This window comes from Mycolicibacterium boenickei (assembly GCF_010731295.1).
Lineage (GTDB): Bacteria > Actinomycetota > Actinomycetes > Mycobacteriales > Mycobacteriaceae > Mycobacterium > Mycobacterium boenickei.
Genome location: NZ_AP022579.1, coordinates 5,851,539 through 6,077,889, shown reverse-complemented (window position 1 = coordinate 6,077,889; position 226,351 = coordinate 5,851,539). Strand labels below are relative to the sequence as shown.

Sequence of the window (226,351 nt, the reverse complement as noted above, 5' to 3'; positions counted from 1 at the left end):
GCCGTCGCCATCGGCGTGACCTGGAGGCTATGGCGTTCCAAGAAGCTGGTGACGATCAGGACGATGATGGTGGTCTCGGCGGTGTGGCCCCGGTATCAGCTGAGTTCTAACGGGAGTCCGGTTCGATCAACCAGCAGGCCGACCACGATCTGCGGATGGACGTGGCACTCCTTGGAACAACCGACTGTGCGTAGGTCGTCCTCGGGTTCGTCCGCGAAATACAGCGTTGTCGCGTCGTAGGGCAGCAGCCTGAGTCCGCCGCAAGCGGTGGCGTAAGTGAAGCACTTCCCGGCGATCGCACCTCGGTAGTTCTCGGGGCCCATCTGATCGATATGCCGCCCAATTATGCAGTAGAGCACCGGGTTTGCGTACAGGTCTCGGCGTTTCCGGGCTGAAAAACCCCACACGATGTCCGAAGTCAGGAGCCGAGATACGCGGATCATCAGCCGAGATTCAGGCCGCCGCGGTCCCAGCTGCGGAGCGCAGGCCGTTGTGCTGTGTCAGCCCGTGGGGTGGGCACTCAGATCGTCGAGCCGACCGGCCCGAGGTCAGTGCACTGAGCATTCTCGAAGACTGCCCAGCAGCCCTGGCCGCGGGCGGTGTAGATGCCTCCCGGCGCTGACATGTTGATGAATGCCCTCGCCGTCGACCATGCGGGACTCGACGAGCACGTGTCGGTGCCCCTGGGGCCGGTAATGCAGACTGTGGCGCTTGTGGCCTGGGCTAGACCCGAGCACTTCGTCGCCACCAGAGTTGCAGATACCGCAGTCCTACTTCCGCCGGGTAGTTGTTCCGCCTGGGGTGCCGACAGCTGGAACGTGCAGCCCTCGTCATCGGCGGCTGCCGAGGGCGCGCCGCTCGTGAGGGCGCCGACTGATCCCGCAGCTATGGCGACAGCCAATGCGAACAGGATGGACCTGGAAAAGCGATGGCGGGTGAGCGTGTGTTGAAGGGTCATTTCCGTTGTGCCCGGCCAGTTTCGCCCCGCTCGATGGGGCAGTAGCCCGGCGTCCTCCTCTATGCTCGGTACACGGTCTGCGCGATTCGTCGGGGTCTTCAGTACTCAGATTGATCCAGGGGTCCATTGCGTTGACATCTGTATTCGCGGGCAACGTGTTGTTCGGTCGCTCAGCGTTCGCATGCGATGTGTCGCGGTACTCGGCACCGAGATATTGCTTCCACTCACGTAGGCAGAGACGCCGGCAGATCTTCCGCCTGTGGTAACCGAACCGCATTGTCTGCGTGACGGACTCACGTCGCGAGGTACCAAGTTCGCCGTTATGCCATCGATCGTGGCAAGCGTCGCCGTCGCGGAAAGGTCGCTGAGTTCACCGTACGTCCATGGTGGAGTCCATTTTGGCCAGAGTGACGGCGACGAGCACCGTCCTGTCGTCCAAAAAGCCATGCCGTCGCAATCCTTCCGGGAGACGGACCACCCAGCGAGCTATCCTAGTCCACACATAGCAATAGATTCAGATAGTTGTATAATTAGATATCTGTGCGGGCTGCGGTGAGTGATGCTCCGGTCGAGGAGCCGAGCGAATTGGTCTGGACGGAGGCCCGAGGAATCCAGACGGCACTGCCGCCGCGACAGTTGGTAACACTCGAAACAGCGGCCCTGGCGGTTTGCGCAACCACTACCGCAGCAATGCAAGTCATCGTCGTCAGTGGCCGCGCGCACCATGAGCTCGTGGCGTGCGGTCCGGGAATGCGCCACAGTTGATATCGCATTCCCGGCGCGTCCGTTGGATGTCCGTAGGACGTCGGCTTCAGCCGCCTAAGCGCAGCCCGGTGTTGCGGGTGCCGAACACGTCGGTGGCCATGATCGCGCCCAACTTGTCTGCATCCCAGCGCTTCTGGCCGTTGGATACCGAGGCCGCCGGATGCCAGCCCTTGAGCAGTTGGATACTCTCGCCCATCGCGCGGATTACCTGACCGCTGACGTGACCGGCCTCAGGGCTGGCCAGCCAGGCCACCACTGGCGAGCCCAGCGACGGATCTTTCGGGTCGAACTCGTCGTCAGGGCGCTCATCGGGCTCGATCGGTGCCTGCGCTCCGGGCATCGACGCGGACATCCTGGTGCGCCCGCCTGGGCTGATCGCGTTCACTGTTGCGCCGATCGACGCCAGCTCCAGGCTCAGGGTCTGGGTGAGCCCTACGATGGCAGCTTTTGCGGCGCTGTAGTTGGTCTGCCCGAAGTGTCCGTGCAGCCCCGCACCCGAGGTGGTGTTGATGATGCGCCCATACACCTTCCCGCCGTTGGCTTTCGACTCGTCCCGCCACTTACGGGCGACCGCGCGGCTGGTCAGCCAACTACCGCGCACGTGTACCCGCATCACCAGGTCGAAATCGTCGGCGGTCATGTTCCAGATTGCCTTGTCACGCACGATGCCGGCGTTGTTGACAACGATGTCCAACCGGCCCAGTTGCGAGTAGGCGCGCTCCACCGCCAGATCGACCTGTTCCTCGTCGCCGACATCGCTGAAGTCCGAAACTGCTTTGCCGCCGCGGCTTTCGATGATCTGCACCACCTCGTCGGCTACCTTTCCGGTGCCCTCACCCGACAGGCTGGTGCCCAGGTCGTTGATGACGACAGTGGCACCGTGTTTGGCCAGTTCGAGCGCGTGGCCGCGGCCGATGCCGTGACCGGCGCCGGTCACCAGCGCCACCTTGCCGTCGAGTAGTCGGGTCATGCGTTCTCCTTGCTGGGGGTGAAAATGGTCAGATACGGACTGGCCGGGTCGCTGTCGTCGACAGGCCGGAACACCGCGGTGACCGGCATGCCGACCCGAAGCTTTTGGGAGTCAACGCCTTCTATGGTGGTCATCAATCGTGGACCCTCGTCTAGCTCGACGAGGGCAGCCACATAAGGCAGCTGTTCCTTGAAGGGCGCCAGGTCGTTCACGAACACTGTCGAGTACGTATAGAGCGTGCCCGTGCCTGCGGCCTGCACCGGATGCACGTCCTCACTCCAGCACCATGGACAGAACGGCCGCGGATAGTGGTGCACGGCGCCGCACGCCGCGCACTCGGCGATCAACAATCGGCCCTGTCGTGCGGCTTCCCAGTACGGGGCGCTGGCCGGATCGATGACGGGGATGTCCGCACGTGCCATCGTCACCACCCGGTGAATTCGGTCGGGCGCTTCTCGACGAAGGCCTGCACGCCCTCTTTCGAGTCGTGCGAATACGACTGGATCTCTTGCGCCATCGCCTCGGCGACGAAGGCTCCGGTGCGATCCGTGTCGGGGGAGTCGTTGAGCAGTCGTTTGGTGAACGCGATCGCAGTCGTGGGTGCGGTAGCCAGTCGGCCGGCGAAATCGGCAATCGCGGCATCAAGCTCATCGGCCGCCACCACCCGGTTCACCAGGCCGAGGCTCAAAGCCTCGGCTGCGGTGAGCTTCTCACCAAAGAACGCCAACTCCTTGGCCTTCTGCATGCCGATCCGCCGCGGCAGCAGGTAGCAGCCGCCGCCATCGACCACTAAGCCGCGCTTGGCGAAAGACTCTGCAAAATAGGCATTTTCGGTGGCGATGACCAGATCGGAGGCGTATACAAGGTGAGCTCCTACGCCGGTCGCGGCACCCTGCACTGCGGCGATCACCGGCTTGTTGCAGTCCAGCACGCTGGCCACCAGCTTCTGGGCGCCGTTCATGATGCGCCGCATCGGGTCCATCACCCGCTTTTCCACAGTTGCACGCCGGTCGGCGAGCGATCCGACATCGGCACCTGCGCAGAAGTGTTTGCCGTTGGCCCGCAATACGACCACGCGCACCTTGTCGTCGGCATCCGCAGCAGTCAACAACGCGATCAACGCATCGCGGTCATCAGGACGCACCGCGTTGGCGGCCTCGGGGCGGTTGAGGGTGATGGTCAGGACGCCGTCGGTGGTGTCGGACAGCACCGCAGGTTGAGTGTTCATGGGGTGTAGGTCGCCTTGAGGTGTTTGATGCCGTTGACGAAGTTCGATCTCAGCATGACCGGCTCGCCGGCCGAGGTGATATCAGGATATCGGTCGAAAAGCATTTTGAACGCGACGTTGAGTTCGAGCCTGGCGAGGTGTGCACCCAGGCAGAAATGTGGACCCGGACCGCCGAAGGCTATGTGGTTATTCGGTTTTCGTGCGATATCGAAGAGCTCCGGCTCCGCGAAGACAGCTGGATCGCGGTTGGCGGCGGGGTACCAGAGGACGACCTTGTCGCCGGCGTTGAAGGTGTGAGTGATCGCGCCCTGCTCGTCGGTCAGCGTCACGCCGTCGCGGGTGACGGTGCGGCGCATGTGGATCACGGGACTGGCATATCGCAAGATCTCCTCGACCGCAGGCGATGCCAGTTCGTCGTAGTTCGCCAGCAGCCGATCCCGCTGCTCGGGGTGGGCGCTGAGGATCAGCAAGCCGTGCGTGAGTGCATTGCGGGTCGTCTCATTACCAGCGCCAATCAGCAGGATGAAAAACTTGGCCAGTTCCTGCGGGGTCAGGTTCTCCTCGTCAGAGGTCACCAATTTGCTGATCACATCGTCGCGGGGGCTCGCGATACGGTCCTCGGCAATGCTTTTCAGCAAGTCGATGAGTTGTTCGCTGGTTTCTGTGACGGCCGTCTCGATGCCCTTGATGCTGTGGTCGGGTACGTATTCGGGATCGGAGGCTCCGAGCACCACATTGGTGGCGTGCAGGATGAACTGTTCGTGCTCGCGTGGCACGCCCAGCATGTTGTCGATGATGCGGAGTGGCAGCAGCGTGGCGAAAGAGGCGACGAAATCACACTCACCGGAGCGCGGCATTTCTTCGAGGATCTCCGCCGTCGTCTCCTGCACCAGTCCACGAAGCTCGGAGAGCATGCGCGGGGTGAATCCACGGGAGACGATCTTGCGCAGCCGCATGTGCTCGGGGTCGTCCATATCGATGATCGACCCGCGGTACTCCCGCATCTCCGCCGTCTGGTCGAAGATCTGGGTGCCTTGCCCCGAACAGAAGTCTTCCGGCCGCCGACTGATCTGGGAGACGTCACGGTGCGAGCCGACTGCCCAGAATCCGCGTACCCGCGGCGAGTCGGGGCGGCTGGTGCGGACGAACACCGGACTACCCGCGTCGCGCAGGCTCCGGTAAAGCTCCGTTCGGTCGGCGGGGCGTTCCTGCCACCACTGCAGGTCGATCAGCGGTGCGAACTGCTGCTCATCGGTGTCGATCGCGTTCACAACACTCGATTCTGGCACTAGTGTCACCTTTTGGCAATGTCGAGCACGTGCAATTGAAGGGATCGTGCGGATTCATCCCGATGGGTGGGCGTCACGTATCTAACATATGTGTCACATAGGGAATCGACCGAGGAGAGACATGACAGAACAGGGGCCCAAGCGAGTCGGCGTCATCGGGGTCGGGTGGGGTGCGCATGTGCAGGTGCCTGCATTGCGGGCGGCGAAGGGCTTTGAGCCTGTGGCACTCTGTGCACGCACACCCGATCGACTGGAGCGCGTGGCCGCCAAGCTGGGGATCGAAGAGACTTCCACCGATTGGCAGTCGTTCGTGACCCGCGACGATCTCGATGTCATCTCGGTCGCGACGCCCAACGTCCTGCATCGTGATATGACGCTGGCCGCCTTGGCCGCGGGCAAGCCTGTGCTGTGTGAGAAGCCGCTTGCCGGTGACCTCGATGCGGCGCGTGAGATGGTGCGAGCCGCCGCCGAGTCAAGCCTGCCCACTGCCTGTTGCTTCGAGAATCGGTGGAATCCGGACTGGTTGGCCGTCGCAGACCGGGTGCGTTCGGGCTTTCTGGGCACCCAGTACCTGGCCCGGGTCAGCCGCAGCGCGTCGTACTGGCATCCGAGTCACCCGCTGCAGGCCGGCTGGATGTACGACCGTGATCAGGGCGGAGGCTACCTCGCCGGGATGCTGGTGCACGACCTGGACTTCCTGTGCAGCCTGCTCGGCCAACCGGTGTCTGTGTGCGCCGAGGTGCGGACCACCGAGCCGGAGCGGGAGCGGCCCGATGGCACGATCCTGAACGTCACCGCCGACGACACCGCGGCGCTGTTGATGCGGATGGAATCCGGGGTGACCGCGGTGCTGAGCGTTTCGGTGATGGGCGCCCACGCCGATCACTACCGGCTGGAGTTGTTCGGCTCTGACGGCACGATCATCGGCGACGGTGACCTGCGCTCGGCGGCATACTCGGCGGGCTTGGCCACCGACGACGGGCTGAACCGGCTGACGGTCGCCGACCGCGAGCCGGCCTATCCGGAGAAGCTGCCTTCTGGTCTGGCCGGACACGCGAGCCGGGCGATGGCGCTGATGCTTGAGGATTGGCTGCCGGCGTTCGATGGTGCGCCCAGTTCGGCAGCAACCTTCGAGGACGGGCTGCTCTCGCTCGCGGTGATTGACGCTGCGCACCGCTCTACCGAAGGCGGTGGGTGGGAACCCGTGCAAGTTTAGCGGTTCGAACATGAGCTCGTGTGCGAAAAATCAACCGAAAAGTAGTGCACGAGCTCATGTTCGGCGACTGCTAACCCTCGGCCGGCGGATAGACCAGCACGCCACGGATGTTGGCGCCCGCGTGCATATCGGCGTATCCGTCGTTGACCTTCTCCAAGGGATAGGTGCGGGTCACCATAGAGTCCAGGTCCACCTGCCCGGCGCTGCTCAGCTCGAGGATTTTCGGGATATCAGCGCGCGGGTTACCCGAGCCGTAGAGAGTGCCCACGATCTGCTTCTCGGTCAGGGTGAGATCCATGAGGTTGGCCCGGATCTCCCGCTCCAGCATGGGGTGGATGTTGGTGACGACGAGCTTGCCGCGCTTGGCCGTCATGGCCAGGGCCTGGCCGACGAGCTGGCCGTCACCGACTCCCATGGCGCAGATGAACTTGTCCACACCTCGATCCCAGGTGGCTGCGGCGACAACGCCTTTGGCTTCGTCCCAGTTCGCTGCGGTATGGGTGGCGCCCATTTTCACCGCTTCGGCCCGCTTGTACTCCGACGGGTCGATGACGGTGATCGTGCGCGCGCCGGCGAGTCGGGCGCCCTGCACCGCCGCCGCGCCGATGCCGCCGACGCCCGCGACGGCCACCGTGTCACCCGGCCGCACGTCGGCGGCGTACACCGACGATCCCCATCCGGTGATGAAGCCGCAGCCGAGCAGGCAGGCCCGGTCCAGCCGGTAGTGCTTCGGGATCTTCACGCAGCTGGCCTCGTGAACCACGGTGTGGTGTGCGAACGATCCGACGCCGCAGGCCAGTGCAAGGTCCTGGTCGCCGAAGTGGTGGCGGGCGGTACCGTCGTGAATCTGCATGCCGGAGTAGATTTTTGCGCCGAGGTCGCACAGGCTCTGATGGCCGGTCGAACATGACGGGCAGCGCCCGCACGACGGGATGAAGCTGAACACGACATGGTCGCCTGGTGCCAACCATGACACGTGCTCACCGACGGCCTTGACCACACCCGCGCCCTCGTGCCCACCGATGCACGGCAGCGCGATCGGCATGTCGCCGGTGACCAGATGGTCATCGGAATGGCACATACCGGAGGCGTGCAATTCGACGAGGACCTCGGTCGCTTTCGGTGGGTCGAGTTCGATCGTCTCGACCGACCACGGTGAATTGCGTTCGAACAGGACTGCGGCCTGCGTCAGCATTGATGAAATCCCTTTCGGATCAACGGATGATGGCTTGGTACTCGACGAATCCGGTGATGCCTTCCGGGCCGCCTTCGCGGCCGATGCCGGACTCTTTGAAGCCGCCGAACGGGCTGCCGAAGTCGAGAACGGCGGTGGAGTTGACGGCGATCGACCCGGCTTGCAGTTGCGTCGCCACCGTGGCTGCTCGTTCCTCATCGGCCGACCACACCGCACCCACCAGTCCGTAGCGCGAGTCGTTGGCGATGGCCACCGCCTCGGCAATGTCGTCATAGGCGATGACGACGACGACCGGACCGAAAACCTCCTCGCGGGCGATCTCCATGTCGTTGGTGGCCTCGACGACGGCGGGGGTGACGAACCACCCCGGCCGGTCCGGACGCTCACCGCCGGTGAGTACCGTGGCACCCTCGTCGCGCGCTCGGCGCAGGAGACCTTCCACCTTGTCACGCGCCGCTTCGTTGATCAGGGGACCGATATCGGTGGACCGCTCGGCCGGATCGCCGACCGTCAGCGTGGAGACCGCGGCGGTCAGGGCCGTTGCGTACTCGTCGTACCGACTGCGCGGCAACAGGATTCGGGTCAGCGCGGCGCACAGCTGGCCGTTGTTGCCCATCACCCCGCCGACCAGTCCGGCGACCGTCTTCTCGATCGGCGCATCGGGCAGCACGATGGCCGCGGACTTGCCCCCCAATTCCGTGCTGCAGCGGCGGATCCGGGATCCGCACGACGCGGCGATTCGAGCGCCGACCGCCGTCGATCCGGTGAAGCTGACTTTGTCGACATCGGGGTGCTCAGTGAGCAACTCGCCGGTCACGGCCCCGCCGTTGACCACATTGACCACACCGTCCGGGATGCCGGCTTCCTCGACCGCATCCATGAGCACACCGAAGCTCAGCGGTGCATCGGGTGCAGGCTTGAGCACCACCGTGCATCCTGCGGCCAGCGCAGGGCCCAGTTTCAGCACCGCGATGAACAATGGGGTGTTCCACGGCACGATCGCAGCGACCACGCCCACCGGCACCTGCCGCACGTCGACCACGCCACCGGTCATCGAGGGTCGGCTGGAGCTGAACGGATGGTCGGGTGTGATGGCGGCGTAGGCGCGCAACACCCCGGTCGCGGTGATGACCTGACCGAAGGTGCTCCATGAGCGTGGCGAACCGATCTCCGCGGTGGCCAGGTCGGCCAGCCCGCCCTTGCGGGCGGTGAGGGCATCGGCGAGCCGTCCCAGCGCGGCGCCGCGATCGGCGGGGAGGTTTGCGCCCACGTCGGCAGTGCGGTACGGGCCGCCGCCACGGCGGCAGAGACTTCGTCGTCGCCCGCGATACCTACTGTGCCGAGCACCTCACCGGTGGTCGGCGAGGCCACCTCCATCGTGACGGCGGCCGCGCTCGTCACCCATTTGCCTGCGACGTAGCTCGCCGCCAACTCGATCATGGACGCCAATTCTGGCATCTATGTCATCTTTAGACAAGCTGTTCATGGGCGATTAAATGTGGTTCGTGTTTCGTATCCGACAGTTTTCTGACACTATTGGTCACTATGACTGCAGAGCCTGACAGCGACGCCGACCTCGGTGTGGGACAACCGTGGGAGGTGGTCGTGGAGCGCGGCAAGATCGCGGAGTTCGCGGAAGCCATGCTCAGCGAGGATCCCGCCTATCGCGGTCCGGACGCGATCGTTCCGCCGACCTTCCTGACGAGTGCGGCCCGCTGGGCGCCGCCGGGTGTCCGGGTCAACGTGGGCTTCGACCGCAAGCGACTCCTGCACGGCGAGCAGGAGTACACGTTCCATGGCGAACTGCCCGCTGCCGGCGATGTCCTGACCGCGCGGGAGCGGATCGTCGAGCGGTTCTCCAAGCCGGGCAAGCGTGGCGGCATCATGCGCTTCGCCACGGTGGTGACCGAATACCGCGACACTGCAGGGGCGGTGGTGGCCGAGGCAAAGGCCACCTTCATCGAAACGGCGGCAAGGCAATGAAGCCCGGCGATCAGGCATCGTCCCGGGAGTTCGGTCCACTCACCCGGCAGATGTTCGTCCGCTACTCCGGCGCGTCCGGTGACTTCAACCCCATGCACTATGACGACGAACTGGCACGGTCCGCGGGCCATCCCTCGGTGTTCGCGCAAGGCATGTTCTCGGCAGCGCTGCTGGCCGGGTTCGCCATCGACTGGCTGGGGGCACCCGGTGTGCGGCGGTTCGGCGTTCGCTTCCGCGAACAGGTCTGGCCGGGCGACGTTCTGACCTGCGCGGGAACGATCGTCGCAGTGTCTGAGGAGGACGAGGTCGACCGGGTGAGTGTCGAACTCACCGCCACCAGACAGACCGGCGGTGTGGCGATCACCAGCACTGCGGAATTCGCTGTACCTAGAAGCGGACCACGAAACGCGGCACACGGTGCCGCGGGCCCGGCGAATCAGCAATAGGCTGGTGGCACCATGTCCGAAGCCTCGATAGTCCGCCGCTCCAGTTATGGCCCCTCCAGCCCCGCTGTTGGTGCCCGGGGTGCCAGCACCCGCAGCCGGATCACCGAGGTCTCGCTGGAGCTGTTCGGCCGGCTCGGCTACTTCGACACCTCCGTCGATGCGATTGCCAAGGCCGCCGGAATATCGCGCGCCGCGCTATATCAGTACTTCCAGGGCAAGGACGAGATCTTCCTGGAGCTGCTGAACGAATGCGGCAGCGCACTGTTCCGGGTCGCACGCCGGATCGGCCCGATGGGCCCGGATGAAACCGGCTTCGACAATCTGAACTGGTGGCTCGGCGAGTGGAGTTGGGTCTTCGAGAAGTACTCCACGATGTTCGTGCAGTGGACGGCGATCGCGTCGTCGGACACGAAGGTGCGACCCGCGATCACGGGGTTCGTGCGCAGCTACAACCATCGGCTCGCCGAACGTCTCACCGCGTCGGGTCTGCAAGGTCTGGATCCCGAGGTCGCGGCCATGACGATGACCGCGCTGGTGCACCGCATCAACCTGTTCGTGCACACCGACCGTGCCTACGGTCGCAGCGCCAAGGACGCCATCGATACCCTGTCCGTATTCCTGCAGTTGGTGCTGTTCCCCGATACGCCACCGGCCGTGCTGAAATCGCTACGACTGCACGCCAGCGAGGACCCGGCCGCCGATGTGGACGCCGTGCAGGTGCCCGACGCTCCCGATCTCACGGGGCTGTCCATCACCGAGCGCACCGCGAACCTGAGTAAGCGCGCCGTCGCCACCGTGACGACGCTGGCCGACGCCGGTGCCGCGCAGTTCCGGGCCAGGGGATACCGCAGTACCAGTGTCGACGACATCGTCGCGGCCGCTGACGTCGCCCGTGGCACCTTCTACAAGTACTTCAGCGACAAGCAGGATCTGCTCGCCGCGGTGGGTGCCGAGGTCTATGTGGCTGCAAAGGCATTCGCAGAACGGATCGCGCAGGTGGATCCGGTGGCCGACGAATCGACACTGCGGCACTGGCTGGCCACGTACGTCGAGTTTTACGACCGGTACTCCGGCTGCATCGACGCCTGGGCCGAGGGCACCACTGACGACCCCACGATTGTTGGGATAGGCGAGAACGGCCAGGTGCTGATGGACATCGGCGCAGCCAGGATGTTGATCCGCCGACCCGGTGCGTACCCGTATGACCCGGTGATTTCGGCACTGATCCTGCGGTCCCTGGTCACCCGGGTGCCCGAAGCCGCCCTGGATCTGCCCGAACAGCTGAGCCAGGATGATGTCATCGAATTGTTGATGACCTGCATCAAGCGCGGCTTCCTCGCTACGACGAAGTGACGCCCGCCGCGATCAACTGGTCAACAGTGGAGTGGGAGTAACCCAGCTCGGACAACACCTTTCGGCTGTGCGCGCCCAGCGCCGGCACGTCGCCGAGCGTCGGCTCCACACCTGCCAGTTCTGCCGGAGGCGGCAGCGCCTGGGCGGGCCCGCCCGGAGTCTGAATTCCGCGCCACCGGTCGCGGCCGGTGAGTACCGGGTGGTCCGACAGGTGCTTGACATCGTTCATGCGGGCATGCGCCACCACCGCTTCGTCGAGACGCGCCTCGAGTTCGTCGGTGCCCAAGCGGGCCACCGCAGCGCTGATGATCGCCTCCAACTCGTCGCGGTGCGCAACGCGATCGGGGTTGGTGGCGAATCGCGGATCTGCGACGAGATCGGCTCTGTTCAAGACGATTTCGCAGAGCCGCTGCCATTCCGGCGGATTCTGCACCGCCAGTAGAACCGTGCCGCCGTCGCCGGCCGTGAACGGGCCGTACGGGGCGATGGTCGGATGGCGCGCACCCGTGCGGGCGGGTGCAGTTCCGCCGTAGCGGCCGTAGTAGTGCGGTTGAGACATCCATTCGACCAGCGCATCGAACAAGGACACCGAAACCGGCCGCGCCACACCGGTGGTGGCACGGGTGTACAGCGCGGTGAGAATACCGGAGAAGGTGAACATTCCGGCCGCGATGTCGGCGATGGACACCCCGGTGCGTGCCACCTCGGCCGGGGAACCGGTCACCGACAGCAGCCCGGCTTCGGCTTGCACCAGCAGGTCATAGGCCTTGCGGTTCTTCCACGGGCCGTCCTGGCCGTAGCCGCTGATGGTCGCGGTGATGATTTGTGGGTGCGAGCGGGCGACCGACTCGGCATCGAGACCCATCCGGGCCGACGCCCCCGGCCCCAGGTTCTGCACCAGCACATCGGCGTCCTCGAGCAACCGGTGCACGATCCGCAGACCTTCGGGAGCTTTGAGGTCCAGAGTCAAGGACTCCTTGCCGCGGTTGAGCCAGACGAAGTAGCTCGACTCGCCATGCACCGAACGGTCGTAGCCGCGCGCGAAGTCACCACCTTGCGGGCGTTCGACTTTCACTACGCGGGCGCCGAGGTCGGCGAGTTGGCGGGTCGCGTACGGTGCCGCGACGGCCTGTTCCATGCTCACGACGGTGACTCCCGCCAGCGGTGCGTCCGTCATTTCGCCAGCGGATCGCGCGGTAGGCCCAGCAGGCGCTCGGCGATGGTGTTGCGGATGATCTCCGAGGTGCCGCCGGCGATGGTCAGACACCGGGCGTACAGATAGGCGCGGGTCAGCTCCGGCGTTCCGCCGGCGACCGCGGACGTTCCGGCCAGCTCGATCGCGAGTTCGCTGACGTGTTGCGAGGATTCGGCCTGAAGCAGCTTGCTGACATTGGCCTCGGCCGCGGTGTCGCCGCCCGCGATGGCGCGGCTGGCATTGCGCAGATTCAGTAGGCGTAGGGCATGAAGTTCGGCGATCACCTCGCCGACCCGGTGCTCCCGGCGCGCCGCTGCTGCGTGGGAAGTGTTGTCGAGCAGCTTGATCAGGTCGTCGGCACCCACGCCGATGGCACCGGAGCCGCCGCCGATCGACACCCGCTCATTGCCCAGCGTCGCGCGCGCCACGAGCCAGCCACGGTTGACGTCCCCGACCACATCGTTGTCGGGCACGAACACATCGTCCAAGAACACCTCGTTGAACAATGCCTCGCCGGTGAGCTCACGCAGCGGAAGCACCCGGACGCCAGGGGCGGACATGTCGATCGCCATCATCGTGACACCTGCGTGTTTCGGGGCGTCCGGATCGGTGCGTACCGTCGCGAGGCCCCATTGACATTCGTGCGCCAAGCTGGTCCAGACCTTTTGCCCCGTGACCCGCCACCCACCGTCGACCCGGGTGGCCGTGGTGCGCACAGCCGCGGCATCGGAGCCTGCGCCAGGTTCGGAAAACAGTTGGCACCAGTTGGTCTGACCGCGCAGCACCGGCTCTACCCAGCGCGCCCTCTGGTCATCGGTACCGGCCTGCGCGATGGTGAGCATCACCCACCCGGTGATACCCAGATCAGGCAGATCGACACCGCTGTCTGCCGCGAATTCCTCGTCGATGACGAGTTGTTCGACCACACCGGCTTGGCGTCCCCACGGTTTTGGCCAGTGCGGCACCAGATAACCGGAATCGACCAGGTAGTCGCGTTGCTCGGCAGATGGCAACGAGCGCAACCGCGCGGCCGCCTCGGCCGCCTCACGCCGGAATCTGTCGGCCTCGGCGGGCAGCGTGAACGAAACGCCGTGGGCTGCCCCGGTGCGTTGCGCCTCGGTGATGTCGGCGAGTGCGTCGCCGGTATCCCCGATCAGTGCGGTCAGGCTCTGGGCCCGCCGCAGGTACAGGTGGGCATCGTGCTCCCAGGTGTAGCCGATTCCGCCGTGAAGCTGAATGTTCTTCTGCGTGATGAACGTCTGCATGCGTGTGGCGTGGGCCGCGGCGACCGCGGCGGCGAATGACGCATCGTCCAGATCGTTCGAGCGCGCCGCGTCCCACACCGCCGCGGTGCTCTGTTGGGCGGCTATGAACATGTTGGCCAGGTGATGCTTGACCGCCTGGAAGGTGCCGATGGTGCGTCCGAACTGCTCGCGGACCTTGACGTACTCGGTGGCCATCCGCAGCGCCGCCCAGCCGACACCGACCGCTTCGGCAGCAGCAAGAATGCGGAAAGCTGAGCGCGCCTTTGTGTCTGCGCCCGAAAGAATTCGTTCGACGGGTAGCTCGACATCGTGCAGAGTGACATCTCCGATGCTGCGGCTGGTATCCAACCCGGCCAGTGCGGTGATGGTCACGCCGTCGGCCTCGGTGTCCACCACGATCAGGTCTGCGCCGGCGGCCAGCACCAGCACACCGGCATCGGGCGCCCCGGCGACGGCGCGGGCGGTGCCATTGGCGATCGAGTCGCGGCTGAGCACGATGTCTGTGGAGAGGCCCACGGCGCCAACCAGTTTCCCGCTCGCCAACGAGGGGAGAAGGGCTGCGCGCAGCATATCGGTGCCGCAGCGGTCGATCACCAGTGCGGCGGTCGCAGTGGGCAGGAAGGGTCCAGGGCACAGTTCGTGACCCATGGCTTCCAGCACGATGGCCAGCTCGGCGATGCCGAATCCCGAGCCGCCGTGCTCCTCGCTGATGGCCAACCCATGCCAACCGAGTGCCGCAGCTGCTTCCCACAGGTCGATTGGGTGTGGCGAACCGCCGTCGAGGGTGGCGCGGGCGGTGGCGCGACTCTTGTGCCTGGACAGTTGACCCACGGCGGCCTCGGCCAGCTCGTGGTGCTCCTCGACGATGGCGAGCGCGGAGATGCTCACGATGTTACTCCCGGCATAGTGACGGATATGTCAGATGCAATCTAACATGACGAGTTAACAACCCAAGTAGGCAAGGTTAGAGATATGAACGTTGCGTCAGATATCGGCAGGGCCGGCGAAGAAAGAAGTGGCCCTCTGGTAGATGTCACAGTCGTCGAGCTGGCGGGCATGGGTCCCGGTCCGCACGCCGCCATGGTGCTCGCTGATCTCGGCGCCGAGGTACTACGAGTACACCGACCGGGGCATGTGGGCAGCGGCGCTGGGCTGCGCGGTCGCCAACTGGTCGCTGCGGACCTGAAGAACACCGATGATCTCGACCGGGTTCGCCAGCTGATCGACCGCGCCGACGTCCTCATCGAAGGATTCCGCCCCGGCGTCACCGAGCGGCTCGGACTCGGCCCCGACGAATGCTGTCGGCGCAATCCGGGTCTGATCTATACCCGGGTTACGGGCTGGGGGCAGACCGGGCCGCGCGCTCAGCAGGCCGGTCACGACATCAACTACATCGGGCTGACCGGGTTGCTGTATGCCATGGGCAACCCAGGCCTTCCCCCCGTCCCGCCGCTGAACCTGGTTGGCGACTACGGCGGTGGCTCGATGTTCGCCGTCCTTGGTGTGCTTGCCGCCCTAATCGAGCGGCAAGGCTCGGGGCGCGGCCAGGTGATCGACGCCGCCATCGTCAACGGTGCTCCGGTGCTTGGTCACGTGTTGTGGTCGATGCTGGGCGACGGCCGTTGGTCGGATCAGCGCGGTACCAACATCTTCGACGGCTCAGCGCCGTTCTACTGCACCTACGAATGCGCGGACGGTGGCTACGTCGCCGTGGGCGCGCTCGAACCGGAGTTCTTCGGAGAGATGTTGCGGCTGCTGGAGATCGATCCGGGAACCCTTGGTGCGCAACGGGACAAGGCCGGCTGGCCGGAGATGCGGCGGGTACTGGCTGAGACGTTCCGGCAGCGTTCCCGCGACGAGTGGTCTCGGGTGTTCGCGGACAGCGACGCCTGCGTCACGCCCGTGCTGACGGTCGTCGAGGCGGCCGACGATGCCCAGCTGCAGGCCCGCAATGTGTTTGTCGAGGTGGATGGCGTCCGTCAGCCGGCGCCCGCGCCGTTGTTCTCCCGCACGCCGGCGTTGCGGCCGGTGCCCGCGCGAGACGGGTCCCTCACTCCGACATCGCGACCGCCATCCCGGTGATCCACTCCGGTACGGGTTCGTAGACCAGCGGGGTGATGGGCCGACCGCCGCCGGCGGCACCGGCCGCCAGCCAGGTACGCACCTCATTGGCGCCGGCGCCCGCACGGGAGTGCGCGCTGTCGACGAGCCGGATCAGAGCCGCCAGATCCCAGGTCGACATCGCGTCAAGCACTTCGGCATCCCAGTCGGGGCGAATCTTGTTGCGCGCGTCTGCCATACCGTCAGCGATGATCCGTGCCCGCTCCTCGTCACTGAGGTCGTAGGTGTCGATCTCGAGGCTCGGGGGTGAATGCGACAACCCGCCCGTGCCGATCAGTAGGACGCGTTGGTCGACGCCGTCGAGGAACCGCCCAACCTCAGCTGCGAAATCGGCGACGCGGCGGGCAGTGGGGAGCGGAGCGGTGGCGCAGTTCACCGCAATGGGGATGACGGGTTTGGCGGTGAGATCGCCAAGCAGATCCCGAATTGGTTGGGCGAAGGCATGATCGAGTCCGATATCGCGACACGTGGCGATATCGAATCCGGCTGCGAGCAGATATTCGCACAGGCTGCGAGCCAACGCGGACGGCACATCGAGAGCCCCGGCCGGATGGCCGCCCTCGGCCAGGATCGACGCGGACAGCGCAACGCCGAAGGCTGGCACCACGTGCCGGAAGGCGCGTCGGTGATCACCGCCGAACAACACCACGACGTCCGGGTCGAACTCCCGCACCTTTTCGGCGGCGGCGTCGAGCGCTGAGCGGAACTGGCGACCAAAGGCGTGCTCGACGTCGCGTTCTTTGCCCGGGCTGTGGCTTGCGCACACCACGAGTCGGTCAGGCTTCATATCTGTCACCTCCATGGAAAGTGACACTAATGTTAGATGACGTTCAGCGCACAGCCGGCACCACTATGGCGGACCGCTTCAAACCGTACCTCGTCAGTTCAGCACGGTCGGCAACGCGGCGACCTCTTTGACGTATCAGGTCATCGAGGGCGCGCACCGGCTCCGGCAACCATTCGGTCGAACGCACGCTCGACGAGGAGCGTCCGATGGGTGCCAGGAGGTGGCGATCATGGGCTGCGGATCACCGCTGTCATCGACGCCGATCCCGCTCACCTGCGAATCGGGCAAGGGGTCAAGCTGCGCATCGTTGATCTCGGCGAAAGCAGCTACCGCATAACTGAATTCGTCATCAAACAGACCTGTTGGGGCGGGAGTCAAGCCGTGCCGACGGGACGGAACAGCGGTAGCCAGACCCGGCTGTCCTCGGCGCCCGAGAGCGCAGTCCAGTCTTCGAAGAACACCTCGACGGCCATGCCGATTCGGATGTCGTTCTCAGACACTCCAACCACATTGGTGATGAGCCGGACGTCGGGCTCATCCTCGAGTTCGACCATCGCCACGATGTAGGGCGGCTCGAACCCGGGGATCCAGGGCTGGCGGTTGACGGTGTAGGTCGTCACCTTCCCCCGCCCGGACACCGGCTCCGGTGCGACATCGGTGCTCCGGCAGCGCCAGCAGGCCGGTCCCGGCGGGTGGAAGAAATGTCCGCAACCATGACAGCGGTTGATCAGCAGTTGACCGTGTTCGCCCCCGGTCCAGAAAGCCCGCGACTCTGCGGTCGGGCTGGGTGCCAGCCGCAGCTGCGGTCGCTGGTATTCGGTGTCAGACGTCATTTCGTTCCTCCCGAGGCGGTGAGCGACCGGCCGATGACCAGCCGCTGAATCTGATTGGTGCCTTCGAAGATCTGGGTAATCTTCGCCTCGCGCATATACCGTTCTACACGGTAGTCGCGGGTGTAGCCGTACCCGCCGAGGACCTGCACGGCGTCGGTAGTCACCTTCATCGCCGCGTCGGTTGCAACGAGTTTTGCGACCGACGCATTGCGTGAATACGGCAGTCCGGCATCGCGTCGGCGCGCGGCATCCAGGTAGGTGGCACGGGCCGAGTCGACGGCGGCGGCCATATCGGCCAACAGGAATGCCAATCCCTGGTGGTCGATGATCCTGCGGCCGAATGTCGTCCGTTGCTGGGCATAGGTGGATGCTTCATCGAGTGCAGCCTGTGCCAGTCCAACGGCGACGGCAGAGATGCCCAGTCGTCCGGAATCCAGTGCACTGAAGGCGATTTGCAATCCTTGACCCTCGGTGCCTATCCGGCGCTGGGTGTCTACGAACGCGTCGTCATAGTGCGCCGTGGTGGTCGGTATCGCGTGCAGGCCCATCTTGTCCTCTGGTTTGCCGAAGGACAGCCCGTCGGTGCTCCGGTCGACTAGGAAGCATGAGATCGGTTGTGCGCCATCACCGGTACGTGCAAAAAGGCTATAGAAGTCGGCGATGCCTCCGTGGGTGATCCAGGCCTTGGCGCCGTTGATGCGGTAGCCGCCATCTACCGCGGAAGCTTTGCATGACAGTGCGGCCGCGTCTGAGCCGGCCTGCGGCTCGGACAGGCTGTAGGCGCCGATCCTCTGACCGCCCAACATGTCCGGCAGCCACATTTCCTGTTGCTCGGCGGTACCGAACGCGATCAACGGATGACACGACAGCACATGCACACTCACTGCGACCGCCACAGCAGCCCAGCGCGCCGCCAGCTCCTCAAGGACCTGCAGGTAGACCTCGTAGGGTTGCCCACCGCCCCCCCATTCCTCGGGGTGGGGCAGTGTGAGCAGACCGGTTTCGCCGAGTGTGCGGAACACGCCTTCAGGGTAGGTCTGCGCTCTTTCGTGCTCGTCGACGACCGGGTCTAGTACCTTGTCGGCGACAGTGGCGGCAAGGCGTACCAACTCGTACGCCTCGGGGGTGGGCAGCAGACGTTCGACGGTCACGTCCCGTCGCCCTGCCACTCGCATCCCGTCAGTTCGGCGGACAACTCCCACAACCGTTTTGCGCTGTTCGCGTCGCGGGCCTTGTCTTTCAGTTTGGTGGGCTTCGGCGCGCCCCACTGATGAAATGGGCCGCGCGGGGCGATGTAGCTGCCATTGGGCAGTGCCGTGGTGATCGCTTGAATGGTGGAACGTGCGCCGTCAGCCGGACTCTGGGCGATGTGGGGTGAGATCACGCGGCCGGCCCACTGCAGCGCACCCGAACCGTCACGGGTGATCGACGTGTTCGTCATCCCCGGATCCGAGGCGTACGCGGTTACTCCGCGAGCCGTCAACTCACGCACGAACAGCAAGTTGGCCAGCTTGGATTCCCCGTACGCCGCCCACGGGTTGTATTTGCGGTGCTCCCAGTTCAGGTCGTGAAGGTGGATCTGGGCCGTTTGGTAGTTCGTGCTGGCCACCGCCACCACGCGATCGCGGATCCGGTCGCTGAGCAGACAGGTCAATGCGAAGTGGCCGAGGTGGTTGGTGCCCATGTGGGCTTCGAATCCGTCGGCCGTACGGGTGAGTGGCAGGCCGAGTATTCCGGCGTTGTTCACCAGTACATCGACGTAGTCGACGGTATCGGCGAACTTGCGCACACTCGTGAGATCTGCCAGGTCGAGTTCGCGTACATCGACATCGCCGGGCATCGCCTCGGCGGCCTCGAAGCCTTTGCTCAGAGTCCGGCAGGCGATCACCACTTCATGGCCTGCCGCGACCATCGCGCCAGCGGTCGCCCTGCCTACGCCGCTGTTTCCTCCCGTAACGATGATCCGCACGTTGCCGCGTCCTCCTTCGCACGATGTTCCACAAACAGTAAACTATTTATCGTTTTAGTGACACGGGGATCGAGGGTTGGATGCTGGTAACGCTGGCGGATGTGTTGAACTTGTTTGAACTCGCACCGTTGGGGGGCGACACCTTCGAGGGCACCCAACCCGATCCGCCCAACCATCACATCGTCGGTGGTCAGATCGCTGCGCAGGCGTTGATGGCTGCAAGCCGGACCGCACAGGGGCGCCGGCCGCACAGCCTGCACGTCTACTTCTTGCGCCGTGGTGATGCACGTTGGCCGGTCCGGTTCGAGGTCACCCGACTGCATGACGGCGGCACCTTTTCGGCCCGCCGCATCGCCGCCACCCAGGCCGGCGAGGTGCTGATGGAGGGCCTCGCCTCGTTCACCGCAGGCGTCCACTCCGCCGGGTACCAGCGCACGATGCCCGCGGCGCCACCGCCGGAATCGTTGATGCCCATCGAACAACAACTCGCGCCCTACGCCGAAGAGTTCGGCGGGTTTTGGATCGAGGAACGACCGTTCGACGTCCGCTATCTCGACCCGCCGCCGCGCATCGCCATGGACTCAGAAGAGCCCTCTGGCCCGGTGAGTCGCATCTGGCTGCGCGCCAGGGGTGCGGTTCCGGCGGACCCGGTGGTGAACAGTTGTGTGCTCACCCTGCAGAGCGCTCTCACGCCGGTGGAGGCCACGCTGGGGCCGATGCGGAAATCGCAATACGATATCTCGGCTCTTCTCGATCACACAGTGTGGTTCCACCGCCCTGCTGATTTCTCGGATTGGCTTTTCTACGAACAGACCTCAACCACCGGAGTCGCCGGACGCGCTCTGGCGACGGGCGCGATCTATAACCGGGCCGGCGATTTGGTCTGCACGGCGGCCCAGGAGATTTACTTCCCACCGCCCAGGGAAAGTTAGTCAGTATAATGATTTGGACTTCGTCCGTGGACATCGGACGAAGACGGCGAAGGGGCAACCATGGCTAGAACAGAAGGCGACAGCTGGGACATCAACGAGAGCGTGGGTGCCACCGCCTTGGGTGTCGCCGCGGGTCGGGCGGCGGAGACCAACAGTGAGAACCCGTTGATCCGTGATCCGTATGCGCAGATGTTTCTGGAGGCCGCCGGCGATGGTCTCTGGAACATGTACCTTCGACCGGAAGAATTGCCCGCCGAACTGGCGGCACTGGACCCCCATTTCAAAGAGCGGATGCAGGCGATGATGGGCTACACCGCGTCGCGCACGTTGTTCTTCGACGAATTCTTCACCGATGCGGCGGCGAGCGGCATCCGGCAGTCAGTGATCCTGGCGGCAGGTCTGGATGCGCGAGCTTGGCGGTTGGACTGGCCCGCCGGCAGCGTGGTGTACGAGATCGATCAACCCAAAGTACTGGACTTCAAGTTCGCCACTCTGGAAGCGCGGGGGGTATCACCGCTGGCGACCTATGTAGGTGTTCCTATCGACCTGCGCAACGACTGGCCGGCCGCTCTGCGCGCAGCGGGTTTCGATCCCGCAGCGCCGACGGCCTGGTCGGCCGAGGGCCTGCTGCCGTACCTGACAGCCGAGGCGCAGGACGTGCTGTTCGAGCGGATCACAGAGTTGAGCGCGCCGGGCAGCCGGGTGGCGGTGGAGGCATTCAGCAACGAGTTCTTCAGCGCCGAGAGTTTCGCGCGTCGCGAGGAGCAGATGCAGCGGTATCGCGAGGCTGCTGCCAAACTCGGCCGGGAGGACATCGCCGCATCCGGCAACCTCCTTTATGAAGAGGAGCGTACTGAGGTCGTTGACTGGCTCGAAGCCCACGGCTGGCAAGCCACCGGTGTGAGCGCAGTCGACCTGCTGGCTCGCAACGGCCGTTCGATGCCGGAGGGTCTGGACGACGGCATTCCAGAAAGCGTCTTCGTCGACGGTCGATTGAGCTAAGGCTCATCGACGACGGTTTCGGCGATGAAGCGGTCCACGTCTGTTTGCGGCGGATACGCTGGGCCGTCCCGCTGTTCCGGGCTGACCAGCACGTCGAGGAGACCGTCGGCCATGTCGTCGAGCTGATCGATCGATCCCGCCATGGCAAGACTGTGCTGGATCGACACCAATCCGTGCAGGCCGGTCCAGAGGGTGTGCGTCGCCTGGTACAGCGGCAGGGTGAGCGGATAGCCCGCGTCGGCGCATGCGGCCAATGCGCGTCGCAGCCGGCCCGACACCTGCCGTGCCGGGTGCAGGCCCATCCGTTCGGGGTCCACTGCCGGTTGTCGTATTTCGTACATCAGCCGGTAGTGGCCCGGATTGTCCATCGCGAATCTGCAGTAGGAGTGGACCTGGGCCCGGAGCCGCTCGCGCGGCCCCTCCCTATCGGCGGTGCGTTCGGCCACGTCCATCTGGTCAGCCAGCTGAGCGTATTTCTCGGACAGGGCCGCCCAGACCAGCTCGGCCTTGTCGGAGAAGTGCAGGTAGATACTGGGCGCGGCGACTCCGACTTCCTGAGCGACGGCGCGCATGGTGAGCTTCTCGTCGCTACCCCATCTGTCGAGCAGCCGATTCACGGCGTCGAGTACCTCGCCGCGAAGATCTCCCTGCCCGCGCCGGCGTCGTCGCCGCGCTGGCACGTTTGCGACCTGCTCCACCACACCTCCGCAATCGACACCGCCGGTCCAGCCTAAGCGGTGCCGATCGCGGAGTGTGGGATCACCAGGTGGCGAGAAGTTTGCGCACTCCGTAGTTCGTCCCATAGGTATCCATCTCGACCTGATCGAGCGGCGTCGCAAGGCGCAACTCCGGGAACCGCGTGAACAACTGAGGCAGAATGGTTTTCAACTCGGCGCGGGCGACATTTTGCCCCAAGCACTGGTGCACGCCGTAGCCGAAGGCCAGGTGCCGGGTGATCTTCCGGTCAAAGTCGGGTTCATCGGGATTGTCGAATACTCGCGGGTCCCGGTTGGCCGCAGGCATCGCCACCACCACCAGGTCTCCCTTGGCGATCTGCTGACCACCGATTTCGAGATCCTCCTTCGCGGTCCGGCCGAGGCCGAATTGGACGATGGTCAGGTAGCGCAGCAGTTCCTCGACGGCGGGGCCCACTTTGTCGGGATGTTCCACCAGGTTCTGACGCGCCTCCGGGTGCGTGAGCAATGTCAGGGTGGACAGGCCGATCATCGCCATGGTGGTGTCGTGACCGGCGAACAGCAGTAGGACACCGATGGACACCAGATCGTTGTCGGTCAGGATCGAGCCTTCCTCCTGGCTGCTGCGAATGAGATCGGCCAGCAGCCCTTCTGAGGCAGGATCGGCTCGCTTCTCGGCGACCAACGTGGTGATGTAATCACGCAGCCAGAGGCCGCCTTCGGCACGTTCAGCGCGAGTGCGGCTGGTGTCCATCATGGCCTCGGTGGCATGGTGGAATTTATCCCGGTCGGCGTAGGGGACACCCAGTAGCTCGCAGATGACGAGGCACGGGATGGGCAGAGCCAGATGTTCAATGAGGTCGACCGGTTCGCCGTCGGACCCGAGCGCCTCAATGGTGTCGAGATGCTCGGTCACGATCTGGTCGATGTAGGGCTGCAACCGAGTTTGGACCGCTTTCGGGGTGAACCGCCCTGAGAGCAGCCGGCGGTAGGCGCTGTGGTCGGGCTCGTCCATGAACACGAAAGTCGGATCGACCGCTTCGGATGTGTCGTTGGAGTTGGGATCGACGCCTTCCTCAGGCGGAACGTCGTGGCGGGGTCGCGCGGAGCTCATTCGAGGATCGGAGAAGACCTGGCTGCCTTCCTCGAATCGCGTGACCAGCCAACCGATTCGGCCGCTGGGGAACCGGATGCGGGTGATGGGTTGCTCTTCGCGCAGGTGGTAGTAGGCCATTGGCGGGTCGAGCAGTCGTTGCCGTTCGACGGGCATGGCGGGAACGTCGAGTTCGATGGTCATTTGTGGTTCTCCGGCTTCTCGTGATTGCTTTCGGCGTGGGCCCGCAGCGCGGCCTCGACACCGTTGTTCAGCTGGGTTCCGTTGCCCCAGCCGACGTAGTACTGCAGTTGCAGAACGGCTTCGCGCAGTTCGCCCGCGGACAGCTCGTCGTTGGCCAGCGCACCGCGCACCTGGATCTCGACCAGGTCGGCCCGGCCCAGCGCCGCGGTGGCGCCCAGAACGAGCAGTCGACGGTCCCGAATGGACAGGCCTGGCCGGCTCCACACCTCGCCGAACAGATGGTCTACGGTCATTTCCAACGTCGGAGTCCGCTCGTCGGGAAGCGACTCGGCGAAGCCGGGTCCGTAGACGGCGTCCATCGTTTTCAAGCCGAGTTCTGTGGTCTCACTCATCGGTGCTCCTCATGGGGATGTCCAGGGTTTCAGCGCCGTTACCGCGGGTTGCGTCGACCAGCGGTACGGCGACACCGCAATCGGCGGCCAGTTCCTGTGCGGCGGCGAGGTCCTTGTCCATCAACCGGCGCACTTGCGGGACAAGCGCGCGGGTATCCGGCTGTGCGGCAATCTGATTGCGCAGCCAGGAGAACAACGTGGCGCCGTCGGGGTCGGCTGCCTGAACCACTTCGATCAGTCTTTCCGGTGCAACACCCGCGGCGTGGACAAGTCCCGCGGCTTCGTGGACTGCGCGCCAGGTGCCGTAGGTGATGACGTTGCGGGCGATCTTGGTGGCCATGCCGGCACCGAGGGGCCCGCAGTGCACCACCTCCTTGGCGAAGTCGACCAGAACGGGCATCGCCGCGCGGACGGCGTCGTCGTTGCCGCCGAGGATGGCAACCAGGCCGTTGTTGGCTGCCTGATCGCCCGGAGTGACTCCGCAGTCCAGCAATTCGACACCTTTGGCCGAGCACGCCCGGGCGAGCTCGTGCACGACCGGGACGGCAACGGTGCTCAGCAGCACCACGACGAGGCCGGGGTGAGCGCCGGCGAGCACACCGTCATCGGCACACAGCACGGTCCTGGCCTGGGCGGCATCGACCACTGCAACCAGCACGACATCGCTGTCGCGAGCCACGTCGGCGGGCGAGGCCGCCACGGGTGGTACTCCCAGCAGGCCGTCGGCAGCGTCGGGGCGGATGTCGTAGACGACCGGGATGCGTCCGCTGCGGGCCAGGCTGACAGCGACACCGCCACCGATCATGCCAAGGCCGATGACGCCGGCCCGCGGTGCGATGCGCACGGAGCCTGTAGTAGCGCTGTGGGTTTGAACACTCATACTGATGCTCCTTGTTCGATGGTGGACCAGGGTGCGCGGGCGGCGACGAGGGCGCGCGCCGCCCGTAGTGGGCGGATCATCCCGGCGCCGACGGCCCCACGGACATGTCCGTCCTTGCCGTAGACCGCGACAAATTTGCGGTCGGCCAGATCGCCGTCGATGACGGCGAACGCGTCTGCCCCACGGGTCTGTCCGTAGATCTGCAGTTTCAGGTCGTATTGGTCTGACCAGATGTAGGGGACGGGTGTGAAGGGAGTAGGGCTGTCGGCGGCAAGGATGTTGCGTGCCACCGCGATACCCTGCTCGGCGGCGTTGGTGCGATGCTCCAGCCTGAGGCGCTCGTCGAGCTCAACGTGGTGCCAGGAGGCGACATCGCCGGCGGCCCACACTCCGGGTTGCGCACGGCAGAATTCGTCACAGATCACCCCGTTGCCAATCGGGATACCGCTGCCGGCAAGCCATTCGGTGTTGGGGACTGATCCGATCGCAACCAGGACCGCGTCGGCAGGCAGCGTCGAGCCGTCGGCCAGTTCGACTCCCGTGACCCGGTTGTCGTGGTGCGTGACGGCAGCTACTTTCACGCCGGTCTTGAGGTGCACGCCGTGGTCGGTATGCGCGCGCAGCAACAGCCCGCCGAGTTCGGTGCCAATCACGTCGGACAGAGGTGACTCGATATCGGAAATCAGTGTCACGTCGGCCCCGGCGGTGCGTGCCACTGAAGCCACCTCTGCGCCCAAGAATCCTGCGCCGACGATCACCAAGCGGGGACGCCCATCGAGGGCTGAGCGCAGCCGTTGGGCATCGTCGAGGGTGCGCAGCATATGCACTCCCTGGAGACCCTCGGTGCCGGGCAGTGGCCGGGGGCGGACCCCGGTAGCGATCACCAGGTCGTCGTAGGTGATCTGGGTACCGTCGGAACAGGTGACGATGCGAGCGGCGCTGTCGACGCGTTCAGCGACCGTCCCAAGGCGCAGGTCGATGTCGAGTTCGGAGAACGTGCTCCGATCCCGGAGTTGAGTCTTGCTGTCCGGCCAAAGCCCCGACAGCACTTCTTTGGACAGAGGGGGACGGTCGTAGGGCAGGTGGTGCTCCTCGCCGATCATCGTCAGTCGACCGGCAAAGTTGCCTCTCCGCAAATTATCAGCAACCGATAACCCGGCCGCCGAGGCGCCGACGATCAGCACGGATGGTGCTGGTGTCATTCGTGTACCTCGATCAGCGCCGCAGGACACACCGCCGCTGCCTCCCGCGCCGGACCGTACTGGTCCTCGGGGGGATCAGCGTTCAGCAGAATGACCACGCCGTCATCTTCACGCTGGTCAAAGATGTCTGGGGCGGCGAGCACGCACTGGCCCGCGCCGCAGCATTTCGTTTCGTCGATTGTGATGTGCATCCGACTCTCACCTTTCCGCCTTAACCTAACTAAGTTCAGTACAACGTGAGGCTATACCCGGAAAAGCGGTTTCGGCACGTCGGCGTGCGGTGATTCAGCACACAGTCGATAAATGTGCTAACTAATCCAGGATCGTTGGTGTTTAGGTCGACCGGCGGCAGCGCGACCCTCACCGAGCGATGTATGGCTGCTGATGCGGGACGAGTGTCGATACGTCCGTCTGGGATGGCCGTGATGGGCCTCGCGGGACTCCTCATCGGTGTACGCGAAGCTGCCCACCGTCCAAGAAGGCACTTCTGGGACGGTGGGCAGCGGTTCAAATTCGCAGGGATCGCGGCATGGAACTGGATAATCTCCAGGGGCGATCGTGCTACGGGGCGGTGTATCCGGGCGGGTTGGGGGTGTCCACCCACAGGTCCACGCCGAGGTCGGACCCGGGCACGCAGTCGTACACCGACAGATCGGTCACGCCGTTGTCGAGTAGCACGTCCTCGCACAGGAGGCTCTGCCCGGTGTACTCCCGCGCGGGCTTGTTGAAGATCGTGTACGCCGCATCGGCATACACCGAAGGCTTGCGGGCCCGGCCGATCGCCTCGTCGCCGCCGAGCAGGTTCTGCACCGCTGCGGTGGCCACCAGGGTGCGCGGCCACAGTGTGTTCGAAGCGATGCCTGCCTCCCGCATCTCTTCGGCGATACCCAACGCGCACAACGTCATTCCGAACTTTGCCATCATGTAGGCGGTCGGCTTGAGCCACTCGGACTCCAGCCGGATCGGCGGGGACAGGGTGAGGATGTGCGGGTTCTCGCGGCCCTTCATGTGCGGGATGCAGGCCTGAGACACGGCATAGGTGCCGCGGATCTGGATCCCGTTCATCAGGTCGAAGCGCTTGAGCGGAACTTCCTCGATCGAGCCGAGGTTGATGGCCGAGGCGTTGTTGACGCACAGGTCGATGCCGCCGAACTGCTCGACGGCCTTGGCCACCGCGGCGGAAACCGAGTCACCGTCGCGGACGTCACCGACGATCGGCAGGGCCTGCCCGCCGGCCTCCTCGATCTCCTTGGCGGCCGTGTAGATCGTGCCCTCGAGCTTGGGATGCGGTTCGGCGGTCTTGGCGACCAACGCGATGTTGGCGCCGTCGGCGGCGGCCTTCTTGGCGATGGCCAGGCCGATACCCCGGCTGGCGCCGGAGATGAACATGGTCTTCCCAGACAGCGACATGGTCCTCCTGGCGGTTGGTTGTGCGCCTAGCTTGGCTCGTGGTTCAGGTGGGCGGGCAGGTAGTTCGGGCCGATCCGTCCCGCTTCTGAAGGCAGGCCCAGATCGTCCGAATAAACAGTTAAAGAGTTAGTGGTTTATCGATTTGCAACGATACAATGTCTCGAAACATTGCCCGGCGAAGGGGTGGAATATGGATCCGGTTCCGGACTACGACGCGAGCGATGAGCTCGAGTTCTTCTTCAACTGGTTGCCGTGGGCATTGCGTGGCACGTATCCGCCACCGGCTTATCCTCCGAACTAGTCGATTCGAGACCCTGGCTTCACGGTGGCCCGTCGTCGTTGGGGTCACCAAGTGCGTAACCGCCTCCTGTGATAACGAATCGCACACGCGCTCAATAGGCCTGAAGTCTGGTGCTCAGACCGTCGCGATCGTGGCGCACGCTCCAGAATCTGCTCGCTCACCGAAAAGCATTGCTACGCCCGCGTAGTCGACGATCCGGCGCAACGTGGCGAAATGGGCGGTGGATGCCTTGCTGTCTACGCCAGTGAACCTGCACGGATACCTTCGCAGAGGTCTGTCGGGTTAAGCGCGCACGCGGTGATCTGCTCATCGGTGCTGAGGAATGCCGCGGCCTGGAAACAGAGGACCAGCCGATGGCAGGACTTCTCCATACGCCACGAGGGCAATGGCTGGCGTCTGGTGCCCGACCGCTTTCGTTTGACTGGTCTGGTGAGGGAGGCTGACCGCCATTGTTCGAGACGGTACTGTCACACTGATATGCGCGGATTTGGTGTCATAGGACGATGATTCGCATGTGATCGAAAATGCGGTCTGCAAATCGATCGATCTGCGATTCTGGCTGAAACACGTTGTGGCTCATATCTTGGTACGCACAGCGCACACCATCTGGAACGCGGTCGGCTGGCAAGCCTTGGATCATGATTGGCCCGCATGACACGGCGCTGACAGGGTCGACCCGCGTTAGCCTCAGGATGCAGGTCGGGTCCGTCAATTGGGTAGCCAGGCTTGACACATCGCAGTCATGACGTGCGCCCCGGCGGATCAAATCCACCGGGGCGTCGGACACTGGCGCCGCGTCGTTTACTTGGCCGCAGCCTGCTCGAGTAGAAACTGGCCGACGTAGGTGCGAGTCTGGTCAGCATTGAGCGGCTGGAACATCGATGCCGCCGAATCGCGGTAGAGCCGCTCGAAGATGGTGCCTTTTCGGAAGGACGAGCCGCCGACGAGGCTCATGGCATGCCGCGACATATGCATGACGTTGTCGGCGACGAACGTCTTGGCCAGGCCGAGGTAGGGGAATCGCAGCTCCGGCGCCCAGAGTTTGTCCTTGCCTTCGATCTGCTCCTGGCAGGTCTGGTAGAGAACGCGACGCGACATCTCGACCCGGGAGGCCATGTCGCCGATACCGTCGATGATGTGTCCGACGCTCTTGACCTCAGTGTCGGCGGCGACGATGGCCCCGAAAGTGGCGCCGAGGTGCTTCTTCGACAGGACAGCCACCGACTCTTCCAGAATCCGTTGCTGCATACCGAGATAGATGCTGGCGAACATCAGAGACGCCCACTCGAGTACACCGAAAGCGCCGGCACGCCAAGGCGAGACGAAACCGTCCTCGGGCACGAAGTATCCGTCGAACACGATGGTCTGGGTTCCGGTGGCGTGCATACCGAGTGCGTTCCAGGTCTTCTCAATCCGGATTCCGTCGCCGACACCGTTCTTGTCGACCTTGAAGTCGCCGATGAACAGTTTCTCGGCGGCGATCCGGCCTTCGAAAGTCTCTGGGAGGTTGCCGTCGGCATCGGTTTCGGTGGCATTGGTGGTGATGATGTCTGCGGCCTCACATAACGTGCCCCAGGTCTTCTTGCCGTAGATCTTCCAGCCGCCACCGGCCTGCGGTACGGCCTTCATGTCGGCCAGACCGGAGAAGCCGGCGCGCTGCTCGGAGAACGGCCCGAACATCAGCTCGCCGTCGGCGACGCGGCCCAACCAGTACTTGTTCTGCTCATCAGTCATCAGGTTTCCGGCAATGCCGACCATTATGTAGTGCATGTTGTAAGCGAGCGTGATCGCCGAGTCACCCCGTGACAGCTCCGAGACGATCTTCGATACCTGAAGGATGTTGGCACCGGGCCCGCCAAATGCCTTCGGCACGGGTAGCTTGCCCAACCCGGATTTTTTGAAGACATCGATCGACGGGTAGGCGAACGTGTTTTCCACGTCGTACTTCGGGCCGATCTCGCGGAAGAATTCAGAGACCTCCTGCGCCTTGGCGAAGTAGGGCTCGAAGTCTTCGTCGGTCAGATCTTGTTCCAACATGGTCACTCCCTATAGCTATTGGTGTCCGGTCGTCCACATGCTGCTCCGGCCACTAGGGCTGCACACCTCTCCCAAGGGGGAACTCGCTCCGGCATCGGAGGAGACCGTCTCGCTGACAGAGTTATGGGGCAGCAGGATCATGTCCCCCCTACGGGCAGGAGGTTTCCTCCCCCCGGTAGTCGCCGCAGCAGGTCCGTCGTCCATAGCCTCGGAGTTGTCTAACTTGCATTTCAACGCGAGGAGTTGAACTTTCCGATGAGTCATACATTCGCGGTCAAATGGTTGAAAGCGTTCCGCACCAGCGCAGAAGCCGTGGTCGCCCTATACGCCGACGACTTCCTGTTCGAAGACCCGATTCTCGGCCAGAGAATCACCTCCAAAGAGGAACTGTTGCGGGTGTTCGCCCCCTACGCCAACAAAGACACCGAAAACGGCATCGGTATCAACAACTTCCGCATCGACGAGGTGGTCGGAGACAAGAACGCCGCGATCTACCGCTGGACCTGGCACGCCCCCACGGCAGCGGCGTTCGTCGGGGTCCCGACCGGCGGAAAGATCCCGGGTGCCCGCGGCATCACCTTCCACATCTACGACACAGACGGCCGTATCACGCGGGAAGCAAGCTTCTGGGACGTCTCGACCGCCGTTCGCGATCTCGGTCTGCCCGTCGACCCCACCGCCGTGGCCAAAGCCCCGGCTCTGGTCTGAAAGGAATTGCGATGAGCCTGGATACTTCCCAAGCAAGACAGCACGCCCAACGCTGGGTCGATGCGCTGACTAGCGACACCGCTTCAGCGGTCGCGCTCTACGCCGACGACCTGGTCTACGACGACCACGGCGACTCCGATCACATGATCGACACCGCCATCACCAAAGCCGAGCTCGAACCGCGGCTTGCGCCTTTCGCCAACACAGACCTCGACAACGGGATCGGTGTGCACGCCTTCACTGCCACCGAGGCGTTCCAGCTCGCCGGCGTGGATGGACAACCCGCAGTGGTCATCTTGTGGAATTGGGCCGGTGAGGGCCTGAGCGCGTTCCGCGGCGTTCCCACCGAGGGCAAAACCCTCAGCACTCGGGGCATCACCTGGCATCAGCTGGATGCCCAGGGCAAGATCGCCCGCGAAACCACCTACTGGAATGACACCCCGGTACTGCAGGAACTCGGCCTGCCGATCGTCACACCGGAGTACTGGGTCGAGGGCTTCGACCCCGCTTCGCTGACGGGATAGCCGCAGGTGTCCAACGATGGTGTGTGGGGCGTGCTGCCCGACGTCCTGGATCGCGCGTGCGCTTACTACGGTGAGCGCACCGCGATTCTGGATGCCGCGTCCGGCGCGAGTGTTACCTATCGCGAGCTGGGCCAGTGGCGCAACAGGATCGCCAATGCCCTGATCGGTGCCGGGGTTCAGAAGGGCGATCGAATCGGGCTGCTGATGCCCAACTGCCTGGAGTTCATCCCGATTCAGCAGGCCGTGTGGGCGGCTGGGGCGGTGCTGGTGCAGATGCCGACCCGGGCTGCGGCCGACGGATTCAAGTCCAATCTGGAACAGACCGACGCGACGACGTTGCTGTATCACGCGAAGTTCGAAGACGCCGTCGCCGCGATCCGGGGCCAGTTGCCGAAGCTACAGACCCTGATCCGGGTGGGCACCGTCGAAGGTGCCGCCAAGGTTGACGCACTGGACTTTGCGACTCTGGTGGCTGCACAGAGCTCACAGCGACCACAGGTCGATATCGCTGAGCACGACGAAGCCTACGTGCTGTTCACCTCGGGCAGCACCGGCGAACCCAAGGGCGTGGTCAATTCTCACTTCACCTGGAGTCACTACAGCATTTCGGCCGGGCTGGAGATCGCCGATATCCGGTTCGGCGAAGTGTTCGCCCACGGCGCACCGCTGACGCATTTCACGCAGATCTTTGTGATGCCGACCTTCATCCGAGGTGGCACCAACGTAATGCTTCCCGGGCTGGAGCCAGAGTCGCTGCTGGCCCATATCGAGCGGTACCGCGTCACCGCAGCCGCACTAGTGCCCACCATCATCTACCTGCTGCTCGATCACCCTCGCCGAAGCGAATTCGACCTCACTTCGCTGCAGACCGTGGTCTATGCGGGGTCTCCCATCACCCCGGAGCGGTTGCGCCAGGCGCTGGAGGTCTTCGGACCGATCTTCATCCAGACCTACGCAGGCACCGAACCCGGCTACATCGCGTGCCTGCGCAAACACGAACACGTCAAGCGTGACGGCGAATCGGTCGGTCAATGGACGGCTCGCCTCGGTGGTGCGGGCCGGCCGATGTTTCAGGTCAGTGTCACGATTCAGGACGACAACGATGCGATATTGCCGGTCGGCGAGGTGGGCGAGATCTGTTCACGCCAGCTGGGACAAATGTTGGGCTACCTCGATCCGGCACGCAACGCCGAAACACTGCGGGGCGGGTGGGTGCACACCGGAGACGTGGGCTACCTCGACACCGACGGCTACCTCTACCTCGTCGACCGCAAGAAGGACATGGTGGTCAGCGGCGGGTTCAATGTGTTCCCACGTCAGGTCGAGGACGTTCTGGCCACCCATGCCGCGGTAGCTCAGGCGGCGGTGATCGGTGTGCCCGACGAGAAGTGGGGTGAGGCGGTGATGGCCGTGGTGGTCGCCCGCACCGGTGAGATCACGGGGCCGGCATTGGAATCCGAACTCATCAAGCATGTCAAGGCCGCGCTGGGAAGCATCCCCGCTCCCAAGACCATCCTTTTTGCCGACAGTCTCCCGCTGAATCCGGCGGGCAAGGTCGACAAGAAGGCCATTCGTAAACCCTACTGGCGCAACAAGTCTCGCCAGGTCGGCTAAGGAAAGGATGCTCGCGATGTCCGAGCACTACCCGATGTACATCGACGGCAAGTGGGTCGACACCGACGAGGTGTATGAGATCTGCAGCCCGGCAACAGAAGAACTGGTCGCCACTGTCGCCAAAGGCACCCCTGAGCTGGTCGACACCGCGGTGAACGCTGCCAAGGGAGCCTTCGCCGACGGGACGTGGCGCCGGACCCCCCCGGCGCAGCGGGCGGCGATCATCAACACCGTCGCCGAAAGGCTGGGCGCTCGCGCCGAGGAACTCGCAGCCCTGCAGAGCCGCGAGAACGGGGCCACAATCCGCATCACCAGTGCACTACACGTCGGGTTGTCGGTTGCCCAGATGCAGTATCTGGCGGGGATCGCGCAGAACTACGAGTGGGAGACGCCCGGGCCGGCGATTGCACCGATTGCCGCCGACGGTGTTGTGGTGCGCGAGCCGCTCGGTGTGGTCGCTGCCATCGTGCCGTGGAACATACCGATGCTGACCACGGTGTGGAAGATCGCGCCGGCCTTGGTCGCCGGTAACTCGGTGGTGCTCAAGCCCGATGAGCACGCACCGTTGCTGGCACTGGAGCTGGCCCGCGAGTTCGACGCTGTGGGTTTGCCGCCCGGTGTATTCAACGTCGTCACCGGGGACGGCGAGCCGGTGGGCGCCCACCTTTCTGGACACCCCGATGTGCGCAAGGTGGCGTTCACCGGCTCGACGGCGGTGGGCAAGAGCATCTTGCGCCAGTCGGCGGACTCAGTGCGAAGGGTTACCCTCGAACTGGGCGGTAAGGGCGCCAACATCATCCTGGATGACGCCGACATCGACATGGCCGTCGACGGGGCCCTGTTCGCATGCATGGCCAACAACGGCGAGGCGTGTGAGGCGGGCACCCGCTTGCTCATCCCGGCGTCACGACGCGATGAGATCGTGGACAAGCTGCTGACGCGGGCAGCGACATTGCGCGTCGGTGACCCATTGGACCCGACGACCCACGTCGGGCCGATCATCTCCCCGACCCAACGCGACCGAATCCTGGACTACTTCCGGATCGCGTCCGAAGAGGGCGCCACCGCCGCCATCGGCGGCAAGGCACCCTCGGGAGCGGGCTTCGACAAGGGCTACTGGATCGAACCCACCATCTTCCTCGACGTGACCAACGACATGAGAATCGCCCGGGAAGAGGTGTTCGGTCCGGTACTGGTCGTGATGACCTACGACACCGACGAGCAAGCCCTCGCGATAGCCAACGACACCAATTATGGCCTGTCGGCCGGTGTTTGGGGCAGCGACGAACGAGCCGCCAGCCTGGCTCGCCGGCTCGAGGCAGGCATGGTGTGGGTGAACAACTGGCACATCATCCACCCCGCCTATCCCTTCGGTGGATACAAGGAGAGCGGTTTGGGCCGTGAAGGAGGCCCGAACGCGATCGACGAATACGTCGAGGAGAAGTTCATCGCACTCGATCGTTCCGGCGGAATCGAGAACAAAGCGTTCGCCATCGTGATCGATCCCGCAGAGAACTGAGCCCAAGCGGCAACGAGGAGAAGCTGATGACGATGGCGACTGCAGAACGTGACATAGCCGGATCTCCGGGCGCACCGAGGCGGCCCCTGAGATTCGGTGTGGTATCGGACAAGGGGTTGTGGACCAACGGATCTGATGAGTTGGTCCGTATCCACGCCGTGGATCTGCGGGACCTAACGCACAAGGCGGCGGCGGCCCGCGAGGATTGCCCCCACGCTGTGGTCGTCGTCGACATCAACGTGCTGATCGCCGGCGATGCCCGCACCGCGCGCGCTGCGATCAGCGATTCGGGGTGTGAATGCGGTGACACGATGACTTATGTAGGCACTCCGGGCGGGTTGTCCGGACTGATCGCCGATATCTACGCGTTGGGCATCGCCGACGGAGCAATCCTGCTGCCGGTCGACAGCGAGGGCGTTGTGGAGCTGATCCGCGACGTCGTCGTCCCCGAGCTGCACACAATGTCGGCGGCATGATGGTCAGCGCTGAGCAGTACCGTACCGCGCTTCGACGCCATCCCGCCGGCGTCGCCATCGTCACCATGACGTCGGCAGGCGGCCCAGTGGGTTTCACCGCGACATCGTTTGCCTCCCTGTCGCTGAATCCACCGTTGGTGTCGTTCAACATCACCCATACCTCGTCGAGTATCGAGGCCATGCGGGCAGCCCGCTCGGTGGTCATTCACTTGCCCGGTGCTGGGCAGCTCGAACTGGCACAACGGTTTTCGCGATCGGCCGAGCAGCGATTCTCCGACCGATCCTTGTGGCATCTGCTGCCGACCGGCGAACCCGTGCTCGATGGGGTGCCGACGTGGTTGCGGGTACGCGTGGACCGCCTCATCGCCGCTGGCGATTCCACGCTGGTCGTCGGCGCGGTCGCCCAGATTCATTGCGAGGATTCCCTGGCGCGCCCGGAGCCGTTGCTGTATCACGACGGCGCCTACCTGTGCACTCAACCGCTGACCTGACGGCTGGCGCAGGCCAGCTCAGGTGCTCTGCAGGGCCCAGGCGATGGCTTGGGCGCGGTTGACTGCCCCGTACTTGCGCAGAATGTGTTTGACGTGAGATTTCACGGTGCCCTCGGTGATTACCAGTTGGTCGGCGATTTCGTGGTTGCTGGCGCCGGTCACCATGAGCCGCAGTACCTCGGATTCGCGTTCGGTCAGTTCCACCCGGTGCGGCGCATGGCTCCCAGGCGCTGCGCCGAGGTCATGGCCATTTGCTCTGTCATCGCTTGACCAGGCGGCGGCGTCGGTACCCAGGTCGCACAAATCGTCGATCTGGTCGACGGTGGTGATCAGCATGTCCCTGATGGTGTCGCGCTGCTGGCGCAGGTTCTCCAGCAGTGCGGCACGTTGGTAGATATGGCTGAAACCGTCGGCAAAGGCCCACAACACATCCCGATCGGCTTCGTCGACCCGAGTGGTCTCCGGGTAATGGTCGATATGCAGGAATCCCATCACGTCGCTGCCCTGCACCAGCGGTGCGACGACATAGGAACGCGACTGGCCGGCTTGGACGATCAACGGTCGATAGACCGGCGCATCGGCGGTGTCCTGGATAAGGGTGGGCTGGCGCCGCGACAGCGATACCGCCTCTGGGGTGGCCGGCATCAACGGCACCGGCTGGTTTTGCCACGCACTGAACCAGGCTCGGTTGGCGACCTCGGTCCGATCCAGCAGGATCAGCGGCTTCCACCCTGCGGCGTCCACGGTGGAAAGCACCGCGCGGCGAAACCCCAGGCGGAAAACCAATTCGTGGCACGCGTTATCGACCAGAGCGGCCGTGGTCGGCATGGCGCGCAGCCTGTTGAGGCTCACTGCGCAGTCGGCCAGGCGCTGGCTGCGCACGCCGGTCTCGAACAGATACCAGTCCATGGCCAACTGCTGCAGCCTCAATAACAAGGTGTACAACTGTCGTTCGGTCTCGGTGTCCGAACTAGGCACCGCGCGCAAACGCAACGCGCACAACCTCGAGAAGTCCGAGATCACCTCGCCGGCCTGTGCCGGAGAGTCGGCTTCCAGTCCCGGCGGTCCCTCGATGCCCAAGACACCGACGACCTGTGCGCGCAGCGCTGAGAAGCGGTCGCTGAACTCGGCTTGTTTCGACGACCAGTCGGCGCGCACCCGTCCGGTGCCGGCTGCGCGTGAAGACTCGCCGCCGATGAGGACGCTCATCGGCGTGACCTGTTCACGTCGCGGGTTTCGCGCAGATAGTACGAGATCGCCGCGGCCCGGTTGGTGGCACCGAGTTTGTGCAGGATGTGCTTGACGTGCGATTTCACGGTGCTCTCCGCGACGGTCAGTTGGTCGGCCAACTGGGCGTTGGTTGCGCCGCTGGCCAACAATCCCAAGACCTCGCGCTCCCGGCTGGTCAATGTGGTCAACCGAGACGAGTCCCGCACCTCGGTGGCATGGGCGGGCTTGGTGTGGCGAACCCTGGGCGGCGGTGCGGATTCGGGTGCGTCGATCGATGCGGTGGCCGCGGCATTGGCGCGCAAGGGGATCGGGCTGGTCATGTCGGTGGTGGTCACCGATCCCACTGCCGCATCGCAAACTCCGAGGACGTACTGGCGCTGACGCTCGATGCGTTCGACAAGTAGAGCGCGTTCGTAGGACAACCCCACACCGTCGGCGAACATCCGCAGCAGGTCGCGATGTGCTGCGGTCAACGGTCGGCCGTCGGTGGGACGGTCTGCGTGCAGCAATCCGATAACCACCGAACCCGCCACGACGGGGGCCACCACGTATTCGCTGGTCCGCATGCGTTCGACCAGGGGACGGTACACCCGAGCCTCCTGGTCGGCGTCCAGGATCAGGGCGGGTAACCGGCGGCGCACCACTTCGGCCTCTACCAGCGGTGATGCCAGCGGAATCTGCAGGTCTTCGACCCGATCGGTGGGGTAGCACTCGATCTGCATGCTCACATGCCGTTGCCCGTCCACCCCGTATATGGCGTCGGGCGACCATGTGGACCCGCGTACCTGGGAATACATCACCCGCTGGAATACCGCCGATTCGGCCAGTGCGTGGGGGGCGCATTCCAAAGTCGCGGCCGGGGAGGGCGCGTCTCTCACCGTTGCCAGGGATGCAAGCAGTGCGGTGAGGGCTGCCGATATCTGCTCGCCCGGTGAGGCGAGGTCACGGTGTGGCGTGCAATCGGACGCAATGGCCTGCTCGCTCAGCAACTTTGGGTCGTCGGTCGACGATGACCGCGACAGAAGCTCGGTGCCGATGGGGTGCTCCTTGGTCGTCATCACCACGAATGCGGTTCAGGATTTACTAACGCGCCCTCATCATTGGTGATCTGAATCACTTTGTCAAACCATTCGTGGCCTGCGTTATTGCCGCTGAACCGCAGTTGGGCGTCGATTCGGCGGTGCCGCGGTTGACAAGGACGATCCCGTGCTAGTAAATCTCAATTCACTAATTAGGAGGTGAGGATGAGATGGACCCGTTGATGCGATCTGCCGGCTGGCCTGGGGCTCTGGCGCTGCCGGTGATCGCCGCGCCGATGACCAACGTGTCGGGACCGGAATTGGTGATTGCGGCCTGCCGTGCGGGGGTGATCGGTTCGTTCCCGACCCACAACGCTCCCTCGCCTGGTGACCTCGACTCCTGGATGGGCCAGATCGCGTCGGAGGCCTCCGGGGATGGGTGCGCACCGGTGGCGCCGAACCTGGTGGTGCACCGCAGCAATGCCCGACTACAGGCCGACCTGGACTGCCTTATCGGCCACCAGGTGAAACTGGTCATCACCAGCGTGGGCTCTCCGGCGCCGGTCGTAGAGCGACTGCACGCGGCCGGTGCCGAGGTATACGCGGATGTGGCCAGCGTTCAGCATGCCTGGGCCGCGCTGGAGGCAGGCGCGGACGGACTGGTGCTGCTAACCGCGGGCGCGGGCGGACAGACCGGCTGGGCGAACCCCTTCGCTTTTGTGCGCGCTGTTCGCGAACGATTCGACGGGCCGCTGGTCCTTGCCGGCGGCATCGCAGACGGCCGCTCGATCCTCGCCGCCCAAACCGCTGGTGCCGACCTGGCCTACATCGGGACCCGGTTCATCGCCACCGCAGAAAGCCGGGCCAGCGACGAATACCGCCGAGCGCTGGTCGCCTCGACACTCGACGATGTCCGGCTGTCCGACCGGGTGGGCGGAATACCGGCCAGCCTGCTGGCTGCATGGCTGGATCGCCAAGGCGGCGAGCGCGGCGGCAGCGGTGACGGGTTTACCCAAGACCAGTTGCTGTCCAACGCCGACGCCTGGAGCGCAGGCCACAGCGTCTTCGGCGTACACGAGCTGACCACGGTCGACGAACTGGTCGCGGAGTTGGCCGGCCAGTACCGCCAAGCCCGGCGGGAACTGGCGGCCCTGTGCGCGGAGGGCCGGCCGGTGGGGTGAATGCCCCGTTCGAACGGCCTTTGTCACCTATTGGGGGTGTTTCGCCGGCATCCCCATTGTGATCAGCGCCAACGCACTTAGTGTATTGGCATTCACTAACAACGTTAAGGACATCGATGCCAGCCCTGTCATCGGAGATTGACACCGACTCCGACACCTTTGTCAGCAATTACGAAGTGCAGTCGGCAGCGGTCGCAGCGCTCAACGAGCAACTCCAAGCTGTGGCCGCCGGCGGCGGTGAGCGCTACGTCAAACGCCACCACGATCGCGGCCGACTGCTGGCCCGTGAACGCATCGAATTGCTTCTCGACCGTGACGCGCCGTTCCTGGAACTGTCATCGCTGGCGGCGTGGGGCACCCAGTTCAACGTGGGCGCTGCAATCGTCACCGGCGTGGGGGTCGTCAGCGGTGCCGAATGCATGATCATCGCCCACGACCCCACCGTCCGTGGCGGCACCATGAACCCGTACACACTGCGCAAAAACCTGCGCGCGTTGGAGATCGCGAAAGTCAACCGGCTTCCCGTGCTGTACCTGGTGGAGTCCGGCGGTGCTGATCTGCCCACCCAGTCCGAGTTGTTTGTGCACGCGGGCCGAATTTTCCGGGACCTCACCGAACTGTCGTCGATGGGCATTCCTAGCGTCGCCATGGTGTTCGGAAACTCCACCGCCGGTGGCGCCTACGTGCCGGGCATGTGCGACTACGCGGTGCTGGTGGACAAGCAGGCCAAGGTATTCCTCGGCGGCCCGCCGCTGGTCAAGATGGCAACCGGTGAGGACGCCGACGACGAATCCTTGGGCGGGGCAGACATGCACACCCGGGTCTCGGGACTCGGTGACTACTTCGCCGTCGACGAGGTCGACGCTATCCGCATCGGCCGCGATATCGTCGCGCACCTGAACTGGCGCAAGCTGGGACCGGGACCGAGCACTGCGGCCGATGATCCGCTCTATGACAGCGACGAACTTCTCGGGATCGCCTCGGGCGACTCCCGCGTCCCGTTCGACCCCCGAGAGGTGATCGCCCGCATCGTCGACGGCAGCCGCTTCTCCGAGTACAAGCCCCGGTGGGGGACCAGCCTGGCCACCGGATGGGCATCGATCCACGGTTTCCCCGTCGGCATCCTGGCCAACACCCGAGGTGTCCTGTTCAGCGAAGAATCAAAGAAGGCAACAGAATTCATTCTGCTGGCCAACCAGACCGACACACCCTTGATCTTCCTGCAGAACGTGACCGGCTTTATGGTCGGCACCGAGTACGAGCAGGGCGGCATCATCAAAGACGGCGCCAAGATGATCAACGCCGTCACCAACAGCACCGTCCCGCACATCACCATCAACATGGGCGGATCCTTCGGCGCCGGGAACTACGGGATGTCCGGCCGGGCCTACGACCCCAGGTTCATGTTCACCTGGGTCAACGCCAAACTCGCCGTCATGGGCGCCCAGCAACTCGCAGGTGTGCTGTCCATCGTGGGCAAGGCCGCCGCCCAGGCCGCCGGCCGCGAATTCGACCTGGAGACCGACGCGAAGCGCACCGCAGAGATCGAAGAGCAGATCGAGCGCGAATCGCACGCCTTCTTCATCTCCGCCCGCATCTACGACGACGGGGTGATCGACCCACGCGACACCCGCTCAGTGCTCGGAATGGCCCTGTCCGCAGCACATTCCAACGTGATTTCCGGACGCCGCGGCTTCGGCGTATTCAGGATGTGAGGAACGTGACCACCACTCATCAGCCCATCGGCAAGCTGCTCATCGCCAACCGCGGCGAGATCGCCTCAAGGATCATTCGCACCGCCCGCGAAATGGACATCGCCACCGTCGCGATCTACTCCGATGCCGACCGGTTCGCCCCCTACGTCGCCCAGGCCGACCAGTCGGTGCACCTACCCGGCACCGCGCCGGCCGATACCTACCTGCGCGGCGACCTGGTTTTGGCTGCCGCCGCCGCCACTGGCGCCGACGCGATCCACCCAGGCTACGGATTTCTTTCTGAGAACGCCGAATTCGCCAAAGCCTGCGCCGATGCGAACGTGATCTTCGTCGGTCCCAGCCCCGAAGCGATCGCCTCGATGGGATCCAAGATCGCCGCCAAAGACATGATGGCCGCAGCCGGCGTACCGGTGCTGCCCGGGGTCACCGTGGATGCCGAACAGGACGCCGACCCCGACAACCTGCGCAACGCCGCAACCCAAATCGGCTTCCCGATACTGGTCAAAGCCGCCTTCGGCGGCGGTGGCCGCGGAATGCGGATCGTCACCGACGAGAACGAACTGCTGGAAGCGGTCACCGGCGCACGGCGAGAAGCGGCGTCGGCGTTCGGCAACGGAACCGTGTTCCTGGAGAAGTTCGTCGAATCACCCCGACACATCGAGGTCCAGATCTTCGGCGACAGCCACGGCACGGTCGTGCACCTGGGTGAACGCGAATGTTCCATTCAGCGTCGCTATCAGAAGATCATCGAAGAGGCACCTTCGACGGCAGTCGACCCGTCGCTGCGCGAAGAACTGGGGCGCGCCGCGGTGGCCGCGGGTAAAGCATTGGCCTACGAGGGGGCCGGCACCGTCGAGTTCGTGATGGCACCCGACGGCTCCTTCTATTTCCTCGAAGTCAACACCCGGCTTCAGGTCGAACACCCGGTGACCGAGCTGGTCACCGGAATCGACCTGGTACGCGCGCAGTTGCTGGTCGCCGCCGGGCAACCGTTGCCGGCTCAGATGCTGCACACCCGCCCCGACGGCCACGCGGTCGAGGTCCGGCTCTACGCCGAAGACGTTGCCGCCGGCTTCATTCCGGCATCGGGAACATTGCACACCCTGGAGTTCCCCGATCTGCCCGGCGTGCGGGTCGATGCCGGATTCAGCTCCGGGTCGACAGTCAGCACGTTCTACGACCCGATGCTGGCCAAAGTCATCGGCTACGGCCAGACGCGAGACGAAGCCTGCCGACGGGTGGCGCGGGCGCTGCGCGAGACCCGCATCCACGGTGTCACCACCAACCGTGATCTGCTGGTGGGAATCCTGCGCGAGGCCGAATTCCGCGCCGGCGCGATCGACACCGGCTACCTGCAGCGCCACGATCCCGCCGCCCTGATCGTGGCGGAGCGGGCCGCAACCGGCACCCACGCGGTAGCCGCGGCGCTGGCCTCGCTGGCGCAGCGACGTCAGCAGACAACCGTCGTGCCCGGTCTTCCCGCTGGCTGGCGCAATCTGCCCAGCCAGGATCAGATCGTGCAGTACCGCCTCGGCGAAGACATTGTCGAGGTGCACTACCGCGTAGAGCGTGACGGCGTCAAAGTCACCGTCGGCGACTGGCAGCCCCAGGTGCGGATACTCAGTGCGGCCCCAGACTTGATTGACGCCGAAATCGACGGAGTGCGACGGCGCTACCAGGTGGCACGGTCCGGGGACGTTCACTACGTCGACAGTGCGCTGGGATCGACGGCACTGCACGAGACTCCACGATTCCCAGACCCCAGCTCGATGCAGGAGACCGGGTCACTGCTGGCCCCGATGCCAGGGGCGGTGGTGCGCGTCGAGGTCAGCGAAGGCGACGAAGTACGCCTAGGCGCCGCCATCGTGGTGCTGGAGGCAATGAAGATGGAACACACCGTGCGCGCCCCAGCCGATGGCCTCGTGGCAACGATCGCCGTCAAGTCCGGGGACCAGGTGGAATCGGGGCAGGTGCTGGCCGTGGTCTCCGGGCCCGATGACGGTGCCGCGTCGTGAGCGTTGAGTACGAGGTCCGCAACGGGATCGCTTGGCTGACTATCAACCGTCCAGAGGCGCGCAACAGCCTCAACAAGGCAGTCCGCGATGGGTTATTCGACGGGGTACGCAGATTCAACGACGACCGGCAAGCCAAGGTTCTGGTCCTGACCGGCGCCGGGGACAAAGCATTCTGTGCCGGCGGCGACCTCAAAGAGATGTCGGAGGAACAACTCACCGTTCCGCCGGTGGATTTCGTGCCACAGTTCGGGCGCAACATCGCCGTGGACAAGCCGACCATCGCCGCGGTCAACGGCGTCGCCTTCGCCGGCGGTTTCCTGCTGGCACAGACGTGTGACCTGTGTGTGGCCTCGACGACGGCGAAGTTTGCCATCACCGAGGTCAAGGTAGGCCGCGGTTCGCCATGGGCAGCGCCGCTGCCACTGATGATTCCGCGCCGCATCGCCATGGAACTGGTGCTCACCGGCGCGCCGATATCGGCCGCGCGCGCCCACGAGATCGGACTGGTCAACCGGCTGGCAGAGCCCACCGACCTGCATGCGGCGGCGCAAGAACTCGCCGAGCAGATCGCGGCGAACGCGCCGCTGTCGGTGGCTGCGGGCAAGCAGACCGCGACACTGACTGCGCAGCATCCACTGCGCGAGGCGTTCGAACTAGCCGAATCAATCTGGGAGCCCGTCTATTTGAGCCAGGACGCGCAAGAGGGAATGGCCGCCTTCAAGGAGAAGCGCTCCCCACAGTGGAAAGGACGCTGATGAGCCTGGACTACCCCGGACTGCTAGCAGCGCTGCACGTGGAATCTGAGCTGCTCACACATCGTTTGCAGGACTTGCCGTTCGAGTATTGGGGTCGCGCGACACCAGCGCAGGGCTGGAGCATCCAAGATCAGGTATCTCACCTGGCCTTCTTCGACGATGCCACCAAACTGGCCTTGACCGCGCCGGATCACTTCGCGCAGATGGCCGCCAAATTGATCGACGGCGGGATGGACTTTCCCGACCGGATTGCCGAACAACACCGCATCCTGGCCCCCGAGGCACTGATGAGCTGGTTTTCGGCGGCACGTCAGGAGCTGCTGACCCTGTTCGCCAACAGCGACCCCAAACGCCGTGTGCCGTGGTTCGGTCCCGACATGAGCGTGGCGTCCTCGGCGACCGCCCGGCTGATGGAGACATGGGCGCACGGACACGACATCTACGAAGCACTCGGTGTCGAACACCCGGCCACCCCCGGGCTGCGCAGCATCGCGCATCTCGGCGTGTCCACGTTCGCGTTCTCACACCGCCTCAACGGTCTTGATGTGCCTGGCGAGCCGGTCGGCGTGCAGCTGCATTCGGCCGAGGGCCAGACGTGGACTTGGGGACCACAAGACACCGCCAACACGGTCGTGGGCGCCGCGCAAGATTTCGTCCTCACTGTCACCCAACGCAAACACTGGACCGAGACCGGGCTGACCGTCAACGGTGCGGTGGCCACCGGCTGGATGGAGATCGCTCAAGCGTTCGCCGGAGCAGCCAGCCAGCGCAAACCGAAGGTGCAGCAGCGATGAAACGTGCGGTTCGGATCGGCAACGCCTCGGGGTTCTACGGGGACCGGCACTCGGCGATGCAGGAGTTGGTCGCCGCCGCCGACGTCGACGTGATCACCGGCGACTACCTGGCCGAGCTCACCATGCTGATCCTGTGGAAGGCGCGCAAGAAGAATCCCGACACCGGTTACGCGCATACTTTTCTCACCCAATTCCGGGACGTGGCCGCCGAATGCGCGCGCCGCGGGACCAAAGTTGTGGTGAATGCGGGCGGGCTCAATCCCGCCGGAATGGCCCAACGAGTTCGCCACCTGCTCACTGAGCTCGACGTCGATCTCACGGTCGCCCACGTCGAGGGCGACGACCTGATGCCGCGGCTACCGCAGCTGATGGAGCAAGGCATCGACTTCGCCAACCTCGACACCGGTATCCGGTTGCGCGACAAGAACGTCGAACCGGTCTCGGCCAACGCCTACCTGGGCGGCTGGGGAATCGCCTCGGCCCTGACTCGCGGCGCCGGCATTGTGATCACGGGCAGAGTGACCGACGCGGCGCTGGTGGTCGGGGTGGGTGCCTGGTGGCACGGTTGGGCACGCAACGACTACAACGCGCTGGCCGGTGCCGTCGCAGCCGGTCACATCATCGAGTGCGGCCCACAGGCTACGGGCGGAAACTACTCCCAGATTCGGGAGGTCACCGACCGGCGCTACCCCGGTTCACCGATTGCCGAACTGGGCCACGACGGCAGCTTCGTCATCACCAAGGCGCCCGGCAGCGGGGGCGTGGTCACACCGGGCACCGTCACCGCCCAGCTGCTCTACGAGGTCGGCGCCCCTGCCTACGCCAACCCCGATGTGGTGGCCCACTTCGACACCTGCTCGATCACCCAGGTCGGTGAGAACCGAGTGCGGGTCAGCGGCACGACCGGCACGCCGCCACCGCCGGCGCTCAAAGTCGCCATGAACTACATCGGTGGCTTCCGCAACACCATGACCATGGCGCTGACCGGCCTGGACATCGACGAGAAGGCCCAATGGGCCGTCGAGGAACTCATGACGATCCTTGGCGGGCGAGACCGATTCGACGGTGTCGATATCCAATTGCTGCGCTATGACACTGCCGATCCGGCCAACATGGCCCAGGCAACCGCCCATCTGCGGGTCACCGTCAAAGACCGCGACCGCACCAAGGTCGACCGAGCATTCTCCAATGCGGTCATCGAGCTGTACGTGGCCGGATACGCCGGCTTCTACACCACCACCCCACCCACCACGGCCAGCGAATTCGGCGTCTACTGGCCGACACTGGTCCCGGCAACGGCAGTGCTGCACACCGTGGTTCACGCCGACGGGACACGAGAGCCGATAGACCCGCCGACCGAGGTGACCGAGATCGATGTGCCTGATCCCGCACCCTCACCGGTCCGCTCAGATTTCGGGCCGACCACCCGCCGGCCGCTGGGCAGCATCGTGGCGGCCCGCTCAGGTGACAAGGGCGGAAACGCCAACGTCGGCATCTGGACCGACACCGACCAGCGTTGGGAATGGCTGGATGAACACCTGAGCGCACAGAAGTTCGCCGAACTCGTGCCCGAGGTCCACGGGCTGACCATCCGGCGCTACGCGTTCCCCAACCTCAAGGCGCTGAACTTCGTGGTCGTCGGATTCCTCGGCGACGGTGTCGCGTCGTGCACCCGCCCCGATGCCCAGGCCAAAAGCCTGGGGGAGTACCTGCGGGCGCTCAACACCGACGTTCCGGACAAGCTGATCTAGGAGAACGCAGGGCGAATGGACTTCACCGAATCCAGCGAACACCGCGACCTGCGCACCGCTGTCGCCGCGATCACCGACAAATACGGCCCCACCTACTTCGCCGAACGAGCCACCGCTCACGAACCCACCGACGAACTCTGGCTGGAGCTGGCCCAACACGGATTCATCGGCATCAACTTCCCCGAGGAATTCGGCGGTGGCGGCGCGGGACTGACCGAACTGGCCATCGTCTGCGAGGAAACCGCCGCTCACGGCTGCCCCCTGTTGCTCATGCTGGTGTCCAGCGCCATATCGGGTGAGCTTCTCACCCGATACGGCACCAGCAGCCAGCAACGGGAATGGTTGCCGCGCATGGCCTCCGGCGACACCAAGATGGCGTTCGCCATCACCGAGCCCGACGCCGGATCCAACACCCGACAGATCGCCACCACCGCGGTACGCGACGGCGGCGACTATGTGCTCAACGGCACCAAGTACTACATCTCCGGAGTCGACGAAGCCGGCGCGATCGTCGTCGTGGCGCGTAGTGCGCCACAGCGGCTGTCGTTGTTTGTGGTGCCTACCGATACAGCGGGTCTGGTCAAACACCGACTTCCGGTGGGGATCAACCTCCCAGAGAAGCAGTACACGCTGCACTTCGATGACGTCCGGGTGCCCGCATCGCAGCTTCTGGGTGTCGAACACGAAGGGTTCAACCAGGTTTTCGACGGACTCAATCCAGAGCGCATCACCGGAGCCGCGGTGTGCGTGGGCATCGGCAGACATGCGGTCGAAAAAGGAGCCGACTACGCGCGCCAACGGTCGGTGTGGGGCCCACCTATCGGCACCTATCAGGCGATCTCACATCCGTTGGCCAAAGCCAAGATCGACGTCGACCTGGCCGCCATCGCCACCGGCCGCGCCGCCTGGCTCTTCGATCGCCGGTTGCCCGCCGGAGAGGCATCCAACATCGCTAAATACGTGGCCGCCGAGGCAGCGGTCAGCGCCGTCGATCACGCGATCCAACTACACGGTGGAAATGGAATATCAGCCGAGTACGGCTTGCTCCCGCAATGGGGTCTGGCCAGATTGTTGCAGATCGCTCCGGTCAGCAGAGAGATGATCTTGAACTATGTCGCGCAGCACAGCCTCAACCTGCCCCGATCGTACTGACCCCGGACAGCAAGCAGAACAATCGTGAAGTTCGGTCTGCAGCTTGGCTATTGGGATGCCCAACCGCCCACCAACCACGCACAGCTGGTTGCCGCAGCCGAAGACGCCGGATTCGACACCGTGTTCACCGCCGAGGCGTGGGGCTCGGATGCCTTCACCCCGTTGGCCTGGTGGGGCCGGCAGACCAATCGGATGCGCCTGGGGGTGTCGGTGGCGCAACTGTCGGCCCGCACACCGACAGCGTGCGCGATGGCATCGCTGACGTTGGACCACCTCAGCGGTGGACGACACATCCTCGGCCTGGGCGTATCCGGGCCGCAGGTGGTCGAGGGCTGGTACGGACAGCGTTTCCCGAAACCGTTGGCGCGGACCCGCGAATACATCGACATCGTCCGGCAGGTGTGGGCCCGCCAAGAGCCGGTAACCCACAGTGGGCCGCACTATCCACTGCCCCTGACAGGGCAGGGCAGCACCCGTGCGGGAACACCGCTGAAGTCGATCACCCATCCGTTGCGGAACGACATCCCCATCATGCTCGGCGCTGAGGGACCCAAAAACGTCGCGCTGGCCGCCGAGATCTGCGACGGATGGCTTCCGATCTTCTACACCCCGCGAATGGCCCAGACCTACAACGCCTGGCTCGACGAGGGCTTCGCCCGTCCCGGTGCCCGGCGTCGCCGCGAGGATTTCGAGATCTGCGCGACCGCCAACGTCGTGATCACCGACGATCGCGCCGCCGCATGTGCGGCCATGAAACCGCGGCTGGCCTTGTACCTGGGCGGAATGGGTGCCCGCGACACCAACTTTCACGCCGACGTCTACCGACGGATGGGCTACGGCGAGGTGGTCGACGAGGTCACCGCGTTGCTGCGCAACAAGGACAAACATCGCGCCGCCCAGGTCATTCCGGACGAACTGGTCGAGGATTCGGCGATCGTGGGGGACTACGACCAGGTCCGCGAGCAGATCGAGGTCTGGCAGGCCGCAGGCGTGACGACCATGGTCATCAACACCCGCAGCCCCGAATACATCCACCAACTGAGCAACTTGTGAGGACAGCCATGCTGGAAATCTCCGACCACAATCGGGTTCGCACCATCGCCTTGGCGCGCCGGGAGGCACTCAACGCCTTCGACGAGGCGCTCTATGACGCCACCGCGATCGCACTGCAGGAGGCCGCCGAAGACGACGCCGTCGCGGTGGTCATCCTCACCGGATCGGGCCGGGCGTTCAGCGCTGGGACCGATCTGAAGGAACTTGCGGCCCGAGCCTCCCAAAATGGTTTCATTCCAGGGGAATACGGCTTCACAGGACTGATGGATGTTCTCGCCGAATTCCCCAAACCGTTGATCTGCGCGGTGAACGGAGTGGGGTTGGGGATCGGCGCCACCATCCTGGGGTTCGCCGATCTGGCATTCATGTCCACCACCGCCCGCCTCAAGTGCCCGTTCACCAGTCTGGGTCTCGCACCCGAAGCAGGGTCGTCGTACCTGCTGCCGGCGCTGCTGGGCAGGCAGAACGCGGCCTGGGTACTGATGTCCTCGGAATGGATTGATGCCGAGCAGGCCCATGCGATGGGGCTGGTGTGGCGGCTGTGCGAACCGGACGATCTCGACACCGAGGTCCGTCGGCACGCCGAAATCCTTGCCAGCCATCCTCTGTCTAGCTTGATCGCGGTCAAGCGAACCATCACCGCACCCCATATCGGGGCGGTTCGCGCGGCGCTGGCCAGGGAGGATGCCTATCTCGAGGATCTTCTCGGGGCTCCAGACAATGCGCAGGCGCTGGCCAGATTCGTCGAGGGCCGCACGTAGCGACTCACGACCTCATGCTGGCGACGATCGCCGCGGCTGCCTCCTCGGCCAACGGATAGGGCGTCAGTAGTGTGAAACGGTCGACCAATCCGCTGAACCGACTGAGCACCTGCGGCCCGATCTCGGCCGGTTCACCCACCACGGCAAAGGTATCCAATACCTCGTCGCCGATCAGGGCGCTCATCGTCGTCCAGTCCCCCGCCTTGGAAAGCCGATGCAGCTCGGTGTGCAAGTCGTGCCATCCGTGCAGTTCCAGGACGTGGCGGTAGGCCGGAGTGGACCCGTAGAAGGCGATCTGGCGTCGGACCGCTTCGATGGCGTGGGCGATCTCGCACTCGGTTCGACCCGAGGCGATCAGTCCCGGATAGGACACGGTGAGATCGGCGCGGGCGCGGCCGGTTTCGTGCAAGACCGTGGTGACGGCCGGCAGGGTTACCTCGCTGAGGTAGCGGCGCGTGGTGAAACCATGCACGAGCAGGCCGTCGGCGACTTGCGCGGCAGCCTGGGTCATCTTGGGCCCCACGGCTGAGACCACGATCTTGGGATCTCCGTAAGGATGAGGGGTCGGGGTGAACATCGGGGTCATCAGCGTGTGCTGGTAGTGCACTCCCCGGAAGTCCAGGCGCTCCCCGGTGCGCCAGGCGTGCCAGATCGCACGCAGCGCGTGCACGTATTCGCACATCCGGTCCGCGGGAGCCGACCACGGCATCGAGAATCGTCGTTCGATGTGCGCCTGGATCTGGGTGCCCAGTCCCAGCACAAAGCGCCCGCCGCTCATTTCCTGGAGATCGTTTGCGGCTATGGCAGTGGTCATGGGATTGCGCGCGAACGCCACTGCGACACCGGTGCCCAACTGCACACCGGTGGTGGTCATGGCTGCGATTGCCAAGGGCAGAAACGGATCTCGGTCGACATCGGTCGACCAGATGCCGTCGAACCCGATGCGTTCGGCACGAGCTGCCTGGGCGACGAGACCGGCGATGCCGGCCTCGTCGCCGCCCGAGACTGTGCCCCCGATGTTGCAGTCGATGTACATGAATAGCTCTACCTAGGCTTATCCGGCGAGCTGCGCTTCGGCTGGTCGGCCAGGTCGGTTCGGTGGCGCCCCGGCCACAGCCGGTGCCGCTGGAAGAAAGACGGTAAGCCCGTAGATGACGATGGTGCACAAGATGATCGACACCAATGTCGCTGCGAAGACCAGCGCGGGGGATGCCAGCCCGTTGTCGAGATGCATCGCGATGATGAGTGGATAGCCCAGACCGAAGTTGGCGCCGAAGAAAGTCATTGGGAACACCACGAACAGGCTCATCAGTTCCCACCAACGAGAAGTCTTGCGCCAGATGAGCACCGCCACAACGGTGAACAGCACGACCTGGGTGCCCTCCAGGATTCCGATCACGATCGGGTAGTTCCATATCCGCAGGACATGGGGACCGTAGTAGGTGTACACATCGGTACCGGTGCCGATCACTTCGAACACGCAGGAGGTGAGAACTTCCAGCCCCCACAACGCGAACAGGCCCTTGCGGTTGAACCGGCCCTCGTAGATACGTTTTCCGGCGTACAGGCAGGCACCGGCGTAGAGGATGATGTAGCCGCTGTGAGTCCAGTTCGGCTGCGGGATACCGAAAGCCGAAAAGTGCATCAGCCCGGCACCGGGCTGGCCGTTGTGCGCGTCGTAGAACCACAGGTCGAACGCCACGTCGTAGAGCGGCTCGGCGTAGGCGGCCACACCGGCTGCCACGCACGCGATGAGGTAGAACGGCGTGCGGTGCCGACGGCCCATCTGAATGGCGACAACGATCATCGCCAACGCGATCGCCCAACTCAGCCAGGTGAAAATGTTCTGCCACAGCAGGCTGACATCATGTGTCATCACCTCGGTGGTCATTCGGCCCATGTGCGCTCCTCCGTTGACGTGGCGACGGTGAGCGTTGAGGTGCCCGGGTGCCGCCCTGCAGGAAGGACGCTATCCACGGTGATGTGTGTCTCATATCCCCTGCGGGGGGACATGCACTCTCATTAGGGGGTGCACGAGCGAAGCGCCGTCAAAGGCGTGCTGCGCCGGCGCGGCTGGTGCTCAAGATGGCGCGAGCTGAGTCGGTCAGCAGAACCCGCAACTGGTCATCGGCCAGACCTGTGTTGTGAAACAGCGGTGATTGAATGGCGCCGATGGCGGCGTGCACGACGACCCGTGCTTCGGTGTCGTCCAAGTCCTCGCGCAGCTCGTCGACCAGATGTACCCACTCCTCCAGGTACAGCCGCTGCTTTCGGCGCAACCGCCTGCGGTCCTCGTCGGGCAGGTTGTTGATCTCGTTGTAATAGACCTGCGCCAACTGACGATCTCCGACCACGAACTCGACCTGGCCGTCGATCAGCGCTTCCAGCGCGGTGGGCAGCTCGGCGGTGCCGTCGAGGATGCTCTGCTCCTCGGCGATCAGATCGTCGATCACCCGGTCGAACAAGGCGACCAGGATTGCCGATTTGCTGTCGAAGTGGCGATAGACCCCGGATCCGGTGATTCCGGCCGCGTTGCCGATGTCAGCAATCGAAACCGCGTGAAAGCCTTTGCGCCCGATCAGATCTGAGGCCGCCAGCAGAATACGGTTCTTGCGGTCGGGATCGCGCGTTCTGACCCCCGCTGCGCCGGGGCGCGAATCAACGACGATGAGTACACCTCCTAGTGCATGTCCACTCATTATGCATCGTGTCTGGGCTGGGCATATCACTTCACTTAAGTGAACCACAAATAACTAACTCGGGCGTCAATGCAACGTCGGTTGGCACGTGCCGAGGTGGGGTTGTGCCCCGATGGGGGGAGCCATCTCCTCCTGCGAGGAGGGGAAACCACAGTGATCTGTGCCATACATTTTCGGCGTGCTTCCCAACGAAGGGTCCCCGTTTATGCGCACCGCGCACGCATTTTGGCAAAGTGACCGCTCGCTACCGGTGTGTCGGGACGCTCGGTGATCGCGTTGGGGCCCGTGGCCAAGCCGGTGGGCGCGCTCGGCGGGTTCTTCGCGATGACCCTCGATGTGTTCGTGCTGATTTTCCGTCCCCCCTTCGCGTGGCGCGAGTATCTGAACCAAACGTGGTTTGTGGCCCGGGTATCGCTGGTCCCGGCATTGATGTTGACGATTCCTTACACCGTGCTGCTGGTGTTCACCTTCAACATCTTGCTGATCGAGTTCGGGGCCGCCGACTTCTCGGGAACCGGGGCCGCGATCGGCACGGTGAGCCAGATCGGGCCGATCGTGACGGTGTTGGTCGTGGCCGGCGCTGGCTCCACAGCGATGTGTGCTGACCTGGGCGCCAGAACGATTCGCGAGGAGCTCGACGCCATGCGGGTCATGGGTATCGATCCCATCCAGGCGTTGGTGGTCCCGCGTGTGCTGGCCGCAACCACTGTGGCACTGGCGCTGTCGGCAACGGTCATCATGGTCGGGTTGGCGGGCGGATTCACCTTCGCCGTCTTCATTCAGCATGTTCCGCCGGGCTCGTTTGTGGCCGGACTGACGGTGCTGACTCACGGGGCCGATGTCGCTGTGGCACTGGCCAAGGCTGCACTGTTCGGGCTGTCTGCCGGGTTGATCGCCTGCTATAAGGGGATTTCTGTCGGGGGTGGACCCGCCGGTGTCGGCAATGCGGTCAACGAAACAGTCGTATTCACCTTCATGGCCCTGTTTGCGATCAACGTGATCGCCACAGCGGTCGGTGTGAAGATCACGGTGGTATGAGGTGGGGGAGTTGAGTTCTGTAGTGCGTCAAAGGTTCCCGAGGGTGAGCAGGCGGGCCGGACGAATCGGCACGGCGTGGAACGACATCGGTGTGCAAACCCAGTTCTACGCCCGTGCGATCGCGTCGATCGGCGACGCGGCGATGAACTATCGCACCGAGCTCATCCGGCTGATCGCCACGATGGGGCTGGGTGCGGGGGCGTTGGCCGTCGTCGGCGGCACGGTGGCCATCGTTGGGTTTTTGACCACGACCACCGGTGCATTGGTCGCGGTCCAGGGCTATAACCAATTCGCGTCGGTGGGTGTGGAAGCGCTGACCGGGTTCGCGTCGGCATTCTTCAACGTCAGGCTCATCGCTCCGGGCACCACGGCGGTGGCACTGTCGGCCACGATCGGTGCCGGCGCGACTGCCCAGCTGGGCGCGATGCGCATCAACGAGGAAATCGACGCATTGGAAGTCATCGGTATTCGCAGCGTCAGCTATCTGGCATCGACGCGGGTGGCCGCGGGGGTCATCGTCGTGATTCCGCTGTACTGCGTCGCGGTCATCATGTCGTTCGTTTCGTCGCGGTTGGGTACCACCGTGATCTACGGGCAGGGTTCCGGTGTCTACGACCACTATTTCAATACGTTCCTCAACACGACCGATCTGCTGTGGTCGTTCGGCCAGTCCGTGGCGATCACGGTGGTGATCATGTTGGTGCATACCTACTACGGGTTCACTGCCTCCGGCGGACCGGCCGGTGTGGGCGAAGCCGTCGGCCGCGCGGTGCGGACTTCGTTGATCGTGGCCGCCATCGTCGTGGTGATGATCTCGCTGGCGTTGTACGGCCAGTCCGGCAACTTCCATCTGGCGGGGTGAATCCATGCACAACGATGCCCGGATCAAGCCAGCCTGGTGGACACTGATCCTCGTCGCCGCCCTCGGCGTTTTCTTCTTCACGACCGGTTCGCTGTTCGCCGGAACCTTCCGCACCTTCGTCCCGGTGACACTGATGTCAGACCGCGCCGGTTTGGTGATGGAAACCGGGGCGAAGGTGAAACTGCACGGCGTCGAGGTGGGCCGCGTCAGTGCCATCCACGGCGGTGCCTCGGCGGTGAGCCTTCAGTTGGAGATCGCTCCCGATCAGATCAAGTTCATCCCGGCCAATGTCGACGCGAGAATCACTGCGACAACGGCTTTCGGCGCGAAGTACGTTGATCTGAGCTATCCGGACGACCCTGTCAGTCAGCGACTGGCCGCTGGTGCGGTGTTGCACTCGCGCAACGTCAGCACTGAGGTCAACACTGTGTTCGAGAATCTGACCGACGTTCTGAAAATGGTCGATCCGGCCAAGCTGAACGCCGTTCTGTCGGCGCTGGCCCAGGGATTTCGCGGCCAGGGAGAGCACATTGGGCAGGCGATCACCGATTCCAATGAGGTTCTGTCGGCGATCAACCCGCGCCAGGATGTGATCCGCCAGGACTGGAAGGCGATGGGCGAGCTCAGCGCTACCTATGACCGTGCCGCCGACGATATCGTCGCGATCCTCGACGCCGGTAGCGCCACCGCCGAGACGATCACCGCCCAGCGTGCAGAGCTTGACACGTTGTTGCTCAACGTCGCCGGCTTCGGCCAAGCCGGTGTCGACTTGTTGGCCCCCAACGCCAAGAACCTTGTCGATGCGGTCAATGGCTTCGCTCCGACGTCGGATCTACTGATGAAATACCAGCCCGAGTACACCTGTCTGCTGAATGGGTCGGTCTCGTTGCTGCAGAACGGCCATGTCGATGCTTTCGGCGCCAACGGGCGCTCGGCGATCTTCGACATCGGTCTGCTGTTGGGCAACGATCCCTACCTCTATCCGGACAACCTGCCGATCGTCGGGGCCAAGGGCGGTCCCGGCGGAACGCCGGGCTGCGGTTCGCTGCCCGATGTTGCGAAGAACTTCCCAGTGCGACAGTTGGTGACCGACACCGGGTGGGGCACCGGCATGGACATTCGGCCCAACCCCGGCATCGGGTTTCCCGGTTGGGCCAATTACTTCCCTGTCACCCGTGCAACCCCGCAGCCGCCGATCCTGCGCAATCTCGGTGGCGGGCCGGCGCCCGGACCCATTCCGTATCCGGGCGCACCGGCTTACGGCGCGGACTTGTACGCCGACGACGGGACCCCGTTGTGGCCGGGTCTGCCGCCGGCGCCACCGGCCTCGGATCAGCCACCACCGGATCCGAACAACCCACCACCAGGTGCGGAGCCGTTCGTTCCCCCCGCACCCGCCGCCATGACGCCCACTCAGTGATGGCCCGCCGACCCCGACAGGAGCCGATCCGTGAACAAAGAAGTGCTCGCCACCCTGATACGCGTTGTCGCCTTCCTGACCGTCTGCGCTGTCGGAGTGTTCGCCCTGTTCTCGATCTTCGCCGACCTGCGCTTCGGTGAGCGCAGTCAATACACCGCGCAGTTCACCGACATCAGCGGGTTGAAGAAGGGGGATTTCGTACGGATCGCCGGCGTGGAAGTCGGTCAGGTGCAGGGTGTTTCGATCGACAGCGACGCCAAGGTGCTCGTCGACTTCTCCACCGAGGACTCGGTGGCTCTGACCACCGCGAGCACCGCGGTGATCCGGTACGACAACTTGATCGGTGGTCGTTACCTGGAGCTGCAGCAGGGCGACGGACCGGGCCAGGCCCTGGCAGCGGGCGCCACGATTCCGGTGGAACGCACCCAACCCGCCCTCGACCTCGACGAACTGATCGGTGGGTTCCGGCCGTTGTTCAAGGCGCTGGATCCAGATCAGGTCAACGCGCTGAGCAGCCAGCTCATCGAGGTGTTCCAGGGGCAAGGTGCCACCATCGGGTCATTCTTGAACCAAACCGCGGCGATGACCTCCACGCTGGCCGACCGTGACCAGCTCATCGGCGAGGTGATCACCAACCTCAACGCCCTCTTGGGTTCACTCGGTGGCCAAAGCGACCAGTTCGACAAAGCGGTCACCTCACTGTCGGATCTGGTGGCCGGGCTATCGGCGCGCAGGACCGACATCGCCGCTGCCATCGCACACAGTGACAACGCGGCCACTGAGATCGCCGACCTGATGTCCCAAGCCCGCCCGCCACTACAGAACGTGATCGCCCAAACCGACCGGGTCGCCTCGATCGCCGTCGCCGATCACGAGTATCTCGACAACATTCTCAACACCCTTCCCGACAAGTACCGGGTGCTCGGCAGACAGGCGATGTACGGCGACTATTTCAGCTTCTACATCTGTGACCTGATCTTGAAGCTCAACGGCAAAGGAGGACAACCCGTTTACGTCAAGCTCGCCGAACAGGTGACAGGACGGTGCGCGGCGAAATGAAGTCCTTCTCAGAACGCAACCCGCGCACGATCGGTCTGATCGGTATTGCCATCACGATCGTCATCGCGGCCGCGGCGCTGAACTTCGACAAGCTGCCGATGCTCAGCAGCACCAAAGAGTATTCGGCATATTTCGCCGACGCAGGCGGCCTCAATACCGGTGCCACCGTACGAGTCTCGGGTTTCGCCGTCGGCAAGGTGCACCGCATCAGGCTCGACGGCAGGAGGGTTCTGGTCGATTTCACCGTCGACAGCGCCATTCGGCTCGGCGAGCAGAGCGAAGCCGCAATCAAGGTGAAGAGCCTGTTGGGGACGAAGGTGATCGACGTCATCCCGCGAGGCAGCGGTCAACTGCGCGAAACTATTCCGCTGGAACGCACAACCTCGCCATATCAGCTGCCCGATGCGCTGGGCGACTTGGCCACCACTGTCGAAGGACTCAACACCGACAGCCTCTCGGCCGCACTCGACACCATGGCGCAGACCTTCGCGGGCACGCCACCCGACGTCAAGATCGCTGTAGCCGGCGTGGCACGGCTTTCCGAGACGATCAACAAGCGCGACAGCGCACTGCGCAACCTGCTCACCAATGCACGCAAGGCGACAGCCGTCCTGGCCAATCGCAGTGACCAGGTCGTCGGCCTTGTGCGTGACAGCAACGCACTACTGGCCGAGTTGCGCACCCAAGGCGATGCGCTTGACCGGGTGTCTCAGGACATCAGCAGAGCTGCAACGCAATTGAGAGGGTTCATCGCCGACAATCGTCAGCAGTTGCACCCGATGCTCGACAAGCTCAATGGCGTCCTGACGATCGTCGACAATCGCAAGGAACGGCTGCAAGAGGCCATCAAACTCCTCAACAAGTATGCGCTGTCGCTCGGGGAGTCGGTGGGTTCGGGCCCGTTCTTCAAGGCCTATATCCCCAACCTGATCCCCGGCCAGATCGCGCAGCCGTTCATCGATGCGGCATTCTCCGACCTCGGTCTGGACCCCGCGACGCTGCTTCCCTCTGAGCGCGTCGACCCGCCGGTGGGGCAGCCGGGCACCCCGGCGTTGCCGGTGCCGTTCCCGCGCACCGGGCAAGGCGGAGAGCCACGCCTGAATCTGCCCGATGCGATCACCGGAAAGCCCGGCGATCCGCGATACCCGTACCGGGAGCCTGAGCCCGCCCCCGCCCCTGGCGGCCCGCCGCCGGGACCGCCCGCACCACCGATCCCCGGGCTGGAATCGACACCGGAGCCGACACCGAGCCCGGTCTTCGTACCCGCTCCCGGCGAGCCCATGAACCCGACTCCGGCAGGTGAAGGACAATGAGGATCAGCAAAACACAACTGGCGCTGACGATGGGCCTGGTAGTCGTCTTGACGGCCGGAGTGCTCTTGGCGTTCCGGTTGAACGGCCCAACTGCCCGCACCACTGTCACCGCCTATTTCGAGAACAGTAACGGGTTGTTCGTCGGGGACGACGTGCTGATCCTGGGCGTGCCGGTCGGCAAGGTCAGCAAGATCGAACCGCAACCCGAACGTGCGAAGGTGACGTTCTGGGTGGACACCCAATACAAGGTCCCCGCAGAGGTCACCGCCGCGATCCTCTCACCGCAGTTGGTGACGGGCCGCGCGATTCAGCTGACCCCGCCCTATGAATCCGGTCCCGAATTGCTCGACAACGCTGTCGTACCGATCGAGCGGACCGCAGTACCGGTGAGCTGGGACGACTTTCGAGTGCAGTTGGAGAAGCTGACCCGCACGCTGCAGCCCCAGGGGCCTGGCGGGACCAGTGCCCTGGGCAACTTCATCAATACCGCGGCCGACAACCTGCGCGGTGAAGGCGCCAACATCCACGATGCGCTGCTGAAGCTATCCAAAACGGTGACCACGCTCAGCGATCACAAAGACGACGTCTTCTCCACCCTGACCAACCTCGCCACCTTGGTCTCGGCGCTGCATGACAGCACCGATGTGCTGTCAACGCTCAACCACAACCTGGCCGCGGTGAGCGCACTACTCTCCGACAGCCCCGACGAGGTAGGTCAGGCGATGGCTGACCTGAGCGCGTTGGCAGTTGATGTGAAAAGCTTCGTGGCCGACAACCGCGAGGCGGTGGGAACGACGTCGGACACGGCAGCGTCGATCAGCACGGCGCTGGTGCAAAGTCTTGACGACATCAAACAGTCCCTGCACATATTTCCCACCACTCTGGCCAACTTCGGCAACATCTACGAGCCGGCGAGCGGCTCACTGACCGGTGCGCTGGCGGTCAACAACTTCTCTGATCCGATCTCGTTCATCTGCGGCGCGGTCGAGGCGGCATCGCGGCTCGGCGCCGAGCAATCGGCGAAGCTGTGTGTGCAGTACCTGGCGCCCATCGTCAAAAACCGCCAGTTCAACTTTCCACCGTTTGGGGAGAACGCCTTCGTCGGTGCTCAAGCGCGGCCCAATGAGGTCACCTACAGCCAGGATTGGCTGCGCCCCGATTACATTCCGCCCGCGGGGTCTGCGGTGTCTGTTCCAGAACCTGCAGCGTTGCCGGCCGAAGCAGCGCCGCCCGATCACAGCACCGACCCCGCCGCCGGGCTGCCCGGCCTGATGATTCCCACGGGAGCGGGATCATGACCATCAGCATCGCGTGGCCGACGACATCGATGACGATGATGAAGCGACTGGTCGCGGGCACGGTTGGCGCGGCAACCATCGCCCTCAGCGTCACCGGCTGCGGCAATTGGCGCGGCTTGAACTCGGTGTCGCTGCCCGGCACCGAAGGCGGCGGGCCGGGCGCCTTCGACATCCAGGTGCAGCTGCCTGACATCACCAATCTGCAGCCGAATTCGCGGGTTCGGGTCGCCGATGTCACCGTAGGCACCGTCACCAAGGTCGAACGTCAAGACTGGCACGCACTATTGACGCTGCGCCTCAACGGCGAAGTGAATCTTCCCGCCAACGCCACCGCCACTATCGGCCAAACCAGCCTGCTGGGCTCGTTGCACGTCGAACTGGCGCCGCCGGCGGGCGTCGCACCGCAGGGAAGGCTGCACCAGGGTTCGTTGATCCCGTTGGCCAACTCGGCTGCCTACCCGACCACCGAGCAGACACTGGCCGCGGTGTCGATGCTTCTCAATGGCGGCGGCCTGGGCCAGATGCAAGACATCACCACGGCGCTGAGCACTGCGCTGCGCGGACGTGAGGCCGATCTGAGAAACCTCATCAACCAGCTCGAGACGTTCGTCGCGAAAACCAACGAGCAGACCGGCGACATCATCGAGGCCACCGACAAACTCAACAGCCTGACAGGCAAATTCGCCGCCCAACAGCCCATCGTCGACAGGGCTGTACGCACCATTCCCGACGCTTTGCAGGTGCTCAAAGACCAGCGCGACCACCTGATCGCAGCACTGGATCAGCTCGGCAAGTTCAGTGCCCTGGCCGCTGACTCGACACGACAAACCAAGGAATCGCTGGTCCGAGAATTCAACAACCTCGGCCCGGTGCTGGAATCGCTGGCCAACGCGGGCCCCAACATGACGCGCTCGCTGTCGATCCTGACCACCTACCCATTCCCGAACGAAACCCTGGAGAAGTGGCTGCGCGGTGACTACGCCAACATGACTGCGATCGTGGACCTCACATTGAGTCGAATCGACGCCGGATTCTTCACCGGCACCCGCTGGGAAGGCAACCTGACCGAGCTCGAAATGCAATGGGGCCGCACCATCGGTCAGCTCCCAAGCCCCTATACCGCGGTCAATCCGCTTGTGGCGCCCTACCGCTGGGATCAGGGGCGTTGACATGATCCACCGCAGAACAAAAATTCAGTTAGCCATCTTCGCTGTGATCGCCGTGGTGTTCGGCACCGTCATGATCTTCGGATACATGAGGCTGCCGGCGCACCTGTTCGGCATCGGCCAGTACACGGTCACCCTTGAGCTGGACACCACCGGCGGGCTGTACCCCACGGGCAACGTCACCTACCGCGGCACCGAGGTCGGTCGTGTGAAATCGGTGGGCCTCAACGACAACGGCAGCGTACAAGCAGTTTTGACGCTGAGATCGGGCATCGACATCCCCTCGGACCTGCGCGCCGAAGTGCACAGCCAATCAGCGATCGGCGAACAGTACGTCGAGTTGTTGCCGCGCAACGCCGCAGCGCCACCACTGAAGGACGGCGATGTGATCGCCGCCAAAGACGCCTTTATCCCGCCTGACATCAACAGCCTGCTCAGTGCCGCCAACACCGGGTTGCAGGCGATCCCGCATGACAACCTCAAGACGGCGATCGACGAATCGTATGCCGCCGTAGGAGGTCTCGGACCAGAGATCTCCCGGCTGGTCCGGGGCTCGACCGCGCTAGCGTCCGATGCCAGGAAGAACCTGGACTCACTGACCACCTTGATCGACCACTGGCAGCCGGTCGCCGACTCGCAAACCCACACCGCCGATTCGATCGAGGCGTGGGCGGCGAACCTGGCCTCGGTCACCGATCAACTCAGGCAGCACAATGGCGATGTCGTCGGTCTCATCGAGCATGGAGCGCCGGCGGCCGCAGAGGCCCGCGATCTGCTGCAGCGGGTTCAGCCGACGCTGCCGATCCTGTTGGCCAACCTGGTCAGCCTCAACCAGGTGGCCCTGACCTATCAGCCAGATATCGAGCAACTGCTCGTTCTCTTACCCCAGGGCATCGCCCAACTACAGGGGCCCAACCTGGCCAACCGCGACAATAAAGACAAGGCCCACAAGGGCATCTATCTGGCCTTCAACACCAACATCAACCTGCCACCACCGTGCACCACCGGATTCCTACCGGCACAGCAACGCCGCCCCCCGTCCTTCCAGGACTACCCCGAGCGCCCAGCCGGCGATCTGTACTGCCGCACCCCCCAGGATTCAGTGTTCAACGTGCGCGGCGCCCGCAACCTGCCGTGTGAAACGGTGCCAGGCAAACGTGCGCCGACGGTGAAGCTCTGTGAGAGCGACGAGGATTTCGTGCCCCTCAATGACGGCTTCAACTGGAAGGGCGACCCCAACGCAACCTTGTCGGGACAGCCCATCCCCGATCGGGGACCCGGGCAGGGCCTGCCGGCTGCACCTGCTGAGGGCGAGCCGGTACCGATGGCGGTAGCCCGCTACGACCCGGCGACAGGCACCTATCTAGGACCAGACGGTCAGGTGTACACCCAGGCCGATTTGGCTGACAACGGATCAAAGGAGCAAACATGGCAGTCGATGCTGACCCCGCCAGCGATGAAGTAGCCGAGCCCACCGCCGACTACACCGGCAACGATCTCAAGGTCGACAACGGCTTTCGGTCCCGAGCCACACGTCGGGGCAGGGGAGTGCGTGGCACTCTGCTGGTGGGACTGCTCACCCTCGCCGTCATCGGTGGACTGACGGGCTGGCTCGGTTGGCACACCCACCGATCCGAGCAGACACAGCGGCTCAACGACATGTTCCTGCAGGCAGGTCGTCAGGGCGCGTTGAACCTGACCACCATGGACTTCGCACATGTCGAAGCTGACATTCAGCGTGTACTGGACGGGTCGGTCGGAACGTTCTACGACGACTTCGAGCAACGGGCACCGGCATTTGAGGAAGTGGTGAGGAAGACCCAGTCCAAGACGCAGGGAACGGTGACGGAAGCCGGAATTGAATCTGTGTCCGGCGATTCGGCCAGAGTGCTGGTCGCGGTGTCGGTGAAAACCTCGAATATCGCCGCAGCCGAACAGCGTCCGAGGTTGTGGCGGATGCGCATCGATGTCCAGAAAGTCGGCGACGTCGCGAAGGTGACGAATGTGGGGTTCGTGGCATGAGCACCCGCCTCAAGACCAAGGAAACATCCGAAGCCGACATCGATGCCGGCGGTGATCTCCTAGAACACGCGCGGATGGAACTCCCCGACGAAACCCGTGGCGACGCCGACGAGCCTGCAGTCGAAGCGGCCTCGGAACCAGCTGCGGCCGAGGAACATCCCACGAGCACATCTCGACGATCGGTCATGTGGTTGACCTACGGAATCATTCCGGTCCTCATCGTCGGCCTGGCCGCATGCGCGGGTTATCTGCTGTGGAAAGACAGTTCGCTGCGCGCCGCCCAGGCTGCCAGCGTCAGTGCTGTGCCCGCCGCTACCGACAGCACGATCAAGATGTTGTCTTACAAACCCGACACCGTTCAGAAGGATCTGGAGGCAGCACGCGAAGGACTCACCGGGGCGTTCAAGGATTCCTACAACGCGCTGACCCACGACGTCGTGATACCGGGCGCCCAGCAGAAGCAGATATCCGCAGTGGCGACAGTGCCTGCAGCCTCGGTGGTTTCGGCGACCGCCAAGCGCGCGGTGGTCATGGTCTTCGTGAACCAAACGACGATCGTGGGCGCAGATCCGCCGACCGCGACAGCCTCGACTGTCAGGGTGACGATGGACAAAGTGGGTGACCGATGGCTCGTTTCCGATTTCACCCCGATCTGAACCGGTCAACGGCGCTCGTATTGATCGCCGCTGCGATGGGCACGGCGACAGCGACAACGGCAGTGCCACGTGCCGCCGCAGATGATTTCGTGTACTTGGTCAACGTCACCGTGCGCCCCGGCTACAACTTCGCCGGCCCTGACGCCGCCCTGGCCTATGGGCACGACATCTGTTCGGAAGTGGCAGCTGGAATTGCCTACCGCCAACTCATCGGCGACATCGATCGTGACTTCAACACCAACGACGAATTCCACGCGTCCTATCTGGTAACGCAAGCCGTCAACGAGCTGTGCCCCGAATTGATCTGGCAGCTGCGGAATTCGGCAGCCGGCTATCGACCCGGCGAGGTGAAATGACAATCAATGCCCGGCGGCTAGCCATCCTGGCCCAGTGCGGCGTGCTCACCGTGACCGCATTGCTGCATGCACCCGGTGCCGCAGCAGACAACCGACGCCTCAACAGCAGTGTTGTCGCCAACGTCTACACCGTCCAACGCCAAGCTGGCTGCGCCAACAACATCACCGTAGATCCGCGCCTGCTGGAAGCCGCCCACTGGCACACCCTCGACGTCCTCAACAACAGATCCCTCGACGGTGACACCGGGTCGGACGGGTCGACACCACAAGTTCGGGCATCTAACGCGGGATTTCGTGGACGAGTGGCCCAAACCATCGCCATCAACCCGGCGTTGGCGATCAACAACCTCGACGTGATCAATCAGTGGTATCACCGGCCCGACTATCTGGCGATCATGCAGGATTGCGGCTTCACGAGAATCGGAGTCTGGTCGGAGAACAGCCTCGATCGCTCGGTGCTCGTCGCGGTCTATGGCAGCCCCGATCCCTGACGACATCAACACCTCCCGTTCGGGGAATCAATCCCCGGGTCGGAGGAGTGAATTCCCCCCAGCGGTGGGTGTTTCCGGCGGCGCAAGCCAGCACCATGTCACGCGTGCCGGTTGATACGCCGCCGGGCTCGATGACGCATGACGCCGGCCGCCACGATGAAGTAGAGGTGACACGCAATGGATTCACCCTCGATCCGCTCGGGCAACGTGTCTGAGGAGCAGTCGAGTTTTGCACCGCCTGCCGATTTCGCGGCCAACGCCAACGCGACGGGCGAGTTGTACGCCGAGGCCGAGGCCGACCGGCTGGCGTTCTGGGCCGCCCAGGCCAACCGGCTGAGCTGGCAGACCCCGTTCAACGAGGTGCTCGACTGGTCGGAGGCTCCGTTCGCGAAGTGGTTCGTGGGCGGCAAGCTCAACGTGGCCTACAACTGCGTGGACCGTCACGTCGAGGCAGGCAACGGCGACCGGGTCGCGATCCACTGGGAGGGTGAGCCCGTCGGCGACGCCCGCGACATCACTTACGCCCAGCTCAAGGACGAGGTCAGCAAGGCCGCCAACGCGCTGACCGCACTCGGACTGACCGCCGGCGACCGCGTCGCCATCTACATGCCGATGGTGCCCGAGGCGATCGTGGCGATGCTGGCGTGCGCCCGGCTCGGCGCCATGCACAGTGTTGTCTTCGCGGGGTTCTCGGCCAGTGCGCTCAAGGCGCGCGTCGAGGACGCCGAGGCCAAGCTCGTCATCACCACCGACGGCCAGTACCGCCGCGGCAAGGCCGCCTCCCTCAAGGACGCGGTCGACGAAGCTGTCGCGGATCAGCCGTCGGTCGAGCACGTCCTGGTGGTGCGGCGCACCGGGATCGACGTGAACTGGACCGACGGCCGCGACCTGTGGTGGCACGAGACCGTCGACGAGGCGTCGACCGACCACACCCCGGAAGCGTTCGACTCCGAGCAGCCGCTGTTCCTGCTGTACACCTCGGGCACCACCGGCAAGCCCAAGGGCATCGTGCACACCTCGGGTGGCTACCTCACCCAGGCGGCGTACACGCACTACAACGTCTTCGACCTCAAACCCGAGACCGACGTGTACTGGTGCACCGCCGACATCGGCTGGGTGACCGGGCACACCTACATCACCTACGGGCCGCTGGCCAACGGCGCCACCCAGGTGGTGTACGAGGGCACTCCCACCTCGCCGACCGAGCACCGCCACTTCGAGATCATCGAAAAGTACGGCGTCACAATCTATTACACCGCGCCCACGCTGATCCGCACGTTCATGAAGCTGGGACGGCAGATCCCGGCCGAGCACAATCTGTCGAGCCTGCGGCTGCTGGGTTCGGTGGGCGAGCCGATCAACCCCGAGGCCTGGCGCTGGTACCGGGAAGTCATCGGCGCCAACAAGACCCCGATCGTGGACACCTGGTGGCAGACCGAGACCGGGGCGATCATGATCTCCCCGCTGCCTGGTGTCACCGCGGCCAAGCCCGGCTCGGCGATGACCCCGCTGCCCGGCATCTCGGCCAAGATCGTCGACGACGCCGGCAACGAGCTGGTTCCCGGCGCCGACGAAGCCGAACATGTCACCGGCTACCTGGTGCTGGACCAGCCGTGGCCGGCGATGCTGCGCGGCATCTGGGGCGACCCGCAGCGGTTCACCGACACCTACTGGTCGCGCTTCGCCGAGCAGGGCTGGTACTTCGCCGGCGACGGCGCCCGCTACGACTCGGACGGCAACATCTGGGTGCTGGGCCGCATCGACGATGTCATGAACATCTCGGGCCACCGCATCTCGACCGCCGAGGTGGAGTCGGCCCTCGTCGGGCACTCCGGGGTGGCCGAGGCCGCCGTGGTCGGCGCCAGCGACGACACCACCGGCCAGGCCATCTGCGCGTTCGTGATCCTCACGGCGTCCGCGCACGGCGGGGCCGACACCATGATCGAGGAACTGCGGGCCCAGGTGGCCACCGAGATCTCCCCGATCGCCAAGCCGCGCGAGATCCACGTGGTGCCCGAGCTGCCCAAGACCCGCAGCGGCAAGATCATGCGCCGGTTGCTGCGCGACGTGGCCGAGGGCCGCGAGCTCGGTGACACCTCGACCCTGGTCGACCCCAGCGTGTTCGAGGCGATCCGCGCCAGCAAGTAAGAGGCCGCTAACCGGAATGTCTTTCACGATCTGCAAGTACCAACGCCACATGGCAGGGAGCTGATATGTCTGAAGAAGCGTTCATCTACGAGGCGATTCGCACTCCGCGCGGGAAACAGCGTGGTGGGTCTCTTACCGAGATTCGCCCGGTTGCGTTGGTGGTCGGGCTCATCGAGGAGCTGCGCGCCCGGTTCCCGGGCCTGGACGAGACGCTGATCAGCGATGTCCTGCTCGGTGTGGTGACACCGATCCGCGAGCAAGGCGGCGACATCGCCCGCACTGTCGCTATTGCGGCAGGCATGCCGGACACGACCGGCGGGGTCCAGCTGAACCGGTTTTGTGGGTCGGGTCTTGAGGCGGTCAACATGGCTGCGCAGAAGGTGCGTTCGGGCTGGGACGACCTGGTGCTGGCCGGTGGTGTTGAGTCGATGAGCCGCATCACGATGCTTTCCGACGGTGGCGCCATGTTCAACGACGTCGCTTTTACCTACGACCACCGCATTGCCCCGCAGGGCATCGGCGCCGACCTGATCGCCACCATCGAGGGCTTCTCCCGCGACGACGTCGACGCCTACGCTGCACGCTCGCAGGAGCGCGCGGCGGCGGCCTGGTCCGGCGGCTACTTCGCCAAGTCGGTCGTCCCGGTCAAGGACCAGAACGGCCTCGTCGTCCTGGACCACGACGAGCACATGCGCCCCGGCACCACCGCGGCTGACCTCGGCAAGCTCAAGTCCGCGTTCGAGGGCCTCGGCGCGATGGGCGGCTTCGACGACGTGGCGCTGCAGCGCTACCACTACGTCGAGAAGATCAACCACGTTCACACCGGTGGAAACAGCTCGGGCATAGTTGACGGCGCCGCGCTGGTGTTAATCGGCTCGGAGAAGGCGGGCGTCTCTCAAGGCTTGACGCCGCGGGCGCGCGTGGTGGCGACGGCTACCAGCGGCGCCGACGCGACGATCATGCTGACTGGACCGCAGCCAGCGACCCGAAAAGTGCTGGATCGTGCCGGCCTGACGGTCGATGACATCGACCTGTTCGAGCTCAACGAGGCCTTTGCCTCCGTCGTCCTGAAGTTCCAGAAGGACCTCAACATCCCGGACGAGAAGCTCAACGTCAACGGTGGCGCCATCGCGATGGGTCACCCGCTGGGCGCCACCGGCGCCATGATCACCGGAACCATGGTCGACGAGCTCGAGCGTCGTGGCGCTCGACGTGCCCTGATCACGCTGTGTATCGGCGGCGGCATGGGCGTGGCCACCATCATCGAGCGCGTCTAGGGAGAGCGAAAAACATTGGCTGAGAACACCATTCAGTGGGACAAAGATGCCGACGGCATCGTCACCCTGACGCTGGACGACCCGACCGGTTCGGCCAACGTGATGAACGCCGATTTCCAGGAATCGATTCACCGCGCGGTACAACGCCTTGTTGCTGAGCAGGATTCGATCACCGGTGTGGTCATCACTAGCGCGAAGAAGACCTTCTTCGCCGGTGGCGACTTGAAATGGATGTTGAATCTGGGGCCAGGCGAAGCGGCGGAGGCGTTTGACACTGTGGAACGTGTCAAGGCTGATCTGCGCAAGCTGGAGACCCTGCCCAAGCCCGTCGTGGCCGCCATCAACGGTGCCGCGCTCGGCGGCGGCCTGGAGATCGCGCTGGCCACCAACCACCGCATCGCCGCCGACGTCAAGGGCAGCCAGATCGGTCTGCCCGAGGTCACCCTGGGCCTGCTGCCCGGTGGTGGCGGCGTGGCCCGCACCGTGCGCATGTTCGGTATCCAGAAGGCCTTCATGGAGGTCCTGAGCCAGGGCACGCGCTTCAACCCGGCCAAGGCGAAGGAGACCGGTCTGGTCGACGAGTTGGTCGGTTCGGTCGACGAGCTGGTTCCGGCCGCAAAGGCGTGGATCAAGGCCAACCCCGAGGCCCACACCCAGCCGTGGGACGTCAAGGGCTACAAGGTTCCTGGCAGTGAGGGGTTAGCAGCGATCTTGCCGTCGCTGGGGTCGAACCTGCGTAGCCAGCTCAAGGGTGCTCCGGTGCCCGCCCTTCGGGCGATCCTTGCTGCTGCTGTCGAGGGTGCGCAGGTCGACTTCGACACCGCCAGCCGTATCGAGAGCCGCTACTTCTCGGAGGTGGCTGCCGGCCAGACCGCCAAGAACATGATTCAGGCGTTCTTCCTGGACCTGCAGGCCATCAACGGTGGCGCGTCGCGCCCCGAGGGCATCGCCAAGCAGGAGATCAAGAAGATCGGTGTGCTGGGCGCGGGCATGATGGGCGCCGGTATCGCCTACGTGTCGGCCAAGGCCGGCTACGACGTCGTGCTCAAGGACGTCACGATGGAGGCTGCAGAAGGCGGCAAGGACTATTCGAGGAAGCTGGAAGCGAAGGCGATCGGCCGGGGCGCCAGCTCAGAAGAGCGTGCTGCTGAGTTGCTTTCCAGGATCACCCCGACCGCCGATCCGCAGGATCTCAAGGGCGTCGACTTCGTGATCGAGGCCGTGTTCGAGAACCAGGAACTCAAGCACAAGGTGTTCCAGGAGATCGAGGACATCGTCGAGCCCAACGCGCTGCTCGGCTCGAACACCTCCACGCTGCCGATCACCGGTCTGGCGACCGGCGTGAAGCGCCAGGAGGACTTCATCGGCATCCACTTCTTCTCACCCGTCGACAAGATGCCGCTGGTGGAGATCATCAAGGGCGAGAAGACCTCCGACGAGGCCCTGGCCCGGGTGTTCGACTACACCCTGGCCATCCGCAAGACCCCGATCGTGGTCAACGACAGCCGCGGCTTCTTCACCTCGCGTGTCATCATGACTTTCGTACGGGAAGCCATGGCAATTCTCGCCGAGGGCGTGGCGCCCGCGTCGATCGAGCAGGCGGGTTCGCAGGCCGGATATCCCGCACCTCCGCTGCAACTGCTCGACGAGCTCAACCTGGAACTGCTGCAGAAGGTTTCGGTTGAGACCCGCAAAGCCACCGAAGACAACGGCGATACGTACGTCGCGCACCCCGGTGAAGCCGTGGTGGAGAAGATGATCGAGATCGGTCGCCCGTCGCGTCTGAAGGGTGCCGGCTTCTACGAGTACGTCGACGGCAAGCGGACGCAGCTGTGGCCCGGACTGAAGGAGACGTTCAACTCCGGAAGCACCTCGATCCCGCTGCAGGACATGATCGACCGCATGCTGTTCGCCGAAGCGCTGGAGACCCAGAAGTGCATCGACGAGGGCGTGCTCACCTCGACCGCTGATGCGAACATCGGCTCGATCATGGGCATCGGCTTCCCGCCGTACACCGGTGGCTCGGCCCAGTTCATCGTCGGCTACCAGGGCGAGCTCGGCGTCGGCAAGGCGGCCTTCGTGGCCCGTGCCAAGGAACTGGCCGCCCGCTACGGTGACCGCTTCCTGCCCCCAGCCTCACTAAGCGAATAGCTCATTCGACGGTCCGCGGACCGTGCTGACCACAGTGGTTGGCACGGAGTCGCCGACCACTGTTGGCGCGGCGCTTTCGGCAAACCGGTATGAGCTGAGAGCCCCGTGCCGTCCGAGTGCGTCTGGGGGTGCCCGCCCAGTCGTTTTCGAGTTGACGGGTGGATGAACCTGAGTGGTGCTGCGGAGCGCATTTACCGGTGCATTCGGTATGCGCGCCGGCCACCGCAACCCCGTTGGGGGAAGCAATTCCCCCTGGTGATAGGCGCACCGATGCCGCCTTTCGCGCACCCTAAATCTGAGCACGTCAACCCTCGCCGAGGGGGTGCGTCACCTTCGGATTCAAGGAGGCTCAGATGTGGGCAGTGGAGCGAAGCGACAGCAGTCATCGTTCAGAGTGGGCCACCGGCCGCGACGCCAAGCACTACATCAGATGTCTGGGAGTGGTCAGTCCGGTCGCGCCGTACACCTTTGATGTTCGCCTTTCGTCAGGTGAGCACATTGTCGCTTCGATGATCAGGAATTGAAAATGACTGAGTCCCTCGATGGCAGCGACGACCAGCCTCGTTGCCGCGCGAACGCGACGACCTGGGAGAGCACGCATGGAATGCGGGACGCCACGGATCAAACGAACTGCCGCGGGAGGCGAGGTGTTGGCGGGGTCAGTGGACCGGCGCCCGTCGGCCGGTCACCGTCGACAGGTGGTGCGTCAGCCGGCGGGCACCCCGCGGTGACTAACTTGAAGCGGACACTGATGTGAACCGGGCGCAGGAGGTTTCGCTTGCATGGGATTTGCTGGAGTTAGCGACGCAATACGTTAGCCCCGACACACGCGCGTGGTTGTGCGCACATATCGGTGCAGGGGAGCTGGACACTGCCATTCGAAGAGTACTGTCATGCCTTGCAAGCCATAAGGCTCACGTGCCGCAGAATGTCGTTGCCGATCTGCAGAATTGGCTCGCAGGCTACAAGGGCGGCGCACGCGAAAACATGCTGCGCGTGCTTATCGCCCAGCTCAGGGTGTCGGCGCCCACCACCCAGTGCCAGTGCGTGAATAGCCACTCCCGTTCACGGTTGATTGTGGTGCGAGCGCTGACTCGCCCAACCCGCATGATGTAGTCGGTGACCCGTGTCGTCGCAATGGCTTTCGCGCTGTGGAGGACCGCTGCCCACGGGCGTTGACGGGCCCGGCCGGTTCGTTGGAAACAGTACTTTTCTCTGTAGTGGTCTCGCGACGTCGTGTGGGGTTTTGGTAGGCAACCGGATCGGTGGGTTGGCTGTCCAACTGGACTTGGCTGCCGTGGATACGTGGCGACGAACCAGTGCCGACGGCGCACTCATCCAACGTGGGCCTGGTGTTAGGAGTCGTCTGCTCGCCAAGGACGCCGAAAAAGGTCTTGGCTGAAGCCAGGATCGCTCGATGGCGGCCGGGTGAAATGCGGCAGTGCCTCAGCTGTGACGTTGCGTAGGGTCGTCGCGGTGAAGGCATCGGTGCCTTCGAGGTCCTCGAGTAGCCGTTGTCGGTGTCGTTCCAGCGGCTCAAGCACTTCGGCCATCTGTGTTGCTGCGTTGAACGAGGCCTGCTGGGTGGCTGCGACGATGAGTCGGCTCAGTTGATCACAGTCCATGTATTGGGTGTCGTCGGCCAGGTCGATGTCGACGAGCTCGCCGGAGGCGGTGACCCACGCGCGCACAAGCCCGTTGTCGGATACGCCGTCGACGCGGCCGATGGCGTCGATGGCTTGTCGAGCTCGCCGGAACGCTTCGGCTTGACCTTCGCGGGGTGTCGAGGTCGAGGTCCGGGCCGAAAAGGTGGTCGTCACTCATTCGGGGAGCCGCTCCATAGCGCGTCGTGTCCATAGTGCAAGCACCCCGGCAGTGCCTCCCTAGTTGGCTGCACGAAGATGTAGCCGCTGCCATGTCGGGTTCTCATGGTCGGTCCCTTTTGGTAAATCCGTCGACTGTGCGGACGCATCGTTATCTCGATAATGGGTGACGCTCAGAGCTCCGGGGCCGCGTGGCGCTAGATCCATGCTCGGGGCTGGCCCCGCCCAATGCCCACACCGGTGCCATCGAGCATCGAAGACCAGTACGAGACCGAGCGTGACCTGGACTCGCTCGTCCAGGTCGCTCTTCAGCACGACCACGTACTACAGAAACTCTGACTCCAACGCGACTGGTGATCCGAACGTGCATCCCACCGATGCCGGAGACGCCCTTTGCTCCCCGGGGGCGACCTCGATTGTCCGGAGCGAAAGAACTTCAGTCACGGCACAGCTGAACTACCGCGCCATGCGCAGGCGCTCATAGCCCACCTGGCTATCAGAGGGATCGGCAGATAAGCGGGTGGTCCCACCTGATCGATCAGCCGGCCCTGTGCGCAAGGTGCCGCAGTATTCGCAACGCCCATCGAGGCCTGCCGAGGACGACGTTGTGGCTGCGGTCGCCACGCAAATGGTTGTCGAGATTGCGTACCGGTCAGTGCATCTCAGAGGCTAAAGTTCTCAACGGTCACGCGCGGGCCATCTCTAACAGGTGTTCGCTCAGAGGAGCTGTTGCCAAATGATTCTGTCAGACGCAGAACTGGTATTGGGTCTGTCAAGGCACCTTTCGGCCTACGCCAAGACCTCTGAACGCGCAGACCTAGACACCATCGAGTTCGCCGGTTGGATATACGATCTCGCGTTCAGGCTTCAGGGCAGCACCACAAACACGCCCGGTCGGGTGAGGGCGATGGGCCGTGACATCGGTCTGGGGCAGCGAGACCTGACAAGCGTCGTGGCGACAATGGAGCAGCTCGGCTGGCTGATCGTCGATCGCGACGCCCAAGGGCGCCCGCTCGTGGTGACTGAGACAATGCCGGCCCCGGGCATTTTGATCGCCGAGTCAGACAACGTGTTGACCGCTTGTGATGCACAGCCGCATGACTACGCGGCCTTGTCCTTGCTGCGCGCGACCACTCTGCAACCGCTCGTCATCGAAGATGCACTGGCTGCAGCAAAAACCGCCCCAGGTGCCAGCGACGAAACCGCTGAGGATGCGGTTCGCACCCTGATCGCGGTGGGGCTGGTGCGCCGCGTCCGCACTGAGGACGGGCGAGACGTTGTCTATAACCCAAATGTCTGGGCCCAGGGTGACCAGATCGCGCAGGCCGCATTGGCCGCCGCGGATGCTCGTTCGACCGTCGAACTGCGGGGGTTACTCGAAGAGCTTGCGGAGAACCCAGGTTTGCCCGAGGCGCATGTGACATCCACCGAGCCAAAGTGGATCAATTTCGCGATCGCACAGGGGTTGGTCCAGCGGTCCTTCATTCAGACATCAGAGGGCATCGAACAGGGATTCCTCTTTACTCCCCATCTGGGACGCGACCCGTTCGGTGGAACTGCCGGCGACGCGTCCGGGCAAGTCAGGCAACTAGTCGGTTCGATGATCTATGCAGCGACTTTCGCGGAGTACCGGTTGCAGAACCCGGCCCTGTTCTTGCGACGCCTGATCGAGAACGGTGTAGCAGGCGACGTCACCTCGATCGGCACCGACTATCCCATGCTGGAAAAGGCTGGCATCGTCAAGGTTATCCAGGGTTCGAGCGCACAGCGATATCGATTGGAGCTTTTGCGTTCCGACGTCGCTGAGTCGGCACTATCGATGCTCAGCATCCGTGACGCGGCCACAAGTGGCGGCCATGATGCCGCAGCCCTTCGGGCTCAGCGCTCGTACGTGCATGTTGAACGTGAACGCGCGCGTCTGGGACTGACGACTGACGTCGACGAGGTCGAACAACAACGGCTGCTTTCGGCACTCCGGGAAGTACCTGTGGCGCGGACACTGAGGAGCCAAAAGTGACATCGTCGGACGAAACCGGCCAACCCCATCGCTCAGGGCGTCGACAGGGCACGACCAGCAGGACATACCGGCGCTCGGAGAAGACGCCACCGGGCACCCGGCCGAGCGACACCGCCGGCGGGGACCTCGAACGACGGATAGCTCGATTGGAGTTCGCTGAGGGCGCGTTCGTGCGACTGCGTGTTCCGTTGCCCGCCGACACTGACGACTCTGCGCGCAGTGTGCTCACCGATATCGATGTCCTGTCGATCGATGTCGACAATAGGCTGCGTGTCGAGACATCAAGTTATGAGTCGAAAGGAGGCGCGGGCCAAAAAGGCGAGCCCTATACGTTGGTCTGGCTCGCGGGATTTCGGCAACTCCTGCGTCTCGATCGCGTCGCGATCATGCGCCAAACAATAAGCGTTCGCGGCCGAAACCTCGCGCGTCAATTGGGAATCACTGCGATCGACGTAGAAGCGCTGACCCACCGTGAACAAGGCCACGCGTGGATACCCGAGCGCTTCGCTCACGTCGACGGAGAGCACTGCACTATCGCTGAGACGCGCACAGATGTTCAGCTCAAAGGACTTCCGGACGTCCCACTGGATTTAACGCGATTCTTGCGGGGCCATGGAGTCCTGTCCGACGCTCCGGCATTGCTGTCAGCAGTGGCACAACTCGGACGGGCATCCGAACTGCAAGGCGTTCTACCCGAACCCGCTTCTCAGGTGCTGGCCGGTCACGCGCTGCTCGCGCTGATCCTGGCAGCTACCAGAGATGCCGGCCAAATCGATTCGCTTGGGCAAACCGAATTGCGGGCGCGTCGAATACGGGCGCTGACGACCGGTGATGAAAACGACGTTTTCCTGTTGCCACTGCTGGAGCGGGCTGACTCGCTTGTCCGTTACTATCAAGAAAAAACACACCGCGCCTACACGGCTGCTGGTGCTGACGCGATACGCATCGATGTCCCGTCTCTACGCGACGCGATAGCCCAGCCGCCACCGTACATCGATGATTACATGGATTTCGTGGCCCGCCTTCGCGCGAACCCAGTGGTGGCCCGTGAACTTCTCCAGACCGCCGAATTGGCCTGTTTTGAAGCAATCCTGGGCGGATCGGCATGGAAGGCGCCAGCGTTCGCGCATCTGTTCACCGCCGAACACCGAGGCCTACTGCTGGTAAGCCTGCGCTGCCTACGTCAGGTTGGAGGTGAGCAAGTCGCGCTACCGCTTGAACGCCTTGTGGACTTACCCTTTCATGCCGGGCTGGGTCAGTTGGCCGATCGACATTCGGCGATGCAGCCTTCAGACGAATCCACAGGCGAGGGCGCTGCGGGCTAAGGCAACGAACCTGAAATGTTTCCCGGCGAGCATGGTCGCTCGGCGATAGTGACGGGATCGTCGACGAGTGACCGAAGCGCCTTTGGAGAAGTCAACCGCCCACTTTGGGGAGGTTGGCTACCGTTGCCCGCCACTGCCCCGAACTTGCTGGTGGCGTGGGGGAGTTCAGCAGTGTCTTGTCCACATCCCGCGGCCGTAGCAGGGTTGTCAGGCCAGTGATGTCGGCGGTGTTGCTGAGTCGGTGCCGAAACCGGCGGGAGTCCTCCAGAAAAGTTGCGAGGATGTCGATTTCGTCGGTCGACATCCCGGTGTGGTCGATGAATTCTTGCCGGAATTTCAGGTATTCGATGAACTCGCTCATGTCGCGCAGCGTGTGAGCCAGCAACATCAGGTCGGTTGCGCGCAGGATCGCGAATCCGGGCCGGCCCTTGCGTGCCTGGTGCAGCACGGCTGAGTTCCATATGCCGCCGCCGTAGTCGTGGAGCACGACAGCGAACCCGAGGTATGTGCTGATTCCGGTGGTGTCGACGGTGTGGCCGTTGGACACCAGGGTCCCCTCGTGGTTGGCGAGGTTGTCGATGACTGTATCGAGTTGTTCGATCGTCTCGGTGATTTGGTCGTTGAACCGCTTGCCATTCATGAGGACCTGCCCGGGTGCCGCTTTCGACTTCACTTCCCCGAGCAGCAGGACCGGGCCATGGGCGATCGCGAAATCGGTTTCCCCAACTTGTTTTCCGGCGCGGTTGTAGACGTGCATCCGGTCGGGAAAGAGCCTGGTCGATGTCGTGAAAAGCCGGGCTAGCGTGTCTCGGCAGACGAGCTCGAACAGCTCGGAGGTGTCGACATTGTTCCCGTGTGTTCGGCGCAGGGCATCAAAGATCGCCACGTGGTAGGACTCGAAGATGTGCTGTAGCGCGGCCGGGATGATCACCCCGTCGACGTCGATGAACGGGTGCACCTCGATATCGCGTTTGACCATGATGTCGTCGAACGGCTTTTCGGCTTGCGATCCACACGGATACGAGCACAGTTGGGCAACGGCACGCGCGGCCGGTGAGAGGGGCACGGCGCCGCAATTGCCGTCCCACCAGTGGGCTTGTTGGGCGGTGGTGTCGACGTAGTCGGCCAACTCGTTGACCGCTTGTTGTGGCAGAACGCCATTGGGTGTGTGTCGGGCGATCAGTTGTGCCAGTTCGCGCGATGCCCACCAGAAACTGGCGCGCGATGGGAGGAGGCGAGCGGAGAGCGCCTCAATCATGACGGTAAGGGAGCCGGATTCGTCGGGCACTTCCATCAGGTCGGACAGCAATGATGTTGCCCGCCATTGGGCGTAGCAACGCAAGTATCGCGCCAAGTACCCGCCGGGTGCTGCGGTCCCAGCCCCGGCTGCGCCTGCCGCCCAAATCGGCTGGCCCAGTCCGCCCGCCCGCAAATCCTCGCCCCAGCTAGCGGCGCTCACGAGGTCGTCGAAGATGCCAAATGCTCCCACGGTGCGAGGGTTGACCTTGCCAAGCGCGTCGCCGGCTTGCTTGCTGGTGTAGTTGAGCTCGGTGTCGAGGGCGATCAGCAGTGAGGGATCAAAGTTTCGGCGCTCAATGCGCTCGCCCGTGAGCGCAGCGGCCCAGATGTGGTCGCGGTAATCGACCCATTCGAGGGTCTGTTGTCCCGCCGCGGTGGCGAGGAATTCCGGTCGTAGATTCCGGGCGAAGAACGCCCGGTCATAGTCCATCATTGCGTGTCCCTATTCCGGTGCTGACTAGCGGCGTGGTTCAGCGGAGTTTGCCTTCCGAGGTGAGCCCTGGGACGACACAGGCGAGCAGTTCACCTGCCCTCATGTGGTCGACAATCGCTTGTGCGGACACGTCTTGGTTGAAGAAGTTGCCGATGAACAGGCCCATTGCCCCGGTCTGGCCGTGGGCGAGTTGGTCATACCAGGGGCGGGGGCATAAGAGCTCGGTGAACAACAGTTTGCGTGCGGCGTGTGTTCGCGGATGCTTGCCAGCGAGAATAGCGACCTGCCACGGCCACAGGAAATAGCTCCAGCCTGGCGGGGCGAGGGCGAGGGCCGTTCCATCGATGAGGTCCCGGCGTCGCGGGATACCCAAGTTCTCGAACGCGCCGAGGGTCGCCAGTGCGCGGTGCTGGTCGGGGTCGTTGAGGTCGACGACTAGCACCGCCAACGAGTCCAATTCGGGTGGTAGCAGATGTGTTTGCAGCAGCGGTGTCGTCGGAAAGTCCACGACATCAGTCATGGCCTCGACGTGCCGCAATGCGGCCGGATCCCCTGCAAGTAGTGCCTGCAACCTCTTCGCCAGCTCACTGTAGGTCATTTCTCGCCCCCGATACGGTCGATGCAGCTCTCATCAAATATTTTCCTAGACAGGGCTTTTCGCTCCGGGTGACGAGATGCGGCGGCTTCTTGTCGCCAACACCATCCCTTCCTTCACTGACATTGCCCTGTCACAGGCCATCTGGGTCGGAAAAGCCTCATGTGAGAGTCGGTCCAAATTCATAGGTTTCGTCTTCCTTGGTTCCACATGGCGCCGCTGCCAACTTGCTCCGGAGCGGTCCTCAATCGGTCTCGTCCTCGCCATCGTCGGACATATCATCGAACAGGTCCTCCAGTCGCGGCGACTCCATTCCCCGTGACGCGTATGCCTGTTCCATCAGTTGTGGCACGGTTTTCCAGAATGCGCCGAGTCGTGCGGTGATCTCGTCGATGACGAGGCCAAAGTGTTGGATTCTGATGCCGAGGAGTTTGTGGTCCAACTCTGACGGTGGCACACGCAGGCGATACACCCTGAGTGTGGCGGCGCATACGCTGCGTAAGCCCACAGCGATGTCGCCGACAGCTTCGGCGTAGCGCACAGCGTTCATCTGTGCCGATTCCCGCCAAGTGAGTTCATACAGTTCGGTGATGTCTCGCGGCGACGCGTGGGCGAACCCGCATAACCGCCGATACGACCCTTCCGACACTTTCCTTTCGGCGAAACTGCTGAGCAACACCGCAACAGCGTCGGTGATACTGCCGAACGGGGGAGTCGCCGAAGGCAGCGACGTAGTGCTTTGCCAGTCGTTCAACAATCTGTTCGCCGCGCTGTAGAGGCCGTGCACCTGTGGTGCCTTGAGCGTGCGCTTGACCAACGACGGCTTATAGATGCTCAGCATCTTGGCGAGCCGCATCTCAGGAGTGTCGTCCGGATCGGAAAGATAGTGAGCGCTCGCGCTGTATTCAATTACCTGACGACTAAGAACAGCTGTTGGAACATGGACGGTGATGTCCTGCGTGAACACTCGCGACAACGCGATGAGCCCGTCGCGCACCCCTTCAAGGTAATACCTGATTAGTTGGTGCGAATATGACAGCGGCGCCGGGAAAATCAACGATGCGTAGGTTGAATCGATAGCAGCGGGATCGCCGTGAGGTTCATATGCACCCCATTGGACAAGATCGTTGATCAAGCCCGCGACACCCAGACAGGATTCGCGAATGTAGGCGTCGCTGATCGTCGTTAGCGCTGCTGGACTTTCAGCTTCAAGGTCGCTGGGTGCGCTCATTGCGCTCCTGACTTCGGTCTGAGTTATCTTCGGGCAAAGGTGATTCCATCAGATTTTGCCCATGAGCGGTCAAGTCAATATTCTTGGGGTTTCGTCGGTGAAGTCGAGGTGAATTCTCAGCTAGCCATCCCGATCGTTGTGGCGGTTCGTGCCGTCGTCCGTACACAACACAGCCGCCTGAAGTTGTGAGCTGACAGAGTGAGTCCCTGATCGCACGGACCGGTCGAGCCAAACTCGCAGACTTAGCCAGCGCCCCAACAGTATCCGAAGTTGTAGAGACCCGGCTCGCCTAATGATAGACACCGCGGCCAGCATGTCTGCGGAGCGTGAATTATGAAGCTCTTTCAGGCAAGTCCCAGTTCGCAAGCAACAAACAACTCGTGGTGGCAATGAAACATGTCGACGGTGCTGCACTCCCGGTTGCCCGCCGGGCGTGCCGCCTGGGAGGCTGGCCTCATAGACATTGCGTTGGCGGCGTGAGATTGGTGAGTTCGCTGGGGTCCCCTTCGTTGTCTTCGGAGTAGATGGTGCGCAGCAGGAACGCGGCAAACGGTGCTCTGATGGCTCGCAGAGGTCGGCTGGCGTGATCGGCACGAATCCGCGTGAGCAGCTCACGCCACAGATTCTGTCCGGTCTGTGTCCGCCGGGTTGTGGTGCGTGACAGGTAGTCGCCCCAGACCTGTTTCTATGCGAACTGCCGCCACAGGGCGCGTCAGTTGTTGAACAGGGAACGAAAGCCGCGTGGCATGCGAATGCGATTGGGGACCCACACAGCCCAGTTCAGCGGTGGCGGCGGCATCCGGGCTGTGCTGTTCCATCTGACCAGCTTGTGCTGGTGCGTCCAGATCTGGGCACCATTGGATCCTGCCCATTGCGGTGACCGAACGTGGACCACTTGTGGCCTCTGGGCACGCGTCGCCGGCGGGATTCGCACATTTGGGCTATCCGCCTACGCTCGGCCACACATATCCGCGGCCACCGTCAGGCAGCGAAAGCCACTGACCGGTGTGTTTGGGTCTGAATGCGTTGTGGTGCCCGGTCACCAACCTGACCATGTCCTTGATGATTTCAGACTCGACTGCGGTCGGCAGCCCTCGCACAATGGCGAACCGCCAACTACCGTCTCGTGGCTTTTGGGCGCAGGCTTGCGGTTCAAATCCTTTGGGATGCTTCAACGGAATGCGCTTCGCCTCGACGTAGTAGCCTGCGATGGTGTCGGGCACAGTGCTGGCAGACAAGTCCTGAACCTGCCACTCCCACAGCAGTTTCCCTAGGTCCTCAGGCGGATGAGGTCGATCAACGATACTCAAAATCATGGCCGCGTAGACGGGCTGGGAACTCTTTTTCTGCTTGGTGAACTGGCGGCGTTCGCGCCAGCCCGATAATCCGACATCTTGGCGCATGACGCCTGTCAAGTCCACCATGAGCAGGGTCATTGCTCCTATGGCGAGTCGCCGCTGGCTTAGCGCGGCGATCGTGGCCGCCCCCGGAAGCGGTACCCCTTGGTAGGCAAGACAGGGCAGCGCTTGTACGACAGTTGTCGCCAAGTCGACCGTTCTCTGCTCACTGACCGGCATCATTTCGAGGTGTCTCTGAGTCAGATTGGTTGCGCGTATCGCTATCGCATCGGGCGCGCCGCTCGGCGGCGCGTTGGGGTCGATGAGCGGTTCGTCTGCACTTCCGGTCACGACGTAGGTGACGATATCCTGCGCGGCGGCGTAGAAGTCGCGGTTGGCATTGATCTGCAGCTCGCGTAGCCACGCGCCTCGTTCGCGGCGATTAGTGGCGACAGCTGTGATTACCGCGGCTGCGATTGCGCCGACGCCCAGTGCGGCCACCGCGCCGACAACTACGGTCGCGATTTCAAATGCCGTCACGTTGGCAACCTTCGCGCCGTACTGACGCCTCATTCATCGGCGAGGCAGAACGCACTGCGTTCTGCTTACCTGAGTTCGGCCTGCTGATAGTCAGCAGCATGCCGTCGACAACTTGGTGGAGCTGGAGGGGCATGCGCCCACCTTAGAGCCGGTCGAAAGCGCTGCGACTCAGAACTGTGCGGGAACACTGGCGGTGTGAGCCGATCCTCGACGGTGAGTGGTGCGAGGGTTGATGCGGCGGAAGGGCAACGGGATCTCGTGCGCCCGCCCGCTCCGGTGGACTTCGCAAAAGGCAATTCTGCCTGTTCACTTATCCGGACGTCAGTTCGCGCAGTCGATGAGACCAACTGGCAGCCGAGAGAGGTCTTTGATGCGGTGCAAGGTCGCGGATTTGCGTACGGCTCGATGGCGCCACCGTGTCCGTTAGGAGAGGGTCCGAGCCTCGTTGAGGTGTCCTACCTCGACGACGATGAGCTCCGGAAATTTGCGCTGGCCGCCGACTTGCTCCTCAAAGTGGCCGACCTTGATCAATCGCTGTTCGCCGAGCTGCAAAAGGCAGTACGTACGTCCACACCGCAATTATTAAGGATGACCGCTACCACGGAGTGGATGCCGTCGCGAGGAACTTAGCCATCGCCGTGGCCGTTCTCCTGCGTTGTGTACAAGCACAGCACAAGACACCGAGAGTGCAGAGGACACCAGGCAGGGAATTCCAGAACGTCAATGACATCCTCGCAGCGAAGAACAAGCGGGAAGCTGAAGACGCCGCCGACGACAAGATCCTCACCGAAGGTGACGATCTTGAGGCGGCGGGCGCCGTCCTGCGCAAGCGCTACGTCCAGATGAACAGCGAGTTCGAGCAGCGGCAGCACGGCTACGACCGTGCGATTGACGAAGACGAGTTCCGCAAGCTCCAGGCGCGCGCCGCCGAAAAGGGTAAGGGTTAGGGGCGCGGCGGTGCCCTCAAATCCGCACCGCCGCACACTTGCCGCAATTAGGTACGGACGTCAAGCTGTCTCACACGGTCCGATTGTCGCCAGAGGCCCTGCCGGCGTCGCAGTCTTTCACTTCGGCGATCTGCCCTGCGCCCACCAAGCGGCAGGATCGCGAGGGTCGGCGGCATTTTGCAGCCAGTGACTATAGAGGGTGGACTCGCCCATCTGGTCGCAGATGATCGCCTGCATCGGCATGTAAGTGGTTTTAAGTGCCGGATTGTGCTGCGTACTCGTACCACTCACGCGCCCCCCGCCCGTCGCAGAGCAGTCTTGCGCTGTTGCTAGATCAGAGTGCGGAACTGCTGCCACGTACGACGCGGCGGGTGTCTGCAAAGGCATCTGCGATCTCCCCGGAACGTTCGGTGACCGTCGTTTGGGAGTCGAACCAGCTGTGGTTGTCTAAGAAGCGATCCCGCACCCTGCGCAAGAAGTTGCGGCCCAGCGCGGTGGATGCCTTGCCTGTGACGAGGTACTCCAGCAGCACACTGTCCGGCAACGGAACGTCGGTGTCGATCGAGAACGGCGCGGGAACACCGATACTGCGCAACAGCTTTGGCGCCTTGATGTGCGCAGGGGCCGTCCAGATGCCATCCTGGCGCAGATAGATCCGGAGTTTCGGAGTGACATTCATCCGGAATATGGCGACGCGCTGGGCTGGCCCGAGATTCTCCAGCCCGGTCATCTGCTCGATGGTTGTGAGGTCGCTGGAGGTGATGTCGGTGAACTCAGCGCCGAATTCCGGAACCAGCAGGGTTTTGTCGACACCGAAGAATGTGCCCCTTCTGCGATCGCATCCGCCACTGTCCGGGCGCCGTTGTTCACGGCAGCGAGCGTGGCCGTGTCCGTGGTGACCACGATGCGCGCGTTCTCGACGGTCCGGGATCGCACCTGCATCCCTTCCGGGCCGTCGAAAACGCATGGCGCAGGCGAGGCTGGAGGCCCGGTAGTAGCTCACTGGCGAGTGCGGATACGAGTAGCGAGGTGAGCGGTAGGGAAGCGTCCCTGAGGAGTTCGATTCAGCGACACCACCAACAGCGCGTATCCCTTAACGTTCGGTCGCGTCAATCCCTCGGATCACGATGCGGTGGACCCATTTTCGGCTGTGAGTCCATCGGCGGAGATTGGTAGCTCGCTTCGGCGGTGGCGTGTCGGCTTCGGATTGTTCAACGGCCCGTTCTGCCAGCTGAGCTTCTTCTTTCCGGTCAGCGAATAACTTGACCTGCTCTCTGACCACGTTCGCTACCCGTCGACACTGCAATCCAAACACAACTACAGCCATAATGGCTATGCCGGTGATTGACAGTCCCATAGTCACTAATAACTCGGGCTCTGCTGACGTGGCCAATCTAATTATCAATGGTACCGTCACTACTGAAAATATCTGGCCGGGCAGCAGCATCATCAGTGTGAAGCGGTCTTCAAATTTTTCCATACGCTCTCGCGCCAAGGCCTCGAAGTCCGCTGCGGACTGAGAGTCAAGTTCAGAGAGCTTCGCGGTGCCTAGCCAGCGCGTCAATGGAACGCGCACCTTTCGCAGGTCGCTTCGTTCGGATTCTGTCAGCAACAGGAAAGCGTCCGGTTTGAACTCCGCGCAACCTTGATCCCATCCTGACGACTTGGTGATTGCATCAGTAACGGCCGCTCGGTACAGCCCGTTGAGACGAAGTTCAGCGCCCGCATAACGGTGGTAAGCGGCCAATATCCAAACGGTGAAGACGCACATCAGCAGCCAGATCCCGACCGCGCCGGCGACCTGTCCGACCGTCACGATACGTCCTCGTCTTTAGATGCGATTCCGCCGGACGTCTCCGGACGTATGCTGACCGCCAGAATGGACACAAAAGATATCAGAGCTGCTAGGCCTGACGTGCCCAATGCAAGTAGATGTGGCCAATGAATCGCGAGATTAAAGTGCGTCTCTACCCACAATGCGACGATGCAAACAAGGAATGACACACTTGCGACGGACATTCCTATCGCGGCGACCTGAAAGCCTTGCCGCTTTCGTTTGAAAATCGGATTGGGATATCCGTTCACCAGTATCTTTTGGCGGGGGACTATCTCAACCTGCGGAAGTGAACTCTTGAACGGCGCAATGATGCGCTGAAACGTCATGTATTCAAGATATCTGGGACGGTCAGCTGAACTGTGTATCTGACAAGGCCCGGGTTAGTTGCCGAGTGGAGTGATCCAAACCATCGAAGGTGATTGCGACGTGTCTCCTACGCTGGCTCGTGGGCAGCCATTCATGCAGGTCGCCCATGGTCTCAGCGCGGCCGTATCTGCCTGGAAGAACCCCTCGGAGCGAAACGTTGCGACTTGCGCGACGGATCCAGCCCCGTCACGTGACCTGCCGGCACGGTTGGCCCAGTGGCGCCTCGCGGAAAACCGATCGGACTGACCGGAGTCCTGCCATCGGGTCCGCCCGAAAAAATGACACGAACTTGAGACAAAACCTGGATGACACGACGTGAGATAACTCGCGTTACCGCCGGTCAGGGGGTCCTGAGATGACACGCGGATTGAGAACCTACAGTCAACAAGGGCGGTCGACTCAACTATCGTCGGCACGCATGCCACTCAACCCGGACGCCATTGGCGAGAAGACCGATCCGATTCCGTTCGAATGGACCGACCGCGACACCCTGCTGTACGCCATCGGTGTCGGCGCGGGCACCGATGACCTTGCCTTCACCACCGAGAACAGCCACGAGATCGAGCAGCAGGTGTTGCCGACGTATGCGGTGATCGCGTGCTCGGCGTTCCCCGCCGCACTCAAGATCGGCACCTTCAACTTCAGCATGCTGCTGCACGGCTCCCAGGAGATCCGGCTGCACCGTCCGCTGCCGCCGGCCGGAAAGCTGACCGTGGTGTCCGAGGTTGCCGACATCCAGGACAAGGGCGAGGGCAAGAACGCGGTGGTCATGCTCAAGGGCATCGGCACCGATCCGGCCAGCGGTGAGGTCGTCGCGGAAACCCTTACCACCGTGGTGATTCGGGGCGAAGGCGGATTCGGCGGGCAGCCCGGTCAGCGCCCGGAGGCGCCGCAGATTCCCGACCGCGAACCCGATGCCCAGGTGGTGCTGCCCACCCGGGAGGACCAGGCGTTGATCTACCGGCTCTCCGGGGACCGCAACCCGCTGCACAGCGATCCGTGGTTCGCCCAGAACCTCGCCGGCTTCCCGAAACCGATCCTGCACGGGCTGTGCACCTACGGGGTGGCCGGTCGGGCACTGGTCGCCGCGCTCGGCGGGGGTGACGCCACAAAGGTTCACGCGGTGGCGGCGCGGTTCAGCTCGCCGGTGTTCCCGGGAGAAACACTGACGACGTCGATCTGGCGCACCGAGCCGGGCCGGGCCGTGTTCCGGACCGAGGCCGCCGGGCCGGACGGGGCTGACAGTCGGGTGGTGCTCGAGGACGGCGCCGCCGAGTATTCCGCCTGATCCAGGCAATTTCGTAGAAGCCCTGCACACCGTGTAGTGGGTTGACAGGATCGACCCACAACGGTCGCACGGCGCGGTGCGGGATGGGTGGTGGCAGATGGCGCAGGCGAATCTGGTTGTCGGATATCTGGCCACTCCTGGTGGCGCCGATGCGTTGGCCTTGGCGGTTCGGTTCGCCCGAACCCTGGATGCCGAGGTCAACATCTGCATCGTGTTGCCGCCCGACACCGCGCCGCCGGGCACCGTGCCCAAAGGCGGTGGCTACGAGGAAGTTCTGGCCGAACAGGCCCAGGGTTGGCTGGATGACGCCTTGGCCATGGTGCCCGACGACGTTGTGGCGCACCCACATCTGAGCTTCGACGAGTCGTTCACCGACGGGTTGATCCGGCAGGCGCTGCGGTTCCACGCGGTTGCCCTCGTGGTCGGTGGCGCCGGCGGGGGACTGGTCGGCAGCTACTCACTGGGATCGGTGGTCAACGAGCTGCTGCACTCGTCGCCGGTGCCGGTCGCGGTGGCGCCGCGCGGCACCCGGGATTCGAAGATCGAGCGGGTGCATGAGATCACCTGTGCCATCGGGCAGCGCCAGGGTTCGGATCTGCTGCTCGCCACCGCGGTACGGGCCAGTCGGACCGCGGACATCCCGCTGCGGTTGGTGTCGCTCGTCGCGCTGGACCCGACCTTCGGGTCGCTGCGCGGCGATGCGGAGGCGGTCCGGGCGCATGCGCTCGCCCATGCCGAACGAACGCTGGAAGCGGCCAGAAACGAACTGCCGGCTGACTTTCCGGTGACCTCGACCATCGTGACCGGTCCCAGCGTCGAGGCCGCCGTCGAACAGTTGGGTTGGGATGACGGCGACATCATCATGGTCGGATCCAGTCGGCTCAGTGCGCCGCGGCGGATCTTCCTCGGTTCCACCGCGGCCAAGATGCTTCGGGTGTTGGACGTCCCGATGGTGGTGGTGCCCCGGGACGAACTGAAAGACGGCGAGGACCGCTCATGACTGAGTCCGCATCGGAACACGAGGCGCATCAGAAACTCGACGAAGCCGAACATTCCGCGGGGCTGGTGTCCAAGGGGCTGGCCGCAGGCAAGGTCGGCACGTTCTCGGGCGCGATCCTCGGGATCTCGTGTGTGGCGCCCGGCTACACGCTGACCGCCAGCATCGGGCTCATCGTCGCCGCGGTCGGGCTCAAGATGCCCGCCATCTTCATCGCCGGGTTCATCCCGATGTTCCTGACCGCCTATGCCTACCGCGAGCTCAACTCGCGTGCGCCCGACTGCGGTGCGTCGTTCACGTGGTCCACCAAGGCATTCGGCCCGTATGTCGGATGGATGTGCGGATGGGGCATGGTCGTCGCGTCCATCATCGTGTTGTCCAACCTCGCCGCGATCGCCGTCGAGTTCTTCTATCTGTTCATCGCCCGGATCACCAACCACCCGCCGATTGCCGAGCTCGCCGACAACAAGGCCATCAACATCGTCACCACGCTGGTGTTCCTGGTCATCGCCACGGCCATCGCCAGTCGTGGTATCACCACCAGCGAACGGGTGCAGTATGTGCTGGTCGGTTTCCAGATGGTGGTGCTGCTCGCGTTCGCGGTGATGGCGTTCGTCCACGTGGGTCGCGGCGATGCACCGGCCGGATTGTCGTTCGACCTGGACTGGTTCAACCCGTTCAGCGGACTTGCGTTGAGCGCCTTCGTGGTTGGTGTGACGGGGTCGATTTTCGCCTTCTGGGGCTGGGACACGTGCCTGACGCTGGGGGAGGAATCCAAGGATCCGACGAAGGTGCCGGGCCGCGCCGGGCTGCTGTGCGTGCTGTCCATCCTCGCGACGTATCTCCTGATCGCGGTCGCGGTCATGATGTATGCCGGGGTCGGTGAAACCGACCTCGGGCTGGGCAACCCGGACAACGCCGAGAACGTGTTCGCCGCGTTGGCGGATCCCGTGCTGGGCACGTGGGCCGGTCCATTGCTGTTCCTGGCGATCCTGGCCTCGTCGGTGGCCAGCCTGCAGACCACGTTCCTGCCCGCCGCGCGGGCGATGCTCGCGATGGGCGCCTACAAGGCGTTCCCGGCGCGCTTCGCCGAGGTCAGTCCGCGCTACCTGGTGCCCAGCTTCGCGACGGTCACCGCGGGCGTCGTCACCGGTGTTTTCTACACCGTGGTGAGCCTGCTGTCAGAGAGCGCGTTGCTGGATACCATTGCCGCCCTTGGCATCATGATCTGCTGGTACTACGGCATCACGGCGTTCGCGTGTGTCTGGTACTTCCGCCGCGAGTTGTTCACCAGCGCCCACAACGTGGTGTTCAAGTTCCTGTTCCCGCTCCTCGGCGGCATCGTGCTGGCGGCGGTGTTCGTGATCTCGATCGGCGAGAGCATGAACCCGGACAATGCCAGCGGTGCGGCCATCGGCGGCATCGGCCTGGTGTTCTTCATCGGCTTCGGCGTGCTGCTGCTCGGTGCCGTACTCATGTTCGTCTGGCGGTCGGTCAACCCGGCGTTCTTCCAGGGCGAGACACTCCGCTACGACACCCCGTCGCTCGTGGAGTAGGCGCAGCACAGGCGCCGCGAAAGCGACGAAATGGTCGTTATCGCAAGGTATTTGTGACCATTACGCCGGTTTCGGGGTCACGGCGATCAGCTGCCTGCCACGTTGCCGATACCGGACTCGCCCTTGTTGTGTGCCAGCTCGAACGGATCCAGCAGGTCCCACACGGTGGTCACCGCGGTGTCCTTGAGCTCGGCGCCCGGCGTCTCCAGGTTGATCACGTCGGCGACGAGGTCATAGCCGTAGTAGACGAACGATCCCGGCGGGGTGGTCTTGATCAGCTCGTTGATGATGGTCTGCCGGGCGGCGCGGGCCTCCGGTCCGTCTCCGAGCGCAGGTCCCGCGTTCGCGAGGATCTTGGTGACCGGGATGACGGCATTGACCCACGGGATCATCTGGCTGCCGCGGTAGATCTGCTCGGTGGCTTCACGGACGAACGGATCGAGTTCGTTGGGCGACGCGTCCATCAAGGCATTCCGCAGGTTGATGACAGCGGCAGGGATGTCCGTCGGCTCCGGATCGCTCGCCCGGAACGGGTTGGGATCCCACGCCGGGGCATCAGCTGTCGTATCGGCCTGGCTCTGCACCGCACCGAGCTTCGGGGTGGCCAGAGTCTTGCTCTCCGGCTGCGTGACGGACTCGGACTCGGACTCGGACTTGGGCTTGGGGGCGGCCGCCTGCTTGGGGGCGAACAGGTCCTTGAGCTTGGCGACCTCGCCGGCCTCGAACTCCTCGGCGCTCGGCTTCGGCTTGGGCTTGGCGGCCACCGGCTTGGCCGCCCGAACGGTCTTGTTGACGTGGGCGGCCGCTTTCTCGATCTTGTCGGCCTGCTTGTCGGCGGCTTCCTTCACGCTGTCCTTGAGCTTGGACAGCGGCTTGGCGCGTTTGGTGTCGCCGGCCTTCGTCTCACCGCGCTTGGGTCCGGCGTTGACGTGCTGCGATGCGCTGCTGGTCGCGTCCTTGGACGCGCCGTCAGTCGAATCCGCATGGGCGGTGCCCTGGCCGGCCACGGCGATCGCCGCCCCGACTCCCGCCGCTACCGCGACCCCACCGACGTAGCCGATGTACTTCGTTGACGCCATTGCCGTCCTCTCACAGCCGATCCCCAGCCCACGGGCATCGTAGGGGGCGGCGGCGTGATCGGCATCACGAGGTGGCCATGTGGTCGCTGGCAGCGGATGAGGCGAGGGCGTCGCTGTCTTGGCACTGCCGGTTTGCTAGCGTGAAGGCACTCCGAGCGGATTCTGGCGGACCGGGTCTGTCTGTTTGTCGCCGCGCTCGGACGTTCTTCATTTCATCTGCTCCGGTGTTCCTGCATCGATGTGTACGACAGGTACTTGGCTGATCAACGAAACCCCCAGCCCTGGAGTCGATTTCACAATGCTTTGTACGACAGTACGTTTGAGGAGGATGAGTGTCGGAGTACCGAGTCAACGATCCGGATGCCATCGCTGAGGTGCTTGCCGAGTACCCGCGGATGCGGCACGCCATAACGACCCGGGACTACGCGGCATTGGTGGATTTGCACGACCGCGAGTTTCTCGGGACCGAACTGCCCGGCCATCTGATCACCGCTGATGAGCACATCGCTACCACGATGAACTCGAGGAACCTGCAGATGGAGTTTTTCGATCTGCGGGTCAAGACGTTCGGCGACATCGCATTGTGTTGGGGAAAGCAGTCGCTGAAAGGTCATCTGGAGCCCGATGATCCCGGCACGTCGCCGGCCGTGGCGCAACTGGTCGAGGACGAGGGAGTGTTCTGGTCGATGCTGGTGGTATGGCGACGCACCGGCGGGCGTTGGCGCATGTTGTCCTACCAGGTAACTCCCTTGCCTGACATTTCTCGCCATGGCCTTCGTGGTCGTTCAGGACGCCAGGCGTAGTCGGTAGACGATGAAGCTCGGGTCGGTCGCCGCGGCGGAGAGTTCAGAAGGCCAGCGTTGGAGTGCTTGCGCGCTCGGTCGTGCCTCGACGATGCGGTCCGTGACGAAGCCGGCATCGGCGAAGGCGTTGATGCATTCGGCAAGCGGTCTCCGCCAAAACTGTTGAGTGACCTGCACTTCGGCCTTTCGCCAGGTATCGGTTGCGAGTTCGGTGTCGAAGTAGCCGCCTTGTTGCCCAGCCAAGGGGGCGCCGAAAGGGTGATCCACGGAGATGACGGCCCACCCTCCCGGGCGCAGCGCCGCCGCGAAGGACTGAAGGGGGATGGTCCAATCGCGCAGATAGTGCAGCGCAAGAGAGCAAAGTATCCCATCGCACGAACTCGGTTCGATGGGCAACGGCTCGGCCAGATCGGCGACCATGAACGTCCCCTGCCCGCCGCAGCGTGTTTGTGCTTCTTTGATCATGGCCGGACTGAGGTCGACACCGATCGGCCGTGCACCGTGTTCGAGGAGCCAGGCGCACTGCGCACCTGAACCGCAACCGGCATCAAGGATGACTTGATTCGACAGCGGTAGTGGAACCAGGCTGCGGAGGGCGGGGCGTTCCAACCCGCCGTTGTAGGGCCCGTCATCTGTGGTGGCTGACCACACCGCCGCAAGCTGGTCGTAGGCATGCCGCGTCGCATCACGATGAGATTTTGCGTCGTAATCTGCCGGGTTCATCAGGGTGATCATTCCATCGCTCGCCGACCCTGCCGAAGTGCTTGCGTGGGATGTGGCGAGAGGCATCGTGACGTCCGGACCTGAGCTGTGACCACCCCGCTGTCCTCGCGGCAAAGTCACCTACGTCGGCAACGGTAATCGAACAATTGTTCGATACACTGGTGGGGTGGGCTGGCATAACGGGCCGCCGAGCTGGTCAGAGATGGAGCGGGTGCTTACCGGTAAGCCCCGCCGCTCCGGCCTGCCGTTGGAACCCGCGGGCGACGGCGGCGACAGTCCGGCCTGGTCGCGCAAGCGCGGGAGCTACCAGCCGCCCGAGGTTTCTCGTAAACCCGGCTCGGTGCGATACGCCGAACTGCACGCGCACAGCGCCTACAGCTTCCTCGACGGCGCGAGCACGCCGGAGGAGCTGGTCGAGGAGGCGGCCCGGCTGAACCTGCGGGCCATCGCGCTGACCGATCACGACGGGCTCTACGGCGTGGTCCGGTTCGCCGAGGCGGCCAGGGAACTGGACGTCGCCACGGTCTTCGGCGCCGAGCTGTCGCTGGGGAACGTTCCCCGCACCGAGGACCCCGATCCGCCCGGCCCGCATCTGCTGGTGCTGGCCCGCGGGCCGGAAGGGTACCGGCGGTTGTCCCGCGAGATCGCCAAGGCGCACCTGGCCGGAGGGGAGAAGGGCAAGCCCCGCTATGACTTCGACGGGCTCACCGAGGCCGCCGGCGGCCACTGGCACATCCTCACGGGATGCCGCAAAGGTCATGTCCGTCAAGCGCTCTCGGAAGGCGGCCCCGAATCTGCCGCCACCGCACTGGCCGACCTGGTGGACCGGTTCGGCGCCGACCGGATCAGTGTCGAACTCACCCATCACGGCCATCCGTGTGACGACGAACGCAATGCCGTCCTGGCCGGGCTGGCCCCGCGGTTCGGACTACCGGTGGTGGCCACCACCGGTGCGCACTTCGCGGCGCCGGAACGGGGCAGGCTGGCCATGGCGATGGCCGCGATCCGGGCCCGCAATTCGATGGACACCGCGGCGGGGTGGCTGGCCCCGCTCGGCGGATCCCACCTGCGCTCGGGGGAGGAGATGGCCCGGCTGTTCGGTACCGAGATCGTGATGGCCGCAGCGGATCTGGGTGAGCAGTGTGCCTTCGGGCTGGCGCTCATCGCCCCGCAGCTGCCACCATTCGACGTCCCGGCCGGGCATACCGAAGACAGCTGGTTGCGCGAGTTGGTGATGGCCGGGGCGGCTGAACGGTACGGGCCCGTCGGCAGCGCAGCCAAGGCCTATGCGCAGATCGAACACGAACTGCGCATCATCGAACAGCTGAAGTTTCCCGGCTACTTCCTTGTGGTGCACGACATCACCCGGTTCTGCCGGGACAACGACATCCTGTGTCAAGGCAGGGGATCGGCGGCCAATTCGGCGGTCTGCTACGCGCTGAAGGTCACCAATGTCGACCCGATCGCCAACGAGCTGCTGTTCGAACGGTTCCTGTCCCCGGCCCGCGACGGGCCGCCCGATATCGACATCGACATCGAATCGGACCTGCGCGAGAACGTCATTCAGTATGTCTATGAGCGCTACGGTCGTGACTACGCCGCGCAGGTTGCCAACGTCATCACCTATCGCGGCCGCAGTGCGGTCCGCGACATGGCTCGGGCACTGGGCTTCTCCCAGGGGCAGCAGGACGCCTGGAGCAAGCAGCTCAGCCGGTGGAACGGACGTCCGGACTCGCCGGAGGCCGAGGACATTCCGGGGCCGGTGATCGAGTTGGCCACCCAGATCGCCAACCTGCCGCGGCACCTCGGCATCCACTCCGGCGGCATGGTGATCTGTGACCGCCCGATCGCCGACGTGTGCCCGGTGGAGTGGGCCCGTATGGCCAACCGCAGCGTGCTGCAGTGGGACAAAGATGACTGTGCGGCAATCGGTTTGGTGAAGTTCGACCTGCTGGGCCTCGGGATGCTCTCGGCACTGCACTACGCCATCGACCTGCTGGCCGAGCACAAGGGCATCGACGTGGACCTGGCCAAGCTGGACCTGTCCGAACCGGCGGTCTACGAGATGCTGCAGAAGGCCGACTCGGTCGGGGTGTTCCAGGTGGAGTCCCGCGCGCAGATGGCCACCCTGCCCCGGCTCAAGCCGCGGGAGTTCTACGACCTCGTGGTGGAGGTGGCGCTGATCCGGCCCGGCCCGATCCAGGGCGGCTCGGTGCATCCGTATATCCGTCGCCGCAACGGTCTGGAGAAAGTCGCCTACGACCATCCGTCGATGGAATCCGCGCTGAAGAAGACGCTGGGCATCCCGCTGTTCCAGGAACAGCTCATGCAATTGGCGGTCGACTGTGCGGGCTTCACCGCGGCCGAGGCCGACCAGTTGCGCCGGGCGATGGGCTCCAAACGCTCGACCGAGAAGATGCGGCGGCTGCGCAGCCGGTTCTTCGAGGGCATGGCCGAACTTCACGGCATCACCGGGGAGGTGGCCGAGCGGATCTACGAGAAGCTGGAGGCGTTCGCCAATTTCGGTTTCCCGGAGAGTCATTCGCTGAGCTTCGCGTCGCTCGTCTTCTATTCGTCGTGGTTCAAACTGCACCATCCGGCGGCGTTCTGCGCGGCGCTGCTGCGGGCCCAGCCGATGGGGTTCTACTCCCCACAGTCACTGGTAGCCGACGCCCGCCGGCACGGGGTGGTGGTACACGGTCCCGATGCCAACGCGTCCCTGGCGTACGCGACGTTGGAAAACGCCGGCTTGGATGTGCGGCTGGGTCTGGGCAGTGTCCGCCACATCGGCGATGAGTTGGCGCAGCGCCTGGTCGACGAACGAAATGCCAACGGGCCCTTCACCACCCTGATCGACCTGACCAACCGGGTGCAGCTGTCGGTATCCCAGACCGAGGCGCTGGCCACCGCGGGTGCGCTGGGGTGTTTCGGGGTCAGCCGGCGCGAGGCCCTGTGGGCGGCGGGTGCGGCAGCCACCCAGCGGCCGGACCGGCTGCCGGGAGTGGGCTCTTCCTCCCACGTCCCGACATTGCCGGGGATGAGCGCGCTGGAACTGTCGGCTGCCGACGTGTGGGCCACCGGTGTCTCGCCGGACAGCTATCCCACTCAGTACCTGCGCGCCGACCTCGACGCCCTCGGCGTGATTCCCGCCGACAAGTTGCTGGACGTCGTCGACGGAACCCGGATCCTGGTTGCCGGGGCGGTAACTCACCGGCAACGCCCCGCGACCGCGCAGGGGGTGACGTTCATGAACCTGGAAGACGAGACCGGGATGGTCAACGTGCTGTGCGCGCCCGGGGTATGGGCGCGCTACCGCAAGCTGGCGCAGACGGCGCCTGCCTTGGTGGTCCGCGGCATCGTGCAGAACGCCAGTGGAGCCGTCACCGTGATCGCCGACCGGATGAGCCCGGTCGAGCTGAGGGTCGGTTCCCGGTCGCGGGACTTCCGCTGAGGCTCAAGCCGGATCGACGTCCGGCACGGTGGTGCTCTGGCTCGCGCCGGCATCCTGGCTCGCGCCGGTGGTGTCCGTAAGCCCGGTCCGCAACAGCGACCACGCCAGCCGCCGCGCGGCCGTGGCCCGCTCGTGCAGCAGGCGTTGGACCGCCGGGATGGGGTTGGTTTCGGGGGTACGGCCCTCGACCACGTCGGCGTGCAGATCCTCTGCCACCTGGATCGCCATCAGCACCGCGTCGTTGACCCGGTTCAGCGCATCCTGCAGGCGGTCGTCCTGGCTGAGCAGATGGGCGTTGTCCAGCTCGACCGAAACGTCGCTCACCACCTGGCTCATCTGGCCGAACAGCGCGTTCATCACGGTTTCCCGCTCGTCGCGGTCCGGGTTGCGCAGTTGTGTCGCGCCCTCGGTCCACAGCGTCGCGAGCATCCGGGTGTGTGCGCCGACCGCGCGCGATACCTCGATCATCGCCTGCTTCTGCAGTTGTTCGAGCAGATTGTTGCGCTCGATGCGGGCCAGTTCCTGCTGAGCCACCAGTTCGGCGGCGTGGAGCTTCTGCTGGGACTCCATCTGTGCCCGATGCCATTTCTGAGTCAGGGCGAGTTCCAGCGCCGAGCGTTCGTCGGCCGCTGCCAGCTCCCGGCGCAGACGCTCGTCGGCCTGGGCGATGTCGTACTTGGCCTGACGCTGGATCGTGAGGATCAGCCACATCGTCACCATCACGGCGACGAAGACGACGGCACCGAAGAACCATTCGGCCTTGCTGCCGATCTGGCCCGGGCTGAACAAGAGGTAGGCGATGACCGCCACGCCGCCCGCTCCGCCGCACACCAGCCAACCGATGCTGGCCTTCTTCTCGACCGACGGCTTGGCGGCGGGGTCGTGATCCACCGCAGCGACCCGCATCGGCTCGGTCGCCTCACCGTTTTGGCCGTAGTCCAACGGGGCACCCCCTGACGACTCAGCGACCGTCGTCGATTCAGTTAGTCCGGCCATGTCGACCTCCCGTCGGCCAAGCCTGCCACCGTGCGGAGTTCAGCGTAGGGCCACCCTCGGCAGCGGGCGCTACCGGCCGGTGACACCCGCATTCGCATACCCTGTTTTTCGTCATTCTTCAAGTGCCCCTAGCGATGACGTGCTGCTCACAAACCGCTAGTGTCATCGGCGTGCTCACCGCGAGCGGCGGTGGATCGGGTCCGACGGGCCAGTCGACCGGCCGCTCACTTTCTGTTGATCTTTTCGCTTGAGAATTGAGGGCCCATGGGACAAAACGCGACGCTGGAAGGTGATTCGGCGGTCATCGTCAGTCTGTCGGAAGCGGCGATGCACATGTATTCCGCTGCGATCGATGCACTGCCCTTCCCCGAGGACAAGAAGTTCCACAAGCGCGCCGACGTCGTCCTGTCCGGCCTGCGCAAGCTGCGTGCCTCGCTGGCCGAGGCGGCCAGCAGCAACCGGCCTTCGCCCGCGGTCATCGTGGCACTGAGCGGAGTTCGGCAGCGGTATGACTCGCTGATGGCCCATGCCGCCGCGGCGCCGGGATCCTCTCTGGGGCAGCAGATCTACGTCACCCGCATCCACGCCAAGCTGTCCGCCCAGGAAGTGGCCAACGGCGCAGGCCTGCGCGACGGTCTGCTCGACGAACTCGAGGCCGGCGCAACGCCGACCGATGCCGAGGCGGCCAAGATCCGCGACACCATCGCGGCGCTGGGTGGGTTGCCCGGCGACGATCACGGCATCCATGCGGTCCCGACCTCCGGTGACTATGGGTCGTCGGACGAACCGCAGGCCAACGGCTGGGAGCCGGTGCTGGTCTCCGAAAACGCGGGCTGATCGACCGGTGCGCCGTCGTTGATGAGGCGGCGGCGCGCAACCGTCATCGGTTAGCTGAGTTGCACTGCGGCGCACGATGATTGGAAGCTCCCCAGCAAACGCTGGGGAGCTTCTCTGGTTTCCCGGGCGGCCGGTTGTAGTCTCGCGGCATGACCGCCGAACCAGCCCTGAACTTGACTGTCGATGAGCTCCTCACCACCACCCGCTCGGTGCGCAAACGTCTCGACTTCGAAAAGCCGGTGTCGCGTGAGGTGATCATGGAGTGTCTCGACCTGGCGCTACAGGCCCCCACGGGGTCGAATGAACAAGGCTGGCAATGGGTTTTCGTGGAGGACCCGGCAAAGAAGAGGGCACTGGCCGACATCTACCGGTCGAACGCAAACCCGTATCTCGATCAACCCAAGCCGGAGCGGGGTGACATCCGCGATCAGCAGCTGGGTGCCGTGATGAGCTCCGCCAAGTACCTCGCCGACAACTTCGAGAAGGCGCCGGTGCTGATGGTGCCGTGCCTTGAGGGTCGTCCCGACGGTGCCCCCGCCGGTATGAGCGCGTCCTTCTGGGGATCATTGCTGCCCGCGGTGTGGAGCTTCATGCTGGCGCTGCGCTCCCGTGGTCTGGGCTCGGCCTGGACGACGCTGCACCTGCTCGGTGACGGTGAGAAGCAGGCCGCCGAGCTGCTGGGCATCCCCTTCGATCGCTACGCCCAGGCGGGTCTGTTCCCTATCGCGTACACCAAGGGCACCGAGTTCAAGAAGGCCAAGCGCCTTCCGGCCGAGCAGTTCTCGCACTGGGACAGTTGGTGAGCCCGGCGCAGCCTTGGGGCGCCTGGTGCCTCCGGTGAAATTGTGAAGCCGGTGTATGAACTCTCTGTGAGATTCGGGCGTGGGTCGCGGTGCGGCCCACGCCCGAGGCGTAACTAGACGCCGCCGGCGAACCCGTGTTGGCGCCACGCCTCATAGGCGGCGACCGCCGCGGCATTGGACAGATTCAATGACCGCCTGCCGTCGAGCATCGGAATACGTACCTGTGCGGTGATATTCGGGTCGGCCAGGGTTTGTGCATCGAGTCCGGTGGGTTCCGGGCCGAACATCAACACATCTCCCGGTCGGTATGCGATGTCTGCGAACGACGTCGACGCGTGCGCGGTGAACGCAAAGACGCGGGCCGGCATCAACACGCGCCACGCGGCCGCCAGGTCGGCGTGCACGGTCACGGATGCCAGGTCGTGGTAGTCGAGACCGGCCCGCCGCAGCTTGGGTTCGGACAGGTCGAAACCCAACGGCTCGACCAGGTGCAGTGCGCACCCGGTGCCTGCCACCATCCTGATCGCATTGCCGGTGTTGGGTGCGATGCGGGGAGAAAAGAACAACACCCGGAACATTCGACGATGATCGTACGAAGGGTCGCCCACGGGCGAATCGGGATGTAAATGAGGCCGGAATCGGCACCCGGAATGGGAACTGGAAAACGGCGCGCGATTCGGCAAGGACGGCGCTGTTTGCTCGATTACCACACAACTGCGCTACGGCTCGGTCACGAACTCTGTCTGTTCAGTAAGAATTGTGGAAACGCTCGCGGGAGACTGTCATACTCGTGCAATTGCCAAGGCGTTTGACGCCCGCCCCAGCGTGGGCGGAAACAGCAGGAAGTCTTATGAATCACGCCCCACGAGTGAATTGCGGCCAGGCCGCCGGTAGTGCGGTTGGGCGCCGATGACTGCCTTTACGCAGCTGAAACAGGCTGACGGCACCCTCGTCGAATTTTCCCCAACACCATCGGCTCCGGCCAAGCGCCCCTCGCGCTGGTCGCCGGCCAACTGGCCGGTCACCAGGAAAGTCCTCGCCATCGTCGTCGTTCCGTTGATCCTGGCGGCGACGTTCGGCGGCTTGCGCATCTATGCCAGTGCCAGCGCTGCCGGAGATCTGCGGTTGGCGGCCGATCGTGCTGAATTGATTCCCGACATCGACAGCTACATGGCTGCGATGGAGGGCGTGCTGATCGCGGCGACCGAAGGTGGCGACGGGCAATCGGCCATGTCCACGTTCAAAGAGCGCAAGACCGATCTGCAGCAACGGGCGGATGCCACTGATCTGCCTGAAGACGTCGATCAGGCCGTGGACAGTCTTCTCGGCAAGGGCCAGGAACTCGTCGATGCGGTGATGGCCGGTTCGATCGACCTGCGGCAGCGCATCCTCAATTACGGCCCGCTGCTGCTGACCGGGGAAGCCGCCATCACCGGCTCGGTGCACAGCAACCAGCAGGCGATTGCGGCCCAGGTCGAGGCGCTGGCCCGCGCGGTCGGTGCCCGTGGCCAGATGGCGATCCAGCGGATGCTGGTCAACCGCGGCGGGGATGAGCCGGAGCCCCTGCTGCGTACCTCGATGATCACCATGGCCGGTACCGAACCGTCCACGGTCGCCGCGCTGACCAAGGTGCTCGGCGGTGGCTCCGAAGAGGCGGCCACGCTGCGCGCCGAGATGGTCAAGCGCATGGCGATGATGTCCAACCCCGGCATCCCGCTGGTCGGTAACCCGGACATGCTGGCCTCGCTGGACACGACCAACAAGATCGCCGAGCAGATCATCAACGACACCACGACGGCCATCCCGGCAGCCGTGGAGTCCCAGGCCAGCGATGCCCGCAACGATGCGATCCGCGACGCCATCCTGGTGGCGACCGCGATCGTCAGCGCCATGGTCATCGTGTTGCTGGTGGCCCGCTCGCTGGTGCGGCCGCTGCGCACGCTGCGCGACAGCGCGCTCAAGGTGGCACACCAGGACCTGGCCAAGGAGATCGAACGGGTTCGCGCCGGCGGTGAGTTGGTGCCGGTCAACCCGATCCCGGTGCAGACCACCGAAGAGGTCGGTCAGGTGGCCCACGCCGTCGACGAACTGCACGAGCAGGCCGTGTTCCTCGCCGGGGAACAGGCGCAGCTGCAGCTGCAGGTCTCGGACATGTTCGAGACGCTGTCGCGGCGCAGCCGTTCCCTGGTCGACCAGCAGTTGTCGCTCATCGATCAACTCGAGCGCAACGAGGACGACCCGGAACGCCTGGAGAGCCTGTTCCGGCTCGACCACCTGGCGGCCCGCATGCGCCGGAACGGGGCGAACCTGCTGGTGCTGTCCGGGTCCAAGCTGGCCCGCGAGCACAGCCGCCCGGTTCCGCTGGCGACGATCATCAATGCCGCCGCCTCGGAGGTGGAGGACTACACCCGCGTCGTCACCGCGGCGGTGGCCGACGTGGAGATCATGGGTGCGGCCGCCGGTGACCTCATTCACCTGCTGGCCGAGCTGCTCGACAACGCGCTGCGTTACTCACCGCCGATCTCGCAGGTGCGGGTGTCGGCCGTGCACGCGGCCAAGGGCGCGTTGGTGATCGAGGTGAGCGATGTCGGCCTGGGCATGACCGAGGCCGACCTGCGGGTTGCCAACACCCGTCTGCAGTCGGGCGGCGAGGTCAACCCGTACACCGCGCGTCACATGGGTCTGTTCGTGGTCGGGCGGCTGGCCACCCAGCACGGCCTGGTGGTGCGGCTGCGCAGCACCGTTGCCGAAGAACCGAGCTCCGGTACCACGGCCGGGGTGTACATCCCGGCAACACTGCTGGCCCGCGACGGTGGTGACCCGATCGACGAGCTGCCCTACGGCAGGCCCGTCGACGCGCATGCCGGGATCTCGACGGCTCTGTCGTTGGACGCCGATCCGGCCGATTCATCGGGGTTGGGATCGGGCACTGACGAGCCCCACCTCAATGGCGCGGAGACGCCGTTCGATCTGCTGCCGCAGCGCAGCCCCGGAGCCAGTGGCATTTCGGAGCTGCCGGGCACGCTCGCCCCACAACCGGAACCCGAACCGGCCGCCGAGGCGCCGGTCGAGGAGCCCGCGGACGAGCCGGTCAGTGAGTGGCCACAGCAGTGGCCGGTGCACACCGAGGAGAGCGCGGCCCTGGCCAAGGGCGAAGTCAAGGGCGACGGCGCAGGCGCGGCCGAGTCCGACCTCGACGAAGCGGACGACACCGAGGCCTCGCGTCAGACACCGACCAACACCTCGTCGTTCTTCGCATCTCGCGGACAGGCCGCCGCGTACGGCATCAACGGCGTCAACGGGGCCGGCGACCTCAACGGTCTGAATGGTCTGAACGGCCACAACGGGCTGAACGGGCACAGCGGGCTGAACGGCGTCAACGGTCTCAACGGTGCGGCTCAAGAAGCCGATCACGCACCCGAGGAAACGTTCGAACCCGTCGCGTCCGATTCCGAGGGCTCCGAGGTCCAGGGCGATTCGATCTATCAATCGATGGTCTCGGAATTCGAGATCGACCCGACGACCCACGTGCGCAGCGCCGATCTGGACTGGAAGACGGTCTGGGAGAAGGGCTGGTCGGTGGCGGCCGCCGCGCAGGATGCGCCCGTCGAACAGCACACCGAGGAAGGCCTACCCATGCGTACGCCGGGCGCCCGCCTGGTGCCCGGTGGCGTGGCTGCAGCTGTGGGGGTGGCAGGCGAGTCCAACGGCCGTCACCGCAACGGTGGCGTGCACCGTAACGACGACAGCTTCGAGACGGTAGCATCGGCAGACGAACCTGACAGCGGCATGTTCGCGGCGTTCAAACCGCGTGACCCCGAGTCTGTCCGTACGAGCACCAGCAACCTTTTCGGAGGCGTGCATGCCGGACGGTCGCATGCCCGTGAGACCAGAGGAACCGATAACGAATGACCCGTCCGACGCAGCGCGACTCCCTGGACTGGCTCGTGTCCAAGTTCGCCCGCGAGGTTTCCGGGGTGTCCCACGCGGTGCTCGTTTCGGCCGACGGACTCCTGATGGCTGCCAGCGAACACATGCCGGTCGAGCGGGCAGACCAGCTCGCCGCGGTCTCCTCTGGCCTTGCCAGCCTCGCCACCGGTGCCTCCCAGCTGTTCAACGGTGGCCACGTGATGCAGTCGGTGGTCGAGATGGAGAACGGCTACCTGCTGCTGATGCGGGTGGGCGACGGCTCCAACCTGGCCACGCTGACCGCACCCTCATGTGACATCGGGCAGGTCGGCTACGAGATGGCGATCTTGGTCGAGCGGGTCGGCGCGGTGGTGCAGTCTTCGCGCCGTACGCCGCAGCCGTCCTGAGTCCTCTGTCCCCTTCTGCCTTCGCGAGGTGCCTGTGGACGAACCAGAACCCACCGATCGACCGAGTTTGGTGCGGCCGTACACCCTGACGGCCGGCCGTACCGACTCGCGCGTGCATCTTCCACTGGAAGCGCCGGTGCAAAAAACCGACACGACGCGCGAACCGCGTTGGACTGGGCACGATGTGCGCGCACAGATCGTAGAGTTGTGCTCCGGCAGCCCTTCGGTTGCCGAGATTGCCGCACATTTATCCCTCCCGCTCGGCGTGGCGCGCGTGCTGATCGGGGACCTGGTGACGCAGGGTTATCTGCGGGTGGAAGCCACCCTCGATGACTCGGCTAGCTTCGACGAACGCCGCGAATTGATTGGAAGGACCCTGCGTGGCCTACGAGCACTCTGAACCCCGCTCGGCCTCCGCCGGTGGCGCCCCCCGACGTGGGGCCGCCTCGACGAAGATCGTCATCTCTGGCGGGTTCGGGGCAGGGAAGACGACATTCGTCGGCGCGGTCTCCGAGATCATGCCGCTGCGCACAGAAGCGTTGGTCACCAACGTGTCTGAGGGCGTCGACGCATTGGACGGCACCCCGGACAAGCGCACCACCACGGTCGCGATGGACTTCGGCCGGATCACCCTGGACGAGGACCTGGTGCTCTACCTGTTCGGTACACCCGGGCAGCGCCGGTTCTGGTTCATGTGGGACGACCTGGTGCGCGGTGCGATCGGCGCGATCATCCTGGTCGACGTGCGCAGGCTGCAGGACAGCTTCGCCGCGGTTGACTTCTTCGAGGCCCGTAAGCTGCCGTTCATCGTCGCGGTCAACGAGTTCGACGACGCGCCAAAACATCCCACCCAGGCGGTGCGCAAGGCCCTGGCGCTGCCGGAGCACATCCCGGTGGTGGCCGTGGACGCCCGCGACCGCAACTCGGCCAAGGCCGCGTTGATCGCGGTCACCGAGTATTCGCTGAGCACGCTCTCCGCGTTGCCTGGCTGAGGCGTGGTAGCTGACGAAACCGCATGGGCGGACCGGGAATTCACCGGCCACGACTTTCGTGAGGAAGACCTGAGCCGGTTGCGCACCGAGCGTGTGGTGTTCACCGAGTGCGACTTCAGTGGTGTGGACATGTCCGAGTCGCAGCATTTCGGCTCCGCGTTCCGCAACTGCACATTTCGCCGCGCCACGCTCTGGCACAGCGAGTTCACCAACTGCAGTCTGCTCGGCTCGGTGTTCACCGAGTGCCGGCTCCGACCGATCAAGATCGTGGAATCGGATCTGACCCTCGCCGTGCTCGGCGGCTGCGATCTACGCAGCGTCGACCTGTCGGACTGCCGCCTGAGGGAGGCCAGCCTGGTCGGGGTCGACCTACGCAAAGCGGTGCTACGGCAGGCGGACCTGACGGGTGCGCGGGTGCAGGACGCGAAGCTCGACGAGGCCGACCTGCGCGGGGCCCGCGTCGACCCCACCTTCTGGACCACCGCGAAACTGCGGGGCGCCAAGATCGACATCAGCCAGGCGCTGGCCTATTCGGCCGCTCACGGTCTCGACGTCCACGGCGGGTAGAACTCACCGCTGTCGCGCACCGTTTGTCACGCCAGAGTGACTGCCGGCGTCCAGCGACACTCTGGCGTGACAAAGAGGGAACTCAGCCGGCCTTGAGGCGGATCCGCCAGCGCACGAACCCGGTGTAGACGATGCACAGCAGCAGCAGGATGCCGATGTTGATCAGCCACACGGTCGGGGTGTGCTTCCAGTGCGAATCGGCGGGCAGCAGCGGCGGCGGCACCAGGCGGGTCAGATCGATGGTCGACGCAGAGGCCGCGAATCCCCAGCGGGCCGGGGTGATCCACGACAACTGATCGAGCACCACGCGGTCGGTCACCGGGATCATGCCGCCGGAGAAGACCAGCTGACTCATCACCGTGACCACCAGCAGGGGCATGATCTGCTCGGCCGAGCGGGCCAGTGCCGACAGCGCCAGGCCCACCATCGCCGAGGCCACACACGTCATGGAGATGTCGATGAACAACTCCAGATTGCGGCCGCTGATGAAGGCCCCGCTGTCGACAGAGCCCGGGCCCCAGCCCTTTCCGAGGATCGTGATCACCGTGACGATGGCCGATTGGAGCACCGCGAACACGGCGAAAACCGCGATCTTGGCGAGCAGGTAGGCCGTCGTCGACAGGCCGACCGCCTGCTCGCGACGGAAGATCGCCTGCTCGCCGATCAGCGCCCGGATGGTCAGTGCGGTGCCCATGAAGATCGCACCGACGTTGAGCATCACCAGAATCTGGCCCGGTTCGTTGGGTGCCTCACCGCCCTGGACGGCCGGCACAGGAAGACCGAACCCGACATCGCCGGGCACCGACAGCGACAGCACGCCCATGATGAACGGCAGCATCAGAAGGAACGCGGTGTAGCCGCGGTCGGACACGATCAGCCGGACTTGCCGGCGGGCGATCGTGGACAGCTGGCGGAACAGGCTGGTCTTGGCCGGCTCACCCAGATCGCCGGGCTGCGCCGAGGACGCCGCGGCTGCGGGAGCCGGGCCGGTGCGAGCCAGATACTTGCGGTTGGCCTCGGCCGGATCACCGGCGACGCTGCTGAAGATGTCCGCCCAGTTGGTGGTGCCGAGCTCCGGGCCGATCTGATCGGGCGGCCCGCAGAAGGCCGTCTTGCCGCCCGGCGCCAGCAACAGCACCTGATCGCACACGTCGAGGTAGGTCAGTGAGTGCGTGACCACCAGCACGACGCGGCCGGCGTCGGCCAGCTGGCGCAGCATCGTCATCACCTGGCGGTCGAGCGCCGGGTCCAGACCCGAGGTGGGCTCGTCGAGGATCAGCAGTGACGGGCCGGTCAACAGCTCGAGCGCGACCGAGGCACGTTTCCGCTGCCCGCCGGACAGCTTGTCGACGCGGGTGTCGAGGTGCTTGGTCATCTCGAGCTCTTCGAGCACCTGCATGACGACCTGCTCGCGGTCTTCCTTGGTGGTGTCCGGCGGCAGCCGCAGCTCGGCGGCGTACATCAGGGCCTGGCGGACGGTGAGCTGGCCGTGCACCACATCGTCCTGCGGGACCATGCCGATCCGGGAGCGCAGCGAGGCGTACTCGGCGTGGACGTCGTGGCCTTCGAAGGTGATGGTGCCGCTCGTCGGATGTGTGTAGCCGGCGACCTGTTTGGCGAACGTCGACTTGCCTGCACCCGACGGTCCGATCACCGCGGTGAGGGTGCCGGGCCGCGCGTCGACGGAGATGTTGTCGAGCAGCGTCTTGTTGCCCTCGATGGTCCAGGTCAGGCCGCGCACCTCGAGGCCGCCGGTGCGGGTGTCGGCCTCGGTCTCGCTGCGGCGGACCAGGGTGCCGCCGGAGAACACCAGGTCGACGTTGCCGATGGTGACCACGTCACCGTCGTGCAGGATCGCGTTGTCCACCCGCGCGCCGTTGACGAAGGTGCCGTTGATGCTCCGCTCGTCACGGATCTCGGTGCCGCCGGTCAACGGGATCAACGTGGCGTGATGGCGTGAGGCCAGCACGTCGGGGATGACGATGTCGTTGTCGGTGGCGCGGCCGATCTTCACCGCACCTGCGGGCGCTGGGCTGGTGCGCCCGGGCCGCAGGATCTTGAGCATGCTGGTCGCGATGTTGCCGCCGGCCTCGCTGCTGCCGCGGTCCGGGGTGGCCGCCGGCGCCATCGAAGTCGCTGCCTGCGACGGGTTCGGGGCGCTGCGGACCGGCTGGGACTGATAGGCCTGCGGTCCGCTGGGGTAGCCGCTCTGCGGACCGCTGGGATACCCGGTCTGTGGTCCGCTGGGGTAGCCGCCGCCACTCTGGGGCCCGCTCGGATACCCGGTCGGCGGGGTCGGGTAGCGCGGCTGCGGGCCGGACGAGTACCCGGGGCGCTGGGCCGCGGGCGGCTGACCGTACTGCGGACGACCGGGGGAGGCCTGGGTGGGCCACGCGCCGCTGGGCCGGTTCCCGATGGGCACCGCCGCCGTCGGGGTCCGGCCGACCGAGCCCTGGTGCCGTCCGACCTCGAAGGTCACCTGGGGTCCGTCCGGGTTGCCGATGTTGACGACCTGGCCGTCGTGGATGTCGATCGAGGGCACCCGGCGGCCGTTGGCGTACATGCCGTTGAGGCTGCCGTTGTCGATCGCGACCCATCGACCTTGGTCGAAACGCAGCACCAAGTGCGCACGCGAGATCAGCGGGTGGGCAATGCGGACGTCGGCTCGAAGGTCTCGGCCGATGACGACATCGTTGCCCGGGGCAAAGGTACGAGTCGATCCGTCGTAACGAACGGTCAGCGCAGGGCTCATCGCGCTCAACTCTATCTGTACTTTTCGCCGGGGCTGGGCCGTTGCGGAGGTGTCGCGGCGTGTGACGATGGCTCACATGGTTTCTGAAGGGCCGCAGAAGACGGTCGGCCGGGTGCTCGGCGTGCTGCAATCGCTCGGCACGGTGCTGGCCGGCGCGGCAGTGGTGTTGTTGGTGTGGGCGGCGGTGCTGGCCGGCTGGGCCCGGCTGGTCGCCCCGCGCAGCACAGCCGAAAGCTCCTGGTACGTGGTCGGCCTGCACCGGTGGGGCGAGGCCCTGCCGAACCGCATGGCGTTGGTGGTGGCGGTCGTCGCCGTGGTGCTGATCGCGGCGATGGCCTACAGCGTCTGGCGCGGCCACACGGGCCGGGACCTGGCGGCCACCGCGGCCGGGACGGCGGGCGTGGCGGCGCTGCTGGTCATCGCGTACATCACCCAGGGGATCCCGGCGTTCTACCGGACCGCGATGGACAATTCGGCGGTCACCGCGGCATTGCCGGCCGGGATGGCGGCGTGGTGGTTGTGTCTGGCCGGTGCCGCCGCGACCTTCCTGGCGGCGCGGGCCTTCCCGAATCTGGAACGCACGTCGATCAAGTTGCTGGCCGTCGGCGCGGCGATCGCCGTCGTGGTTGCCGCGGTGGTGACCGTGGGCGCGTTGCGCGCCGGTGACGACGCACGCTTCCTGGATGCGACGACGGCGTCAGCTACCGATGTGCCCGCCCTGCCCGGCGCACTGGGGCAGCGGACGTTCACGGTTTCGGTGCCGGACGCATTCGAGGGGGACAAGCACGATCCGAATCGTCAGATCGTGGCTGCCGGTGCCGGTTTCGCGGTGTACGGCGATCACCGGATCACCGCGTACGGCGCCGACGGCAAGGAGCGCTGGCACTACGCGCGTACCGGGCCAGACGGGGTGATGGTCAACGGCATGCGGGTGTTCGACAACGGGGCCACCGTGGTGGCCTTCGTCGACAAGGGTCTGGTCGGGCTCGACGCCACCACCGGAGAGCGGCTGTGGTCCAACGCCGACGATCAGATGATGTACGCGCTGGCCGAGGTTCCGGGCTACAACCTGGACGCGCCGTTCGTGGTGTACCGCGATGACCGGGTCTGGGTGCGGTTCGACACCCGAACCGGCGAGCCGATGTGGACGGTGCCTGCACCTCATGCGGATTGCGCCTTCCCGCCGCGCGCGGTGGACACCCGTGCGCGGCTGGTGTCGGTGGTGCAGTGCCCGGCCGGGCCGGGCAATGCGATCCGGGTGGTGGCACTCAACCCCGACAACGGCGAAACCGTCTGGGACCACGAGGTGTTCAAGGGTCAGGCCGATGCGGGCGCGGTAGCCACCCCGGCGAATGCGGTGGGCATCTTCGTCCAGTTCGGTGGGGCCGGCGCACCGGCCGGGATTTCCTACGTCAACGTGGTGGACAAGACCGTGACCCCGCTGCCGGAGCGGGGTACGGGCGAACCTTCGCTCGGCCCGAGTGACAACTTCCTGTTCTCGGGTCGCGACGGTGGCCGTCAGCTATTGCTGTTCGGTCCCGACGGAAAGCAGAGATGTGCTGGCGCCCAGGGCATCCACGCCACCCAGACCCGCGCGCTGGGGCAGGGCAGAGGCCTGGCCTACCTGTCGTTCGCGGACGGCTTCGCCGTCGCGGACAACGGGGATCAGGGATCGCTGCGCACCTTCGACGCGAAGACGTGCACCCAGACCGCGGCGGTGCCCGCCGAAGCGGTGGAGGGTTTCGTCCCGGTACCGGGTGCGGTGTTGGTGTTGCGCCGTGATGGGCAGACGCTGCAGATCGACGGATACACCGCTTAGGCGGGGGCGTCGGCCAGCGTGGGTACGGCCGCTTCCGGGTAGCGGTCCTGGGCGTCCCAGACGTCCCAGGTCTGCACCGCCCAGAACACGGCGAACAGCACGATGAGGATGAGTTCGACGGTGATCACGCCGAAGTGCCATCCGAGAATCAGCAGCACGACACCCGCCACGACGGTGACGAGCATGAGTGCGGCGATGGTCGCGTAGAACCGGGCCAGGTGCTGACGCACGGCTGCGCGGGCGTAGCACGCGTGGTAGACCGCTACGAGCGTGATGGCCAGGAACATCGCCACCGCGGCGATCACGTGAGCATGTTGGGCGAACCAGTCCCACAACATCAACGGGGCCCCGGCGACGGCAATGGCCAGTAGCGCTGCTGGTAGCCACTTTTCGACCCGCAGCAGCGCGGTGGCGACGGTCTTCCACAGAGTGGCGGCCTCGGCGCAGGCGGGAGCGGACGCCACCGGCGGCGGTTGCGGGCGGCGCCAACGGCCCAGCGCGAGGTACATCCCGGTGCCGACGGCGACGGCCACGAACAACGCGGCGACGTTGTTGGCGACGCCGCCGAACGGGTCGGTGACCGTGGGAAGCCATGGCTGACAAAGGTCGTCGGGCCCGGTGGGCACCAGGGCCACGATGAAGGCCATGAACCCGGAGTAGTTCAGCAGCGCGTCTTCGCCGATCCGGCTGCCCTTGTAGGCGATCAGACAGATCCCGATCGCGCACAGGGAGGCCAGGAACACCGCGTGGGTGCGGGTGTAGAAGAACGCGCTGATCGACCCCTGCGGGCAACTGTGCGCCCACGTCAGTGCGAGCGAGGACAACAGGAACACCACCAGCGCGACCAGACCGACCCGCACGTAGCGGTAGGTCACCATGGTGTCGCTGACGGCGTCGGTGCTCACTTCACGAGTGTGTCCGGCGCTCCCGTCACCACGCAATGGGTGTGGCTGTAGATGGTGGGCATGCACATGTTGCAGTGCGTGCAAAGCGATTTGACCGAGCCTTTGGATTCCTCAGCCTGGATCCGGTTGAGCAGGTCCGGTTCTGCGAGCAGCGCGCGGCCCATCGCGACGAACTCGAAGCCCGCTGCCATCGCCCGGTCCATGGTCTCGCGGTTGGTGATTCCGCCCAGCAGGATGATCGGCATGGTCAGTTCGGCCCGGAACTTCTCGGCGTCGCGCATCAGATACGCCTCGTGGTACGGGTATTCGCGGAAGAACTTGTTGCCGCTCATCCGGATGCCCCAGCTGATCGGGGGTTTGAAGTTCGCCGCGAACTCCTTGACCGGGGCGCCGCCGCGGAACAGGTACATCGGGTTGACCAGCGAGCTGCCCGCGGTCAGCTCGATGGCGTCCAGGCCGCCGTCCTCCTCGAGCCACTTCGCCGTTTGCAGCGACTCGTCGATCGGGATGCCGCCGCGGACGCCGTCGCTCATGTTGAGTTTGGCGATGACGGCGATCTTCCGGTCGCCGTGCTTGTCGACGGCGTCGCGTACCGCGCGGACCACCCCGCGGGCCACCTTGGCCCGGTTCTCCAACGATCCGCCGAACTCGTCGGTGCGCCGGTTGATCAGTGGGGACAGGAACGAGCTGGCGAGGTAGTTGTGGCCGAGGTGCACCTCCACGGCGTCGAACCCGGAGTCGATGGCAAGCCGGGCAGCGTTCGCGTGGGCTTCGGTGACGTCGCGGATGTCGTCGATCGTGGCTTTCTTGGCAAACCGCATCGACAGGGGGTTGAAGAACCGTACCGGCGCGAGCGCCGGGGCCTTGTTGGTTCGCGAGTTGGCCACCGGCCCGGCATGACCGATCTGGGCGCTGATGGCGGCACCCTCGGCGTGGATGGTCTCGGTGAGTTTGGTCAGCCCGGGCACCGCCTCGGGCCGCATCCAGATCTGCCAGCCGTCGGTCCGGCCGCCGGGTGCCACCGCACAGTAGGCCACGGTGGTCATGCCGACGCCGCCGGCCGCGGGCAGCCGGTGATAGTTGATCAAATCCTCCGTGACCAGCGCGTTCGGCGTGGACGCTTCGAAGGTGGCGGCCTTGATGATGCGGTTGCGCAGCGTCACTGGGCCGAGCTTGGCCTCACTGAAAACATCAGTGAACACATTGGGCTGGGTGTTCATATGCTGAGCCTGCCACGCGGCTGACACAATGGGCACCGTGGGTTCCATTGTGTTGGACGGTAAGGCGACGCGCGACGAGATCTTCATCGACCTCAAGCAGCGGGTAGCGAAGTTGACCGAGGCCGGCCGGACGCCCGGCTTGGGCACCGTGCTGGTCGGTGACGACCCCGGCTCGCAGGCCTACGTGCGCGGCAAGCACGCCGACTGCGCAAAGGTCGGGATCAATTCGATCCGCCGCGACCTGCCCGCCGACATCACCCAGGCGCAGCTCGACGAGACCATCGACGAGCTCAACGCCAACCCGGACTGCACGGGCTACATCGTGCAGCTGCCGCTGCCCAAGCACCTCGACGAGAACGCCGCGCTGGAGCGCATCGATCCGGCCAAGGACGCCGACGGTCTGCACCCGACCAACCTCGGCCGGCTGGTGCTCGGCAAGGAGGCGCCGCTTCCCTGTACCCCTCGCGGCATCGTGCATCTGCTGCGCCGGTTCGACGTGCCGATCGCCGGGGCGCACGTCGTGGTGATCGGGCGCGGCGTGACGGTCGGCCGGCCGATGGGCCTGCTGCTCACCCGGCGTTCGGAGAACGCCACCGTGACGCTGTGCCACACCGGTACCCGGGATCTGCCTGCCCTGACCCGTCAGGCCGACATCATCATCGCCGCGGTCGGTGTGCCGCACATGGTCACCGCGGACATGGTCAAGCCGGGCGCGGCCGTCGTCGACGTCGGCGTCAGCCGGGTGGACGGCAAGTTGACCGGTGACGTCGCACCTGACGTCTGGGAGGTGGCGGGGCATGTGTCGCCCAACCCGGGCGGCGTCGGCCCGCTGACACGGGCGTTCCTGCTGACCAACGTCGTCGAGCTCGAAGAGTCGAAACTGGCGTGACGGCAAAGGAGTTCGTCCAGAAGGTGGTCGCAGGACAGTGGCCGATCCTCGTGGTCGGGCTGATCTTCATCGCGGCCTTCGCCTTGGTGGTGGCGGGCTACTGGCGCCGCGGCGCGCTGGTGATCGGGATCGGCGTCGGTGCGGCGGCTGCGCTGCGGCTGGCGCTGACCGATGACCGGGCCGGTCTGCTGGTGGTGCGAAGCCGGACGATCGACTTCGCCACCACCGCGACCGTGAGTGCGGTGGTGCTTTACATCGCCTGGACCATCGACCCGCTGGGCACCAGCTAGCGGACCGCGTCGAACAGTGCGGCCCACTGTTGCGCGGACAGGTCTCGCGGTAGCGCCGACGGGTGGATTCCGTTGGCCTGCAACCACCGACGATCCACGTGACGACGCAGGATCTGCGCCAAGCCGCGACCCCGCCCGGTGAACACCTCGTGTGCCAGGGCCTGGTACCGACGCCGGTCGGCCGTCGGGACCAGGGGCTCCCGACGGCGTGTGATGGTCAGCAGCCCGGCGTCAACGCCGGGCCTGGGTCGGAAGGCATCCGCGGAAACCTTTCGTGCCAGGCTGAATTCGAACCACGGCCACCACTGTGCCGTCATCATGGTGGCGCCGCCGACGCCGGCCCGCCGCCGGGCCACCTCCCACTGCATGAGCAGGACCGCGTCGGTCCAGCCCGGGCCGTGTAACAGCCGCCGCAGGATCGCGGTGGTCAGGTGAAAGGGCAGATTGCCCACCACCACGTGCGGTGTTGTGGGTAGTCGGTATTGCAGAAAGTCCGCACCGACCACCTCTGCCGAGGTTCGGTCCGCCAATCGCCGAGCCCGTCGCCGGTCGATTTCGATCGCGGTCAGCTGCCGGTTCAACCGTTGCAGCGGCAGAGTGAGCGCCCCGTCGCCGGCGCCGATCTCGACGATGGGACCTGTTGTGTGCGAGACGATTTTGACGATGTCGGCGACCACGCGTCGGTCGCACAGGAAATTCTGGCCGTACTCATGACGGCCATGGTGAGTTGAAGGCACGGAGACTCCGCAGTCGCAGGGACAAAGCTGCTGCGGCGGACGTTCCGGGAAGGTGAAGATCCGCCGGCTATGTGATGCGCAAGCGGAGGTGGGTCACTGACATGGCTGCCACGGTATTCAGGATGGCGGCCCGCCTTCAACTGATTTTCACAGGAAATGCCCAGGAGGCAATATTGCCCAATGGGCAATGTTTGGCTAGCGTGAAGACATGGCACCGGGACTGCGGGAACGCAAGAAGCTCGACACGCGGCGAGCGCTGAGCGACGCGGCGCTGAGCCTCGCGTTCGAGCGCGGTTTGGAGAACGTCACCCGCGAGGACATAGCCAACCTGGCCGGTGTCTCGCTGCGTACCTTCACCAACTACTTCGCCGGCAAGTACGACGCGCTGGCTTACCGGCAGCAGGAACGCCTCCGGCGCGGTATCGACACGCTGCGGGCGCGTCCTGCGGATGAACCGCTGTGGACCGCGATCACCGAATCGGTGATCAAACCGTTGGACGACGACATGGCCGACGTCTATGGTGCGGAGAACGCGCTGCCAACCCGCGAGCAGCTGGCCGAGGTCCGGAAATTGCTGATGATCCCGGAGATTCGCGACGCGACCTTCCGAGGATTGGCTGATGAGTGGATCGTCGCGATCGCCGAGCGGACCGGCACCGAGCCGCATGACATGTATCCGCGCCTGGTGGCGGCCGTCGTGCGGGCGGTCGGCGACGCTGCGATGGACGCTTACGGAAACGCAGATCCGCCGGTGACTTTCGCGTCACTGCTGCGCAAAGGGTTCGCGGCGGTGGCCGCGGGCCTGCCCGAACCGGGAGGGAAGAAATGAAAGATCACGTAGACGTCGTCATCTCGGGCGCCGGCCCGAACGGTCTGTTGGTGGCGGGGGAGTTGGCCCTGGCCGGGGTACGGCCGGTGGTGCTCGAGCAACTGCCCGAGCCCAGTGCGGAACTCAAGGCCAATGGCATTGTCGGGCAGGCAAATCGAGTGCTCGATCTGCGCGGTCTGTATGGGGAGCTCAGCGGGACGGGCGAGGGGCCCGAACCCATGGCCGGTTACATCTTCGCGGGCATGCAGGTGCCGTTTACCGATGTCATCGACAACCCGATGTACGGTATGCTGATCCAGCAGCCACGCGTGGTGCGGCAATTGGTGGACTGGGTGCGCGGCCTCGGCGTCGAGATCCGGTGGGGGCACGAACTCGTCGCGCTGGAGCAGGTGGCCGGCGGTGTCATCGTCGACGTCGCATCGCCGGCGGGCGATTACCGGTTACCTGCCACCTACCTGGTCGGGGCCGACGGTGGCCGCAGCCCGGTCAGGAAGAAGGCCGGCATCGAGTTTCCTGGGCTGACCACCGACGTGGTCGCCCGGGTCGCTCACATCCGCGTGCCGGATGAGCTGCGCACCGGTTACGGAGCGTTGGATGTGCCCGGCATTGGCCAAATCCCATTCGGGCACAATCGCTTCGACGGCGGGGTTCTGATCTATGCCGAGTTCCAGCCGGGACGCTCGATGTTGGGAACCATCGAATACGGCTCCGTTCTGCCCGACGATGCGCCTGAGCTGACCATCGATGAACTGCGCCAGAGTGTGAAGCGCGTGGTCGGCGCTGACTTGCCGATCGAACCGCCCGACGGTCCCGGTCCGCACGCGTTGCGGCGCATCAACGGCCAGAACACCCGCCAGGCCGAGCAGTACCGCGCCGGCAACGTGTTTCTGGTAGGCGATGCGGCCCATGTGCATTCCGCCATGGGTGGGCCGGGCCTGAATCTCGGACTTCAGGACGCCATGAACCTGGGCTGGAAACTGGCCGCCGCCGTGCAGGGGCGGGCGCCCGACGGCCTGCTGGACAGCTATCACAGTGAGCGTTGGCCGGCCGGTCAGCGGGTGATGATGCACTCGATGGCCCAGGCCGCCCTGATGGCTGCCGGTCCCGAAGTCACTGCGCTGCGAACGCTTTTCGGTGAACTGCTGGCCACGCCGGACGGCTCGGCGCATATCGCGGGCGTGCTGTCCGGCTCCGATGTCCGTTACGAGGTCGAAGACGGGCACCGGCTGTCCGGATACTTCGTTCCCGATTTCCTGCTGGACGACGGCCGCCGCATCGCCGAGCTGCTGCACTCGGGGCGGCCGATGCTGCTCGATCTGTCCGGCGGGGCCTGCGCCGACGTCGCTGACGGCTGGCGTGACCGGGTCGACGTGACGGTGACGACCGCGGCGGATCGGCCCGCCGCGGCCTTGCTGATCCGGCCTGACGGCTATGTCGCCTGGGCTGCAGACGAATTCGATGCGGAAGGGCTGCGGGCGGCGCTGGCGCGCTGGTTCGGTCCTGACTCCGAGGTGGCTGAGCTCAGCGCCTGAGGGCGCGGCGCAGGACGCCGGGATGGCGGGCGATCTTCGGTCCGAGCAGCACAGCGAACACCGTGGTCGCGAGCCACGGCCGCAGGTGTGGACGCAGGCGTCGGATCTGTCCGCTCTCGTCGAGTTCGAACACGAGCGCGTCGGTGATGGCGACGCCGGCGACCCGGCCTTCGCTGATCGCGACGCGCGTCGGGCCATCGCCGATCGTTTCCTGCCAGGTCAGGTCGCGCAGGCCGCCGTACACCGCGCCGAGGAGCAGTCGGAGATCGTCGTGACCGCGGAACACCATCCGGCCGGACAGCGGCGAGGTCAACGAGGCATCGGGCGCCAGCGTCGCGATCACTGCGTCGAGGTCCCTGGTGCGGGTGGCCTCGCAGAATGCGGCGACCGAGTCGGTAGTCGTTGTCATGCCCTCTCCTCACCTAACTTGCGATTTGCAACCCACTCAACCGTAGTTCATTGTGAAACGCAATGAACTACGGTTGAGTGGTGCCCAAACAGTCCTTCAGCGACATCTCGTGCTCGATCGCACGGGCTGTCGAGGTGGTGGGGCAGCGGTGGACACCGCTCGTCCTGCGTGACCTGTTCGCGGGGATGACCCGGTTCGAGGACATCCGGCGGGATCTCGGGATCGCGTCGAACATCCTGGCGGCGCGCCTCGATGAACTCGAACGTCACGGGGTGGTGGAACGCCGCCGATATCAGAGCGCACCGCCGCGCTACGAGTACGTGCTCACCGACAAAGGGCGTGATCTGTACCCGGTGATCGCGACACTGGTCGCCTGGGGGGACAAGTGGCTGGCGGGCGAGGACGGGCCGCCGGCATTGATCGTGCACACCGAATGTGGCCGCGCGACCACGGCGAAAACCGTGTGCGCAGAGTGCGGAGGCGAACTCGACGCGTCGACAACCACGGCCACGGCAGGCCCGGGCGCCCGGCCGGGACCCGGCACCGCCGTCATCGGCGAGTTCGTCCTGGGCTAGCTCAATGTCGCCGAACGTTGCCTTGTGTTCGAACTTTCGCCGGATGCTCGAACACAAGCCAACGTTCGGCGGTCGTCCTCAGACGAGGGTGGCCCGGATCCCCACGGTGACGTAGGGCAGCGCCAGCCCCGACGAATTGGCCAGCGCCGGGTGGGTGGCCAGCAGCTCGCGCACCTGCTCCAGCGTCCGGGTACGCACCTTCTCCGGCGAGGTGATGCAGTAGCTCCGCGAGGCCACCAGGTCGATGAGGGCCTGGGGCGTCAGGTAACTCGTCCACTCCACCTGATGCCGCTCGACATCGCCGAACGGCTCGGCCAGTGTCACCTCGTTGGTGAACGGATCGTGTTCGGGGCCGATGATGCGGCCCAGATCCTTGACCCAGCCCAGGCGTTCGTCGCGGGTGTTCCACACCAGGCCCAGCCGACCGCCGGGACGCAGCACCCGGCTGACCTCCTTGACGGCCCGCTCGGGGTCGAACCAGTGCCAGGCCTGCGCCACCAGCACCGCGTCCACGCTGTTGTCGGCCAGTGGGATCTCCTCCGCCGTACCCAGCAGCGCCGGGGTCTCCGGCAGTGAGTTCGACAGCAGCTCAAGCATTTCCGGGATGGGATCGACGGCGATCACGTCCAGCCCGCGTTCGACGAGCCTGGTCGTCAGCTTGCCCGTGCCCGCGCCCAGATCCAGCACATCGTGGGCCCCTTCGGGGAGCAGCCAGTCGATGGCCTCCGGCGGGTACGACGGTCGGCCGCGTTCGTAGGCTGCGGCTTCCGAGCCGAAGGACAGGGAACGCGCCTTGGGTGAGCTCACCGCTGTGCCAGCTCCAGCGTGCGGCGGATCAGCTTGCCCACCACTTCCGTCTCGACCAGGAAGCCGTCGTGGCCGTACGCCGAGTCGACCACGTCCAGGCCGCTACAGCCGGGCAGCAGGTCGGCCAGTTCCTCCTGTAGCCGGATGGGGTAGAGGCGGTCGGAGGTGATCCCGCCGACGATGACGGGCACCGGACAACCACGCAGTGCAGTGGTGACCCCGCCGCGGTCGCGGCCCACATCGTGGGTGGACAGCGCATCGGAGAGCGTCACATAGGTACCCGGGTCGAACCGGCGGGCCAACTTGCCGCCCTGGTACTCGAGGTAGCTCTGCACGCCGTAGCGTCCGCCTGCGGTCGGATCCTCATCGCCCTGGGCGTCGTTGCGGAACCGCTCGTCGAGTTCTTCCTCGCCGCGATAAGTGAGGTGTGCGAAGCGCCGGGCGATCTCCATGCCGGCCAGCGGGGCCCGGTCGGTGTCGTAGTAATCCCCACCCTGCCAGTCCGGATCGGCCTTGATCGCGGCCACCTGGCTGCTCTGGGTGCCGATCTGATCGGCCGTGGCGCGGGCGCCGACGGCCAGCACCAGTCCGGCCCGGACTTCGTCGGGATGCCCGACGAGCCATTCCAGCGCACGGGCTCCGCCCATCGACCCGCCGACCACCGCGGCCACCTCGGTGATGCCGAAGGCCGCCAGCGCGGCCCGGTCGGCCTCCACCTGATCGCGAATCGTGATCTGGGGAAACCTTGACCCCCAGGGCTTTCCGTCAGGTGCGAGCGACCCGGGACCCGTGGATCCCTGGCAGCCGCCGAGCACATTGGTCGAGATCGCGCACCACTGGTCGGTGTCGATCGGGGCGCCCGGTCCGGCCACCCCGTCCCACCAGCCCGCGGTCGGATGTCCGTCGCCTGCCGGTCCGGTGACGTGGGAGTCGCCGGTGAGCGCGTGCAGCACCATCACCACGTTGTCGCGTGCGGGTGACAGCTCACCCCAGCGCTGCACCGCGATCGACACGTCGGGCAGGACGGTGCCGTTCTCGAGCGTCAAGGCGCCGATGTTCACCACGCTGATCTCGCCTTCGGCAGGCAAGGGGAGGGTGGACACGGCCGGTTCTTCGGTGATCGTCATGCCGGTCTTCTCTCGCCGTCCTACGCCGTCACCGCTGTCTGCGACGCCTCGTTGAACGGACGTGCCGCGGCGAATCCCTGCTCGAGATCGGCCAGGATGTCGTCGATGCCCTCGAGGCCGACGGCCAGCCGCACCAGGCCGGGGGTCACGCCGCTGGCCAGCTGCTCGGCGTCGCTGAGCTGCTGATGGGTGGTCGAAGCGGGATGGATCACCAGCGAGCGCACGTCGCCGATGTTGGCGACATGGCTGTGCAGGGTGAGGGCGTTGACAAACGCCTTACCCGCCTCGATGCCGCCGGCGAGCTCGAACGCGAGTACCGCGCCGGTGCCCTTGGGGGCGATCTTGCGACCCAGCTCGTACCAGGGAGAGGTGGGGAGCCCGGCATAGTTCACCGACACGACGTGCTCGTGCCCGGCCAGGAACTCCGCGACCCGCTGCGCATTCGCCACGTGCCGTTCAACCCGCAGCGACAGCGTTTCTAATCCCTGCGCGATGAGGAACGCATTAAACGGTGCCGCCGCGGAACCCAGATCGCGCAGCAGCTGAACGCGGGCCTTGAGCGCGTAGGCGGGCGCGCCCAGCTCGGCGAACACCACTCCGTGGTAGCTGGGGTCCGGCTCGGTGAAGCCCGGGAACCGGCCGTTGGTCCAGTCGAACGTGCCGCCGTCGACGATCACCCCGGCGATCGCCGATCCGTGGCCACCGAGGTACTTGGTGGCCGAGTGCACGACGATGTCGGCCCCGAGCGCGATCGGCTGGATCAGGTACGGGGTGGCGATGGTGTTGTCGACGATCAGTGGGACACCGTTTTCGTGCGCCACGGCGGACACGTTCGGGATGTCGAGGATGTCGATCTGGGGGTTGGAGATGGTCTCGGCGAAGAAGGCCTTGGTGTTGGGCCGCACGGCCGCCCGCCAGCTGTCCAGGTTGTCGGGATCCTCGACGAAGCTGACCTCGATGCCCAGCTTGGGCAGCGTGTAGTGGAACAGGTTGTAGGTGCCGCCGTAGAGCCGTGGGCTGGACACGATGTGGTCACCCGCGCCGGCCAGGTTGAGGATCGCGAACGTCTCGGCGGCCTGCCCGGACGACAGGAACAACGCCGCGACGCCCCCCTCGAGGGCGGCGATGCGCTGCTCGACGACGTCGGTGGTCGGGTTCATGATGCGGGTGTAGATGTTGCCGGGTTCGGCCAGGCCGAACAGGGCGGCGGCGTGATCGGTGTCGCGGAACGTGTAGGACGTGGTCTGGTAGATCGGCAGTGCGCGGGCATTGGTGGCACTGTCCGGCGTCTGGCCCGCGTGGATCTGCTTGGTTTCGAACGACCAGTCGGCGACGTTTTCTGGGTTTGTCATGGCTGGGGTGTCTCCTCCAGTGGCGGGGCGAGGGCCCCGGAGATTGGGAAGGTAGAAGTGCGGTCGGTTACCGGGCGTCTTGCCTGACGTCGATTACGACGGGCTGACACCGTGGGTTCACTGACACATACACATGGCTGGCCTCCATCAGGTTTCCCTGTCTGTCTGGGGGCCCGTACCTTCGGACCCGCGCTTGCCTTACAGCCGCGAACGACTGCTCAACCTGGTCATCACCCGGGGCACCCCACCGCGGTTGGAGGGTTGCCGGCCAGCAAGCCGGGGCTTGATGCTGACACTCATGACCGGCTTGCAGCTTATCGCAACGCGTTGAGGCGGTGCCAGTCGGTTGTCCGGGGTGTTTGCCGGTTCTGGGCGGGCTCGACTGAAACGTGTTCAGTGCGGCGGGGGCATGGAGGCGTTGGACGCCTGGACGCAAGCCAAAGTTACTGGTCAGTAATGAAAGCTGCTCCTTCGAGACGCTGCCCGCCCTTGTAGTCTGGCCGCGATACAGAGCAGCGAATAACCACGAGTGACAACGAGTGATCCTCGTCGAACCGAGACTGACGCCGGGAGAGCAACCATGACTGCCCAGCAGCCGACCATCATCTACACGCTGACCGACGAGGCGCCGCTGCTTGCGACGTACTCCTTCTTGCCGATCATCCGCGCCTTTGCAGAGCCGGCGGGTATCGATATCCAGACCAGTGACATTTCGGTGGCGGCCCGCATCCTGGCCGAATTCGGCGACTACCTGACCGACGATCAGAAGGTCCCGGACAACCTCGGTGAACTGGGCCGTCTCACCCAGCTGCCCGAGACCAACATCATCAAGCTGCCCAATATCAGCGCCTCGGTCCCGCAGCTCACCGCAGCGATCAAGGAACTGCAGGAGAAGGGCTACGCGGTTCCCGACTACCCGGGCGATCCCAAGACCGACGAGGAGAAGGCGATCCGCGATCGCTACTCGAAGATCCTGGGCAGTGCGGTCAACCCCGTTCTGCGCGAAGGCAACTCGGATCGTCGCGCACCCAAGGCGGTCAAGGAGTACGCGCGCAAGCACCCCCACAGCATGGGCGAGTGGTCGCAGGCTTCCCGCACGCACGTGGCCACCATGAAGACCGGCGACTTCTACCACGGTGAGAAGTCGATGACGCTGGACAAGGCGCGCAACGTACGCATGGAGCTGGAGACCAGTTCGGGTGAGACGATCGTGCTCAAGCCCGAGGTCAAGCTCGACGAGGGCGACGTCATCGACTCGATGTACATGAGCAAGAAGGCGCTGATCCAGTTCTACGAGGAGCAGATCGAGGACGCCTACAAGACCGGCGTGATGTTCTCGCTGCACGTCAAGGCGACCATGATGAAGGTCAGCCACCCGATCGTGTTCGGCCACGCCGTCAAGGTCTTCTACAAGGACGCCTTCGCCAAGCATCAGAAGCTGTTCGACGAGCTCGGCGTCAACGTCAACAACGGTCTGTCGGATCTCTACAGCAAGATCGAGGCGCTGCCGGCCTCGCAGCGTGAGGAGATCATCGAGGACCTGCACCGCTGCCACGAGCACCGGCCGGAGCTGGCCATGGTGGATTCGGCCAAGGGCATCTCGAACTTCCACTCGCCCAGCGACGTCATCGTCGACGCGTCGATGCCGGCGATGATCCGCCTCGGCGGCAAGATGTACGGCGCCGACGGCCGCACCAAGGACACCAAGGCCGTCAACCCGGAGTCGACGTTCTCCCGGATGTACCAGGAAGTGATCAACTTCTGTAAGACCCACGGCCAGTTCGATCCGACCACGATGGGGACGGTGCCCAACGTCGGTCTGATGGCGCAGAAGGCCGAGGAGTACGGCAGCCACGACAAGACCTTCGAGATCCCGCAGGCCGGTGTGGCCAAGATCGTCGACATCGATTCCGGTGAGGTGCTGCTGAGCCAGGAGGTCGAAGAGGGCGACATCTGGCGGATGCCGATCGTCAAGGACGCCCCGATCCGGGACTGGGTCAAGCTGGCCGTCAACCGGGCACGGTTGTCCGGAATGCCTGCGGTGTTCTGGCTCGACGACGAGCGCCCGCATGAGAACGAGCTGCGCAAGAAGGTCAAGGCGTACCTCAAGGAAGAGGACACCGAGGGCCTGGAGATCACGATCCTGCCGCAGGTGTGGGCCATGCGCTACACCCTTGAGCGGCTGATCCGCGGACAGGACACCATCTCGGTGACCGGCAACATCCTGCGCGATTACCTGACCGACCTGTTCCCGATCCTGGAGTTGGGCACCAGCGCGAAGATGCTCTCGATCGTGCCGCTGATGGCCGGTGGCGGTCTGTACGAGACCGGCGCGGGTGGCTCGGCGCCCAAGCACGTTCATCAGCTGGTGGAGGAGAACCACCTGCGCTGGGATTCGCTGGGCGAGTTCCTCGCGCTGGGCGCCAGCCTGGAGGACCTGGGCAACAAGACCGACAACGCCAAGGCCAAGGTGCTGGCCCACGCGCTCGACACCGCGACGGGGGAGTTGTTGGACGAGAACAAGTCCCCGTCGCGCAAGACCGGTGAGCTGGACAACCGGGGCAGCCAGTTCTACCTGGCGCTGTACTGGGCGCAGGCGCTGGCCGAGCAGACCGAGGACAAGGAGCTGGCCGCGCACTTCGCGCCGCTGGCCAAGGCGCTCGGCGAGCAGGAGCAGGCCATCGTCTCCGAACTCAACGCGGCACAGGGCAAGCCGGCCGACATCGGCGGCTACTACTACCCGGACCCGGAGAAGACCGCCGCGGTGATGCGTCCGAGCAAGACGCTCAACGACACGTTGGCGGCCGCCGAGAAGGCTTAGGCACTCGGGCTCGGCGCGGCAATATCCGCGCCGAGCCTGTGCTCAGCGCGCCGAGCCTGTGCTCAGCGCGCCGAAACGCCCGATTTCTCGATCTGTACGCAGACTGGATGCCCTGGGCGCATGGTCGGTCACCCCGTGGCGCGCGCCTGACCGATGTGCCGGTCGACGAACTCGGTGATCACCCGGGTGATGGTGTCGGGCGCCTCGAACATCGGCACGTGGCCGACCCCCTTGAGGGTGGTGACCACGGCGTCGGGCGCCAGGCTCTTGGTGAAGTGCCGGGTGAAGCGGGGCGCCGGCAAAACCCGGTCCTTCTCGCAGATCACCAGCTGGGTCGGCGTGCGGGAATCGCCGATCTCCATCAGCCCTGCGGTGGTCAACGCCTTGACCATGAGCTTGAAGTAGGCCGGGCAGTGGGCAACGTCGTCGATCAGGTCGTGGCGGTCGCCTGCGTTGAGCACCTCTGGTGTGGCGCTGACGGCCAGGTAGGAGATCTGTTCGGACAGCGGCAGTTTCAGCACCTGCTGGCGCAGGGCCGCGGTGGCCAGCACGATCGGCAGGGCCGCCATGAACTTGGCGATGATCTCGTACTTGGCCGCCGTGAACATCGACCAGCCGCCCGCGGGGGCGATGCCGGTCAGCGTGCGGGCCCGGCCGCGGCGCTCCAGTTCGAAGGCCACCCAGCCGCCCAGTGAGTTCCCCACGATGTGCGCGGTGGTCCAGCCGAGCTCGTCGAGCCGACGTTCGACGTCATCGGCCAGCGTCGCGACGTCGAGCAGCATCGGTGCGTGCGCACCGCCGTGGTGACCTGCCATGGTCGGCGCGAACACGTCATAGCGGCCGGTCTGCGCGAGCTGCGGTGCGACGTACTTCCACACGCTCTGCGACAGCAGGAACGGGTGCAGCAGCAGGATCGGATCGCCGTCGGGGGTGCCGAGGTGGATGGGAGCACGTTCAGCCATGCCGCCCGACATTAAGGTGATACCGCCGGTACCGCAAGAGGCTGTCGGTGGTGTCGGCGCCGGTCGGTAGGGTCTGGGCCGTGGCATCTCCGGGACCCCTGACCGTCAGCACCATCAACGTCAACGGCATTCGCGCCGCGGTCAAGCAGCGGTCGACAGAGAATCTGGGGCTGCTGCCGTGGCTCAAGGAAACCGAGGCGGACGTGGTGTGCCTGCAGGAGACCCGGGCCGATGACGAGCAGCTCAACGATGCCTTGGCGCCGGCCCTGGCCGATGGTTGGAACCTGGCCTCGGCTGTTCCGCATGTCAAGGGCCGCAACGGGGTTGCCGTGTTGTCCCGGCATCCGATCGAGGAGGCCCGGCTGCTGGTCTCCGACGAGTTCGAGGCGCACGGCCGCTACCTCGAGGTGGACACCGCCGGCGTGACGGTGGCCAGCGTGTACGTCCCCACCGGCGAGGCCGAGACGGACCGGCAGCTGGAGAAGGAACGTTTCATGGCCACCATCGCCGCCCGGATGGCCGAGCTGCACGGCCGTGACGCGGTGCTGTGCGGTGACTGGAACATCGCGCACACCGAGAACGACATCAAGAACTGGAAGGGCAACGTCAAGAAGGCCGGCTTCCTGCCAAGCGAACGGGCCTGGCTCAGTGAACTGTTGGGGACGGGCTGGGTCGACGTGGTGCGGGTGCTGCATCCCGATGTGGCCGGGCCCTACAGCTGGTGGTCCTGGCGCGGCAAGGCTTTCGACAACGACGCCGGCTGGCGCATCGACTATCACCTGGCCAGCCCGACCCTGGCCGTCCGGGCCACATCGGCGCGGGTGGACAGGGCCGAGCTGTACGCGCTGCGGTGGTCGGATCACTCACCGGTGACGGTCAGCTACGGCTGACGCCAATCCGGGCGACGCCCCAGGTGGGCCAGGATGCGGTCGAAATCCGTTGCGCCCGAATCGTCGACGGCCCGGTCGAACGGTGAGGCCGCGGTGTCGCGGAAGTCGCCGTCGGGGATCGCCATGACCAGCGGCAGCACGGCGGCGACGACGTTGTCCGGCAGTTCGTACGGTGATCCGAGGCTGGCCGCGACATCCCAGCCGTGCACCGCGTAGTCGACGAGGTGGAATCCGATCGCCAACGCTCCCGGGAATGTCGCATCTGGTCCGAATTCGGGTAGGGCGAACGTCGTCTGGGTGATTCCGTCGGCCGCGAAGGCCTCGAGCACATCGTGGGCGGCTGCGGTGTAGGCGCCGACCGGGTCGGCGCGCACGGCGTCGGCCACAGTCCCAACGTCCCAGACCGATTCGTCGGCTCCGTGCCCGCGCGCCGCGGCCGCGAACCCTCGGTGCTGCACGGTCATGTGGGCCAGGAGGTCGGCGAGCGTCCACTCCGCGCAGGGGGTGGGACGGTCCAGGTCGGATGGGCGGACCGCGCCGACGGCTTCGACGGAACGGAGGACGGCGACGCGGTGCAACGGGCGGAGGTCTTTTTCAATAGTATGCATGCGCTTACGATAAGCGAGAGCACATCGTATGGCAACGCCTACGGTACTCGAATATCTACGATGGGCTGATGCCGAAGCGCCCGGATCTGGCGGCCATGATGGCCCCTCTGTTGCGAGAGATGCTCGCCGCCGAGCAGCCGGTGCTCGACGCTCACGGCCTGTCCATGTGGGGTTACGTCGTCCTGCTCGCGCTCGACCGGTCCTCGGTGCGGACGCAAGCGGCGCTGGCCGAGGCGATCGGTGCCGACAAGACCCGCATCATCCGCACCCTCGATGACCTGCAACAGCAGGGTTTCATCGCGCGCGAAGCCGACCCAGACGACCGCCGGGTGCGGCTGCTGGCCATCACCGAGTCGGGCCGCGCGGTCAAGGACGCGGTGCAGCGGGAGATCCAGCGCGGGGAGGAGCGCTGGCTGGGGGAGTTGTCCGCCGACGATCGGAAAGTTTTCCTGCGGGTGCTGCAGCAGCTGACCCGCGAAGAATCCGGATGACGCCAGTGCGAAAATCAGAAGATCATGAGTAGCGGAAGCAAACAGGTCGTATTCTCGGGCGCCCAGCCCACCTCCGACTCCCTGCACCTCGGCAATGCCCTGGGTGCCGTCACGCACTGGGCGCAGCTGCAGGACGGCTACGAGGCGTTCTTCTGTGTCGTCGACCAGCACGCCATCACCGTGCCGCAGGACCCCGCGATCCTGCGTCGGCGCACGCTGGTGACGGCCGCGCAGTACCTGGCGCTGGGCATCGACCCGGCGCGCAGCACCGTATTCGTGCAGAGCCATGTCCCCGAGCACAGCCAATTGGCCTGGGTGCTGGGGTGTTTCACCGGATTCGGCCAGGCGTCGCGGATGACCCAGTTCAAGGACAAGTCGACCAAGCAGGGGGCGGAGGCCACCACGGTCGGCCTGTTCACCTACCCGGTGCTGATGGCAGCCGACATCCTGCTCTACGACACCGACCTGGTCCCGGTCGGAGAAGACCAGCGCCAGCACCTGGAACTCACCCGCGACCTGGCCCAACGGTTCAACGGGCAGTTCTCGGACACCTTCGTGGTGCCCGAGGCGATGATCCCCAAGGCCACGGCCAAGATCTACGACCTGCAGGACCCGTCGGCGAAGATGAGCAAGTCGGCGGCCACCGACGCCGGGCTGATCAGCCTGCTCGATGATCCGAAGGCCACGGCCAAGAAGATCCGTTCGGCAGTGACCGACAGTGAGCGTGAGATCCGGTTCGATCAGGTGAACAAGCCCGGTATCTCGAATCTGCTCACCATCCAGTCCGCGGTGACCGGTACCGATGTCGACAAACTGGTCGAAGGCTATGCGGGACGCGGCTACGGCGATCTCAAGAAGGAGACCGCCGAGGCCGTGGTGGAGTTCGTCACCCCGATCAAGACACGCGTGGACGAATTATTGGCTGACACGGCAGAACTGCAGGCTGTACTGGCCGCAGGCGCGGAACAGGCCCGGGAGGTCGCGGGGAAGACCCTCGCTCGGGTTTACGACAAGATAGGGTTTCTCCAGCAAACGCCATAAGCGCCAGGGAGGGGTTGGCGGTGGACGAGCCCGAGAAGCCGGGACTGCTGGCCCGAGCGCGTGCGCGCTTTCCGTGGTTCGACCATGTGATGCGCGCGCAGGAGCGCTACAACGACTGCAACGGCAACTTCTACGCCGCTGGGATCACGTATTTCACGATCTTCGCGCTGTTCCCGCTGTTGATGGTCGGCTTCGCCGCCGGCGGCTTCCTGCTGTCGCGCCGGCCCGATCTGCTCGAAGAAATCGAGGAGCGGATCCGGCAAGCGGTCTCAGGTGATCTCGGCCAGCAACTGGTCACCCTGATGGACTCGGCCATCGCCTCCCGTGGCACGGTCGGCGTGATCGGACTGGCGACCGCCGCGTGGGCGGGTCTGGGCTGGATGGCCAACCTGCGTGAGGCACTGAGCCAGATGTGGGAGCAACACGCCGAGTCGAGCTTCGTCGGCAACAAGCTCTCGGACCTGTTCGCCCTGGTGTCGGCGTTCCTCGCGATGGTGATCACCATCGGGCTGACGGTATTGGGTGACCCCAGTTTGATGCGGAAGGTGTTGCGCTGGATCGGTCTTCACGACGGCGCGGTGCTCGGCAGCGGGTTACGTGTCATCTCGATCGTCGTGTCGGTGTCGATCTCCTGGCTGTTGTTCAGCTGGATCATCTCCCGGTTGCCGCGCGAACCGGTGCCGTTCCGGCGATCGATCCGGGCCGGCCTCCTGGCTGCCGTGGGCTTCGAGATCTTCAAGCAGGTGGCCTCGATCTATCTGCAGTCGGTGCTGAGCGGTCCGGCCGGAGCGACCTTCGGCCCGGTGCTCGGACTGATGGTGTTCGCCTATGTCACCGCGCGATTGATCCTGTTTGCGACGGCCTGGGCGGCGACGTCCACCGAGAGCCTGGCCGAAGCGCCGGTGGCACCGCCGGACCCCGCGCAGATCGTCACCAGGGTGCAGGTCCACGAGGGGATCGGGGTGTCCGGCGCTTTGGCCGCGGCTGCCATGGGGGCCATTGGTGCCCTTGGGCTTTCGCGTCTACTGCGGCGTTAGTGGGTGACGGCCTTCAGGCCGACGATGCAGCCGACAACGCCGAGCATGAGCAATATCTTGATCACCGAAGCGGATTCGGCGCCGGTGATCATTGCGAAGCCCACGGTGAGCACCGCTCCGATGCCCACCCATATCGCGTAGCTCGTACCGGGAGGCAGGCTGCGCATCGCGACGGCCAGGCCGCCCATCGACAACGCAAGCGCCACAAAGAATACGACCGACGGAACCAGGCGCGTGAAACCCTCGGTCTTGCTCAGGGCTGTTGCCCACACGGCTTCGAGAACACCGGAGACGACGAGAATCAGCCAAGCCATGGCACACCTCCAAACACCCCGTCTTTTCGCTGGCCGGGTACGGGTGCGCCTCGTCCGGTGCCATGTGCTGGCGCTTTCCATTGTAACAACGACGTAACATTGCAGGCTGTGAGCTTGGCAACCACCTGGTCGCGGTCGATCGGTATCGGTGTCCCCATCGTCAACGCCCCGATGGGCGGCGCGGCAGGAGGCCGGCTGGCGGCTGCGGTGTCGGCTGCGGGCGGCCTGGGCATGATCGGGATGGGCAGTTCGGCGACGGCCGAGCAATTGACTGCCGAGCTCGGCCGGCTCGATGGACAGCGATTCGGAATCGGGCTGGTGCACTGGGTCGCTCAGGACCGGCCGGATCTGTTCGAGGCCGCAGTGGCTGCCCGGCCGGCCCTGCTCAGCGTCAGTTTCGGTGCGGATTGGGAGTGGGTCCGTCGGGCGCACGACGCGGGCCTGACGGTGACGACGCAGGTGGCCACGGTCGCCGCGGCCCGGCGCGCGGTCGATGCCGGTGTCGACGTCCTGGTGGCGCGCGGGGCCGAGGGTGGCGGCCATGGTGAGCCGACGGTGGGGACCCTGCCGCTGCTGGCCGAAGTCCTCGACGCGGTCGACGTACCCGTGCTGGCCGCCGGCGGCATCTCGTCGCCCCGGGCGGTGGCCGCGGTGCTGGCCGCCGGGGCGGCCGCGGCGTGGGTTGGTACCGCTTTGGCGGCATGTGCCGAGGCGCTGACGCCGTCGGCGGCCCGTGATGCCCTGCTGGCCGCCGAAAGCGAAGCCACCGAGCTGACCACCGAATACGACGTTGCGGCCGGATATCGTTGGCCTGCCGACATTCCCGAGCGCGTGCTGCGCGGATCGCCGGTCAACGCGGGGCAGGGTGTCGGGCTGGTGCGTGATCCGGCCGGCGCGGCCGAGATCGTGCGATCGCTGTCCGAAGGGGCCGAGCGGCTACTCGGGCGTTGGCATTGACCGGGGCCTGCCGAACCGCCGAGAGCGGCGGCGGTCCGGCAGGCCCGGCATGTATTTAACTTGATCGGCAATTAGTTGTCAGCGGAACCGGTGCATTCGGCGACGGCTCGCAGCACCCGCCCCGCACCGTCCTCAGCGCCGAGTGCTGTCGCCATCCTCGTCGCTCGGTCTCGGAAGCGGCTGTCTGAAGACACATCGCGTATCGCACCACCGAGGTTGTCGGCGTCGAGTCGACGTTGCGGGATCGGCCGGGGGCTGACGCCGAGATCGAACAGTCGTCGCGCCCAGAACGGTTGGTCGCCATACGCGCCCGGGGCCGCGATTGCCGGCACTCCGGCGCGAAGTCCCGCCGCGACGGTCCCGGCGCCGCAGTGGTGGACCACGGCTGCCGCCCGCGCGAACAGCCAGTCGTGGGGGACCTCGCCGACCGCGATCACGTCGTCGCGACACAGGTCGAGCCCTGCCCAACCGGCCTGGATCACGGCGCGAACGCCCGCATCCCGAACCGCCTGCGCGACAACCGTTGACAGCCGTTCGGCTTCGGCGCTGCTGTTGACCGTGCTGCCGAAGCCGATGACGACCGGTGGTGGGCCGGCGTCCAGAAACTCGACCAGTTCGGTGGGCGGTTGCCATCCGGTCGGGTGGGCCGGCCACCAGTAGCCGACGACGTCGATGCCCGGTCGCCAGTCGGACGGCCGGGGAAGCACCGCAGGGGAGTAGCCGTAGAGGATGGGCCAGCGTGCGTCGCTGCGTCGGCGCCTCAGCGTCCGTGTCGAGGCTCTGGGCAGATCGAGTTGTGCGCGAAAGTGGTTGACCGCCGCGCCGTACATCCCGTCGATCATCGACTCACCGATCCTCGCCGCCGCCCGGTTGCCGAACCGGCCCGCGGACCACGCGCCGAGCACGGCTGGGGGATACTGCGAAGTCGCCGAGAAGGGCTGCAGCCGGACGCCGATGCGGGGGATGGCGAGCGCGTCGGCCAGCGGATGTCCGGCCAACTCCGCGAACGGTGACAGCAGCAGGATGTCGGGCGGCTCGTCGCACAGGGCTGTCAACACCCGATCGCCCAACTCCCGCATGCCGCGTGGCGACAGGAACGCGGCCATCGCCTTCGCGGCATCGCGTGCGCACACGTCGGTCAGATCGGCTGCGGCGTCGTCGAGATCGTCGTCGAGTCCGCGAAACTCCAACCCGCACCCGATCACGAGATCGGCGAAAGCCTGGTACGCCACCACAAGAACGCGATGACCGGCCCGCTGTAGCCGGACGCCGACGCCGGTCAGCGGTGCCACATCGCCGCGGCTGCCGATGGCGACGATCGCGATGGTCGCCACCTAGCCTCCCGGGGTGGCGAACACGAACAACGCCATGAACGCCACGTTGATGAAGAATGTGGCTTCGACCAGGCTGACGGTGATGAAAAACGGTGTGTACAAGCGGGCCTGGGCCTCGGGCTGACGCGCGACACCGGCGATGAACTGCGATCCGGCCAGCCCGTCGCCGATGCCGGCGCCGATCGCGCCGCCGGCCAACACGATCGCGCCGGCCAGCAGCGCGTTACCCATCAGTTCGTCACTGGCCACGGTGAAGCTCCTTTGATCGGTGGTGGTCACGGTGCGGTGGCCTTCTCGAAGATCTCGACGAGCACTTCGCCGTGGGCGATGACGTCGTAGTCGGGGTCGCGGGCGTACTCCTGCGCCGCGCTGTCCAGCGCGCCGCGCAGGATGTTCTTCATGAACAGCGGTGAGAGTGTGCGGAACTCACCGCTTTCCAGGCCCGCGGCGAAGATGCTCTGCGGATCGAGGGCCGCCAGGTCGCCGGTCGGGGGGTGCTCCTGGACGGCTTTGGCGGCGGCTTGGTCGACCCGTAATCCGTCCGCGTCGCGGTAACCCGAGATGAGTTCGAGCATGGCCACGGCCGCTGACCGGTTGGCTGCGACGAACGCGATGTTGGCCCGGATGTAGGCGGACAGCTTTGCCGCCGCGGTGGTTTCGGCGTTGACCGCCGGGACGATCACGGCGGCGCCGCGCGTGAAGATCTCGGTGAAGACCGCCTCGACCACTTCCGATTTGCTGGTGAAGTGATACAGCACTGCGCTTTTGGCGATACCGATGTGCTCGGCGATGCGTGCGAGTGACGCCTGCGGATAACCCTGGTCGGCGATCACCTCCAAGGCGCCGTCGACGATCTGCCGACGGCGGGCCTGTTCGGTGAACGTCTTCGTCCGTTCTGACCGCATGGTCCGAGATTAGACCGATCGGTCAGAAGATGGCAAGGGGATGCCACGGACCTCCTGTCCACGGTGCATACCGGCTGGCAGAAGGCGTATCGACAGCTGAGAATCAGCGAGCGGGGCGACGATTCAGCGAACGCGCACCCATGATCAACAGAAACACGATCACGGCGCCGACGACGGCCACGCCCACCCGGACCGGCAGTGAATCCGCAGGCGGCAGTACTGAAGCCGCCTGGGCTGCGGTCGGCTCGTCGGCCTTCGGCGTGACCAGGGACGGATCCGGGTCGACCAGCGTGCCGACCTTCGTTCCCGGCGGAGTGGCGAACCCGTAGTCCAGCAGGTGTGCCGCCTGTTCCCACGGCGCGATAGGCACGCGGGTGCCCTTCATCAGGATGGCCACCAGGCGCCGGCCGTCACGGTTGGCCGCGCCGACGAAGGTCTGTCCCGCGTCGTCGGTGTATCCGGTCTTGCCACCCATCGCGCCCGGGTAGTTGTAGAGCAGCTTGTTGTCGTTCTCCACCGGGTAGGACGGATTGCCGTCTCGGCCCGGGAAGTCGTAGGTCTGAGTGGCGACGATGTCGGCGAAAGCCGGGTTCTGCCAGGCGTAGCGGTAGAAGAGCCCGATGTCGTAGGCCGAGGTGCTCATGCCAGGGCCGTCGAGGCCCGAAGGAGTGGCGGCCCGGGTGTCACGGCCACCGAGCTTGCCGGCGAGGATGTTCAGCTTCTGCAGGGCGGGGTCCATGCCGCCCAGTTGAACCGCCAGTGCGTGCGCAGCGTCGTTGCCGGAGTGCATCAGCAGACCGTGCAGCAGGTCGTTGATCGTGTACTGGCCGCCGGGGCCGACGCCGACGCGGGTGCCCTCGGAGTTGGCGTCTTCCTGGGTGCCCGCCACCAACTTGTTGAGGTTGAGTTCGTTGAGGGCGGCGGTGGCGACCAGAACCTTGATGATGCTGGCCGGACGGTGGCGCCCGTGCGGATCCTTGGCGGCGATGATGTCGCCACTGTCCAAGTCGGCCACCAGCCAGGCCTCGGCGGAGACGTCGTTGGGCAGCGGCGGGGTGTTCGCTGCGGTGATCACTCCGCAACCTGAGAGCGCTTCGCCGCCAATCGTCTTCGCAGGCACCGGCAGCGGTCCGGGAGCTACGTCGCCGGGCTTGGGTGCTTCCGAGGCATCCACTGCAGGGGGCGTCGTCACCTTGTAGGGGCACTCCGGCGCCGGGTCGGCGGCGGCCGTGGGTGCGCACAGGACGGTCGGCCCGGCCAGCATCGCCAGGGCCGCGAGTGCCGAAAATCCGCGCTTCAGCGCACGTGTCGGGAGCCTTCGCTGGGTAGCCATCGTCTGCGCAGATTAGGCGAGCGACGGCGCGATTCCGCGTAGCCACGCTGTGACTGGTGTGGTTTCTGTGGCAAATGTGATCTTGGGCGTGGGGCAGCCAGGATCATGTTCAAGGCATGGGGCGGGGGACGGAACCAAGCCGTTAAGCGCGATTGTCCAAGATCACACCACCGAAGGAGCCGTCCCCCTGCACAAACGATAAACCAGCTGTCAACGTTATGGCCGGACACATGGGTCGGCCCCCTTGGAGGAAAGGGGGCCGACCGGAGGTGAAGGATCAGCTGGCGCTATCTCCACCCCCCGCACTGTTGGAAGCGTTGTCCGACTTTTCGGCCTTCACCGTCTTGGCGTGCTTGCCTGCCTTGGCGGGCTTCGTGAAGCCGTTCTTGAAACCCTTCTTCAGCTTCGAGACAGCGGAGTCCACCGTGTCGGATACCGAGGTGGCGACCTTCTTCACCGCCGCCTGAGCCTGCTGGGCGCCGGGCGGAGTGCCGGTTGCCGCACCCTCACCCGGCGTTCCGACCGGCCCGCCGCGTACCAGTTGGCGCGCTGCCGGCGCCGGCGTTTCTTCGGCCACGGGAGCCTGCTCAGCTTCCGCGAGTTCAGTTGGCGCCACGGCTTTCTCGGCCGCCGGGTCGGCTGCGACGTCGAGGGTCACGGCGTCGCCGGACGCGGCCGCCAGGGTGGAGGCAGGCTTGATCGCGTCCCTGACTGCGCGCGGGAGGTTGACCAGGAAGGCGGGAATGCTGCCGGCCTTGAACGCCGCTGGGTCATACGAGAGCAGGCCCCAGGATGTCGTCGGTGACCCGTAGAACTCGTACGTGTAGCCGTTGAGTACGGCGCCGGTCAATGTCGCCGGTGTGTTCACGAGGTGTAGGACAGCGTCCGCGATATCGCCGCTCTCCAAGGAATCGGCCACAGACTGGGCGGTGACCCCGACCGCGGCGAGCGTGCCCTGGATAGTGCCGAGGAGGGGAACGAACCCGCCCACCACGCCGCCCACCGCGGCTTGGGTGGCATCGGCGAGGTTCTGGGTGATCGTGGGGGCGATCGACGCCAGTCCCAGCAACGCGAATGCGGCTGGGACAACCGAATAGATGACGTTCATGGCGTCAAGCCCGGCCTGCTGGTAGTCACCCGCGTTGATGTCATCGACCACCGTCTGGAGCGCCGCGGGAAGGGCGGTGGTGAGACCGGTGGCCAGCCCTGACACGGCGCCTGCCAGCGCGGTCCCCACAAGCGTGGCGTAACCGATGTCGTTGGTGATCACCTGGCGGAGGATGGGCGCCGGGTCACTGACGAGAGCGTCGGCGATCCGGGCCGTGTTGCCGAAAGCCTCCGTGAGGACTGTGGACCATGCCACGATCGGATTGGCCGCGGCGGTGAGGTCGACAGCGGTGGATTGCGTTGTCGGGGTGAACATTTCCGGCACTGCAGGCGAAACAGGTGCAAGCGGCGATACCGCTATGGCTCCGGCGCCGACGAGCGCGGCGCCGGTCGTCAGATAGGACCGTGCGGCTACGTGCATGGGGCCACCTCCTTCGAAGGTGTGATCTTGGACACGCAGAACGTACCTGAGAGGAACCTGATGAAACCGCATGAATTCATGGCTACTTTCCAACCTGTCGCCACGTGGCGGCGCGCGGCAAGCCTCCGTGTGCGCAGATCCCGCTGATCAGGGCAGATCTACGCGAGCGTCAGCAATGAGAAACCGTTCGGCCGATATTTAAGAACGCAACTACTGTGCCGTGTTCTAGAACTCGTTCTATCGAGGGTTGAAATTTGCCACCGGGCCGATCAATGACTGTTTACCTGGAGATATGTCACCAAGTGGGTTGACTGCATGCGCGCCGAGGTGAGTCATGATCGTTTTTGGGTGTCGTTAGCTGGGGGCCGTGCTAGTGGGAGTGGCAACCGTGGTGCGAACCTTCCTCTGGCATGTTTGACCGTCGCTACCCCGTGAGCCGGCGCGCCTGCGAATAAATGCAGGTGGTCGCTTCGTGCGCGGCTACTGGCTTCCTGGCATGCCGAATTCTCTGAGTCCGGTGCTGATCCGCCGGCAGCTGTCGCCGATGGCGGTCAACTGCCGACGCGACAGCGGATCGAGGTAGTGGATCCGAACCCAGGCCGCGTACGTGCGCAGCGCGAGGCGCATTCGAGAACGGCCGGCGGGAGTGATCTGGGCGAGCACGCTCCGCCGGTCGCGCTCGCTGGTGGTGCGCCGAAGCAGCCCTTGCGCCTCCAGGCGGCGAACCTGTTGGGTCACCCGTCCCGGCATCAGGACCACGGCCTGAGCCAGGTCGCCCATGCGTGCCGTGCCGTCAGGGGACTTCATCAGAAAATCGAGAAGGATGACGTCCAACAACGACAGCGCGTGAGCGGTGTGCAACGCCCGGTTGAGCGCGTGGTACGCGCGGATCGCGGTGTCCAGATAGACGTGCCAACTGAGGCTCTCGAGATCGTCGGCATCTGCCCACGCAGCTGCAGACTCGTTGCGCCCCACTCGATTGCGAGCCTCATGGCCCGCCTTTTCAACGCTCGCCACAAACATCTCCCGACAAGATGCAGCAACTCCTGGCTGATGTATTGATCTTGAGGCCTCACACCATAAGGCGTTTTCTCGCTCTTCGTCGAGGGAATTGCGCAACTCAAAGGTTTGCTCATGGACTCCGGCGCAGTGTCTGCGACGGCAGTTCGCCGAACCAGCCGCGGTACCGGGCCGACATACGGCCGAGTTCGCTGATGCCCCACCGGTTGGATACGTCGGCGATCGTGATCCCCGGATGGCTGCCCGCGAGCAGGTCGGACCGGATGCGGTGCAGGCGCATTCGCGCGATGTACGACTGCGGTGACTCGCCGATCGTTTCGTCGAACGACCGGGCCAGGGTCCGCCGGGACACGCCTGCCCGCCGGGCGAGTCCTTCGATATCCAGTCGGCGATCGAGATTCTGGTCGATGTGCGTCCGGGTGAACTCGACGATCCGCTGCCGCTGCCGGAGCTGGCGAACTGGCAGAGTGGCTGGCGTCTGGGTGAAATGGCCGATGAACGCCGTAACGATGTCGGCGAATGCGCCGGAGCGAAGTTGGGTCTGGCTGCCGTCCTGATGGAGGCGGGTCAGGAACGACGAGATCGCGGTCAGATGTGCCCGGGCCAGCGGCTGAGGGTGGATGGCAGTGTGCCGAAATGTCTTGAGGGAAAGTCTCATTCCGTGCCGCTCTGCCTCGCGTTCCAACATCTCCTCGCTGAGGGAAACCACGGCGTAGAGCGAGTTCACGTCGTGAAATGCCTCTTGTTCGTCACCGGGGCGAAACACCGTCACGACGCCCGAGTCGATCTCTCGTAGGAGCAGGCGGTTGCGTGGCGGGATCTGCAGGCCGACCGCGATCGACAGTGCGTCCTCGGACAGCGGCCCACGGATCTGTACCCGGCTGTCGAAGCGGCCTGTACTGAACGCGATGCCGTCGTGCGCGGCATGTACCAGGTTTCCACTGGGCGCTTCACGGGACATCTGGAACGCGCTGAGGCCAGCGTCGGCGACCGCGTCGCTCAGATCCTCGAGTTGCGTGATCCGGGTTCGGACCACCGGCACGTCCATGAACCAGCAGTGTAGGGCGCGACCGGTCTGTCCCAATCCGCATAGACCGGATTCGCTGTGTGGGCTGAGATCTCGAGTGCGTCAGGCGAAGGAGAGGTTCGGGTCAATGCTGGCATTCGAGGTTGAAGATCTCAGCCACGACGAGTGGCGGACGTGGAAGCGCTTCGGGGAATCAGCTGAACTGCTCTACCGGGAAATCAACGCCGCGTTGACTGCCCAATACGATCTCTCGGTTCCTGACGTGCATCTGTTGATTCTGCTCAACAACGGCTCGCACCGGTGGGTCCGGATGGGCGTGCTGGCAGAGACTCTGGTTCTCGCACCCAGCCGGGTGACGTGGCAGGTACGCCGGTTGGAGGAGCGCGGTCTGGTTCGGCGGTTCCGGAGTCGTGAAGACGGTCGAGGCGTCGTCGTCGGGATCACCAGGCAGGGGCGGGATTACCTGACGCCCGTGGTGCGGACTTACGCGGTGCTGGTTCGGCGGCACTATCTGGCGCCCCTGACCCGCGACCAGGTGACGGCGATCGGCGTAGGCGCCAGACGGATCAATGACGCGCTGAGGCGCCCGCGGCGTCAGTAGGTGCTCCCGATATCGGTGTAGGCCAACGCGGGGAACTCGATACTCGACATCCACAACCGACCATCGGCCTCGACGACCCCGGTGACGACACCGAAGTCCTTGTGCCGCATCTGGATACCGCTGACAGCTCGTCCGGTATCGGCGTCGAACGCCACCACCCACACCTGGGACTTGATTTTCGGCAGCAGGGGTTTCGGTAGCCGCCACAGCATCCGGCGCAGTGCGGGGGCCAGTGGCGCCAGCCGCTCGGCCGCGGGGATGATCGGGCTCACCATCGCGACCCAGATTCGCCCGTCCGATCCGGTGGAGATGTTGTCCGGCATGCCGGGCAGATTCACCGCCAGCGGTGTTGCGGTGCCGGCCTGCGGGCCGGTCAGCCAGTACTTGGACAACCGGCGCCCCTGGGTTTCGGCGAACACCAGTGCCGATCCGTCGGCGGTGACGGTGACTCCGTTGGCGAAGTACAGGCCTTCGACGAGGGTGGCGACAGAGCCGTCGGTGGACAGTCGGTAGAGGCCACCGGTGCCGCGGGCCTCCATGATGGCGCCGTCGAAGTGTTCGAACCGAAAGCGGCTGGTTGACTCGGTGAAATAGATTGTTCCGTCGGCTGTTTCGGTGACGTTCGAGCAGAACTTCAGTTGTCTCCCGTTGATCGATTCGACGAGTGTCGACAGTGCGCCGGAGGTCGGGTCCAGTGCCAGTAGCCCGCGGTGGCTGTCGCAGACCAGGACTCGCCCGTCGCGTGCCACGTGCAAGCCGAGGGGGCGTCCGCCGGTATCGGCGATGACGGCAGCGGTGCCATCGGGGGAGACGCGTACGATCCGTCCGTCCACCAGCCCGGTCCACAGCTGTCCGGATTCGTCGGCGACGACGTCCTCGGGTCCCTCGCCCGGCATCGGCACGACGGTCAGTTCTGCGGGCCCGAACTCGGGCAGCGGGTCGATGGGAGGCGGAGTCCAGCGGACCGGATCGATGGGCGGCTTGTGTGGCACGGTGCCAGTCTGCCGCCGAAACGGTATTCCGGCAGACGGTTACTCGAACTCGTTCTGCCGGAATACCGTTTCGCGCGACGGGCGCTGATTACAGCAGCTTTCCCGCCTCGGTGAGCACACCGTGCAGGATTTCGTAGATCGCGTCGAACTCGGCCTGCCCGCTGATCAGCGGCGGCGCCAGCTGGATCACTGGGTCGCCACGGTCGTCGGCGCGGCAGTACAGCCCGGCCTCCCACAGCGCCGGGGTCAGGAACCCACGCAGCAGACGCTCGGACTCTTCGTCGTTGAACGTCTCCTTGGTGGCCTTGTCCTTGACCAGTTCGATGCCGTAGAAGAAGCCCTCACCGCGGACATCGCCGACAATCGGCAGGTCGTACAGCTTCTCCAGGGTGGCCCGGAACGCCGGGGCGGCCTCCTTGACGTGGGCATTGATGCCCTCGCGCTCGAAGATGTCGAGGTTGGCCATGGCGACTGCGGCCGAAACCGGGTGGCCGCCAAAGGTGTAGCCGTGGCCGAAGGTGGTCTTGCCGTCGTTGAACGGTTCGAACAGGCGGTCGCTGGCCACCATCGCGCCCAGCGGTGAGTAGCCCGACGTCAGGCCCTTGGCGCTGGTGATGATGTCGGGCACGTAGCCGAAATCGTCGCAGGCGAACATCGAGCCGATGCGGCCGTACGCGCAGATCACCTCGTCGGACACCAGCAGGACGTCGTACTCGTCGCAGATCTCGCGGACCCGCTCGAAGTATCCGGGCGGCGGCGGGAAGCAGCCGCCGGCGTTCTGTACCGGTTCGAGGAACACCGCGGCCACGGTGTCGGGACCCTCGAACTCGATGGCCTCGGCGATCCGGTCGGCGCAGTAGCGGCCGAAAACCTTTTCATCGTGGGCATATTCGGCGGGTGCGCGGTAGAAGTTGGTGTTCGGTGCGCGGAAACCGCCGGGAGTCAGCGGCTCGAACGGCGCCTTGAACGCCGGGATGCCGGTGATCGCCAGGGCGCCCTGCGGGGTGCCGTGGTAGGCGATGGCACGCGAAACCACCTTGTGCTTACCGGGTTTTCCGGTCAGCTTGAAGTACTGCTTGGCCAGTTTCCACGCGCTTTCGACGGCTTCTCCGCCGCCGGTGGTGAAGAACACCCGGTTCAGATCGCCCGGTGCGTAGTTGGCGACGCGTTCGGCCAGTTCGATGGCCGGCGGTGTGGCGTAGGACCACAGCGGGAAGAAGGACAGTTTCTCGGCCTGCTTGGCCGCGGCTTCGGCAAGTTCCTTGCGGCCGTGGCCGACCTGGACGACGAAGAGGCCGGACAGGCCGTCGATGTAACTCTTGCCCTTGTCGTCGAAGATGTGAACACCTTCGCCGCGGGTGATGATCGGCGGTGTGATGCCTTCCCCGTGGCGGGCGAAGTGCCCCCACAGGTGGCGGTTGGCTTTTGATGCCAGATCGGATTTTTCGGTGACGCTCATCGAGTTCCCCAATTGTATTGCTGTTTGACGAGTTTCAGGTAGACGAGGGTTTCGGTGGTTATCACTCCCGGCAATGAACGGATCTGCGTGTTGAGTAGTTCGAGCAAGCTGTCGTCGTCTTCGCAGACCACCTCGCAGATGGCGTCGAAGGATCCGGCCGTCAGCACGACGTAGTCCACGGCTTCGATGGCGGAGAGCTTCTCTGCCAGCTTCAGGGTGTCGCCGGTGCAGCGGATGCCGATCATCGCCTGTCGGGCGAACCCGAGTTGCAGCGGATCGGTCACCGCGACGATCTGCATGACGCCGGCGTCGACCATGCGCTGGACGCGTTGGCGCACCGCGGCTTCGGACAGGCCAACGGCCTTACCGATTCCGGCATACGAACGGCGGCCGTCGGCCTGCAGCTTCTCGATGATCGCCTTCGACAGTTCGTCGAGTTGAAAGGCGGTGCGAGAATTGCTCACGCGCAGTGGAACGGCCTGAAGGTCGGGACCATCAGGGTTGGTCATGCACCGATTGTGCACGGAATCCGTCGTTTAGGGCAACCGAATCGATGAAATCCCTCGTTTGAACCGGGCCTCAGCGCGGGATTGCGTAGAGATCGGATGACTCATCGGTTACCGTGGGGCTCCATGAGCGTGGCAGTGAATGTGACGAGCAGCTGGATCAACGGTGCACCTGTGACGACCGCAGGGGGCACTCATCAGATCATCGACCCGGCCACCGGCAGACCTGTTGCCGACTACGCCCTGGCTACTCCCGCCGATGTGGACGACGCCGTGAACGCGGCCCGCACGGCGTTCCCCGCCTGGTCGAAGGCGACCCCGGCCGAACGGTCGGCGGTACTGGCCAAGCTGGCGAAACTCGCCGATGAGCACGCCGATCAGCTGATCGCCGAGGAAGTCAGCCAGACCGGCAAGCCGGTACGTCTGGCCACCGAGTTCGACGTCCCCGGCAGCGTGGACAACATCGACTTCTTCGCCGGCGCGGCCCGCCATCTGGAGGGCAAGGCCACCGCGGAGTACTCCGGTGACCACACCTCCAGCATCCGTCGGGAAGCCGTCGGCGTCGTCGCCACGATCACGCCGTGGAACTATCCGCTGCAGATGGCGGTGTGGAAGGTCATCCCAGCGCTGGCTGCCGGGTGCTCCGTCGTGATCAAGCCCGCCGAGATCACTCCACTGACCACCCTCACCCTGGCGCGACTCGCGACCGAGGCCGGCCTGCCCGACGGCGTGTTCAACGTCGTCACCGGAGGTGGCGCTGACGTGGGCACCGCCCTCGCCGGGCACCGCGACGTCGACGTCGTCACCTTCACCGGATCCACCGCCGTCGGCCGCAAGGTGATGGCCGCGGCCGCGGTGCACGGACACCGCACCCAGCTCGAGTTGGGTGGCAAGGCACCGTTCGTGGTGTTCGACGACGCCGACCTGGATGCCGCGATCCAGGGTGCGGTGGCCGGTGCCCTGATCAACACCGGCCAGGACTGCACGGCCGCCACCAGGGCGATCGTCTCCCGTGACCTGTACGACGACTTCGTCGCCGGGGTGGCCGAGGTGATGAGCAAGATCGTCGTCGGCGACCCCCACGACCCCGACACGGACCTGGGCCCGCTGATCTCCTTCGCGCACCGCGACAAGGTGGCGGGCATGGTGGCCCGGGCGCCTGAGCAGGGCGGTCGCGTCGTCACCGGCGGTGTGGTCCCCGACCTGCCCGGCTCGTTCTACCGGCCCACCCTGATCGCCGATGTCGCCGAGACCTCCGAGGTGTACCGCGGTGAGATCTTCGGCCCGGTGTTGACCGTGCGGTCGTTCACCGACGATGACGACGCGATCCGGCAGGCCAACGACACCGAATACGGCCTGGCGGCCTCGGCCTGGACGCGGGACGTGTACCGGGCGCAACGGGCCTCCCGCGAGATCAACGCCGGCTGCGTGTGGATCAACGACCACATCCCGATCATCAGCGAGATGCCGCACGGCGGTGTCGGGGCGTCGGGCTTCGGCAAGGACATGAGCGACTATTCGTTCGAGGAGTACCTCACCATCAAGCATGTGATGAGCGACATCACGGGTGTGGCCGAAAAAGAATGGCACCGAACGATTTTCACCAAGCGCTGAGTATCCGGCCGAAAGGTTTTTTCCGAGGTGGTCATGACGTGCGCGGTCATCGGGGCGGGTGCTTGGGGGTTGCCCGCCGCCGCTGAGCTCGCCCGCCGCGGACATCGGGTGACGCTGATCGACCGCTACGGCCCGCTCAACGGACTGTCGTCCTCGGCGGGATCGACCCGATTGTGGCGGCTCGCCGACCCTGACCCGATGCGGGTGCGGACGGCGCAGCGCGGTGTCGACGCGATGCGGCGTCTCACCGAGCGGGCGGGAACACCCGTGTTCCTCACCCGTGGGCTGCTGTGGCGCGACGACGAGTCGCTGCCCGCCGTGGAGTCGACATTGACGGCCCTTGGTGTCGCCTATACATGTGTGGCGCCCGGCGACGTGGACCGGTTCTTCCCCGGGCTACGGGGCGACGGGCGTGATGCCCTCTGGCAGCCGGTGGCCGGTGTCGTGCTCGCCGAAACATCGCTGCGGGCTCAGCTGACTCTCTTCCAGAGTGCCCCCGGCGCAACACTTCTCGAGCGTGATGTGGCCCGCGTCGAGAATGCCGCCAACGGTGTCCGCGTGGTGCTGTCAGATGGCGACATCATCGATGCCGATGTCGCGGTGATCGCGGCTGGGCCGGGAGCGGCGCCGCTGCTGTCGCCGCTGGGCCTCGACCTGTCGCTGCACCCGTATCTGGAACAGGTCGTGTACTTCGGAGACCCGGCGAATCCTGCTGCCACCGACGACTTTCCATGTCTGTTCGATGGGCCGTCGGCTGACCGTCCCGGTGTCTATGCCATGCCGTCGCCCGGTGCCGGGTACAAGATCGGTCTGGACGCACCGTTGCGGGACTACCGGGCCGGCGACGTCGACCGGACGCCTGACGTTGGGCGGTCCGAGGTGCTCCGCGATCGGGTGCGGACCGACATCCCCGCAGTGGTTCCGACCGTGCTCAATGCTCAGGTCTGCAGTTGGACCGACTCTCCCGACGGCAAGTTCATCGTCGACCGGCTCGAGGGCGCAATCGTCGTGGCATGCGGCGACTCAGGGGAGGGTTTCAAGTACTCCGCGCTGATGGGCGAGGTGCTCGCCGACCTGGCAGAGGGGCGAATGCCGGACCCGGATATCGCCCAATGGTCGCTGGCGCGCTTCGCGGCCGGCGCGCCCGAGCGCACCGGCCCACACGTGCTCGGCAGGCATTAGGCGCCCACGCGGCAGCCACGATGTCGGTTGTCAAAGGCGATTTTCGCGACGGTAATCGTTGGAGATTCGCCGAGAGATTGACGATAACCACATAGGTGTGGCCTGGATCGCAATTCTTGAAAGATGTGATCGAAGCCTTGCGGGCCGCCCTCAACGGACATAGGGTTCGGCTTGAGCGAACAAAGTGTTCGCTCGCCACAATCCTCTTGCTCTTTTGAGACGAACGGATGTTTCGCCATGAGTGCGACCGTCGAGCCTGATCCCGCTGAAGCGGCAGACACCGTGGTCGGAGCCCGGATTCGCCAGTTCCGGACCGCGCGGAAGATGTCTCTTCGACAGTTGGCCGATCGTGCCGGTATCTCCCCGGGCTTTCTCAGTGAGGTGGAGCGCGGGCAGGTCAACGCGAGCGTCGGAACCCTGCGTCGTCTGGCGCAGTCGCTCGGCATCGTGTTGCCCGACTTGTTCACCGACGACGAGGTCACCGACGTCCGCATCCTGCGGAAGGCGGCGCGGCCGACCATCGAGGTGTCCGAACTGAGCTCGAAATACCTTCTGTCACAAAAGCCGCTGCGAAACCTCGAGGTTTACGCGGGTGAACTGTCGCCCGGGTCGAGCGCGGGCGATGCCTATGTGCACGGTGACGCACAGGAGATCCTGATTGTCATCGCCGGAACCCCGACCCTGGAACTCGACGGCGAGCGTTATGTGCTGGAGCCGGGGGACAGCGCGGAGTACCGCACGTCCATGCCGCACACCGTGCACAACCTGAGTGACGCGCCGGTCGAGCTCATCTGGATCGTCAGTCCCCCTACCGACTGGCCGACTTGACGGGCCGCTCGTCCCGTTGCGGATGTGCCCATGTCCGCGAACACCTTTCCGCCCAGATCCAAAGGAGATCCCCAATGAAGATGTCGCCTGCCGCTCGTAGTGTGTCCGCCTTGATCGCTACCGGAGCCCTCCTGGCCTCCGCGTGTACGCCTGCGGGTCCCGGCCAAGCGGCCGACGTCGATCTGGGCAGCGGCCCGCCACAGGCCGGGACCGTCAAAGACGGCGCCCTCAAAGGCATTACCCTGACGTTCGTGTCGTACGGCGGCATCTTCCAGGACGGGCAGACCAAGGCGGCGATCGAGCCGTTCGCCGCGCAGTCCGGCGCAAAGGTGTTGCAGGACGGGCCTACTGAGAACTCGAAGATCAAGGCTCAGGTCGACTCCAAGAACGTGACCTGGGATGTGGTGGACAGCACCAACGTGTTCACCGCCAAGAATTGCGGGACCCTGTTCATGCCGCTGGACACCAGCATCGTCGACATCAGCAAGTTGCCCGCGGGCACCAAGACCGACGACTGTTCGGTCCCCGCAATGGGTTACGGACTGATCGTGGTCTACAACACCAAGAAGTACGGGGCGAACCCGCCGAAGACGTGGGCCGATTTCTACGACACCGCGAAGTTCCCGGGTAAGCGGGCGATCGAAGGCGTGCCCGGTGAACTCGACCCCGGCGTCCTCGAGGGCGCGCTGCTCGCCGACGGGGTCGCCTCGGACGCGATCTACCCGATCGACATGGACCGCGCGCTGGCCAAGATGAACAGCATCCGTAACGACACCATCTTCTGGACCACCGGCGCACAGTCCCAACAGCTCATCGAGTCCGGCCAGGTCGACATGGCGTTGGTGTGGAGCGGTCGCGCGTACTCGGCGGTCAAGAACGGGGCGCCGTTCGCTCCGATCTGGGACCAGTGGATGCCCGAGGCCGATACGATCGCCGTTCCCGTCGGCGCCAAGAATCCCAAGGCGTCCATGGCGCTCATCAACTTCTACCTCGGCGCCCAGCAGCAGGCCAAGCTTGCCGAGTTGACCTCCTACAGCCCGATCAACATCGATGCCAAGCCACAACTGGACGACCTGGCCCGGTCGTACCTGACCACCACTCCGGAACGGGAAAAGGACCGGTTCCCACTGGATCTCGCGTACTGGGCCGAACACCAGGAAGAAATCGCCAACAAGTACACGTCCTGGCTCGCGGGCTAGGAGGTCTCGTTCCATGACGATGGTCGATGTTCTGGCGGGCGGAGCGCCACCCAAGACCCAGGCCGCCCCCACCACCTCCGGTCGGAGGCTGGGCGATATCGGTTTGTTGGCGCCGTCGGTTCTGCTGGTCGTCGGGGTATTCGGACTGCCGCTGGCCATCATGTTCTGGCAGGCGTTCAGCGACCCGGAACTCGGCTTCGGCAATTTCACCTGGTACCTGGGCGATTCCGTGCAGCGCGGTGTGCTGTTGCGCACGTTCACCACGGGCCTCGAAGTCACGGTGATCTGCCTGGTGCTCGGCTATCCCTACGCGTACGCCATGGTCGCGTTCGGGCCCACGGTCCGGATCGCGCTGACCCTCATCGTGCTGGTTCCGTTCTGGACCAGCCTGATGGTGCGCACCTTCGCCTGGGTGATCCTGCTTGAGGACGGCGGGCCGCTCCAAACCCTGCTGTCGTTCGTCGGGCTGGGCAGTGTGCCGCTGCTGCGTACCAACTTGGGTGTGGTCATCGGCATGAGCCAGATCCTGTTGCCGTTCATGGTCCTGCCGTTGTATGCGGTGATGTCGGGCATCGACCGACGGCTCGTCCTCGCATCGTCGAGTCTCGGTGCGCGACCGGTCATCTCGTTCGCCAGGATCTGGGTTCCGCTGTCGCTGCCCGGCGTCGGGGCCGGCTGCCTGATGGTTTTCATCAGCAGCCTCGGCTTCTACGTCACACCTGCGCTGCTCGGCGCTCCCGACGACGCCCTGATCAGTCAGCAGATCTATGTACAGGTCACCAGCTTGTTGGCCTGGGGCAAGGGAGGGGCGATGGGTGTGGTTCTGCTGCTCGTCACGTTCCTGGTGCTGGTTGCCCTGCTGTACCTGTTGCGCCGAAACCGTAAGGAGCGCACGGCATGACACGGTATGCAAAGACGTTCTGGAACGTCCTGCTCGGGTTGTTCTGTGCGGGGGTCGGCTTGTGGTTGGTCGCACCGTCGTTGATCGTGGTGCCGCTCAGCTTCACCGATCGGCCGTCGTTCGCCTTCCCGCCGACCGGATGGTCGACGCGCTGGTATCGCACCTTCTTCGAGGATCCCGCGTGGATCTCCGCACTGAAGGCAAGCCTCGAGGTCGGGATCCTGGTGGCCGTCTTCGCCACCGTGTTCGGCACGGCGGCGGCGGTGGCGCTCAGCCGTACCCGGCTGGCCGGGCGGCAGGGCATACGTGCATTCCTGTTGGCTCCCATGGTTGTTCCGGTGATCGTGGTCGCCGTCGGCCTCTACGCGTTGTTCCTGAGGCTGAACCTGCTTGGGACCCTGTTCGGCTTTGTCGTCGCGCACACCATGTTGGCGTTGCCGTTCGTCATCGTGCCGGTCATGGCCAGCCTGCAGGGATTCGACCGGCGCCTGGAGGACGCGGCCGCGATCTGCGGTGCCGGCCGGTGGACCACGTTCCGGACCGTCACCCTGCCACTGGTGGCCCCTGGGGTGCTCTCGGGCGCGCTGTTCGCGTTCGCGACGAGCTTCGACGAGGTCGTCCTGTCGCTGTTCATCCAGAACCCGTACCTGCAGACGCTGCCGGTCAAGATGTACGCCTCGGTCACGCGCGACACCGATCCCACCATTGCTGCGGCTGCCACCCTCATCCTCGCCCTGACGACATTCCTGACCGTCGTCGCGGCCATCTACTCGCGCAGGAGGAATCGTGTCCGCTGACAACACCCCGCACGGTGCGTCGATCACCTTGCGCGGCCTGACCAAGACCTACGGGTCGGAAAAGGCCGTCGACGCCATCGACCTCGATGCACGGCCCGGTGAGTTTCTCACCCTGCTCGGCCCCAGCGGGTCGGGCAAGACCACCACGCTGAACATGATCGCCGGCTTCGCCGATGTCACGTCGGGCGAGTTGCTGATCGACGGCCGGCCGGTCGCGGATCTGCCGCCGTACCGGCGCGACATCGGCATGGTGTTCCAGCATTACGCGCTGTTCCCGCACATGACGGTGTTCGACAACGTGGAATATCCACTGCGCCAGCGCAAGATGCCCAAGGCCCTGCGCCGCGAGAAGGTGGCCGCCGCGCTGCGCACGGTCGGCCTCGACGGCTACGGCAAGCGGATGCCCAAAGAGCTGTCCGGTGGTCAGCAACAGCGCGTCGCCTTCGCGCGGGCCATGGTCTACGAACCACGCGTGCTGCTGATGGACGAACCGCTCGGCGCGCTGGACAAGAAACTGCGCGATTCGCTGCAACTCGAGATCAAACGCATTCACGGCGAACTCGGCACCACGTTCGTCTACGTCACGCACGACCAGGACGAGGCACTGGTCCTGTCGGACCGCATCGCAGTGTTCAACAAAGCACGCATCGAGCAGATCGGTTCGCCGACCGACCTTTACGAGCATCCGCAGAGCATCTTCGTGGCCCGCTTCCTCGGCGAGTCGTCACTGTTCTACGGAAAGCTCGAAGACGAGTGCATCGTCAACGCCTATGGCCGGCGGATCGTGGCCGCCCAGGGTGAATCGACGCGCGGTGATTCGGTTGCCGTCGTGGTGCGGCCGGAGCGTATCCGCATCGTCACGGGGGACGCCGAGCCCGCCGCCGTCAATGCAGTGCCCGGCACGGTGATTCAGGAGATCTACCTCGGCAGTTCACGCAAGGTCGAGGTGAGCCTGCCCGACGGCACCGTCGCACTGGTCCGCGAGAGCGCGGACAGCATCACGCCGACCGAAGCGGGGCAACAGGTTTGGTTGACCTTCGATCCCGAGGTTGCCACCATCCTGCCCGCCGACAAATGATCAACAGCCCCGAGTACAGGAGAACCAAGATGTCCCCCGACGGTCGCACGACCAGCGGTCTCGCCAATGACTTCGTGAACGGCAGTGTGTCGTTCTGGTACCGGGCGGCGGGCTGGCCGGAATCAAGACCCGCCCTGCCGGGTTCGCTCGAAGCCGACGTCTGCATCGTCGGGGCCGGCCTGACCGGCTTGTGGGCGGCCTACTACCTCAAGAGAGAGCAGCCCGACCTCCGGATTGCCATGCTGGAGAAGGAGTTCGCCGGGTTCGGCGCCTCCGGCCGCAACGGTGGGTGGCTCTCGGCCGAACTCGCCGGTTCCCGCGACGCCTACGCGTCCACCCACGGGCATGACGGCGTCGTCGACCTCATGCGGGCCATGCGCGGTGCGGTCGACGAGGTCATCGGGGTCACGAAGTCCGAGGGTATCGACGCCGACGTCGTCAAGGACGGTGTGCTGCATGTGGCACGCAACCAGGCACAGATGGGTCGGCTTCGCGAATCGCTCGACTACGAGCGGAGCTGGGGTGCGACCGAGGACGACTTCGTGGTCCTGACCGGCGACGAATCCAACGCCCGTATCCGGGTCGAACGCGCCATGGGTGCGCTGTTCACCCCGCACTGCGCCCGGGTACAGCCGGCCAAGCTCGTTCAGGGTCTGGCCCGCGTGGTGGAGGGCATGGGTGTTGCCATCTATGAGCAGACCGAGGTGACCGACATCAAGCCGGGGCGGGCGATCACGGCTCGTGGCGACGTCCGGGCACCCGTCGTGCTGCGCTGCCTTGAGGGCTTCACCGCGACCATGCCGGGCCAGCGTCGGGCGTGGCTGCCGATGAACTCATCGATGGTGGTGACCGAGCCGTTGCCCGATTCGGTGCTGGACCAGGTCGGCTGGAAGGGTGCCGAACTGCTCGGCGACTACGCGCACGGCTACATGTACGCCCAGCGCACGGCGGACAATCGAATTGCCCTGGGCGGCCGGGGGATTCCCTATCGCTTCGGTTCGGCACTCGATCACCGTGGGGCCACCCAGCAATGGACCATCGAGGCGCTCGGCGCGCTGGTCCGCGACATGTTCCCGGCGACCCGCGATGTCCCGATCGAGCACGCGTGGTGTGGTGTGCTCGGCGTGCCGCGCGACTGGACGGCCACGGTGGATTTCGACCGGGCGAGCGGGCTCGGCACCGCCGGCGGCTATGTCGGCAGCGGTCTGACCACCACCAACCTGGCCGGGCACACTCTTGCCGACCTCGTGCTCGGGCGCGACACCGCGCTCACCCGGCTGCCCTGGGTGGGGCGACGGGTCCGCAAGTGGGAGCCGGAGCCATTGCGCTGGCTCGGGGTGCAGGCCATGTATGCGCTGTACCGCACCGCTGACCGGCGCGAGTCCACCCGCGGCCTCGCCGGCACCAGCGGGCTGGCGCGCATCGCCAACAAGATCACGGGGCGCTGAAGCGATGGAGACAAGTGTGAGCCTGTTGTCTGTGGCCGCGGCCACGGTCGAAATGCCTGAGCCGCAGCCGAAACCGACGAGCGTCAGCGGTCAGCTGGAATCCTCGTTGGAGCTCTGGGGCGATGCGGTCACCGACACCGGGGTGTGGGAATGCGGTCCGGGTGAGTTCACAGCGGACCGGTCCGGTGCCACCGAGGTGTGCCACATCATCTCGGGTTCCGGCAGGGTTGTCGGTGAGGACGGGACGAGCGCCGACATCGGCCCCGGCACGCTGCTGGTGCTGCCTCGGGGCTGGCGAGGAACGTGGTTCGTCAAGGAAGCGATCCGCAAGACTTACGTCATGGTGGGTGCCTGAAGGCGTCGCCCGTTCGATCCGCCCTAAACTGGGGCCATGACCGCGAGCGCTCGGGTCGGCGAGTTCGAGGAGCTGCGGCCCCATCTGCTGGCTGTGGCCTACCGGCTCACCGGAACCTTCGCCGACGCCGAGGACATCGTCCAGGATGCGTGGATCCGCTGGGAAGCCAACCAGACCACGATCGCTGACCTGCGGGCCTGGCTGACCACCGTGGTGAGCAGGCTGGGCCTGGACCGGTTGCGCTCGGCGGCCCACCGGCGCGAGGCCTATTACGGGGAATGGCTGCCAGAGCCCGTCGTCACCGGACTCGACACGAACGACCCGCTCAACGCGGTGGTGGCGGGGGAGGACGCCCGGTTCGCGGCGATGGTGGTGTTGGAGCGGCTCACCCCCGATCAGCGGGTGGCCTTCGTGTTGCACGACGGGTTCGGCGTGCCGTTCAGCGAGATCGCCGGTGTGCTCGGGGTCAGCGACGCATCGGCCCGCCAGTTGGCCTCGCGGGCCCGCCGCGCGGTCGCCGACAACCCGCCGCCGTCGTCGCCCGACGATCTGCACAACCAGGTGGCCGGTGAGTTGATGGCCGCCCTGGCGTCGGGGGAACTCGAAGCTGTCGTGCGGTTGCTGCATCCCGAGGTCACGTTCACCGGCGATTCGAACCGTCGGGCCCCGACCGCCGCCCGCGTCATCCACGGTCCGGACAAGGTGGCCCGGTTCATCCTCGGGCTGTCCCACAAGTACGGCCCGAATTGGTTGGCGGGCAGTCAATTCGCGCTTGTCAACGGTCAATTGGGTCTCTACACGACAGGTGCGCCCGCCGGCGACGGCTATCCCGAGATGATGCCCCGGGTCACGATCTTCACTGTTCGGGACGGTTTGGTCTCTGCGGTGTGGGATATCGCCAACCCGGACAAATTCACCGGATCCCCGTTGAGAGGTGCGCAGTGATGCCGAACGAGCACGGGACGCTGGCCCACACGTTCAGCCGGATGATGTTCCGCGGCATGGACAAGATGCGGCACCGCGACGCCTTCGACATCGGGACGCCGACCGGATCGGACTTCGCCGGATTCGACAACTACCGCCAGATCGTGTTGGTGACCTTCAAGAGATCGGGTGAGGCGATGCCCAGCCCGATCAACCACGGTGTGGCCGGCGGCAAGATCTACGTGCGCACGGACCCGTCGACCGGCAAGGTCAAGCGCATCCGGAACAACCCGAAAGTCCTTGTGGTGGCGAGCAATCTGCGGGGCAAGCCCACTGGACCCGTCGTTGCCGGAGTGGCACGGATTCTGCCCGAGGCCGAACACGCGCACGCCGAAGCCGTGATCGCGGCCAATTGGAGTGCCCCGATGAAGCTGTTCGAGCGCAGCCTCGACTACGGCAGCCAACTGGCCGGGATACCAACGGCGTACATCGAGATCACGCCCGCCCAGGCGTGATTGTCACAGCACGTAGGGGATCAGGGCCTTGCGGTCGGTGGGGTACTCGGGGAACTTCTCCTGATACCAGCTGTGGGTGCCCAGTGCCCGGGGGATCAGGTTGCCCGCGGTGATCAACAGGATTGCAACGCCGGGCAACGCCCAGGTCAGCAGCGCGAAGCCGGACCAGGCGACGATCTCGCCCAGGTAGGCCGGGCTGGTGACGAACCGGAATCTGCCGCCGAAGGGAATCCGGTATTCGGCACCGCCCGGATTGTTCTTGTCGCGCAGGTTCCGCACGATCGATTCCGAGTTGACCAGCAGCGCGAATCCGCAGAGGTAGATCACCAAACCCACCAGGAATCGGGGGTCGGTCAGCCATTCGGTGGTGTATTGCCCGAAGAAGTCGTGGCTGAACAGCGTCCCGTTGAGGTAGCCGTGCATGGATGTGACGAGCATGCCCATCACGATCACCGACACGTTGAAGGTGCCGCGCTTGCCGGGCGCCTGGCGGATTGCCAGCGGGAAGAACCAGCCCCGGTTGGCGTAGTGCAGCAGCCAGATTGCGGCCAGCACCAGGGAGGTCGGGTCGAATCGATGCGGCCCGGCCAGGTAGCTGATCAAGAACACCACCGTCGCGGGGATCTCCATCAGCCACCAGCCGAGCTTCGGGTTGAGGTTCAAGCCGAGTTTCGTCGTCGAGAACCGCCCGTAGGAGCTCTGTGCGAAGAAGCCGCCGATGATCACGAAGGCGGCGAACGCGAATGCCGCGGTCAGCACGGTGTCGTAGAACGTGTTGCCGGTGTACCAGTGCATGGGCGTTTCCTCGCTGAGCAGGTGGTTTCAGCGGCTGTAGCCGCCGTTTCTGTAACGTGTTCTACCACCTGGCCGCATCGCGATGCGCCTCGGGATCACTCAGCCCATGGAACGCGGCAGGCATCTCCGGAGTTGAAGCCCTGCTCGGTGATGCCCAGCGCCGAGTACATCCGCGATCGCATGTTCTCCACGCCGATCTGGTAGGTCAGCTCGATCACGCCGTCGTCGCCGAAGCGCTCACGCAGATCGGCCACCTGCTCGTCGGTGACGGTGTGCGGGTCGGTCGTCATCGCGTCGGCGTAGGCGATCGCGGCGCGCTCGTCCTCGGTGAACAGCGGCGAGGTGGCGTAGTCGTCGATCGACTTGAGCCGCTCCACGTCGAGGTTCTCCAGCCGCATCAGCATGGAGCCGAAGTCCACGCACCATGAGCAGCCGACGGTCCGGGCGGTCCAGAACACCGCGAGCTCGCGGACCGTGGCAGGCAGCTTCTTGGAGCCGCCCTGCAACAGCATCTCGTGGACGCCGTTGGCGACCAGCAGTCGCGGATGGTTCGCGGCCACGGCGAACGGCTCAGGCACCTCACCGAATTCGCGCTTGGCGTACCAGTACATGGCGCGAGTCAGCAGCCCGGCTTGCTTGGGGGTTACGGCGGGGATTCGTGTCTTGGTCTCGGTCATATGGGTTAGACGAGGCAGCCCCGCAATGTGTGACAGACGGGGTGAGTATGCGAAACGGGCGTCGACTCTGCGCTCAGATCGCAGTTTCACTCGAAAACACGATCTGGCCGCAGTGTCGACGCCCGCTACGCAGTGTCGGCAAGAAGATCTAGCGCGCGAACATCAAAGCGCGCTTGACCTCCTGGATCGCCTGGGTCACCTGGATGCCACGCGGGCACGCCTCGGTGCAGTTGAAGGTGGTGCGGCAGCGCCACACACCGTCGACCTCGTTGAGGATGTCCAGCCGCTCGGCGGCCGCCTCGTCACGCGAATCGAAGATGAACCGGTGTGCGTTGACGATCGCGGCGGGGCCGAAGTAGGACCCCTCGCTCCAGTACACCGGGCACGACGTGGTGCAGCACGCGCACAGGATGCACTTGGTGGTGTCGTCGTAGCGGGCCCGGTCGGTGGCGCTCTGGATGCGCTCCTTGGTGGGCGGGTTGCCACTGGTGATCAGGTACGGCTTGACGGCGCGGTACGCGTCGAAGAACGGCTCCATGTCCACCACGAGGTCCTTCTCCACGGGCAGGCCGCGGATCGGCTCGATGGTGATGGTGAGCTGCTTGCCGGCCTTCTTGGGCAGCAGGTCACGCATGAGCACCTTGCAGGCCAGCCGGTTCACACCGTTGATCCGCATGGCGTCCGACCCGCACACACCGTGGGCGCACGAGCGCCGGAAGGTCAGCGTGCCGTCCAGGTAGCCCTTTACGTAGAGCAGCAGGTTCAGCAGCCGGTCCGAGGGCAGGCACGGAACCCGGAAGCTCTGCCAGCCCGCGGCGTCCGGGTTCTCTGGGTTGAACCGGGCGATCTTCAGGGTGACCATGACCGCGCCCTCGGGCACGGGAGGCAGGGGCGGATCGCCGGCTTCTGGCTTGTCGATGACAGGTGCACTCATGATCAGTACTTCCGTTCCATCGGCTCGTAGCGAGTCTGGACCACGGGCTTGTAGTCCAGCCGGATGTCGGCCAGCAGCCCGGGGCCTTCCTTGTACGCCATGGTGTGGCGCATGTAGTTGGTGTCGTCGCGGTCGGGGTAATCCTCGCGCGCGTGGCCGCCGCGGGACTCCTTGCGGTTCAGCGCACCGACCACGGTCACCTCGGCCAGCTCCAGCAGGAAGCCCAGCTCGATGGCTTCGAGCAGGTCGCTGTTGTAACGCTTGCCCTTGTCGTGCACCGTGATTCGCGCGTAGCGCTCCTTCAGTGCGTGGATGTCGGTCAGCGCCTGCTTCAGCGTCTCCTCGGTGCGGAACACCGCGGCGTTGTTGTCCATCGACTGCTGCAGCGCGGTGCGGATGTCGGCGACGCGCTCGTTGCCGTGCTCGGACAGGATGTCGCCGACCCAGCCGACCACCATGTCGGCCGGGTTCTCCGGCAGGTCGACGTGGTTGTGGTTGGCGGCGTACTCGGCGGCGGCGATACCGGCGCGACGGCCGAACACGTTGATGTCCAGCAGCGAGTTGGTGCCGAGCCGGTTGGCGCCGTGCACCGACACACACGCGCATTCACCGGCGGCGTACAGGCCGGGGATGACGTTGGTGTTGTCGCGCAGCACCTGGCCGTGGACCGTGGTGGGGATGCCGCCCATGACGTAGTGGCAGGTCGGGTAGACCGGCACCAGTTCCTTGACCGGATCCACACCCAGGTAGGTGCGGGCGAACTCGGTGATGTCGGGAAGCTTGGCTTCCAGCACGTCCTCGCCGAGGTGCCGCACGTCGATGTAGACGTAGTCCTTGTTCGGTCCGGCGCCACGGCCTTCGAGAACTTCCAGCACCATCGAACGGGCCACGATGTCACGCGGCGCGAGGTCGACGATCGTCGGCGCGTAGCGCTCCATGAACCGTTCGCCCTCGCCGTTGAGCAACCGGCCGCCCTCGCCGCGCACGGCTTCGGAGATCAGGATGCCCAGGCCGGCCAGGCCTGTCGGGTGGAACTGGTGGAACTCCATGTCTTCCAAGGGAAGTCCCTTGCGGAAGATGATGCCAAGGCCGTCACCGGTCAGGGTGTGGGCGTTGGAGGTGGTCTTGTACATCCGGCCCGAACCGCCGGTGGCGAAGACGATCGCCTTGGCGTGGAAGATGTGGATGTCGCCGGTCGCCAGCTCATATGCGATGACGCCGGTGGCCACCGGGCCGGCCGGGGTCTCGGTCAGCGCGATGTCGAGCGCGTAGAACTCGTTGAAGAACTCCACGTCGTGCTTGACGCAGTTTTGGTACAGCGTCTGCAGGATCATGTGGCCGGTGCGGTCGGCGGCGTAGCAGGCCCGGCGCACCGGGGCCTTGCCGTGGTCGCGGGTGTGGCCGCCGAAGCGACGCTGGTCGATGCGACCCTCGGGCGTCCGGTTGAACGGCATGCCCATCTTCTCGAGGTCGAGCACCGCGTCGATGGCCTCCTTGGCCATGATCTCGACGGCGTCCTGGTCAGCGAGGTAGTCGCCACCCTTGACGGTGTCGAAGGTGTGCCACTCCCAGTTGTCCTCTTCGACGTTGGCCAGTGCGGCGCACATGCCGCCCTGGGCCGCACCGGTGTGCGAGCGCGTCGGGTACAGCTTGGTCAGCACAGCGGTACGGACGCGCGGACCGGCCTCGACGGCAGCGCGCATGCCTGCGCCGCCGGCGCCGACGATGACGACGTCGTAGCGGTGTTCCTGAATCATTGGTTAACCCCCAATATTCGGGTCGAAGGTGACCAGGACATAGGTACCCAGAACCAACGTGAACCCTGTCGCCAGCAGCAGCAGCGAATTCAGGTAGAACTTCGTGACGTTCTTACGGGCGTAGTCACCGATGATGGTGCGCAGGCCGTTGGCCCCGTGGATCATCGCGAGCCACAGCAGGGCCATGTCCCAGATCTGCCAGAACGGGGAGGCCCAGCGCTGTGCGACGTAGTTGAAGTCGATGCGGTACACGCCGTCCTGCCACATCAGCATGATGAACAGGTGGCCGAGCGCCAGGAACACCAGCGCCAGACCCGAGAACCGCATGAACAGCCAGGCGTACTTCTCGAAGTACGGAATGCCGCGGGGACGGCGGGGTGCGCGCGGGTGGTCCAGCGCGGCAGGCCGGTCGTGCTCGCGTTCCATCACCGGCGCCGGGCGGCCCAATCGCGACTCGCCCGCTCCTGGCGCGCTCACAGGAACCGCTCCGTCATGTGCATTCCGAGAACTCCTAGTGCTGCGATGAGGACCACGGCAAACACGCCGACGGCGACCGCGAGCATCTGCCGCTGGTAGCGGGGACCCTGCTGCCAGAAGTCGATGAGGATGACACGGATGCCGTTCAGTGCGTGGAAGAGCACCGCGGCGACCAGGCCCATCTCCATCAAACCGACGATGGGCGTCTTGTACGTCTCGATGACCTCGTTGTAGGCCTGCGGGCTCACCCGGACCAATGCGGTATCGAGGACATGCACGAACAGGAAGAAGAAAATCGTGGCACCGGTAATACGGTGCAAGACCCAGGACCACATTCCCGGATCACCCTTGTAAAGGGTGCGCCGACGGGTTTTCCTGGGTTGCGGAGCCGGCACCTCCGTCTGAGTACTCATCTCGCCCTCCAACGTCAACGGTGGACGTTCGGGACTGCCTGTGTATTAGCCCCAAACCTCGGGGCGACTCTAAACCCATTTGTACTGGCGAAGGAATTACGGTTGAGCCGTTCTACCTGAAAATCGCACAGAAGTTAGGCTTACCTATCTTACTGCGTGGGTCGGGAATTGGGGTTACGGAATGCATTCAGAACCTATGCCGGAGGTCTTCCCGTGACTGTTGTTGTCGACTGGAATCTGCTGCGTAACAAGGCAATCGAAGTGTCGTTCCACGCTTATGCGCCCTATTCGGGATTTTCCGTCGGGGCCGCGGCTCTGGTTGACGACGGTCGCATCGTGACCGGATGCAATGTGGAGAATGTCTCATATGGCCTAGGTCTCTGTGCCGAGTGCGCTGTGGCCTGCGCCCTCCACTCCGGAGGCGGTGGAAGGCTGCTGGCGCTGTCGTGTGTGGGGCCCGACGGGGGCCTGCTGATGCCGTGCGGACGATGCCGGCAGGTGTTGCTCGAACACGGCGGCCCCGAGCTGTTGATCGACCACCCCGACGGCGCGCGCCCGCTGCGCGAGCTACTGCCCGACGCCTTCGGCCCCGATGATCTTGAACGCCGGTAAGGCCAAGTGGTCCAACAACTCCGGGTTACTGGCGAGTAGGTTTACGCCCATGCCTCATCTCGACGCACCCACCGTCATCCGGACCAAGCGTGACGGCGGCGTGCTGTCGGACGCCGCGATCGACTGGGTGATCGACGGCTACACCCACGGACGGGTCGCCGACGAGCAGATGTCGGCGCTCCTGATGGCGATCTTCCTGAAAGGTATGGCGCCGGCCGAGATCGCCCGGTGGACGGCGGCGATGGTCGGCTCCGGCGAGCAGTTCGACTTCACCGACCTGCGCCGTGCCGGGCAGCCGCTTGCCCTGGTGGACAAGCACTCCACCGGCGGGGTGGGGGACAAGATCACCATCCCGCTGCTGCCGGTGGTGATGGCATGTGGGGCCAGTGTTCCGCAGGCGGCCGGGCGCGGGCTCGGCCACACCGGCGGCACCCTCGACAAACTCGAGGCGATCCCGGGATTTACCGCGGAACTGTCGAAAGCTCAGATCCGGCAACAACTTCGGGATATCGGTGCTGCGGTGTTCGCGGCGGGTGAGCTGGCGCCGGCCGACCGCAAGATCTACGCCCTGCGCGATGTCACCGCCACCACCGAGTCGCTGCCGCTCATCGCGAGTTCGGTGATGAGCAAGAAGTTGGCCGAGGGCGCCCGGTCGCTGGTCCTGGACGTCAAGGTCGGGCGCGGTGCGTTCCTCAAGACCGAGGCCGAGTCGCGTGAGCTCGCGGCCACCATGGTCGACCTGGGCAATGCCAACGGGGTGCCGACCCGGGCGCTGCTGACCGACATGAACTGCCCGCTGGGCCGGACCGTCGGCAACTCCGTGGAGGTCACCGAGTCGCTGGAGGTCCTGGCCGGAGGTGGACCGTCCGACGTGGTCGAACTGACGCTGGCGCTGGCCGCGGAGATGCTCGACGCGGCCGGGGTCGGTGGCGTCGACCCGGCGCAGACGCTGCGGGACGGCAGTGCGATGGATTGCTTCCGTGCGCTGGTGGCGGCCCAGGGCGGGGACCTGAGCCGCCCGCTGCCCATCGGGGCGGCCACAGAGACCGTGACGGCCCCGCACGGCGGCGTCATGGGCGACCTCGACGCCATGGGCCTGGCACTGGCGGCCTGGCGGCTGGGCGCAGGCCGTGCTCAGCCGGGTGAACCGGTGCAGTTCGGTGCCGGCGTGCGGATCCATCGCAAGCCCGGCGAACCCGTGGCCGCCGGGGAAACGCTGTTCACGCTGTACACCGAGACCGCCGAACGGCTGCCCGGCGCCCTCGCCGAACTCGACGGCGCCTGGACGGTGGGGGACGCCGCACCCGCGCCGCGGCCGCTGATCATCGACCGCATCGGCTGACGCGGCCCGCATCAGCTGGCAGCGGGGGCGGGGGTCACCCACATCGTGGAGGTGGACCTGGCCGCCAAACTCGTATCGGCGTCAATGTCCTTGCCCCGCGAGGAAATATCGACGTCTACACCGACAGCACGGGCCCCCGGCAAAGACACCGCGGATGCGCATGTCGCGGTCGAGCAGGGACTGGTCGGAAAGACCGTCATCGATGTGGGTGTCCGTGGCAAGCTCTGACCATGACCGTGGTGATGACGAACGACCTCATCGACGGGATCCTGGACCGTTTCGCGGTACCGCAGAACTACCGCAACCATGTCTACCGGGGCCTCAACTACCAGCTGAAACTTCTTGGTATTGACGAGGTTCCGAACGACATTGCGCTGGCGTGGGCTCTGCACGACATCGGCTTGTTCACCGCCGGATGGGACTATCTGGGGCCGTCGGTGAAACTCGTCGACGAACTCGCGGGCGACTACGACATCGACGACGTCGGACGGGTACGGCAGATGGTCGAGCTGCACCACAAGCTGCGGCCCTGCCGGGACACCTGGGCGGAGAGCTTCCGCATCGCCGACCGGATCGACGTGACGCGGGGCGGGCTGGCCGGAGGGCTGGACCGGGCGGCGGTCGCAGAGATCGTCGCGGCACATCCCTATGCGGGTTTCCATGGCTTTCTGCTGCGCACCGCGGCGGGCTGGGCGGCTCGACACCCGCTGCGGCCCATGCCGATGATGCGTTGGTGACCTGACTGGCCGCCGCATCGCCAACCCCTGGATGCGTGCGGGTGGGGCGGTATTGGCCTGATCGTCATCAGCAACGCCGTGATTTCCTCGGCGCAGGTCCGCCGCCGTCGCGCATGATGGGGACATGAGTACGCCGCTGACTCTGGACAAGATCCAGCACGCTCCCAAGGCCCTGCTGCACGATCACCTGGATGGCGGACTGCGACCGGCCACCGTGCTCGACCTGGCCGGTCAGCTGGGCTACGACGACCTGCCTGCCACCGAAGTCGACGAGCTCGCCACGTTCTTCCGCACGGCCGCCCACAGCGGCTCGTTGGTGCGCTACCTGGAACCGTTTGCCCACACCGTCGGGGTCATGCAGACCCCCGAGGCGCTACATCGCGTCGCCTTCGAGTGCGTCGAGGATCTGGCCGCGGACAACGTCGTCTACGCCGAGGTGCGGTTCGCGCCCGAGCTGCACATCGATCGGGGACTGTCGCTGGACGACGTGGTCGACGCGGTGCTGGCCGGCTTCGCCGACGGTGAGAAGGCCGCCTCGGCCGAGGGGCGCACCATCACCGTGCGATGCCTGGTCACCGCGATGCGCCACGCCGCCCGGTCGCGCGAGATCGCCGAGCTGGCAATCCGGTTCCGGGACAAGGGCGTTGTCGGATTCGACATCGCCGGGGCCGAAGCCGGCTACCCACCCACCCGTCACCTCGATGCATTCGAGTACATGCGAGGCAACAACGCGCGCTTCACGATTCACGCCGGTGAGGCATTCGGCCTGCCGTCGATCCACGAGGCCATCGCGTTCTGCGGAGCCGACCGGCTCGGACACGGGGTGCGCATCGTCGACGACATCACCGAGTTCGACGACGGGACGCAACAGCTGGGCAGGCTGGCATCCATCCTGCGCGACAAGAGAATTCCACTTGAGTTGTGCCCCAGCAGCAATGTGCAGACCGGGGCGGCGCCCAGCATCGCCGAGCACCCGTTCGACCGGCTGGCCCGGTTGCGGTTCCGCGTGACGGTCAACACCGACAACCGGCTGATGAGCGACACCACCATGAGCCAGGAGATGCTGCGTCTGGTCGAGGCCTTCGGCTACGGCTGGAGCGACCTGGAGCGGTTCACCATCAATGCGATGAAGTCGGCCTTCATTCCGTTCGACGAACGGCTCGCGCTGATCGACGAGGTGATCAAACCGCGGTACGCGGTGCTGGTCGGCTGAGGCCGCCGGACAAATCCACCCCGGCGAAAATTTTCGGCTCAATCCATGTAACGACGGGGTGCGTGGCTGCGACAATTCAGCAAGCTCGACCAAGTTCGCGATCGGACGACGTCGCGACCTGCTGCACCCCGTTTGAATAAGGAGAACCCATGGCCAGACCCATCACGACAGTGTTGTCCGGGGCAGTCCTGGCAACCGCCGCGGCGTTCCTCCCCATGGTCGCTGTACCGACCGCCGGTGCCGACGTCTGCGCCGGTGCCGACGGTCGCCACTTCGCCGCCGGCGGATGCACCAACGTCGCCGGCGATGTTGCGACCGGAGCTGCCATCGCGGCAGCGCACGTGCCGTACGTGCCCGGCGAAGTTCCTTGCTACACAGTCGAAGGCGTGCCCTATTACACGCCGCCGGGCGACCCCTGCTAATAATTCCCTTCTGACTGGCGCGGCAGCGATCTGCCGCGCCAGTGACGTTCGCGACGAGGAGTGATGGATGAGGTTCTTGGCGTACGGAATGGCCGCTCTGCTGCTGGCCGCGGCCGTCAGTTGTGGCGGATCCGAGCAGCCGCCGACCGCGGCACCGGCACCGGAGACGGTGCGCCAGATTGCCAAGGAGGCTTACACATACGGCTTCCCCATGGTCGACTCGTACCGCATCCAGCACGCGTATTTCGTCGACAAGGCCAACCCGCAGTACAAGGGTGACTGGAACCAGACGCACAGCATCGCCCGGGTGTTCACCCCCGAGGACACCACGATCCAGACTCCCAACTCCGATACGCCCTACACGATGCTGGGCGCCGACCTCCGAGCCGAACCGCTGGTGCTCACCGTGCCGCCGATCGAGGCCGGCCGGTACTACTCGCTGCAGTTCATCGATAGTTACACCTACAACTTCGCCTACGTGGGCAGCCGCACCACCGGCAACGGCGGTGGCAAGTACCTCTTGGCCGGGCCGGGCTGGAACGGCGACAAGCCGGCGGGCATCACCGACGTGATCCGCTCCGACACCGATTTCGCGTTGGTCATCTACCGGACCCAGCTGTTCGATCCCAAGGACATCGACAACGTCAAGAAGATCCAGGCCGGCTACACCGTCGAGCCGCTCTCGGCATTCGCCCATCAGCCCGCGGCAACCGCCCCGGCAGTGGACTTCATCGCGCCACTGACTCCCGATGAGCAGAAGACCTCGCCGAAGTTCTTCCAGATCCTCAGCTTCCTCTTGAAGTACGCACCGGAAGTGCCGTCGGAGAAGGAACTTCGGGCTCGCTTCGCCACCATCGGCATCGGCCCGGACGGGGACTTCAACCCTGACACGATGAGCAAAGAAACGCTGCAGGCGGTGCAGGACGGGATGGCCGATGCCTGGGCCGAGCTCAACGCCTTCAAGAAGGACAAGATGGACACCGGACAGGTGACCTCGAGCCAGCTGTTCGGCACCCGGGAGGCGTTGAAGGACAACTATCTGTACCGCATGGCCGCCGCGGTGCTCGGCATCTACGGCAACTCCAGCGCCGAGGCCATCTACCCGGTGCTGGCGGTCGACTCGGCTGGGGCGCCGTTGACCGGGGCCAACAACTACACGGTGCGGTTCGCGCCCGGGCAGTTGCCGCCGGTCAACTCGTTCTGGTCGACGACGATGTACAAGATGCCGCAGAGCCTGCTGGTCGCCAACCCGATCAACCGGTACCTGATCAACTCACCGATGCTGCCGAGTCTGGCCAAAGACCCCGATGGCGGCGTGACGATCTACGTGCAGCATCAGTCGCCGGGCCCGGAGAAAGAGGCGAACTGGCTGCCCGCGCCGGACGGCCCGTTCCAGATGATCCTGCGGTTGTACTGGCCCAAACAAGAGGCGCTCAACGGCACCTGGCACGCGCCGAAAGTCGTCAAGAGCTGACCGGCGCCCGATAGGTCAGCCGCGCAACACCGTGCGGAGCACGTCGGCGAAAGCCCCTGGCGCGCCCATGAATCCACCATGGTCGCCCGGGAACAGCACCGGACGTGCGCCCAGCAGGTCGGCCAGGGCAGTCGTGGTCCGGTGGGTCAGCAGGCGTCCGGACTCCTCGCCGAGCCCCACCACGACCCGGCCGCGTTTCAGCGCCTGGATGTCTGGCAGATACCGGGTGGTGGACCGGAGCTCGTGGTTGAAGAAATGCGCCGCGTCGCGCAGCTCCTGATCACCGGGCTCCGGCAGCTCCGGCATCTCCGGCGCACCGGTCGGGATGTCGAAGCCGGCGTTCGCCATGAACTTGCCCCATGCCGCGAACATCCCGTCACGGTTGAAGGTGGCGATGATGTCCTCGGTGGCCGCGCGCTGCGCCGCGGCGTCGGGCAACAACTCCAACAGGGGAGGCTCGTGCGCGACGAGGGTACGCACCCGGCCGGGGTGGCGGGCCACCAGCGAAAGACCCGTCACCGCGCCGCCCGAGGAGCCGAACACATCGGCGGAGGCAGCGCCCAGGTCGTCGAGGATCGCGGCGACGTCGTCGGCCCGGCGCTCGGGGATCGAGTTCTCCGTCGGATCGTCGACCGAACTACCGGCGATGCCGCGCGGGTCGGCGGTGACCACGGTGTGGTCACCAGCCAGCGCGTGCGCCAGCGGCGCGAATTCCGCCGCCGCCATCGGGGCGCCGAGGATCAGCACCAGTGGGCCGGTTCCGCGCACCTCATAGTGCAGGCGTGCGCCGGGAACCTCGACGGTGTGGGTGGAGAGGCTGGTCGATGCGGTCATGAGTGATCTGACCGCACCCGCGGCCAGAACTCATCGCCGCGGTGGTTACTCCGCCCGCAGGCGCGACTCCACGAAACGCTCCAACGCGTCCCACTGCTCGACCGCCTCGGCGTACGGGGCGACGGGCTTGCGGGCGTTCTCGTCGCCGAGCACGTAGCTGACGAACTTGCCCAGCGCCTTGGTGCCGGCGAGCGTCTCGTCGACGGTCTTGTCCTCGGAGTAGTCGCTGACGTCGCGCAGCAGCTCGACGGCCAACTCCAACTGGTCGTGGTCGACGGCGTCGGGTCCGTCGGCGATGTCGTCGGAGATACCGCTGAGGACGTAGATGTTCTCCTCGGCGACCTCCACCCGCAGGGAGCCGTCGGTGGCGGCGGTCCGGATGTCGTCGTAGGTGGCCAGGTCCGACAGGTCGTGGTCATGCTCGTCGGCCAGATAGCGGGCCAGTGCACGCTCGGAACTGAACACGCTGATGCGACCGTTGCGGCCGAGGAAGACCGGATCGTCGTCGAGGTAGCAGCGCAGGGTGTACACCGTGCCCGAACCGGTCATGATTCGCACCGGGTCGATACCGACCTTCTGCCAGAAGTCCTCGTCGTCACCCAGGACGGCGGTGTCCGCCGCGCTGCGCACGGGCTCGGCCTCGGCCTCGCTGTCGTCCTCGTCGCCGCCCTCGGCGTCGTCGGTCTCGACCGCGAGGTCGTCCTCGTCCTCCTCGGGCGCCGGCTCCTCGAGCTCGGCCTCGGCCTTCTTGACCGCGTCCGCATCGATTTCCTCCGGAATGGCGACGATCTCGTCGATGGAGTCGAGCACACCGTCCCAGCCCCGGGCGATCACGGCTTCGATCTCAGCCCAGCGCTTGCGCCCAGAGCGACCGGTGAAGCCTTCCAGCCCGCCACCGAGCGTGCCGAGCACGGGGTTTCCGTTGAAGAACTTGCTGATGGCCGCCAGTTCACACACCGAGCCGATCGAAGACACCACCACCAGGATGCGGTGCAGGCTCGCGACGGATTCCTCCGTCGGCTTGTCGGCGACCAGGTCGGGGACCCCGACGATGTCGTACTCGCGGTCGTCGGCGGGCTGCAGCTTGTGCGCGTTGGCCGCGGTGAGCTTGTCCCACTTCGGATGGTCGGCGAGGTCGTTGTCGGTGTTGGTGCGGACGAATGCCACCAGATCAGCGACCGATTCGAAGCCGTACAGGGCGTCACCCTCGCCCAAGAACGCCTCCCACTCGTCGCCGGCGTCCCGCCAGCGCGGAGCCCAGAGTGTGTAAAGGTCGCCCTTGGTCAGCCCGAGCCGGACCGGCACGATGTCAGCAGCCATGCGGCACAGCCTAATGGGGGCTCCTGGACGCCAGTCAGGTTGTCTCCGGTTCGGGGCCTGCCGGCACACCACTCACGCCGTGGGCCGCCAGAATCCCTGAAAGCCCTGACCGGCATTCGTGGTCCGGATCGGTGAGAGCTTGACGGGATCACCGGCCTCGATCATGGTGTTGCCGCCGACGATCATCGCGACGTGTCCGTCCCATACCGCCAGGTCGCCCGGCCGCAACGATCCCGCCGACACCGCCTTGCCGATGTCCTGTTCCTGGGCCAGCCGGGGGATATCCAGACCAGCTTCGTGATAGGCCCACTGGGTCAGTCCACTGCAGTCCAGCCCGACACCAGGCGTGGTGCCGCCCCACCGGTAGGGCACTCCCAGTTGGGTGAGCGCGTGCCGCACGGCGCCCGCGGCCACGGCATTGGGCGCCGTCGCCGTGCTGCCGTCGGGCAGTCGCACCGCTACTCCGTCGCCGAACATCCCCGGGTCGCGGAGTCCGAGCGGGGCGTCCGAGCGATCGGCACCCAGCGAGGCGGCGGCAGGGGCACCCCCGGTGAACCCCGCCGGGGCCGCTGTGAAACCGCCGGAGCCGAGGGGAGCGGGGAAACCCGCCGAGCCCGGGTGCATCCCCGTCGCGGGCGGTAGGGCGGGGGCGGGGGCGGTGAGTGAGCCGGAGTGTTTGTCCAGTTCGGCAGTCAGTTCGTCGACGACGGTCGTGGCCTCGGTGATCGCGCGTCGTGCCTCGGCCTGCAGTTCCTGGGCCACCCCCGGTTCATCGAGGTGGGGAGTCAATTCGGCGGCGCGTTCCTCGAAGCGGTCGATGATCGCCTGCAGACGCAACCTGGCCTGCGCCACAGCCGAACCCGCGTCCCGGGCCGCGGCGCCCAAGGCCTGCGCCCGCTCGGCCAACGCCGTCACCTCGGCAGCGGCGCCGGCGGTGAACTGCCCGGCCGCCGTGGCGGCGGTGCCCGACCAATCCACGGCGGCACGGTCCCACGATCGCCCGAGCGCGGCCGCGATATCCGACAGGGCGCCCTGCGCGCCATCCATCGCGGTCGCGGCGGTGTGGTCCGGCAGGCTGTTGCCCAGCAGAGCCCGTAGTTCGTAGAGCGGCGCGGCCAGCGCGACGCTGGAGCTGGGCACCGCTACACCCGCGGCAACAGCTGAGCAGCCCGCTGACCGGCGGAGTAGTAGTCAGCGGCGGTGTTGCGGGCGTTGACGGCCCCGGCCCCCGTCCGTATGCCGAGCGCCGCGACCGCGTCGCTGTGTGCGCTCACGGCCTGGGCGAAGGCGGCCGCGAACCGCTCGCCGATCGGGCCGAGCGCCGGGGCCGGAATCGATCGCAGCGTGGCGGCCACGGCATCCAGGTCGGCGGAGTGAGCGTTGAGGGCGTCGCCAAGGGCGCGGATGGCCGCCAGGTCGGCGCGCAGGGTATCGGCGGGCATGTGGTTAGGACGCCGGCCGCCGCCGTTCGGTTCCCGTCAGTTTTCGCCGGCGCTGGCGGTGCTGGCGGTGCTGGCGCGCGTCGTTTTCTCCCGCAGGGTCGCTCTTGCTCAGGATCGCGACCCTCCAGTAGAAAGCGGCGCACGGCGACAGGACCGAGGCAGGCGTTTCAGATCGCGGTTCCGCCTCCGTCGGCGTGCAGCGTCGAGCCGGTGATGAAAGCCGCGCGCGGCGACGACAGGAACAGCACCGCGTGGGCGATCTCCTCGGGAGTCGCCGTGCGTCCCAGCGGCAGGGCCCGGCCGAGTTCCTCGTTGGTGTCGCCCCACTGTGCCTGGACGCCTTCGGTGCGGGTGGGGCCCGGCGCCACACTGTTGACCCGTACACCGCCGGAACCGAATTCGGCGGCCCAAGTGCGGGTCAGCGATTCGACCGCGGCCTTGGACGCGCTGTAGGCCGAGGCGCCGGGCACCCCTTTCGACGCGACCATCGAGGTGACGTTGACGATGCTGCCGCGGCCCCGCTCCAGCATGCCGCCCACCAATTGGGCCACCAGGAAATACGTGCCGCGCACATTGGTGTCGAAGGTCTGCTCGAACGAGGCGACATCCTGTTCCACGGTGAGCGCACCGGGAAACGCGGCGGCATTGTTGACCAGGATGTCGAGCTGATCACATTGCCGAGCAAGGGATTGCACCGAGTCCAGGTCACCGAGATCGGCGCCGACGAATCGGACCTCCCCGCCGAGTGCGGCTGCGGCGTCCCGTCCGCGTCGTTCGTCTCTGCCGGTGATGGTGACCGCTGCACCCGCCCGGGCCAGCAGGTCGGCACAGGCCAACCCGATCCCTGCGGTGCCGCCGGTGACCAGCGCGCGGTATCCTTTGAGTTCTGTCGATCCGGATTCCATGGTGTCCTTCTGTCGTCGGTCAGGCTGTTGGCGGTCAGGCGACACACTGGGTGTCGTCGGCTTCGTGCGTCGGCCACAGGTCGTCTGCGATGGGGCCAAGCGCAACCCGCAGGCGTTCGCGGCTACGGGCGATGCGCGACATCACTGTTCCCAGTGGGATTTCCATGAGCGCCGCGATTTCGGCGTAGGTGAAGCCCTCGATATCGGCGTAGTACAACACCGTTCGGAATCCCTCGGGCAGCGTCAACACCGCATCGCGGACGCGGTCGTCGCAGAACACGTCGAGGGCGCGGTCCTCGGCGGAACGCTCGGCAGTCGCGGAATGTATTGCGTTGCCGAACATGTCGCTGTCGGTGATCTCGGCGACAGCGAATGTATCGGGACGGCGCTGCTTCATCCGGTGCGTGCTGATCCACCGGTTGTGCAGGATGCGAAACAGCCAGGCCCGCAGATTGGTGCCCGGCTCGAACCGCCGGAAACCGGTGTAGGCGTTCATCAGCGTGTCCTGGACCAGGTCCTCGGCGTCGGCATGGCTGTGCGTCAGTCGTCGTGCGGTGCGCAACAGAATGGTGTGGAACGGCATGGCCTCCCGGACGAACCGGGCCGTCAGTTGCGCGTCGGACTCGACGTCGAGGTCCTCCGCGTCGACGCTCAGGGTCATCGGACGGCCACGGGCGCGGTACCGGTCGACGGGGCGGCGGCGACTTTCGTCATGATCAGATCTCCAAGTTCGGGAACAAGAGCGGACGCCACCTCAGACTGGTTCGGCAGTGCCCCCTTGCGGACCCTTGAAAACCCGTAGTCCGTAGTGCGTGGCGCCGTCACCGGATCCACCTGCACGGCAGCGCCACCGACCGTTAAGGTCAGCGCATGGATGTACGCGTCGTCGACCACCCCCTGGCCGCCGCACGGCTGACCACCCTGCGAGATGAGCGAACCGACAATGCGGGGTTCCGTGCGGCGCTACGCGACCTCACCCTGATGCTGGTGTACGAGGCCACCCGGGACGCGGCGTCCGAGCAGATCGCGGTGCGTACCCCGGTCACCGACACCACCGGTTCACGGCTTGCGAATCCGCCCCTGCTGGTGCCGGTGCTACGGGCCGGGCTCGGGATGGTCGACCAGGCGCACGCCCTGATCCCCGAGGCGCAGGTGGGTTTCGTCGGGATGGCGCGCGACGAGACGACGCATCACCCGACGCCGTACTTGGCGTCGCTGCCCGACGATCTGAGCAAGAGGTCGGTGTTCGTGCTCGACCCGATGCTGGCGACCGGCGGGTCGATGGCTTACACCATCGACCTGTTGAAGGAACGCAACGCCGTCGACATCACCGCGGTGTGTGTGGTGTGCGCGCCGCAGGGGATCGAGGCGATCGAAAAGGTCGCCCCGGACATGAGGCTCGTCACCGCGACCATCGACGAAGGCCTCAACGAGATCGCCTACATCGTCCCCGGACTCGGGGACGCCGGGGACCGTCAGTTCGGTCCGCGCTGAGGGGACCTGGCCGTCAGGTAGGGCCGGGACAACACCAGTGCCGCGGCGGTGGCGAGGACGAGGACGAGGACGTACACCGGCAGCAGATGGATGAAGGTGGTGTAGCCGATCGCGTAGTGCACGGCCAACGCCGGCAGCGTGCCCGTCACGAACCCGATCAACAACGACCACCACACCCAGCGTTCGCCGCGTCGGAACCCCCACATCGCGATCAACGCGATCGCGAGCCCGGAACCGATCAACGCCCCGCCGAACCCGGCCCGGTCGTGGGCGATGAAGCTGACCAGTTGCGGGTCGGCGTTCCGTAGGGCCGCACCGTGGGTGTGCATGAATCCCAGGTCGGTGGAGACGAATACGTCGGTCAGTCCGACGAAGGAGATGGTTGCCCCGGCTGCGGCGAGCCCGGCGCCCAGGCCGATGAACAACAGCTGGCCCCACAGCGCGCGCCGGCGTTGTGTCTCCGGACCGTCCGGGAGGGACCGCCGCCGGGGCGGGTCCGGCTTGTTCCACACCGCGGCGAGCAGCATGGGGAACAGTGTCACCACCACCAGGGTGTGCAGCGGGTCGACGAAACCTGTTCCGACGAAATAGAACAGCGTGAGAAACGCGACCGACCCCGAGATCAGCAGGGCATTGCGGGCCCAGACCAGACCACGTCTGATGCCACCCCAGCACAGTCCGGTGTACAGGGCGCCCAGGCCGATCATGTTGCCTGCCATGCTGATCCGGTCATGCTGGATGAAATGCACCAGGTTGTCGTTGATCCGGTGCAGGTCGTCCAGTCCCAGGCCGAGATAGGAACGGTCATAGCTCAACAACACCGGCCCCAGTGCGATGGCGCCCGCGCCGATTCCGGCCACGATCAATCCGAGCCCGGCCAGCACACCCCACAACCAGCCCGGCCAACGAAACGGGTTGAGTCCGGCGTCGGCCAGGCCGGGAGGCCGCGGTGACGGTTGCGCCGCCGCCTCGATCACGCGGTTGAACCAGCCTGGTCCGGTCGCCAGCAGCACCGTGGGTCGGGCGAGGACGACGACGCCGGGATCCCGAAGAGCGTCGACGGCGGCAGCGACGTCCGGGTCGGTCAGATAGTGAGTGTCGCCCGCCGGGCCGACGGCGACCTCGTCGACGTCACCGGCGAGCAGATCGGCGACCTCGGCCGAATCCACGCGGGCGATGACACGGCAGCGGCGGCCGGAGGCGGCCTCCCGGACGGTCTCGACGTCGCCGGCCGATACCGGCGCGATCTCGATCAGGCCGGCCCCCTGGACCGGTAGCACCAGCACGGCGTCGCGAGCCACAGCCGGCGGGACCACGGCCCCGAACCGGCCCACCCAGTCGGGCGGGACCGGTGGATGGTCGAAAACCCGCGGAATCCAGCGATACCCGCCCGCCTCGACCAGCGTGGCCAAGAACCGTAGGGCCCAGCGCTGGGTACGGCGTTCCCCGATGACCGCTGACGCGATGGGGCGCAGCGGTTGATAGGTCCAGTCCGGCATCGCGTTTTGCGGCTACCAGCGTGCTGCCGCGTCGGCCAGATCCTGGCTGAGTTTCTGGGCATGCGCCCGGGCGGTGTTCAGATCATCGGTCGGCGCGCAGCGGACCTCGGTGTAGGACTTGAGTTTCGGCTCGGTCCCCGACGGTCGGACCACCACGCGAACCGAGGTGTCCGCGTCGCTGCCGGTGAAGATCAGGGCGTCGGTGCGCTGTTGGCCGACTCGCGCCAGCAGATCCTCTGTGGTGACGGTGATGCCGGCCAACTCGGTCGGCGGGGACTCGCGCAACCGGGTCATGGCGGCCTGGGCATCATCGACGTGGCGGGTGACGGCCCCCGTCACGTGCACGCCGTGGAACTTGGCCAGATCGTCGAGGGCGTCGAGCACGGTGCGACCCTGATCGCGCAGCGCAGCCACCAGGTCGGCAGCCAGGATCGCGGCGCTGATTCCGTCCTTGTCGCGTACCGAGGCCGGGTCGACGCAATGACCGATGGCTTCCTCGTAGGCGTAGACCAGGGTGTTGCCGGGCGATTGGGCGCGGGCCAGCCATTTGAACCCGGTGAGCGTTTCGGCGTGCTGGGCACCGTGGGCCTCCGCGATCGATGCCAGCATCCGCGACGAGACCACGGTGCTCGCCACCAGGGCCGCTTCGCTGACCGGGCCCGGCTCGAGCTGGGACAGAATGTAATCGCCCAGCAGCCAACCTGTTTCGTCGCCGGTGAGCATGCGCCAGCCGTCCGGTCCGGGCACTCCGACGGCGCACCGGTCGGCATCGGGATCCAGCGCGATCGCGATCTCCGCGTCGACATCGTCGGCCAGGGCCAGGAGTGCGTCGACGGCGCCGGGCTCCTCGGGGTTGGGGAAGGTGACGGTGGGGAAGTTCGGGTCGGGGTTGAACTGTTCCTCGACCACGTGCACGTCGTCGAATCCGGCCAGGGCAAGTGCATCAAGGGCGTATTCGCCGCCGACACCGTGCAGCGGAGTCAGGGCCACTCGCACCGAACCCGTGGTGCGGCGTACCCGCGCGGCCCGTTCCAGGTAGCCGTAGACCTGGTGCAGGCCACCGGTTTCCACTGCGGCCCTGGGTATCTCGTCGGCGTAGGGGGCGCGGGCCACCGCGGCCTCGATCTCGCGGTCGGCGGGGGAGATGAGCTGCATGCCGCCGTCGAGAAACACCTTGTAACCGTTGTCCGTGGGCGGGTTGTGCGATGCGGTGATCTGGATCCCGGCCACCGCGGGCAGATGCCGGACCGTGTAGGCGACCACTGGTGTCGGCACGGACGCCATCATGAGGAGGACCTGGAAACCCTCGGCGGCAAGCACTTCGGCCGCGGCCAGCGCGAACTCGTCGGAGCGGTGCCGCGCGTCACGGCCCACCACTACGTGCGACCCGCCCAGGCATCTGTCCTTGAGCACCTGTGCGAGCGCCCACGTGGTGCGCATGACGACGGCCAGGTTCATCGCGTCGGGCCCGCCGCGCAACGGTCCGCGCAGCCCGGCGGTGCCGAAAGTCAGCGGGTTGTTGAATCGGCGGTCGAGCTCATCCGGGCTGCAGGCGGACAATTCGGCCGCGGTCTGAGGGTCGGGGTCATGTGCGATCCATTCGGCGGCGGCGGTCGCGATGGAGGTCATGACCCAAGTGTGCCCTCAGTGACGTCGGAGTACGCCAGCTTGCGCAGGACCGGTGCTACCAGCATCAAGAGATCGAACTCCAATTCGGTCAGGTTCTCCCGCATCGTGGCGTGCAGCCAGGCGTCCCGTTCGGCGCGGTCGGCCTGCAGCAACGACGTCCCTGCCGCGGTGATCTCGATGAGCTGACGCCGACGGTCATTGTCGTCGGGACGCCGGGCGATCAGGCCTCGGCGGACGAGTTCATTGATGCTGTCGGTCAGCGACTGTGCTCGGACATGCAGCCGAGCGCCCATCTCGGCGGGGGTCGTGGTGCCGCTGCGACTGGTCTCGCTGAGTAGTTCCAGCTGGCTCAAGGTCAGTCCGTGGTCTGGGCGGTGCCGTCGCATCTGGCGGGCCACCGCCATCATCGACTCGCGTAGTTCGGTCGCTGATGTTGCTGCCATAGACAAGTTATACCTTGGTATTTACGCCTATCGTGGCATTTAGATCCCTGCAGGTAAATCATTAGTTTGAAGGGATGCCTTACTATTTTCGGTAGGAGGTGCGAGACGGGATGACGCGGATGCTGCGGTGGGCACTGCTGGTCATCGCCACTGTCGTCGTCACCGTGCCGCTCAACCTCGTCGGGGTTCCCTCGGCCGCGCTGTTCGCCGGGCTGGTGGTGGGCATCGGGCTGGCCCTGGCCGCGTTGGCCCCGGAACGGATGCCGCGCCTGGCCGGGGTGATCGCCCAAGGCGTGCTCGGCGTCTACATCGGCACGATGGTCCACCGGGATGCCGTCAGCGCGATCGGCTCGGACTGGGCGATCGTGCTGGCGATCACCGTGGCCACATTGGTCCTGAGCATCGTGGCCGGCGGGTTGCTCGGATTGCACCGCGATGTCAGCCCGCTGACCGGGTCGCTGGCTCTCGTGGCAGGCGGTGCGTCGGGTCTGGTGGCCATCGCGCGTGAACTCGGCGGCGACGATCGCGTCGTCTCCGTCGTCCAATACCTGCGGGTCGCACTCGTCACCGCGACCATTCCGCTCGTGGTGACCCTTGTCTTCCATGCCGATCGGTCGCATCCGGCAGCCCCGATCGAAACCGATTCGGCACCTTGGTATCTGAGCCTGGCGATGCTGGCCGTCATCGTGGCTGTCGGTGCGGTCGGCGGCCGGTGGGTCAAACTGCCCGGGGCCGGGCTGCTGGGCCCGCTGGCCCTGACTGTCGCACTGCAATTGACCAGCCTGTCCTTCGGACTGACGGTCCCGGCGGTGCTGGTGCAGGCGGCCTACATGGTGATCGGCTGGCAGGCCGGTATCGCCTTCACCCGCGAGTCGCTGCGTGCCATCGGCCGGATCCTTCCGCTGGCGTTGACGTTGATCGTGGTGCTCGGGGTGGCCACGGCCGGCCTCGGTGTGGTGCTGGCCGACGTCACCGGGGCGACGCAACTCGAGGGCTATCTGGCGACCAGCCCGGGTGGGGTCTACGCGGTGCTGGCCACCGCGGTCGAAACCGGCTCCAACGTCACGTTCATCATCGCCGCCCAGGTGCTAAGGGTCTTGCTCATGCTGTTCGTGGCGCCGCTGATGGCCCGGGTGATGGCGCGGTTGGGCAGGCGGCGTCAGGGTCGGGCAGTAGACGAGCCGGTCGCCGCCGCCCGGCGATAGATGACCGGCTGAGCCGCGACGTCGTTGGCCTTGAAATTGGCCAGCACGAACGACCGGAAACTGCGACGGAACAGCAGACTGGGCAGGAACACCCGCAGTGCCGGCCAGCCGGCGTGGTTCACCACGCTGTAATCGCTCGGCTCGCCGGGCCGCGGGGAGAGCAGTGTCGAGTCAGGCAGAGCGGTGTGGCGCTGGAACCATCCTGCTGTGTATTCCCATGTGGCATAGACCGTTTCGGCTGAGTGACAGTGAAAGTAGTTGAACAGGAACCAGCGGTCGGTGGTGTGGTCGACGTCGGCGATCCGGGCGACGTTGTCGGCCGCCATGTAATAGGTGTGCCGTGCCTCTCGGCGGATCTCGGAAACCATGGCGCGATAGGCGTCGTCCGCTCGCACGCTGCCGGTCACGTCGACGTCGGTCGTGCGGATCAGAACAACCAGGTCGTAACGGGCCGGACGGACTCCCGCGCGCGCCAGCAGTGCCGCCCCTTCACCGGGTGGCCGCAACGCTGCCCGAAACACCACGGCCTCGACGACGTCGTCGCGTCTCGTCAGCTGTTCGGCGTAGCCGGTGAGACGCTCGGCCAGTCGGCGGCGCGTGCGGGACGGCAGGGGCAGCGGCCCGGCCCACCGCCCGGCCTCGGCTGCCAGCAGCAGAAATCCGTTGTCCGTCGGCGGGATGAGCCGGACCGGTTCCGCGAGTTGATCATTGACGAGCTTCATCGGGTTTCTCCTCTGCTCAACGTCGGTCCAGACCAGACAACCGCCAGGCCAACGCCCGGCGAACGGCGGGCAGCTTGCCGGCCAGGCGCATGACGCGATTGCGGATGGGGCGGCGGCGGGCTGATGCGGTGGCGAGTTCGGTGAGCCGGCTGGTCATCGAGACGACGCCGCGTGCGGTGCGGCGCCGGGCGGCGGCGTACTCGTCGAGCAACCCGTCGTCGGCCACGGCGTCGAGCACCTGCGACAGGTGCTCGCCCAGGACGACGGCGTCCTCGATCCCGAGGTTCATGCCCTGCCCGCCGGCGGGGGAGTGCACGTGGGCGGCGTCGCCGGCCAGCAGGATTCGGTTGGCGCGGAACGCATCGGCGACCCGGTGATGGACCCGGAAGCGCGATCCCCAGACGATCTCTTCGACGACGGCGGGCCGCGCCACCGGGCCGCGTTCATCCAGCAGTGATTGCACGAACGCGGTGTCGGGGTGCTGCGGCGCTTCCTCGACGGTGGCGACGATGCGGTACAGCCCGTCGGGCAACGGCGCCACCACGACCAGTCCGGCCGGTGAGAAGTAGAGGATCACCTCGTCGGCGGGCACGCCGCCGGACAGGCGGACGTCGGCCAGCGCGAACGATTCGCCGTACGTGCCGCCGCTGAACGCGATCCCGGCCTGGTCGCGGACCGTGCTGTGCATGCCGTCGGCGCCGATCAGGTACCTGGCCCGGATTTCCCGGCCGTCGGAGAAGGTGGCGATCGCGTGATCGTCGGACTGCCGGATCTCGGTGACCGACGCCGGGCGGACCACCTTGCCGCCGAGTTCCTCCAGCCGGTTGAGCAGGAATGCCTCGGTGTCGGCCTGCGAGATCATCAGCGTGTACGGGTAGCGCGTCGGCAAGTCACTGAACGGCACCGCGATCAGAAGTTCGTCTCGGTCCCGGATGGCGAACGTCGGGGTGTGCACTCCTCGCGCGACGAGTTCGTCGACCACGCCGTAGGGCTCCAGCAGTTCCAACGTGTGGGGATGAACGACGGCTGCCCGCGAGGTGTTGGTGCCCTCGGTCTGGCGGTCGACGACTGTCACGTCGTGACCGTGCTGGATGAGCACGATGGCGGCGGTCAGGCCGACGGGTCCGGCTCCGGCGATGAGGACGTCGGTAGTGGTCGTTTGCATCTTCGGCTCCTTTGTCAACAACCGTTGGTCAACAACTGTTGACTTCAAGGTAGGAGTCTTTGCGCGCAATGTCAACGGTTGTTGGCCTACAATTGTTGACATGCGACGACCGGCAGCCGAGACCAAGTCCGTCATCCTCGCCGCGGCTCGTGAGCGGTTCGCCGCCGACGGGTACGAGCGCGCGACCATCCGGGCGATTGCGGCCGATGCCGGGATCGACCCTGCGATGGTGATGCGCTACTACGGCAACAAGGAACGGCTGTTCGCCGCGGCGGCCGAATTCGATCTCGAGCTACCCGATCTCACCCAGGTGCCGCATGAGCAGGTCGGCGCCGCGCTGGCCGCGCATTTCCTGGAACGCTGGGAGCGCGACGAGGTGCTGTTGATCCTGTTGCGGGCCGGCGTCACCAACGAGGCCGTCGCCGAGCGGATGCGCACGATCTTCGCCGCGCAACTCGCGCCGGCGATCGCCAAACTGACCGGTCAGGCCCCCGACACCCCGGTGCGGGCCAGCCTTGCGGCGTCGCAGGTGCTGGGGATGGCCCTGTGTCGCTACGTGCTGGAATTCCCGCCGTTGGTCGACATGCCCCGCCGGCAGGTCGTCGACTGGATCGGTCCCACGCTGCAGCGATATCTCGTCGGCTAGATCCGTTCGATCACCGAACGCAGCAGCGCACCCATCCGGGTTGCGGACTGACGTCCGGCCTCGAGCACCTCGGCGTGGCTGAGCGGCTCACCCGTCATCCCCGCGGCCAGGTTGGTCACCATCGAGATGCCCAGTACCTGCAGGTCCGCGGCCCGGGCGGCGATCGTCTCGTGCACCGTGGACATACCGACCAGGTCGGCGCCGAGGGTACGCAGCATCCGGATCTCGGCCGGGGTCTCGTAGTGCGGGCCCGGCAACCCCGCGTAGACGCCTTCGGCCAGGGTCGGCTCGATCTCGCGGGTCAGCGCCCGCAGCGCGGGGGAATAGGCGTCGACCAGGTCGACGAACTGTGCCCCGACCAGCGGGGACCGTGCGGTGAGGTTGAGATGGTCGCTGATCAGCACCGGCTGGCCCACCCGGTATTCGGCACGCAGCCCGCCCGCCGCGTTGGTGAGCACCACCGTGGATGCGCCCGCGGCGGCCGCAGTCCGCACCGGATGCACCACGTGCTGCAGGTCATGGCCTTCATAGGCATGGATGCGGCCGGCCAGCACCAGCACCCGGTGATCACCGACGCGCAGCGAGTGCACCTGGCCACCGTGGCCCTCCGCGCTCGGCGGGGTGAAGCCCGGCAGATCGGCCATCGGCACCGTTGCGACCGGATCGCCGAGCTCGGTCACCGCGGGTGCCCAACCCGAACCGAGCACGACCGCGACGTCGTGGCGATCGACGCCGGTGCGCTCTGCGATGGAGGCGGCTGCCTGGCTGGACGCCTGGGGATCGGTCACGATAGGCGAGCTTAACCGCCGGAAACCGCCGTGATGAGCGCTCGCGCGAAGAACAAATCCGCACAGTGAGATACTGCGAGGATGCCGTCTGCCACTGCCTCGCTGAGCGTCGAGGACGCGATCAACCGGCGTCGTGGCGACCTGATCGAGCTCTCGCATTCGATCCACGCCGAGCCGGAGTTGGCCTTCGCCGAGCATCGCAGCTGCGCCAAGACACAAGCGTTGGCGGCCGAGTACGGATTCGAGATCACCGAGAGAGCCGGCGGTCTGGATACCGCGTTCCGCGCCACCTACGGCAGCGGCCCGCTCGTCGTCGGGATCTGCGCCGAGTACGACGCGCTGCCCGAGATCGGGCATGCCTGCGGGCACAACATCATTGCGGCCTCGGCGGTCGGCACCGCCCTGGCGCTGGCCGACGTGGCCGACGAACTGGGCCTGACCGTAGTGCTCGTCGGAACCCCGGCCGAGGAGCTCGGCGGCGGAAAAGTGTTGCTGCTCAACGCCGGAGTGTTCGACGACATCGCGGCGACCGTCATGCTGCACCCCGGGCCGGTGGATATCGCCGCGGCCCGTTCGCTGGCGCTGTCCGAGGTCACGGTCGATTACACCGGCCGCGAGTCACACGCCGCCGTGGCGCCGTATCTGGGAGTCAACGCCGGTGACGCGGTCACCGTCGCGCAGGTGGCGATCGGCCTGTTGCGCCAGCAGCTCATGCCGGGGCAGATGGTGCACGGCATCGTCACTCACGGCGGGGAGGCCACCAACGTCATCCCGGGCCGGGCCGAGATGCGGTACACCATGCGGGCCACGGACATGTCCGCGCTGCGTGAGCTGGAAGACCGGATGGCCGGGTGTTTTTCAGCCGGAGCTCTGGCGACGGGCTGCGAGCACCGGGTCACCGAGATCGCGCCTGCCTACGCCGAGCTGACGCCCGACCCGTGGCTGTCGGAGACCATCCGTGCCGAGATGCTGCGGCTGGGCCGTAGCCCGTTGCCGGAGAACGTGGAGGCGAGTGTGCCGCTTGGCAGTACCGACATGGGCAACATCAGCCAGGTGATGCCCGGTATCCATCCGGTGATCGGTATCGACTCGGGCGGGGCCGCCATCCACCAGCCGGCGTTCACCGCGGCGGCAGTGGGGCCGAGTGCGGACCAGGCGGTGCTCGAAGGTGCAATCATGCTGGCGCGCACCGTCGTTCGGCTGGCCGAGACGCCGGCTGAGCGGGATCGCGTGCTGGCCGCGCAGCAGCGGAGGCAGGCGTCATGAGTGTGTTGCAGCACGCCGCTGCCCGCTGGCTGTCGGCGAACTACGACGAGATGGTGTCCTGGCGGCGGCATCTGCACGCTCATCCGGAGCTGGGCCGGCAAGAGTTCGCCACCACCGAGTTCGTCGCCCGGCACCTGGCCGAGGCCGGGCTGAATCCCAAGGTGCTGCCCGGCGGCACCGGATTGACGTGTGACTTCGGGCCTGAGGACGGCCCGCGGATCGCGCTGCGGGCCGACATGGATGCCCTGCCGATGGCTGACCGGACCGGCGCGCCCTATGCCTCGACGGTGCCCAACGTCGCGCATGCCTGCGGACACGATGCGCACACCGCGGTATTGCTGGGCACGGCGATGGTCCTGTCGTCGGTGCCGGAGTTGCCGGTCGGGGTGCGGCTGCTGTTCCAGGCCGCCGAGGAGCTGATGCCCGGCGGCGCGATCGACGCCATCAACGCCGGTGTGCTGAACGGGGTGAACCGGATTTTCGCGCTGCACTGCGATCCGCGCCTGGCTGTCGGCCGGGTGGCCACCAAGCCCGGCCCGATCACCTCGGCAGCGGACTCCATCGAGATCACCCTGCACTCGCCGGGTGGGCACACCTCCCGGCCGCACCTGACCGGTGACCTGGTCTACGGGCTGGGCACGCTGATCACCGGGCTGCCCGGGGTGTTGTCCCGTCGGATCGACCCTCGCCACGACACTGTGATGGTGTGGGGCGCGGTCAATGCCGGTGTGGCCGCGAACGCCATTCCGCAGATCGGCACCCTGGCCGGGACGATCCGCACCGCGAGCCGCGACACCTGGCTGACGCTGGAATCGATTGTGGAAGAGACGGTTACGGCGCTGCTGGCCCCGCTCAACATCGAGCACAGCCTCAACTACCGGCGTGGGGTGCCACCGGTGGTCAACGAAGAGGTGTCCACCCGCATCCTGACCCACGCGATCGAAGCCGTCGGCCCTGACGCGCTGGCCGACACGCATCAGTCCGGCGGCGGCGAGGACTTCTCCTGGTACCTCGAAGACGTACCCGGCGCCATGGGCCGGCTCGGCGTGTGGAGCGGACAGGGACCACAGCTGGACCTGCACCAGCCCACATTCGACATCGACGAGCGCGCGCTCGGCGTGGGTGTGCGCACGATGGTCAACATCGTCGCCGCTTCTGCCTAGTTCCCTTGCACCGCGAGCGTGCGTGATTGCCGCCCGCCGCGCCGCGCACCATGAGCATTGCCTGCACGCTCGTCGCGATCGGTTGTGCACAGCGCGCAGTTCATCCACAGATCCGCACATTGCATCTTCCGAAGGTCTTGCGTACCAACAACGATCGTCGGCATGGACCCGCGATTGATGCAGTTGCTCGACCGACAGAACGGTGTGGTCACCAGTGGACAGATCCTGACCCACCTGACGCGCCACGCATTCGAATCTGCGGTGGAGTCCGGTGCGCTGGAAAGGATCTGGCACGGTATCTACTGCTACGGTGAGCCCACAGAGCAGCTGCTGTTGCGTGGGCTGGATCTCGCGTGTGGTCGGAAGGTGCCCCTCTGTCTGGCCAGCGCCGCAGCCGTGCACGGATTCGACACCGAGGGATCGGCTGACTTGCACGTCCTCAATCCGCCAGGCTGCCAACTGCGTTCGGCAGACGGATTGGTGGTGCATCGAAGGGATGGCGCGCCACTGATTTCCGTCGATGGCAGATACGTCGCGGCGCCGGCGTGGACCGCCATCGAGGTGGCCCGGACGCTACGTCGGCCACGAGCTCTGGCCACCCTGGACGCCGCGTTGCGAAGCGGCACGTGCACGCGGGCCGATCTCTGGCGGGCGGCCCTGGACCAGGCCGGACGTCGCGGCATCGTCGCTGTCCGCAACCTGATCGCGCTCGCCGACGGGCGCGCCGAGTCACCGATGGAGAGTGAGGCGCGGTTGGTCATGCTCGACGGCGGCTTGCCGGTGCCGGAATTGCAGTACGAGGTGGTCGACGGGAACGGGAATCTCAGACGTCTCGACTTCGCGTGGCCGCACCAGAAGGTCGCGGTCGAGTACGACAGCTTGGATTGGCACGCCAATCCCGATGCGTTGAGCAACGACCGAAGACGTACCGCCGCATTGATGAAGGTCGGGTGGACCGTCATCGGAATTGTCTTCGAGGACGTCAGAGAACGACGTGGCGAGCTGGTGGCGCGGATCAACGGGCAGCTGAGTTCCGCTCGCGCGGCGTGAGGGTGCTCAGAATGCTGACGAAATGCGGCGTGTCGGGCGGCAGACGCGCACGCTCGCGGTGCCAGGGGCCTGGCGGTGCAGGGGGAGGGGGACCAGCTACGGACCGATGTTGCGGGCGGGGCGGGTGCGCAGATCGTGCACGTACTCCGCCGGCGCGCCGGCGATCTCCGCGGCGTCGGCCATCACCCCGAGATAGCGCGCCGAGGGCAGGCCGCCCTCCCAGGCGTCGACGACATACAGCCAAGCCAGCACCGGATCGGTGGTGGTGTCCGACGAGAGCCGGTCCACCCGGCAGCGGATCTTCTTGTGGAACCCGAGCTCGGACCCTTCCCAGTGGTCCAGGCTCTGCTCGTCGGCCGGCGTCATGTCGTAGAGCACGACGAACACCTTCGACAGCGGGTCCTCGACGACGGTGGCCAGCGCGCCTTCCCAGCCGATGTCCTCACCGCCGAACGTCAAGCGCCAGCCGTGCAGCCACCCGGTACCCGCCATCGGCGAGTGCGGAGCCCGCTCGAGCATTTGCTCCGGGTGCATATTCGATCCATACGCGGCGTACAGCGGCACGGTAAGACAGCTTAATCGGCGAAGTTGGTTAGGTTAGTCCCGTGGCTACCCGCATCGTGATCATCGGCGGCGGACCCGCCGGATATGAGGCGGCACTTGTCGCCGCCGCCCGCGGCCCGGAGGTCGCTCACGTCACCATCGTCGACTGCGACGGCATCGGTGGCGCCTGCGTGCTGTGGGACTGCGTGCCGTCCAAGACGTTCATCGCTTCCACGGGTGTGCGCACCGAACTCCGTCGAGCCCCCAACCTGGGGTATTCACTGGATTTCGAGCAATCCAAGATCTCGCTGCCGCAGATCAACGAGCGGGTCAAGAACCTCGCGACGGCGCAGTCCGACGACATCGCCGGGCGGCTGCGCAGCGAGGGAATCGAGTTGATCGCGGGCCGTGGCGAACTCATCGACGACGTCCCGGGCATGGCGCAGCACCGCGTCAAGGTCACCGGTCCGGACGGCGCGGTGAGCCAGCTCACCGCCGATGTGGTGCTGATCGCCACCGGCGCCAGCCCCCGCGTACTGCCCAATGCGGCGCCCGATGGGGAACGCATCCTCAACTGGCGCCAGCTATACGACCTCGAATCGCTGCCCGAACACCTTGTCGTCGTGGGCTCGGGTGTCACCGGCGCCGAGTTCGTCAACGCCTACACCGAGCTCGGCGTGACCGTGACGGTGGTGGCCAGCCGCGACCAGATCCTGCCGCACGAGGACTCCGACGCCGCCGCCGTGCTGGAGGAAGTGTTCTCCGAGCGCGGTGTGACGCTCATCAAGAACGCCCGCGCCGAATCGGTCACCCGTACCGACGACGGCGTCCGGGTCACCATGGCCGACGGCCGGGTCGTCGAGGGCAGCCACGCCCTGATGACCGTCGGCTCGGTACCCAACACGGGCGGCCTAGGGCTGGAGCGCGTCGGCATCGAGCTCGGACCGGGCAACTACCTCAACGTCGACCGCGTGTCGCGGACCTCGGTGCCCGGCATCTACGCGGCCGGCGACTGCACCGGCCTGCTGCCGCTGGCCTCGGTGGCGGCCATGCAGGGACGCATCGCGATGTATCACGCTCTGGGCGAGGCGGTGGCCCCGATCCGGCTGCGAACCGTCGCCGCGGCGGTGTTCACCCGGCCCGAGATCGCCGCGGTCGGAGTGCCGCAGGCCGCGATCGACGACGGATCCGTGCCGGCCCGCACCCTGACGCTGCCGCTCAACACGAACGCCCGGGCCAAGATGTCCAGCCTGCGCCGCGGCTTCGTCAAGATCTTCTGCCGTCCGGCCACCGGCGTGGTTATCGGCGGCGTGGTGGTGGCGCCGATCGCCTCCGAATTGATCCTGCCGATCGCGCTGGCCGTGCAGAACGGCATCCCGGTCGACGAGCTGGCCCAGACCTTCTCGGTGTACCCGTCGTTGTCCGGCTCGATCACCGAGGCGGCGCGTCAGTTGATGAAACACGACGACCTGGACTAGAGAATCGGGCAGATCCCACCTCACCCACGTAGCCTGGGGATCGTGACTGACCCGATCTCAGCACCGGGCGATGGGCAAACCTTCCTCGGTCCGCAGCAAAGGGCGCAAGCCTGGCAACGACTCGGCAGCGAACAATTCGACGTGGTGGTGATCGGCGGCGGTGTCGTCGGCGCCGGTGCGGCGTTGGACGCGGCCACCCGGGGACTGAAAGTGGCATTGGTCGAGGCCCGTGACTTCGCGTCGGGCACGTCCAGTCGCAGCTCCAAGATGTTCCACGGCGGGCTGCGCTACCTCGAGCAGTTGGAGTTCGGGCTGGTTCGCGAGGCCCTGTACGAGCGGGAGCTGAGCCTGACCACGCTCGCACCGCACCTGGTGAAACCGTTGCCGTTCCTGTTCCCGCTGACCAACCGCTGGTGGGAGCGGCCGTACATCGCGGCGGGCATCTTCCTCTATGACCAGCTCGGTGGCGCGAAATCCGTTCCGGCACAAAAGCATCTGACCAAGGCCGGGGCGCTGCGGTTGGCTCCCGGGCTCAAGCGCAGCTCGCTCATCGGCGGGATCCGCTACTACGACACGGTCGTCGACGACGCCCGCCACACCATGACCGTGGCGCGTACCGCCGCCCACTACGGCGCGGTGGTGCGCTCGTCCAGCCAGGTGGTGGCGTTGCTGCGCGAAGGTGATCGCGTGGTGGGTGTCACGCTGCGCGATTCCGAGGACGGGGCCATCACCGAGGTGCGGGGCCATGTCGTGGTCAACGCCACCGGGGTGTGGACCGACGAGATCCAGGCATTGTCCAAGGAACGCGGCCGGTTCCGGGTGCGTGCCTCCAAGGGTGTGCACATCGTGGTGCCACGCGACCGGATCGTCAGCGAGGTGGCGATCATCCTGCGCACCGAGAAATCGGTGCTGTTCGTCATTCCGTGGGGCACGCACTGGATCATCGGCACCACCGACACGGACTGGAATCTGGACCTCGCGCATCCCGCCGCGACCAAGGCCGACATCGACTACATCCTGGGCCACGTCAACACGGTGTTGGCCACCCCGCTGACCCACGATGACATCGACGGCGTGTACGCGGGGCTGCGTCCGCTGCTGGCCGGTGAGAGTGAGGAAACCTCCAAGCTCTCGCGTGAGCACGCCGTCGCGGTGCCCTCGCCGGGTCTGGTGGCCATCGCGGGCGGGAAGTACACCACCTACCGGGTGATGGCGGCCGACGCGATCGACGCTGCCGCGGAGTTCATCCCGGCCCGGGTGGCCCCCTCGATCACCGAGAAGGTCCCGTTGATGGGGGCCGACGGGTACTTCGCCTTGATCAACCAGACGGAGTTCGTCGGGAAGCATTACGGGCTGCACCCGTACCGCGTCCGGCACCTGCTGGATCGTTACGGCTCGCTGATCGGTGAGGTGCTCAAGATGGCGGAGGACAAGCCCGAGCTGCTGGCTCCGATCACCGATGCGCCGGTGTATCTCAAGGTCGAGGCCTACTACGCCGCCGCCGCTGAAGGGGCGCTGCATCTCGAGGACATTCTGGCCCGGCGGATGCGGATTGCCATCGAGTACCCGCACCGGGGCGTCGACTGTGCGCGTGAGGTCGCCGAAGTGGTTGCGCCCGTGCTGGGTTGGACCGCCGAGGACGTCGACCGTGAGGTCGCCACCTACATCGCCCGGGTGGAGGCCGAGGTGCTTTCCCAGACCCAGCCCGACGACGAGTCCGCCGATGCGTTGCGCCAGGCCGCGCCGGAGGCGCGCGCCGAGATTCTCGAACCCGTGCCGTTGAATTGACGCGATCTTGAGAGAGCGCCCGCCGCTGCCGGTGCGTGACGGTCTGGGCCCGGCGCGGCTGCGCCTCTTGGGCGGCAATGTGTACGACGAGCTGGAGCAGCGGTTCGGCATCGGCGCGAAAGTGCTTGCCGGAGAGGTGGTCCTGCCGGACGGCACGACGGTCGACGCGACGACGACGTTGCCTGCCGGCGCGCACGTCTACTTCTACCGCGACCTGGTCGACGAGGTGGAGGTGCCGTTCGACATTCCGGTGCTGTACCGCGACGACGACATCGTGGTGGTCGACAAGCCGCATTTCCTGGCCACCATGCCCCGTGGCGGGCACGTCGTGCAGACCGCGCTGGTGCGGCTGCGTCGCGAACTGGGTCTGGCGGAACTGAGCCCCGCGCACAGGCTGGACCGGCTGACCGCGGGTGTGCTGCTGTTCACCGCGCGCCGCGAGGTCCGGGGCCGATATCAGCGGCTGTTCGCCGAGGGCGGTACTCGCAAGACGTATCTGGCTCGCTCCGACGGCACGGCGACGGTGCCGCTGCCTGCCACATTGCGCAGCCGGATCATCAAGCACCGCGGGCAGTTACAGGCTTTCGAGGAGCCCGGCGAGCCCAACGCCGAGACGTACATCGAGGACATGGCAAACGGGTTGTACCGGCTGTCGCCGCGGACCGGGCGGACGCATCAGTTGCGCGTGCACATGGCCTCGATCGGGTTGCCGATCATCGCTGACTCCCTGTACCCCAACGTGATCGACGTAGCACCCGACGATTTCGGGAGTCCGCTGCAGCTGCTGGCCCACCGCCTCGAGTTCACCGACCCGATCACCGGCGAAGACCGCGAGTTCGTCAGTTCCCGCGTATTGGGCTGACCTTGCGTGGCCGGACCATGGTGATGTTCTACTGACGGGGTGAACCGTGAGACTTTTGACCATTTGTTCGACATGACCGACCGGACCGTGATCGTGACCGGTGGCACCCGTGGCATCGGATTGGCTCTCGCCGAGGGCTTTACGCTGGCCGGCGCGCGCGTGGTGGTCGCCAGCCGCAAGGCCGATGCCTGCGAACGGGCCGCCGAGCATCTGCGCGAGCTCGGGGGACAGGCGATCGGAGTGCCCACGCACAGCGGCAACATCGACGATCTCGGTGTGCTGGTGGAGCGCACGGTCGCCGAGTTCGGCGGGATCGACGTGGTGGTCAACAACGCCGCCAACGCGCTCGCGCAGCCGTTGGGGCAGATGACGCCGGAGGCCTGGGCCAAGTCCTATGAGGTGAACCTGCGCGGGCCGGTGTTCCTGGTGCAGCACGCGCTGCCGCATCTGAAGGCCAGCCCGAAGGCGGCGGTGCTGAACATGGTGTCGGTCGGAGCGTTCAATTTCGCGCCGGCGCTGTCGATCTACGCCTCGGGCAAGGCCGCGCTGATGTCGGTGACCCGCTCGATGGCGGCCGAATTCGCCCCGCTGGGCATCCGCGTGAACGCTTTGGCGCCGGGACCGGTCGACACCGACATGATGCGCAACAACCCGCAGGAGGCCATCGACCTCATGAAGGGCGGCACTTTGATGAAGCGCCTGGCCACCCCGGACGAGATGGTCGGTGCCGCGCTGCTCATGTGCTCGGACGCAGGCAGTTACATGACCGGGCAGGTGGTCATCGTCGACGGTGGTGGCACACCTCGATGACTGCTCCGGTACGCGACGACTTCACCGTGCCGGTCGTACTGCACGGTGCCGACAGCACCCGGGTGTGGCGCAGTCGGGCGCGTCAGACTTTGACGATGTCGCCGGCCGGGATCACGTTCGAACGGCGCGGGGAGGCAGTGCAGCTCGCGTGGCGCGACATCACCGGCATCGACATGGTCAACATGAGCGGGTCGATTCGAATCGTCTTCAATGCGTGGGCCATCTGCGCGCAGGGTGCGGACCCGATCTACCCCCATGAGTTCGAGAAGGAATGGCCCACCGGGCAGATCGGGCGCTGGCTGGCGCATTATCGGCCCGATCTGGTGCTGCCTGCCGACGGAGCGATGTTGCCGTTCGGCATACCGCGTGAGTACTACCGGTGGGTCATCCCGTTGGCTGTGGTGGCCGGGCTCGTGGGTTCGTTCGTCGCCGCCAAATCGTTTGTCGGTGGACTCGGCGTCATGGCGGCCATGGTCGTGATCACGCTGCCTTTCACTTCGCCTCGGCGCCTTCGGATCGCAGGGTGCGTCTTCGTTGCCGTCATGCTGGCCTGGTTGCTCGTGATCGGATTCCTGTGGCTCGTGCCGATCGACGGGAAGAGGTTGTGACTCTCACTTGCGCTTCGTGAACTGGGCGGACCCGCTCAGGCTGCCGGTGCCGACCGACAGAATCTGGCTGCGGTTCTCCACGTGGAGAGCCGTTTCCAGGCAGCCGGCATCGAGATTGGCCCACAGCACCTGCTTGGTCGATTCCAGACCGAATTTCCCGTAACCACACAGAGTTTCGGCGATCTCCAGGGCGGCGCCGAGCAGATCCGCGGTGTCGTCGACCACCCGGGTGACCAGGCCGAGCCGCAGTGCCTCGGGTGCGTCGACCGCCCGCGCGGTCAGGATCAGGTCGAACGCGGGGCCGGCACCGATGATCCTGGGCAGGGTGTAGCTCACCCCGATGTCGCAGCCGCCGATACCGAGCTTGATGAACTGCGTGCAGAACTTCGCCGCCGGGCCCGCGATGCGGATGTCGCTGGCCGCGGCCAGCGCGAAGCCACCGCCGTAGGCCGCGCCGTTGACCGCGGCGATGACGGGCTGGCGCAGCCGGTGCAGCTTGACCGTCAGGTTCGCGATGCGTTCCTGCCAGCGCATGCCGGAGCGGGGAAACTCGGTGCCGCCGCCGGCCTCGGGTGGATTCGGATCGCTCAGGTCCAGGCCCGAGCAGAATCCGCGTCCGGCGCCGGTGAGCACCACGACCCGGCACTCGTTGTTCGCCGCGATCTCGTCGAGCGTGGCATGCAGCGCCTCGACCAGTTCGTACGACAACGCATTGAGCTTGTCGGGCCGATTGAGCGTGATGACGGCGATATCGGGCCGCGGGTAGGCAAGGTCGAGTGGCTGCGCAGGGGACATGACCGGACCCTAGCCGGTGCTGTGCCACCCGTTGACGCCGACGGCGATCATCCGTAGTTGTTTGACCGCGGTGCGGTGAATGGCGTCGACTGCCGCCGCGTCTCCTGCATCTTCCAGGCTCTCGGCGATCGAGATCATCGCGTTGACGAACAGGTTGGCCAGGATGTTGAGATCCTCGCTGCTCCAGTCCTTGAGGGCGGGGAACCGGGCCAGGTCGATCGCGAGCTCCGAGGTGATCAACCGGATCTCGGTGCGAATGGCGTAGCGCAGCACCGAGACCCCGCTGGAGCGTTCGCGGGCGATGAACCGCCAGTGTTCGCGCCGGTCGTTGAAGCTGCCGATCAGGATCTCGGCCGAGGATTCGATGACGTGATGGGGGTCGAGCTTGCCGGCGCGCGCACCGCGAAGCATGTCGCGCAGGGACCGGAACGACTCGTCGATGAGCACCAGGCCGAGCGCATCCATCGAGTCGAAGTGCCGGTAGAACGCGGCGGGCACGATGCCCGCCTCCCGGGTGACCTCCCGCAGGGACAGCGCGCTGAAGCTGCGGTCTTCCAGCAGGGTCAACGCTGCGGTGATGATCGCGCGCCGGGTGGCCTCTTTGCGCTCTTCCCTGGACAGCGTGTCCCGCGACCGCGACGACGATTCGGTTCGTCGCGGTCGTGACGTGGATGTTCGTGAATTGGGCGTACGTCTGTTCACTGGTGTGAACCCTACCACTCGCTGGGTTTTTATCGTTGACAGAGTCGCCTGTGCACGCGCACTGTGTACACATGTTCACTCAAACAATCGCAAGGCGGGTGCTGGCGGCACCGCGCGTGAGTGCGCTCGCAAACCTGCTTACCGGCCCGCACGGAGTTGATCGCTACACCGAGCTGGTCGAGCCGACCTGGACGCTGGGCGACGCCCGCGCCAAGGTGATCGCGGTGCGGCGGCAGACGCCGCGCAGCGTCACGCTGACCCTCGAACCCAATGCGGCTTTCGCCGGCTTTCGGGCTGGGCAGCACATCAATCTCTCCGTCGAGATCAACGGACGACGCCGCACCCGGTGCTACTCGCCGGCCAGTGCCGAAGGGGCTCGCCACCTGGAGCTGACCGTCGGTCGCCACGACGGCGGGCTGGTATCGAACTACCTGTGCGACCACGCCTACCCCGGCATGGTTCTCGGGCTCGATTCGGTCGGGGGCGATTTCGTCCTGCCCGCCGTGCTTCCCCGACGCATCCTGTTCGTCTCGGGTGGCAGCGGTATCACCCCGGTGATGTCGATGCTGCGTACGTTGCGTGCACAGGCGTTCACCGGCGAGATCACCTTCATCCACTACGCACGTGGCGTCGACGAAGCCTGCTACCGCACTGAGTTGGCCGCCATGGGCTCGGCCGGGGTGCGGATCCTGCACGGCTACACCCGCGACGGGGTCGCCGGGGATCTGGACGGATACTTCGGTCCCGCTCACCTGGCGGAGGCGTTCGCCGGCGCTGAGCCCGATGCGGTGTTCGTCTGTGGCCCGCCGGCATTGGTCGACGCGGTGCGTGAGGTTCGTCCCGACGCGCACTCGGAGAGCTTCGTGCCACCGGTGTTCGCAGTGCCGACTGGATCGACCGGCGGCACCGTCCGATTCGCCGACAGCGACGTGGAGGTGACCGACGACGGCCAACCGCTTTTGGTTCAGGCCGAGGCTGCCGGCCTCACCCCGGAAAGCGGTTGCCGCATGGGCATCTGCCACACCTGCACGCGATCCAAGACTCGCGGCGCGGTTCGCAACCTGATCACCGGCGCGATCTCCACCGCCGACTGCGAGGACATCGAAATATGCGTCACCGCACCCGTCGGCGACGTCGTCATCGACCTTTGAGATCTATCGACCCTGAAAGGCGCAGACATGACTCACTACACCTTGACCCCCGAACAGTTCGAAACCTTCGGCGCCGAACTCGACGCCATCCGTGAAAAGGCGATCGCCGATCTCGGCGAGCGCGACGCCACCTACATCCGCGACATCATCAAGATGCAGCGCAAGCTCGAAATCGGCGGCCGCGCTCTGCTGTTCCTGCCGCCGGCCTGGCCCGTCGGCACCGTGATGCTCGGACTGTCGAAGATCCTCGACAACATGGAGATCGGCCACAACGTCATGCACGGCCAGTACGACTGGATGGGCGATCCGGCGTTGCGGGGCCAGAACTTCGAATGGGATTCGGCCTGCCCGTCGAATCAGTGGCGCCACTCGCACAACTACATGCACCACACCTACACCAACATCGTCGACATGGACCGCGACATCGGTTACGGCGTCCTGCGCATGAGCGAGGACCAGAAATGGAGCCCCTACTACCTGGGTAATCCCTTGTACGCCTTCCTGTTGATGGTGTTCTTCCAGTACGGCGTCGCGCTGCACGAGCTCGAGACCGAGCGCATCCGCACCGGTGAGATCAAGCTGCGCGACAAGAAGGACATGCTGCGCGAGATGTGGGCGAAGGTCCGCAAGCAGACCGTCAAGGACTACGTGGCCTTCCCGCTGCTCGCCGGCCCGTTCGCGCCGTTCGTGTTCGCGGGCAACATGACTGCCAATCTGATGCGCAACGTGTGGTCTTACACCATCATCTTCTGCGGGCATTTCCCCGAGGGCACCCACGAGTTCACCATCGAGGAAACCCAGGACGAGACGCGTGGGCAGTGGTACTACCGCCAGCTGCTGGGTTCGGCGAACCTGTCCGGCGGCAAGTGGTTCCACATCTTCAGCGGCAACCTGTCGTTCCAGATCGAACACCACCTGTTCCCGGACATCCCGGCGCACCGTTACGCCGAGATCTCCGGTGAGGTCAAGGAGATCTGCCAGCGCTACGGGCTGCCGTACAACACCGGCCCGATCCACAAGCAGTTCGCCTCGGTGGTCCGCAAGATCGTCCGGCTGGCGTTCCCGTGGGGCAGCAAGCCCAAGGATCCCGAGCCCGTTGTGGCCGAGTCCACAGCCAAAGAGTCCGCACGACACCCGGCTTCGCAGCCGATCTGCGAGCCCGAACTCGTCAACTGCTGACCGGGAGGCTGCACTGCAGCAGCACCGTGTCGAGCCATCGTCCGTGCTTGTGGCCCACCGCCCGCAGGCGGCCGGCTTCTGCGAAGCCGTGCTTGCGGTGCAGGGCAAGGGATGCCGCTGCCTCGTCGGTGTCGACCACCACGGCGATGACCTCACGGATGCCTGCTGCAGCGCAGCCGTCCAGAAGCCCTTGCAGCAGCGCCGTTCCGATACCGCGGCCGGCGCACTGCGGGGTGAGATAGATCGAGTTCTCGACGGTGTGCCGATAGGCCGGCCGGAGCTTCCACGGCGCGCAGTACGCGTAGCCGACGATCTCGTCATCGAGTACCGCCGTGAGGAACGGCAATTCACGTTCCCGAGCCGTCGCCAGCCGGCGCTCCCACTCCTCGCGGTGCGGCGGGATCAACTCGAACGTGGCCACTCCGGTCTCGACATGGTGGGCATAGATGGAGCTGATCGCGTCGAGGTCGTCCGGTGACGTAGCGCGGACGACGGTGTTGGTCATGTTTTCACCCTAAGCTGACGCTCAGTCGAGGGAGGGATTCCGATGGCCTACGTCAGGCTGCGCGCCGTCCGCGTGGCGGCCCGGGTCACCTGTGCGTGCTCGTCGGCGGACCTGCGGCCCGTGACCTCGACGTCCTCAGTGTCGACGCACGCCGAAAGGCTGTGCTGGAACCCCTGATCGGTCACATCGGGCCGGAAGTGCTCGATCCGGTCAGCTGGCACGAGAAGTCATGGCATACCGATGAATACGTCGGCGACATCCACTGGGCGGGCACCGAAACCGCAAGTGATCACGCCGGATACATCGAAGGCGCGATCGAGTCCGGCCTCCGTGTGGCGCAGGAGGTCGCCCAGGCGCTGGCCGTGACAGCCAGCTAGGGGGCATCAGAATGGTGGGGGTGGTCCGTGTTCTTCGGCGAGCCAGGCTTGGTATTGGCGTTCGGTTTCGATGTCGTGGTTGAGTTCGGCGCGTAGTTGTCGTTCTTGGTTGATGCGGTCGTGGCGGTCTTGTTCGCGGGTGCGTGAGCGTTTGGGCATCTTCACGGCCCGGTGCGGGTTTGCGTTCGGGGTCGGGCCTGGTGGTTCGGGATCGAGGTCGCCGGTCGGGATGCCGAGGGTGGGGAATATGGCGGCGCCGTGGGGTTCGGTGGTGTGGGTGTGGCCGGTGGGTGTGGTGATTTGGACTGTGCCGTCGGGTAATTGACGGTCTGACCAGCCGGGGCAGAACGTTTTGAGTAGGTGGTGGGCGCGGCAGTAGAGCTTGGTGTTGGAGGGATGGGTCGGGCCTTGGGGGTAGGGCACGGTGTGGTCGATGTCGCAGCGTTGCACGGGTGCGTCGCAGCCGGGGAAGCGGCAGGTCAGATCCCGCCAGCGGATGAACTCCGACAACGCCACCGAGGGTCGATACCCCGGCCTGGAGGCCTCAGAGGCGGCGGGGGCGCTGCGTGGAGCAGACCCGTCGGATTCGGCCGGCTCAGATAAGTCAGCCGACTCGCCGGGCTCAGCCACCTCACCGGATCCGGTTGGCGCGCTGGTCTCTCCCGGCACACCGGAGTCAGCCGTGTCGGTCGCTGTCATCGCCTCGCCGGGTTCGGTCGCCTCAGACGTGTCAGCCACCGCACCCGGTGTGGCCGGAGCGCTGGATGCGGCAGGTACCCGCACCGGCTTGAGCCGGGCTCTGCCCGCCAGGTCACGCACTCGGTCGGCGGGCAGGATCCCGTACCCGGGTAGATATCCCGGATCGTTCGAGGTGCCATCCAGGGTGGCTTGCTCGGCCAACACATGTACCACCGCCGCATCCGCGGCCGCCCGTTTCTGCGCGGCCGGGCAATCATCCCGCCCGCACCGGCACACCAACTGGGCTTCCAACCGCGCCAGCGGTCCGATCGCGTCGGCGCGGCGCCGCTCCCGGCTGCGCGGATCATGCTCACACACCGTGTCGGCCAACGCATCCAGGCGTTGATCCAGCGCCGCGCCGTCCTCGGCATCCACATTCGCCCAGATCGTGGCCGTACCCGGGCTGCCCGCATCGATCTGTACAAACCGGTCCTGCGCCAGATCCGGCGGTATCCGCTGCCCGTTCGGGTCGTGGGTGGCCACCCAGTGATCGACCCGTACGCGCAGTTGTTTTTCCGACAACCGCATCCACTGAGCCGCCCGGGCGGCGAGTTCGGCGTCCAGTTCGGCCCACACCGAGGGGTCGGTGGTCTCGGTGCGGGCGATGATCATGCGCACCACCCGGTAGTCGATGTCGCCGACGGCGAAGCGGGCCGCCACCTGGGGCAGTTTGTCGCGCAGCACTCGGGCGTGATGCACCTGGGTGCCGCCGCGGCCCCGGCTGATCCGCATCGCCGCCGATACCTCTGCCGAGACTTCTTCGAACGGGTCGGTGCGCCAGTAAATCCTGTCGACGAGTTCTTGCTCACGCAGGCGGTCCAGCGCCCCGATCGCGGCCAGCCGGGCCGCGATCGCCATCGACTCGGCCCGCGTGGCAGCGCTGATCTGGTCGATCAACTCCACATCAGACAACCTATCGAACATACATTCGATTATGCCACTGCAAGGTGACAAGTTGTGCGGATCGCGTTTGGTCCACAGGCACTGATGCGCAACGGGATTACGTCTGGCAGGACGGGCACCAGTACGTGACCCGCTCACCGCCCGCATCGGTCTCGATCAGCGTCCCGCAGCGGCGGCAGGGCTCACCGGCGCGCCCGTACACCCACAGCTGCCGTCCGGGCCTGGTATCACCGGTGGTGGTGCGGTTCCACCGGGACCGGTTGAGCCACAGCATGTCCCGGGCGCGCTGCACGACGCGCAGTGGATCGGGCAGGGTGCTGACGGGTGACGTCGGCAGCCGTCCGAACACGAAACACAGTTCGTTGCAGTAGACATTGCCGACACCGGCCATCACCCGCTGATCAAGCAGGGTCGGGGCCAGCGGTCGTCCGGGATCGGCGGTCAGATTGGCTGCCGCGGTGCGCGGCTCCCAGTCAGGGCCGAGCAGGTCCGGACCGAGGTGCTCGACCGCTTCCATGTCGATGTCGCGGTCCAGGACTTCGAGGACGCCGAGGTCGATTCCGGTGGCCCGGGTGTCGGCGGTCTCCAGCAAGGCGCGGATGCGGTGCGGCGCGACTTTGGACCACCCGATGCGCCAGCTGCCCTCCATCTTGAGGTGAGAGTGAATGCTGGCCGGACCCACCCGGATGAACAGGTGCTTTCCCCGGCTCAGCACCTCGTCGACGACCTGCCCGGTGAGATCGACGGTGGCATAGCGCGGAACGCGAATATCGCATCGAGTCAAGGATTTTCCCGCCAGAGCGGTCCGTAGTGCCGTGGCGGTGTGGAAGACGGTGTCGCCTTCGGGCATACCCTATTCAACCAGCTTCAGAGAATGCTCCCAGAGTCGTTCGGCGTTGGACGGGTCCAGCGCGTATCGGGCGACACCGGATATCCCGAACTCATCGCGGCGATCCACGACTTTCGCTTCGTTGCAATCGTCGAAGTACCGTCCGCTGACGCCTTCCAGCAGGGGCGAGGCCGCCAGTAGCACCGAGGTGGCGGCCCCCTGTTCAACGGTCTTGAGCTGGCTGCCCGCCTGCTCGAACCGCTGGGCCGCCTCCGCTCCGTACGCCGGATCAAGGTGGCGCTGCAGTGCTGTGAGGATGCCTCCGGGCATCAGAGCGTTCGCGGTGATGCCGTCGTCGGCCCAGCGGCGGGCAGCCTCGACGGCGAACAGCACGTTCGCGGTCTTGGACTGGCCGTACGCCCCGAACGGGTCGTAGTCGCGGAACGCATAGTCGATGTCGTCGAACACGACGGGGGAGCGTAGGTGCCCGGACGAGCTGACCGAGACCACGCGGGCGCCGCCGGCCGCGGACAGCGCCCGGTGCAGGCCGGTGGCGAGAGTGAAATGGCCGAGATGGTTCGTCGCGAACTGCAATTCGTGACCGGTGGGCGACAACGTGAGCTCCTGAACCGCCATCACTCCCGCGTTGTTGACCAGAATGTGCAGCGGTCCGGACCAGGCACGCGCGAACGAGCTCACGCTGCCGAGATCGGCCAGGTCGAGGGTGGCGGCCCTGATGTCGCTGTTTCCGGTCGACGCGCGCAGTTCGGCGGCGACGCGATCTCCTGCAGCGGCGTCACGGACAGCCAACGTCACTGCGGCGCCGGCGGCGGCGAGCGCCCGGGCCGTTTCGGTGCCGATGCCCGAGGCCGCGCCGGTGACGACGGCCGAGCGCCCGGACAGGTCGACTCCGGCGATCACCTCCGAGGCGGTCGATTCGAAGCCGAAGGGTGTGGTGATGGGAGCGGTCATGCGTGTCAACAACAACGCATGCCCGGGCACTGTTCCCCGAGGCTACCGAAGCCGTAGGCCACGCGGAGTGCGGGAAAATCCGGCCCCGGTCAGAGCATCCTGCACGGCGGCGCGGTCCGCGTCGACGCCAGGATCGAGTACCGCGACCCCGTTGATCCGCTCGACCAGCAGCGCCGGCATGCGCCCGGAGCTCACGAGTTCGGCCAGGGCGCCCGCGGCGGCCCGCTGAGTCTCGGCGTCGGAACTGAAGCTGAGCAGGGTCCGGCCCCCGCGCTCCAGGAACCAGACCAGTTGCCCGTCGACCAGTGCAACCAGGGCTCCGGCCTTACGCCCGGGGCGGTGGGTGTCGTCACCGCCGCGCTCCGGCCACGCCAGGGCGGCACCGTACGGGTTGGCCGGGTCGGTCGCCGCGAGAACGACGGCGTGGTATTCGGGCCGCTGCGGGTCGACCCCGTCGAGGTAGGACCGCAATCGGTCCACTGTGGAAGCCGCGGCGAACTGGGCTCCGCCGAGGGACTCGACGAAATATCCGCGTTGGCAGCGGCCGGCGTCCTCGAACGCGCTCAACACCTTGTACAGGGTGGCGAACCCGCCGGGCACGCCCTCGGCGGCAGCCGCTCCCTTCGTCAGCACCCCGTGCCGGTTCAGCAGCAATTCGGCCTGAAAATGGGCCCGCACGGTCGAATCCGGTTCCACCCCAGGCAATGCCGACCATCGGCCGGACACCATCGGGTCGGCCGCGCGGTTGTGTGGGCGTGCCACGCTGTAGCGGCTGAGCCGGGGCGGACGTTGACGCTGCCGGTGCGCCGGCGCGCCCGAACGCCGCGGACCGGTCAGCATCGCCCGTACCGGAGCGAATGTGTCCCCGGTGACCCATCCCGCCCAGATCAGCTCCCACAGCGCGGTTTTCAGCTCAGATTCGGCGGCTTGGTCGGTGAGCTGACGGAAGAAGTACGCCCCGCCGTGGCCCAGCGTCTCCATGATCGCCCGGTGGGTATCGGTGAACTCGATCTCGGCGGCGACGGGCAGTGTCAGCGGTGCGGTCTCGGCGAGATGGAATGCCACCCATCCGTCGCTGCCGCCGATCTGCCCGGCGCCCGACCACATCACCTCACCGGAGGCCAGCAGCTCGTCGAGCATGGCCGGTTGGTAATCGCGGACCCGTTGCCCGAAGACGAGTGACTCCACCGCCGACGCGGGAATGGGAACGCCGGCGAGCTGCTCGATCACCGCTGCCAGCCCGTCGATCCCCGAGCTGTGGCTGGAGCCGACGTGCTGCCAGGAGGGCAGGAAACGGCCGTAGGCCGCGGTGCTGACCGGTTCGACCTGAGCCCGCAGCGCGGCTAGGGAACGACGACGCAGGATCCGCAGGACCTCGGCATCGCACCATTCCTCGGAAGTCGCGCGACCCAATGTCGCCGCCGGGGCGGCTCCGGTGAACTCTCCCCGCACCAGCCGGTTGTCGACGGCCATGCGGCCCAACACATCTGCGGTCACCCGTAGACCCAATCCGAACCGGGCGGCGACTTCGGTGGTGGTGAACGGTCCATGGGTGCGGGCGTAGCGGCCGATCAGATCTCCGAGCGGATCGTCGACGGATTCGGTGAACGCCGCGGGCACCCCGACGGGCACTGGCGCGCCGACCCCGTCGCGCAGCAGACCGATGTCTTCCACCGCGGCCCACCACGTCTGTCCGGCATACGTCACCGGCAGCGCCCGTTTGGCGGCGTGCAGCCCGTCGAGCCAGCCGCCGATCGCCTCGGTGGTGGCACGTGCGGCGATCTCGGCCTCGGTCAGCGGTCCCAGCATCCGTAGCAGGTCGGCCACCGCCTCGGCATCGCGCGCCGCGCGCTCCTCCGTCAGATGCTGCAGCTGGGCCGACGTCGAGGCGACCACGGCTGGGTCCAGCAGCTCGCGCAGCTCGACCCGGCCCAGCAGTTCGGACAGCAGCACGGTGTCCAGTGCCAACGCCGCGGCTCGCCGCTCGGCCAGTGGACTGTCGCCCTCGTACATGAAGGCACCCACATAGCCGAACAGCAGTGAGGCCGCGAACGGTGACGGGGTGGCGGTTTCCACCTCGACCACCCGCAGCCGGCGTTGTGCCACCCGCCGCATCAGTTCGATGAGGGCGGGCACGTCATAGACGTCCTGCAGGCATTCGCGCACCGTTTCCAGGACGATGGGGAAGTCCGGGTACTTGCGGGCGATGTCGAGCAGCTGTGCGGCGCGTTGCCGTTGATGCCACAACGGGGAACGCTTGCCCGGGTGCCGGCGCGGCAGGAGCAGGGCACGCGCGGCGCATTCCCGGAACCGGGACGCGAACAACGCCGAGCCGCCCACCTCCGCGGTGACGATCGGCTCGACCTCGTCGGCGTCGAACACGAACAGGTCTGCACCCGGCGGGGTTTCGCCGCTGTCGGGTAGCCGCACGATGATGCCGTCGTCGGAGGCGGTGGGCTTCTCGTCGATGCCGTACCGTTCTCGCAGCCTGCGGCCCACCGCAAGGGCCAGCGGTCCGTGAACCCGCAGGCCGTACGGGGAATGCAGGATCACCCGCCAGTCGCCGAGCTCGTCCCGGAAGCGTTCCACCACGAAGGTGGTGTCGCTCGGGACCACACCGGTGGACTCCCGCTGATCGTGCAACAGCTGGTACAGATTGTCGGTGGCGAAACCGGCGAAACCCATTGCCCGGCAGCGCTCGTCGAACTCGGCCCGGCCGAGCGCGGCGAGTTCACCGGTGAACGCCCCGACGGCCGCGCCCAACTCGGCCGGCCGCCCCACACTGTCGCCACGCCAGAACGGCAGCCGCGCGGGTTGCCCCGGCGCCGGGATCACCAGCACCCGGTCATGGGTGATCTCGGTGATCCGCCAACTGGTGGCGCCCAGGGAGATGACATCGCCAGGACGCGACTCGTAGACCATCTCCTCGTCGAGTTCCCCGACCCGGGAAGGCTTTTCGGAATCGGTGGCCAGGTAGACGGTGAACAGGCCGCGGTCGGGGATGGCCCCGCCGGAGGTGACGGCCAGGCGCTGGGCGCCGGGACGCGCGGTCAGCGTTCCGTGGTCACGGTCGTACACCAGCCGCGGCCGAAGCTCGGCGAACTCGGTGGACGGATACTTCCCGGACAACAGGTCCAGGGTGGCCTCGAATGCGCTGCGTGGCAGGGTCGCGAACGGTGCGCTGCGCCGCACCGCGTCGAACCACGCGTCGGCGTCGACGGGTTCCAGGGCAGCGACGGCCACCGTGTGCTGGGCCAGCACGTCGAGCGGGTTGGCCGGGACGTGCATGGTCTCGATGTCACCGGAGCGCATGCGCTGCACTGTCACCGCGCAGCCGATCAGGTCGGTGCGGTGCTTGGGGAACAGCACGCCCTGGGATATCTCGCCGACTTGGTGGCCGGCCCGCCCGATGCGCTGCAGCCCGCTGGCCACCGAGGGCGGTGACTCGACCTGGATCACCAGATCGACGGCCCCCATGTCGATGCCCAGCTCCAGGCTGGACGTGGCGACCACGGCGCGCAGCCGCCCGCTCTTGAGGTCGTCCTCGACCTGGGCGCGTTGCTCCTTGCTCACCGAACCGTGGTGGGCCCGGGCCAGCAGCGGCGGTGCGCCATTGGCTTGGCCGCTGGCCATGAGCTGGGCCGGTGCGCCACCGCCCACCTGCGGATTGTGGTCCATCGACAGCTCGATGCCGGAGCGCTCGGCGTGAATCTCGTTGAGCCGGGAGGTCAGGCGCTCGGCCAGCCTGCGGGAATTGGCGAACACGATCGAGGACTGGTGCGCCTCGATCAGGTCCACGATGCGTTCCTCGACGTCGGGCCAGATGCTGTTGTTGTCGAGGTTGGCCATGTCCGGAACCGGAACCTGGACCGAGAGGTCGAAGGTCTTGGCCGCAGGCGGGGCCACGATGGTGGTGGGTGCCTGACCGGACAGGAACCGGGCCACCTCCTCGGGAGGACGCACCGTCGCGGACAGCCCGATCCGCTGGGCGGGCTTGTCGAGCAGCTGATCCAGCCGTTCGAGTGAGAGTGCCAGGTGCGCACCGCGTTTGGTGGCGGCGACGGCGTGCACCTCGTCGACGATCACGGTCCGCACCGAGGCCAGCGTCTCGCGGGCCGCCGAAGTCAGCATCAGGAACAGCGACTCCGGGGTGGTGATCAGGATGTCGGGCGGCTTGCTCAGCATCGCGCGCCGCTGGCTGGGGGTGGTGTCCCCGGAACGGACCCCGACACTGATCGACGGGGCGGGCACCCCGTGCCGCTCGGCGACCCGGGTGATCCCGGTCAGCGGGGTACGCAGGTTGCGTTCGACATCGACGGCCAGGGCCTTGAGCGGCGACACATAGAGCACTGTCGTGCCCGACCTCGGCTCGGCATGCGACCGGGCCAGCTCATCGATGGCCCACAGGAACGCTGCGAGGGTCTTGCCCGAGCCGGTGGGTGCGATGACCAGGGTGTTGTGTCCCTCCGCGATCGCGGACCAGGCCTGTGCCTGGGCGGCCGTCGGCGCGGGGAAGGCAGCCGTGAACCACTCCCGGGTCAGAGCACTGAACCGGGCCAACGGATCGACCGGCGGGGTGGCCACCCAGCTATACTGCCGCGCACCACCGACAAGTGGGCGTCAGCGCTGGTCAGCAGCGGCAGCGCAGACCAGTTCGGCAGGCAGCCCGGGTACCCGGCTGACCGCGTCGAGCAGGGCGTGCGCACAGGTGTCGGCGACGAAGCCCGCGTCGATCGACGGGTCCTTGAGCCGTTGCCTGCACATCTCGAAGGTCAGGGCCAGCCAGCCGTAGACGGTGGCCCGCAGGTCGCGTTCGACCTTGGCGTCCAAGGGTTCGGAGACGGTGTCGGCGATCCGGCCCATGATCCGGTCGGCCTGGCGGTCGTTGTCGATGTCGTCGACGCCGCGCAGCACCGGGTCGGTGCGGCCCAGCCCCATGTACGCCGCCCACGCGCCGTGCGGATGCTCCTCGTCGTAGCGCAGGTAGGCCAGCACACCGGCGCGCAACTGGCCGAACAGGCTCTGGCCGGGCTCGGGACGCGTGCTGGTGGCCTCGAACAAGCGCTCGCCCTCGGCCTGCACCACGGCGGCGAAGAAGGCCCGTTTGTCGGGGAAGTAGTGGTACATCAGGGCCCGGGACACCCCGGCGCGTTCGGCGATCTCGTCGATGCGGACCTCGTCGTACGGTCGCTGGCCGAACACCTCGGCTCCCAGCGCCAGCAGCTCGTTGCGTCTGTCGGCGGGGGACAGCCGGCGTCTCGACTCGGCACCCACGTCTGCAGCTTAACGCCAGGGCTGTTCGCCGCGGCGGATGCGGGATCGCGGCCTTACTTGACACATGTATAACAAGGCGGAATCGTGGTGCCATGACCGTCGTGGGCGCGCAGACCTCAAACGAGGGGGCCAGGTATCCGAGACTGCCCCACCCGCCGCGGCGGGTGCCGTTGCTCGGTGACGTGTTCGGTATCCAGCCCGATTCGTCGATGCAGAACGCGATGGGCATGGCCGAACTCGGGCCGGTCTGCGAGTTCCGGTTCCTGGGCGCCCGCTACGTGGTCGCCGCCGGTGCCGACGCGGTCGCCGACCTCAACGACGAAGCCCGCTTCTGCAAGCATGTCGGACCCGATATCGAGGCACTGCGGATCGTCGGCGGGGACGGGTTGTTCACCGCGTACAACGACGAACCGAACTGGCACAAGGCCCATCAGCTGCTGATGCCCGCATTCAGCCAGGCCGCGATGCGTCGCTATCACGGAGTGATGTTCGACGTTGCCGATGAGCTGACCGACCGCTGGGATCAGCGGGCCGACCGGGGCGAGACGGTCGATGTCTCGGCCGACACCACCCGAGTGACGCTGGAAACCATCGGGCGCTGCGCGGCGGGTTACTCGTTCAGGTGCTTCCAGGACGACACGATGCACCCGTTCGTCTCCCACATGGTGTCCGCGCTCCTCGGAGCCGACCGCCTCGGGGTGCTGCGTGAGACGTTCCTTCCGGCCTTCGTCTATCGCCGTTACGAGCGCCAGGTCCGCGCTGATGCGAAGTATCTGCACGAACTGGCCGACGACATCGTCGCCGCGCGGCGTGGGCAGCCCTCGGGCGATCATGACGATCTGCTGCAGATCATGCTGGAGTCCGATCTCGACGCCGCCAACATCCGATACCAGCTGATCAACTTTCTGATCGCCGGGCACGAAACCACCTCCGGTGCACTGTCCTTCGCGCTGTACTTCCTGTCGCAACATCCGGACGTGTTCGACCGTGCCCGCGCCGAGATCGACGCGGTGTGGGGCCGCGTGACGCGGCCCGAATTCGAGAAGATCGCCAAACTGCGTTACGTTCGGCGGATTCTCGACGAGTCCCTGCGACTGCAGCCGACGGTGCCGGCCTATTACCGGGCTGCCCGCCAGGACACCGTGCTCGCCGGAATCCATCCGATGCGCAAGGGAGATTGGGCGCTGGCGCTGACCTCGACCCTGCATCGTGATCCACGGTGGGGCCCCGACCCGGACGCATTCGATCCCGACCGGTTCGCCCCGGAACAGATGCGGGCCCGGCCGGGTGGGCTGTACAAGCCGTTCGGTACCGGCGAAAGATCTTGCATCGGAAGACAGTTCGCCCTCCACGAGGCGGTGTTGATGCTGGCGGTACTGATCCGGCGCTACGACCTGACTGCCGAACCGGACTACACCCTGCAGGTCCAGGAACGCCTGACCATGATGCCGTCCGGATTCCGGCTGGCGCTGCGGAGGCGCTAGCCCGCCGTATGCGCATGAAACGCCCCGAATCGGGGTACCGTCATGGTGGACAGACCCGCAACGTCGGCAGGTCCGCGCATGGAATGGTTCATCGCAGACGAATATTGGTTGGCCAGACAGGTATTGCAGCGGGGGACCGCCGCGATCTACCTGATCGCGTTCATCGTGGCGGCCCGGCAGTTCCGCGGGCTGCTCGGTGAGCGGGGGCTGCTCCCGATACCTCGGTTCCTGGCCGCCAACTCGTTCCGCAGCGCCCCGAGTCTGTTCCAGTTCCACTACTCGGACCGCTTTTTCGCCTGCGTGTGTATCGCCGGGGCGGTGTTCTCAGCGGCCCTGCTGGCGGGCTTCGGGGACCTGGTGCCGTTGTGGGCCGCGATGCCGACCTGGTTGCTGGTCTGGGTGCTGTACCTGTCGATCGTCAACGTCGGGCAGACGTGGTACTCGTTCGGCTGGGAGTCGTTGCTTCTCGAAGCCGGGTTCCTGGTGATGTTCCTGGGCAACGATGACGTCGGGCCTCCGCTTCTGGTGCTGCTGCTGGCCCGCTGGCTGTTGTTCCGCGTCGAGTTCGGCGCGGGCCTGATCAAGCTGCGCGGCGACCCGTGCTGGCGCAACCTCACCTGCTTGTACTACCACCACGAGACACAGCCCATGCCTGGCCCGCTGAGCTGGTTCTTCCACCACCTGCCCAAGCCGCTGCACCGAGTGGAGGTGGCCGGCAACCACTTCGCCCAACTCGTCGTGCCGTTCGCCTTGTTCACCCCGCAGCCGGTGGCGAGTTGGGCGGCGATCGTCGTGATCATCACCCAGCTGTGGCTGGTGGCGTCGGGCAACTTCGCCTGGCTCAACTGGATCACCATCGTTCTCGCCTTCAGTGCGCTCTCGGATTCCACTGCAGCCGTGCTGCTCCCGGTGCCCGAACACCAATTCGGCCAGACCCCAATCTGGTTCGTCGTCGTGGTGACCGCCTTCGCCGTTGGGGTGGCGACCCTGAGCTACTGGCCCGCGCGCAATCTCTTCTCCAGGCGGCAGCGGATGAACGCCTCCTACAACCGGTATCACCTGGTGAACTCCTACGGGGCGTTCGGCACGGTAGGCCGCACGCGCGATGAGGTGGTGTTGGAGGGCACCTCGGACCCGCAGTTGAGCGACCACACCGTCTGGAAGGAATACGAGTTCAAGGGCAAGCCAGGCGATGTCCGTCGGTGGCCGCGCCAGTTCGCGCCCTACCATCTGCGGTTGGACTGGCTGATGTGGTTCGCGGCCATATCGCCGGCGTACGCCCACGGTTGGCTGCGCATGCTGTTGACCAGACTCCTGGAGAACGACCGGGACACACTGAAGCTGCTGCGGTCCAACCCATTCCCCGATGAACCGCCCCGTTACGTGCGCGCCCGGCTGTACCGCTACGAGTTCAGCACCTGGACCGAACTGCGTCGCGACCATGTCTGGTGGCACCGTATCTCGCTCGGCGTGTACGTCCCGCCGCAAACGTTGCCGTCGGCCGGGCGGTCATCCGCCGGCGCGCAGTGACCGCTGATACCGGCGCATGCCCGCGATCCACCGGTCGTAATCGGAACCCTTGTGGCGGTACATGTCGAGCACCTGGGGGTGCGGCAGTACGAGGAACCGGTCTGCCTTTACCGCGTCGACAGTGGCCGCCGCGACGTCCTGGGCGCTGATCACCTCGCCGGACTGCACGATCGACGCGGCACCGGCCGCGGAATCCGGATCTGCTGACGCGCGCACCGCATCGAGCAGCGGGGTGGCCACCCCCAACGGGCACACGCAGCTGACCCCGACGCCGTCGTCGCCGTAGGTGATGGCCAGCCACTCGGCGAATCCGACCGCCGCGTGCTTGGTGACGGCGTATCCGGCCGCTCCGATCTGGGACAGCAGACCCGCCGCCGAGGCGACCGAGACGAAGTACCCGCCACCGCGCGAGAGCCATTGCGGGACAAGCACTTGCGCAGCCCTGATGTGGGAGCGCAGGTTGACGTCCAGGATCGCATCCCAGTCCTGGTCGGTGCCGAGGCCCGGCGCGCCGATGATGCCTGCGTTGGCGACATAGATGTCGACCGGGCCGAACGCAGTGGCGGTCAGTGCCTCGATGTCGGCCGTGGCCCCCGCGTCGGCCCGGGCTCCGAGCGCCTGCCCGCCGCCGGACCGGATCTGCGCGGCGGTCTGCTCGGCGGACTCACCGTTGAGGTCGGCGGCCACCACCCGGGCGCCTTCGGCGGCGAACGATTCGGCCAGTGCGCGGCCGATGCCTGATCCGGCGCCGGTGATGACCGCGACCGAGTTCTCAATCTGCATGCCTCCTGCTTACAGACTTTCGGCGTCGAGCGTGCACAGAGATCGCGCAGAACGCCGAAAGCGTGAGCTCTGTGCACGCTCGACTGCCCCACATGGCTACCCGAAGTGCACGCCCTGGGCCAGCGGTAGCTCCGAGGAGTAGTTGACCGTGTTGGTCGCGCGACGCATGTACGCCTTCCATGCGTCCGACCCGGATTCGCGGCCTCCACCGGTGTGCTTCTCGCCGCCGAACGCGCCGCCGATCTCGGCACCGGAGGTTCCGATGTTGACGTTGGCGATACCGCAGTCAGAACCGTCGGCGGCCATGAACCGCTCAGCCTCCCGCACGTCGGTGGTGAAAATTGCCGACGAAAGGCCCTGCGGTACTGCGTTGTTCAGGGCGATCGCGTCGTCGATATCGTCGTAGGTCAGCACATAGAGGATCGGGGCGAAGGTCTCGGTGTGTACGACCGCGGTCTGTCCCGGCATCCGCACCACGGCGGGGGCGACATAGAACGCACCCTCGTCACCGAGGTCGTGCCGTTCGCCGCCGAACACCTCGCCGCCGTCGGCGCGGGCCTGCTCCAGCGCCCCCACCATGTCGCGGTAGGCGCGAGTGTGAATGAGCGGCCCGACCAGGGTCCCGTCCACGCTCGGATCACCGATCGGCAGGCTCTGATAGGCCGCGACGATCCGCGACACCATGTCGTCGGCGATGGAAGTGTGCACGATCAGCCGGCGCAGCGTGGTGCACCGTTGGCCCGCGGTGCCCGCCGCGGAGAACACGATGGCACGCACCGCGAGGTCCAGGTCGGCCGAAGGCGTGACGATCGCGGCGTTGTTGCCGCCGAGTTCGAGCAGCACCTTGCCGAACCGCGCCGCCACCCGAGGACCGACCTGCTGGCCCATCCGCACCGAGCCGGTCGCGCTGACCAGCGCCACCCGTGGATCGTCGACCAACCGCTCACCCAACTCGCGTCCGCCCAGGATGAGCCGGCTGACAGTACCGACAACTCCAACGTCGGAGGCGGCGCGTTCGATCAGCGCCTGGCAGGCGATCGCGGTGAGCGGGGTGAGTTCCGACGGTTTCCACACCACGGTGTCGCCGCAGACCAGCGCGACCGCGGTGTTCCACGCCCACACCGCGACCGGGAAGTTGAACGCGGTGATGACCCCGACGACGCCCAGCGGGTGCCAGGTCTCCATGAGCCGGTGGCCAGGGCGCTCGGAAGCGATGGTGCGGCCGTACAACTGGCGCGAGAGCCCGACGGCGAACTGGCAGATGTCGATCATCTCCTGCACCTCGCCCAGTGCCTCGGAAGTGATCTTGCCCGCCTCCACAGTCACCAGGGTCGCCAGATCTGCCTTGTGCTCGACGAGCAACTCGCCCAGGCGTGCCACCAGCGCGCCCCGCACCGGCGCCGGGGTGGTGCGCCACGTCGAGAAGGCTTGTGCGGCAGCGGCAATCGAGGCATCGACCTGCTCTGAACTGTCTTCGGGCAGGGTGAACAACACGTCGCCGCTGATCGGTGTGCTGGCGTGCAGACCAGGGCCCGGAGCGCTGGGCTCGCCCAGTTCTGCTGTCGCACCGACGGCGGTCAGAGCTTGCCGCACCCGCCGGCGCAGCTCCTCTGCGGTGGGGAGATCGGTGCGTTCGGTGGTGGTCATCGTGTGCCTTTCTGTGGTCGCCGAGGAGTTACAGTGCGGGCCATGGGTGAAGCCGACGAGTACGTGCTGGACGACACCGACCGGATCCTGGTCCGCGCCCTCGCCGCGGACGGCAGGGCCACGCTGGCGCAGCTGGCATCGGCGGCCGGATTGTCGGTCTCGGCGGTGCAGGCGCGGGTACGCCGGTTGGAGTCGCGGGGTGTGGTGACCGGATATGCCGCGCGGCTCAATCCCGAGGCGCTGGGCAACATGCTCTCGGCGTTCGTCGCCATCACTCCTCTCGATCCATCCCAACCCGATGATGCACCCGCGCGGTTGCAGCGCATCCCCGAAATCGAATCGTGCCACTCGGTGGCGGGCGAGGAGAGCTACGTCCTGCTGGTCCGGGTTGCCTCGGCCCGGGCGTTGGAGGACCTGCTCCAGCGGATCAGGACCGCCGCCAACGTCCGGACGCGCAGCACCATCATTTTGCAGACATTTTACAGCGGCAGAGATTACATTCCGTAACTGTTACGGTCGCAGCGGGCAGAAGCCGTAAAGATTCCGTTAGGATGGGGTCATGACCGCAGTGCTGACGAACACGCCGCGCATCACTCCCGACCAGGTGCGCGCAGTCCTGGCGGGCAGCATCCTGACCGACGGCTTCGACTTCGTCCTCGATCTGGACCACTCTCGGGGCTCGTACCTGGTGGATGCGCGCACCGGCGAACGCTTCCTGGACATGTTCACGTTCTTCGCCTCATCCGCGCTCGGAATGAACCACCCGGCGCTGGCCGGTGATTCTCCCGAAGCTGAGGCCTTCCGCTCCGAACTCGCCCGGGTGGCGATCAACAAGCCGAGCAATTCCGACATCTACAGCGTGCCGATGGCCCGGTTCGTCGACACGTTCCGGCGGGTGCTCGGTGACCCGGACCTGCCGCACCTGTTCTTTGTCGACGGGGGAGCTTTGGCGGTCGAGAACGCACTCAAGGTGGCCTTCGACTGGAAGAGCCGGCACAACGAGGCCCGGGGGATCGACCCGGCGCTGGGTACCAAGGTGTTACACCTGCGCGGGGCGTTCCACGGTCGCAGCGGGTACACCATGTCGCTGACCAACACCGATCCGGTCAAGGTGGCCCGCTTCCCGAAGTTCGACTGGCCCCGCATCGACGCCCCGTACCTGCGCCCCGGCGCGGATATCGCTGCACTCGAAGCTGATTCGCTGCGAGCGGCGAGAGCGGCCTTCGAAGCCAACCCACACGACATCGCCTGCTTCATCGCCGAACCGATCCAAGGCGAGGGCGGTGACCGGCACATGCGGCCCGAGTTCTTCGCGGCGATGCGCCGGTTGTGCGACGAGTTCGACGCGCTGTTGATCTTCGACGAGGTGCAGACCGGGTGCGGGATCACCGGAACTGCCTGGGCCTACCAGCAATTGGGGGTGACGCCGGATGTGGTCGCCTTCGGGAAGAAGACGCAGGTGTGTGGGGTGATGGCGGGCCGCAAGGTCGACGACATCGCCGACAACGTCTTCACGGTGAGCTCTCGGATCAACTCCACCTGGGGTGGCAACCTGGTCGACATGGTGCGCTCACGACGCATCCTCGAAGTGGTCGAGTCCGAGGGGCTGTTTCGCAACGCCGAAATGACGGGTGACTACCTGCTCGGCCAGTTACGGCTGCTGGCAGAGGATTTCCCAGAAACGGTGCTCGATCCTCGTGGCCGCGGCCTGATGTGTGCGTTCAGCCTGCGCACCGCACTCGCGCGCGACGAGCTGGTGCGGCGCATGTGGGACCGCCACGTCATCATGCTGCCGAGTGGGGCCGATTCCGTGCGGTTCCGGCCGTCGTTGGGTGTGACCCGCAAGGAGATCGACGAGTGCCTGGCGGCGGTGCGGGATGCGCTGCGAGCGCCGCTGACAGGTTAGGGCTGGTCGGCGGCCGGTTCTTCGGACGACGCCGCGCGTCGCAGGATCGACCTGAGCCTGGGCAGGTCGGAGCCACCCACCAATTCGCAACCGTGAAGTTCGGCGAGTTTGCGTGCCGCCGGGGTGAACTCGTTGTTCGTCACCACCATGGTCCTGGCGCAATCCTGCATCGGCGCGCCTGCCACCACCTCCTGCACGGCGCCGGCACCCACCGGCCGTGCCAGCCGTTTGCATTGCACGGCAATGCGGTTCGGCCGGTGACCGACGATCAGATCCACGCCCCAGTCCCCGGTGAGCGGCGTCATGATCACCGGCAACCCGCAGGACCGGGCCACGTGAGCCACGTGGTCCTCGAATTCCAGTCCGGTCATCTCCGTAGCTGCCTGCTCGCGGACGCCGGGAGTGCTGGCCCCATGGAACGCGCCCGCCAGGAACCGCGGAGTGGCGGCCAGGACCAGCGGCACCACGGCGCCGACCGCCAGGCTCCAGGCCGCGCCCATACCGGCCAGATGGCTGGCGAGCGCACCTGCCGCACCGGCGGCGAGGAAGAGCTTGATCCGAAGCCGTCTCACGGCGCCGAATGTAGAGGGCGCCTGTGACAAATCGACGGAACGGCTGTCGTCTCGGCGGGTTAATCTCATTCCGTGACGAGTGATCCCGCTACGGGGACCCCTGAGTCGCCGATCGAGCATGCATTTGCCGGCGGCGAGCCGCAGCGTGTCGGTTGGTTCCGGTTCTACTTCGCCGACGAGCGTTGGGAATGGTCCCCCCAGGTGGAGCGGATGCACGGGTACGAACCCGGCACCGCGAACCCCACTACTGAGCTGGTGCTGTCCCACAAGCACCCGGAGGACTACGGGCAGGTCGCTGCCACCTTGCTCGAGATCCGTCGCACCTCGGGCGCGTTCAGCACCCGGCACCGGATCATCGACACTGCCGGCGACGTCCATCACGTCGTCGTGGTGGGGGACCAGCTCTTCGACGACTCCGGCGCGGTTGTCGGCACGCACGGTTTCTACGTCGACGTCTCGCCGTCCATCACGCAGGCGCGCGAGGAGGCCGTCACCGAGGCGGTGGCGGAGATCGCCGAGGCCCGTGGTGTCATCGAGCAGGCCAAGGGCATGTTGATGCTGATCTACCGGATCAACGAGGACGCGGCATTCGAGTTGCTGAAGTGGCGGTCACAAGAGACCAACACCAAGTTGCGACTGCTCGCCGAGCAGCTGGCAGAAGATTTCCTCGCGCTGGACTACAGCGAGACGCTGCCCAGCCGCGCGATCTTGGACCGGCTCCTGCTCACCGCCCACCTGCGGGTCCGCCCCGAGGTTTAGCCAGGCCAGGTCCAGGGAAGACTCCCGGCGCTGATCCGAAGCGAACCGGGAGATGACTCATGACGGCTCCGACGCTGACCGCGCTGGCGCTGGTCTGCAGCCTCAAACGCCGGCCGGCGGAGTCCAGCAGCGAGTTGATCGCCGGCCAGGTCCTCGAGAATCTGGGAGTGCTCGGCGTGGGAACGGAGTCGCTGCGCTGCGCGGATTTCGTCATCGAACCCGGGGTAGAGGCCGACATGGGTGGCGACGACCAGTGGCCGGAGATCCGCAAGAAGGTCCTCGAGGCCGACATCCTGCTGCTGTCGACACCGGTATGGCTCGGGCATCCGTCGAGCATCACCCAGCGCGTCCTGGAACGGCTCGACGCCGAACTGTCCAACACCGACGACGCCGGCCGCCCCGTGGTGGCGGGCAAAGTGGCCCTGGTGTCGGTCGTCGGCAACGAGGACGGTGCGCACAAGACGGTCGCCGACATCTTCCAGGCACTCAACGACATCGGCTACACCATCCCGGCCCAGGGCTGCACGTACTGGAACGGCGAAGCCATGCACGGCACCGATTACCAGGACCTCGATGAGGTGCCGGCTCCAGTCGCCGACGCCACCGCCGCGGCTGCGCGTAATGCGGCACATCTGGCGGGACTGCTCAAGGTGGGCGAGTACCCGCGTTACGAGTGAGAGGGGAGAACCATGAAAGGTCCCGACGACCCGGTCGACCACACCAGGACCACCCGGCCGCACGCCGGCGAGTCGATGAAGGACAACCGCAATATGCCCGCGCTGGTCCTCGTCGGCCTGGGCGTGGTGATGTTCGTGGCGTGTCTGGTCGGCTTCGCGACCGGCAACACCGGGGTAGGGGTGGTGCTCGCGGTCCTGGCCGCCGTCGGTCTGCTCGCCGGCGGGTTGTGGCTGGCCATCGCGCACCTGCGCGTGCGCCGGATCGAAGAACGTTGGTACGCAGAGCATCCCGAGGTGATCAGGCAAGCGCCCAACAGTTGACCTGACAAGGCGAGATGGCCCAGCCAATGGTGGCTGGGCCATCTCTTCAATCAGGTCGGCCTAGGGCCGCTGGTTCGCCTGCTCTCGTTGTTCGGCGGCCTTTGCTCCCGCCCGGGCCGATTCTGCTTCGGCTTCCTTCTTGGCGGCGTCCTTTTGTGCATCGGCCTTGTCCTGCTGGGCTTTGCCCTCACGAACAAGATCCTCGCGGCCGGTCACGGTGCCGACAGCTTCCTTTGCCTTGCCCTTGACGTCCTCGACGACGCCCTTGATGCCTTCTTCGGGTCCTGAGTTCTTCTCGGTCATGCTTACCTTTCCGCTGCTGGAGTGGATTGGTCATTTCCACGCGGTTTTCTCCACGCACCCATCTGGATGCCCGGATGCCGCGGCACTAAACGTGACGTGACGAAACCGACATTGCCGGACTCCGCGTTTGCCGAGGGCACAGATGGGTACCGAATAAGAATGCTTTCCGTTGGCGCCGAGAGCGTTTACCGGCCGCAGCACGACACGTGGCTGCTCATCGATGCGCTGGAGCGCAGCGACGTGGTGGTGGGCCGACGTGTGGTGGACCTCTGCTCGGGAAGCGGCGCGGTGGCCATCGCGGCCGCCGAACTGGGCGCCAGCGCGGTTACGGCGCTGGATATTTCGCCGGCCGCGGTGCACTGTACCCAGGCGAACGCACTGGCCGCGCAGGTCGATGTCGAGGCGGTACTCGGGTCCTGGAGTCAGGCGCTGGAGCAGGAACCGTTCGACGTCGTCGTCTGCAATCCGCCCTATGTACCGGTCGGGCCGGGCACTGCTTTGGGAACGGTCTCACCGACCGGTCCCATGGCTTCGTGGGACGGCGGCCCCGACGGCCGCCTGGTACTGGACCCGCTGTGCCGGTCGGCTGCGGCCATGCTGGCCGAGGGTGGTTCCCTGTTTCTGGTGCAGTCCGAATTCGCCGACACCGAACGGTCACTTCGATCACTGCGTGCCAGCGGACTGCATGCGGAAATCTATGCCACGCAATTGATTCCCTTCGGTCCGGTGCTGCACGGCCAGGCGCATTGGTTGCGGGAGAGCGGACGGTTGTTACCCGGTCGCGCCGAGGAGTGGCTTGTCGTCATCCGGGCGGACAAGCCATGAACGAGTCGCGGGCGGTGCGCGTGGTGGATGGCGGACCGATCCTCGTCGAGGGGCCGGTGCGCATCGAACTGCCGGATGGCACCATCGTGGAATCCGATCGGTTCATGGTGGCGATCTGTACGTGCCGCCGGTCCAAGATGTACCCGTTGTGCGATACCAGTCACCGCAAGATCAAACGCTCAGGCAAGCGGTCGGCTTAGCGAGCTACGTTCGGCCAGCCAGCATTTCATCAGGTGATCGGCCAACCGATCTTCCAGTACGCCGAAGGCGCGTATCCCGAACACCACGTCGGTGTCGAGTTCGGGCTCACGCCGCACCAGTTCGCCCACCACGTCGTGTCGCACGACCTGTTCGTGTACCGCATCGGCTTCCACGTGCTCGCGGTAGAAGCGCACGCAGGCTTCGGGTGCATCGAGTCTCTGCAGTGCGGCCACCATGCGCTGCGAGCCCGGAGACGACGTGATCTCGGTGGCGGCGAAATGTCCGGCAGCGGCGCCGCGCAGCCGGCGGTGCAGCCCGAACATCGACATCAGATTGACCACCGCCAGGGTCTCGGCCGGCACCGCGCTCAGATAGCCCAGGTAGCTGTCGTCCAGCCCGGCCGCGCACAGTAGATCGCCGAACAGCTGCTGGTGCACACGGGTGCCGGCGCCTGCCCCGTACTCGTCGAACTCGACGGCCACGAATGATGCTTTCGCCTGCCCGCCGAGGCGCGGAATCAGCCAGGCGTGCGGGTCGCCCTCTTTGAGGTGGTACAGCGAGCGGTGGACGAAGTACTCCCGCATCTGCGTCCAGGTGCCCTCGTCGCGCAGGTGGTGAGAGGGTCCGGTTCCGTCCGCCGGTTCGACCGACAGCCGTGCCATCTCGTCCTCGGCAGTGTCGTCGGGGTCGATGGCACCGACCTCGCGCCGGACCGCGGACAGAAAGGACCGTTCCAGTTGTGAGCGCAGATGCAACAGCCCGGCGTTCCACTCCCAGGCCGGGTCGACCCCGGCGAAGCCCCGGTAGTGCAGCTCGTAGCAGACGTACAGGGCCAGCTGCAGATCGAGTTGGAACGGGTCGGCATCGCGCAGCGGCACCCATACCGGTTCGAGATGATTGTGTGGGGCTCGTTCGCCCAGACACTCGATCACTGCCCGTGAGATAGGCCCACAGGCGTACGGGAGCGTCGGTTCGGTGGTATCGGGGAAGCTGGTCATCGCGCGACAGGTATTCCCGTCTGCGGCGCTGGTAAACCCAGTCGTCGGCGGCGATCACGGTTTGCGGCGCCTGACTCCGGGTATTCAGCGACCAGGGTGAGAATCGAGGTCACCATGGCCGGGGCAGCACAACCCGAACGGCGTGACATGGAGTTCGTCTTCGAGCGGATCGCCGAGGTCATCGACCGCCAGCGCAGGTGCGCACTGATCGAGCACGCCATGGTCGAGCGGATCTGGCACTGGCCGGCTGAGGCGATCACCGACTGCGCAGGGCCGGAGAGCTTCGGCGATAGCCGGCACGCAGCGTGATGTGGTCGGATCCGACCCTGGCCACATCGCCCCATTCGGCCAGGAAGGTCTCCCGGTGCCGCCAGCGGGCGATGGTGGCGATGAGGGCCGGGGCGTTGATGCCGGTGCGCTCGTAACCGAGATACGCCGAGCGGGTTCGAGGACTGATCACCAGGCCCACCACAACAGGAGTCGACGGATGGGCGCCGCGGGCGGTGGCGTATTCGAGCCGGACGTCGACGACGGTGCCGACCGGGTGGTGGCCGGCATCCAGTACGCGGATGCCCAGGAGGTTACTCAGCTGCATGGCGTCCGCCTGGGACCCGGGCCACGATGTGATCGCGCAGCCAACGCTCGACCCAATTCGTGTCGAATCGGGTTTCGGTGGGTGACAGCCGCACGGTGACACCGACCGATGACACGAGCTTCCACGGGATCTCGTGCAACAGCGAGCGAGGAGGGGCACCGCCGAGGATGCGGGTCATCACCACGTGCCCGGACAGGATCGCGGTCACGCGCGGCGGCGGACTGCCGGTATCGATGTCCTGGTCGAGGTCGATGCCGTCGATCTCGAGATCGTCGACGATGCCGACCGGGTCACCGTCGTGGTCGAGCAGCTGGCGGTCCAACAGATGCAGCCGGGCGTCGAGTGCCCTCGGCCTGGTCATTGACCCGCTCCGGTCACGATCATCAGCGGTATGGCGGCCACCGAGGCCGCCACGATTATCACCAGGTACACCGAGCCGAACATGTTGAGCAGCCTTCCGTTCGTCTTGTCGCCCATGTATTCCGGATCGTTGGCCACGATGAGGATGGGTAGGTAGGTGAGGGGGAGGGCGATCGCCGAGAACACCACCGAGTACTCGGTGACCATGATGGGGTCGATGCCGGTGAACAGGACGGCGGCGCCGACCACGATGCTCACGAACATCACCACGTGGAAACGGGACGCCTCGGCGGGACGGCGGAACTTGCCCCACGGCCACCCGAAGAACTGCGCCAGGGTGTATCCGCTGGACAGCGTCGTCTCCAGGGCCGCGCCGAAGGTGGCCGCCACGATGCCGACGATCGCGAACGCCAGTGCCAGTTTGCCGCCGGCCTCGACGACTGGAATGACGACCTGAGACAGCGAGGTCACCTCGATCTGGCCTGGTAACAGAACCAGGGTCGCGCAGGCGGCGATGGCCACCGAGAGAATGCCGCCCAGCGGGAAGCCGACCAGGACGTTGAGCCGTGACACACCGAGATCCTTTGTCTTCCAGTGCTCTTCGACGGCTCCGGAGGAGAAGAAGAACACCTCGTACGGAGTCATCGCCGCGCCGAACAGCGCGATCGCGTAGTACCAGTAGGTGGCCGACGACTCGGTCTCCGGAATCACCGGTTGCGCAGCCTGATGGGCCAGATCTCCCCAATTCGGTTGCAGGGCAAACACGGCGACGGCGAACACGATAAGACACAGCCCGGCCAAACCGGCGGTGTTCTCCATGACCGAGAACTTGACCCGCCAGATCACCAGCCACACCGCTACGGCCGCGACCGGGATCCACAGCATTCGCCCGACATCGGTGGCCAGCTGCAATGCCAGTGCCACGCCACCGATCTCGGCCGTCAGTGTCATGAGGTTGATCAGAAATGAGGCGGTCAGGTTGGCTGCTGCGGTCCGTGGACCCAAACGCTCCCTGATGATCTCGAACGTGGCGCGCCCGCTGACCGCCGCGACCCGGCCCGCCATCTGCGCGAACAGGCAGATTCCGATCACCCCGACGAGCACCACCCAGACCAGCGCCAGACCGAACCGCGAACCGACCACGGCATTGGTCACCAGATCACCGATGTCGAGGAAACCGCCGATCGCGGTCAGGATCCCCAGCGCCACCGCGAAGAATTTCTTCATCAGCGGTACCCGGCTTCCAGCGCATCGGCGGACGCCACGAGCTGCCTGTGAAGCGCGGACAACTCGGGCGCAGTGGTCACGTCGCGGACCCGCGCCGATGCCGCATTGAGCTGTCCGATGATCGTTGTCATGGCTTCGGTCAGCATCCGCTGGCGATCGAGGTCAACCGGATCGTCGGCCTTGAGATCGGCGATTCCCTTGTAGGCCTTGGCAATCTCGTCCCGCGCATCGGCGACCTGGACACTGACCAACTGTGGCGTGGACCGGTCTCGCAGCCGTAGGTCGAGTGCGTACGCGCCGCTGCGGGCCGCGGCCACCGTCTCCTCCATGGCCCGGGCGAGTTGGCCGGGCATCCCGTCCCGATTGGCCGGGCAACATGTCAGCAGCAGACCCAGCCCGACGACCAGCAGGGCGGCAAGCAGCACCGCCCGTATTCGTCGAGGTTTGTCTTCGGCGTCCCCTTCGTCCGACATGGCGGTCTCCCTCACTCGGGGAGTGTTTCGCCGTCTTCGCGGTCGAACTCGTCGAGGCCGGAATCCTCCGTGACCACCTCACGCTGCTCCTGCCAGTCGGGGTCGGTCGCCTCCAACGGCGGGCTGTCCAGGCCGGAGACCGGGGCCTCGGTGTCCGGCACCGATTCGCTCTGCTCACGTCGCTGTTCGAGCGCATCTGCAACCGGCACCTCGTCGGGCACGTCGTCGCGTGTCATGCTGCCGGAATACCCCGTGCCTCATTGATCAAACGCTGCGGTCACCTCACTTCCGCCTGCCCGCCTTGCGGATCAGTCGCGCTGTGCTGCCCTCCAAGATCGCCTGACGTTTGTCACTGTTGCGGACACGGGCGGCCCGGCGGGCACCGGCAGCGATCGTGAGCCCGGTCCGGTAGGCGTCGACCACGCGGGGATCGACGTAGGCACTGCGGGCCACTGCCGGAGTGTTGCCGAGCGCCTCGGCGACCTCGCGCATCACCGCGGCTTCGACGCGTTTGACCACCTTGTCGTCGGTGGGAGGGTCGGCATCTACGAACGCCTCGGCCGCCAACACCGTGCCGTGCCAGGTCCGCAGATCCTTCACGGTGTAGTCATCGCCGACCATCTCTTTGAACCGAACATTGAGATCGTCGGCATGCACCTGCGTCCAGTCGGGCGAGTTGCGGAAGGCCAGCAGTCGGTCTCCGTTGCGCCGGTTCCGCTGCAGCGACCGGACGGCACGCACCACGGCTGGGTCCTCGACGAGCAGCGTGCGTCGCACACCGCTCTTGGCCGGATAGTCGAACTCGACAGCGTCTGCGTGCAGGGTGATGTGGTCACGCAGCAATGTGGCGATTCCGAACGAGTTGTTCTCCTCGGCGTACTGGTCCCCACCGGCCCGGAAGTACCCGAGGTCCAGCAGGCGTAGGCCCAGTGCCAGTACGCGTTCGCGGGTCAGTCCCCGCCGGCGCAGGTCAGTCGCGAGGTCGGAACGCCAGTCGGCGAGCCTGGCCGACAGCTCCAGTACCCGATCGAATTTCTCCTCGCCGCGCTCCTCCTGCCACTGGGAGTGGTAGAGGTATTGCCGCCGGCCCGCAGCGTCGGTACCGACGGCTTGTATGTGTCCGTTGGGATGTGGACAGATCCAGACTTTCCGCCACGCCGGCGGAATCACCAGCTGCTCGATCCGTCGCAGCGTCGCCGTATCGGCGACGCTGACGCCGGCCTCGTCGTGATAACTGAATCCGCGACCACGGCGTCTCCGGTGTATCCCTGGCCCGCCGACATCGCTACGACGCAGTCTCACTGCGCCGGGCCCGTCGGTTTAGCTACCCGACGACTCTGGGTACGCGACGAGTATGTCATCGTCAGGCCGCACATCGAGGCCATCGCTGACTGTGTTGCATGGTCGGCGAGTACCCCACTGGGGATCTGGACACACCAGCGGACCGCAAGCCGTGGAGCTGCGGGTGCGCGCCGGGACCGAGGCGCTGGCCGTGTTGCGCGCCATGACGGGCTGTCTGGCCAAATACGAAGAGCTCGACAGTGATACGGCTGCCGATCTGGCCTTGGCGGTGGACGAAGCGTGCACCGTGCTGATCGGTTTGGCTGCACCAGGAGCCACTCTCGTACTCGTCGCAGACCCCCGCGTCCGCGATCTGAACGTTCGGATCTCGACAATCTGCGACAGTGTGCACAGCGGCCCCGACAGCGTCGTCTTGAGCGGCTTCAGTCGCCGGGTCCTGGAAGCGCTCGCCGAAGATGTCGAAACCTTCGTCGACGACGCTGGTTTCGGAAGTGACACCGGCGGTCCACCGGCGGTCGGCATCTCGCTGACCATCCGGCGGAACCGGCCCGGGGTTTCGGCGCGTCGCTAGCGGGGCACGTGCACCATCTGCAGCTGCCGTGGCTGGTTACGCAGCTTCGACAGGGCGGCAGGGAGTCCGGTGGATGTCGGCAGGGCGCGGGCGGGATCGCAGATCCCGAGCACCCGCGACACGGCGGTGCTGGGAATCAACACCCAGTCGATGTTCTCTCCGGCGCAGCGCACATTGAGGGTATGCAGGCAGGCGAAGCATCCTGCGCCGAAGAACTCGACCTCGCTCATATCCAGAACCATCTGTCCGCTGGGCCTGCTGTGTCGGATTCCGCATTCGGTCAGCTCAACGGCATTGGAGGCGTCCAGCTCACCGTGGACGCTGATCACGGCGGTGGCCGGCCACAACCATTGGGTGCAGAATTCCGCACGGGTGTGGTCGTTGGTAGTTCGTACGACTCGTTTCGCCGCATTCATAGTGGGCATCAGTGACTCCTCAGTAGAAATACTGCGGTCACGTCACTCTTCAGGCTCTGTGGGCTCAAAACCCCTGGGTACAGGGGGTGTCACGACCCTGCACCCGATGACGATTCCGGGGCGGCTGTGAACTCAACCTGTCTTGGACTCTACGCGCCATCGATGGCTCGAACAATCGGTCGCGGGGGCTGATCTGCCCCTCCCGTCGCGTCGGCCACGTGTGCCACAGCATTACCAGGTGGTAAGTAGATTCGGGGTGTGCGGGGCTGCCGGTTCTTGGAAGATATTGGGCCACAACATTATCGAGGTCGGCCTTCAGAGGCGTCCGAGTAGGATTGGCGCGCCGGGTCCGGTGAGCTCCTCGGCGGCTTGCCGACGGCCGGTCATGGCCAGCAGTAGTGCCTCTCCGGTGCCGGTGACCTCGGGGCCGCTCCCGTGATCCCACTCGATGTCGTTGGCGCGCAGTCGAAGTCCCTTTATCCGACGGCCGGCCCCCAGTCGCGGGTTGCCCGGCACCAAGGGCAGGATTCTTCGCAGGCGCTGGGCCGGCACGGTGCGGGGAACGCCGAGCGCGCGGCGGATGTCCTGGTGATGGACGGTGCCGTCAATTAATCCGATCATCCCGCCGAATCCCGCGGTCAGACCCTGTGGCCGCAGATGGCGGTTGAGGAAATCGAGCAGCTCATCGGTCGACATGGCCGAGTATTCGGCCACGCCGACCTCGTTGGCGCGCACCACCCGTCCCTTCGCAAAGCGCTTGAGCAGACCGGGAAGTCCCAGCTCCTCGTAGCTGATGACGTGTGCCACAACGTCTTTCACCGTCCATCCGGTGCACAGTGATTCGGTATGCCATTGCGCAGGGGTCAGGGTGGCCAGGAATTCGGCGAGATCGGCCCGCTCGTCCCGGGCCAGGTCCATCAGGGACGGCTCGTCGGAGGTCATCGCACGGTCTCCTGCGCGACCACGTCGAGGAAGCGGTCGAGGTACAGCGGCCATCCGGCATCGCCGCCGACGCCGTCGGCCACGGAACGCCAGCCTTCGCCGTGGCGCTCGAGGTGTCGGTGCTCAAGCTCCACCCGGGTGCGATCGGCCCCCTCGGCGATGAACCGGACCTCCACCTCGCTCGTGCGACTCGGGTCGGATTCGATCTGCCAGGTCGGTCCGATGTCCCACGAGAAGACGACCCGTGTCGGCGGGTCATAGGCCAGGACCCGCGCCCATTCGCACCGACTGCCATCGGTACCGACGTCGTATATGTGGCCGCCGACGCGCGGTTCGAAGACCGTCTGCACGATCGGCACGGCGAGCAGGTTGTGTTCGCGGGGTTTGATCGCGTCGAACCGGTCGATGAACACCGCGAACGCGCGGTCCACCGCTGCGTTGACGACGACGCTCTTGCGGATGGGTTCGACCTCTGCGGGCATCATTGCGGCTGTCCCTCCTGCTCGACGATGTTCTTGTAGGCGTCCAACGCCTGGCCCCAAAAGCTGTCCAGCTCGGCCCGAAGCGCCGCCATGCCGTCCGGGTCGACGTGGTAGACGCGCCGTGTTCCGTCGGCCCGATCCCCAACCAGCCCAGCGCATTTCAGTACCTTAAGGTGTTGCGAGACCGCCGGTCGGCTGATCGGGAGTTCGCGGGCCAATTCGCCCACTGCCATGGGTCCCGCCGCCAACCGTCTGATGATCGCCCGCCGGCTGCCATCGGCCAGGGCGGCCCATGGATCGCTCACTGGGTAAGTCACCACGAACGGTAAGTCTACGCTTACCGATGCTGGGCGTCGAGATCCTGGTCGGGCGCGACAGTCACCGGCAGCTGCGCGAGGCGCCATTCGAGCATGCCGTCGTTCAGCCGGATCGGCCGGCGGCCGTGTTCGGAGAGCAGCCGCACGGCGTCGTAGGCGAAGACGCAGTATTCGCCGCGGCAATACACCACGATGTCCGTGTCGGTGGGCAGTTCACCGATGCGCTCGCCGAGTTCGTCGACCGGGATCGACACGGCGCCGGGTATGTGTCCCGCCCGGTATTCCTCGGCCGGCCGGACATCGAGAATCACGGCGCCGCCGGCGACTCGCTCGGGAAGCTGATCCCGATCGATCGTCCCGATCACCGCGCTCTCGGGATTGCCGGACAGCAGGTAGCCGTCCCGGGCCGCGGGCACCCCGGGCTGGTGGGCCTCGGCGACCTTGCGCAACAGCGCGAACAGTTCCGCCACGTCATCGCCCGAGAGCCGGTAGTAGATCCTGGCCCCGCTGCGTCGGGTGGCGACGAATCCGGCCTGTTTGAGGGTCTGTAGATGCGCGGACGCGGTGGTCAGATTCAGCCCGGCGGCCCTGGCCAGGGAATCGACGGTGCGCTCACCTTGGCTCAGCAGGTCGAGTAGTTCCAGCCGCGACGGGTTCGACAGTGCCTTGCCGGATGCGGCGAAGGCTTCGTAGAGCCGTAGCTTCGCCGGTGATTTCTCCCTTACCTGCATATTCCACCTTTCCATGGAATAGTGTAGCCTCGGACTCAGGATGCCGCCACGGCTCGGCGCGGCGTCGGGTCAGGAGAACGGGTACGGGCATGCGATGACCGACACCATCCATTCCGGGCACAGGCAGGTACGGCTCGGGCTGCGCGAAAACTGGCTGCAATTCAGCTTTTTGGTGATCGTCAACGTCTGCGTCGGCGGTCTTGTCGGCCTGGAACGCACCACGGTGCCCGTGATCGGCACCGACGTATTCGGCCTGACCAACGATCTCGCGGTCTTCGCGTTCATCATCGCCTTCGGCCTGACCAAGGCGCTGACCAACCTCGCCGCCGGCGCGCTCACCGCGCGGTTCACCCGCAAGCAGTTGTTGCTGGCCGGTTGGGCGGTCGGTGTCCCGGTGCCGTTCATGCTGGCCTGGGGTTCGTCGTGGTGGTGGATCATCGGTGCGAACGTGCTGCTCGGGCTCAACCAGGGCCTGACCTGGTCGATGACGGTCAACATGAAGATCGATCTGGTCGGCCCGCAACGGCGTGGGCTGGCCACCGGCCTGAACGAGGCGGCAGGCTACGCCGCGGTGGGTGTCACGGCTCTGCTGACCGGCTATCTGGCGACGGTCTACGGACTGCGGCCCGTACCCGAACTGATCGGGGTGGTGTTCGTCGTCGCCGGCTTGGGCCTGTCGCTGATCGTCCGCGACACGGCGGCCCACGTCGCACTCGAGCTGTCGCAGCACCCGCACCCCGAACACGGTGACCCGCAAGGATTCTGGAGAACCTTCGCGACGACGTCGTGGACCGATCGGCGGTTACGCGGGGCCAGCCAGGCCGGGCTGATCAACAACCTCAACGATGGCCTCACCTGGGGTGTGTTCCCGCTGCTGTTCATCGACCACGGCCTGGGCCTGGCCGCGGTGGGGCTGATCAAGGGGCTATACCCGTTGCTGTGGGGGCTTGGACAGATCCCCACCGGCCACCTGGCCGATCGGATCGGGCGCAAACCACTGATCGTCTGGGGCATGCTGGTCCAGTCGCTGGGATTCGTGCTCGCCCTGGCATTGCTCAGCTGGCCCCTGGCGGCAGGCATCGCCTCGGCCACCGCGCTGGGTATCGGTACCGCGATGGTCTATCCGGCACTGATCGCGTCGATCTCCGACCACGCCCACCCGTCCTGGCGTGCCAATGCCCTGGGCGCCTACCGGTTCTGGCGTGACATCGGCTATGCGGCGGGCGCACTGGTCGCCGGCGTGCTGGCCGACGCCGTCAACCTCAACGCCACGGTGGTGGCCGCGGCAATGCTCACCGCCGGCTCCGGACTGCTGGCCGCCCGCTGGATCACCGACCAACCGAAACGCCAGGTTTGCCCGAATGTTTGACCCGCGCGTCAGCCGGGTACATCGCATGCCATGAGACTTGGTGGATTGTTTGGAACACTCGTGCTCATCTGGCTGATCATCGGGGTGGTGGCGGCCTGGCAGCGCGACTATTTCCATGGTGGATCAGCTAACTGCGCGACCGCAGGCGCCATAGCGCTGACGGTCCTCGCCGGCCCGCTCAACTATGCGGGCGTCAATCCGAAGGTGGACGAGTGTCGTTTGCCACAACCCAGCGCGATGGTTCCCGTCGCCGCGGTGAATTGAGGTTGCCATGATTGTTCTCGGGGCAATTCTGCTCATCCTCGGCTTGCTCTTCAACATCTACCTGCTGTGGGTGATCGGCGTGATCTTGCTGGTCATCGGCGGCGTGTTCTGGTTGCTCGGCGCCATCGGACGGCCGGTCGCCGGGCGGCGCAGCTGGTACTGATCACAACGAAGGAGGAACTGATGCCCAATCCGTCGATCAAGGACGAGAAGCTCTACGAGGAGCTGCGCGACGAAGGCAATTCGAAGGAGAAAGCAGCGCGGATCTCCAACGCCGCGGCCGCCAGAGGCCGTTCGAGTGTCGGCCGCGCGGGCGGCGAGTCCGGTTCCTACGACGACTGGACCGTCGACGATCTTCGTGGCCGGGCGAAAGAGCTTGGGATCAAAGGATATTCCGACAAGAACAAGCGCGAACTGATCGGGATGCTCAGGAACCACTGATTGCCCGGTCCGGGACGGCCTCGCTCACGGCCCCGCCGCATGGCGGGGCCGTATGCCCTGCTCAGGGCATTTCGCGGAAGCGCGGAGAGAGCTACTGCAGATGATCATGGTGTTTTCCTCGCCAGAGGAGCTCAGGAGTTCTACCGTGGAGTCAGCCCATGCACGGCAGGTGGGGCGAGAAGTGGCGGGAAGGAGCAGCCATGCACGGCCCAAAAGATCCAGTTGATCACGCTCGGACAACCCGGCCGCATGCCGGCGAGTCGATGAAGGACAACGTCATCATGCCTGCGCTGGTACTGATCCTGGTGGGATTGGTGCTGTTCGTCGGCACCCTGGCGGCGTTCGCCACCGGCCACTCCGATGTCGGCCTGACCGTGGGCACGCTGTCTGCGGCGGGATTCGTCATCGGATCGATGTGGCTGGCCCTGGAACACATGAGGGTGCGGCGTATCGAGGACCGCTGGTACACCGATCATCCCGGCGTGATGCGGCAGCGGCCGAGCAGCTGAGGTCCGCGCCGAGCGACCCGGCCGCTGTGCGGCCGGGTCCCTGTCTCGCGGTGGGGTCCGGGCTCAGAAAGTGAGCGCGAGAACCGCGAAATCGATTGCCAACAATGCCAATCCGGCAATCGGAACCAGGATGCCGTAACGCATCCGCGAGGTGAAGATCGATACGGCGATCGTGACCACAGGTACCACAGGCGCGCCGTAGAACAGGATCCCGAACCAGAATTCTCCCGGCCCTTTGCTCGCACACACGTCGCCGGTACACCCGGCCATGCCCATCACCGCCCCCATGCCGTAGAGGAACACCACGACCGCCGCGGGAATGGTCAACACCACCAGAACCCAGGTGATCGAGATCCTCATCCGCCGCTCGCCGGTGTGCTCTGTCTGCAGAGTCTGTGATTCGGTCATGGCGTTCGCATACCCAGTTTCGCGGCATTCTGCACGGGTATCCCAGCGCCATGGCCAGATTCGGATACACCCTGATGACCGAGCAGAGCGGCCCACGGCAGCTCGTCGACTACGCGGTGTCAGCAGAGCAGGCAGGCTTCGATTTCGAGGTGAGCAGTGACCACTACAGCCCGTGGCTGGCCAGCCAGGGGCACGCGCCCAATGCCTGGCCCGTACTGGGCGCGGTGGCGCACGCCACCGAGAAGGTGCAGCTGTACTCGTACGTGACGTGCCCGACGATCAGGTACCACCCGGCGATCGTCGCCCAGCAGGCCGCCACCGTGCAGATCCTGGCCGACGGCCGGTTCACCCTCGGCCTCGGCAGCGGGGAGAACCTCAACGAACACGTCGTGGGGCAGGGCTGGCCGACCGTCGAGCGCCGCCTCGACATGCTGGCCGAGGCGATCAAGCTGATCCGCGAACTGCTCAGCGGCGACCTCATCGACTTCAGAGGCGAGTTCTATGAGGTGGACTCGGCGCGGTTATGGGATGTCCCGGAAGTCCCGGTGACGATTGCCGTCTCCATGACCGGCGAGAAGTCGGTCGAGAAGCTCGCCGTCGCGGCCGACCACCTGATCAACGTCGCACCCGACCGCGCCATCGTCGAAGGTTGGCAGCAGCGTCGGCAGGCCACCGGGGTACTGCCCGAGGGCCGGGTGATCGGACAGGTGCCCGTGTGCTGGGACCCAGACCGGGACGCCGCGGTGGAGCGGGCCCATGACCAGTTCCGCTGGTTCGGCGGCGGCTGGGCCGTCAACGCGGACCTACCGACGCCCGCCGGTTTCGCCGCGGCCACCCGATACGTGCGCCGGGAGGACGTCGCCTCGGCCATCCCGTGCGGGCCGGACCTGGACGCGATCGCCGCGGCCGTGGCTCCTTACCTCGAAGCGGGATTCACCGATATCGCCCTTGTTCAGATCGGTGACGAGGGCCAACAGCGATTCCTCGACCAGGCGGCACGACCGCTATTGGCTGCGCTGCGTGCCGAGTTCGACTGAGCCGCCGGTCGACATCGGATGCCCCAGTCTCATCGCCAGCGGCAACACGAGCCAGACACCCACGAACGTCACCAGGGCGACGGCCCCGGCGACGAACCCGGCTTGGCGCCCGGCCACGGTGTCGAAGATCAACTCGGTCACCCCGGCCATCGCGAGCCCGAGCAACACCAGCCCGACGAATGCACACCGGTGCGCGGCGGAGACCAGAAGGTTCAACCGGTGCCTGCGGAACAGGATGCGGTGCATGCCAACCGGGGCGACCAGCAGTGCGGTGGCCGCGGCGGAGCATGCCACCGTCACGAGGTAAAGGACGCGCATGGGCTCGTCGAGCATCGAGAACCGCTCCTGGAACGGCAAAGTCAGCAGCAGGCCGGTGAGCAACTGAACGCCCGTCTGCACCACCCGCAGCTCCTGCAGCAGGCTGCTCCAGTTGCGGTCCAGCCGTTCGGCTTCCGTCTCCTGGCGCGCGGTCTGGTCCCAGGGCTGATCCAGCTCGGGGTGGTCCGCATCCATATCGTCGATAATCCCACGTCGAACACAGGTTTCGGGCTGCGTCGCGATGGGCATCCCTGGCGGGGGTCCCAGGCGGGGCCCTGTCAGGGCGCAGGAAGGAACGGCAGGTCTCGTGAGACGAGGGTCCCAGCTGGAATACTGTCGATCCGAGATGTCGGGAGGTGAGATGGCCGACGAACAAGGCCAACCCAAGCCGCTGCACCGCGGGGATCGGTCGGTGGAGATTCGGGTCGCGGCCAGGCTGGAGAACCTGGCCGTAGTGCGCACACTCGTCGCTGCGGTCGCAGCCTTCGAGGACCTTGATTTCGATGTCGTCGCCGATCTGCGATTGGCGGTGGACGAAGCCTGCACCGCACTGATCAGGGCCGCGGTCCCGGATTCGAGCCTGCAGTTGGTCGTCGACCCGCACGAGGAATCGGTGGTGATCACCGCCTCCACCACCTGTACGGGTGCCGCGGTGGTCGAGCCGGGCAGCTTCAGCTGGCATGTGCTGAGTTCCCTGACCGACGAGGTGAAGACCTTCGCCGACGGTGACGGGCCCGACACCGGCCAGGTATTCGGAATCACCCTGACAACGAGGCGAGCGAGCCTGCTGCGGTGACGTCGGAATATGCGGACGTTCGCGAGATGTTTCGCGAACTCAGCGGACTGTCCGAAGACTCGTCGGCTCGCGAACGTCAACGCGAGCGGATCGTCGAGCGCTGCCTGCCGCTCGCCGACCACATCGCGCGGCGATTCGACGGTCGCGGTGAGCCGCGTGAAGATCTGGTCCAGGTGGCCAGAGTCGGACTCGTCAACGCGATAAACCGGTTCGATGTCGAGGCCGGGTCGGACTTCGTGTCATTCGCGGTGCCGACGATCATGGGGGAGGTCCGGCGCCACTTCCGCGATAACAGCTGGTCGGTGAAGGTGCCGCGCCGGCTCAAGGAACTGCACCTGCGCCTCGGCGCGGCGACTGCGGAGCTGTCCCAGCGGCTGGGCCGTGCCCCGACCGCCTCGGAGCTCGCCGAGGAACTCGACATGGACCGCGAAGAGGTGATCGAGGGTCTGGTCGCGGGCAGCTCGTACAACACCCTGTCGATCGACAGCGGCGGCGGGGGCGACGAAGATGCCCCCGCGATAGTCGACACGCTCGGCGATCTGGACGCCGGCCTGGATCGAATCGACAATCGAGAAACACTGCGGCCGTTGCTCGCTCAACTTCCAGAGCGGGAGCGGACGGTGTTGATCCTGCGGTTCTTCGAATCCATGACGCAGACGCAGATCGCCGAGCGGGTCGGTGTCTCGCAGATGCACGTATCGCGACTGCTCGCGAAATCGCTAGCGCGACTTCGCGACCAGCTGCAGTAGCGGGGTCTTGCCGTTCAGCGTGGACAGCGCCGCGGCCACGCTGTAGCACGTGCGCCACGCGGAATCCGGATCGCAGATGCGCAGCAATCGGTTGACTGCCTTGCTGGGCACCAAAACCCAGTCTGTGTCGGTGGCCGAGCAGCGCTCGTCGATGGCTGTGAGCGCGGATAACCCTGCGGTGCCGAAGAACTGGACATCGGTGAGGTCGACCGCGACTCGCTCGGCCTTGCCGGTATGCCGCAACGCGTAGTCGGCGAAGTCGCCTGCGTTGACGGCGTCGATTTCGCCGTGAGCGCTGATCACCGCCGTTGTCGGCGGCAGCCAGCGGGTGGCGAATGTGGCTGGCGATTCGTCGGTCCGGTCGATCAGTGCGCTCGTCGAAAAGACGGTCATTTGTGGCTCCATCAGTCGTAATACACGTATTCGTACTGTTGGTGCGGCGCCAATCGACAGCGGTGCGAGTTCCCGCGCGTATGTCGATGACGCTCGCTGCGGCTGTGAACTCAACCTGTAAAGGACCCTACCGCCATCAAGGTCATCGGACAATTTGTCTGAGTGGATTCTTATAGTTCCAGGTCAGACTTGTTGCCATGTCGAAGGCCGACGCGGTTGCCGGGGTGGTGCTGGCCGCCGGTGCGGGCAGCCGCTTCGGGATGCCGAAAGTTCTTGCTGATGCCGGTGATTGGCTCGTCCACGCGGTCAGCGCGCTCGACCGCGGTGGCTGCGACGACGTCATCGTGGTGCTCGGCGCCGCCGTGGTCGAGGTGCCTGAGCCGGCCCGCGCGGTGGTGGCCACCCGCTGGGCCGACGGCATGAGCGCGTCGGTGCGCGAAGGGCTGAACGCCGTCGGCGACGCCGAGTGGGTTGTCCTGCACACCGTCGACACTCCCGACGTCGGCGCCGCCGTCGTGGCCAGGGTGCTGGACGCGGCACGCGGCGCGGGTTCCGGTCTGGCCCGTGCCCGCTACGACGGCCGTCCCGGCCATCCGGTCGTACTGGCCCGCAGACACGTCGCGGCGCTGGCTGCCACGTTGCACGGCGACCAGGGCGCCCGGGCGTTCCTCGGTGGCCGCGACGACGTCATCGCCGTGGAATGCGGTGACCTGGCCACTGGTCTCGACATCGACGAACGCTGACCGCACGTCAGCGGAAGGCGTAACCCCCGTCTGGGAAAAGGGTGGAACCGGTAGTGATCCGGCTGCTCAGCAGATAGCCCACCGACTGCGCGATCTCATCTTCGTCGGCCAACCGTCCGATGGTGGAGGCGTCGCGATAGGCGCCGAACGCCTGTTCCCGGATCGCGGGATCACGTTGGCTCCACAGATTGCCTTCGACCGTGCCAGGGGCGATTGCGTTGACGGTCACCGGCGCCAATTCCACAGCCAATCCGCGGGCCAGGCCTTCGATCGCCGCGTTGGCCGCGCTGTAAGCAGGAGCGATCGCGGCCGGGCGGGCACTGGCGGCACCCGACATCAGCACGATCGCGGCGTCAGGGCTCAGCACCGGAATCGCCGACTTGACCACGCGGTACTGCCCCCAGAACTTGGAGTCGAACACCGTGGCCGCCTGTTCGACACTGAGCCCGGCCATCGGACCGGTCAGGTAGTCGGCGGCGGTGGTGAACAGGCCGTGGACGGAGCCGAGCCTGGTACCGACGAAATCGAAGAACGCGTCGATCGAATCCTGGTCAGCGGTATCGACCTGATGCCAACTGGCTTGCGGGCCGAGGGTTGCCGCGGCGGCGGCCAGCCGCTCGGGCGTGCGCCCGCCCAACACGACCGTGCCCTTCCCCGCAGTGACCAGGCGGGCGGTAGCCAGACCGATGCCCGAGCCACCGCCGACGAGCACGATGTTGCGGCCTGCGAACGGGTGTGCCGAAGGATGAGGTGGCATGCGCCCGAGGCTAGAAGCTCGCAGTGCGGCTGAGCGCCCACACCGTGCGGTCCGGGTTGCCGGCCTGCTTATTCCGCACGATTCACGGTGGGTGAAAGCCGCCGACGGACTACAGCAGACCGAGCCGTTCGACCGCGTGGCGCTCGTCGAGCAGTTCGGCCACCGACGCGTCGATCCGGGCCCGCGAGAAGTCGTTGACCTCCAAGCCCTCCACGATCTCCCACACGCCGTCGACCGCGCGCACCGGCAGGGAGGCGACCACACCTTCGGGGATCCCGTAGACACCGGGAGACGGCAGCGCCACCGACGTCCAGTCATCGGGGTCGGTGCCGTCGACCCAGTCCCGGACGTGATCGATGGCGGCGTTGGCAGCCGATGCCGCCGACGAGGTGCCGCGCGCCTCGATGATCGCGGTACCGCGGGTGGCCACCGTCGGGATGAAGTCGTGGGTCAGCCAGTCGGTGTCCGATGCGAACTCCGAGCCCGGCCGCCCGTCGACGACTGCGTGGAAGATGTCGGGGTACATGGTCGGGGAGTGGTTGCCCCACACGGTCACCCGGGACACGTCGGTGACGTGCACACCTGCGTGGGTGGCGAGGGCGGCGACTGCCCGGTTGTGGTCGAGCCGGGTCAGCGCGGTGAACCTCTCAGCCGGAATGTCGGGCGCGTGGGCCGAGGCCACCAGCGCATTGGTGTTCGCCGGATTGCCGACCACGACGACGCGCACGTCGTTGGCCGCGCCGGCGTTCAGGGCCTTGCCCGATTCGGCGAAGATCGCGGCGTTGGCGGCCAGCAGATCGGCACGCTCCATGCCCTTGCTGCGCGGCCGCGCCCCGACCAGCAGCGCGACGTCGACGCCGTCGAACGCCCGCACCGGATCGTCGTGAATCTCGATGTCGACCAGCCCGTCGAAGGCGCTGTCGACCAGCTCCATCACCACGCCTTCGGCCGCACGGATCGCCGAGGGCAGTTCCAGCAGGCGCAGCTTCACCGGCACGTCGCGTCCCAGCAGGGCGCCCGCGCCGATCCGGAACAGCGCGGCATAGCCGATCTGGCCCGCGGCGCCGGTAACGGTCACGATCTTGGGAGTCGGGCTCACGTGTGCACCTCCAGCCCGAGCACCTGCGTCGCGTAGCGCCGCACCGTGTCCTCCGAGATGGCCGCGGCGTCCTCGAAACCGGGACGGCCCCGGCTGCTCAGGAATCCCGTGACGGGATCCAGGATGACCTCGGCGAGCAGCTCGCCGGTGGTCGGTTCGCACACCGCCCAGGTGTACCGGGTGTCATCGGCCCAGCCGTCGGCGGCGTCGTGAACGTAGTCCAGGTCCTCTTCGCCGAGGTCGGTGAGCGCGGGCCGGTCGTCGACCCGGTCGTCGGCGCGCAGCCCGCGCAGATACCACTGGCCGTTGTTGATCTCCACAGGTTCCACGGGACCAGCGTTCCATAGCCGGTCCCCTGAAACACCGCGAGGCTGCAGCCACCGGGTGTGGTGGCTACAGCCTCGCGGAAAAAGACTGGGCGCTACTTGATCTCGGCGATCACGGTGCCCTGGGTGATGGCGGCACCGGCCTCGACGGCCAGGCCGGTGATGACACCGTCCTTGTGCGCCGTCACCGGGTTCTCCATCTTCATGGCCTCCAGGACCACCACGAGGTCGCCCGCGGACACTTCCTGGCCTTCCTCGACGGCCACCTTGACCACGGTGCCCTGCATCGGTGCGGTCACCGAGTCACCCGAAGCCGCCGTCGCGCCGCCGCCGCCACGCTTGCGGGCCTTGGGCTTCTTGCGGACGACGCCGGGGGCAGCGCCGCCGCCACCGCCGAGCGCCAGGTCACCGGGCAGCGACACCTCGAGGCGACGGCCGCCGACCTCGACGACCACGGTCTGGCGAGGAATGGTGTCCTCTTCCTCGATCGGATCGCCACCGGTGAACGGCTCGACCGTGTTGTCCCACTCGGTCTCGATCCAGCGGGTGTGCACGTCGAACTTCTCGCCGTCGCCGATGAAGGCCGGGTCGGCGGTCACGGCGCGGTGGAACGGGATGACGGTGGCCAGACCCTCGACGTTGAACTCGGCGAGGGCGCGACGCGAGCGGGCCAGGGCCTCTTCGCGGGTGGCGCCGGTGACGATCAGCTTGGCCAGCATCGAGTCGAACTGGCCGCCGATGACCGAGCCGCTCTCCACACCGGAGTCCATCCGGACGCCCGGGCCCGTCGGGGCCTCGAACTTGGTGACGGGGCCGGGGGCAGGCAGGAAGCCGCGGCCGGCATCCTCGCCGTTGATGCGGAACTCGAACGAGTGACCGCGCGGGGTCGGATCCTCGGTGATGTCCAGCGCCTCGCCGTTGGCGATCTTGAACTGCTGCAGCACCAGGTCGATGCCCGAGGTCTCCTCGGTGACCGGGTGTTCCACCTGCAGACGGGTGTTGACCTCCAGGAAGGAGATCAGGCCGTCCTGGCCGACCAGGTACTCGACGGTGCCTGCACCGTAGTAACCGGCCTCCTTGCAGATGCGCTTGGCGGACTCGTGGATCTCCTTGCGCTGCGCGTCGGTCAGGAACGGCGCCGGGGCCTCCTCGACCAGCTTCTGGAAGCGGCGCTGCAGCGAGCAGTCGCGGGTGCCGGCGACGACCACGTTGCCGTGGGTATCGGCGATCACCTGGGCCTCGACGTGGCGCGGCTTGTCCAGGTAGCGCTCGACGAAGCACTCGCCGCGACCGAACGCGGCGACGGCCTCACGGGTCGCCGACTCGAACAGCTCGGGGATCTCCTCGATGGTGCGGGCCACCTTCATGCCGCGACCGCCACCGCCGAAGGCGGCCTTGATCGCGACCGGCACGCCGTACTCCTTGGCGAACGCGACGACCTCGTCGGCGTCCTTGACCGGGTCCGGGGTGCCCGGCACCAGCGGTGCCTGGGCACGCGCGGCGATGTGGCGCGCGGTGACCTTGTCACCGAGGTCGCGAATCGACTGCGGGCTGGGCCCGATCCAGATCAGCCCGGCGTCGAGCACGGCCTGGGCGAAGTCGGCGTTCTCCGACAGGAAGCCGTAACCCGGGTGGATGGCGTTGGCGCCGGACTTCGCGGCAGCGTCCAGGATCTTCTCGAAGACCAGGTAGGACTCGGCTGAGGTCTGGCCCCCCAGGGCGAAAGCTTCATCGGCGAGCCGCACGTGCGGTGCATCGGCGTCGGGCTCGGCATACACGGCCACGCTGGCAAGCCCAGCGTCCTTGGCGGCGCGGATCACCCGTACCGCGATCTCCCCGCGATTGGCGACCAGCACCTTGGAGATCTTTGAGCTGGCGTGGTTGGCCACGGTGCCTCCTCGGCAGTTCTCTAAGAAACGTCTTTAAGAATCTATCGCGGGCAGTTTATGCGCCGCACCTTGAGGCTTCCCAATCCGGTATCGGTTACCGGTGAGTAGGTTTCACACCGAATCTAACGGGTGTCACATCAGTCCTGTTGGAGGCCCGAAATTCCCGCACCGAGCGGCTGCCCGACGCCATTACTGTTGGTCCGTGGATTCTCATCGTCGTGGGCGTGTTGGTCGGCGGAGTCATGGTGGCCGGACCCAAAGGTATCTGGTGGGCCACCCAGTCGTGGAAGTTCCGCCATCCAGAAGCCAACGAGCCGAGCGATCTGTCCTACGGGATGACCCGTGCCAGCGGTGTGCTGTTGATCTGCCTGGCTTTGGTCATGGGCAGCGTGGTCATCTCCGATTCCCTGTCGATGTCAGCGGCCGAGAAACGGGAGCAGGAGGCCGAGGCGCAGCAGAAGGCGGCTGAGAAGGGCGTCCAGCTCGACGACGGGACTTCGTCGAGCCAGCCGCCCGGGGGTTGTCAGGTGGTCCCCGCGTTGTCCCGCCTGGGTACCTCCACGGTGACGGTGAACGTGAAGCTGCGTTGGTCCGATGCCGGTGGCGGGCCTGACGCAGACAAGGCGGGGTGTCGAACCGGAAGCCCGGAGGTGCGGGCGATGACCAGCAGATGGGGCAAAATCACCGACGGCACAACAGTTCTCACCGACGGCCCCATCGCAGACAAGGCCGGTACCGAGGTTTCCGGCGTCGGGCCGGGGAATCGGGTGCCGCGGAGCTGACCGGATTCCGGCGGCCTCAGGCCGCGCGCAACCGCCGCTTGATCCGCGTCAGCATCGCCGACATACCGCGCAGCCGCAGCGGGCTGATCAACGCGGCCAGGCCCAGTGCGGTGTAGAAGTCGTCGGGCACCGCCAGGATGTCATCGGCCGACTGGCCGTCCAGGCCCTCCGCCAGGATCGCGGCGAACCCGCGCGTCGTCGGGGCCTCCGGGGGAGCGCTGAAGTACAGCCGAACCTTGTCCCGGTCGGAGGCGTCGACGTCCAGAAACAGCGGTGACTGGCACTCGGGAACCGGCTCCATGGCCGCCTCCTCGAGGTGGGAGGGCAACGGCGGCAACTCGTTGGCGAACTCCAACAGCAGCTGCAACTTGTCCTGGCCGGCCACCTCCTGGAAGTCGGAGACGACCTCTGCCAGGGCGGCCGGCATCGTCACGGGGCTTCGCCCGGGTCCGGGCCGACGGCAACCGGGACCCGCACGGCATTGCCCCATTCGGTCCACGAGCCGTCGTAGTTGCGCACCCCGGGCAACCCCAGCAGATGGGTCAGCACGAACCAGGTGTGGCTCGAGCGCTCGCCGATCCGGCAGTACACCACCGTCTCGTCGTCCG

The 226,351-nt window shown here is 65.8% G+C and carries 226 protein-coding genes, 4 pseudogenes and 2 riboswitches (2 of these 232 only partly in view); of the genes and pseudogenes, 120 read left to right on the top strand and 110 right to left on the bottom strand.

The features are described from left to right. The 5 genes and pseudogenes from G6N57_RS32135 to G6N57_RS29110 all read right to left on the bottom strand — a co-directional run. Positions 1–383, bottom strand: a pseudogene (locus tag G6N57_RS32135) (IS1634 family transposase) (its annotated part extends 515 nt beyond the left edge of the window); the annotation flags it as partial. 1,386 nt (positions 384–1,769) lie between these two features. Continuing rightward, the gene (locus G6N57_RS29125; RefSeq protein ID WP_061263270.1) at positions 1,770–2,693 is read right to left on the bottom strand and encodes an SDR family NAD(P)-dependent oxidoreductase; all 924 of its coding nucleotides are present in this window, start codon (positions 2,691–2,693) and stop codon (positions 1,770–1,772) included. After that, on the bottom strand, positions 2,690–3,115 hold the full coding sequence (locus G6N57_RS29120; protein WP_061263271.1) for a Zn-ribbon domain-containing OB-fold protein: 426 nt from the start codon (positions 3,113–3,115) through the stop codon (positions 2,690–2,692). The genes G6N57_RS29125 and G6N57_RS29120 overlap by 4 nt, the downstream gene beginning before the upstream one ends. A 2-nt stretch (positions 3,116–3,117) precedes the next feature. Further along, positions 3,118–3,921, bottom strand: a complete 804-nt coding sequence (locus tag G6N57_RS29115; RefSeq protein ID WP_061263272.1) for an enoyl-CoA hydratase/isomerase family protein — start codon at positions 3,919–3,921, stop codon at positions 3,118–3,120. Then, positions 3,918–5,192: a cytochrome P450 gene (locus G6N57_RS29110; RefSeq protein WP_077743322.1), complete on the bottom strand. Its 1,275-nt coding sequence runs from the start codon at positions 5,190–5,192 to the stop codon at positions 3,918–3,920. Before G6N57_RS29110 ends, G6N57_RS29115 begins: the two co-directional genes overlap by 4 nt. 139 nt (positions 5,193–5,331) lie before the next feature. On the opposite strand from G6N57_RS29110, the gene G6N57_RS29105 reads away from it, so the two are divergent. After that, positions 5,332–6,426: a Gfo/Idh/MocA family protein gene (locus tag G6N57_RS29105; RefSeq protein ID WP_061263274.1), complete on the top strand. Its 1,095-nt coding sequence runs from the start codon at positions 5,332–5,334 to the stop codon at positions 6,424–6,426. 70 nt (positions 6,427–6,496) lie between these two features. Here the strand turns inward: G6N57_RS29105 and G6N57_RS29100 are convergent, their stop codons facing one another. Further along, a complete protein-coding gene (locus tag G6N57_RS29100; protein ID WP_061263275.1) occupies positions 6,497–7,621 on the bottom strand; it encodes a Zn-dependent alcohol dehydrogenase in 1,125 nt (374 codons plus the stop codon). 19 nt (positions 7,622–7,640) lie between these two features. Beyond that, positions 7,641–9,079 (bottom strand): annotated as a pseudogene (locus G6N57_RS29095) (aldehyde dehydrogenase). An 87-nt stretch (positions 9,080–9,166) separates the two neighbouring features. Between G6N57_RS29095 and G6N57_RS29090 the strand changes: the two are divergent. From G6N57_RS29090 to G6N57_RS29080, 3 genes are read left to right on the top strand one after another with little or no spacing between them, the layout of a single operon-like run. Beyond that, the gene (locus G6N57_RS29090) at positions 9,167–9,604 is read left to right on the top strand and encodes an FAS1-like dehydratase domain-containing protein (protein WP_171508149.1); all 438 of its coding nucleotides are present in this window, start codon (positions 9,167–9,169) and stop codon (positions 9,602–9,604) included. Beyond that, entirely contained in the window at positions 9,601–10,050 is a 450-nt protein-coding gene (locus tag G6N57_RS29085) for a MaoC/PaaZ C-terminal domain-containing protein (RefSeq protein ID WP_061263277.1), read from the top strand. The genes G6N57_RS29090 and G6N57_RS29085 overlap by 4 nt, the downstream gene beginning before the upstream one ends. Positions 10,051–10,062: 12 nt before the next feature. Then, positions 10,063–11,403, top strand: a complete 1,341-nt coding sequence (locus G6N57_RS29080) for a TetR/AcrR family transcriptional regulator (RefSeq protein ID WP_061263278.1) — start codon at positions 10,063–10,065, stop codon at positions 11,401–11,403. Here G6N57_RS29080 and G6N57_RS29075 read toward each other — a convergent pair. After that, positions 11,390–12,580 (bottom strand): CaiB/BaiF CoA transferase family protein, encoded by a 1,191-nt coding sequence (locus G6N57_RS29075; RefSeq protein WP_061263279.1) that lies wholly within the window; start codon positions 12,578–12,580, stop codon positions 11,390–11,392. The genes G6N57_RS29080 and G6N57_RS29075 overlap by 14 nt on opposite strands. Next, the gene (locus G6N57_RS29070; RefSeq protein ID WP_061263280.1) at positions 12,577–14,751 is read right to left on the bottom strand and encodes an acyl-CoA dehydrogenase family protein; all 2,175 of its coding nucleotides are present in this window, start codon (positions 14,749–14,751) and stop codon (positions 12,577–12,579) included. Before G6N57_RS29070 ends, G6N57_RS29075 begins: the two co-directional genes overlap by 4 nt. 84 nt (positions 14,752–14,835) lie before the next feature. Between G6N57_RS29070 and G6N57_RS29065 the strand changes: the two genes are divergently transcribed. Next, positions 14,836–15,945, top strand: coding sequence for a CaiB/BaiF CoA transferase family protein (locus tag G6N57_RS29065; RefSeq protein WP_072278937.1), 1,110 nt, complete (start codon positions 14,836–14,838; stop codon positions 15,943–15,945). On the opposite strand, the gene G6N57_RS29060 is transcribed toward G6N57_RS29065, so the two are convergent. Continuing rightward, positions 15,914–16,771, bottom strand: coding sequence for a 3-carboxyethylcatechol 2,3-dioxygenase (locus G6N57_RS29060; RefSeq protein ID WP_061263281.1), 858 nt, complete (start codon positions 16,769–16,771; stop codon positions 15,914–15,916). The two genes, G6N57_RS29065 and G6N57_RS29060, sit on opposite strands and share 32 nt — an antisense overlap. A gap of 231 nt (positions 16,772–17,002) precedes the next feature. On the opposite strand from G6N57_RS29060, the pseudogene G6N57_RS32355 reads away from it, so the two are divergent. Continuing rightward, positions 17,003–17,125 (top strand): annotated as a pseudogene (locus G6N57_RS32355) (Zn-ribbon domain-containing OB-fold protein); the annotation flags it as partial. Positions 17,126–17,145: 20 nt separating this feature from the next. Here G6N57_RS32355 and G6N57_RS29055 read toward each other — a convergent pair. Genes G6N57_RS29055 through G6N57_RS29045 form a run of 3 tightly spaced genes read right to left on the bottom strand, consistent with a single transcriptional unit; the run spans position 17,146 to position 19,573 of the window. Next, complete coding sequence (locus tag G6N57_RS29055) at positions 17,146–17,604, bottom strand: Zn-ribbon domain-containing OB-fold protein (protein WP_061263282.1); 459 nt, start codon at positions 17,602–17,604, stop codon at positions 17,146–17,148. Next, positions 17,601–18,755 (bottom strand): acyl-CoA dehydrogenase family protein, encoded by a 1,155-nt coding sequence (locus tag G6N57_RS29050; protein WP_061263283.1) that lies wholly within the window; start codon positions 18,753–18,755, stop codon positions 17,601–17,603. Before G6N57_RS29050 ends, G6N57_RS29055 begins: the two co-directional genes overlap by 4 nt. Then, complete coding sequence (locus tag G6N57_RS29045; RefSeq protein WP_061263284.1) at positions 18,752–19,573, bottom strand: SDR family NAD(P)-dependent oxidoreductase; 822 nt, start codon at positions 19,571–19,573, stop codon at positions 18,752–18,754. Before G6N57_RS29045 ends, G6N57_RS29050 begins: the two co-directional genes overlap by 4 nt. Before the next feature lie 101 nt (positions 19,574–19,674). Here G6N57_RS29045 and G6N57_RS29040 point away from each other — a divergent pair, with 101 nt between their 5' ends. Further along, the gene (locus G6N57_RS29040; RefSeq protein ID WP_308207267.1) at positions 19,675–20,505 is read left to right on the top strand and encodes an acyl-CoA thioesterase; all 831 of its coding nucleotides are present in this window, start codon (positions 19,675–19,677) and stop codon (positions 20,503–20,505) included. Between the two features lie 60 nt (positions 20,506–20,565). Beyond that, positions 20,566–21,507 carry an SAM-dependent methyltransferase gene (locus G6N57_RS29035; RefSeq protein ID WP_061263286.1) on the top strand — a complete coding sequence of 314 codons (942 nt, stop codon included), beginning with the start codon at positions 20,566–20,568 and terminating at the stop codon, positions 21,505–21,507. Here the strand turns inward: G6N57_RS29035 and G6N57_RS29030 are convergent. The 8 genes from G6N57_RS29030 to G6N57_RS28995 all read right to left on the bottom strand — a co-directional run bounded on the left by G6N57_RS29030 (position 21,504) and on the right by G6N57_RS28995 (position 29,721). Continuing rightward, positions 21,504–22,205, bottom strand: a complete 702-nt coding sequence (locus tag G6N57_RS29030) for a TetR/AcrR family transcriptional regulator (protein ID WP_234815569.1) — start codon at positions 22,203–22,205, stop codon at positions 21,504–21,506. The two genes, G6N57_RS29035 and G6N57_RS29030, sit on opposite strands and share 4 nt — an antisense overlap. Positions 22,206–22,266: 61 nt before the next feature. Continuing rightward, positions 22,267–23,499 carry a cytochrome P450 gene (locus G6N57_RS29025; RefSeq protein WP_061263288.1) on the bottom strand — a complete coding sequence of 411 codons (1,233 nt, stop codon included), beginning with the start codon at positions 23,497–23,499 and terminating at the stop codon, positions 22,267–22,269. Beyond that, positions 23,496–23,891, bottom strand: coding sequence for a carboxymuconolactone decarboxylase family protein (locus G6N57_RS31850; RefSeq protein ID WP_064774126.1), 396 nt, complete (start codon positions 23,889–23,891; stop codon positions 23,496–23,498). Before G6N57_RS31850 ends, G6N57_RS29025 begins: the two co-directional genes overlap by 4 nt. Further along, on the bottom strand, positions 23,884–24,735 hold the full coding sequence (locus G6N57_RS31845; RefSeq protein ID WP_197908766.1) for an NAD(P)-dependent oxidoreductase: 852 nt from the start codon (positions 24,733–24,735) through the stop codon (positions 23,884–23,886). The genes G6N57_RS31850 and G6N57_RS31845 overlap by 8 nt, the downstream gene beginning before the upstream one ends. A gap of 32 nt (positions 24,736–24,767) precedes the next feature. After that, on the bottom strand, positions 24,768–25,973 hold the full coding sequence (locus G6N57_RS29015) for an NAD(P)/FAD-dependent oxidoreductase (RefSeq protein WP_061263289.1): 1,206 nt from the start codon (positions 25,971–25,973) through the stop codon (positions 24,768–24,770). After that, positions 25,970–26,164 carry a ferredoxin gene (locus G6N57_RS29010; RefSeq protein WP_061263290.1) on the bottom strand — a complete coding sequence of 65 codons (195 nt, stop codon included), beginning with the start codon at positions 26,162–26,164 and terminating at the stop codon, positions 25,970–25,972. Before G6N57_RS29010 ends, G6N57_RS29015 begins: the two co-directional genes overlap by 4 nt. 370 nt (positions 26,165–26,534) lie before the next feature. Beyond that, entirely contained in the window at positions 26,535–27,383 is an 849-nt protein-coding gene (locus tag G6N57_RS29005) for an SDR family oxidoreductase (protein ID WP_077743324.1), read from the bottom strand. 1,102 nt (positions 27,384–28,485) lie between these two features. After that, entirely contained in the window at positions 28,486–29,721 is a 1,236-nt protein-coding gene (locus tag G6N57_RS28995) for an acyl-CoA dehydrogenase family protein (protein WP_061263353.1), read from the bottom strand. 255 nt (positions 29,722–29,976) lie between these two features. On the opposite strand from G6N57_RS28995, the gene G6N57_RS28990 reads away from it, so the two are divergent. The 6 genes from G6N57_RS28990 to G6N57_RS28965 are packed head-to-tail and all read left to right on the top strand — an operon-like array spanning position 29,977 to position 35,053. Beyond that, positions 29,977–30,429 carry a nuclear transport factor 2 family protein gene (locus G6N57_RS28990; RefSeq protein WP_036446991.1) on the top strand — a complete coding sequence of 151 codons (453 nt, stop codon included), beginning with the start codon at positions 29,977–29,979 and terminating at the stop codon, positions 30,427–30,429. A gap of 11 nt (positions 30,430–30,440) precedes the next feature. Next, positions 30,441–30,953: a ketosteroid isomerase-related protein gene (locus G6N57_RS28985; RefSeq protein ID WP_077743325.1), complete on the top strand. Its 513-nt coding sequence runs from the start codon at positions 30,441–30,443 to the stop codon at positions 30,951–30,953. Between the two features lie 6 nt (positions 30,954–30,959). Continuing rightward, positions 30,960–32,567, top strand: coding sequence for an AMP-binding protein (locus tag G6N57_RS28980; protein ID WP_077743326.1), 1,608 nt, complete (start codon positions 30,960–30,962; stop codon positions 32,565–32,567). Positions 32,568–32,583: 16 nt separating this feature from the next. Then, complete coding sequence (locus G6N57_RS28975) at positions 32,584–34,086, top strand: aldehyde dehydrogenase family protein (protein ID WP_061263354.1); 1,503 nt, start codon at positions 32,584–32,586, stop codon at positions 34,084–34,086. A 26-nt stretch (positions 34,087–34,112) separates the two neighbouring features. Then, positions 34,113–34,562 (top strand): hypothetical protein, encoded by a 450-nt coding sequence (locus G6N57_RS28970; protein ID WP_061263294.1) that lies wholly within the window; start codon positions 34,113–34,115, stop codon positions 34,560–34,562. Further along, on the top strand, positions 34,559–35,053 hold the full coding sequence (locus G6N57_RS28965; RefSeq protein WP_061263295.1) for a flavin reductase family protein: 495 nt from the start codon (positions 34,559–34,561) through the stop codon (positions 35,051–35,053). The genes G6N57_RS28970 and G6N57_RS28965 overlap by 4 nt, the downstream gene beginning before the upstream one ends. An 18-nt stretch (positions 35,054–35,071) precedes the next feature. Here the strand turns inward: G6N57_RS28965 and G6N57_RS28960 are convergent, their stop codons facing one another. Together G6N57_RS28960 and G6N57_RS28955 are read right to left on the bottom strand one after the other, a co-directional pair. Then, positions 35,072–36,211 carry a LuxR C-terminal-related transcriptional regulator gene (locus tag G6N57_RS28960; protein ID WP_234815570.1) on the bottom strand — a complete coding sequence of 380 codons (1,140 nt, stop codon included), beginning with the start codon at positions 36,209–36,211 and terminating at the stop codon, positions 35,072–35,074. A gap of 47 nt (positions 36,212–36,258) precedes the next feature. After that, positions 36,259–37,341, bottom strand: coding sequence for a LuxR C-terminal-related transcriptional regulator (locus tag G6N57_RS28955; RefSeq protein WP_234815571.1), 1,083 nt, complete (start codon positions 37,339–37,341; stop codon positions 36,259–36,261). A 191-nt stretch (positions 37,342–37,532) separates the two neighbouring features. On the opposite strand from G6N57_RS28955, the gene G6N57_RS28950 reads away from it, so the two are divergent. From G6N57_RS28950 to G6N57_RS28910, 9 genes are all read left to right on the top strand, one after another. Then, positions 37,533–38,483: an NAD(P)H-dependent flavin oxidoreductase gene (locus tag G6N57_RS28950; RefSeq protein ID WP_061263297.1), complete on the top strand. Its 951-nt coding sequence runs from the start codon at positions 37,533–37,535 to the stop codon at positions 38,481–38,483. 116 nt (positions 38,484–38,599) lie between these two features. Continuing rightward, a complete protein-coding gene (locus tag G6N57_RS28945; protein WP_061263298.1) occupies positions 38,600–40,198 on the top strand; it encodes an acyl-CoA carboxylase subunit beta in 1,599 nt (532 codons plus the stop codon). 5 nt (positions 40,199–40,203) lie between these two features. After that, entirely contained in the window at positions 40,204–42,213 is a 2,010-nt protein-coding gene (locus tag G6N57_RS28940; RefSeq protein ID WP_077743328.1) for an ATP-binding protein, read from the top strand. Next, positions 42,210–42,968: an enoyl-CoA hydratase/isomerase family protein gene (locus G6N57_RS28935; protein ID WP_077743329.1), complete on the top strand. Its 759-nt coding sequence runs from the start codon at positions 42,210–42,212 to the stop codon at positions 42,966–42,968. Before G6N57_RS28940 ends, G6N57_RS28935 begins: the two co-directional genes overlap by 4 nt. Beyond that, positions 42,968–43,762: a TIGR03084 family metal-binding protein gene (locus G6N57_RS28930; RefSeq protein ID WP_077743330.1), complete on the top strand. Its 795-nt coding sequence runs from the start codon at positions 42,968–42,970 to the stop codon at positions 43,760–43,762. The genes G6N57_RS28935 and G6N57_RS28930 overlap by 1 nt, the downstream gene beginning before the upstream one ends. Further along, positions 43,759–45,513, top strand: a complete 1,755-nt coding sequence (locus G6N57_RS28925) for an acyclic terpene utilization AtuA family protein (RefSeq protein WP_077743331.1) — start codon at positions 43,759–43,761, stop codon at positions 45,511–45,513. The genes G6N57_RS28930 and G6N57_RS28925 overlap by 4 nt, the downstream gene beginning before the upstream one ends. Positions 45,514–45,528: 15 nt before the next feature. Then, on the top strand, positions 45,529–46,665 hold the full coding sequence (locus tag G6N57_RS28920) for an acyl-CoA dehydrogenase family protein (protein ID WP_077743332.1): 1,137 nt from the start codon (positions 45,529–45,531) through the stop codon (positions 46,663–46,665). 24 nt (positions 46,666–46,689) lie between these two features. Further along, positions 46,690–47,718: an LLM class F420-dependent oxidoreductase gene (locus G6N57_RS28915; protein WP_077743333.1), complete on the top strand. Its 1,029-nt coding sequence runs from the start codon at positions 46,690–46,692 to the stop codon at positions 47,716–47,718. Between the two features lie 8 nt (positions 47,719–47,726). Then, positions 47,727–48,479 carry an enoyl-CoA hydratase/isomerase family protein gene (locus G6N57_RS28910; RefSeq protein WP_077743334.1) on the top strand — a complete coding sequence of 251 codons (753 nt, stop codon included), beginning with the start codon at positions 47,727–47,729 and terminating at the stop codon, positions 48,477–48,479. A 4-nt stretch (positions 48,480–48,483) separates the two neighbouring features. Here the strand turns inward: G6N57_RS28910 and G6N57_RS28905 are convergent, their stop codons facing one another. From G6N57_RS28905 to G6N57_RS28895, 3 genes are all read right to left on the bottom strand, one after another. After that, positions 48,484–49,515: an LLM class F420-dependent oxidoreductase gene (locus G6N57_RS28905; protein WP_077743335.1), complete on the bottom strand. Its 1,032-nt coding sequence runs from the start codon at positions 49,513–49,515 to the stop codon at positions 48,484–48,486. An 18-nt stretch (positions 49,516–49,533) separates the two neighbouring features. Next, positions 49,534–50,379 carry a hypothetical protein gene (locus tag G6N57_RS28900; protein ID WP_077743336.1) on the bottom strand — a complete coding sequence of 282 codons (846 nt, stop codon included), beginning with the start codon at positions 50,377–50,379 and terminating at the stop codon, positions 49,534–49,536. A 148-nt stretch (positions 50,380–50,527) separates the two neighbouring features. After that, positions 50,528–51,178 carry a TetR/AcrR family transcriptional regulator gene (locus G6N57_RS28895; RefSeq protein ID WP_077743337.1) on the bottom strand — a complete coding sequence of 217 codons (651 nt, stop codon included), beginning with the start codon at positions 51,176–51,178 and terminating at the stop codon, positions 50,528–50,530. A 324-nt stretch (positions 51,179–51,502) separates the two neighbouring features. Here G6N57_RS28895 and G6N57_RS28890 point away from each other — a divergent pair, with 324 nt between their 5' ends. From G6N57_RS28890 to G6N57_RS28820, 15 genes are all read left to right on the top strand, one after another. Continuing rightward, entirely contained in the window at positions 51,503–52,216 is a 714-nt protein-coding gene (locus G6N57_RS28890) for an MlaE family ABC transporter permease (RefSeq protein ID WP_234815585.1), read from the top strand. A 43-nt stretch (positions 52,217–52,259) separates the two neighbouring features. Continuing rightward, positions 52,260–53,078: an ABC transporter permease gene (locus tag G6N57_RS28885; RefSeq protein ID WP_077743338.1), complete on the top strand. Its 819-nt coding sequence runs from the start codon at positions 52,260–52,262 to the stop codon at positions 53,076–53,078. Between the two features lie 4 nt (positions 53,079–53,082). Next, entirely contained in the window at positions 53,083–54,498 is a 1,416-nt protein-coding gene (locus G6N57_RS28880) for an MCE family protein (RefSeq protein ID WP_077743339.1), read from the top strand. Between the two features lie 30 nt (positions 54,499–54,528). Further along, the gene (locus G6N57_RS28875) at positions 54,529–55,557 is read left to right on the top strand and encodes a virulence factor Mce family protein (protein ID WP_036447014.1); all 1,029 of its coding nucleotides are present in this window, start codon (positions 54,529–54,531) and stop codon (positions 55,555–55,557) included. Beyond that, positions 55,554–56,870, top strand: coding sequence for an MCE family protein (locus G6N57_RS28870; RefSeq protein ID WP_077743340.1), 1,317 nt, complete (start codon positions 55,554–55,556; stop codon positions 56,868–56,870). Before G6N57_RS28875 ends, G6N57_RS28870 begins: the two co-directional genes overlap by 4 nt. After that, positions 56,867–58,168 carry an MCE family protein gene (locus G6N57_RS28865; RefSeq protein ID WP_077743341.1) on the top strand — a complete coding sequence of 434 codons (1,302 nt, stop codon included), beginning with the start codon at positions 56,867–56,869 and terminating at the stop codon, positions 58,166–58,168. Before G6N57_RS28870 ends, G6N57_RS28865 begins: the two co-directional genes overlap by 4 nt. Before the next feature lie 29 nt (positions 58,169–58,197). Beyond that, positions 58,198–59,337, top strand: a complete 1,140-nt coding sequence (locus tag G6N57_RS28860; protein WP_077743569.1) for a virulence factor Mce family protein — start codon at positions 58,198–58,200, stop codon at positions 59,335–59,337. A gap of 1 nt (position 59,338) precedes the next feature. After that, positions 59,339–60,799, top strand: coding sequence for an MCE family protein (locus G6N57_RS28855; protein ID WP_077743342.1), 1,461 nt, complete (start codon positions 59,339–59,341; stop codon positions 60,797–60,799). Next, a complete protein-coding gene (locus G6N57_RS28850) occupies positions 60,763–61,356 on the top strand; it encodes an Rv1363c family protein (RefSeq protein WP_077743343.1) in 594 nt (197 codons plus the stop codon). Before G6N57_RS28855 ends, G6N57_RS28850 begins: the two co-directional genes overlap by 37 nt. Then, complete coding sequence (locus tag G6N57_RS28845; protein WP_234815572.1) at positions 61,353–62,012, top strand: Rv1363c family protein; 660 nt, start codon at positions 61,353–61,355, stop codon at positions 62,010–62,012. Before G6N57_RS28850 ends, G6N57_RS28845 begins: the two co-directional genes overlap by 4 nt. Continuing rightward, positions 61,982–62,368 carry a DUF732 domain-containing protein gene (locus tag G6N57_RS28840; RefSeq protein WP_061263316.1) on the top strand — a complete coding sequence of 129 codons (387 nt, stop codon included), beginning with the start codon at positions 61,982–61,984 and terminating at the stop codon, positions 62,366–62,368. The genes G6N57_RS28845 and G6N57_RS28840 overlap by 31 nt, the downstream gene beginning before the upstream one ends. Further along, positions 62,365–62,859 carry a CAP domain-containing protein gene (locus G6N57_RS28835; protein WP_061263317.1) on the top strand — a complete coding sequence of 165 codons (495 nt, stop codon included), beginning with the start codon at positions 62,365–62,367 and terminating at the stop codon, positions 62,857–62,859. The genes G6N57_RS28840 and G6N57_RS28835 overlap by 4 nt, the downstream gene beginning before the upstream one ends. A 177-nt stretch (positions 62,860–63,036) precedes the next feature. Further along, positions 63,037–65,007: an acetate--CoA ligase gene (gene acs / locus G6N57_RS28830; RefSeq protein ID WP_077743344.1), complete on the top strand. Its 1,971-nt coding sequence runs from the start codon at positions 63,037–63,039 to the stop codon at positions 65,005–65,007. Positions 65,008–65,072: 65 nt separating this feature from the next. Next, positions 65,073–66,284, top strand: a complete 1,212-nt coding sequence (locus G6N57_RS28825; protein ID WP_077743345.1) for an acetyl-CoA C-acetyltransferase — start codon at positions 65,073–65,075, stop codon at positions 66,282–66,284. Positions 66,285–66,299: 15 nt separating this feature from the next. Continuing rightward, the gene (locus G6N57_RS28820) at positions 66,300–68,435 is read left to right on the top strand and encodes a 3-hydroxyacyl-CoA dehydrogenase NAD-binding domain-containing protein (RefSeq protein WP_097925775.1); all 2,136 of its coding nucleotides are present in this window, start codon (positions 66,300–66,302) and stop codon (positions 68,433–68,435) included. A 1,355-nt stretch (positions 68,436–69,790) separates the two neighbouring features. On the opposite strand, the gene G6N57_RS28815 is transcribed toward G6N57_RS28820, so the two are convergent. Continuing rightward, positions 69,791–70,255, bottom strand: coding sequence for a YbaB/EbfC family nucleoid-associated protein (locus G6N57_RS28815; protein ID WP_077743346.1), 465 nt, complete (start codon positions 70,253–70,255; stop codon positions 69,791–69,793). A 739-nt stretch (positions 70,256–70,994) separates the two neighbouring features. On the opposite strand from G6N57_RS28815, the gene G6N57_RS28810 reads away from it, so the two are divergent. Further along, positions 70,995–72,275, top strand: coding sequence for a hypothetical protein (locus G6N57_RS28810; RefSeq protein WP_077743347.1), 1,281 nt, complete (start codon positions 70,995–70,997; stop codon positions 72,273–72,275). A 146-nt stretch (positions 72,276–72,421) separates the two neighbouring features. Next, complete coding sequence (locus tag G6N57_RS28805; protein WP_133118289.1) at positions 72,422–73,600, top strand: hypothetical protein; 1,179 nt, start codon at positions 72,422–72,424, stop codon at positions 73,598–73,600. A 91-nt stretch (positions 73,601–73,691) separates the two neighbouring features. Here the strand turns inward: G6N57_RS28805 and G6N57_RS28800 are convergent, their stop codons facing one another. The 4 genes from G6N57_RS28800 to G6N57_RS28785 form a co-directional block, all read right to left on the bottom strand. Then, the gene (locus tag G6N57_RS28800; RefSeq protein WP_077743350.1) at positions 73,692–75,332 is read right to left on the bottom strand and encodes a hypothetical protein; all 1,641 of its coding nucleotides are present in this window, start codon (positions 75,330–75,332) and stop codon (positions 73,692–73,694) included. A 37-nt stretch (positions 75,333–75,369) separates the two neighbouring features. Then, on the bottom strand, positions 75,370–75,930 hold the full coding sequence (locus G6N57_RS28795) for a hypothetical protein (RefSeq protein ID WP_077743351.1): 561 nt from the start codon (positions 75,928–75,930) through the stop codon (positions 75,370–75,372). Between the two features lie 241 nt (positions 75,931–76,171). After that, positions 76,172–77,158, bottom strand: a complete 987-nt coding sequence (locus tag G6N57_RS28790) for a hypothetical protein (RefSeq protein ID WP_133118290.1) — start codon at positions 77,156–77,158, stop codon at positions 76,172–76,174. A 941-nt stretch (positions 77,159–78,099) separates the two neighbouring features. After that, positions 78,100–79,035 carry a hypothetical protein gene (locus G6N57_RS28785; protein ID WP_133118291.1) on the bottom strand — a complete coding sequence of 312 codons (936 nt, stop codon included), beginning with the start codon at positions 79,033–79,035 and terminating at the stop codon, positions 78,100–78,102. A 450-nt stretch (positions 79,036–79,485) separates the two neighbouring features. Here G6N57_RS28785 and G6N57_RS28780 point away from each other — a divergent pair, with 450 nt between their 5' ends. Both G6N57_RS28780 and G6N57_RS28775 read left to right on the top strand, forming a co-directional pair. After that, positions 79,486–79,665, top strand: a complete 180-nt coding sequence (locus tag G6N57_RS28780; protein ID WP_133118292.1) for a hypothetical protein — start codon at positions 79,486–79,488, stop codon at positions 79,663–79,665. Positions 79,666–79,721: 56 nt separating this feature from the next. Next, positions 79,722–79,982, top strand: coding sequence for a hypothetical protein (locus G6N57_RS28775; RefSeq protein ID WP_077743354.1), 261 nt, complete (start codon positions 79,722–79,724; stop codon positions 79,980–79,982). Positions 79,983–80,316: 334 nt separating this feature from the next. On the opposite strand, the gene G6N57_RS28770 is transcribed toward G6N57_RS28775, so the two are convergent. Both G6N57_RS28770 and G6N57_RS28765 read right to left on the bottom strand, forming a co-directional pair. After that, positions 80,317–80,985 carry a hypothetical protein gene (locus G6N57_RS28770; RefSeq protein ID WP_077743355.1) on the bottom strand — a complete coding sequence of 223 codons (669 nt, stop codon included), beginning with the start codon at positions 80,983–80,985 and terminating at the stop codon, positions 80,317–80,319. 90 nt (positions 80,986–81,075) lie between these two features. Next, positions 81,076–81,798 carry a hypothetical protein gene (locus G6N57_RS28765; protein WP_077743356.1) on the bottom strand — a complete coding sequence of 241 codons (723 nt, stop codon included), beginning with the start codon at positions 81,796–81,798 and terminating at the stop codon, positions 81,076–81,078. 805 nt (positions 81,799–82,603) lie between these two features. Here G6N57_RS28765 and G6N57_RS28760 point away from each other — a divergent pair. The 3 genes from G6N57_RS28760 to G6N57_RS28750 all read left to right on the top strand — a co-directional run bounded on the left by G6N57_RS28760 (position 82,604) and on the right by G6N57_RS28750 (position 86,026). Further along, positions 82,604–83,473 carry a MaoC family dehydratase gene (locus G6N57_RS28760; protein ID WP_077743357.1) on the top strand — a complete coding sequence of 290 codons (870 nt, stop codon included), beginning with the start codon at positions 82,604–82,606 and terminating at the stop codon, positions 83,471–83,473. A gap of 97 nt (positions 83,474–83,570) precedes the next feature. After that, the gene (locus G6N57_RS28755) at positions 83,571–84,473 is read left to right on the top strand and encodes a universal stress protein (protein WP_077743570.1); all 903 of its coding nucleotides are present in this window, start codon (positions 83,571–83,573) and stop codon (positions 84,471–84,473) included. Further along, positions 84,470–86,026, top strand: a complete 1,557-nt coding sequence (locus G6N57_RS28750) for an APC family permease (protein WP_077743358.1) — start codon at positions 84,470–84,472, stop codon at positions 86,024–86,026. Before G6N57_RS28755 ends, G6N57_RS28750 begins: the two co-directional genes overlap by 4 nt. A gap of 86 nt (positions 86,027–86,112) precedes the next feature. Here the strand turns inward: G6N57_RS28750 and G6N57_RS28745 are convergent, their stop codons facing one another. Next, complete coding sequence (locus G6N57_RS28745; protein ID WP_077743359.1) at positions 86,113–87,105, bottom strand: hypothetical protein; 993 nt, start codon at positions 87,103–87,105, stop codon at positions 86,113–86,115. A gap of 332 nt (positions 87,106–87,437) precedes the next feature. On the opposite strand from G6N57_RS28745, the gene G6N57_RS28740 reads away from it, so the two are divergent. After that, a complete protein-coding gene (locus tag G6N57_RS28740; protein WP_234815573.1) occupies positions 87,438–87,908 on the top strand; it encodes a YybH family protein in 471 nt (156 codons plus the stop codon). Here the strand turns inward: G6N57_RS28740 and G6N57_RS28735 are convergent. Next, positions 87,891–88,559, bottom strand: coding sequence for a class I SAM-dependent methyltransferase (locus G6N57_RS28735; RefSeq protein WP_322790686.1), 669 nt, complete (start codon positions 88,557–88,559; stop codon positions 87,891–87,893). The two genes, G6N57_RS28740 and G6N57_RS28735, sit on opposite strands and share 18 nt — an antisense overlap. A 238-nt stretch (positions 88,560–88,797) precedes the next feature. Between G6N57_RS28735 and G6N57_RS28730 the strand changes: the two genes are divergently transcribed. Further along, the gene (locus G6N57_RS28730) at positions 88,798–92,082 is read left to right on the top strand and encodes an error-prone DNA polymerase (RefSeq protein WP_077743360.1); all 3,285 of its coding nucleotides are present in this window, start codon (positions 88,798–88,800) and stop codon (positions 92,080–92,082) included. A gap of 3 nt (positions 92,083–92,085) precedes the next feature. Here the strand turns inward: G6N57_RS28730 and G6N57_RS28725 are convergent, their stop codons facing one another. Beyond that, a complete protein-coding gene (locus tag G6N57_RS28725; protein ID WP_234815575.1) occupies positions 92,086–93,078 on the bottom strand; it encodes a hypothetical protein in 993 nt (330 codons plus the stop codon). A gap of 264 nt (positions 93,079–93,342) precedes the next feature. On the opposite strand from G6N57_RS28725, the gene G6N57_RS28720 reads away from it, so the two are divergent. After that, a complete protein-coding gene (locus tag G6N57_RS28720; protein ID WP_077743362.1) occupies positions 93,343–93,915 on the top strand; it encodes a forkhead-associated protein in 573 nt (190 codons plus the stop codon). Between the two features lie 149 nt (positions 93,916–94,064). Then, positions 94,065–94,718, top strand: a complete 654-nt coding sequence (locus G6N57_RS28715) for a nitroreductase family protein (RefSeq protein ID WP_077743363.1) — start codon at positions 94,065–94,067, stop codon at positions 94,716–94,718. Between the two features lie 113 nt (positions 94,719–94,831). Here G6N57_RS28715 and G6N57_RS28710 read toward each other — a convergent pair whose 3' ends face one another. After that, a complete protein-coding gene (locus G6N57_RS28710; RefSeq protein ID WP_077743364.1) occupies positions 94,832–95,296 on the bottom strand; it encodes a tRNA (cytidine(34)-2'-O)-methyltransferase in 465 nt (154 codons plus the stop codon). A 331-nt stretch (positions 95,297–95,627) separates the two neighbouring features. Between G6N57_RS28710 and G6N57_RS28705 the strand changes: the two genes are divergently transcribed. The 5 genes from G6N57_RS28705 to G6N57_RS28685 are packed head-to-tail and all read left to right on the top strand — an operon-like array spanning position 95,628 to position 100,593. Next, a complete protein-coding gene (locus tag G6N57_RS28705) occupies positions 95,628–98,630 on the top strand; it encodes a HAMP domain-containing sensor histidine kinase (protein ID WP_077743365.1) in 3,003 nt (1,000 codons plus the stop codon). Continuing rightward, positions 98,627–99,034: a roadblock/LC7 domain-containing protein gene (locus G6N57_RS28700; protein WP_019346515.1), complete on the top strand. Its 408-nt coding sequence runs from the start codon at positions 98,627–98,629 to the stop codon at positions 99,032–99,034. Before G6N57_RS28705 ends, G6N57_RS28700 begins: the two co-directional genes overlap by 4 nt. Before the next feature lie 34 nt (positions 99,035–99,068). Then, complete coding sequence (locus G6N57_RS28695) at positions 99,069–99,434, top strand: DUF742 domain-containing protein (RefSeq protein ID WP_077743366.1); 366 nt, start codon at positions 99,069–99,071, stop codon at positions 99,432–99,434. Next, positions 99,415–100,026 (top strand): GTP-binding protein, encoded by a 612-nt coding sequence (locus G6N57_RS28690; protein WP_036440681.1) that lies wholly within the window; start codon positions 99,415–99,417, stop codon positions 100,024–100,026. Before G6N57_RS28695 ends, G6N57_RS28690 begins: the two co-directional genes overlap by 20 nt. 3 nt (positions 100,027–100,029) lie before the next feature. Next, positions 100,030–100,593 (top strand): pentapeptide repeat-containing protein, encoded by a 564-nt coding sequence (locus G6N57_RS28685; protein WP_075921785.1) that lies wholly within the window; start codon positions 100,030–100,032, stop codon positions 100,591–100,593. Positions 100,594–100,675: 82 nt separating this feature from the next. Here G6N57_RS28685 and G6N57_RS28680 read toward each other — a convergent pair whose 3' ends face one another. Further along, a complete protein-coding gene (locus G6N57_RS28680) occupies positions 100,676–103,345 on the bottom strand; it encodes an FHA domain-containing protein (RefSeq protein ID WP_174814529.1) in 2,670 nt (889 codons plus the stop codon). 76 nt (positions 103,346–103,421) lie between these two features. Here G6N57_RS28680 and G6N57_RS28675 point away from each other — a divergent pair, with 76 nt between their 5' ends. Further along, a complete protein-coding gene (locus G6N57_RS28675) occupies positions 103,422–105,164 on the top strand; it encodes a BamB-related PQQ repeat family beta-propellar protein (protein ID WP_077743573.1) in 1,743 nt (580 codons plus the stop codon). Here the strand turns inward: G6N57_RS28675 and G6N57_RS28670 are convergent. Further along, positions 105,161–106,042 carry a diphosphate--fructose-6-phosphate 1-phosphotransferase gene (locus G6N57_RS28670; protein ID WP_077743574.1) on the bottom strand — a complete coding sequence of 294 codons (882 nt, stop codon included), beginning with the start codon at positions 106,040–106,042 and terminating at the stop codon, positions 105,161–105,163. The two genes, G6N57_RS28675 and G6N57_RS28670, sit on opposite strands and share 4 nt — an antisense overlap. A 23-nt stretch (positions 106,043–106,065) precedes the next feature. Then, positions 106,066–107,289 (bottom strand): NADH:flavin oxidoreductase, encoded by a 1,224-nt coding sequence (locus G6N57_RS28665; protein WP_077743368.1) that lies wholly within the window; start codon positions 107,287–107,289, stop codon positions 106,066–106,068. Positions 107,290–107,326: 37 nt separating this feature from the next. On the opposite strand from G6N57_RS28665, the gene G6N57_RS28660 reads away from it, so the two are divergent. Both G6N57_RS28660 and G6N57_RS28655 read left to right on the top strand, forming a co-directional pair. Continuing rightward, a complete protein-coding gene (locus G6N57_RS28660) occupies positions 107,327–108,178 on the top strand; it encodes a bifunctional methylenetetrahydrofolate dehydrogenase/methenyltetrahydrofolate cyclohydrolase (RefSeq protein ID WP_075921809.1) in 852 nt (283 codons plus the stop codon). Beyond that, a complete protein-coding gene (locus G6N57_RS28655; protein ID WP_036440671.1) occupies positions 108,175–108,468 on the top strand; it encodes a DUF3017 domain-containing protein in 294 nt (97 codons plus the stop codon). The genes G6N57_RS28660 and G6N57_RS28655 overlap by 4 nt, the downstream gene beginning before the upstream one ends. Here the strand turns inward: G6N57_RS28655 and erm are convergent. Further along, on the bottom strand, positions 108,465–109,205 hold the full coding sequence (erm, locus tag G6N57_RS28650; protein WP_077743369.1) for a 23S ribosomal RNA methyltransferase Erm: 741 nt from the start codon (positions 109,203–109,205) through the stop codon (positions 108,465–108,467). The two genes, G6N57_RS28655 and erm, sit on opposite strands and share 4 nt — an antisense overlap. A gap of 208 nt (positions 109,206–109,413) precedes the next feature. Between erm and G6N57_RS28645 the strand changes: the two genes are divergently transcribed. Next, a complete protein-coding gene (locus tag G6N57_RS28645; RefSeq protein ID WP_077743370.1) occupies positions 109,414–110,034 on the top strand; it encodes a TetR/AcrR family transcriptional regulator in 621 nt (206 codons plus the stop codon). Next, positions 110,031–111,566: an FAD-dependent monooxygenase gene (locus G6N57_RS28640; protein WP_077743371.1), complete on the top strand. Its 1,536-nt coding sequence runs from the start codon at positions 110,031–110,033 to the stop codon at positions 111,564–111,566. Before G6N57_RS28645 ends, G6N57_RS28640 begins: the two co-directional genes overlap by 4 nt. Here the strand turns inward: G6N57_RS28640 and G6N57_RS28635 are convergent. Further along, the gene (locus tag G6N57_RS28635; protein ID WP_077743372.1) at positions 111,556–111,975 is read right to left on the bottom strand and encodes a nuclear transport factor 2 family protein; all 420 of its coding nucleotides are present in this window, start codon (positions 111,973–111,975) and stop codon (positions 111,556–111,558) included. The genes G6N57_RS28640 and G6N57_RS28635 overlap by 11 nt on opposite strands. Before the next feature lie 80 nt (positions 111,976–112,055). Between G6N57_RS28635 and G6N57_RS28630 the strand changes: the two genes are divergently transcribed. Next, entirely contained in the window at positions 112,056–112,550 is a 495-nt protein-coding gene (locus G6N57_RS28630) for a winged helix-turn-helix transcriptional regulator (RefSeq protein ID WP_077743575.1), read from the top strand. A gap of 78 nt (positions 112,551–112,628) precedes the next feature. On the opposite strand, the gene G6N57_RS28625 is transcribed toward G6N57_RS28630, so the two are convergent. Genes G6N57_RS28625 through G6N57_RS28615 form a run of 3 tightly spaced genes read right to left on the bottom strand, consistent with a single transcriptional unit; the run spans position 112,629 to position 115,836 of the window. After that, positions 112,629–113,357 carry a class I SAM-dependent methyltransferase gene (locus G6N57_RS28625; RefSeq protein WP_077743373.1) on the bottom strand — a complete coding sequence of 243 codons (729 nt, stop codon included), beginning with the start codon at positions 113,355–113,357 and terminating at the stop codon, positions 112,629–112,631. Then, positions 113,354–114,484, bottom strand: a complete 1,131-nt coding sequence (metX, locus tag G6N57_RS28620) for a homoserine O-acetyltransferase MetX (RefSeq protein ID WP_077743374.1) — start codon at positions 114,482–114,484, stop codon at positions 113,354–113,356. Before metX ends, G6N57_RS28625 begins: the two co-directional genes overlap by 4 nt. 20 nt (positions 114,485–114,504) lie before the next feature. After that, a complete protein-coding gene (locus G6N57_RS28615) occupies positions 114,505–115,836 on the bottom strand; it encodes a bifunctional o-acetylhomoserine/o-acetylserine sulfhydrylase (RefSeq protein WP_077743375.1) in 1,332 nt (443 codons plus the stop codon). A gap of 184 nt (positions 115,837–116,020) precedes the next feature. Continuing rightward, positions 116,021–116,140, bottom strand: a riboswitch (SAM riboswitch). A gap of 276 nt (positions 116,141–116,416) precedes the next feature. On the opposite strand from G6N57_RS28615, the gene G6N57_RS28610 reads away from it, so the two are divergent. Continuing rightward, on the top strand, positions 116,417–118,657 hold the full coding sequence (locus G6N57_RS28610) for an NADP-dependent isocitrate dehydrogenase (protein WP_077743376.1): 2,241 nt from the start codon (positions 116,417–116,419) through the stop codon (positions 118,655–118,657). 128 nt (positions 118,658–118,785) lie between these two features. Here G6N57_RS28610 and G6N57_RS28605 read toward each other — a convergent pair whose 3' ends face one another. Next, on the bottom strand, positions 118,786–119,619 hold the full coding sequence (locus tag G6N57_RS28605) for an epoxide hydrolase EphH (protein WP_077743577.1): 834 nt from the start codon (positions 119,617–119,619) through the stop codon (positions 118,786–118,788). Between the two features lie 98 nt (positions 119,620–119,717). Here G6N57_RS28605 and G6N57_RS28600 point away from each other — a divergent pair, with 98 nt between their 5' ends. After that, complete coding sequence (locus G6N57_RS28600; protein WP_077743576.1) at positions 119,718–120,509, top strand: exodeoxyribonuclease III; 792 nt, start codon at positions 119,718–119,720, stop codon at positions 120,507–120,509. On the opposite strand, the gene G6N57_RS28595 is transcribed toward G6N57_RS28600, so the two are convergent. Next, on the bottom strand, positions 120,500–121,117 hold the full coding sequence (locus G6N57_RS28595) for a TIGR03086 family metal-binding protein (RefSeq protein ID WP_077743377.1): 618 nt from the start codon (positions 121,115–121,117) through the stop codon (positions 120,500–120,502). The genes G6N57_RS28600 and G6N57_RS28595 overlap by 10 nt on opposite strands. A gap of 68 nt (positions 121,118–121,185) precedes the next feature. On the opposite strand from G6N57_RS28595, the gene G6N57_RS28590 reads away from it, so the two are divergent. From G6N57_RS28590 to yhjD, 3 genes are read left to right on the top strand one after another with little or no spacing between them, the layout of a single operon-like run. Then, complete coding sequence (locus G6N57_RS28590; protein WP_077743378.1) at positions 121,186–121,608, top strand: MarR family winged helix-turn-helix transcriptional regulator; 423 nt, start codon at positions 121,186–121,188, stop codon at positions 121,606–121,608. 24 nt (positions 121,609–121,632) lie between these two features. Next, entirely contained in the window at positions 121,633–122,649 is a 1,017-nt protein-coding gene (gene trpS, locus G6N57_RS28585) for a tryptophan--tRNA ligase (protein ID WP_077743379.1), read from the top strand. A gap of 20 nt (positions 122,650–122,669) precedes the next feature. After that, positions 122,670–123,686, top strand: a complete 1,017-nt coding sequence (yhjD, locus tag G6N57_RS28580) for an inner membrane protein YhjD (RefSeq protein ID WP_077743380.1) — start codon at positions 122,670–122,672, stop codon at positions 123,684–123,686. Here yhjD and G6N57_RS28575 read toward each other — a convergent pair. Then, positions 123,683–124,000: a DMT family transporter gene (locus tag G6N57_RS28575; RefSeq protein WP_075921769.1), complete on the bottom strand. Its 318-nt coding sequence runs from the start codon at positions 123,998–124,000 to the stop codon at positions 123,683–123,685. The genes yhjD and G6N57_RS28575 overlap by 4 nt on opposite strands. Before the next feature lie 12 nt (positions 124,001–124,012). Further along, positions 124,013–124,077: riboswitch (guanidine-III (ykkC-III) riboswitch) on the bottom strand. Positions 124,078–124,108: 31 nt separating this feature from the next. Between G6N57_RS28575 and G6N57_RS28570 the strand changes: the two genes are divergently transcribed. After that, positions 124,109–124,957, top strand: a complete 849-nt coding sequence (locus G6N57_RS28570; protein ID WP_234815576.1) for an NAD(P)H-dependent flavin oxidoreductase — start codon at positions 124,109–124,111, stop codon at positions 124,955–124,957. Between the two features lie 71 nt (positions 124,958–125,028). Here the strand turns inward: G6N57_RS28570 and G6N57_RS28565 are convergent, their stop codons facing one another. The 7 genes from G6N57_RS28565 to G6N57_RS28535 form a co-directional block, all read right to left on the bottom strand. Continuing rightward, positions 125,029–126,291, bottom strand: coding sequence for a glycosyltransferase (locus G6N57_RS28565; protein ID WP_077743381.1), 1,263 nt, complete (start codon positions 126,289–126,291; stop codon positions 125,029–125,031). Beyond that, complete coding sequence (locus G6N57_RS28560; protein ID WP_077743579.1) at positions 126,292–126,522, bottom strand: F0F1 ATP synthase subunit C; 231 nt, start codon at positions 126,520–126,522, stop codon at positions 126,292–126,294. It lies immediately after the preceding gene. A gap of 44 nt (positions 126,523–126,566) precedes the next feature. Beyond that, positions 126,567–127,196 (bottom strand): TetR/AcrR family transcriptional regulator, encoded by a 630-nt coding sequence (locus G6N57_RS28555; RefSeq protein WP_077743382.1) that lies wholly within the window; start codon positions 127,194–127,196, stop codon positions 126,567–126,569. Positions 127,197–127,299: 103 nt separating this feature from the next. Then, positions 127,300–128,529, bottom strand: coding sequence for a D-alanyl-D-alanine carboxypeptidase family protein (locus G6N57_RS28550; protein ID WP_077743383.1), 1,230 nt, complete (start codon positions 128,527–128,529; stop codon positions 127,300–127,302). A gap of 277 nt (positions 128,530–128,806) precedes the next feature. Continuing rightward, positions 128,807–130,057 carry a hypothetical protein gene (locus G6N57_RS28545; RefSeq protein ID WP_133118293.1) on the bottom strand — a complete coding sequence of 417 codons (1,251 nt, stop codon included), beginning with the start codon at positions 130,055–130,057 and terminating at the stop codon, positions 128,807–128,809. A gap of 480 nt (positions 130,058–130,537) precedes the next feature. Beyond that, positions 130,538–131,074: a MarR family winged helix-turn-helix transcriptional regulator gene (locus G6N57_RS28540; RefSeq protein WP_234815577.1), complete on the bottom strand. Its 537-nt coding sequence runs from the start codon at positions 131,072–131,074 to the stop codon at positions 130,538–130,540. 115 nt (positions 131,075–131,189) lie between these two features. After that, a complete protein-coding gene (locus G6N57_RS28535; RefSeq protein ID WP_077743386.1) occupies positions 131,190–132,125 on the bottom strand; it encodes an AraC family transcriptional regulator in 936 nt (311 codons plus the stop codon). 106 nt (positions 132,126–132,231) lie between these two features. Between G6N57_RS28535 and G6N57_RS28530 the strand changes: the two genes are divergently transcribed. Continuing rightward, positions 132,232–132,705 (top strand): MarR family winged helix-turn-helix transcriptional regulator, encoded by a 474-nt coding sequence (locus G6N57_RS28530; protein WP_162564018.1) that lies wholly within the window; start codon positions 132,232–132,234, stop codon positions 132,703–132,705. Here G6N57_RS28530 and G6N57_RS28525 read toward each other — a convergent pair. From G6N57_RS28525 to G6N57_RS28515, 3 genes are all read right to left on the bottom strand, one after another. Beyond that, positions 132,699–133,697 (bottom strand): SMP-30/gluconolactonase/LRE family protein, encoded by a 999-nt coding sequence (locus G6N57_RS28525; RefSeq protein ID WP_174814528.1) that lies wholly within the window; start codon positions 133,695–133,697, stop codon positions 132,699–132,701. The genes G6N57_RS28530 and G6N57_RS28525 overlap by 7 nt on opposite strands. Before the next feature lie 88 nt (positions 133,698–133,785). Further along, entirely contained in the window at positions 133,786–135,156 is a 1,371-nt protein-coding gene (locus G6N57_RS28520) for an aspartate aminotransferase family protein (RefSeq protein ID WP_077743387.1), read from the bottom strand. After that, on the bottom strand, positions 135,153–135,665 hold the full coding sequence (locus tag G6N57_RS28515) for an Lrp/AsnC family transcriptional regulator (protein WP_077743388.1): 513 nt from the start codon (positions 135,663–135,665) through the stop codon (positions 135,153–135,155). Before G6N57_RS28515 ends, G6N57_RS28520 begins: the two co-directional genes overlap by 4 nt. Before the next feature lie 123 nt (positions 135,666–135,788). Between G6N57_RS28515 and G6N57_RS28510 the strand changes: the two genes are divergently transcribed. From G6N57_RS28510 to G6N57_RS28460, 11 genes are all read left to right on the top strand, one after another. Continuing rightward, on the top strand, positions 135,789–137,276 hold the full coding sequence (locus G6N57_RS28510) for a gamma-aminobutyraldehyde dehydrogenase (protein ID WP_077743389.1): 1,488 nt from the start codon (positions 135,789–135,791) through the stop codon (positions 137,274–137,276). 33 nt (positions 137,277–137,309) lie between these two features. After that, on the top strand, positions 137,310–138,458 hold the full coding sequence (locus tag G6N57_RS28505) for an FAD-dependent oxidoreductase (protein ID WP_234815578.1): 1,149 nt from the start codon (positions 137,310–137,312) through the stop codon (positions 138,456–138,458). A gap of 237 nt (positions 138,459–138,695) precedes the next feature. Continuing rightward, a complete protein-coding gene (locus tag G6N57_RS28500) occupies positions 138,696–139,286 on the top strand; it encodes a type II toxin-antitoxin system RelB family anti-toxin (RefSeq protein ID WP_077743391.1) in 591 nt (196 codons plus the stop codon). A 101-nt stretch (positions 139,287–139,387) separates the two neighbouring features. After that, a complete protein-coding gene (locus G6N57_RS28495) occupies positions 139,388–140,485 on the top strand; it encodes an ABC transporter substrate-binding protein (protein WP_234815588.1) in 1,098 nt (365 codons plus the stop codon). Between the two features lie 13 nt (positions 140,486–140,498). Continuing rightward, the gene (locus G6N57_RS28490) at positions 140,499–141,386 is read left to right on the top strand and encodes an ABC transporter permease (RefSeq protein ID WP_077743393.1); all 888 of its coding nucleotides are present in this window, start codon (positions 140,499–140,501) and stop codon (positions 141,384–141,386) included. After that, positions 141,383–142,183: an ABC transporter permease gene (locus G6N57_RS28485; protein ID WP_077743394.1), complete on the top strand. Its 801-nt coding sequence runs from the start codon at positions 141,383–141,385 to the stop codon at positions 142,181–142,183. The genes G6N57_RS28490 and G6N57_RS28485 overlap by 4 nt, the downstream gene beginning before the upstream one ends. Further along, a complete protein-coding gene (locus tag G6N57_RS28480; RefSeq protein ID WP_077743395.1) occupies positions 142,173–143,261 on the top strand; it encodes an ABC transporter ATP-binding protein in 1,089 nt (362 codons plus the stop codon). The genes G6N57_RS28485 and G6N57_RS28480 overlap by 11 nt, the downstream gene beginning before the upstream one ends. Before the next feature lie 29 nt (positions 143,262–143,290). After that, positions 143,291–144,709, top strand: a complete 1,419-nt coding sequence (locus tag G6N57_RS28475) for an NAD(P)/FAD-dependent oxidoreductase (protein ID WP_077743582.1) — start codon at positions 143,291–143,293, stop codon at positions 144,707–144,709. 16 nt (positions 144,710–144,725) lie between these two features. Further along, complete coding sequence (locus G6N57_RS28470) at positions 144,726–145,064, top strand: cupin domain-containing protein (protein ID WP_077743583.1); 339 nt, start codon at positions 144,726–144,728, stop codon at positions 145,062–145,064. 36 nt (positions 145,065–145,100) lie between these two features. Next, entirely contained in the window at positions 145,101–146,009 is a 909-nt protein-coding gene (locus G6N57_RS28465; RefSeq protein ID WP_077743396.1) for a sigma-70 family RNA polymerase sigma factor, read from the top strand. Continuing rightward, a complete protein-coding gene (locus G6N57_RS28460) occupies positions 146,009–146,503 on the top strand; it encodes a PPOX class F420-dependent oxidoreductase (RefSeq protein WP_077743397.1) in 495 nt (164 codons plus the stop codon). The genes G6N57_RS28465 and G6N57_RS28460 overlap by 1 nt, the downstream gene beginning before the upstream one ends. 3 nt (positions 146,504–146,506) lie before the next feature. Here G6N57_RS28460 and G6N57_RS28455 read toward each other — a convergent pair whose 3' ends face one another. From G6N57_RS28455 to sdhC, 6 genes and pseudogenes are all read right to left on the bottom strand, one after another. Beyond that, positions 146,507–147,298, bottom strand: coding sequence for a phosphatidylethanolamine N-methyltransferase family domain-containing protein (locus G6N57_RS28455; RefSeq protein WP_077743398.1), 792 nt, complete (start codon positions 147,296–147,298; stop codon positions 146,507–146,509). A gap of 95 nt (positions 147,299–147,393) precedes the next feature. Continuing rightward, positions 147,394–148,008: pseudogene (locus G6N57_RS28450) on the bottom strand (carboxymuconolactone decarboxylase family protein); the annotation flags it as partial. Between the two features lie 115 nt (positions 148,009–148,123). Further along, a complete protein-coding gene (locus G6N57_RS28445; RefSeq protein WP_003882376.1) occupies positions 148,124–148,909 on the bottom strand; it encodes a succinate dehydrogenase iron-sulfur subunit in 786 nt (261 codons plus the stop codon). A gap of 2 nt (positions 148,910–148,911) precedes the next feature. After that, positions 148,912–150,666, bottom strand: coding sequence for a succinate dehydrogenase flavoprotein subunit (gene sdhA, locus G6N57_RS28440; protein ID WP_019345705.1), 1,755 nt, complete (start codon positions 150,664–150,666; stop codon positions 148,912–148,914). 3 nt (positions 150,667–150,669) lie between these two features. Next, positions 150,670–151,092 (bottom strand): succinate dehydrogenase hydrophobic membrane anchor subunit, encoded by a 423-nt coding sequence (locus tag G6N57_RS28435; RefSeq protein ID WP_003882378.1) that lies wholly within the window; start codon positions 151,090–151,092, stop codon positions 150,670–150,672. 47 nt (positions 151,093–151,139) lie between these two features. After that, positions 151,140–151,556: a succinate dehydrogenase, cytochrome b556 subunit gene (gene sdhC, locus G6N57_RS28430; protein WP_071533379.1), complete on the bottom strand. Its 417-nt coding sequence runs from the start codon at positions 151,554–151,556 to the stop codon at positions 151,140–151,142. Positions 151,557–151,769: 213 nt separating this feature from the next. Here sdhC and G6N57_RS28425 point away from each other — a divergent pair, with 213 nt between their 5' ends. From G6N57_RS28425 to G6N57_RS28395, 7 genes are all read left to right on the top strand, one after another. After that, on the top strand, positions 151,770–152,168 hold the full coding sequence (locus G6N57_RS28425; RefSeq protein WP_077743399.1) for a cytidine deaminase: 399 nt from the start codon (positions 151,770–151,772) through the stop codon (positions 152,166–152,168). Positions 152,169–152,217: 49 nt separating this feature from the next. Continuing rightward, positions 152,218–153,510 (top strand): thymidine phosphorylase, encoded by a 1,293-nt coding sequence (locus G6N57_RS28420; protein ID WP_077743400.1) that lies wholly within the window; start codon positions 152,218–152,220, stop codon positions 153,508–153,510. Between the two features lie 45 nt (positions 153,511–153,555). Then, the gene (locus G6N57_RS28415; protein WP_077743401.1) at positions 153,556–153,738 is read left to right on the top strand and encodes a hypothetical protein; all 183 of its coding nucleotides are present in this window, start codon (positions 153,556–153,558) and stop codon (positions 153,736–153,738) included. A gap of 2 nt (positions 153,739–153,740) precedes the next feature. Next, positions 153,741–154,247 (top strand): hypothetical protein, encoded by a 507-nt coding sequence (locus G6N57_RS28410; protein ID WP_077743402.1) that lies wholly within the window; start codon positions 153,741–153,743, stop codon positions 154,245–154,247. Positions 154,248–154,371: 124 nt separating this feature from the next. After that, positions 154,372–155,460, top strand: a complete 1,089-nt coding sequence (locus G6N57_RS28405) for an adenosine deaminase (RefSeq protein WP_077743403.1) — start codon at positions 154,372–154,374, stop codon at positions 155,458–155,460. A gap of 149 nt (positions 155,461–155,609) precedes the next feature. Continuing rightward, positions 155,610–155,882, top strand: coding sequence for a hypothetical protein (locus tag G6N57_RS28400; RefSeq protein WP_077743404.1), 273 nt, complete (start codon positions 155,610–155,612; stop codon positions 155,880–155,882). Between the two features lie 88 nt (positions 155,883–155,970). Beyond that, positions 155,971–157,356, top strand: a complete 1,386-nt coding sequence (locus tag G6N57_RS28395) for a DUF1254 domain-containing protein (RefSeq protein ID WP_407666000.1) — start codon at positions 155,971–155,973, stop codon at positions 157,354–157,356. Between the two features lie 15 nt (positions 157,357–157,371). Here the strand turns inward: G6N57_RS28395 and G6N57_RS28390 are convergent, their stop codons facing one another. The 6 genes from G6N57_RS28390 to G6N57_RS28365 all read right to left on the bottom strand — a co-directional run bounded on the left by G6N57_RS28390 (position 157,372) and on the right by G6N57_RS28365 (position 162,518). Beyond that, a complete protein-coding gene (locus G6N57_RS28390; RefSeq protein ID WP_077743406.1) occupies positions 157,372–158,190 on the bottom strand; it encodes an alpha/beta fold hydrolase in 819 nt (272 codons plus the stop codon). Between the two features lie 45 nt (positions 158,191–158,235). Then, positions 158,236–159,510, bottom strand: a complete 1,275-nt coding sequence (gene satS / locus G6N57_RS28385) for a protein export chaperone SatS (protein WP_077743407.1) — start codon at positions 159,508–159,510, stop codon at positions 158,236–158,238. A gap of 72 nt (positions 159,511–159,582) precedes the next feature. After that, complete coding sequence (locus tag G6N57_RS28380; protein ID WP_097925776.1) at positions 159,583–160,650, bottom strand: C40 family peptidase; 1,068 nt, start codon at positions 160,648–160,650, stop codon at positions 159,583–159,585. A gap of 2 nt (positions 160,651–160,652) precedes the next feature. Next, the gene (locus G6N57_RS28375) at positions 160,653–160,952 is read right to left on the bottom strand and encodes a hypothetical protein (protein WP_234815579.1); all 300 of its coding nucleotides are present in this window, start codon (positions 160,950–160,952) and stop codon (positions 160,653–160,655) included. Positions 160,953–161,119: 167 nt separating this feature from the next. Then, positions 161,120–161,857, bottom strand: coding sequence for an SDR family NAD(P)-dependent oxidoreductase (locus G6N57_RS28370; RefSeq protein ID WP_077743409.1), 738 nt, complete (start codon positions 161,855–161,857; stop codon positions 161,120–161,122). A gap of 34 nt (positions 161,858–161,891) precedes the next feature. Continuing rightward, positions 161,892–162,518, bottom strand: a complete 627-nt coding sequence (locus G6N57_RS28365) for a sigma-70 family RNA polymerase sigma factor (RefSeq protein WP_077743410.1) — start codon at positions 162,516–162,518, stop codon at positions 161,892–161,894. A gap of 209 nt (positions 162,519–162,727) precedes the next feature. Here G6N57_RS28365 and upp point away from each other — a divergent pair, with 209 nt between their 5' ends. After that, positions 162,728–163,351, top strand: a complete 624-nt coding sequence (gene upp / locus G6N57_RS28360; protein WP_077743411.1) for a uracil phosphoribosyltransferase — start codon at positions 162,728–162,730, stop codon at positions 163,349–163,351. Here upp and G6N57_RS28355 read toward each other — a convergent pair. From G6N57_RS28355 to G6N57_RS28345, 3 genes are read right to left on the bottom strand one after another with little or no spacing between them, the layout of a single operon-like run. Continuing rightward, positions 163,333–164,850: a hypothetical protein gene (locus G6N57_RS28355; RefSeq protein ID WP_077743412.1), complete on the bottom strand. Its 1,518-nt coding sequence runs from the start codon at positions 164,848–164,850 to the stop codon at positions 163,333–163,335. The two genes, upp and G6N57_RS28355, sit on opposite strands and share 19 nt — an antisense overlap. Before the next feature lie 12 nt (positions 164,851–164,862). Then, positions 164,863–166,479 carry a phospho-sugar mutase gene (locus G6N57_RS28350; RefSeq protein ID WP_077743413.1) on the bottom strand — a complete coding sequence of 539 codons (1,617 nt, stop codon included), beginning with the start codon at positions 166,477–166,479 and terminating at the stop codon, positions 164,863–164,865. Further along, positions 166,476–166,922, bottom strand: a complete 447-nt coding sequence (locus G6N57_RS28345) for a MarR family winged helix-turn-helix transcriptional regulator (RefSeq protein ID WP_077743414.1) — start codon at positions 166,920–166,922, stop codon at positions 166,476–166,478. Before G6N57_RS28345 ends, G6N57_RS28350 begins: the two co-directional genes overlap by 4 nt. 110 nt (positions 166,923–167,032) lie before the next feature. Between G6N57_RS28345 and G6N57_RS28340 the strand changes: the two genes are divergently transcribed. Then, entirely contained in the window at positions 167,033–168,127 is a 1,095-nt protein-coding gene (locus tag G6N57_RS28340) for an AbrB family protein (RefSeq protein WP_077743415.1), read from the top strand. Here the strand turns inward: G6N57_RS28340 and G6N57_RS28335 are convergent. Next, positions 168,082–168,849, bottom strand: coding sequence for a hypothetical protein (locus G6N57_RS28335; RefSeq protein WP_077743416.1), 768 nt, complete (start codon positions 168,847–168,849; stop codon positions 168,082–168,084). The two genes, G6N57_RS28340 and G6N57_RS28335, sit on opposite strands and share 46 nt — an antisense overlap. 16 nt (positions 168,850–168,865) lie before the next feature. Then, a complete protein-coding gene (locus G6N57_RS28330; protein ID WP_097925777.1) occupies positions 168,866–170,014 on the bottom strand; it encodes an FAD-dependent oxidoreductase in 1,149 nt (382 codons plus the stop codon). Positions 170,015–170,114: 100 nt separating this feature from the next. Here G6N57_RS28330 and G6N57_RS28325 point away from each other — a divergent pair, with 100 nt between their 5' ends. Then, positions 170,115–170,660, top strand: a complete 546-nt coding sequence (locus G6N57_RS28325; protein ID WP_077743418.1) for a TetR/AcrR family transcriptional regulator — start codon at positions 170,115–170,117, stop codon at positions 170,658–170,660. Here G6N57_RS28325 and G6N57_RS28320 read toward each other — a convergent pair. Continuing rightward, on the bottom strand, positions 170,657–171,448 hold the full coding sequence (locus G6N57_RS28320; RefSeq protein ID WP_077743419.1) for a purine-nucleoside phosphorylase: 792 nt from the start codon (positions 171,446–171,448) through the stop codon (positions 170,657–170,659). The two genes, G6N57_RS28325 and G6N57_RS28320, sit on opposite strands and share 4 nt — an antisense overlap. 81 nt (positions 171,449–171,529) lie before the next feature. Between G6N57_RS28320 and G6N57_RS28315 the strand changes: the two genes are divergently transcribed. From G6N57_RS28315 to G6N57_RS28305, 3 genes are all read left to right on the top strand, one after another. Next, on the top strand, positions 171,530–172,714 hold the full coding sequence (locus tag G6N57_RS28315; RefSeq protein ID WP_077743420.1) for a M20 family metallopeptidase: 1,185 nt from the start codon (positions 171,530–171,532) through the stop codon (positions 172,712–172,714). Then, positions 172,711–173,877 (top strand): M20 family metallopeptidase, encoded by a 1,167-nt coding sequence (locus G6N57_RS28310; protein ID WP_077743421.1) that lies wholly within the window; start codon positions 172,711–172,713, stop codon positions 173,875–173,877. Before G6N57_RS28315 ends, G6N57_RS28310 begins: the two co-directional genes overlap by 4 nt. 162 nt (positions 173,878–174,039) lie before the next feature. Then, on the top strand, positions 174,040–174,927 hold the full coding sequence (locus tag G6N57_RS28305; RefSeq protein ID WP_077743422.1) for a type IV toxin-antitoxin system AbiEi family antitoxin domain-containing protein: 888 nt from the start codon (positions 174,040–174,042) through the stop codon (positions 174,925–174,927). 96 nt (positions 174,928–175,023) lie between these two features. On the opposite strand, the gene G6N57_RS28300 is transcribed toward G6N57_RS28305, so the two are convergent. Further along, positions 175,024–175,491, bottom strand: coding sequence for a gamma-glutamylcyclotransferase family protein (locus G6N57_RS28300; protein ID WP_077743423.1), 468 nt, complete (start codon positions 175,489–175,491; stop codon positions 175,024–175,026). Between the two features lie 41 nt (positions 175,492–175,532). Here G6N57_RS28300 and G6N57_RS28295 point away from each other — a divergent pair, with 41 nt between their 5' ends. The 5 genes from G6N57_RS28295 to G6N57_RS28275 are packed head-to-tail and all read left to right on the top strand — an operon-like array spanning position 175,533 to position 181,016. Beyond that, positions 175,533–176,948: an NAD(P)H-quinone dehydrogenase gene (locus G6N57_RS28295; protein WP_077743424.1), complete on the top strand. Its 1,416-nt coding sequence runs from the start codon at positions 175,533–175,535 to the stop codon at positions 176,946–176,948. A 42-nt stretch (positions 176,949–176,990) separates the two neighbouring features. Beyond that, positions 176,991–178,736 carry a glycerol-3-phosphate dehydrogenase/oxidase gene (locus G6N57_RS28290; RefSeq protein ID WP_065461505.1) on the top strand — a complete coding sequence of 582 codons (1,746 nt, stop codon included), beginning with the start codon at positions 176,991–176,993 and terminating at the stop codon, positions 178,734–178,736. A gap of 7 nt (positions 178,737–178,743) precedes the next feature. Beyond that, a complete protein-coding gene (locus G6N57_RS28285) occupies positions 178,744–179,598 on the top strand; it encodes a pseudouridine synthase (RefSeq protein WP_077743425.1) in 855 nt (284 codons plus the stop codon). Positions 179,599–179,637: 39 nt separating this feature from the next. Continuing rightward, positions 179,638–180,408: an SDR family NAD(P)-dependent oxidoreductase gene (locus G6N57_RS28280; protein WP_077743426.1), complete on the top strand. Its 771-nt coding sequence runs from the start codon at positions 179,638–179,640 to the stop codon at positions 180,406–180,408. Further along, positions 180,405–181,016, top strand: a complete 612-nt coding sequence (locus tag G6N57_RS28275; protein ID WP_077743427.1) for a hypothetical protein — start codon at positions 180,405–180,407, stop codon at positions 181,014–181,016. The genes G6N57_RS28280 and G6N57_RS28275 overlap by 4 nt, the downstream gene beginning before the upstream one ends. A 3-nt stretch (positions 181,017–181,019) precedes the next feature. On the opposite strand, the gene G6N57_RS28270 is transcribed toward G6N57_RS28275, so the two are convergent. Together G6N57_RS28270 and G6N57_RS28265 are read right to left on the bottom strand one after the other, a co-directional pair. Further along, positions 181,020–181,811: an enoyl-CoA hydratase/isomerase family protein gene (locus tag G6N57_RS28270; protein ID WP_077743428.1), complete on the bottom strand. Its 792-nt coding sequence runs from the start codon at positions 181,809–181,811 to the stop codon at positions 181,020–181,022. A gap of 9 nt (positions 181,812–181,820) precedes the next feature. After that, a complete protein-coding gene (locus G6N57_RS28265; protein ID WP_075921717.1) occupies positions 181,821–182,513 on the bottom strand; it encodes a TetR family transcriptional regulator in 693 nt (230 codons plus the stop codon). Positions 182,514–182,584: 71 nt separating this feature from the next. Here G6N57_RS28265 and G6N57_RS28260 point away from each other — a divergent pair, with 71 nt between their 5' ends. Together G6N57_RS28260 and G6N57_RS28255 are read left to right on the top strand one after the other, a co-directional pair. Beyond that, on the top strand, positions 182,585–183,664 hold the full coding sequence (locus G6N57_RS28260; protein ID WP_077743429.1) for a ferredoxin reductase: 1,080 nt from the start codon (positions 182,585–182,587) through the stop codon (positions 183,662–183,664). Between the two features lie 27 nt (positions 183,665–183,691). Further along, the gene (locus tag G6N57_RS28255) at positions 183,692–184,843 is read left to right on the top strand and encodes a fatty acid desaturase family protein (RefSeq protein ID WP_077743430.1); all 1,152 of its coding nucleotides are present in this window, start codon (positions 183,692–183,694) and stop codon (positions 184,841–184,843) included. Here the strand turns inward: G6N57_RS28255 and G6N57_RS28250 are convergent. Continuing rightward, on the bottom strand, positions 184,833–185,348 hold the full coding sequence (locus tag G6N57_RS28250; protein WP_077743431.1) for a GNAT family N-acetyltransferase: 516 nt from the start codon (positions 185,346–185,348) through the stop codon (positions 184,833–184,835). The genes G6N57_RS28255 and G6N57_RS28250 overlap by 11 nt on opposite strands. 95 nt (positions 185,349–185,443) lie before the next feature. On the opposite strand from G6N57_RS28250, the gene G6N57_RS28245 reads away from it, so the two are divergent. Beyond that, positions 185,444–185,725, top strand: a complete 282-nt coding sequence (locus tag G6N57_RS28245) for an FAD-dependent oxidoreductase (protein ID WP_322790645.1) — start codon at positions 185,444–185,446, stop codon at positions 185,723–185,725. Positions 185,726–185,731: 6 nt separating this feature from the next. Here the strand turns inward: G6N57_RS28245 and G6N57_RS28240 are convergent, their stop codons facing one another. The 5 genes from G6N57_RS28240 to G6N57_RS28220 form a co-directional block, all read right to left on the bottom strand. Then, the gene (locus G6N57_RS28240) at positions 185,732–187,387 is read right to left on the bottom strand and encodes an HNH endonuclease signature motif containing protein (RefSeq protein WP_077743432.1); all 1,656 of its coding nucleotides are present in this window, start codon (positions 187,385–187,387) and stop codon (positions 185,732–185,734) included. Positions 187,388–187,463: 76 nt separating this feature from the next. Further along, on the bottom strand, positions 187,464–188,216 hold the full coding sequence (nei2, locus tag G6N57_RS28235; protein WP_077743433.1) for an endonuclease VIII Nei2: 753 nt from the start codon (positions 188,214–188,216) through the stop codon (positions 187,464–187,466). Between the two features lie 3 nt (positions 188,217–188,219). Further along, a complete protein-coding gene (locus G6N57_RS28230) occupies positions 188,220–189,167 on the bottom strand; it encodes an SDR family NAD(P)-dependent oxidoreductase (RefSeq protein ID WP_077743434.1) in 948 nt (315 codons plus the stop codon). A gap of 42 nt (positions 189,168–189,209) precedes the next feature. Next, positions 189,210–193,751, bottom strand: coding sequence for an ATP-dependent helicase (locus G6N57_RS28225; RefSeq protein ID WP_077743435.1), 4,542 nt, complete (start codon positions 193,749–193,751; stop codon positions 189,210–189,212). Positions 193,752–193,787: 36 nt separating this feature from the next. Beyond that, positions 193,788–194,441 carry a TetR/AcrR family transcriptional regulator gene (locus G6N57_RS28220; RefSeq protein WP_077743436.1) on the bottom strand — a complete coding sequence of 218 codons (654 nt, stop codon included), beginning with the start codon at positions 194,439–194,441 and terminating at the stop codon, positions 193,788–193,790. A gap of 92 nt (positions 194,442–194,533) precedes the next feature. On the opposite strand from G6N57_RS28220, the gene G6N57_RS28215 reads away from it, so the two are divergent. Beyond that, positions 194,534–195,925 carry a cytochrome P450 gene (locus G6N57_RS28215; RefSeq protein WP_077743437.1) on the top strand — a complete coding sequence of 464 codons (1,392 nt, stop codon included), beginning with the start codon at positions 194,534–194,536 and terminating at the stop codon, positions 195,923–195,925. 78 nt (positions 195,926–196,003) lie between these two features. Next, positions 196,004–197,455, top strand: a complete 1,452-nt coding sequence (locus G6N57_RS28210; protein WP_077743438.1) for a lipase maturation factor family protein — start codon at positions 196,004–196,006, stop codon at positions 197,453–197,455. Here G6N57_RS28210 and G6N57_RS28205 read toward each other — a convergent pair. Both G6N57_RS28205 and amaB read right to left on the bottom strand, forming a co-directional pair. After that, positions 197,435–198,238, bottom strand: a complete 804-nt coding sequence (locus G6N57_RS28205) for an SDR family oxidoreductase (protein WP_077743439.1) — start codon at positions 198,236–198,238, stop codon at positions 197,435–197,437. The two genes, G6N57_RS28210 and G6N57_RS28205, sit on opposite strands and share 21 nt — an antisense overlap. Before the next feature lie 96 nt (positions 198,239–198,334). Beyond that, the gene (gene amaB, locus G6N57_RS28200) at positions 198,335–199,885 is read right to left on the bottom strand and encodes an L-piperidine-6-carboxylate dehydrogenase (RefSeq protein WP_077743440.1); all 1,551 of its coding nucleotides are present in this window, start codon (positions 199,883–199,885) and stop codon (positions 198,335–198,337) included. A gap of 42 nt (positions 199,886–199,927) precedes the next feature. On the opposite strand from amaB, the gene G6N57_RS28195 reads away from it, so the two are divergent. Both G6N57_RS28195 and lat read left to right on the top strand, forming a co-directional pair. Further along, entirely contained in the window at positions 199,928–200,392 is a 465-nt protein-coding gene (locus G6N57_RS28195) for an Lrp/AsnC family transcriptional regulator (protein WP_077743441.1), read from the top strand. Between the two features lie 52 nt (positions 200,393–200,444). Then, on the top strand, positions 200,445–201,791 hold the full coding sequence (gene lat, locus G6N57_RS28190) for an L-lysine 6-transaminase (protein WP_077743442.1): 1,347 nt from the start codon (positions 200,445–200,447) through the stop codon (positions 201,789–201,791). Here lat and G6N57_RS28185 read toward each other — a convergent pair. Next, positions 201,788–202,363, bottom strand: a complete 576-nt coding sequence (locus tag G6N57_RS28185) for a restriction endonuclease (RefSeq protein ID WP_234815818.1) — start codon at positions 202,361–202,363, stop codon at positions 201,788–201,790. The two genes, lat and G6N57_RS28185, sit on opposite strands and share 4 nt — an antisense overlap. A 72-nt stretch (positions 202,364–202,435) precedes the next feature. Between G6N57_RS28185 and G6N57_RS28180 the strand changes: the two genes are divergently transcribed. From G6N57_RS28180 to usfY (G6N57_RS28170), 3 genes are read left to right on the top strand one after another with little or no spacing between them, the layout of a single operon-like run. Then, positions 202,436–203,122: a PAS and ANTAR domain-containing protein gene (locus G6N57_RS28180; RefSeq protein WP_077743444.1), complete on the top strand. Its 687-nt coding sequence runs from the start codon at positions 202,436–202,438 to the stop codon at positions 203,120–203,122. A gap of 59 nt (positions 203,123–203,181) precedes the next feature. Next, positions 203,182–203,799, top strand: a complete 618-nt coding sequence (locus G6N57_RS28175) for a flavodoxin family protein (RefSeq protein WP_077743445.1) — start codon at positions 203,182–203,184, stop codon at positions 203,797–203,799. Between the two features lie 12 nt (positions 203,800–203,811). Next, entirely contained in the window at positions 203,812–204,120 is a 309-nt protein-coding gene (gene usfY, locus G6N57_RS28170) for a protein UsfY (RefSeq protein ID WP_077743446.1), read from the top strand. Between the two features lie 60 nt (positions 204,121–204,180). Here the strand turns inward: usfY (G6N57_RS28170) and mbp1 are convergent, their stop codons facing one another. Then, the gene (gene mbp1 / locus G6N57_RS28165; RefSeq protein WP_077743447.1) at positions 204,181–204,423 is read right to left on the bottom strand and encodes a microaggregate-binding protein 1; all 243 of its coding nucleotides are present in this window, start codon (positions 204,421–204,423) and stop codon (positions 204,181–204,183) included. Positions 204,424–204,582: 159 nt separating this feature from the next. Here mbp1 and G6N57_RS28160 point away from each other — a divergent pair, with 159 nt between their 5' ends. Beyond that, a complete protein-coding gene (locus tag G6N57_RS28160) occupies positions 204,583–205,248 on the top strand; it encodes a HemK2/MTQ2 family protein methyltransferase (protein ID WP_077743448.1) in 666 nt (221 codons plus the stop codon). Next, positions 205,245–205,448, top strand: a complete 204-nt coding sequence (locus tag G6N57_RS28155; RefSeq protein WP_077743449.1) for a CDGSH iron-sulfur domain-containing protein — start codon at positions 205,245–205,247, stop codon at positions 205,446–205,448. Before G6N57_RS28160 ends, G6N57_RS28155 begins: the two co-directional genes overlap by 4 nt. On the opposite strand, the gene G6N57_RS28150 is transcribed toward G6N57_RS28155, so the two are convergent. Next, the gene (locus tag G6N57_RS28150; protein WP_077743450.1) at positions 205,428–206,447 is read right to left on the bottom strand and encodes an iron-containing redox enzyme family protein; all 1,020 of its coding nucleotides are present in this window, start codon (positions 206,445–206,447) and stop codon (positions 205,428–205,430) included. The genes G6N57_RS28155 and G6N57_RS28150 overlap by 21 nt on opposite strands. 96 nt (positions 206,448–206,543) lie before the next feature. On the opposite strand from G6N57_RS28150, the gene G6N57_RS28145 reads away from it, so the two are divergent. Further along, complete coding sequence (locus G6N57_RS28145; protein ID WP_077743451.1) at positions 206,544–206,756, top strand: hypothetical protein; 213 nt, start codon at positions 206,544–206,546, stop codon at positions 206,754–206,756. On the opposite strand, the gene G6N57_RS28140 is transcribed toward G6N57_RS28145, so the two are convergent. Genes G6N57_RS28140 through G6N57_RS28115 form a run of 6 tightly spaced genes read right to left on the bottom strand, consistent with a single transcriptional unit; the run spans position 206,704 to position 210,404 of the window. Continuing rightward, entirely contained in the window at positions 206,704–207,042 is a 339-nt protein-coding gene (locus G6N57_RS28140; RefSeq protein WP_077743452.1) for a hypothetical protein, read from the bottom strand. The two genes, G6N57_RS28145 and G6N57_RS28140, sit on opposite strands and share 53 nt — an antisense overlap. Beyond that, positions 207,029–207,403 carry a PRC-barrel domain-containing protein gene (locus G6N57_RS28135; RefSeq protein ID WP_077743453.1) on the bottom strand — a complete coding sequence of 125 codons (375 nt, stop codon included), beginning with the start codon at positions 207,401–207,403 and terminating at the stop codon, positions 207,029–207,031. The genes G6N57_RS28140 and G6N57_RS28135 overlap by 14 nt, the downstream gene beginning before the upstream one ends. Further along, positions 207,400–208,629: an Nramp family divalent metal transporter gene (locus G6N57_RS28130; protein WP_077743454.1), complete on the bottom strand. Its 1,230-nt coding sequence runs from the start codon at positions 208,627–208,629 to the stop codon at positions 207,400–207,402. The genes G6N57_RS28135 and G6N57_RS28130 overlap by 4 nt, the downstream gene beginning before the upstream one ends. Next, a complete protein-coding gene (locus G6N57_RS28125; RefSeq protein WP_077743585.1) occupies positions 208,629–209,102 on the bottom strand; it encodes a hypothetical protein in 474 nt (157 codons plus the stop codon). Before G6N57_RS28125 ends, G6N57_RS28130 begins: the two co-directional genes overlap by 1 nt. An 11-nt stretch (positions 209,103–209,113) precedes the next feature. Next, positions 209,114–209,338, bottom strand: coding sequence for a hypothetical protein (locus G6N57_RS28120; RefSeq protein WP_077743455.1), 225 nt, complete (start codon positions 209,336–209,338; stop codon positions 209,114–209,116). 46 nt (positions 209,339–209,384) lie between these two features. After that, complete coding sequence (locus G6N57_RS28115) at positions 209,385–210,404, bottom strand: DNA topoisomerase IB (RefSeq protein WP_077743456.1); 1,020 nt, start codon at positions 210,402–210,404, stop codon at positions 209,385–209,387. A gap of 163 nt (positions 210,405–210,567) precedes the next feature. Here G6N57_RS28115 and G6N57_RS28110 point away from each other — a divergent pair, with 163 nt between their 5' ends. Continuing rightward, entirely contained in the window at positions 210,568–210,975 is a 408-nt protein-coding gene (locus G6N57_RS28110) for an anti-sigma factor (protein WP_133118374.1), read from the top strand. Here the strand turns inward: G6N57_RS28110 and G6N57_RS28105 are convergent. The 5 genes from G6N57_RS28105 to G6N57_RS28085 form a co-directional block, all read right to left on the bottom strand. Continuing rightward, the gene (locus G6N57_RS28105) at positions 210,972–211,400 is read right to left on the bottom strand and encodes an STAS domain-containing protein (RefSeq protein ID WP_077743457.1); all 429 of its coding nucleotides are present in this window, start codon (positions 211,398–211,400) and stop codon (positions 210,972–210,974) included. The two genes, G6N57_RS28110 and G6N57_RS28105, sit on opposite strands and share 4 nt — an antisense overlap. A gap of 306 nt (positions 211,401–211,706) precedes the next feature. Beyond that, positions 211,707–212,333 carry a maleylpyruvate isomerase family mycothiol-dependent enzyme gene (locus tag G6N57_RS28100; protein ID WP_077743458.1) on the bottom strand — a complete coding sequence of 209 codons (627 nt, stop codon included), beginning with the start codon at positions 212,331–212,333 and terminating at the stop codon, positions 211,707–211,709. Continuing rightward, positions 212,330–212,818 (bottom strand): SRPBCC family protein, encoded by a 489-nt coding sequence (locus G6N57_RS28095; protein WP_077743459.1) that lies wholly within the window; start codon positions 212,816–212,818, stop codon positions 212,330–212,332. The genes G6N57_RS28100 and G6N57_RS28095 overlap by 4 nt, the downstream gene beginning before the upstream one ends. Further along, complete coding sequence (locus G6N57_RS28090) at positions 212,815–213,135, bottom strand: ArsR/SmtB family transcription factor (protein WP_077743460.1); 321 nt, start codon at positions 213,133–213,135, stop codon at positions 212,815–212,817. The genes G6N57_RS28095 and G6N57_RS28090 overlap by 4 nt, the downstream gene beginning before the upstream one ends. Before the next feature lie 17 nt (positions 213,136–213,152). Continuing rightward, positions 213,153–213,878 (bottom strand): ArsR/SmtB family transcription factor, encoded by a 726-nt coding sequence (locus G6N57_RS28085; RefSeq protein WP_407665955.1) that lies wholly within the window; start codon positions 213,876–213,878, stop codon positions 213,153–213,155. Between the two features lie 25 nt (positions 213,879–213,903). Between G6N57_RS28085 and G6N57_RS28080 the strand changes: the two genes are divergently transcribed. The 5 genes from G6N57_RS28080 (at position 213,904) to usfY (G6N57_RS28065) (ending at position 216,446) form a co-directional block, all read left to right on the top strand. Then, positions 213,904–215,232, top strand: coding sequence for an MFS transporter (locus G6N57_RS28080; RefSeq protein WP_234815817.1), 1,329 nt, complete (start codon positions 213,904–213,906; stop codon positions 215,230–215,232). 30 nt (positions 215,233–215,262) lie between these two features. Beyond that, complete coding sequence (locus G6N57_RS28075; RefSeq protein ID WP_077743462.1) at positions 215,263–215,496, top strand: hypothetical protein; 234 nt, start codon at positions 215,263–215,265, stop codon at positions 215,494–215,496. A gap of 7 nt (positions 215,497–215,503) precedes the next feature. Then, positions 215,504–215,659, top strand: a complete 156-nt coding sequence (locus G6N57_RS31740) for a DUF6131 family protein (protein WP_097926350.1) — start codon at positions 215,504–215,506, stop codon at positions 215,657–215,659. Positions 215,660–215,679: 20 nt separating this feature from the next. Then, positions 215,680–215,937, top strand: a complete 258-nt coding sequence (locus tag G6N57_RS28070) for a DUF7218 family protein (RefSeq protein WP_065514747.1) — start codon at positions 215,680–215,682, stop codon at positions 215,935–215,937. 200 nt (positions 215,938–216,137) lie between these two features. After that, positions 216,138–216,446, top strand: coding sequence for a protein UsfY (gene usfY / locus G6N57_RS28065; RefSeq protein ID WP_036440358.1), 309 nt, complete (start codon positions 216,138–216,140; stop codon positions 216,444–216,446). A gap of 63 nt (positions 216,447–216,509) precedes the next feature. Here usfY (G6N57_RS28065) and G6N57_RS28060 read toward each other — a convergent pair whose 3' ends face one another. Next, positions 216,510–216,854, bottom strand: a complete 345-nt coding sequence (locus G6N57_RS28060; RefSeq protein ID WP_077743463.1) for a hypothetical protein — start codon at positions 216,852–216,854, stop codon at positions 216,510–216,512. 50 nt (positions 216,855–216,904) lie between these two features. On the opposite strand from G6N57_RS28060, the gene G6N57_RS28055 reads away from it, so the two are divergent. Beyond that, entirely contained in the window at positions 216,905–217,891 is a 987-nt protein-coding gene (locus G6N57_RS28055) for an LLM class F420-dependent oxidoreductase (RefSeq protein ID WP_077743464.1), read from the top strand. Here G6N57_RS28055 and G6N57_RS28050 read toward each other — a convergent pair. After that, on the bottom strand, positions 217,859–218,404 hold the full coding sequence (locus tag G6N57_RS28050) for a DUF6328 family protein (protein ID WP_077743465.1): 546 nt from the start codon (positions 218,402–218,404) through the stop codon (positions 217,859–217,861). The two genes, G6N57_RS28055 and G6N57_RS28050, sit on opposite strands and share 33 nt — an antisense overlap. 166 nt (positions 218,405–218,570) lie before the next feature. On the opposite strand from G6N57_RS28050, the gene G6N57_RS28045 reads away from it, so the two are divergent. Both G6N57_RS28045 and G6N57_RS28040 read left to right on the top strand, forming a co-directional pair. Then, positions 218,571–219,005: an ATP-binding protein gene (locus G6N57_RS28045; RefSeq protein WP_077743466.1), complete on the top strand. Its 435-nt coding sequence runs from the start codon at positions 218,571–218,573 to the stop codon at positions 219,003–219,005. Between the two features lie 26 nt (positions 219,006–219,031). Further along, positions 219,032–219,754, top strand: coding sequence for an RNA polymerase sigma factor SigF (locus tag G6N57_RS28040; protein ID WP_234815821.1), 723 nt, complete (start codon positions 219,032–219,034; stop codon positions 219,752–219,754). Here the strand turns inward: G6N57_RS28040 and G6N57_RS28035 are convergent. Beyond that, positions 219,725–220,147, bottom strand: coding sequence for an STAS domain-containing protein (locus tag G6N57_RS28035; RefSeq protein ID WP_077743468.1), 423 nt, complete (start codon positions 220,145–220,147; stop codon positions 219,725–219,727). The genes G6N57_RS28040 and G6N57_RS28035 overlap by 30 nt on opposite strands. Before the next feature lie 197 nt (positions 220,148–220,344). Between G6N57_RS28035 and G6N57_RS28030 the strand changes: the two genes are divergently transcribed. Then, complete coding sequence (locus G6N57_RS28030; protein WP_077743469.1) at positions 220,345–220,890, top strand: nucleotidyltransferase family protein; 546 nt, start codon at positions 220,345–220,347, stop codon at positions 220,888–220,890. A gap of 7 nt (positions 220,891–220,897) precedes the next feature. Here G6N57_RS28030 and G6N57_RS28025 read toward each other — a convergent pair whose 3' ends face one another. The 4 genes from G6N57_RS28025 to G6N57_RS28010 all read right to left on the bottom strand — a co-directional run bounded on the left by G6N57_RS28025 (position 220,898) and on the right by G6N57_RS28010 (position 224,961). Continuing rightward, positions 220,898–221,647, bottom strand: coding sequence for an SDR family oxidoreductase (locus G6N57_RS28025; protein WP_077743470.1), 750 nt, complete (start codon positions 221,645–221,647; stop codon positions 220,898–220,900). 109 nt (positions 221,648–221,756) lie between these two features. Continuing rightward, a complete protein-coding gene (locus G6N57_RS28020; protein ID WP_077743471.1) occupies positions 221,757–222,746 on the bottom strand; it encodes a malate dehydrogenase in 990 nt (329 codons plus the stop codon). Further along, on the bottom strand, positions 222,743–223,075 hold the full coding sequence (locus G6N57_RS28015) for a hypothetical protein (RefSeq protein WP_077743472.1): 333 nt from the start codon (positions 223,073–223,075) through the stop codon (positions 222,743–222,745). The genes G6N57_RS28020 and G6N57_RS28015 overlap by 4 nt, the downstream gene beginning before the upstream one ends. 92 nt (positions 223,076–223,167) lie before the next feature. After that, on the bottom strand, positions 223,168–224,961 hold the full coding sequence (locus tag G6N57_RS28010; RefSeq protein WP_077743473.1) for an acetyl-CoA carboxylase biotin carboxylase subunit: 1,794 nt from the start codon (positions 224,959–224,961) through the stop codon (positions 223,168–223,170). Positions 224,962–225,179: 218 nt separating this feature from the next. Between G6N57_RS28010 and G6N57_RS28005 the strand changes: the two genes are divergently transcribed. Continuing rightward, entirely contained in the window at positions 225,180–225,743 is a 564-nt protein-coding gene (locus tag G6N57_RS28005) for a DUF6199 family natural product biosynthesis protein (protein WP_077743474.1), read from the top strand. 16 nt (positions 225,744–225,759) lie between these two features. On the opposite strand, the gene G6N57_RS28000 is transcribed toward G6N57_RS28005, so the two are convergent. Together G6N57_RS28000 and G6N57_RS27995 are read right to left on the bottom strand one after the other, a co-directional pair. Beyond that, a complete protein-coding gene (locus G6N57_RS28000; protein ID WP_077743475.1) occupies positions 225,760–226,170 on the bottom strand; it encodes a SufE family protein in 411 nt (136 codons plus the stop codon). Between the two features lie 2 nt (positions 226,171–226,172). Then, positions 226,173–226,351: the 3' end of a sulfurtransferase gene (locus tag G6N57_RS27995; protein ID WP_077743476.1), read on the bottom strand. 709 nt of this gene lie beyond the right edge of the window; 179 of the gene's 888 nt are visible here — the last part of the coding sequence; the start codon falls outside the window, past its right edge — the gene reads right to left on this strand; its stop codon occupies positions 226,173–226,175.

Excerpts from the sequence above, each read along its gene's own strand:
- G6N57_RS28700 (WP_019346515.1), top strand. The coding sequence starts at position 98,627 with ATGACCCGTCCGACGCAGCGCGACTCCCTGGACTGGCTCGTGTCCAAG.
- G6N57_RS28040 (WP_234815821.1), top strand. The coding sequence starts at position 219,032 with ATGTTTCGCGAACTCAGCGGACTGTCCGAAGACTCGTCGGCTCGCGAA.
- G6N57_RS29010 (WP_061263290.1), bottom strand. The coding sequence starts at position 26,164 with ATGCACATCACAATCGACGAAACGAAATGCTGCGGCGCGGGCCAGTGC.
- G6N57_RS29090 (WP_171508149.1), top strand. The coding sequence starts at position 9,167 with ATGACTGCAGAGCCTGACAGCGACGCCGACCTCGGTGTGGGACAACCG.
- G6N57_RS28560 (WP_077743579.1), bottom strand. The coding sequence starts at position 126,522 with ATGGGTAACGCGCTGCTGGCCGGCGCGATCGTGTTGGCCGGCGGCGCG.
- G6N57_RS29075 (WP_061263279.1), bottom strand. The coding sequence starts at position 12,580 with ATGACGGACGCACCGCTGGCGGGAGTCACCGTCGTGAGCATGGAACAG.
- G6N57_RS28120 (WP_077743455.1), bottom strand. The coding sequence starts at position 209,338 with ATGACACGCGACGACGTGCCCGACGAGGTGCCGGTTGCAGATGCGCTC.
- G6N57_RS28460 (WP_077743397.1), top strand. The coding sequence starts at position 146,009 with ATGCCGAACGAGCACGGGACGCTGGCCCACACGTTCAGCCGGATGATG.
- G6N57_RS28860 (WP_077743569.1), top strand. The coding sequence starts at position 58,198 with ATGACGATGATGAAGCGACTGGTCGCGGGCACGGTTGGCGCGGCAACC.
- G6N57_RS28105 (WP_077743457.1), bottom strand. The coding sequence starts at position 211,400 with ATGCCCACTATGAATGCGGCGAAACGAGTCGTACGAACTACCAACGAC.
- G6N57_RS28215 (WP_077743437.1), top strand. The coding sequence starts at position 194,534 with ATGACCGTCGTGGGCGCGCAGACCTCAAACGAGGGGGCCAGGTATCCG.
- G6N57_RS28305 (WP_077743422.1), top strand. The coding sequence starts at position 174,040 with ATGGACCCGCGATTGATGCAGTTGCTCGACCGACAGAACGGTGTGGTC.
- G6N57_RS28085 (WP_407665955.1), bottom strand. The coding sequence starts at position 213,878 with ATGGAAAGGTGGAATATGCAGGTAAGGGAGAAATCACCGGCGAAGCTA.
- sdhC (WP_071533379.1), bottom strand. The coding sequence starts at position 151,556 with ATGAGTACTCAGACGGAGGTGCCGGCTCCGCAACCCAGGAAAACCCGT.
- trpS (WP_077743379.1), top strand. The coding sequence starts at position 121,633 with ATGAGTAGCGGAAGCAAACAGGTCGTATTCTCGGGCGCCCAGCCCACC.
- metX (WP_077743374.1), bottom strand. The coding sequence starts at position 114,484 with ATGACGATCACCGAAGAACCGGCCGTGTCCACCCTCCCCTTGCCTGCC.
- G6N57_RS28850 (WP_077743343.1), top strand. The coding sequence starts at position 60,763 with ATGGCAGTCGATGCTGACCCCGCCAGCGATGAAGTAGCCGAGCCCACC.
- G6N57_RS29025 (WP_061263288.1), bottom strand. The coding sequence starts at position 23,499 with ATGACCATCGAACTCGACGTTCCCGCCATGCCCGTCGAACGGCAACGA.
- G6N57_RS28030 (WP_077743469.1), top strand. The coding sequence starts at position 220,345 with ATGTCGAAGGCCGACGCGGTTGCCGGGGTGGTGCTGGCCGCCGGTGCG.
- G6N57_RS29060 (WP_061263281.1), bottom strand. The coding sequence starts at position 16,771 with ATGAAGCCTGACCGACTCGTGGTGTGCGCAAGCCACAGCCCGGGCAAA.
- G6N57_RS28645 (WP_077743370.1), top strand. The coding sequence starts at position 109,414 with ATGGCACCGGGACTGCGGGAACGCAAGAAGCTCGACACGCGGCGAGCG.
- G6N57_RS28210 (WP_077743438.1), top strand. The coding sequence starts at position 196,004 with ATGGAATGGTTCATCGCAGACGAATATTGGTTGGCCAGACAGGTATTG.
- G6N57_RS28060 (WP_077743463.1), bottom strand. The coding sequence starts at position 216,854 with ATGACCGAATCACAGACTCTGCAGACAGAGCACACCGGCGAGCGGCGG.
- G6N57_RS28920 (WP_077743332.1), top strand. The coding sequence starts at position 45,529 with ATGGACTTCACCGAATCCAGCGAACACCGCGACCTGCGCACCGCTGTC.
- G6N57_RS28900 (WP_077743336.1), bottom strand. The coding sequence starts at position 50,379 with ATGGGCCGAATGACCACCGAGGTGATGACACATGATGTCAGCCTGCTG.
- G6N57_RS28880 (WP_077743339.1), top strand. The coding sequence starts at position 53,083 with ATGCACAACGATGCCCGGATCAAGCCAGCCTGGTGGACACTGATCCTC.
- G6N57_RS28155 (WP_077743449.1), top strand. The coding sequence starts at position 205,245 with ATGAACGAGTCGCGGGCGGTGCGCGTGGTGGATGGCGGACCGATCCTC.
- G6N57_RS28640 (WP_077743371.1), top strand. The coding sequence starts at position 110,031 with ATGAAAGATCACGTAGACGTCGTCATCTCGGGCGCCGGCCCGAACGGT.
- G6N57_RS28240 (WP_077743432.1), bottom strand. The coding sequence starts at position 187,387 with ATGTTCGATAGGTTGTCTGATGTGGAGTTGATCGACCAGATCAGCGCT.
- mbp1 (WP_077743447.1), bottom strand. The coding sequence starts at position 204,423 with ATGACCGAGAAGAACTCAGGACCCGAAGAAGGCATCAAGGGCGTCGTC.
- G6N57_RS28175 (WP_077743445.1), top strand. The coding sequence starts at position 203,182 with ATGACGGCTCCGACGCTGACCGCGCTGGCGCTGGTCTGCAGCCTCAAA.
- G6N57_RS28520 (WP_077743387.1), bottom strand. The coding sequence starts at position 135,156 with ATGAGCGTCACCGAAAAATCCGATCTGGCATCAAAAGCCAACCGCCAC.
- G6N57_RS28490 (WP_077743393.1), top strand. The coding sequence starts at position 140,499 with ATGACGATGGTCGATGTTCTGGCGGGCGGAGCGCCACCCAAGACCCAG.
- G6N57_RS31850 (WP_064774126.1), bottom strand. The coding sequence starts at position 23,891 with ATGAGTGAGACCACAGAACTCGGCTTGAAAACGATGGACGCCGTCTAC.
- G6N57_RS28680 (WP_174814529.1), bottom strand. The coding sequence starts at position 103,345 with ATGAGCCCTGCGCTGACCGTTCGTTACGACGGATCGACTCGTACCTTT.
- G6N57_RS28435 (WP_003882378.1), bottom strand. The coding sequence starts at position 151,092 with ATGGAACGCGAGCACGACCGGCCTGCCGCGCTGGACCACCCGCGCGCA.
- G6N57_RS28950 (WP_061263297.1), top strand. The coding sequence starts at position 37,533 with ATGGACCCGTTGATGCGATCTGCCGGCTGGCCTGGGGCTCTGGCGCTG.
- G6N57_RS28855 (WP_077743342.1), top strand. The coding sequence starts at position 59,339 with ATGATCCACCGCAGAACAAAAATTCAGTTAGCCATCTTCGCTGTGATC.
- G6N57_RS28075 (WP_077743462.1), top strand. The coding sequence starts at position 215,263 with ATGAGACTTGGTGGATTGTTTGGAACACTCGTGCTCATCTGGCTGATC.
- G6N57_RS28635 (WP_077743372.1), bottom strand. The coding sequence starts at position 111,975 with ATGACAACGACTACCGACTCGGTCGCCGCATTCTGCGAGGCCACCCGC.
- G6N57_RS28825 (WP_077743345.1), top strand. The coding sequence starts at position 65,073 with ATGTCTGAAGAAGCGTTCATCTACGAGGCGATTCGCACTCCGCGCGGG.
- usfY (WP_077743446.1), top strand. The coding sequence starts at position 203,812 with ATGAAAGGTCCCGACGACCCGGTCGACCACACCAGGACCACCCGGCCG.
- G6N57_RS28055 (WP_077743464.1), top strand. The coding sequence starts at position 216,905 with ATGGCCAGATTCGGATACACCCTGATGACCGAGCAGAGCGGCCCACGG.
- G6N57_RS28420 (WP_077743400.1), top strand. The coding sequence starts at position 152,218 with ATGCCTCATCTCGACGCACCCACCGTCATCCGGACCAAGCGTGACGGC.
- G6N57_RS28955 (WP_234815571.1), bottom strand. The coding sequence starts at position 37,341 with ATGACGACCAAGGAGCACCCCATCGGCACCGAGCTTCTGTCGCGGTCA.
- G6N57_RS28400 (WP_077743404.1), top strand. The coding sequence starts at position 155,610 with ATGGCCAGACCCATCACGACAGTGTTGTCCGGGGCAGTCCTGGCAACC.
- G6N57_RS28970 (WP_061263294.1), top strand. The coding sequence starts at position 34,113 with ATGACGATGGCGACTGCAGAACGTGACATAGCCGGATCTCCGGGCGCA.
- G6N57_RS28990 (WP_036446991.1), top strand. The coding sequence starts at position 29,977 with ATGAGTCATACATTCGCGGTCAAATGGTTGAAAGCGTTCCGCACCAGC.
- G6N57_RS29085 (WP_061263277.1), top strand. The coding sequence starts at position 9,601 with ATGAAGCCCGGCGATCAGGCATCGTCCCGGGAGTTCGGTCCACTCACC.
- G6N57_RS28665 (WP_077743368.1), bottom strand. The coding sequence starts at position 107,289 with ATGAACACCCAGCCCAATGTGTTCACTGATGTTTTCAGTGAGGCCAAG.
- G6N57_RS28595 (WP_077743377.1), bottom strand. The coding sequence starts at position 121,117 with ATGCATACTATTGAAAAAGACCTCCGCCCGTTGCACCGCGTCGCCGTC.
- G6N57_RS28375 (WP_234815579.1), bottom strand. The coding sequence starts at position 160,952 with ATGCCCGCCGATACCCTGCGCGCCGACCTGGCGGCCATCCGCGCCCTT.
- G6N57_RS29120 (WP_061263271.1), bottom strand. The coding sequence starts at position 3,115 with ATGGCACGTGCGGACATCCCCGTCATCGATCCGGCCAGCGCCCCGTAC.
- G6N57_RS28125 (WP_077743585.1), bottom strand. The coding sequence starts at position 209,102 with ATGTCGGACGAAGGGGACGCCGAAGACAAACCTCGACGAATACGGGCG.
- G6N57_RS28325 (WP_077743418.1), top strand. The coding sequence starts at position 170,115 with ATGCGACGACCGGCAGCCGAGACCAAGTCCGTCATCCTCGCCGCGGCT.
- G6N57_RS28195 (WP_077743441.1), top strand. The coding sequence starts at position 199,928 with ATGGGTGAAGCCGACGAGTACGTGCTGGACGACACCGACCGGATCCTG.
- G6N57_RS28590 (WP_077743378.1), top strand. The coding sequence starts at position 121,186 with ATGCCGAAGCGCCCGGATCTGGCGGCCATGATGGCCCCTCTGTTGCGA.
- G6N57_RS28230 (WP_077743434.1), bottom strand. The coding sequence starts at position 189,167 with ATGACCGCTCCCATCACCACACCCTTCGGCTTCGAATCGACCGCCTCG.
- G6N57_RS28670 (WP_077743574.1), bottom strand. The coding sequence starts at position 106,042 with ATGGTGACCTACCGCTACGTGCGGGTCGGTCTGGTCGCGCTGGTGGTG.
- G6N57_RS28390 (WP_077743406.1), bottom strand. The coding sequence starts at position 158,190 with ATGACCGCATCGACCAGCCTCTCCACCCACACCGTCGAGGTTCCCGGC.
- satS (WP_077743407.1), bottom strand. The coding sequence starts at position 159,510 with ATGGCTGCTGACATCGTGCCGGTCCGGCTCGGGCTGACCAAGGGCGAC.
- G6N57_RS28500 (WP_077743391.1), top strand. The coding sequence starts at position 138,696 with ATGAGTGCGACCGTCGAGCCTGATCCCGCTGAAGCGGCAGACACCGTG.
- G6N57_RS28340 (WP_077743415.1), top strand. The coding sequence starts at position 167,033 with ATGACGCGGATGCTGCGGTGGGCACTGCTGGTCATCGCCACTGTCGTC.
- G6N57_RS28675 (WP_077743573.1), top strand. The coding sequence starts at position 103,422 with ATGGTTTCTGAAGGGCCGCAGAAGACGGTCGGCCGGGTGCTCGGCGTG.
- G6N57_RS28715 (WP_077743363.1), top strand. The coding sequence starts at position 94,065 with ATGACCGCCGAACCAGCCCTGAACTTGACTGTCGATGAGCTCCTCACC.
- G6N57_RS28575 (WP_075921769.1), bottom strand. The coding sequence starts at position 124,000 with ATGGCTTGGCTGATTCTCGTCGTCTCCGGTGTTCTCGAAGCCGTGTGG.
- G6N57_RS28140 (WP_077743452.1), bottom strand. The coding sequence starts at position 207,042 with ATGCAGCTGAGTAACCTCCTGGGCATCCGCGTACTGGATGCCGGCCAC.
- G6N57_RS28050 (WP_077743465.1), bottom strand. The coding sequence starts at position 218,404 with ATGGATGCGGACCACCCCGAGCTGGATCAGCCCTGGGACCAGACCGCG.
- G6N57_RS28910 (WP_077743334.1), top strand. The coding sequence starts at position 47,727 with ATGCTGGAAATCTCCGACCACAATCGGGTTCGCACCATCGCCTTGGCG.
- G6N57_RS28095 (WP_077743459.1), bottom strand. The coding sequence starts at position 212,818 with ATGATGCCCGCAGAGGTCGAACCCATCCGCAAGAGCGTCGTCGTCAAC.
- G6N57_RS28275 (WP_077743427.1), top strand. The coding sequence starts at position 180,405 with ATGACTGCTCCGGTACGCGACGACTTCACCGTGCCGGTCGTACTGCAC.
- G6N57_RS28555 (WP_077743382.1), bottom strand. The coding sequence starts at position 127,196 with ATGCGGTCAGAACGGACGAAGACGTTCACCGAACAGGCCCGCCGTCGG.
- nei2 (WP_077743433.1), bottom strand. The coding sequence starts at position 188,216 with ATGCCCGAAGGCGACACCGTCTTCCACACCGCCACGGCACTACGGACC.
- G6N57_RS28925 (WP_077743331.1), top strand. The coding sequence starts at position 43,759 with ATGAAACGTGCGGTTCGGATCGGCAACGCCTCGGGGTTCTACGGGGAC.
- G6N57_RS28410 (WP_077743402.1), top strand. The coding sequence starts at position 153,741 with ATGACCGTGGTGATGACGAACGACCTCATCGACGGGATCCTGGACCGT.
- lat (WP_077743442.1), top strand. The coding sequence starts at position 200,445 with ATGACCGCAGTGCTGACGAACACGCCGCGCATCACTCCCGACCAGGTG.
- G6N57_RS28720 (WP_077743362.1), top strand. The coding sequence starts at position 93,343 with ATGGGACAAAACGCGACGCTGGAAGGTGATTCGGCGGTCATCGTCAGT.
- G6N57_RS28835 (WP_061263317.1), top strand. The coding sequence starts at position 62,365 with ATGACAATCAATGCCCGGCGGCTAGCCATCCTGGCCCAGTGCGGCGTG.
- G6N57_RS28455 (WP_077743398.1), bottom strand. The coding sequence starts at position 147,298 with ATGCACTGGTACACCGGCAACACGTTCTACGACACCGTGCTGACCGCG.
- G6N57_RS28975 (WP_061263354.1), top strand. The coding sequence starts at position 32,584 with ATGTCCGAGCACTACCCGATGTACATCGACGGCAAGTGGGTCGACACC.
- G6N57_RS28000 (WP_077743475.1), bottom strand. The coding sequence starts at position 226,170 with ATGCCGGCCGCCCTGGCAGAGGTCGTCTCCGACTTCCAGGAGGTGGCC.
- G6N57_RS28895 (WP_077743337.1), bottom strand. The coding sequence starts at position 51,178 with ATGAGTGGACATGCACTAGGAGGTGTACTCATCGTCGTTGATTCGCGC.
- G6N57_RS28710 (WP_077743364.1), bottom strand. The coding sequence starts at position 95,296 with ATGTTCCGGGTGTTGTTCTTTTCTCCCCGCATCGCACCCAACACCGGC.
- G6N57_RS28790 (WP_133118290.1), bottom strand. The coding sequence starts at position 77,158 with ATGAGCGCACCCAGCGACCTTGAAGCTGAAAGTCCAGCAGCGCTAACG.
- amaB (WP_077743440.1), bottom strand. The coding sequence starts at position 199,885 with ATGACCACCACCGAACGCACCGATCTCCCCACCGCAGAGGAGCTGCGC.
- G6N57_RS28930 (WP_077743330.1), top strand. The coding sequence starts at position 42,968 with ATGAGCCTGGACTACCCCGGACTGCTAGCAGCGCTGCACGTGGAATCT.
- G6N57_RS28070 (WP_065514747.1), top strand. The coding sequence starts at position 215,680 with ATGCCCAATCCGTCGATCAAGGACGAGAAGCTCTACGAGGAGCTGCGC.
- G6N57_RS29125 (WP_061263270.1), bottom strand. The coding sequence starts at position 2,693 with ATGACCCGACTACTCGACGGCAAGGTGGCGCTGGTGACCGGCGCCGGT.
- G6N57_RS28510 (WP_077743389.1), top strand. The coding sequence starts at position 135,789 with ATGAGCGTGGCAGTGAATGTGACGAGCAGCTGGATCAACGGTGCACCT.
- G6N57_RS28310 (WP_077743421.1), top strand. The coding sequence starts at position 172,711 with ATGAGTGTGTTGCAGCACGCCGCTGCCCGCTGGCTGTCGGCGAACTAC.
- G6N57_RS28800 (WP_077743350.1), bottom strand. The coding sequence starts at position 75,332 with ATGATGGACTATGACCGGGCGTTCTTCGCCCGGAATCTACGACCGGAA.
- sdhA (WP_019345705.1), bottom strand. The coding sequence starts at position 150,666 with ATGATTCAGGAACACCGCTACGACGTCGTCATCGTCGGCGCCGGCGGC.
- G6N57_RS28795 (WP_077743351.1), bottom strand. The coding sequence starts at position 75,930 with ATGACCTACAGTGAGCTGGCGAAGAGGTTGCAGGCACTACTTGCAGGG.
- G6N57_RS28745 (WP_077743359.1), bottom strand. The coding sequence starts at position 87,105 with ATGGCGTCAACGAAGTACATCGGCTACGTCGGTGGGGTCGCGGTAGCG.
- G6N57_RS28130 (WP_077743454.1), bottom strand. The coding sequence starts at position 208,629 with ATGAAGAAATTCTTCGCGGTGGCGCTGGGGATCCTGACCGCGATCGGC.
- G6N57_RS29115 (WP_061263272.1), bottom strand. The coding sequence starts at position 3,921 with ATGAACACTCAACCTGCGGTGCTGTCCGACACCACCGACGGCGTCCTG.
- G6N57_RS28530 (WP_162564018.1), top strand. The coding sequence starts at position 132,232 with ATGCTGGCATTCGAGGTTGAAGATCTCAGCCACGACGAGTGGCGGACG.
- G6N57_RS28615 (WP_077743375.1), bottom strand. The coding sequence starts at position 115,836 with ATGACAAACCCAGAAAACGTCGCCGACTGGTCGTTCGAAACCAAGCAG.
- G6N57_RS28845 (WP_234815572.1), top strand. The coding sequence starts at position 61,353 with ATGAGCACCCGCCTCAAGACCAAGGAAACATCCGAAGCCGACATCGAT.
- G6N57_RS28150 (WP_077743450.1), bottom strand. The coding sequence starts at position 206,447 with ATGACCAGCTTCCCCGATACCACCGAACCGACGCTCCCGTACGCCTGT.
- G6N57_RS28080 (WP_234815817.1), top strand. The coding sequence starts at position 213,904 with ATGCCGCCACGGCTCGGCGCGGCGTCGGGTCAGGAGAACGGGTACGGG.
- G6N57_RS28100 (WP_077743458.1), bottom strand. The coding sequence starts at position 212,333 with ATGACCTCCGACGAGCCGTCCCTGATGGACCTGGCCCGGGACGAGCGG.
- G6N57_RS28760 (WP_077743357.1), top strand. The coding sequence starts at position 82,604 with ATGCCACTCAACCCGGACGCCATTGGCGAGAAGACCGATCCGATTCCG.
- G6N57_RS28705 (WP_077743365.1), top strand. The coding sequence starts at position 95,628 with ATGACTGCCTTTACGCAGCTGAAACAGGCTGACGGCACCCTCGTCGAA.
- G6N57_RS28840 (WP_061263316.1), top strand. The coding sequence starts at position 61,982 with ATGGCTCGTTTCCGATTTCACCCCGATCTGAACCGGTCAACGGCGCTC.
- G6N57_RS28270 (WP_077743428.1), bottom strand. The coding sequence starts at position 181,811 with ATGTCCCCTGCGCAGCCACTCGACCTTGCCTACCCGCGGCCCGATATC.
- G6N57_RS28355 (WP_077743412.1), bottom strand. The coding sequence starts at position 164,850 with ATGCCGGACTGGACCTATCAACCGCTGCGCCCCATCGCGTCAGCGGTC.
- G6N57_RS28135 (WP_077743453.1), bottom strand. The coding sequence starts at position 207,403 with ATGACCAGGCCGAGGGCACTCGACGCCCGGCTGCATCTGTTGGACCGC.
- G6N57_RS28550 (WP_077743383.1), bottom strand. The coding sequence starts at position 128,529 with ATGGCTACCCAGCGAAGGCTCCCGACACGTGCGCTGAAGCGCGGATTT.
- G6N57_RS28505 (WP_234815578.1), top strand. The coding sequence starts at position 137,310 with ATGACGTGCGCGGTCATCGGGGCGGGTGCTTGGGGGTTGCCCGCCGCC.
- G6N57_RS28605 (WP_077743577.1), bottom strand. The coding sequence starts at position 119,619 with ATGGCTGAACGTGCTCCCATCCACCTCGGCACCCCCGACGGCGATCCG.
- G6N57_RS28025 (WP_077743470.1), bottom strand. The coding sequence starts at position 221,647 with ATGCCACCTCATCCTTCGGCACACCCGTTCGCAGGCCGCAACATCGTG.
- G6N57_RS28750 (WP_077743358.1), top strand. The coding sequence starts at position 84,470 with ATGACTGAGTCCGCATCGGAACACGAGGCGCATCAGAAACTCGACGAA.
- G6N57_RS29035 (WP_061263286.1), top strand. The coding sequence starts at position 20,566 with ATGGCTAGAACAGAAGGCGACAGCTGGGACATCAACGAGAGCGTGGGT.
- G6N57_RS28985 (WP_077743325.1), top strand. The coding sequence starts at position 30,441 with ATGAGCCTGGATACTTCCCAAGCAAGACAGCACGCCCAACGCTGGGTC.
- G6N57_RS28535 (WP_077743386.1), bottom strand. The coding sequence starts at position 132,125 with ATGGACGTGCCGGTGGTCCGAACCCGGATCACGCAACTCGAGGATCTG.
- G6N57_RS28365 (WP_077743410.1), bottom strand. The coding sequence starts at position 162,518 with ATGACCCTGAGCGTCGACGCGGAGGACCTCGACGTCGAGTCCGACGCG.
- G6N57_RS29100 (WP_061263275.1), bottom strand. The coding sequence starts at position 7,621 with ATGCTGACGCAGGCCGCAGTCCTGTTCGAACGCAATTCACCGTGGTCG.
- G6N57_RS29055 (WP_061263282.1), bottom strand. The coding sequence starts at position 17,604 with ATGACGTCTGACACCGAATACCAGCGACCGCAGCTGCGGCTGGCACCC.
- G6N57_RS28610 (WP_077743376.1), top strand. The coding sequence starts at position 116,417 with ATGACTGCCCAGCAGCCGACCATCATCTACACGCTGACCGACGAGGCG.
- G6N57_RS28905 (WP_077743335.1), bottom strand. The coding sequence starts at position 49,515 with ATGTACATCGACTGCAACATCGGGGGCACAGTCTCGGGCGGCGACGAG.
- G6N57_RS28890 (WP_234815585.1), top strand. The coding sequence starts at position 51,503 with ATGACCCTCGATGTGTTCGTGCTGATTTTCCGTCCCCCCTTCGCGTGG.
- G6N57_RS29005 (WP_077743324.1), bottom strand. The coding sequence starts at position 27,383 with ATGTCGCTGTCTGGGAAGACCATGTTCATCTCCGGCGCCAGCCGGGGT.
- G6N57_RS28945 (WP_061263298.1), top strand. The coding sequence starts at position 38,600 with ATGCCAGCCCTGTCATCGGAGATTGACACCGACTCCGACACCTTTGTC.
- usfY (WP_036440358.1), top strand. The coding sequence starts at position 216,138 with ATGCACGGCCCAAAAGATCCAGTTGATCACGCTCGGACAACCCGGCCG.
- G6N57_RS28405 (WP_077743403.1), top strand. The coding sequence starts at position 154,372 with ATGAGTACGCCGCTGACTCTGGACAAGATCCAGCACGCTCCCAAGGCC.
- G6N57_RS28485 (WP_077743394.1), top strand. The coding sequence starts at position 141,383 with ATGACACGGTATGCAAAGACGTTCTGGAACGTCCTGCTCGGGTTGTTC.
- upp (WP_077743411.1), top strand. The coding sequence starts at position 162,728 with ATGGATGTACGCGTCGTCGACCACCCCCTGGCCGCCGCACGGCTGACC.
- G6N57_RS28335 (WP_077743416.1), bottom strand. The coding sequence starts at position 168,849 with ATGAAGCTCGTCAATGATCAACTCGCGGAACCGGTCCGGCTCATCCCG.
- G6N57_RS29080 (WP_061263278.1), top strand. The coding sequence starts at position 10,063 with ATGTCCGAAGCCTCGATAGTCCGCCGCTCCAGTTATGGCCCCTCCAGC.
- G6N57_RS28995 (WP_061263353.1), bottom strand. The coding sequence starts at position 29,721 with ATGTTGGAACAAGATCTGACCGACGAAGACTTCGAGCCCTACTTCGCC.
- G6N57_RS28045 (WP_077743466.1), top strand. The coding sequence starts at position 218,571 with ATGGCCGACGAACAAGGCCAACCCAAGCCGCTGCACCGCGGGGATCGG.
- acs (WP_077743344.1), top strand. The coding sequence starts at position 63,037 with ATGGATTCACCCTCGATCCGCTCGGGCAACGTGTCTGAGGAGCAGTCG.
- G6N57_RS28870 (WP_077743340.1), top strand. The coding sequence starts at position 55,554 with ATGAAGTCCTTCTCAGAACGCAACCCGCGCACGATCGGTCTGATCGGT.
- G6N57_RS28260 (WP_077743429.1), top strand. The coding sequence starts at position 182,585 with ATGTTCACTCAAACAATCGCAAGGCGGGTGCTGGCGGCACCGCGCGTG.
- G6N57_RS28160 (WP_077743448.1), top strand. The coding sequence starts at position 204,583 with ATGCTTTCCGTTGGCGCCGAGAGCGTTTACCGGCCGCAGCACGACACG.
- G6N57_RS29105 (WP_061263274.1), top strand. The coding sequence starts at position 5,332 with ATGACAGAACAGGGGCCCAAGCGAGTCGGCGTCATCGGGGTCGGGTGG.
- G6N57_RS28445 (WP_003882376.1), bottom strand. The coding sequence starts at position 148,909 with ATGAGTGCACCTGTCATCGACAAGCCAGAAGCCGGCGATCCGCCCCTG.
- G6N57_RS28330 (WP_097925777.1), bottom strand. The coding sequence starts at position 170,014 with ATGCAAACGACCACTACCGACGTCCTCATCGCCGGAGCCGGACCCGTC.
- G6N57_RS28725 (WP_234815575.1), bottom strand. The coding sequence starts at position 93,078 with ATGGCCGGACTAACTGAATCGACGACGGTCGCTGAGTCGTCAGGGGGT.
- G6N57_RS28345 (WP_077743414.1), bottom strand. The coding sequence starts at position 166,922 with ATGGCAGCAACATCAGCGACCGAACTACGCGAGTCGATGATGGCGGTG.
- G6N57_RS28965 (WP_061263295.1), top strand. The coding sequence starts at position 34,559 with ATGATGGTCAGCGCTGAGCAGTACCGTACCGCGCTTCGACGCCATCCC.
- G6N57_RS28865 (WP_077743341.1), top strand. The coding sequence starts at position 56,867 with ATGAGGATCAGCAAAACACAACTGGCGCTGACGATGGGCCTGGTAGTC.
- G6N57_RS29015 (WP_061263289.1), bottom strand. The coding sequence starts at position 25,973 with ATGACACCAGCACCATCCGTGCTGATCGTCGGCGCCTCGGCGGCCGGG.
- G6N57_RS31740 (WP_097926350.1), top strand. The coding sequence starts at position 215,504 with ATGATTGTTCTCGGGGCAATTCTGCTCATCCTCGGCTTGCTCTTCAAC.
- G6N57_RS29065 (WP_072278937.1), top strand. The coding sequence starts at position 14,836 with ATGAACGTTGCGTCAGATATCGGCAGGGCCGGCGAAGAAAGAAGTGGC.
- G6N57_RS28755 (WP_077743570.1), top strand. The coding sequence starts at position 83,571 with ATGGCGCAGGCGAATCTGGTTGTCGGATATCTGGCCACTCCTGGTGGC.
- G6N57_RS28475 (WP_077743582.1), top strand. The coding sequence starts at position 143,291 with ATGTCCCCCGACGGTCGCACGACCAGCGGTCTCGCCAATGACTTCGTG.
- G6N57_RS28810 (WP_077743347.1), top strand. The coding sequence starts at position 70,995 with ATGATTCTGTCAGACGCAGAACTGGTATTGGGTCTGTCAAGGCACCTT.
- G6N57_RS28255 (WP_077743430.1), top strand. The coding sequence starts at position 183,692 with ATGACTCACTACACCTTGACCCCCGAACAGTTCGAAACCTTCGGCGCC.
- G6N57_RS28545 (WP_133118293.1), bottom strand. The coding sequence starts at position 130,057 with ATGCACGTAGCCGCACGGTCCTATCTGACGACCGGCGCCGCGCTCGTC.
- G6N57_RS28515 (WP_077743388.1), bottom strand. The coding sequence starts at position 135,665 with ATGACCAACCCTGATGGTCCCGACCTTCAGGCCGTTCCACTGCGCGTG.
- G6N57_RS28395 (WP_407666000.1), top strand. The coding sequence starts at position 155,971 with ATGGCCGCTCTGCTGCTGGCCGCGGCCGTCAGTTGTGGCGGATCCGAG.
- G6N57_RS28205 (WP_077743439.1), bottom strand. The coding sequence starts at position 198,238 with ATGCAGATTGAGAACTCGGTCGCGGTCATCACCGGCGCCGGATCAGGC.
- G6N57_RS28465 (WP_077743396.1), top strand. The coding sequence starts at position 145,101 with ATGACCGCGAGCGCTCGGGTCGGCGAGTTCGAGGAGCTGCGGCCCCAT.
- G6N57_RS28250 (WP_077743431.1), bottom strand. The coding sequence starts at position 185,348 with ATGACCAACACCGTCGTCCGCGCTACGTCACCGGACGACCTCGACGCG.
- G6N57_RS28350 (WP_077743413.1), bottom strand. The coding sequence starts at position 166,479 with ATGACCTCCATCGCGACCGCCGCCGCCGAATGGATCGCACATGACCCC.
- G6N57_RS28315 (WP_077743420.1), top strand. The coding sequence starts at position 171,530 with ATGCCGTCTGCCACTGCCTCGCTGAGCGTCGAGGACGCGATCAACCGG.
- G6N57_RS28370 (WP_077743409.1), bottom strand. The coding sequence starts at position 161,857 with ATGGAATCCGGATCGACAGAACTCAAAGGATACCGCGCGCTGGTCACC.
- G6N57_RS28035 (WP_077743468.1), bottom strand. The coding sequence starts at position 220,147 with ATGACCGTCTTTTCGACGAGCGCACTGATCGACCGGACCGACGAATCG.